This window comes from Flavobacterium sp. DSP2-3-1 (genome assembly GCF_049896865.1).
GTDB lineage: Bacteria > Bacteroidota > Bacteroidia > Flavobacteriales > Flavobacteriaceae > Flavobacterium.
The window spans coordinates 173,014-403,699 of record NZ_JAFCVD010000001.1 but is presented as its reverse complement, the minus strand read 5'-3'; the positions used below and the strand labels follow the sequence as shown (position 1 = coordinate 403,699).

203 protein-coding genes, 2 tRNA genes and 2 pseudogenes (2 of these 207 running past the window's edge) are annotated in these 230,686 nt (G+C 35.1%); 95 read left to right on the top strand and 112 right to left on the bottom strand.

Features of this window, described 5'->3' with window-relative positions; genetic code table 11:
* Positions 1-424: the final stretch of an efflux RND transporter periplasmic adaptor subunit gene (locus ACP7AT_RS01870; protein ID WP_426062664.1), read on the top strand. Its footprint begins 638 nt before the window's first position; 424 of the gene's 1,062 nt are visible here — the last part of the coding sequence; its start codon lies beyond the left edge, outside the window; it ends in the stop codon at positions 422-424.
* Positions 425-501: 77 nt separating this feature from the next.
* Entirely contained in the window at positions 502-3,675 is a 3,174-nt protein-coding gene (locus tag ACP7AT_RS01865; protein WP_426062663.1) for an efflux RND transporter permease subunit, read from the top strand.
* Positions 3,676-3,766: 91 nt separating this feature from the next.
* Here ACP7AT_RS01865 and ACP7AT_RS01860 read toward each other — a convergent pair whose 3' ends face one another.
* On the bottom strand, positions 3,767-3,901 hold the full coding sequence (locus ACP7AT_RS01860) for a hypothetical protein (RefSeq protein ID WP_426062662.1): 135 nt from the start codon (positions 3,899-3,901) through the stop codon (positions 3,767-3,769).
* A 472-nt stretch (positions 3,902-4,373) separates the two neighbouring features.
* On the opposite strand from ACP7AT_RS01860, the gene ACP7AT_RS01855 reads away from it, so the two are divergent.
* A complete protein-coding gene (locus tag ACP7AT_RS01855) occupies positions 4,374-5,048 on the top strand; it encodes a hypothetical protein (RefSeq protein WP_426062661.1) in 675 nt (224 codons plus the stop codon).
* Between the two features lie 81 nt (positions 5,049-5,129).
* Here ACP7AT_RS01855 and ACP7AT_RS01850 read toward each other — a convergent pair whose 3' ends face one another.
* The 19 genes from ACP7AT_RS01850 to aspS form a co-directional block, all read right to left on the bottom strand.
* Entirely contained in the window at positions 5,130-6,113 is a 984-nt protein-coding gene (locus ACP7AT_RS01850) for a Gfo/Idh/MocA family protein (protein ID WP_426062660.1), read from the bottom strand.
* A 141-nt stretch (positions 6,114-6,254) separates the two neighbouring features.
* Positions 6,255-6,971, bottom strand: coding sequence for a DsbA family oxidoreductase (locus ACP7AT_RS01845; protein ID WP_426062659.1), 717 nt, complete (start codon positions 6,969-6,971; stop codon positions 6,255-6,257).
* Positions 6,972-7,166: 195 nt separating this feature from the next.
* The gene (locus tag ACP7AT_RS01840) at positions 7,167-8,537 is read right to left on the bottom strand and encodes an NADH-quinone oxidoreductase subunit N (RefSeq protein WP_426062658.1); all 1,371 of its coding nucleotides are present in this window, start codon (positions 8,535-8,537) and stop codon (positions 7,167-7,169) included.
* Positions 8,538-8,606: 69 nt separating this feature from the next.
* Positions 8,607-8,975: a four helix bundle protein gene (locus ACP7AT_RS01835; protein WP_417995569.1), complete on the bottom strand. Its 369-nt coding sequence runs from the start codon at positions 8,973-8,975 to the stop codon at positions 8,607-8,609.
* 58 nt (positions 8,976-9,033) lie between these two features.
* On the bottom strand, positions 9,034-10,473 hold the full coding sequence (locus ACP7AT_RS01830; protein WP_426062657.1) for a complex I subunit 4 family protein: 1,440 nt from the start codon (positions 10,471-10,473) through the stop codon (positions 9,034-9,036).
* A gap of 108 nt (positions 10,474-10,581) precedes the next feature.
* Positions 10,582-12,465, bottom strand: a complete 1,884-nt coding sequence (gene nuoL / locus ACP7AT_RS01825) for an NADH-quinone oxidoreductase subunit L (RefSeq protein WP_426062656.1) — start codon at positions 12,463-12,465, stop codon at positions 10,582-10,584.
* Between the two features lie 6 nt (positions 12,466-12,471).
* Complete coding sequence (nuoK, locus tag ACP7AT_RS01820; protein ID WP_066079401.1) at positions 12,472-12,792, bottom strand: NADH-quinone oxidoreductase subunit NuoK; 321 nt, start codon at positions 12,790-12,792, stop codon at positions 12,472-12,474.
* Position 12,793: 1 nt separating this feature from the next.
* Complete coding sequence (locus ACP7AT_RS01815; protein WP_426062655.1) at positions 12,794-13,306, bottom strand: NADH-quinone oxidoreductase subunit J family protein; 513 nt, start codon at positions 13,304-13,306, stop codon at positions 12,794-12,796.
* Positions 13,306-13,851 carry a NuoI/complex I 23 kDa subunit family protein gene (locus ACP7AT_RS01810; RefSeq protein ID WP_426062654.1) on the bottom strand — a complete coding sequence of 182 codons (546 nt, stop codon included), beginning with the start codon at positions 13,849-13,851 and terminating at the stop codon, positions 13,306-13,308. The genes ACP7AT_RS01815 and ACP7AT_RS01810 overlap by 1 nt, the downstream gene beginning before the upstream one ends.
* 134 nt (positions 13,852-13,985) lie before the next feature.
* A complete protein-coding gene (nuoH, locus tag ACP7AT_RS01805; protein WP_426062653.1) occupies positions 13,986-15,038 on the bottom strand; it encodes an NADH-quinone oxidoreductase subunit NuoH in 1,053 nt (350 codons plus the stop codon).
* Positions 15,031-16,080, bottom strand: coding sequence for a 2Fe-2S iron-sulfur cluster-binding protein (locus ACP7AT_RS01800; protein ID WP_426062652.1), 1,050 nt, complete (start codon positions 16,078-16,080; stop codon positions 15,031-15,033). Before ACP7AT_RS01800 ends, nuoH begins: the two co-directional genes overlap by 8 nt.
* A gap of 18 nt (positions 16,081-16,098) precedes the next feature.
* Positions 16,099-17,466, bottom strand: coding sequence for an NADH-quinone oxidoreductase subunit NuoF (gene nuoF, locus ACP7AT_RS01795; protein WP_426062651.1), 1,368 nt, complete (start codon positions 17,464-17,466; stop codon positions 16,099-16,101).
* 1 nt (position 17,467) lies between these two features.
* Positions 17,468-17,998 (bottom strand): complex I 24 kDa subunit family protein, encoded by a 531-nt coding sequence (locus ACP7AT_RS01790; RefSeq protein WP_426062650.1) that lies wholly within the window; start codon positions 17,996-17,998, stop codon positions 17,468-17,470.
* An 82-nt stretch (positions 17,999-18,080) separates the two neighbouring features.
* Positions 18,081-19,319, bottom strand: a complete 1,239-nt coding sequence (locus ACP7AT_RS01785; protein WP_426062649.1) for an NADH-quinone oxidoreductase subunit D — start codon at positions 19,317-19,319, stop codon at positions 18,081-18,083.
* Positions 19,320-19,354: 35 nt separating this feature from the next.
* Positions 19,355-19,876, bottom strand: a complete 522-nt coding sequence (locus tag ACP7AT_RS01780) for an NADH-quinone oxidoreductase subunit C (protein WP_426062648.1) — start codon at positions 19,874-19,876, stop codon at positions 19,355-19,357.
* 3 nt (positions 19,877-19,879) lie between these two features.
* Entirely contained in the window at positions 19,880-20,428 is a 549-nt protein-coding gene (locus ACP7AT_RS01775) for an NADH-quinone oxidoreductase subunit B (RefSeq protein WP_091203184.1), read from the bottom strand.
* 75 nt (positions 20,429-20,503) lie between these two features.
* The gene (locus ACP7AT_RS01770) at positions 20,504-20,869 is read right to left on the bottom strand and encodes an NADH-quinone oxidoreductase subunit A (protein WP_426062647.1); all 366 of its coding nucleotides are present in this window, start codon (positions 20,867-20,869) and stop codon (positions 20,504-20,506) included.
* Between the two features lie 290 nt (positions 20,870-21,159).
* Complete coding sequence (locus tag ACP7AT_RS01765) at positions 21,160-21,354, bottom strand: cold-shock protein (protein ID WP_007137066.1); 195 nt, start codon at positions 21,352-21,354, stop codon at positions 21,160-21,162.
* 132 nt (positions 21,355-21,486) lie between these two features.
* A complete protein-coding gene (gene aspS / locus ACP7AT_RS01760) occupies positions 21,487-23,232 on the bottom strand; it encodes an aspartate--tRNA ligase (protein WP_426062646.1) in 1,746 nt (581 codons plus the stop codon).
* A gap of 227 nt (positions 23,233-23,459) precedes the next feature.
* Between aspS and ACP7AT_RS01755 the strand changes: the two genes are divergently transcribed.
* Positions 23,460-23,804, top strand: coding sequence for a toxin-antitoxin system YwqK family antitoxin (locus ACP7AT_RS01755; RefSeq protein WP_426062645.1), 345 nt, complete (start codon positions 23,460-23,462; stop codon positions 23,802-23,804).
* A gap of 290 nt (positions 23,805-24,094) precedes the next feature.
* Here the strand turns inward: ACP7AT_RS01755 and ACP7AT_RS01750 are convergent, their stop codons facing one another.
* From ACP7AT_RS01750 to ACP7AT_RS01720, 7 genes are all read right to left on the bottom strand, one after another.
* Positions 24,095-25,765: a sodium/sugar symporter gene (locus tag ACP7AT_RS01750; protein WP_426062644.1), complete on the bottom strand. Its 1,671-nt coding sequence runs from the start codon at positions 25,763-25,765 to the stop codon at positions 24,095-24,097.
* A gap of 13 nt (positions 25,766-25,778) precedes the next feature.
* Positions 25,779-26,837: a UDP-glucose--hexose-1-phosphate uridylyltransferase gene (locus tag ACP7AT_RS01745; protein ID WP_426062643.1), complete on the bottom strand. Its 1,059-nt coding sequence runs from the start codon at positions 26,835-26,837 to the stop codon at positions 25,779-25,781.
* Complete coding sequence (gene galK / locus ACP7AT_RS01740) at positions 26,838-28,007, bottom strand: galactokinase (RefSeq protein ID WP_426062642.1); 1,170 nt, start codon at positions 28,005-28,007, stop codon at positions 26,838-26,840.
* Positions 28,008-28,119: 112 nt separating this feature from the next.
* Positions 28,120-30,549: a DUF4982 domain-containing protein gene (locus ACP7AT_RS01735; RefSeq protein ID WP_426062641.1), complete on the bottom strand. Its 2,430-nt coding sequence runs from the start codon at positions 30,547-30,549 to the stop codon at positions 28,120-28,122.
* 86 nt (positions 30,550-30,635) lie between these two features.
* Positions 30,636-31,682, bottom strand: coding sequence for a glycoside hydrolase family 53 protein (locus ACP7AT_RS01730; protein ID WP_426062640.1), 1,047 nt, complete (start codon positions 31,680-31,682; stop codon positions 30,636-30,638).
* A gap of 6 nt (positions 31,683-31,688) precedes the next feature.
* Positions 31,689-32,789 (bottom strand): glycoside hydrolase family 53 protein, encoded by a 1,101-nt coding sequence (locus ACP7AT_RS01725; protein WP_426062639.1) that lies wholly within the window; start codon positions 32,787-32,789, stop codon positions 31,689-31,691.
* Position 32,790: 1 nt separating this feature from the next.
* Entirely contained in the window at positions 32,791-33,801 is a 1,011-nt protein-coding gene (locus ACP7AT_RS01720; RefSeq protein WP_426062638.1) for an aldose epimerase family protein, read from the bottom strand.
* A 144-nt stretch (positions 33,802-33,945) separates the two neighbouring features.
* Between ACP7AT_RS01720 and ACP7AT_RS01715 the strand changes: the two genes are divergently transcribed.
* The gene (locus ACP7AT_RS01715; protein WP_426062637.1) at positions 33,946-34,944 is read left to right on the top strand and encodes a GntR family transcriptional regulator; all 999 of its coding nucleotides are present in this window, start codon (positions 33,946-33,948) and stop codon (positions 34,942-34,944) included.
* A 40-nt stretch (positions 34,945-34,984) separates the two neighbouring features.
* On the opposite strand, the gene ACP7AT_RS01710 is transcribed toward ACP7AT_RS01715, so the two are convergent.
* Positions 34,985-35,064, bottom strand: a tRNA-Leu gene (locus ACP7AT_RS01710).
* Positions 35,065-35,354: 290 nt separating this feature from the next.
* Between ACP7AT_RS01710 and ACP7AT_RS01705 the strand changes: the two genes are divergently transcribed.
* From ACP7AT_RS01705 to pth, 3 genes are all read left to right on the top strand, one after another.
* Positions 35,355-36,296, top strand: coding sequence for a ribose-phosphate pyrophosphokinase (locus ACP7AT_RS01705; RefSeq protein WP_426062636.1), 942 nt, complete (start codon positions 35,355-35,357; stop codon positions 36,294-36,296).
* Between the two features lie 107 nt (positions 36,297-36,403).
* The gene (locus ACP7AT_RS01700; RefSeq protein WP_426062635.1) at positions 36,404-37,015 is read left to right on the top strand and encodes a 50S ribosomal protein L25/general stress protein Ctc; all 612 of its coding nucleotides are present in this window, start codon (positions 36,404-36,406) and stop codon (positions 37,013-37,015) included.
* A gap of 326 nt (positions 37,016-37,341) precedes the next feature.
* Entirely contained in the window at positions 37,342-38,016 is a 675-nt protein-coding gene (gene pth / locus ACP7AT_RS01695) for an aminoacyl-tRNA hydrolase (protein ID WP_426062634.1), read from the top strand.
* A gap of 50 nt (positions 38,017-38,066) precedes the next feature.
* Here the strand turns inward: pth and ACP7AT_RS01690 are convergent, their stop codons facing one another.
* Positions 38,067-40,748 carry a reprolysin-like metallopeptidase gene (locus ACP7AT_RS01690; protein WP_426062633.1) on the bottom strand — a complete coding sequence of 894 codons (2,682 nt, stop codon included), beginning with the start codon at positions 40,746-40,748 and terminating at the stop codon, positions 38,067-38,069.
* A gap of 215 nt (positions 40,749-40,963) precedes the next feature.
* Between ACP7AT_RS01690 and ACP7AT_RS01685 the strand changes: the two genes are divergently transcribed.
* The 3 genes from ACP7AT_RS01685 to bioB all read left to right on the top strand — a co-directional run bounded on the left by ACP7AT_RS01685 (position 40,964) and on the right by bioB (position 43,845).
* A complete protein-coding gene (locus tag ACP7AT_RS01685; protein WP_426062632.1) occupies positions 40,964-41,905 on the top strand; it encodes a bifunctional riboflavin kinase/FAD synthetase in 942 nt (313 codons plus the stop codon).
* Positions 41,906-42,020: 115 nt separating this feature from the next.
* Complete coding sequence (locus ACP7AT_RS01680) at positions 42,021-42,476, top strand: hypothetical protein (protein WP_426062631.1); 456 nt, start codon at positions 42,021-42,023, stop codon at positions 42,474-42,476.
* Between the two features lie 283 nt (positions 42,477-42,759).
* Complete coding sequence (bioB, locus tag ACP7AT_RS01675; protein WP_426062630.1) at positions 42,760-43,845, top strand: biotin synthase BioB; 1,086 nt, start codon at positions 42,760-42,762, stop codon at positions 43,843-43,845.
* A 63-nt stretch (positions 43,846-43,908) separates the two neighbouring features.
* Here bioB and ACP7AT_RS01670 read toward each other — a convergent pair whose 3' ends face one another.
* From ACP7AT_RS01670 to ACP7AT_RS01660, 3 genes are all read right to left on the bottom strand, one after another.
* Positions 43,909-47,808 (bottom strand): T9SS sorting signal type C domain-containing protein, encoded by a 3,900-nt coding sequence (locus ACP7AT_RS01670; protein WP_426062629.1) that lies wholly within the window; start codon positions 47,806-47,808, stop codon positions 43,909-43,911.
* Positions 47,809-48,074: 266 nt separating this feature from the next.
* Positions 48,075-52,997, bottom strand: a complete 4,923-nt coding sequence (locus ACP7AT_RS01665) for a T9SS sorting signal type C domain-containing protein (RefSeq protein WP_426062628.1) — start codon at positions 52,995-52,997, stop codon at positions 48,075-48,077.
* A 255-nt stretch (positions 52,998-53,252) separates the two neighbouring features.
* Positions 53,253-56,438, bottom strand: a complete 3,186-nt coding sequence (locus ACP7AT_RS01660; RefSeq protein WP_426062627.1) for a T9SS sorting signal type C domain-containing protein — start codon at positions 56,436-56,438, stop codon at positions 53,253-53,255.
* A gap of 388 nt (positions 56,439-56,826) precedes the next feature.
* Between ACP7AT_RS01660 and ACP7AT_RS01655 the strand changes: the two genes are divergently transcribed.
* On the top strand, positions 56,827-57,324 hold the full coding sequence (locus tag ACP7AT_RS01655; RefSeq protein ID WP_426062626.1) for a regulatory protein RecX: 498 nt from the start codon (positions 56,827-56,829) through the stop codon (positions 57,322-57,324).
* A gap of 171 nt (positions 57,325-57,495) precedes the next feature.
* Here ACP7AT_RS01655 and ACP7AT_RS01650 read toward each other — a convergent pair whose 3' ends face one another.
* The 8 genes from ACP7AT_RS01650 to ACP7AT_RS01615 form a co-directional block, all read right to left on the bottom strand.
* Complete coding sequence (locus ACP7AT_RS01650; protein WP_426062625.1) at positions 57,496-58,650, bottom strand: beta-ketoacyl synthase N-terminal-like domain-containing protein; 1,155 nt, start codon at positions 58,648-58,650, stop codon at positions 57,496-57,498.
* 292 nt (positions 58,651-58,942) lie between these two features.
* The gene (gene bioA, locus ACP7AT_RS01645) at positions 58,943-60,214 is read right to left on the bottom strand and encodes an adenosylmethionine--8-amino-7-oxononanoate transaminase (RefSeq protein ID WP_426062624.1); all 1,272 of its coding nucleotides are present in this window, start codon (positions 60,212-60,214) and stop codon (positions 58,943-58,945) included.
* A 57-nt stretch (positions 60,215-60,271) separates the two neighbouring features.
* The gene (gene bioD, locus ACP7AT_RS01640; RefSeq protein WP_426062623.1) at positions 60,272-60,889 is read right to left on the bottom strand and encodes a dethiobiotin synthase; all 618 of its coding nucleotides are present in this window, start codon (positions 60,887-60,889) and stop codon (positions 60,272-60,274) included.
* A 55-nt stretch (positions 60,890-60,944) separates the two neighbouring features.
* Positions 60,945-61,562 (bottom strand): hypothetical protein, encoded by a 618-nt coding sequence (locus ACP7AT_RS01635; RefSeq protein WP_426062622.1) that lies wholly within the window; start codon positions 61,560-61,562, stop codon positions 60,945-60,947.
* The gene (locus ACP7AT_RS01630; protein ID WP_426062621.1) at positions 61,552-62,055 is read right to left on the bottom strand and encodes an RNA polymerase sigma factor; all 504 of its coding nucleotides are present in this window, start codon (positions 62,053-62,055) and stop codon (positions 61,552-61,554) included. Before ACP7AT_RS01630 ends, ACP7AT_RS01635 begins: the two co-directional genes overlap by 11 nt.
* Before the next feature lie 7 nt (positions 62,056-62,062).
* Positions 62,063-62,938, bottom strand: a complete 876-nt coding sequence (locus ACP7AT_RS01625) for a TraB/GumN family protein (RefSeq protein ID WP_426062620.1) — start codon at positions 62,936-62,938, stop codon at positions 62,063-62,065.
* Positions 62,939-62,982: 44 nt separating this feature from the next.
* Entirely contained in the window at positions 62,983-63,183 is a 201-nt protein-coding gene (locus ACP7AT_RS01620) for a hypothetical protein (RefSeq protein ID WP_426062619.1), read from the bottom strand.
* A 73-nt stretch (positions 63,184-63,256) separates the two neighbouring features.
* Positions 63,257-64,393 (bottom strand): aminotransferase class I/II-fold pyridoxal phosphate-dependent enzyme, encoded by a 1,137-nt coding sequence (locus tag ACP7AT_RS01615; protein ID WP_426062618.1) that lies wholly within the window; start codon positions 64,391-64,393, stop codon positions 63,257-63,259.
* Positions 64,394-64,688: 295 nt separating this feature from the next.
* Between ACP7AT_RS01615 and ACP7AT_RS01610 the strand changes: the two genes are divergently transcribed.
* From ACP7AT_RS01610 to ACP7AT_RS01585, 6 genes are all read left to right on the top strand, one after another.
* The gene (locus ACP7AT_RS01610; protein WP_426062617.1) at positions 64,689-65,228 is read left to right on the top strand and encodes a hypothetical protein; all 540 of its coding nucleotides are present in this window, start codon (positions 64,689-64,691) and stop codon (positions 65,226-65,228) included.
* A 532-nt stretch (positions 65,229-65,760) separates the two neighbouring features.
* Positions 65,761-66,684, top strand: a complete 924-nt coding sequence (locus ACP7AT_RS01605; protein WP_426062616.1) for a hypothetical protein — start codon at positions 65,761-65,763, stop codon at positions 66,682-66,684.
* On the top strand, positions 66,674-68,230 hold the full coding sequence (locus tag ACP7AT_RS01600; protein ID WP_426062615.1) for a phosphatase PAP2 family protein: 1,557 nt from the start codon (positions 66,674-66,676) through the stop codon (positions 68,228-68,230). The genes ACP7AT_RS01605 and ACP7AT_RS01600 overlap by 11 nt, the downstream gene beginning before the upstream one ends.
* Positions 68,231-68,490: 260 nt before the next feature.
* On the top strand, positions 68,491-68,964 hold the full coding sequence (locus ACP7AT_RS01595; protein WP_426062614.1) for a hypothetical protein: 474 nt from the start codon (positions 68,491-68,493) through the stop codon (positions 68,962-68,964).
* A 6-nt stretch (positions 68,965-68,970) separates the two neighbouring features.
* Positions 68,971-69,474, top strand: coding sequence for a DUF2975 domain-containing protein (locus ACP7AT_RS01590; RefSeq protein WP_426062613.1), 504 nt, complete (start codon positions 68,971-68,973; stop codon positions 69,472-69,474).
* Positions 69,475-69,476: 2 nt separating this feature from the next.
* The gene (locus ACP7AT_RS01585; RefSeq protein ID WP_426062612.1) at positions 69,477-69,686 is read left to right on the top strand and encodes a helix-turn-helix domain-containing protein; all 210 of its coding nucleotides are present in this window, start codon (positions 69,477-69,479) and stop codon (positions 69,684-69,686) included.
* 167 nt (positions 69,687-69,853) lie between these two features.
* Here the strand turns inward: ACP7AT_RS01585 and ACP7AT_RS01580 are convergent, their stop codons facing one another.
* The 7 genes from ACP7AT_RS01580 to ACP7AT_RS01550 form a co-directional block, all read right to left on the bottom strand.
* Complete coding sequence (locus ACP7AT_RS01580; protein ID WP_426062611.1) at positions 69,854-70,135, bottom strand: FoF1 ATP synthase subunit delta/epsilon; 282 nt, start codon at positions 70,133-70,135, stop codon at positions 69,854-69,856.
* 73 nt (positions 70,136-70,208) lie between these two features.
* Positions 70,209-71,720 carry a F0F1 ATP synthase subunit beta gene (atpD, locus tag ACP7AT_RS01575; protein ID WP_426062610.1) on the bottom strand — a complete coding sequence of 504 codons (1,512 nt, stop codon included), beginning with the start codon at positions 71,718-71,720 and terminating at the stop codon, positions 70,209-70,211.
* Between the two features lie 256 nt (positions 71,721-71,976).
* Complete coding sequence (locus ACP7AT_RS01570; protein WP_426062609.1) at positions 71,977-73,470, bottom strand: G-D-S-L family lipolytic protein; 1,494 nt, start codon at positions 73,468-73,470, stop codon at positions 71,977-71,979.
* Positions 73,471-73,504: 34 nt separating this feature from the next.
* Positions 73,505-76,330 carry a carboxypeptidase-like regulatory domain-containing protein gene (locus ACP7AT_RS01565; RefSeq protein WP_426062608.1) on the bottom strand — a complete coding sequence of 942 codons (2,826 nt, stop codon included), beginning with the start codon at positions 76,328-76,330 and terminating at the stop codon, positions 73,505-73,507.
* 375 nt (positions 76,331-76,705) lie between these two features.
* On the bottom strand, positions 76,706-78,553 hold the full coding sequence (gene glmS / locus ACP7AT_RS01560; RefSeq protein ID WP_426062607.1) for a glutamine--fructose-6-phosphate transaminase (isomerizing): 1,848 nt from the start codon (positions 78,551-78,553) through the stop codon (positions 76,706-76,708).
* 9 nt (positions 78,554-78,562) lie between these two features.
* Positions 78,563-80,224, bottom strand: a complete 1,662-nt coding sequence (locus tag ACP7AT_RS01555) for a DUF4270 domain-containing protein (RefSeq protein WP_426062606.1) — start codon at positions 80,222-80,224, stop codon at positions 78,563-78,565.
* A 20-nt stretch (positions 80,225-80,244) separates the two neighbouring features.
* Positions 80,245-81,051, bottom strand: a complete 807-nt coding sequence (locus tag ACP7AT_RS01550) for a glycogen/starch synthase (RefSeq protein WP_426062605.1) — start codon at positions 81,049-81,051, stop codon at positions 80,245-80,247.
* A 108-nt stretch (positions 81,052-81,159) separates the two neighbouring features.
* Between ACP7AT_RS01550 and panC the strand changes: the two genes are divergently transcribed.
* From panC to ACP7AT_RS01510, 8 genes are all read left to right on the top strand, one after another.
* Positions 81,160-82,008 carry a pantoate--beta-alanine ligase gene (gene panC, locus ACP7AT_RS01545; RefSeq protein WP_426062604.1) on the top strand — a complete coding sequence of 283 codons (849 nt, stop codon included), beginning with the start codon at positions 81,160-81,162 and terminating at the stop codon, positions 82,006-82,008.
* Positions 82,009-82,022: 14 nt separating this feature from the next.
* Positions 82,023-82,373, top strand: coding sequence for an aspartate 1-decarboxylase (panD, locus tag ACP7AT_RS01540; protein ID WP_426062603.1), 351 nt, complete (start codon positions 82,023-82,025; stop codon positions 82,371-82,373).
* 250 nt (positions 82,374-82,623) lie between these two features.
* Entirely contained in the window at positions 82,624-83,772 is a 1,149-nt protein-coding gene (locus ACP7AT_RS01535) for an alpha/beta hydrolase (protein WP_426062602.1), read from the top strand.
* Complete coding sequence (radA, locus tag ACP7AT_RS01530) at positions 83,772-85,133, top strand: DNA repair protein RadA (RefSeq protein WP_426062601.1); 1,362 nt, start codon at positions 83,772-83,774, stop codon at positions 85,131-85,133. Before ACP7AT_RS01535 ends, radA begins: the two co-directional genes overlap by 1 nt.
* Before the next feature lie 324 nt (positions 85,134-85,457).
* Positions 85,458-86,669 carry a GAF domain-containing sensor histidine kinase gene (locus ACP7AT_RS01525; protein ID WP_426062600.1) on the top strand — a complete coding sequence of 404 codons (1,212 nt, stop codon included), beginning with the start codon at positions 85,458-85,460 and terminating at the stop codon, positions 86,667-86,669.
* Between the two features lie 125 nt (positions 86,670-86,794).
* Entirely contained in the window at positions 86,795-87,319 is a 525-nt protein-coding gene (locus ACP7AT_RS01520) for a hypothetical protein (protein WP_426062599.1), read from the top strand.
* A gap of 842 nt (positions 87,320-88,161) precedes the next feature.
* On the top strand, positions 88,162-88,605 hold the full coding sequence (locus tag ACP7AT_RS01515; RefSeq protein ID WP_426062598.1) for a hypothetical protein: 444 nt from the start codon (positions 88,162-88,164) through the stop codon (positions 88,603-88,605).
* Between the two features lie 204 nt (positions 88,606-88,809).
* Positions 88,810-90,771: a transglycosylase domain-containing protein gene (locus ACP7AT_RS01510; protein WP_426062597.1), complete on the top strand. Its 1,962-nt coding sequence runs from the start codon at positions 88,810-88,812 to the stop codon at positions 90,769-90,771.
* A 115-nt stretch (positions 90,772-90,886) separates the two neighbouring features.
* On the opposite strand, the gene ACP7AT_RS01505 is transcribed toward ACP7AT_RS01510, so the two are convergent.
* The 3 genes from ACP7AT_RS01505 to ACP7AT_RS01495 form a co-directional block, all read right to left on the bottom strand.
* Positions 90,887-91,924, bottom strand: a complete 1,038-nt coding sequence (locus ACP7AT_RS01505; protein WP_426062596.1) for an aldo/keto reductase — start codon at positions 91,922-91,924, stop codon at positions 90,887-90,889.
* Between the two features lie 267 nt (positions 91,925-92,191).
* A complete protein-coding gene (locus ACP7AT_RS01500) occupies positions 92,192-93,133 on the bottom strand; it encodes an OmpA family protein (protein WP_426062595.1) in 942 nt (313 codons plus the stop codon).
* 180 nt (positions 93,134-93,313) lie between these two features.
* Positions 93,314-94,075, bottom strand: coding sequence for an exodeoxyribonuclease III (locus tag ACP7AT_RS01495; RefSeq protein WP_426062594.1), 762 nt, complete (start codon positions 94,073-94,075; stop codon positions 93,314-93,316).
* A gap of 204 nt (positions 94,076-94,279) precedes the next feature.
* On the opposite strand from ACP7AT_RS01495, the gene ACP7AT_RS01490 reads away from it, so the two are divergent.
* Positions 94,280-96,082 carry a GNAT family N-acyltransferase gene (locus tag ACP7AT_RS01490; protein ID WP_426062593.1) on the top strand — a complete coding sequence of 601 codons (1,803 nt, stop codon included), beginning with the start codon at positions 94,280-94,282 and terminating at the stop codon, positions 96,080-96,082.
* A 56-nt stretch (positions 96,083-96,138) separates the two neighbouring features.
* On the opposite strand, the gene ACP7AT_RS01485 is transcribed toward ACP7AT_RS01490, so the two are convergent.
* A complete protein-coding gene (locus ACP7AT_RS01485; RefSeq protein WP_426062592.1) occupies positions 96,139-96,420 on the bottom strand; it encodes a TM2 domain-containing protein in 282 nt (93 codons plus the stop codon).
* 458 nt (positions 96,421-96,878) lie between these two features.
* Positions 96,879-97,817 (bottom strand): annotated as a pseudogene (locus tag ACP7AT_RS01480) (2-hydroxyacid dehydrogenase); the annotation flags it as partial.
* A gap of 144 nt (positions 97,818-97,961) precedes the next feature.
* Between ACP7AT_RS01480 and nhaA the strand changes: the two are divergent.
* Positions 97,962-99,125: a Na+/H+ antiporter NhaA gene (nhaA, locus tag ACP7AT_RS01475; RefSeq protein ID WP_426062591.1), complete on the top strand. Its 1,164-nt coding sequence runs from the start codon at positions 97,962-97,964 to the stop codon at positions 99,123-99,125.
* A gap of 112 nt (positions 99,126-99,237) precedes the next feature.
* Here the strand turns inward: nhaA and ACP7AT_RS01470 are convergent, their stop codons facing one another.
* Positions 99,238-99,618 carry a Dabb family protein gene (locus tag ACP7AT_RS01470; RefSeq protein ID WP_426062590.1) on the bottom strand — a complete coding sequence of 127 codons (381 nt, stop codon included), beginning with the start codon at positions 99,616-99,618 and terminating at the stop codon, positions 99,238-99,240.
* A gap of 152 nt (positions 99,619-99,770) precedes the next feature.
* A complete protein-coding gene (locus ACP7AT_RS01465) occupies positions 99,771-100,178 on the bottom strand; it encodes an MFS transporter (protein ID WP_426062589.1) in 408 nt (135 codons plus the stop codon).
* A 418-nt stretch (positions 100,179-100,596) separates the two neighbouring features.
* On the opposite strand from ACP7AT_RS01465, the gene ACP7AT_RS01460 reads away from it, so the two are divergent.
* Positions 100,597-101,046, top strand: coding sequence for a PA2169 family four-helix-bundle protein (locus ACP7AT_RS01460; protein WP_426062588.1), 450 nt, complete (start codon positions 100,597-100,599; stop codon positions 101,044-101,046).
* 258 nt (positions 101,047-101,304) lie between these two features.
* Here ACP7AT_RS01460 and proC read toward each other — a convergent pair whose 3' ends face one another.
* The 12 genes from proC to ACP7AT_RS01400 all read right to left on the bottom strand — a co-directional run bounded on the left by proC (position 101,305) and on the right by ACP7AT_RS01400 (position 111,522).
* Positions 101,305-102,081, bottom strand: coding sequence for a pyrroline-5-carboxylate reductase (gene proC, locus ACP7AT_RS01455; RefSeq protein WP_426062587.1), 777 nt, complete (start codon positions 102,079-102,081; stop codon positions 101,305-101,307).
* 240 nt (positions 102,082-102,321) lie between these two features.
* Positions 102,322-103,674, bottom strand: a complete 1,353-nt coding sequence (mgtE, locus tag ACP7AT_RS01450) for a magnesium transporter (RefSeq protein ID WP_426062586.1) — start codon at positions 103,672-103,674, stop codon at positions 102,322-102,324.
* Positions 103,664-104,443 carry a 16S rRNA (adenine(1518)-N(6)/adenine(1519)-N(6))-dimethyltransferase RsmA gene (gene rsmA / locus ACP7AT_RS01445; RefSeq protein WP_426062585.1) on the bottom strand — a complete coding sequence of 260 codons (780 nt, stop codon included), beginning with the start codon at positions 104,441-104,443 and terminating at the stop codon, positions 103,664-103,666. Before rsmA ends, mgtE begins: the two co-directional genes overlap by 11 nt.
* 41 nt (positions 104,444-104,484) lie before the next feature.
* Positions 104,485-104,964 (bottom strand): nucleotidyl transferase AbiEii/AbiGii toxin family protein, encoded by a 480-nt coding sequence (locus ACP7AT_RS01440; protein WP_426062584.1) that lies wholly within the window; start codon positions 104,962-104,964, stop codon positions 104,485-104,487.
* A 1-nt stretch (position 104,965) separates the two neighbouring features.
* The gene (locus tag ACP7AT_RS01435; protein ID WP_426062583.1) at positions 104,966-105,148 is read right to left on the bottom strand and encodes a hypothetical protein; all 183 of its coding nucleotides are present in this window, start codon (positions 105,146-105,148) and stop codon (positions 104,966-104,968) included.
* A gap of 2 nt (positions 105,149-105,150) precedes the next feature.
* A complete protein-coding gene (locus tag ACP7AT_RS01430) occupies positions 105,151-105,465 on the bottom strand; it encodes a DUF4286 family protein (RefSeq protein WP_426062582.1) in 315 nt (104 codons plus the stop codon).
* 69 nt (positions 105,466-105,534) lie between these two features.
* Entirely contained in the window at positions 105,535-107,310 is a 1,776-nt protein-coding gene (locus ACP7AT_RS01425; protein WP_426062581.1) for a tetratricopeptide repeat protein, read from the bottom strand.
* A 55-nt stretch (positions 107,311-107,365) separates the two neighbouring features.
* Positions 107,366-107,947, bottom strand: coding sequence for a TIGR00730 family Rossman fold protein (locus tag ACP7AT_RS01420; RefSeq protein ID WP_426062580.1), 582 nt, complete (start codon positions 107,945-107,947; stop codon positions 107,366-107,368).
* A gap of 29 nt (positions 107,948-107,976) precedes the next feature.
* Positions 107,977-109,248 (bottom strand): serine--tRNA ligase, encoded by a 1,272-nt coding sequence (serS, locus tag ACP7AT_RS01415; protein ID WP_426062579.1) that lies wholly within the window; start codon positions 109,246-109,248, stop codon positions 107,977-107,979.
* Between the two features lie 222 nt (positions 109,249-109,470).
* On the bottom strand, positions 109,471-110,010 hold the full coding sequence (locus tag ACP7AT_RS01410) for a DMP19 family protein (RefSeq protein ID WP_426062578.1): 540 nt from the start codon (positions 110,008-110,010) through the stop codon (positions 109,471-109,473).
* Between the two features lie 123 nt (positions 110,011-110,133).
* A complete protein-coding gene (locus tag ACP7AT_RS01405) occupies positions 110,134-110,292 on the bottom strand; it encodes a hypothetical protein (RefSeq protein ID WP_426062577.1) in 159 nt (52 codons plus the stop codon).
* 99 nt (positions 110,293-110,391) lie between these two features.
* Positions 110,392-111,522, bottom strand: coding sequence for a DinB family protein (locus tag ACP7AT_RS01400; RefSeq protein WP_426062576.1), 1,131 nt, complete (start codon positions 111,520-111,522; stop codon positions 110,392-110,394).
* 330 nt (positions 111,523-111,852) lie between these two features.
* Here ACP7AT_RS01400 and metG point away from each other — a divergent pair, with 330 nt between their 5' ends.
* The 5 genes from metG to ACP7AT_RS01375 all read left to right on the top strand — a co-directional run bounded on the left by metG (position 111,853) and on the right by ACP7AT_RS01375 (position 117,768).
* A complete protein-coding gene (gene metG / locus ACP7AT_RS01395) occupies positions 111,853-113,913 on the top strand; it encodes a methionine--tRNA ligase (RefSeq protein ID WP_426062575.1) in 2,061 nt (686 codons plus the stop codon).
* A 175-nt stretch (positions 113,914-114,088) separates the two neighbouring features.
* The gene (locus ACP7AT_RS01390; RefSeq protein ID WP_426062574.1) at positions 114,089-114,679 is read left to right on the top strand and encodes a transposase; all 591 of its coding nucleotides are present in this window, start codon (positions 114,089-114,091) and stop codon (positions 114,677-114,679) included.
* Positions 114,680-114,741: 62 nt separating this feature from the next.
* Complete coding sequence (locus ACP7AT_RS01385; protein WP_426062573.1) at positions 114,742-115,425, top strand: HAD family hydrolase; 684 nt, start codon at positions 114,742-114,744, stop codon at positions 115,423-115,425.
* Between the two features lie 278 nt (positions 115,426-115,703).
* Entirely contained in the window at positions 115,704-116,960 is a 1,257-nt protein-coding gene (locus ACP7AT_RS01380; RefSeq protein ID WP_426062572.1) for an OmpA family protein, read from the top strand.
* A gap of 178 nt (positions 116,961-117,138) precedes the next feature.
* Entirely contained in the window at positions 117,139-117,768 is a 630-nt protein-coding gene (locus ACP7AT_RS01375) for a CatA-like O-acetyltransferase (RefSeq protein ID WP_426062571.1), read from the top strand.
* Positions 117,769-117,851: 83 nt separating this feature from the next.
* On the opposite strand, the gene ACP7AT_RS01370 is transcribed toward ACP7AT_RS01375, so the two are convergent.
* Positions 117,852-118,184, bottom strand: a complete 333-nt coding sequence (locus tag ACP7AT_RS01370) for a single-stranded DNA-binding protein (protein WP_426062570.1) — start codon at positions 118,182-118,184, stop codon at positions 117,852-117,854.
* Positions 118,185-118,369: 185 nt separating this feature from the next.
* On the opposite strand from ACP7AT_RS01370, the gene ACP7AT_RS01365 reads away from it, so the two are divergent.
* From ACP7AT_RS01365 to ACP7AT_RS01340, 6 genes are all read left to right on the top strand, one after another.
* Positions 118,370-119,899 carry a GNAT family N-acetyltransferase gene (locus tag ACP7AT_RS01365; RefSeq protein ID WP_426062569.1) on the top strand — a complete coding sequence of 510 codons (1,530 nt, stop codon included), beginning with the start codon at positions 118,370-118,372 and terminating at the stop codon, positions 119,897-119,899.
* Positions 119,896-120,246, top strand: a complete 351-nt coding sequence (locus ACP7AT_RS01360; RefSeq protein ID WP_426062568.1) for a hypothetical protein — start codon at positions 119,896-119,898, stop codon at positions 120,244-120,246. The genes ACP7AT_RS01365 and ACP7AT_RS01360 overlap by 4 nt, the downstream gene beginning before the upstream one ends.
* Positions 120,247-120,353: 107 nt before the next feature.
* Positions 120,354-122,675 carry a M28 family peptidase gene (locus tag ACP7AT_RS01355; RefSeq protein WP_426062745.1) on the top strand — a complete coding sequence of 774 codons (2,322 nt, stop codon included), beginning with the start codon at positions 120,354-120,356 and terminating at the stop codon, positions 122,673-122,675.
* A 23-nt stretch (positions 122,676-122,698) separates the two neighbouring features.
* Positions 122,699-123,214 (top strand): ORF6N domain-containing protein, encoded by a 516-nt coding sequence (locus tag ACP7AT_RS01350; protein WP_426062567.1) that lies wholly within the window; start codon positions 122,699-122,701, stop codon positions 123,212-123,214.
* A 2-nt stretch (positions 123,215-123,216) separates the two neighbouring features.
* Positions 123,217-124,020, top strand: coding sequence for an NAD(P)H-binding protein (locus ACP7AT_RS01345; RefSeq protein WP_426062566.1), 804 nt, complete (start codon positions 123,217-123,219; stop codon positions 124,018-124,020).
* 1 nt (position 124,021) lies between these two features.
* Positions 124,022-124,963 carry a DMT family transporter gene (locus ACP7AT_RS01340; RefSeq protein ID WP_426062565.1) on the top strand — a complete coding sequence of 314 codons (942 nt, stop codon included), beginning with the start codon at positions 124,022-124,024 and terminating at the stop codon, positions 124,961-124,963.
* Between the two features lie 55 nt (positions 124,964-125,018).
* Here the strand turns inward: ACP7AT_RS01340 and ACP7AT_RS01335 are convergent.
* Positions 125,019-125,240: pseudogene (locus ACP7AT_RS01335) on the bottom strand (M13-type metalloendopeptidase); the annotation flags it as partial.
* On the opposite strand from ACP7AT_RS01335, the gene ACP7AT_RS01330 reads away from it, so the two are divergent.
* From ACP7AT_RS01330 to ACP7AT_RS01320, 3 genes are all read left to right on the top strand, one after another.
* Complete coding sequence (locus ACP7AT_RS01330; protein WP_426062751.1) at positions 125,215-125,565, top strand: hypothetical protein; 351 nt, start codon at positions 125,215-125,217, stop codon at positions 125,563-125,565. The pseudogene ACP7AT_RS01335 and the gene ACP7AT_RS01330 sit on opposite strands and share 26 nt — an antisense overlap.
* A gap of 10 nt (positions 125,566-125,575) precedes the next feature.
* A complete protein-coding gene (locus ACP7AT_RS01325) occupies positions 125,576-126,046 on the top strand; it encodes a hypothetical protein (protein ID WP_426062564.1) in 471 nt (156 codons plus the stop codon).
* A gap of 138 nt (positions 126,047-126,184) precedes the next feature.
* Positions 126,185-126,640 carry a hypothetical protein gene (locus tag ACP7AT_RS01320; protein WP_426062563.1) on the top strand — a complete coding sequence of 152 codons (456 nt, stop codon included), beginning with the start codon at positions 126,185-126,187 and terminating at the stop codon, positions 126,638-126,640.
* 159 nt (positions 126,641-126,799) lie between these two features.
* On the opposite strand, the gene ACP7AT_RS01315 is transcribed toward ACP7AT_RS01320, so the two are convergent.
* The 3 genes from ACP7AT_RS01315 to ACP7AT_RS01305 form a co-directional block, all read right to left on the bottom strand.
* Positions 126,800-127,621, bottom strand: coding sequence for a hypothetical protein (locus ACP7AT_RS01315; RefSeq protein ID WP_426062562.1), 822 nt, complete (start codon positions 127,619-127,621; stop codon positions 126,800-126,802).
* 99 nt (positions 127,622-127,720) lie between these two features.
* Positions 127,721-128,647, bottom strand: coding sequence for a hypothetical protein (locus tag ACP7AT_RS01310; protein ID WP_426062561.1), 927 nt, complete (start codon positions 128,645-128,647; stop codon positions 127,721-127,723).
* Between the two features lie 287 nt (positions 128,648-128,934).
* The gene (locus ACP7AT_RS01305; protein ID WP_426062560.1) at positions 128,935-130,998 is read right to left on the bottom strand and encodes a M13 family metallopeptidase; all 2,064 of its coding nucleotides are present in this window, start codon (positions 130,996-130,998) and stop codon (positions 128,935-128,937) included.
* A gap of 223 nt (positions 130,999-131,221) precedes the next feature.
* On the opposite strand from ACP7AT_RS01305, the gene ACP7AT_RS01300 reads away from it, so the two are divergent.
* The 5 genes from ACP7AT_RS01300 to ACP7AT_RS01280 all read left to right on the top strand — a co-directional run bounded on the left by ACP7AT_RS01300 (position 131,222) and on the right by ACP7AT_RS01280 (position 137,200).
* Positions 131,222-131,887 (top strand): SCO family protein, encoded by a 666-nt coding sequence (locus ACP7AT_RS01300; RefSeq protein WP_426062559.1) that lies wholly within the window; start codon positions 131,222-131,224, stop codon positions 131,885-131,887.
* 157 nt (positions 131,888-132,044) lie between these two features.
* On the top strand, positions 132,045-132,287 hold the full coding sequence (locus ACP7AT_RS01295; RefSeq protein WP_426062558.1) for a FeoA family protein: 243 nt from the start codon (positions 132,045-132,047) through the stop codon (positions 132,285-132,287).
* Entirely contained in the window at positions 132,281-134,383 is a 2,103-nt protein-coding gene (feoB, locus tag ACP7AT_RS01290) for a ferrous iron transport protein B (RefSeq protein WP_426062557.1), read from the top strand. The genes ACP7AT_RS01295 and feoB overlap by 7 nt, the downstream gene beginning before the upstream one ends.
* A 313-nt stretch (positions 134,384-134,696) precedes the next feature.
* Complete coding sequence (locus ACP7AT_RS01285) at positions 134,697-136,928, top strand: TonB-dependent receptor family protein (protein ID WP_426062556.1); 2,232 nt, start codon at positions 134,697-134,699, stop codon at positions 136,926-136,928.
* A 143-nt stretch (positions 136,929-137,071) separates the two neighbouring features.
* Complete coding sequence (locus ACP7AT_RS01280; RefSeq protein WP_121363983.1) at positions 137,072-137,200, top strand: FeoB-associated Cys-rich membrane protein; 129 nt, start codon at positions 137,072-137,074, stop codon at positions 137,198-137,200.
* 2 nt (positions 137,201-137,202) lie between these two features.
* Here ACP7AT_RS01280 and ACP7AT_RS01275 read toward each other — a convergent pair whose 3' ends face one another.
* From ACP7AT_RS01275 to ACP7AT_RS01260, 4 genes are all read right to left on the bottom strand, one after another.
* A complete protein-coding gene (locus ACP7AT_RS01275) occupies positions 137,203-137,619 on the bottom strand; it encodes a hypothetical protein (RefSeq protein WP_426062555.1) in 417 nt (138 codons plus the stop codon).
* A gap of 48 nt (positions 137,620-137,667) precedes the next feature.
* Positions 137,668-138,486, bottom strand: a complete 819-nt coding sequence (locus ACP7AT_RS01270; RefSeq protein WP_426062554.1) for a ZIP family metal transporter — start codon at positions 138,484-138,486, stop codon at positions 137,668-137,670.
* A 2-nt stretch (positions 138,487-138,488) separates the two neighbouring features.
* Positions 138,489-139,136: a metal-dependent transcriptional regulator gene (locus ACP7AT_RS01265; RefSeq protein ID WP_426062553.1), complete on the bottom strand. Its 648-nt coding sequence runs from the start codon at positions 139,134-139,136 to the stop codon at positions 138,489-138,491.
* Between the two features lie 179 nt (positions 139,137-139,315).
* Positions 139,316-141,187: an Nramp family divalent metal transporter gene (locus tag ACP7AT_RS01260; RefSeq protein WP_426062552.1), complete on the bottom strand. Its 1,872-nt coding sequence runs from the start codon at positions 141,185-141,187 to the stop codon at positions 139,316-139,318.
* 120 nt (positions 141,188-141,307) lie between these two features.
* Here ACP7AT_RS01260 and ACP7AT_RS01255 point away from each other — a divergent pair, with 120 nt between their 5' ends.
* The 11 genes from ACP7AT_RS01255 to ACP7AT_RS01205 all read left to right on the top strand — a co-directional run bounded on the left by ACP7AT_RS01255 (position 141,308) and on the right by ACP7AT_RS01205 (position 154,201).
* Positions 141,308-143,551, top strand: a complete 2,244-nt coding sequence (locus tag ACP7AT_RS01255) for a TonB-dependent receptor (RefSeq protein WP_426062744.1) — start codon at positions 141,308-141,310, stop codon at positions 143,549-143,551.
* Complete coding sequence (locus ACP7AT_RS01250) at positions 143,551-144,018, top strand: thioredoxin family protein (RefSeq protein WP_426062551.1); 468 nt, start codon at positions 143,551-143,553, stop codon at positions 144,016-144,018. Before ACP7AT_RS01255 ends, ACP7AT_RS01250 begins: the two co-directional genes overlap by 1 nt.
* A gap of 35 nt (positions 144,019-144,053) precedes the next feature.
* Positions 144,054-145,205 carry a lycopene cyclase family protein gene (locus ACP7AT_RS01245; protein ID WP_426062550.1) on the top strand — a complete coding sequence of 384 codons (1,152 nt, stop codon included), beginning with the start codon at positions 144,054-144,056 and terminating at the stop codon, positions 145,203-145,205.
* Positions 145,206-145,307: 102 nt separating this feature from the next.
* A complete protein-coding gene (locus ACP7AT_RS01240; protein WP_126452203.1) occupies positions 145,308-145,718 on the top strand; it encodes a BrxA/BrxB family bacilliredoxin in 411 nt (136 codons plus the stop codon).
* Positions 145,719-145,927: 209 nt separating this feature from the next.
* Positions 145,928-146,407 (top strand): hypothetical protein, encoded by a 480-nt coding sequence (locus ACP7AT_RS01235; protein ID WP_426062549.1) that lies wholly within the window; start codon positions 145,928-145,930, stop codon positions 146,405-146,407.
* A 610-nt stretch (positions 146,408-147,017) separates the two neighbouring features.
* Positions 147,018-148,373 (top strand): rhodanese-related sulfurtransferase, encoded by a 1,356-nt coding sequence (locus ACP7AT_RS01230; protein ID WP_426062548.1) that lies wholly within the window; start codon positions 147,018-147,020, stop codon positions 148,371-148,373.
* A 186-nt stretch (positions 148,374-148,559) separates the two neighbouring features.
* Positions 148,560-149,834, top strand: coding sequence for a PSP1 domain-containing protein (locus ACP7AT_RS01225; protein WP_426062547.1), 1,275 nt, complete (start codon positions 148,560-148,562; stop codon positions 149,832-149,834).
* A complete protein-coding gene (locus tag ACP7AT_RS01220; protein ID WP_426062546.1) occupies positions 149,818-150,297 on the top strand; it encodes a gliding motility lipoprotein GldH in 480 nt (159 codons plus the stop codon). Before ACP7AT_RS01225 ends, ACP7AT_RS01220 begins: the two co-directional genes overlap by 17 nt.
* Positions 150,298-150,306: 9 nt before the next feature.
* Entirely contained in the window at positions 150,307-152,616 is a 2,310-nt protein-coding gene (locus tag ACP7AT_RS01215; RefSeq protein WP_426062545.1) for a penicillin-binding protein 1A, read from the top strand.
* 221 nt (positions 152,617-152,837) lie between these two features.
* Complete coding sequence (locus tag ACP7AT_RS01210) at positions 152,838-153,539, top strand: CoA transferase subunit A (protein ID WP_426062544.1); 702 nt, start codon at positions 152,838-152,840, stop codon at positions 153,537-153,539.
* A gap of 2 nt (positions 153,540-153,541) precedes the next feature.
* Complete coding sequence (locus tag ACP7AT_RS01205; RefSeq protein WP_426062543.1) at positions 153,542-154,201, top strand: CoA transferase subunit B; 660 nt, start codon at positions 153,542-153,544, stop codon at positions 154,199-154,201.
* A gap of 117 nt (positions 154,202-154,318) precedes the next feature.
* Here the strand turns inward: ACP7AT_RS01205 and ACP7AT_RS01200 are convergent, their stop codons facing one another.
* The 11 genes from ACP7AT_RS01200 to hemA all read right to left on the bottom strand — a co-directional run bounded on the left by ACP7AT_RS01200 (position 154,319) and on the right by hemA (position 164,570).
* Positions 154,319-155,758 (bottom strand): nucleoside recognition domain-containing protein, encoded by a 1,440-nt coding sequence (locus tag ACP7AT_RS01200; protein ID WP_426062542.1) that lies wholly within the window; start codon positions 155,756-155,758, stop codon positions 154,319-154,321.
* Between the two features lie 131 nt (positions 155,759-155,889).
* Positions 155,890-156,603, bottom strand: a complete 714-nt coding sequence (locus ACP7AT_RS01195) for a 3'-5' exonuclease (RefSeq protein WP_426062541.1) — start codon at positions 156,601-156,603, stop codon at positions 155,890-155,892.
* Between the two features lie 81 nt (positions 156,604-156,684).
* Positions 156,685-157,155, bottom strand: a complete 471-nt coding sequence (locus ACP7AT_RS01190; RefSeq protein WP_426062540.1) for a methylated-DNA--[protein]-cysteine S-methyltransferase — start codon at positions 157,153-157,155, stop codon at positions 156,685-156,687.
* A gap of 215 nt (positions 157,156-157,370) precedes the next feature.
* Positions 157,371-157,805, bottom strand: coding sequence for a c-type cytochrome (locus ACP7AT_RS01185; protein WP_426062539.1), 435 nt, complete (start codon positions 157,803-157,805; stop codon positions 157,371-157,373).
* 2 nt (positions 157,806-157,807) lie between these two features.
* Positions 157,808-158,800 (bottom strand): porphobilinogen synthase, encoded by a 993-nt coding sequence (gene hemB, locus ACP7AT_RS01180; RefSeq protein WP_426062538.1) that lies wholly within the window; start codon positions 158,798-158,800, stop codon positions 157,808-157,810.
* 110 nt (positions 158,801-158,910) lie between these two features.
* The gene (hemF, locus tag ACP7AT_RS01175) at positions 158,911-159,813 is read right to left on the bottom strand and encodes an oxygen-dependent coproporphyrinogen oxidase (RefSeq protein WP_426062537.1); all 903 of its coding nucleotides are present in this window, start codon (positions 159,811-159,813) and stop codon (positions 158,911-158,913) included.
* A 159-nt stretch (positions 159,814-159,972) separates the two neighbouring features.
* On the bottom strand, positions 159,973-160,524 hold the full coding sequence (locus ACP7AT_RS01170) for a transposase (RefSeq protein ID WP_426062536.1): 552 nt from the start codon (positions 160,522-160,524) through the stop codon (positions 159,973-159,975).
* 135 nt (positions 160,525-160,659) lie between these two features.
* A complete protein-coding gene (gene hemE / locus ACP7AT_RS01165) occupies positions 160,660-161,685 on the bottom strand; it encodes a uroporphyrinogen decarboxylase (RefSeq protein WP_426062535.1) in 1,026 nt (341 codons plus the stop codon).
* A gap of 22 nt (positions 161,686-161,707) precedes the next feature.
* A complete protein-coding gene (locus ACP7AT_RS01160; protein ID WP_426062534.1) occupies positions 161,708-162,391 on the bottom strand; it encodes a uroporphyrinogen-III synthase in 684 nt (227 codons plus the stop codon).
* Positions 162,391-163,314 (bottom strand): hydroxymethylbilane synthase, encoded by a 924-nt coding sequence (gene hemC, locus ACP7AT_RS01155; protein ID WP_426062533.1) that lies wholly within the window; start codon positions 163,312-163,314, stop codon positions 162,391-162,393. Before hemC ends, ACP7AT_RS01160 begins: the two co-directional genes overlap by 1 nt.
* A complete protein-coding gene (gene hemA / locus ACP7AT_RS01150) occupies positions 163,314-164,570 on the bottom strand; it encodes a glutamyl-tRNA reductase (protein WP_426062532.1) in 1,257 nt (418 codons plus the stop codon). Before hemA ends, hemC begins: the two co-directional genes overlap by 1 nt.
* 228 nt (positions 164,571-164,798) lie before the next feature.
* Between hemA and ACP7AT_RS01145 the strand changes: the two genes are divergently transcribed.
* From ACP7AT_RS01145 to ACP7AT_RS01110, 8 genes are all read left to right on the top strand, one after another.
* A complete protein-coding gene (locus ACP7AT_RS01145; protein WP_426062531.1) occupies positions 164,799-165,671 on the top strand; it encodes a helix-turn-helix domain-containing protein in 873 nt (290 codons plus the stop codon).
* Positions 165,672-165,773: 102 nt separating this feature from the next.
* Positions 165,774-166,829: a ferrochelatase gene (hemH, locus tag ACP7AT_RS01140; RefSeq protein ID WP_426062530.1), complete on the top strand. Its 1,056-nt coding sequence runs from the start codon at positions 165,774-165,776 to the stop codon at positions 166,827-166,829.
* Positions 166,830-168,185: an MATE family efflux transporter gene (locus tag ACP7AT_RS01135; protein WP_426062529.1), complete on the top strand. Its 1,356-nt coding sequence runs from the start codon at positions 166,830-166,832 to the stop codon at positions 168,183-168,185.
* Positions 168,172-168,726, top strand: coding sequence for a CopD family protein (locus ACP7AT_RS01130; protein WP_426062528.1), 555 nt, complete (start codon positions 168,172-168,174; stop codon positions 168,724-168,726). Before ACP7AT_RS01135 ends, ACP7AT_RS01130 begins: the two co-directional genes overlap by 14 nt.
* A gap of 59 nt (positions 168,727-168,785) precedes the next feature.
* Positions 168,786-170,201: a sensor histidine kinase gene (locus tag ACP7AT_RS01125; protein WP_426062743.1), complete on the top strand. Its 1,416-nt coding sequence runs from the start codon at positions 168,786-168,788 to the stop codon at positions 170,199-170,201.
* A 10-nt stretch (positions 170,202-170,211) separates the two neighbouring features.
* A complete protein-coding gene (locus ACP7AT_RS01120; RefSeq protein ID WP_426062527.1) occupies positions 170,212-170,994 on the top strand; it encodes an enoyl-CoA hydratase/isomerase family protein in 783 nt (260 codons plus the stop codon).
* 9 nt (positions 170,995-171,003) lie between these two features.
* Positions 171,004-172,662, top strand: a complete 1,659-nt coding sequence (locus ACP7AT_RS01115) for a hypothetical protein (protein WP_426062526.1) — start codon at positions 171,004-171,006, stop codon at positions 172,660-172,662.
* An 83-nt stretch (positions 172,663-172,745) separates the two neighbouring features.
* Positions 172,746-173,150 carry a hypothetical protein gene (locus ACP7AT_RS01110; RefSeq protein WP_426062525.1) on the top strand — a complete coding sequence of 135 codons (405 nt, stop codon included), beginning with the start codon at positions 172,746-172,748 and terminating at the stop codon, positions 173,148-173,150.
* A 204-nt stretch (positions 173,151-173,354) separates the two neighbouring features.
* On the opposite strand, the gene ACP7AT_RS01105 is transcribed toward ACP7AT_RS01110, so the two are convergent.
* From ACP7AT_RS01105 to ACP7AT_RS01095, 3 genes are all read right to left on the bottom strand, one after another.
* Entirely contained in the window at positions 173,355-174,008 is a 654-nt protein-coding gene (locus ACP7AT_RS01105; protein WP_426062524.1) for an HD domain-containing protein, read from the bottom strand.
* An 89-nt stretch (positions 174,009-174,097) separates the two neighbouring features.
* Positions 174,098-175,087: an acyl-ACP desaturase gene (locus ACP7AT_RS01100; protein WP_426062523.1), complete on the bottom strand. Its 990-nt coding sequence runs from the start codon at positions 175,085-175,087 to the stop codon at positions 174,098-174,100.
* Between the two features lie 10 nt (positions 175,088-175,097).
* On the bottom strand, positions 175,098-175,832 hold the full coding sequence (locus ACP7AT_RS01095) for a lysophospholipid acyltransferase family protein (RefSeq protein WP_426062522.1): 735 nt from the start codon (positions 175,830-175,832) through the stop codon (positions 175,098-175,100).
* 125 nt (positions 175,833-175,957) lie between these two features.
* Between ACP7AT_RS01095 and rnpA the strand changes: the two genes are divergently transcribed.
* From rnpA to ACP7AT_RS01080, 3 genes are all read left to right on the top strand, one after another.
* A complete protein-coding gene (gene rnpA / locus ACP7AT_RS01090; RefSeq protein ID WP_426062521.1) occupies positions 175,958-176,368 on the top strand; it encodes a ribonuclease P protein component in 411 nt (136 codons plus the stop codon).
* 99 nt (positions 176,369-176,467) lie between these two features.
* Entirely contained in the window at positions 176,468-178,111 is a 1,644-nt protein-coding gene (locus ACP7AT_RS01085) for a S41 family peptidase (protein WP_426062520.1), read from the top strand.
* Positions 178,111-178,917: an OmpA family protein gene (locus tag ACP7AT_RS01080; protein ID WP_426062519.1), complete on the top strand. Its 807-nt coding sequence runs from the start codon at positions 178,111-178,113 to the stop codon at positions 178,915-178,917. The genes ACP7AT_RS01085 and ACP7AT_RS01080 overlap by 1 nt, the downstream gene beginning before the upstream one ends.
* Here the strand turns inward: ACP7AT_RS01080 and ACP7AT_RS01075 are convergent.
* The 4 genes from ACP7AT_RS01075 to ACP7AT_RS01060 all read right to left on the bottom strand — a co-directional run bounded on the left by ACP7AT_RS01075 (position 178,879) and on the right by ACP7AT_RS01060 (position 183,957).
* A complete protein-coding gene (locus ACP7AT_RS01075) occupies positions 178,879-179,364 on the bottom strand; it encodes a GNAT family N-acetyltransferase (RefSeq protein ID WP_426062518.1) in 486 nt (161 codons plus the stop codon). The two genes, ACP7AT_RS01080 and ACP7AT_RS01075, sit on opposite strands and share 39 nt — an antisense overlap.
* 37 nt (positions 179,365-179,401) lie before the next feature.
* Positions 179,402-180,385 carry a DUF4837 family protein gene (locus tag ACP7AT_RS01070; RefSeq protein ID WP_426062517.1) on the bottom strand — a complete coding sequence of 328 codons (984 nt, stop codon included), beginning with the start codon at positions 180,383-180,385 and terminating at the stop codon, positions 179,402-179,404.
* A gap of 48 nt (positions 180,386-180,433) precedes the next feature.
* On the bottom strand, positions 180,434-182,473 hold the full coding sequence (locus tag ACP7AT_RS01065; protein WP_426062516.1) for a LysM peptidoglycan-binding domain-containing protein: 2,040 nt from the start codon (positions 182,471-182,473) through the stop codon (positions 180,434-180,436).
* A 296-nt stretch (positions 182,474-182,769) separates the two neighbouring features.
* The gene (locus tag ACP7AT_RS01060; RefSeq protein ID WP_426062515.1) at positions 182,770-183,957 is read right to left on the bottom strand and encodes a phosphoglycerate kinase; all 1,188 of its coding nucleotides are present in this window, start codon (positions 183,955-183,957) and stop codon (positions 182,770-182,772) included.
* A gap of 283 nt (positions 183,958-184,240) precedes the next feature.
* On the opposite strand from ACP7AT_RS01060, the gene ACP7AT_RS01055 reads away from it, so the two are divergent.
* From ACP7AT_RS01055 to ACP7AT_RS01025, 7 genes are all read left to right on the top strand, one after another.
* Positions 184,241-185,389, top strand: a complete 1,149-nt coding sequence (locus ACP7AT_RS01055) for an ATP-binding protein (RefSeq protein ID WP_426062514.1) — start codon at positions 184,241-184,243, stop codon at positions 185,387-185,389.
* A gap of 4 nt (positions 185,390-185,393) precedes the next feature.
* Entirely contained in the window at positions 185,394-185,777 is a 384-nt protein-coding gene (locus tag ACP7AT_RS01050) for a DoxX family membrane protein (protein ID WP_091203302.1), read from the top strand.
* A 48-nt stretch (positions 185,778-185,825) separates the two neighbouring features.
* Positions 185,826-186,335 (top strand): acyl-CoA thioesterase, encoded by a 510-nt coding sequence (locus tag ACP7AT_RS01045; RefSeq protein WP_091203303.1) that lies wholly within the window; start codon positions 185,826-185,828, stop codon positions 186,333-186,335.
* A 203-nt stretch (positions 186,336-186,538) separates the two neighbouring features.
* The gene (recA, locus tag ACP7AT_RS01040; RefSeq protein ID WP_091203513.1) at positions 186,539-187,546 is read left to right on the top strand and encodes a recombinase RecA; all 1,008 of its coding nucleotides are present in this window, start codon (positions 186,539-186,541) and stop codon (positions 187,544-187,546) included.
* Positions 187,547-187,675: 129 nt separating this feature from the next.
* A complete protein-coding gene (locus ACP7AT_RS01035) occupies positions 187,676-188,089 on the top strand; it encodes a lipoprotein (protein ID WP_426062513.1) in 414 nt (137 codons plus the stop codon).
* 17 nt (positions 188,090-188,106) lie between these two features.
* Positions 188,107-188,649 carry an RNA polymerase sigma factor gene (locus tag ACP7AT_RS01030; RefSeq protein ID WP_426062512.1) on the top strand — a complete coding sequence of 181 codons (543 nt, stop codon included), beginning with the start codon at positions 188,107-188,109 and terminating at the stop codon, positions 188,647-188,649.
* Positions 188,646-190,067, top strand: coding sequence for a hypothetical protein (locus tag ACP7AT_RS01025; RefSeq protein WP_426062511.1), 1,422 nt, complete (start codon positions 188,646-188,648; stop codon positions 190,065-190,067). The genes ACP7AT_RS01030 and ACP7AT_RS01025 overlap by 4 nt, the downstream gene beginning before the upstream one ends.
* Here ACP7AT_RS01025 and ACP7AT_RS01020 read toward each other — a convergent pair.
* Positions 190,051-190,812, bottom strand: a complete 762-nt coding sequence (locus ACP7AT_RS01020; RefSeq protein ID WP_426062510.1) for a lysophospholipid acyltransferase family protein — start codon at positions 190,810-190,812, stop codon at positions 190,051-190,053. The genes ACP7AT_RS01025 and ACP7AT_RS01020 overlap by 17 nt on opposite strands.
* A 136-nt stretch (positions 190,813-190,948) precedes the next feature.
* On the opposite strand from ACP7AT_RS01020, the gene trpS reads away from it, so the two are divergent.
* Positions 190,949-191,923 carry a tryptophan--tRNA ligase gene (gene trpS / locus ACP7AT_RS01015; protein WP_426062509.1) on the top strand — a complete coding sequence of 325 codons (975 nt, stop codon included), beginning with the start codon at positions 190,949-190,951 and terminating at the stop codon, positions 191,921-191,923.
* A 795-nt stretch (positions 191,924-192,718) separates the two neighbouring features.
* Here trpS and ACP7AT_RS01010 read toward each other — a convergent pair.
* Both ACP7AT_RS01010 and dprA read right to left on the bottom strand, forming a co-directional pair.
* Positions 192,719-193,390: a hypothetical protein gene (locus ACP7AT_RS01010; protein WP_426062508.1), complete on the bottom strand. Its 672-nt coding sequence runs from the start codon at positions 193,388-193,390 to the stop codon at positions 192,719-192,721.
* Positions 193,391-194,971: 1,581 nt separating this feature from the next.
* Positions 194,972-196,072 carry a DNA-processing protein DprA gene (gene dprA / locus ACP7AT_RS01005; RefSeq protein ID WP_426062507.1) on the bottom strand — a complete coding sequence of 367 codons (1,101 nt, stop codon included), beginning with the start codon at positions 196,070-196,072 and terminating at the stop codon, positions 194,972-194,974.
* A 199-nt stretch (positions 196,073-196,271) separates the two neighbouring features.
* Here dprA and ACP7AT_RS01000 point away from each other — a divergent pair, with 199 nt between their 5' ends.
* Positions 196,272-197,219 carry an SPOR domain-containing protein gene (locus ACP7AT_RS01000; protein ID WP_426062506.1) on the top strand — a complete coding sequence of 316 codons (948 nt, stop codon included), beginning with the start codon at positions 196,272-196,274 and terminating at the stop codon, positions 197,217-197,219.
* A gap of 57 nt (positions 197,220-197,276) precedes the next feature.
* On the opposite strand, the gene ACP7AT_RS00995 is transcribed toward ACP7AT_RS01000, so the two are convergent.
* From ACP7AT_RS00995 to ACP7AT_RS00970, 6 genes are all read right to left on the bottom strand, one after another.
* Positions 197,277-199,544, bottom strand: a complete 2,268-nt coding sequence (locus tag ACP7AT_RS00995; protein WP_426062505.1) for a helix-turn-helix domain-containing protein — start codon at positions 199,542-199,544, stop codon at positions 197,277-197,279.
* 296 nt (positions 199,545-199,840) lie between these two features.
* Positions 199,841-200,455, bottom strand: a complete 615-nt coding sequence (locus tag ACP7AT_RS00990; RefSeq protein WP_426062504.1) for an OmpH family outer membrane protein — start codon at positions 200,453-200,455, stop codon at positions 199,841-199,843.
* Positions 200,456-200,698: 243 nt separating this feature from the next.
* Complete coding sequence (locus tag ACP7AT_RS00985) at positions 200,699-201,547, bottom strand: class I SAM-dependent methyltransferase (protein ID WP_426062503.1); 849 nt, start codon at positions 201,545-201,547, stop codon at positions 200,699-200,701.
* 168 nt (positions 201,548-201,715) lie between these two features.
* Positions 201,716-203,587: a tRNA uridine-5-carboxymethylaminomethyl(34) synthesis enzyme MnmG gene (mnmG, locus tag ACP7AT_RS00980; protein ID WP_426062502.1), complete on the bottom strand. Its 1,872-nt coding sequence runs from the start codon at positions 203,585-203,587 to the stop codon at positions 201,716-201,718.
* A gap of 144 nt (positions 203,588-203,731) precedes the next feature.
* Entirely contained in the window at positions 203,732-204,151 is a 420-nt protein-coding gene (gene ybeY, locus ACP7AT_RS00975) for an rRNA maturation RNase YbeY (RefSeq protein WP_426062501.1), read from the bottom strand.
* A complete protein-coding gene (locus tag ACP7AT_RS00970) occupies positions 204,148-207,450 on the bottom strand; it encodes a hypothetical protein (RefSeq protein WP_426062500.1) in 3,303 nt (1,100 codons plus the stop codon). Before ACP7AT_RS00970 ends, ybeY begins: the two co-directional genes overlap by 4 nt.
* A 130-nt stretch (positions 207,451-207,580) precedes the next feature.
* On the opposite strand from ACP7AT_RS00970, the gene ACP7AT_RS00965 reads away from it, so the two are divergent.
* On the top strand, positions 207,581-208,609 hold the full coding sequence (locus tag ACP7AT_RS00965; protein WP_426062499.1) for an alkane 1-monooxygenase: 1,029 nt from the start codon (positions 207,581-207,583) through the stop codon (positions 208,607-208,609).
* A gap of 90 nt (positions 208,610-208,699) precedes the next feature.
* On the top strand, positions 208,700-210,205 hold the full coding sequence (gene gltX, locus ACP7AT_RS00960; protein WP_426062498.1) for a glutamate--tRNA ligase: 1,506 nt from the start codon (positions 208,700-208,702) through the stop codon (positions 210,203-210,205).
* 33 nt (positions 210,206-210,238) lie between these two features.
* On the opposite strand, the gene ACP7AT_RS00955 is transcribed toward gltX, so the two are convergent.
* Positions 210,239-210,880, bottom strand: coding sequence for an outer membrane beta-barrel protein (locus ACP7AT_RS00955; RefSeq protein ID WP_426062497.1), 642 nt, complete (start codon positions 210,878-210,880; stop codon positions 210,239-210,241).
* Between the two features lie 78 nt (positions 210,881-210,958).
* Between ACP7AT_RS00955 and ACP7AT_RS00950 the strand changes: the two genes are divergently transcribed.
* Complete coding sequence (locus ACP7AT_RS00950) at positions 210,959-211,939, top strand: SPFH domain-containing protein (protein WP_426062496.1); 981 nt, start codon at positions 210,959-210,961, stop codon at positions 211,937-211,939.
* A 26-nt stretch (positions 211,940-211,965) separates the two neighbouring features.
* On the opposite strand, the gene ACP7AT_RS00945 is transcribed toward ACP7AT_RS00950, so the two are convergent.
* The 4 genes from ACP7AT_RS00945 to ACP7AT_RS00930 all read right to left on the bottom strand — a co-directional run bounded on the left by ACP7AT_RS00945 (position 211,966) and on the right by ACP7AT_RS00930 (position 215,367).
* Positions 211,966-212,238, bottom strand: coding sequence for a DUF6327 family protein (locus ACP7AT_RS00945; RefSeq protein WP_426062495.1), 273 nt, complete (start codon positions 212,236-212,238; stop codon positions 211,966-211,968).
* Positions 212,239-212,241: 3 nt separating this feature from the next.
* The gene (locus ACP7AT_RS00940; protein WP_426062494.1) at positions 212,242-212,592 is read right to left on the bottom strand and encodes a competence protein; all 351 of its coding nucleotides are present in this window, start codon (positions 212,590-212,592) and stop codon (positions 212,242-212,244) included.
* Positions 212,593-212,631: 39 nt separating this feature from the next.
* A complete protein-coding gene (locus tag ACP7AT_RS00935; RefSeq protein WP_426062493.1) occupies positions 212,632-212,961 on the bottom strand; it encodes a YtxH domain-containing protein in 330 nt (109 codons plus the stop codon).
* Between the two features lie 303 nt (positions 212,962-213,264).
* On the bottom strand, positions 213,265-215,367 hold the full coding sequence (locus ACP7AT_RS00930) for a glutamine--tRNA ligase/YqeY domain fusion protein (protein WP_426062492.1): 2,103 nt from the start codon (positions 215,365-215,367) through the stop codon (positions 213,265-213,267).
* A 126-nt stretch (positions 215,368-215,493) separates the two neighbouring features.
* Here ACP7AT_RS00930 and folB point away from each other — a divergent pair, with 126 nt between their 5' ends.
* Complete coding sequence (gene folB / locus ACP7AT_RS00925; protein ID WP_426062491.1) at positions 215,494-215,853, top strand: dihydroneopterin aldolase; 360 nt, start codon at positions 215,494-215,496, stop codon at positions 215,851-215,853.
* A gap of 104 nt (positions 215,854-215,957) precedes the next feature.
* A tRNA-Cys gene (locus ACP7AT_RS00920) sits at positions 215,958-216,028 on the top strand.
* A gap of 695 nt (positions 216,029-216,723) precedes the next feature.
* On the opposite strand, the gene ACP7AT_RS00915 is transcribed toward ACP7AT_RS00920, so the two are convergent.
* Genes ACP7AT_RS00915 through rnr form a run of 3 tightly spaced genes read right to left on the bottom strand, consistent with a single transcriptional unit; the run spans position 216,724 to position 220,309 of the window.
* Complete coding sequence (locus ACP7AT_RS00915) at positions 216,724-217,401, bottom strand: LysE family translocator (RefSeq protein ID WP_426062490.1); 678 nt, start codon at positions 217,399-217,401, stop codon at positions 216,724-216,726.
* A gap of 41 nt (positions 217,402-217,442) precedes the next feature.
* Positions 217,443-218,111: a head GIN domain-containing protein gene (locus tag ACP7AT_RS00910; RefSeq protein ID WP_426062489.1), complete on the bottom strand. Its 669-nt coding sequence runs from the start codon at positions 218,109-218,111 to the stop codon at positions 217,443-217,445.
* Positions 218,112-218,116: 5 nt separating this feature from the next.
* The gene (gene rnr, locus ACP7AT_RS00905; RefSeq protein WP_426062488.1) at positions 218,117-220,309 is read right to left on the bottom strand and encodes a ribonuclease R; all 2,193 of its coding nucleotides are present in this window, start codon (positions 220,307-220,309) and stop codon (positions 218,117-218,119) included.
* Between the two features lie 119 nt (positions 220,310-220,428).
* Between rnr and ACP7AT_RS00900 the strand changes: the two genes are divergently transcribed.
* Together ACP7AT_RS00900 and rpiB are read left to right on the top strand one after the other, a co-directional pair.
* Positions 220,429-220,662, top strand: a complete 234-nt coding sequence (locus tag ACP7AT_RS00900) for a DUF2007 domain-containing protein (RefSeq protein WP_426062487.1) — start codon at positions 220,429-220,431, stop codon at positions 220,660-220,662.
* A 730-nt stretch (positions 220,663-221,392) separates the two neighbouring features.
* A complete protein-coding gene (gene rpiB / locus ACP7AT_RS00895; RefSeq protein WP_426062486.1) occupies positions 221,393-221,821 on the top strand; it encodes a ribose 5-phosphate isomerase B in 429 nt (142 codons plus the stop codon).
* On the opposite strand, the gene ACP7AT_RS00890 is transcribed toward rpiB, so the two are convergent.
* Positions 221,818-222,096, bottom strand: coding sequence for a DUF1294 domain-containing protein (locus ACP7AT_RS00890; protein WP_426062485.1), 279 nt, complete (start codon positions 222,094-222,096; stop codon positions 221,818-221,820). The two genes, rpiB and ACP7AT_RS00890, sit on opposite strands and share 4 nt — an antisense overlap.
* Before the next feature lie 63 nt (positions 222,097-222,159).
* On the opposite strand from ACP7AT_RS00890, the gene ACP7AT_RS00885 reads away from it, so the two are divergent.
* The 3 genes from ACP7AT_RS00885 (at position 222,160) to ACP7AT_RS00875 (ending at position 224,900) form a co-directional block, all read left to right on the top strand.
* On the top strand, positions 222,160-224,283 hold the full coding sequence (locus tag ACP7AT_RS00885) for a Tex family protein (RefSeq protein ID WP_426062484.1): 2,124 nt from the start codon (positions 222,160-222,162) through the stop codon (positions 224,281-224,283).
* Between the two features lie 48 nt (positions 224,284-224,331).
* A complete protein-coding gene (locus tag ACP7AT_RS00880; protein WP_426062483.1) occupies positions 224,332-224,562 on the top strand; it encodes a DUF433 domain-containing protein in 231 nt (76 codons plus the stop codon).
* Positions 224,563-224,651: 89 nt separating this feature from the next.
* Positions 224,652-224,900, top strand: a complete 249-nt coding sequence (locus ACP7AT_RS00875) for a DUF5615 family PIN-like protein (protein ID WP_426062742.1) — start codon at positions 224,652-224,654, stop codon at positions 224,898-224,900.
* 77 nt (positions 224,901-224,977) lie between these two features.
* Here ACP7AT_RS00875 and tatA read toward each other — a convergent pair whose 3' ends face one another.
* The gene (tatA, locus tag ACP7AT_RS00870; RefSeq protein ID WP_113636086.1) at positions 224,978-225,151 is read right to left on the bottom strand and encodes a twin-arginine translocase TatA/TatE family subunit; all 174 of its coding nucleotides are present in this window, start codon (positions 225,149-225,151) and stop codon (positions 224,978-224,980) included.
* 212 nt (positions 225,152-225,363) lie between these two features.
* On the opposite strand from tatA, the gene ACP7AT_RS00865 reads away from it, so the two are divergent.
* The 6 genes from ACP7AT_RS00865 to rfbD form a co-directional block, all read left to right on the top strand.
* Positions 225,364-225,876 (top strand): peptidase, encoded by a 513-nt coding sequence (locus ACP7AT_RS00865; RefSeq protein ID WP_426062482.1) that lies wholly within the window; start codon positions 225,364-225,366, stop codon positions 225,874-225,876.
* Positions 225,877-225,911: 35 nt separating this feature from the next.
* Entirely contained in the window at positions 225,912-227,399 is a 1,488-nt protein-coding gene (locus ACP7AT_RS00860) for a GH3 auxin-responsive promoter family protein (RefSeq protein ID WP_426062481.1), read from the top strand.
* A gap of 36 nt (positions 227,400-227,435) precedes the next feature.
* Positions 227,436-229,115: a DUF6909 family protein gene (locus tag ACP7AT_RS00855; RefSeq protein ID WP_426062480.1), complete on the top strand. Its 1,680-nt coding sequence runs from the start codon at positions 227,436-227,438 to the stop codon at positions 229,113-229,115.
* Positions 229,116-229,124: 9 nt separating this feature from the next.
* Positions 229,125-230,117, top strand: coding sequence for a hypothetical protein (locus tag ACP7AT_RS00850; protein WP_426062479.1), 993 nt, complete (start codon positions 229,125-229,127; stop codon positions 230,115-230,117).
* 162 nt (positions 230,118-230,279) lie between these two features.
* Positions 230,280-230,558, top strand: coding sequence for a dTDP-4-dehydrorhamnose 3,5-epimerase family protein (locus ACP7AT_RS00845; RefSeq protein WP_426062478.1), 279 nt, complete (start codon positions 230,280-230,282; stop codon positions 230,556-230,558).
* On the top strand, positions 230,552-230,686 hold the 5' end (the start) of the coding sequence (gene rfbD, locus ACP7AT_RS00840; protein ID WP_426062477.1) for a dTDP-4-dehydrorhamnose reductase. The gene runs 708 nt beyond the window's last position; the window shows 135 of its 843 coding nt (coding positions 1-135); it begins with the start codon at positions 230,552-230,554; its stop codon lies off the right edge, out of view. Before ACP7AT_RS00845 ends, rfbD begins: the two co-directional genes overlap by 7 nt.

Genomic DNA, 230,686 nt, shown 5'->3' with positions numbered 1-230,686 from the left:
AGGTTTAAAAGTAGGAACTACAATTTCTGTGAAAGCGAGCGTCTATCCAGACGCAACATTCTCCGGAAAAATCTCATTCATCGCTCCAAAAGCGGACGCAAGTTTGAACTTTCCTGTAGAAATCGAAATTGCTAATAATGCTTCAAATGATTTGAAAGCCGGAATGTACGGAAGCGCTGAATTTACTGCTAATCAAGGAAAACAATCGTTGATGATTGTTCCTAGAAATGCCTTTCTAGGAAGTGTGAGCAGCAATGAAATATTTGTAATTGAAAACGGAACAGCCAAACTGAAAACGGTTACGGCCGGAAGAATTCTTGGTGAAAAGGTAGAAATTTTAAACGGTCTTTCAGAAGGCGAAACTGTAATTGTCACAGGTCAAATCAACCTTCAAGACGGATCTAAAGTGGATATTATAAAATAAGTCTCAAAGTCGAAAGCCTTAAAGTCATAAAGAAACCGCTTCAAGCATAAAGCTACAAGATATAAAAATTTAAATATATGAAATTAGCAGAAATATCCATAAAACGTCCTTCATTAGTCATCGTACTATTTACGATACTAACTTTAGGAGGACTGTTCAGTTACAGCCAATTGGGCTACGAATTGATTCCAAAATTCGAAACCAACGTGATTTCGATTGCAACGGTTTATCCCGGAGCATCACCTAGTGAGGTCGAAAATACCGTTACCAAAAAAATTGAAGACGCAATTTCATCATTGGAAAACATCAAAAAAATTGATTCTAAGTCTTTTGAAAGTTTATCCTCGGTTTCGATAACATTGACATCTAATGCTGATGTAAATATTTCTATGAATGATGCGCAGCGTAAAATAAATGCCATTATCAATGACTTACCAGATGACGCTCAGGCGCCTTCATTAAACAAGTTTTCGTTGAGCGATTTACCAATTATGACCATTGGTGCCAACGGAAAAATGGACGAAGTTGCTTTTTACGACTTAGTAGACAAGAAACTTGCGCCGGTACTTTCTCGTGTGCAAGGAGTAGCTCAAGTTAATATCACAGGCGGACAAGAGCGAGAAATTCAAGTCAATCTTGATGCAGTAAAAATGCAAGCCTACGGACTTTCGGTGCCTCAAGTGCAACAGAACATTTTATCCTCTAACTTGGATTTCCCAACAGGGAACATTCAAACTCGGGAACAAAAAATATTAATCCGCTTAGCTGGAAAATATAAAACCGTTGAGGAGTTAAGAAACTTAATTGTGTCCTCAAGAGGTGGAATTCAAGTTCGTTTAGGCGATGTTGCAGATGTACAAGACACGCAAAAAATTACGGAGAAAGTGGCTCGTGTGAACCAGAAAAGTGCAATTATTTTACAAATTATAAAGCAATCTGATGCCAACGCAGTTGCTGTAAGTGAAGAATTGGTGAAAACCATTGCGAAACTGGAAAGAGAATATAAAACTTCCGAATTAAAACTAGAAATTGCCAAAGACAGTACCATTTTTACCCTTGAAGCAGCAGATGCCGTTGTGCACGATTTGCTTATCGCGGTACTTTTAGTGGCTTTTGTCATGCTGTTTTTCTTACATAGTATTCGAAACTCCTTGATTGTAATGGTATCTATCCCTGCTTCATTAATTGCCACTTTTATTGGGATTTACATAATGGGTTATACTTTGAACTTAATGAGTTTGTTAGGATTGTCACTCGTTGTAGGTATTCTTGTGGATGATGCTATTGTGGTTCTTGAAAATATTTACAGGCACATGGAAATGGGCAAAAACAAAGTTCGAGCTGCTTATGATGGTACAGCCGAAATTGGTGGAACTGTAGTATCGATTACGCTTGTAATTGTTGTTGTATTTTTACCAATTGCATTGAGTTCTGGTCTGGTTTCTAATATTATTACGCAATTTTGTGTCACGGTAATTATATCCACTTTATTGTCATTAGTTGCTTCGTTTACTATTATTCCTTGGTTATCATCTAGATACGGAAAATTAGAACATATTGAAGGTAAAAACTTTTTTGGAAGAATCATTCTTGGTTTTGAAAGTTATTTAACCCGTTTCATCAATTGGATCTCTGGATTACTGACATGGTCTTTGGATCACTACAAAACAACACTTGCCATTGTTTTAGTTTTATTCTTCAGCTCAATTGCATTGGTACCAGCAGGATTTATTGGTGGGGAGTTCTTTGCAGCATCAGATAGTGGTGAGTTTTTAGTTCAAATCGAAATGCCAAAAGATGCTTCTTTAGAACAAACCAACTTCATGACGCAAAAAGCAGAGGCCTTTTTAGACAAAGAAGATTTTGTTCACAGTCAATTTACTATTGTGGGTCAAACTAGTGGTGGTATGGGGGCTTCACAATCAACTGCTTATAAATCAGAAATTAACGTGAAAATGGTTGAATTAGACCAGCGTGATGAACCTGCAAATGTTTACGCTGCAAAAACCAAACGTAAATTAGAAAAATTACTAGTTGGCGCAAAAGTAAAAACGGTTCCCGTAGGTATTTTAGGAACAGCTGAAGATGCTACTTTAGGACTTATTGTAACAGGTCCAGATGTAGAAAGTGCTATGAAATTTGCTATTGCTGTCGAAAAAGAATTGCGCACCATTCCTGGAGCCACAGAAATTGAATTGTCGGTAGAAGACGGAAATCCTGAAGTTAGCGTAAAAGTAGACAGAGATAAAATGGCCGCACTTGGTTTAAGTTTACAAACGGTGGGTATAACCATGCAAACGGCTTTTAGCGGAAATACCGACGGACGTTTTAGAGCGGGCGAATACGAATACGACATCAATATTAAGTATAATGCTTTCGATAGAAAAAGTATTGCTGATGTAAGCAACTTGATCTTCATAAACGACTCTGGTCAACAAATCGAGTTAAATCAATTTGCAACGGTAACTGAAGGTTCTGGTCCAAGCCAATTAGAGCGTAGAGACAAAACAGCATCTGTAACTGTTAAAGGCCAAAATGTTGGTATCTCTTCTGGAACGATAGTATCACAATGGGAAGAAAAAATTGATAAATTAAAGAAACCAATTGGTGTAGACTATATTTGGGGGGGACAAAAAGAGAATGAAACAGAAGGTTTTGGAACATTAGGAATTGCTTTATTGGCTGCTATTATCTTGGTTTACCTTGTAATGGTTTCCTTATACGACAGTTTTGTTCACCCGTTTGTGGTATTATTTGCTATTCCGCTTTCGTTTATAGGAGCCTTATTAGCCTTGGCTTTGACCAATAATACGTTGAATATATTTACGATTCTTGGGGTTATTATGTTGATTGGTCTGGTTTGTAAAAATGCAATTATGCTGGTAGATTACACGAATCAGCGAAGAGCTGCGGGTGAAACTATAAGAACCGCATTAATTCAGGCGAATCACGCGCGTCTTCGCCCAATTTTGATGACCACTATCGCGATGGTATTTGGTATGGTGCCAATTGCACTTGCAAGTGGAGCCGGTGCCGAATGGAAAAATGGATTGGCATGGGTAATTATCGGAGGATTGATTTCTTCCCTATTTTTAACCTTGATTATTGTTCCTGTAATTTATGAAATTATGGAGAAATTAATTGCTAAATTCGGTAAAGGAGAAAAAGTTGATTACGAAGCTGAAATGGTTGCTGATTATGACCACGTCGAGTTAAGCGAAGATGGTTTTAATCCAAAACATACCGTATAAACAGTAATTTTTTAAGATAAAAGAAAGGCTCCCAATAGCATTGGAAGCCTTTCTTTTTTTAAAGGTATTTATTTCGAAACAAAAGATTTAACTATAACTTCTTAATCACATCCGTCCCACTTCCCCAAATGATCAATTGGTTTTCTTTAGTGACTTTTATCGGAGCAAAAATTGGATTTTCAGGCATGAAATACAAACTATCTTTCTCGACTTGCAAGCGTTTCACTGCAAATTCACTATCATTAAAGCAAATGACAATTTTATTATTTGCGGTTTTAAACTTCTATCCCACATTCGAACATCTTTTTAATTGATTCCCACATCAATTATGGAATTGCCTTTAACTTTGATTTAAAAAGTGGACAGTGGATTTTCAATAAGGTCCTTATTCCCATAAATGATTGCGTGTTTATTAGCATTATAAAAATGCTAAAAGCACAAGAAAAAGTATTTAGCAAATCTGGAATTATTGTAAAAACTCCTAATAAAAGCTTTTTTATAAAAATATTTTTTATTTTTTTTAAATAGCAAATAATTGATAATAAGTTAATTATGCATTTACAATCCATTCTTTACTTAAAATCACCAAACTACTCTGCTACTCTTTGGCATGCTACTTGAATATCTCTTACCAAATAAGTTCAAAAAAGCGAAAGCCGAAAAGCTAAAGAGTAGGCAAAATTCAAAATAGATGTATCATGAAAAAAATTACCTTTTTAGTTGCTAGTATCTTCGTATTTGGAGGTAATGTAGCGACAGCCACAGAAAAAATCGATTTTTCTGTAGAAAGAAGATCACTTGTAGATTTTAGAGATGCCCACCCGATCGTGTTCACAGAAAGAGGAATTGAGTTCTTCGTGTTTCCTGACGGACAATTTGATTTTAATACACGTCCTTCAAATAGCTCAAATGACGGTATGTATTATAAAATGGGTAAAAAAAATGGTTTCAATACAACGTACGGTGCAACCTCAAATAGCAGGAACGGAAATTATGGCGTACAAGTAGAACACGACAATTTGGGCAGGGTAAGACGTATTGGAAATGTGTTTATTAACTATGACTCAAATGATAGAATAAAACGAGTAGGTTCTGTCTACATGACTTACAACCGTTATGCGTTGGAACGAGTAGGTGGCTTACAAATTATTTACAACCGTCGTGGTCAAATTGTTGATATGGTTGGAACTGTAAAAGGTGACAGAGGATATCAATATGCCCAAAACAACAGTTACGACAACGATTATGATTATGATCATAACCAAAACTCCAATGATCAAGAGCACTACTATTATAAAAACAATGATACGAAAGTCAAAGTTGAAGACACTAAAGTATCCACTAATACTGCAATTGTAATAAACAGAAGATGATTGCTTGGTTTTGATGATTGGTTTGACAAATCCCGTTGGTATTCGTATCAGCGGGTTTTTTGTTTGAACAATTGAGAACTACTAAATATTCCCAATAATCTTGTCCATAACCCAACTTGTATGTGATCCAGTTAAACCTGTGGAAGGATGCTTACTATTCCCCAAAAGGTCTTCTCGCATTTGCTTTACATGATACAACTGAATGTTTTCAGGATGTTCAATAAATAATTCCGTTTGCTGCAGTTCGTTAGAAAGGATTATCGGTTCATTTTCAAATACAGAAAACGTTATTTTTCCTTTGCTTCCATAAATCTCCACTTTATCTTCCCGTTCATAGCAACCAAAATTCCAACTTCCAGAACCCGTAATTCCAGAATCATGAACCCAGCACGCAGTCACGGCATCTTTAGCAGAATACAATCCCTGCTGATTGAGACTAATCCCTGAAACCTCTTTTATATTTCCTAAAAAATGAATAAACAAATCCAGCCCATGACTCGCTAAATCATCAAAATAACCGCCTGTAGCAATAGCGGCATCGGTTCGCCAATTATAATCTCCGGATACATCTGTAGAATTTGCGGGTTTACTCAAGTGCCATCTTATATGTTTGATTGCACCAATGCTTTTGGCATTAAGCCACATTTTAATTTGCTGAAAACGAGGTAGCGTACGCCTATAATACGCTACAAACAAAGGAATGTTTTTGTCTGCAAAAGCATTATAAATTGCAAGACTTTCTTGGTAATTTGGAGCTAAAGGTTTTTCGATACAGCATATTTTTCCGGCTGCTGCCACCTTGAGTCCGTAAAATTTATGGACATCAGGAGGTGTGGCAATGTAAATTGCATCAATCTCAGGATCATTAATTAGATCATCGGCATTGCTATAAAACTTACTTATTCCGTGTCTTTTAGCATAATCAGCAGCTTTATCGGCATCTCTTCGCATTACTGCCACTACTTCAAAACCTTCCGTTTTTTGATACGCGGGGCCACTTTTCACTTCAGTAACATCGCCACATCCCAATATTCCCCAACGGATTACTTTAGTACTTACACTCATAATTACCGATCTTTCATTACTTTCCCCGATTAAATGCTATTGCAAATGTTTAGCAATATATTAAAACCACTAATAAATTAAGTTTTATAAAGCCGTAAATCTATACGACACCTAATTTATTAATGGTTTGTAGTGTTATTTTTAATCACATCCATCGATTCCACAGCTGTCTCCATCAGTAGCATTCAACAAAGTAACCTTAGAATCAAATTTACCTTCTTCCCATACTTTTTCAAGTGTTTTCACAAATGTTTCCACATGTTGCGCACCTGAAACTGCATATTTATTATCGAAAACAAAAAAGGGAACTCCTTGAACACCTATAGTTTGCGCTTCTTCAATATCCTGTTGCACTTCATTTGCGTAAGCATCAGAATTTAGCACTTCCTCAATAGCTTCTGCATTCAGCCCTGCTTCCAGTCCTAACGTTTTCAAAGTATTTAAATCATTAACGTTCTTTCCATCGGTCAAATACGCTTTGAACAGTATTTCTTCTAAATTATCCGCCAGATTGTGTTTTTTAGCTAAATGCAAAAGTCGGTGTGCATTCAAAGAATTTGCTAAAATAGATTTTTCAAAATGAAAATCCAATCCTGAATTTTTAGCATTTTCGGTCATACTATCCAGCATATTTTGAGCCCAATCACTATCCTTTCTATATTTTTCTGCTAAATGCTCTACCATATTGTCCTCAGGAGACGCTATAAAACCAGCGTCTAACTGAAAACTTTTCCATTCAATTTCAACAGCATCTTTATGTTCAAAAAGCGCTAATGCTCCTTCTATTCTCCTTTTTCCTATATAACAATACGGACACATAATATCCGACCAAATTTGTATTTTTAATGTATTTCCCATGATCTTAAATTTAGTAAATGATTAAATATTTGTATATACAAATTTACTCAATTCAATTTTGAAATTTTTGGGTTTTAGCATAAAATTATAGATACTTGAATAGTAAATATTTATTTGAATCACGAACGCGCTTTTAAACCAAAAAAACCATCAAAATTACTTCTGATGGTTTTCTTAATATTTTTAAGCTTCGGTTTATGCTAATAAATCCAACACTAAAGAAGGGAATAAACCTAATGCGATATTCAACACAATCGCAATAACAGCAACGGCATAAATAATAACTGGCGTTCCTTTTCGTTCTTCGTTTGGTTCTTTGGTGTACATCGCCATAATCAATTTGAAGTAGTATCCAACGCTGATAATGGAATTCACCACTGCCACTATTACTAAAGCTAAATAACCCGCTTGAATCGTTTGATTGAATAAAACCAACTTAGCAAAGAATCCGGCAAAAATCGGAATACCAGCCATAGAAAGTAAAGCCGCTGTAAGAATTGCTGCTAACAATGGATTGGTTTTTCCTAAACCGTGGAAATTCACAATATCTTCGTTATCTCTATTTTTACAAACGTACAAAATCACACTAAAAGCAGCGATTCCAGATAAAGAATACGCGGAAGCATAATACAACAAACTTCCTGCGGACGTAGATAAACTTAATAAAGTCATCAACATAAAACCGGCGTGGGAAACCCCTGAAAAAGCTAACATACGTTTTACATTTGTTTGTCTCAAGGCCATTATATTACCAACAGTCATGGAAGCCATAGAAATCACGACTACGATAATTTTGAATGACTCAGAAATATCCGCATTCATTACTGATAATAATTTGTACAAAGTCGCCATCGCAACTACTTTAGCCAAAGTACTCATCAAAGCCGTTGTCAACGCTGGCGAACCTTCGTAGACGTCCGGTGCCCAGAAATGAAATGGAACTGCCGCCACTTTAAACAACATCCCTATTGTTACCAATACAATCCCTATTGGGAACCAAATTGGCAATTCAGCTGATTGTGATAATTCGCTGATTTCAGTAACGTCAAAACTTCCCATGGCCCCGTAAATTAAACAAATACCAAAAAGAATAATTCCTGATGCAAAAGATCCCATTAAGAAATACTTCATTCCCGCTTCGTTACTTTTTAAATTCATACGATCACTTGCCGCTAGGATATAAAGCGCAATCGATAATACTTCTATTCCTAAAAAGAACATCGCTAAGTTTCCAAAAGAAACCATTGCCACCGCTCCTGCCAATAAAAATATTTTTATGGCAATAAAATCTGAGATTTTAGATTGGTGGTTTTCGTAAAAATTATGACCTAAAGCCACCAAGAAAATGGTAAGCACAATAAACAATGATGAAAAAGTACTTGAAAATTTACTCACAACAATCATGTTGTTGTAGTAGCTTTCAGTTGAATTAAATTCAGATATGGTTAAACCCAACACTCCTACTAATCCAATGATCGTTAAAGGCACAATGGCTTTCCTTAAATTAAATATTTCAAATAAAAGGCATAAAACACCTAATCCTATTATAGCTATTAATGTATTCATTTTTTGATTGTTTGATTTAGGATTTACGAATTAGGATTTAAAACCCGACTAATTCTTTATATCTGAAATCTAATTTTTTATATTATTTTTCTCTTTTATTGTTCTTATTCCTGCTGAGAAGATTGCTACCAATTCATCAGCTTCTTTTATTAATTTTTCAAGCTCAACTTTATCACATTCTATTTCTAATCCTTTTATAAATTCTAACCAAAATAAACTTTCATCAGCTTCTTCATCTACTACTTTTAATTTATTTAAAAAATCAGCAGTCGATTTACCTCTACAAACTGCTCTATAATTAGCAGCAACTGATGAAGATGATTTAAAAAGCTGGTATGAAACTACATCGACAGCTTTAGTTTTATTTAACCTCATTAAGAATTTAAAAACATCCAATGCAAATTGCTTCGTCCTATTTTTTAATTGTTCTTTAGTCATGGTTAAAATCTTCCTAGTTACTCATCCAACAAAAATCTCAAATCTCAAATCCTAAATGCTAATTTCTATTGATAACTTTAAGGATTTCTTCCAGACTTGGGGTAATCAAATCGGTTATTGGCTTTGGATACATCCCGAAAAAGAATAGAACACCAATTATTAGTACCAAAGTTATTCCTTCGCTGATAGTTACATCAGCAAAAACTTTCGAATTGGTCTCTCCCAACATCGCATGTTGAAACATTTTCAACATATAATACGCTCCTAAAATTATGGTTGTTCCTCCTAAAACAGCAAACCAAATATTAATTTGCGAAAGACTGTATAAAATGGTGAATTCACCAATAAAGTTAAAGGTAGTTGGTAAGGCAACCGATGCCAAAACCAAAATTAAAAACATCGAAGTAAATTTTGGTGCTTGAGAACGAATACCACCCATTTCAGCAATGGCTCTGGTTTCGTATCTTCTAAAAATAATCTCAGCAACGTAAAACAATCCAACGACTACCAATCCGTGTGCAATCATTTGTAAAACCGCGCCACGCAAACCGTCTAATGTCAATGTGTACGTTCCGGCTGCGATTAAGCCTACGTGTGCCAAAGAAGAGTACGCTAATAGTTTCTTTAAGTCTTTTTGTTTCAATGCTACGATAGAACCATAGATCACACCTGCAATTCCAAGTCCGATGAAAATATACATGTACTCCTTCGCTGCTAACGGCGCTAATGGCAATTGCCAACGAATAACGCTGTACAATCCCATTTTTAGCATGATACCAGACAACATCATCGTACCGGCGGTTGGGGCTTTTTGGTACACATTTGCTTGCCAAGTATGGAACGGAATTAATGGAATCTTAATCGCATATGCCAAGAAGAAAGCCAGGAATATCCATAATTGCTCGGTTGCTGATAAGTTCAATTTGTATAAATCTTCTAATAAAAGACTACCCGCTTTTTGGTACATGTAAACAAAAGCCACCAACATAAATAATGAACCTGCCAATGTGAAGATAAAGAATTTAACTACTGCTTTTTTGCGTTCTTCTGTATCTCCATTACCCCAAATTAAAGCTATGAAGTAAATTGGAATAAGAGATAATTCCCAAAAAACGTAATACAGCAAACCATCTGAAGCAAGGAATGTTCCTGCCATCGCAAACGACATAAACAAGATTAACGCATAAAATGATTTTGAATTTTTATATTGATTGCCAAAAGAAGAAAATATAATTAATGGAGTCAAAACTGTGGTCAATAAAAGCATCGCCATTGATAATCCGTCTGCTTTAAGAGCAAAAGAAATATTTGGTTGCGTGATCCACTGATTGATGAAACTTATATTTTCACCTAAATTATAGTGATTTAATAATACAAAAGAAGCGCCTGCAGCAGCTAACCCAAAGAACAAGGCAACTTTTGAAGCCAATTTATCGCCTGCAAGAAACGTTGCAAACGCACCAACCAAAAGTATAATTAATATTAGAGATACATTCATTTGTAATTTTTTATTGTTTTTTAAAGGTCAAATGTAAGAGACTTTTAAAAGATAATTTATTTTAAAATTGAAATTTTGGTGTTAAAAAATCTATTTTATGTTATATGATTATTGAGCTAAAAATAAATAAGAAACGATGGCACAAAGCCCTAATACGAAAACAAAAAGATAAAGACCAATGCTTCCATTTTGTATTTTCTTCCCTTGGTAACCTATTTCGTTCGTAACTTTTCCTAATCCAAAAACCAAAGCTGACAAGCCTGTTTCTACAGTGTCTCTGAAAAAACGAGACAAGAAATTAATTGGTTTAACAAAAATAGCATTATAAAATTCATCAACATAATATTTATTGTAAAGCACTTTAGAAAACCCTGTAATGGCCGCGTCTTCTGTGGGAACTGTATTTTGTTTGATGTATTTGGCGTAAGCAATACCAATGCCTATTAATCCGCCAACAACAGCAATAGCCATCAAAACATATTCAGTAGTTCCTAAATGGTGTTCTGCGATTGCTAATTTTGGTAAAACAGGAGTCAAATAGCCATTCAACCAACTGTTTCCAGGCAAACTAATCAAACCACCAATAGTAGCTAAAATTGCTAAAACAATCAAAGGAATGGTAATCAAAGAAGGACTTTCGTGCAAATGGTGTTTTTGTTCTGCGGTTCCTCTAAATTCTTGGAAGAACGTTAAGAACATTAAACGGAACATATAAAAAGCGGTCATGATAGAGGCAACCGAAGCAACGACCCATAACGGAATATTATTATGGAAAGCCACTAATAAAATTTCGTCTTTCGAGAAAAAACCAGAGAATAATGGAACTCCTGAAATTGCTAAAGAAGCAATCAGCATCGTTGCAAACGTAATTGGCATCGCTTTTTTCAAGCCACCCATTTTACGCATATCTTGTTCTCCATGCAAAGCGTGAATCACAGAACCCGAACCTAAGAACAAACAAGCTTTGAAGAAAGCATGCGTAATTACATGGAAAACGGCCACTTCGTAAGCACCTAAGCCTAAAGCTAAGAACATTAATCCCAATTGAGAAACAGTGGAATACGCCAAAACTTTTTTGATATCATTTTGAACCAAACCAATGGTGGCAGCAACTAAAGCGGTAACGGCTCCAACTATAGCAATTATTGATTGGACATCTGGAGTCAAATCAAACAAGAAATTTAATCTGGTAATCATAAAAATCCCTGCAGTTACCATCGTAGCCGCGTGAATCAATGCTGAAACCGGTGTTGGACCTGCCATTGCATCCGGCAACCAAGTATACAAAGGAATTTGTGCCGATTTACCACAAGCACCTATGAATAAAGCGAAAGCAGCAATAGAAAGCCAATACATATCAAGATCAGTTGCAGTGGCAATAGCCGTTTTTAAAGTAGCATAATCTAAAGTTGAGAATAAATTGCCAAGAATAAAAATTCCAACTAATAACCCTAAATCACCAATACGGTTCATGATGAAAGCTTTCTTAGCAGCATCATTGTACTCTTGGTTTTTATGCCAAAATCCAATTAATAGATACGAACAAAGACCTACGCCTTCCCATCCAATGAACATCACTAATAAGTTACTTCCTATTACCAAAGTAATCATGAAAAATATAAACAGATTCAAATACGCGAAAAATTTGTGCATATTTTCATCATCATGCATGTAGCTGATGGAATACAAATGAATCAAAGAACCAATTCCGGTTACGAAAAGCAACCATAAAATTGATAATTGGTCCAGTTGAAATCCAAAATCAACTTTGAAATTACTGATTTGAATCCAGTCACACAGAGCAATTCGAATTCCTTCCGGTTGCGCTGAAATTCCACTGAAGAAATAAACAGTTGCGACAAAAGAAACCAAAACTGAAAGTGTTCCGATTATTCCTGAAAGTAATTTTCCAAGGCTTTTGCCAAAGAAAACATTGATTAGAAATCCTAAAAAAGGAGCAAGAACTAAAACTAAAGCTATATTGGTATTCATTTCCATTTATCCTTTTAAGTTTTTTAAATTATCGATAGTGATTGACCCTAAATTTCTAAAAATAGAAACTAGAATTGCCAATCCTACCGCAACTTCTGCCGCAGCAACAGCCATCGAAAAGAACACAAAAACTTGTCCCTGCGCATCTTGATGATAGGTCGAAAATGCTACAAACAATAAGTTTACTGCATTAAGCATAATTTCAATTGACATAAATACGATAATGGCATTTCGTCTGTACAACACTCCGAAAACGCCAATACAAAAAAGTATTACGCTGAGGAATATATAATTTTCAATACCAATGTGGTTTAAAATATTGTTCATCTTATTTTTGCAATTTTTCTTTTTTAGACAATAACACAGTTCCGATCATAGCAACCAAAAGTAATATAGAAGCAAATTCAAACGGAACCATATATTCATTCAGCAGTATTTTACCCAATACTTTTATCGATTGATAATCCTCACCGGTAGTAACATATTCTCCTACAATAGGTTTTGAGTTGATGAAAATGGCAATTAAAACCAGACAAATCAAGCAAAAAGAAACAATAGCTCCTAATCGCGTAATTCTAGGTCGGTGCACTTCTCTTTCCTCATTTAAATTCATTAACATGATGGTGAATAAAAACAAGATCATAATCGCTCCTGAATATACAATAACGTGAACTATCGCCAAGAATTGAGCGTTCAACAATAAATAATGACCCGCAATCGAAAAGAAACAAATCACTAAATAAATAGCACTGTGAATCGGATTTTTGCTAAAAATTGTCAAAAATGCCGTTGCTAAAGTGATAGCAGCCAACACACAAAATATAATAAGTACTGTAGACATTAGTTAGCGTTTTTAAGTTGAGCATTTTTCATTGCGATATCTAATGGCATGACCAATTTGTCTTTTCCAAAAATAAAATCTTCTCTTTCATAACTGGATGGAACCAATACTTTAGAAGTCGTCAGGTAAATAGCGTCTTTCGGACAAGCCTCTTCACACAAACCACAGAAAATACAACGCAACATATTAATCTCATATATCGACGCATATTTTTCTTCTCGATACAAATGTTTTTCGTCGGCTCTACGCTCTTCCGCTTTCATCGTGATAGCTTCAGCAGGGCAGGACAACGCACACAAGCCACAAGCTGTACAGTTTTCACGACCTTGTTCATCCCTTTTCAATTGGTGTTGACCTCGATAAACAGGACTCATTTCACGTACTTGCTCCGGATATTGAATCGTTACCTTTCTGGTGAACAAATGCTGAATCGTAATTATCAAACCTTTGACAATCGCAATAAGATACATTCTTTCCCAAAAAGTCATCTCCTTATTAGAGACTAGCTTTTTTCTTCCCGATAAGGATATACTTTCTATTGACATTTTTTATTTTTATTTGAAGCTTAATCCTGCTATTCGTTTCAATCTTTTATCCTGAACTTATTTCAGGATCCTGAAACAAGTTCAGGATAAAAGGATTTCCACTGCTATCAGGGCTAGGGCTTTTTCGGTACTAATTAAAATCCTAAATAAGTAGCAATTTCTGCTCTCAAAATCACAATTCCGGTGATGATAATATTAATGATCGCCAATGGAATTAGTATCCTCCAACCCAAATGCATCAATTGATCGTATCTGAATCTTGGAATAGTCCAACGAACCCACATATAGAAAAATATGAATCCACACAATTTGATAAACAAAGCAACAAATCCTAAAATATTGGCAATATTTACACCCCAATTTTCAACAACCCAGCTCATTCCAGGATAATTATAACCTCCAAAGAATAAAACCGCTAAAATTGTAGAGGAAATAAACATATTTGCATATTCAGCAAATAAATAAAATCCCATTTTCATTGATGAATATTCGGTGTGGTATCCTCCAATAAGTTCCGTTTCGCATTCCGCTAAGTCAAAAGGAGTTCTGTTTGATTCTGCAAAAGCACAAATTAAAAATATAATAAAAGACAACGGTTGGTAAAACACATTCCAATTCATTCCTGCTTGCTGTTCAGAGATCTCTCTTAAACTCAACGTTCCGGTCATCATCAATAATGCAATTATGGACAATCCCATGGCAATTTCATACGATACCATTTGCGAAGCAGCACGAACGGCACCAATCAATGAAAATTTATTGTTCGACGCCCAACCACCAATCATAATACCGTAAACACCCACTGAAACAACACCAAAAAAGTATAACAATCCAATATTTAAATCCGTGGCCTGCAATAAAATATCTCTTCCAAACAAATGCAGTCTGTCTCCCCAAGGAATTACGGCACTCGTCATCAAAGCGGTACTCATAGCAATCGCCGGACCTACAAAAAATAAAAATCTATTGGGAGTATTCGGTTCAAATTCTTCTTTCGAAAATAACTTTAAACCATCGGCAAGCGGTTGAAACAATCCAAAAGGACCAGCTCTGTTTGGTCCAACACGATCTTGAAGCCAAGCGGCCACTTTTCGTTCAGCCCAAGTGGAGTACATTGCCATCAACATTGTCAAAGCAAAAACTGCAACAATAATGACACTTTTTTCTATAATAATCGTACTATCCATTATTACCCAAGCTTTTTTGATTAATAATGTCTTCTTCAGTCAATGGAATTTCCGCCATGCTTATTTTCTTGCGGTCTTCTTCTCTACCTAAAAGGATATGATCTTCGGTAGCAATTTCTACTTTTTGTAATTTTCTATTGTACTTATTTTGATTGATCACCGAATCTTTTTCGAATGCTCTTGGTCCTTCAATCGTCCAATCTGCAATTTCTTTGTGATCAAAACGACATCCATTACAAATAAATTCATCTACTTCATGGTACTCATCTTTTCTTCCGGTAACTCGTTGAATTTCGTCACCAAACATCCAAACGGTAGTTTTTCCAGAACAAGTCGGGCAATTTCTGTGTGCATTATAAGGCTTACTGAACCAAACTCTAGATTTAAATCTAAACGTTTTATCCGTCAATGCGCCTACCGGACAAACATCAATCATATTTCCGGAGAACTCATTATCGACCGCTTTAGAAATACAAGTTGATATATTCGAATGATCGCCTCTATCCATTACTCCGTGCACCCGATCGTCGGTTAATTGATCTGCCACCATTACACAACGGTAACAAAGAATACAACGGTTCATGTGCAATTGAATATTTGGACCAATGTTTTCAGGTTCAAATGTTCTTTTTTCTTCGATAAAACGAGTTTCTGATTTCCCGTGCTCAAAGCTCAAATTTTGCAGATCACATTCTCCTGCCTGGTCACAAACCGGACAATCTAATGGGTGATTGATCAATAAAAATTCCGTTACTGATTTTCTGGCTTCGGTTACTCTTGGTGAAGATTTACTATTCACTTCCATTCCGTCCATACAACCTGTTACACAAGATGCCATTAATTTAGGCATTGGTCTTGGATCAGCTTCACTTCCTTTTGCAACTTCCACTAAACAACAACGGCATTTTCCACCGCTCCCTTTTAGTTTAGAATAATAGCACATTGCCGGGGGAACTACTTCTCCACCTATCATACGTGCTGCCTGCAGGATTGTTGTTCCTGGTTCTACTTCTATGCTTTGACCGTCTATGGTTACTTTCATTTTCTGAAATTCTTGACTTTATACGATTACTTTAGAAACTAAATGCTTTACTTTTTCAAAAGGTTCAGCAACAAAATGATCTCTATTTTTTATTTTTTCCGGGAAACGAATATGATATTCAAATTCTTCTCTAAAGTGACGAATTGCTGCTGCCACTGGCCAAGCTGCCGCATCACCTAATGGACAAATTGTATTTCCTTCTATTTTGCTTTGAATGCTCAGCAGCAAATCAATATCTTCTTCACGACCGTGACCATTTTCTATTCGGTGCAATACTTTTTCCATCCAGCCTGTTCCTTCACGACAAGGAGAACATTGACCGCAGCTTTCATGGTGATAAAAACGGGAGAAATTCCAAGTATTACGAACGATGCACGACGTATCATTATAAACGATAAATCCACCTGATCCTAACATAGAACCCGTTGCAAATCCACCATCACTCAATGATTCGTATGACATCAAACGATCTTCGCCAGCGGCAGTTTTATAAATTAAATGGGCAGGTAAAACAGGAACAGAACTTCCTCCCGGTACAAATGCTTTTAACGGTCTGTCAGAGCTCATTCCGCCTAAATATTCATCAGAATTCATGAATTCGTAAACACTTAAACCCAATTCAATTTCATAAACACCCGGGTTTTTAACATGCCCTGATGCCGAAATTAATTTGGTTCCCGTAGAACGTCCAATACCAATTTTAGCATATTCTGCACCTGAATTATTAACAATCCATGGCACAGCGGCAATCGTTTCTACGTTATTTACAACCGTTGGATTTGACCAAAGTCCTGAAATGGCAGGAAATGGTGGCTTGATACGAGGATTTCCTCTTTTTCCTTCCAGGGATTCAATCAACGCAGTTTCTTCACCACAAATATAAGCACCAGCACCACAATGAACATAAAGTTCTAAATCGTAGCCTGAACCTAATATATTTTTACCCAAAAATCCAGCAGCTTTTGCTTCATTAATGGCTCTTTCTAATATTTTATAAACCCACATATATTCTCCACGAATGTAGATATATGAAAGGTTTGCACCCAATGCATAACTGGAGGTAATCATTCCCTCAATCAATAAATGAGGAATAAATTCCATCAAATAACGGTCTTTGAAAGTTCCCGGTTCTGATTCATCAGCATTACAAACTAAATGCCTAGGTTTTCCAGATTTTTTATCAATAAAACTCCATTTCATTCCGGCAGGAAAACCCGCTCCACCACGACCACGCAATCCTGAAGTTTTCACTTCTTCGACTACCTCGTCCGGTGTTAATGTTTTTAGGGCTTTTTCTACTGAAGCGTAACCCCCGTTTTGACGGTATACTTCATAGGTTTTAATTCCTGGGATATTTATTTTGTCTAATAATATTTTTTGTGACATGTTATTTATCGTGTAATATTATTGTATCGTTTTTGCAATCTTCAATTAACTGGTCGATTTTTGCTGCCGTCAAATGTTCTTTGTAAAAATCGCCTAACTGCATCATTGGAGCATAACCACAAGCACCTAAACACTCAACTCCTCTCACTTCAAACAGACCGTCTGGAGTACGTTCCCCCACTTTGACTCCCAGTTTTTCACAGGTATAATCCATTAAATCCTCTACTCCATTTAAACAACACGGAGAAGTTTGACAAAATTCAAACATGTATTTACCAATTGGTTTTTGATTGTACATCGTGTAAAACGAAACTACTTCGTAAACTTCAATCGGTTTTATCAAAAGAATTGCTGCTACTTTATTCATTAACTCGATACTCAACCAATTCTCGTGAGCATCTTGAACTTCATGTAAAACTGGCAATAATGCCGATTTTCTTTTGTCTTCAGGATAATGACTAATTAATTCATTGATGCGATTCATCAATGTTTCTGTCATATTTATTTCTTGTTTGTGATACGTTCTTTCCATTTTTATTTTTTTTGCCACGAAGGCACAAAGTCACAAAATTTTATTTTAAAATCTGAAATTGATAATCAATAATCTGAAATCTTTATGCGTCTAACTCTCCGGCAATAACATTTAAACTTGACAAAATAACAATTGCATCCGACAGTAAAGCACCTTTTATCATTTCTGGATATGCCTGATAGTAAATAAAACAAGGTCTACGGAAATGTAATCTGTAGGGAGTACGACTACCATCAGTGACTAAGTAAAAACCTAATTCTCCGTTTCCACCTTCCACAGGATGGTAAATTTCAGCAACTGGAACTGGAACTTCTCCCATAACAATTTTAAAATGGTATATCAACGATTCCATACTCGTGTAAACATCTTCTTTTGGAGGAAGATAATAATCAGGAACATCTGCATGGAAGTCATTTCCTTCCGGCATTTTTGCCAATGCTTGACGAATGATACTCAAACTTTCCCAAACTTCAGCGTTACGAACACAAAAACGGTCATACGTATCGCCCGATTTTCCAACAGGAATAATAAAATCAAAATCTTCGTACGAAGAATATGGTTGAGATACCCTTACATCATAATCCACGCCCGCAGCACGTAAATTTGGACCCGTAAATCCGTAAGCCATAGCTTGCTCAGCAGTTATAGCTCCTACATTTACCGTTCTGTCAATAAAAATTCTATTTCTTTCGAATAAGTTTTCAAATTCTTTCCAAGCTGCTGGAAATTCTTCTAAAAACACATCTAATTTTCTAAAAGCTTCCGGTGACCAATCTCTTTCGAAGCCACCAATTCTTCCCATGTTAGTAGTCAAACGCGCTCCACAAATTTCTTCGTAGATTTCATATACTTTTTCTCTAAATTGGAACACATATAAAAATCCGGTATATGCTCCAGTATCGACACCAAGAATCGAATTACAAATAATATGATCCGTAATTCTTGCCAATTCCATTACAATAACTCTTAAATATTGCGCTCTTTTTGGAACTTCAATATCCAGCAATTTTTCTAATGTCATCCACCAACCCATATTGTTTATAGGTGACGAACAATAGTTCATTCTATCAGTAAGAGGTGTGATTTGGTAAAAAGGACGGTTTTCAGCAATTTTTTCGAAAGCTCTGTGAATATACCCAATGGTTGGTTCCGCTTCCAGAATTCTTTCTCCATCCATTAAAAGGATATTTTGAAAAATACCGTGTGTAGCTGGATGAGTAGGTCCTAAATTCAGGATCGAAAGCTCGCTTCCATCCTCATTTAGTTGTTCTTTTATTCTCTTAGCATAACGATGCTCCGGTGGTAATAATAGTTCTGACATTTATTTAATGTGAAAAATTATAATAGTGTGTGTTTTTAATAATTGTCGGTTGTTCTTCCAAAGAAACGGTCATCTTTATCAGTTCTTCCACTGTCTTCCATTGGAAATTCTTTTCGCATTGGAAAAGAAATCATTTCATCCATATTTAAAATACGTTTCAATTGTGGATGACCAATGAAGTTTATCCCATAAAAATCAAACGTTTCTCTTTCCATCCAATTTGAACTCAAGAAAATGTTTGATATTGTTTTAATTTCTGGATTTTCACCGTTAATAAAGGCCTTAATTTTAATCCTTTTGTTTTCATACCAATTGTGCAAATGATACACTACTGCAAATTGATGATCTACATCATTGTCAGGATAATGAATCCCACATAAATCCGTTAAAAAATGAAAACGCAATGTTGAGTCGTTTTTCAAAAAAAGAATTACAGCCGTAATTTTATCGGCAGCGACTTCAAATGAAAATATATCTTTTTCCTGTTTGAATTCAAAAACTTCCGAATCGAATGTTTCGACTAATTTTTCTTGGATTTGTATTGTTTCTAGCGCCATTATTTATTTGATATTATATGAAGCCAATAATTCTTGATACTCCGGAGAACTTCTTCTTCGCACCGATTCATTTCTCACTAATTCCTGCAATTTCATAACTCCATCAACAATTTGCTCTGGTCTTGGCGGACAACCTGGAACATATACATCAACCGGAATTACTTTATCGATTCCTTGCAAAACAGAATAGGTGTCAAAAATTCCACCTGAACAAGCACAAGCTCCTACCGCTATAACCCAACGAGGTTCTGACATTTGTTCGTAAACCTGCCGTAAAATTGGCGCCATTTTTTTAGAAATCGTCCCCATAACCATTAGCATGTCAGCTTGACGAGGAGAAAAACTTACTCTTTCTGAACCAAAACGTGCCAAATCATAATGCGAAGCCATCGTTGCCATAAACTCAATACCACAACAAGAAGTCGCAAAAGGTAATGGCCACAATGAATTTGCACGAGCCAATCCTACAACATCATTCAGTTTTGTGGCGAAGAAACCTTCCCCAACAACACCTTCGGGAGGGGCAACCATATTTATATTTGAATCACTCATTTTTTATTATTTACCATTATAAAATTTGAATCATAAATTACTTGCTATTTACAACTCAACATTTAAAATAAATTTTTACTCCCACTCTAACGCTTTCTTTTTGATAATGTAGAAAAAACCCACCAAAAGCAAAAGCATAAAAATGACCATTTTGACCATTCCTTCGATACCCAATTCCTTGAAATTAACAGCCCATGGATATAAGAAAATCACCTCAACATCGAACAAAACAAATAAGATGGCAACGAGAAAATATTTTACTGAAAAAGGAATTCTTGCATTTCCAACAGATTCGATACCACATTCAAAGTTTCTATCTTTAACTTCAGAGGATCTTTTGGGTCCTAATTTTGATGAAATCAATATAGTTCCTACAACAAATCCTACAGCTAGAATAAACTGCATTAAAATTGGAATATAATTTAATTGATCGGATTGCATACTGTGTTTTTTTTGAATGAAAATGAGCTACAAAGATAACTTTCAAATTATTAAATAACAATTAAATCTTAAAAATACATGCCAACTATAACGATGTAAATTTACAATTTTTATTAATTATAAATAAGGCAGTCCCATTATATTAAGATGTGTTTAACGTTTTAGAAATTCCGCAATTTGGAATTTGGAGTATAATTTATTGGCACTTGGAGGGAAATAACAAAAAAGCGTTCCGATAAAAATCGGAACGCTTTAAACATTCGTAGGCAAAAAAAATATTTTTTTTATGCTTAGATCACTGCTACTTTCGCAGCAACTTTTCCTTTTCTTCCTTCTTCTTCTTCATAGCTAACTCTGTCACCTTCGCGCAATTCTTCCGCGTTGATTCCTGATGCATGAACAAAAATGTCTTTTCCTGTTTCTTCGTCTGTAATGAATCCGTAACCTTTAGATTCATTGAAAAATTTAACTGTACCTGTACGCATTGTAATAGTAATAATAATTTATAATGAAGCAAATGTAATATTTAATATAATACGAAAGACGTTCTTCTCTTTTTATTTTGCAAAAATATTGATATTCAACGTTTTCTAACATATTATGACGACAAACTACAATTAAGCTAGTTTTATATGCAGTTCTTTTAACTGTGATTCGTCAATTATTGATGGCGCATCTATCATAACATCTCTTCCCGAATTGTTTTTTGGGAACGCAATAAAGTCCCTGATTGTTTCTCTTCCTCCCAAAATGGCAACCAATCTATCCAATCCAAAGGCTAAACCTCCGTGTGGTGGCGCACCAAACTGGAATGCATCCATTAAGAATCCAAACTGCGCCTTAGCTTCTTCTTCAGTAAAACCTAAATATTTGAACATCAATTGTTGTGTCGCTTTGTCGTGAATACGAATTGATCCACCGCCAATTTCATTTCCATTCAAGACCATATCATATGCATTCGCACGAACTTTGCCCGGATCAGTTTCCAATAAGTGCATGTCTTCCGGTTTTGGAGATGTAAACGGATGATGCATGGCATGATATCGGCCGCTTTCTTCGTCAAACTCCAATAAAGGAAAATCAACTACCCAAAGCGGTGCAAATTCGGCTGGATTCCGCAATCCTAAACGAGTCGCTAATTCCATACGTAATGCACTCAACTGTGTCCGTGTTTTATCGGCTGGACCAGAAAGCACAAAAATCATTTCTCCAGGTTTTGCACCTGTGATTTTTGCCCATTGAGTTAAATCGTCTTGATTGTAGAATTTATCCACCGATGATTTATAGCTTCCATCATCATTGCATTTGACATAAACCATTCCGCTTGCGCCAACTTGTGGACGTTTTACCCACTCAATAAGTCCGTCAATTTCTTTTCGGGTGTAGTTTCCAACTCCTGGAACTGCAATTCCCACCACTAATTCGGCAGCATTGAAAACCGAAAATTCTTTATGTTGCGCTGCTTCATTTAACTCGCCAAATTCCATTCCGAAACGAATGTCCGGTTTATCATTCCCGTAAGTTTTTATAGCATAATCGTAGGTAATTCTTGGAAATTTATCTACTTCAATACCGTTTATTTCTTTTAATAAATGTCTGGTCAGTCCTTCGAAAACATTTAAAATATCTTCTTGTTCGACAAAAGCCATTTCACAATCGATTTGTGTAAACTCCGGCTGTCTGTCTGCACGTAAATCTTCGTCACGGAAACATTTTACGATTTGGAAATATTTATCCATTCCGCCCACCATCAATAATTGTTTAAAAGTCTGAGGCGATTGTGGCAATGCATAAAACTGTCCTTCATTCATTCGGGAAGGCACTACGAAATCTCTGGCTCCCTCTGGAGTTGATTTAATTAGGTAAGGTGTTTCTACTTCACAAAAATCCAAATCAGAAAGATATTTTCTAACTTCCATTGCTACTTTATGGCGAAAAAGTAAACTGTTTTTCACAGGATTCCTTCTAATGTCAAGGTAACGGTATTTCATTCGGATGTCTTCTCCACCATCGGTTTCATCTTCAATCGTAAATGGAGGCGTCAAAGCAGCATTTAAAACACTTAGCTCTGTCACTAAAATTTCGATAGCACCGGTTGCCATATTTTTATTTTTGGCTTCACGCTCAATAACGGTTCCTTTTACTTGAATTACAAATTCACGACCGAGTGTTTTGGCCAGTTCAAAAACGGATTTTTCAGAACGACTTTCGTCAAAAATTAATTGTGTAATTCCATAACGATCGCGCAAATCGACCCAATTCATAAAACCTTTATCGCGTGATTTTTGAACCCATCCCGCAAGGGTAACTTCTGTATTAATATGAGTGGCATTTAATTCGCCACAATTATGACTTCTATACATGATTCAAATTTTAGATTATTTTCTCCTTTGGAGATGGGTGCAAATTTAGGACTAATTATGAATAATGAATTGAGAAATAAGAAATTTTAGTAATTGGTTTTTTGGCAAACATTATAACCAATGTTAAATTTTATTCCAATGTTATTAAATTGTTAAGTAAAAGTTTTTTTATTGTAAAATGTTTTATACATTTGTTAAGCTAATATGAATTTAAAAAAATAAACAACATGAAAAAATATATAATATTAACCGCATTACTTTTTTCAGGAATAGCATTCGCTCAAGAAAATAACCCAAAATTAGAAGCTGTAGGTGAATTAGTTAAAACGACTTACTATTTTGAAAATGGAAAAATACAACAAGAAGGTTTCTTTAAAAATGGAAAACTGGACGGGGTTTGGACTTCATACGATACGAATGGAAACAAACAATCTGTTGCTACCTATAAAAATGGACAAAAAACTGGAAAATGGTTGTTCTGGAATGGTAACAACTTAAGTGAAGTAGATTATTCCAATAGTAGAATTGCTTCTGTAAAAACTTGGAAACAAGATGCATTAGTGAATAACTAAATAAAAGTCAAATATCATACAAAGCTTTCGTTAATTCGAAAGCTTTTTTTGTGCCTTATTTTTTTTCATTTTGCTTACTCATTAAAGTTTTGTCGCATACAATAAAATGATTTTCGTAAAAGACTATTTGCAAACACATATTTTCTTCAAAAAAGATGAATCAGGTATTAAAAAAACTTTACACACATCTAAATTACTGCGAACAATTTTCTTCGTACCTTATTATTAAATAAAAAAGCGATGAATTCAATATAATTGAACCCATCACTTTTTTTATTTTAGGCTGTTTTCTACCAAAAGATCGTATAGAAAGCAGCAATAATTGAAAGTACAATCAACATCCCGACAGTAAAACCTGGTGACATTTTAAACATAGTACGGTCAATTTCAAGACCATTTGTTTTAACGCCTTTAGCTGTTTCGTACATACTTATGCTGTACATTCCGATTACGCAAATCAAGAATACAAATCCCATTCGGTCAATAAAAGGAATTTCATAAACACCATCAGCATTTGGCACTGAAAAACCAGTCGAATGAAGGAACGATAAGTCAACAAATGCTGGCATAAATTTGAAAAGGATAGATAACATAAATCCACCAATTGTAGCAAACAAAGCCGCATTAGAAGTTGTTTTTTTCCAAAAGAAGCCTAAAATAAACATAGCGAAAACTCCCGGACTTACAAATCCCGTATATTCCTGAATGTATTGAAATCCCCCTTTTTTATCAATTCCTAGAAAAGGCGCCACTACAACTGCAATTAACATCGCCACCACAATTACTTTTTTGCCCACATTAACTAATTTTTTTTCATCGGCATCTACATTTAGTTTTGTTTTATAAATATCCAACGTAAAAATAGTAGCGATACTATTCGCTTTTCCAGCCAATGACGCTACAATCGCCGCAGTCAATGCAGCAAACGAAAGCCCTTTTAAACCCACCGGAAGCAAGTTTAGCAAAACGGGATACGCCCGATCAGGATTTACAGTACCGTCTTGTAACATTTCGGTTCCAAAATGTCCGTTCTGATACAATACAAAAGCCGCAATTCCCGGCAAAACAACAATTACAGGCATTAACAATTTTAAGAAAGCAGCAAACAAAATTCCATTTCTGGCCGTTTTTAAATCAGCTCCCAATGCACGTTGCGTAATGTATTGGTTGCAGCCCCAATAATTTAAATTGATGATTAGCATTCCTCCTATCAAAACTGACAATCCCGGCAAATCCATATAATTAGGATTTGTTTTTTCAAAAATCATGTGGAAATGATCGTTTGCTTGTGTCGTCATCAAATTAAAACCGTTTATAACACCCGTAGATCCAAATTCTTCGGCAACTAAATTCAACGCTAAATAAGTAGTTACTAATCCACCCAAAATCAAAAAGAAAACTTGAATCACATCCGTATACCCAATCACTTTCATTCCGCCCAGCGTAATCATTACCGCAAAAAACGCCAAGAAAATCATACACAAAGTAATGTCCAAACCTGAGATGCTGCTTATCGCCAAAGCGCCCAAATACAATATCGAAGTTAAATTTACCAAAACATACAACAGCAACCAAAATACAGCCATAATCATGGCAACATTACTGTTATACCTTTGATTCAGGTATTGCGGCATGGTAAAAATTTTATTTTTCAAGTACACAGGAATAAAAAAAATAGCAACAATAATCAAGGTAAAAGCAGACATCCATTCGTAAGTGGCGATCGCTAATCCCATCTTAAAACCGCTGCCGCTCATTCCTATAAATTGCTCCGCACTAATATTACTGGCAATTAATGATGCGCCTATTGCCCACCAAGTAAGTGATCCTTCGGCTAAGAAATAATCTTTACTATTCGTTTCTTCTTTCTTTTTCCTTTTATAAATCCATATTCCATAACCGACAATCAGTATGAAATAACATAAAAAGACAATATAATCTTGGACTGCTAAAGTTTGCATTGGTTAAATGTTTTTAGTTTTGGGTTACTATTTTATAATGAACGTTCGATTGGTTTTTTAAAATTTCAGCACTTTTTTCTGGTGTAATATCTCTTTGTGATTCGCCCATCATTTCATATCCTACCATGAATTTCTTCACAGTTGCTGAACGCAACAATGGCGGATAAAAATGCATATGAAAATGCCATTCCGGATGCAACGTTCCATCAGTAGGAGATTGATGAATTCCTGAAGAATACGGAAAAGAGGTTTCAAAAAGATTATCATATTTTGTTGTCAATTGTTTTAAAATAATCGCAAAATCAGTCACTTCCGTATCAGTGAAATCAGTTATTTTATTCACATTTCGTTTGCTGACAATCATCGTTTCATAGGGCCAAATAGCCCAAAAAGGAACTAATGCCACAAAATGATCATTCTCAATAACAATGCGTTCGTCTAACTTCAACTCTTCTTTTACATAATTCTCTAAAAGTGTTTTATTGTGCGTATCAAAATAGGCGTTTAGATTATTTTGTGTTTTCTCGACTTCGGTTGGCAATGAAGATTGCGCCCAAATTTGTCCGTGTGGATGCGGATTACTGCAACCCATCACACTTCCTTTGTTTTCAAAAATCTGAACATGATTAATGTAATCCACATTGCCTAAATCCGTGTATTCTTTTTGCCAAGTGTGGATGATCTTTTCAATAGCCTCAGATGGCATTTCAGGCAATGTCAAATTGTGTTTTGGCGAAAAGCAAACCACCCGAGAAATTCCTCTTTCCGGTTTCACTTTAAAAAAAGTCTCGTTTTTATTTTCTTTAAAAGCAATTTCTTCTTGCTTCAAAGCGGCAAAATCATTTTCAAAAACAAATGAATCTTCATAATCCGGATTAACCATTCCATTCGCTCGAACATTTCCCGGACACAAATAACAAGTCGGGTCATATTCGGGCAATGTATCCGAAGTTACGGTTTCATTTTGACCTTGCCAAGGACGTTTCGAACGGTGTGGGGAAACCAAAACCCATTCGTTGATTAACGGATTATAACGTCTGTGCGGATCTTCGTTTATGTCAAAATTTTTCATTTATTTCGCAATATAAAGTGATGTTCCGTTTCCAATTTTGACATCATAAATTTTTAATTCTATTCCAAATGCGTCCTGATACAATCCTGTAAGTTTGTTTTTCACAGCATCTTCTTGTCCTTTTTTAATTAAATTGATAGTACAGCCACCAAAACCACCGCCCATTAATCGGGAACCTATCACTGATTTTTCCTTTTTAACCGTGTTGACCAAAAAATCTAATTCCGCGCAACTCACTTCATAATCCACTGATAATCCTTCATGCGTTTCGAACATCAATTGCCCTAAAACTAAAATGTCTCCCACATCCAAAGCTTCACAAGCCTGCGTTACTCTTCGAATTTCCTTTACCACGAAAAGACTTCTTTTGAACACATTCGCATTCATTTTATCTTTCAGACTTAAAACTTGCTCTTCTTTACAATCTCTAAAACTAGTAATTTCCGGGAAATTAGCACTAATTATCGAAAGTCCTTCATCGCATTCTTCTCTTCTGGTGTTGTAAGCAGAGCTGAATAAGGAATGTTTGACATTACTATCGAATAAAACTAAGGAATAATCACTGAAAGTAGCGTCATGATGTTCGAATTCCAATGTTCTGCAATCAATTTTTATAACTTTATTTTCTAAACCCATCACACTGGAAAACTGGTCCATTATCCCGCAATTTATGCCCACCCAATGTTCTGCTTTTTGTCCCATTAAGGCAATATCAATTGGTTTGATTTTCAAATTAAAAAGTTCATTTAAACCAAATAAAAAGCCACATTCCAATGCCGCCGAGGAGGACAAACCGGAACCCACAGGAATATTACTGCTAAAAACACAGTTAAAACCCTCCAAGGTATAACCGTTCTTTTTTAACTGATTCAGAACACCGCGCAGGTAATTTGTCCATACATTATCCGTCTGATTTTGGTCTTCGTTTGTATAAACTTCAAACCGTTCATTCAAATCTATTGCTACAATTTTAGCTCTATCCGAATTGTTTTTTTCAAAAGCAAAACAGATGATTTTATCGATGGCTGCCGGTAAAACAAAACCGTCATTATAATCAATATGCTCCCCAATAATATTAATTCTGCCGGGGGAAAGGACAATTTTTTCAGGCTCTGATTTAAAAGTCTGCTGAAAAAAATCAATTGTTTTGTGTACTAAAATGTCATTCATTGTTTAGAAATTGTATGTTTCCCAATTCAATTTTTGGAAACTTACTGTTATTGTTATCGTTTTTTAAATTTTTAGTTTTCAAAAGTATTGTTGCAATACCCGCTTCTGCTTTTTATTTATTTTGAGACACTAAGGTCAATTTTCCGCTCTTTAGTCCAGCACCATTTACTTCAAGTTTTATAGCACCAGCAGTCGTTGTCGATTTTACAAGCACTACCAATTTTCCGCTAAAAAGCTTCATGGTATCTTTATGAAACATTTCGAGTGAAGTGGCATCACCATTACAGGCAGCCCGGTAAGTACCCGCGCCTGAAACCTTAAATTTTAGCTGGTTAGTCGCAGTAGGACAAAGAATTCCATTTTTGTCCACTACAGATACTGTTACAAACGATATATCCTCGCCATTGGCATTGATTATTTTCCTGTCAGCGTCTAAAACAATTTGGTATGGCTTGCCGGCAGTGCGTACTTCTTGTTCTGCAACTGCTTTCCCATTGTCATCAAAAGCCACAACTTTTACCATACCTGGCTCATATTTCACATCCATCCACATCAGACGATAGCGATTCTGTGGTGTACTGTTGTTTTTTTTCTGCACTCCCATACTTTTGCCATTTACAAAAAGCTCGGCGCTGTTGTAGCTCGTATATACAAAAACGGGGGTTATCGCTCCTTCACGGCCTTCCCAGTTCCAATGCGGTAAGATATGAAGGGTTGATTCCTTCGTATTCCAACGGCTTCGGTATAAATAATAGCGGTCTTTGGGTAAACCCGCTAAATCGTTAATTCCAAAATAAGAACTTCGGGACGGCCAGCTTTCATCATACGGCGTAGGCTCTCCTAAATAATCAAAACCAGTCCAAACAAACTCGCCGATCACCCAAGGTTTATCATCTTGAAGCACAAAATCTTCATCAGGCACATTAGACCAGCTACAGGCTTCCAAATCATAAGAGGAAGACTGAAAATCAGGATATTGTTTCATTTTCTCCTGAACCACAGGAAATTTATAAATCCCTCTGGAGCTAACCGTTGACGCAGTTTCGGAACCTAAAATAAACCCTTGTGGAAATTTTGCAAATGCCTCATCATACAAATGCACCCGATAATTCAATCCCGGAACATCCAGCACAGCTCCAAATCCAGATTCCATAGTCGCTTTTACCTGATCCATACCAACAGTTACAGGACGTGTTGGATCTTCTCGATGAAATATTTCCTGCAGCCATTTGGCTCGTTTTACACCAGCCTCTCCCCATTGATCCGGCACTTCATTTCCAGAACTCCACATCACAATAGAAGGATGATTTCTTGTAGCCTGCACGAGATTTACGATGTCTTTTTCGGCATAATCCTCAAAAAAACGATGATACCCATTTTCTACTTTTGGCTTTGCCCATTCATCAAAACTCTCTGCCAAAAACATAAAACCCATTTCATCCGCCAACTCCAGTTGCTCAAAAGAGGGCATATTGTGCGAACTGCGAATTGCATTACAACCCATATCTTTTAATATCTTCATTTGCCTGCGCAACGCGGCTTTATTTACTGCAACTCCGAGTGGACCAAGATCGTGGTGCAGACAAACTCCTTTAAATTTGGTTATCTTTCCATTCAGACTAAAACCTTTATTGGGCTCGTATTTTATTTCTCGGATTCCAAAACGGGTTGAAATTTCATCTTTTAGTTCTTTTCCAACATACAATTGGGAAACCGCTTTATACAAGTAAGGCGTTTCGGGACTCCACAATTTTGGTTTTTCTACTTTTATGTTTTGATCGAACTCATTTCCGAATTGAAGCGTAGATTCCTCTGAATTTAGTTTCTGTCCTTCGGCATCAAAAACAGTGGTGATTAAACGAGTATTTTCGCCAGAAACTTTGGTCTTAATATTTACTTTGGCCATTGCCGAACTTATAAAAGGCGTCGTTACAAACTGCCCCCATTGGTCAATACTTTCGTTGTTTTTTACAATAACGCTTACATTTCGATACAAACCAGCACCCGGATACCAACGGGAAGCAAATTCCTTATTGGTTAATTGTACTGACAATGTGTTGGCTCCTTCTTGTATAAATTGGGAAACATCAAAATAAAAATAACTGTAGCCGTACGCCCACTCTCCCACTTTTTTCCCGTTTAAATACACTTGAGGTTCGCTCATTGCTCCTTCAAAAAGTAAAATTATTTTTTTCCCTTTTGAATCTTTAGGCAATGTAAATGTATTGCGGTACCACGCTGTTCCTACATGGGGCAAAGCTCCCGTTCTTCCCGTTTTTTCGGTAGCTATATTTTCTCCGTTTTGAACAATGGCAACTCTTTGTTTGTCTACATTTTTATCAAAAGGCCCGTAAATTGCCCAATCATGCGGAATGGTTACGGATTCCCATTTCGAATCATTAAAATTTACTTTATGCGCCTCTTCAAAATCGCCTTTTTGAAATTTCCAATTGCTACTTAACACTTTAATGGCTCGTGTTTGAGACAAAGCCATTTGTGTAAATACTAAAAATACAACAAGAATACATATCAATTTCTTCATTTTTAAACCTATAAAATTATTTAATGTCACGCAATTAAAATCTATTCCTTAATATACTCATACTTCCGCAAAAGGCAAAGCCAAAACTATCCTTTAAAAGCATCTAAAGCCGCTGAAGGTGACCCGTCAGGCTGCCAAGCGCTCAGGGAATAACCGCTCCAACTTTTTTCTCCTTGTGGTTCCCAATAAATTACGCCAAGTCCTTTATTATTTGGTACCGCTTTGACTGCTTTGATTGTTGCTGCTAACATTTCATACGTATTTTGCACTTTGTCATATTCGCCACCAACTTCTACAACCATCACTTCTTTGTCATATCTAGTAGCCATATCATTCAAATTATAAGCTAAATCCGCTATAGTTTCCGTGTAGTTTTTCTTGATCCAAAAAGGATAATAAGACAGTCCAATCACGTCGTACTTTACATTATTTGCTTTGGCATTATCAAAAAACAATCTGAATTTTTCATTATTATTTCCTTCGTCAAGATGAACGATAACTTTAATTTTAGGATCAATAGCTTTTGTAGCTTCATACCCTTTGTTAAGTAATTGTGCCAATTGATTCCAATTTTTGGTACTCCCTTCGGGCCACATCATGCCTCCAGGAATTTCATTCCCTACCTGTACCCATTCCGGCGTAACTCCTGCATTTTTCAATGCCGTTAACACCTCAAAAGTATGGTTGTAAACATCATTTAATAATTCCGGAAAAGTGTGATTTGCCCAAGCTGCGGGTTTCGCTTGTTTTGCCGGATCGGCCCAAGTATCACTATAATGAAAATCAATCATAATGCGCATGCCCAATTTTTGAGCGAGTAAAGCCGCTACAACAGTTTCGGCTGGACTACAATGTCCGCTTGCTTTATCATTAGAAGGGTTTACCCAAACACGCAAACGAATGGTATTCATTCCTCTGTCTTTGAGTAATTGCAAACAATCTTTTTCAGCACCGTCGGTATCATAAAACTTATATCCTGTGGCTTCCATTTGTGGCAACCAACCTATATCAGCTCCTTTTGCAAAAGAACTTTTTGAAGTTGATTGAACATTTTTGGATGTACTGCAGGAAAAAAGCAGTGTAAGCAGTAAAGACATTAGAACGAATCGAGAATTCATTGGTAAATTTTTCATATCGAATTATTTATTAAATACCTGCAAAACAGGTAGCGCTTTATTATTAAAATCATAAAATGCCTGATTTTCAAAAGTAGAGCCATTTGCAGCTTGATTTCCTTTGAAAGAAATCCACTCTCCTCCCCAATACGCAAATCCTAAACCGTATTCAGACTCTTTTACCAATGTTTTTATTGCCAATAAAAAACTTTTTTGTCCATCAGGAGTGGCAGGAAATCCGGAAACCAGCTGAGAATCTAAACCCACAATATTGTTAGTCCAGTCATTGTAATCTAGCGTAAAAGGATACGCCGTTTCAGCAATAATTACTTTTTTATTGTATGTTTTTCCTAACGTATTGATGGCGGTTTTTACAACCTCTACATCTTTTCCGTGCCAAATTGGATAGTACGATAATCCAATATAATCGTAATCTACACTTTTTATTTTGTTAAAAAACCAGTTGCAGTCCGAGGCTTTAACACCTGCATAATGAATCATGATTTTGCAATCTGGCGCTTTGGCACGAATGGTAGCACTTGCAGTTGCCAATAAAGACAGACTTTGTACTTCCTGATTGATTAAATGTCCTTGCGGCCAAAGCAATCCGCTATTGATTTCATTCCCGATTTGGATTACATCAGGATTAATTTCCGTGATAATTGTTGAAGTATAATTGGCGACAGCCGTTTTTAAATCGGTAAACGACAAATTTTTCCATTCTTCTGGCGTATTTTGTACCGCTGGATCAGCCCAAGTATCCGAATAATGGACCGTCAACCAAACTTTCATACCAGCTTGTTTCACGCGTTTTGCCAACGCTTTAACTTCGGCTAATCCCGAATGTCCATTCGCAGGATTTTTCCAAAGACGAATTCGAATCGTGTTACAACCTGCATTTTTTAGAGTTGTAATCATATTTTCAGGTTGGTTGTTACTATTGTATAAAACAGCACCCGATGTTTCTATTTCCGGTAAAAAAGAAATATCGGCGGCTCTTATAAAGGAATCGTCGGTAATTGGCACCTTTACTGCTTGAGTTTCCCCTATTTCATTACTGTTGGAACAGGAAAAAAGAAGCATAACAAGGATCAACAACCCTGAAATTCGAAGGTTTTTTCTCATCTTAAAAAGATTGAAATTTATAAATAGTTTTATGATAATATAATTCTCCTTTTCTCAAAATAGAAGTTGCAAAATGTTCATGATTCGGCGCATCGGGGAAATTCTGTGTTTCGAAACAAATTCCGCTCGTGGGGTGATACGCTGCGTTTTCTTTTCCTTTTATTGTATTAAAGCAATTTCCGCCAACATAAATATGAACCGCGGGCTGATTCGTGTAAACAGACATTTTTAAAGTTTTGTCACTATTGAAAAGAGACGCTGCGTATTCGTTTTCTTTATTTAAAACAAAAGTGGTATCAATTTTTGACGGACAGGTTCTCGCAGAGGTAAAATCAAAAGGACAGTTAGCAACATTCAGAAAGCGGCCGGTGGGAATTCCAGCAGTTGTAGTTTCTAATAATCGCTGAGAACTTACACGCATTTCCTGATTAACAACGCTGGATTGATGACCATCAAGATTGAAATAACTGTGGTGGGTCAAATTCACAATTGTATCTTCTATTGTGCTGGCGATATATTCGATAATCAATTCATTTTCTTCTGAGAGCATATAGGTCAAATCTATCGATAATTCACCCGGAAAATGCTCTTCATTATCAGCACTGACACACGTAAAAGTTACGGAAGGATTCTTGCCTTCGTTACGTTTTTTTATTTTCCAGTTTTTTTGGCTATAGCCAATGGTACCTCCGTGTAACGAGTTGCCGTTATTGTTTTTGTTTAGGCAAATTGTTTCTCCGTTCAGTTTAAACTCGCCGGCATTAATTCGCCCGGCAAACCTTCCCACTGTTGCTCCGAGATAAGGCGCACTTTGTAAATTAAATGATTGCATGTAGGAATCTAAAGTGTCAAAACCTAAAACCACATCTACCAAAGTTCCATTTTTTAATGGAACTTTTAAAGAAGTAAGCGTAGCACCATAACCCATAACTTTCATTTTCATTCCATTCTTGTTTGTTGCTTCACAAACAAAAACTTCTTCGCCATCTGGCATCAAACCAAATGATTCCATTACAAAATTGGTTTTAAAATGTGATATGTGTTTTATTTTCATGGTTTAATTATGAAATGTCAAAAACCAAAAGTAAAATAATTGTTATCATTAACATACCAGTACCTACCAGTTTTTGTATATTGCTAAAAAATTCACTTCTTTATGAAAATAATTTCCATACAGAACAACCTCGGAGTTCCTAAATACCGACAAATAATAAGTTCCATAGAGAAGGCAATAGAAGAAGTAAACCTAAAAAAAGGCGACAAACTTCCGTCGGTAAACAAAGTCTGTCTGGAATTCTCCTTGTCCCGTGACACAGTTTTACAAGCCTATGAAGAATTGAAAAAAAGAGGGATTATTTATGCCATTCCTGGCAAAGGTTATTATATAAAAAGCATAGAAGTCACCATAAAACAAAGGATATTTTTACTTTTTGACGAATTGAACATTTTTAAGGAAGACTTGTATAATTCATTTTTGGAAAACGTTGGCATTAACGCTCAGGTAGATATTTTCTTTCATCATTTTAATGCTCCCGTTTTCCAAAAACTGATTAATGACAGTAACGGCAATTACACCAAATACATCATTATGCCGACCAATTTAGCGGAGGCCGCCGCAGTGATAAAAACCCTACCAGTTAATGAAGTATACATATTAGACCAGACCAATCCAGAACTAAAGTCGTTTCCCGCCGTATACCAAAATTTCGTAAAAGACATTTATGACGGCTTATTGAAAGGAAAATCCAAGTTGAATAAATACGAAAAACTAATTATGATTTTTCCGGGATTCCGCGAGCCGCTAGGTATGAAAATAGGTTTTGAGAATTTCTGCAACGACTTCGCATTCGATTATGAAATCATTACTGAATTTCAGAATCGAGAAATAAAAAAAGGCGAAGTGTATATTATTCCGAGCGACAGGGATTTAGTGCGCGTCATTGAAAAAGCAAAGATTCAGAAACTGCTATTAGGTAGTGATTATGGTATTATTTCATATAACGAAACCCCGCTGAAAAAAGTAGTTGAAAACGGGATTACAACAATTTCAACCAATTTTGAAGTCATGGGAAAGTTACTGGCACAAATGATTTTGAAAGGCAAAAAAGAGCAAATTGAGAACAAAAGTGCTTTGATTATTAGGAATTCATTGTGATATAAAACCAAAAAAACCGCTTCTTTCGAAGCGGTTTTTGTACCCGGAGCCGGAGTCGAACCGGCACGGTTTCCCACAGGTGTTTGAGACCAGCGCGTCTACCAATTCCGCCATCCGGGCTTAGCTAGACATGAAATAACAACAGTTATTCCAACGCAATAAAAGAGGTGATTGTGTTTAAATCAACCATCAATTCCTTTAACACGCTGCAAATGTAAAAAATAATATTAAATGTTCAACTAAAAATACTTAATTTTTTCCTTTCAGAGTTGAATAAATTTTATAAATTTGCACCTCGTTAAAAACGGAACACACAACTAACTACACCCGAGGTATATACAAACTTACGGCTTTATTCAAATGACAAAGCCAACAGTATGAAGCGCAGCGGAATAAAAACAATAAATTAAATGTCACACCTAGAACCAGAAGCTAAAATTTTTGCTTGTTCACAAAGTGTCTATCTGGCTGAGAAAATCGCAGAGCAATACGGAATTCCATTAGGGAAAATTACAATGTCAAAATACAGCGACGGTGAATTTCAACCTTCTTACGAAGAGTCCATCAGAGGATTACGCGTTTTTATCGTTTGCTCAACTTTTCCAACGGCAGATAATTTGATGGAAATGTTACTGATGATTGATGCTGCAAAACGTGCTTCGGCTAGACACATAACAGCAGTAATTCCTTACTTTGGTTGGGCGAGACAAGATAGAAAAGACAAACCAAGAGTTCCGATAGGAGCTAAACTAGTAGCTAATTTATTAGATGCTGCAGGCGCAACAAGAGTAATGACCATGGATTTGCACGCAGATCAAATTCAAGGATTTTTTGAGAAACCGGTAGATCATCTTTTTGCATCGACAATATTTATGCCTTACGTTAAAAGTTTAGGTTTAGACAATCTGACTATTGCTTCTCCAGACATGGGAGGTTCAAAAAGAGCCTATGCGTATTCTAAATTTTTAGAATCGGACGTGGTGATTTGTTACAAGCAAAGAAAAGAAGCGAACATTATCGATACCATGGAGTTAATTGGTGAGGTAAAAGGTAAAAATGTAATCTTAGTAGATGACATGATTGATACCGGAGGCACTTTGGCGAAAGCCGCAGATTTAATGATCGAAAAAGGAGCTTTAAGCGTAAGAGCCATTTGCACGCATGCTATTTTATCAGGTGATGCGTACGAAAAAATAGAAAATTCTAAACTATTAGAATTAATAGTTACCGATTCTATTCCATTAAAGAAAGAATCAAATAAAATAAAAGTGTTGAGTTGTGCACCACTTTTTGCTGAAGTCATGCACATGGTGCACCATAACAATTCCATTAGTGGAAAATTTATAATGTAATACATTAAGTCGTAATGTCAAATGTCTTAAAATTGTAAAGTCATGCTGATAGCCAAAAGCTAAAGGCCAAACAAGTAATATTATTTAATAACTATATTTTTTTTACAATGAAATCGATTACAATTAAAGGATCAGAAAGAGAAAGCGTGGGTAAAGTTGCGACTAAAGCCCTACGTAATGCTGGATTGGTTCCTTGCGTATTATACGGAGGAAATCAGGCAGTTCATTTCTCAGCAGAAGTTATGGCTTTCAAAAACTTGGTTTACACTCCAAACGCTCACACAGTTGAGATCGATCTTGGTGAAGGAAAATCATTTAACGCAATTTTACAAGACATTCAGGTTCATCCTGTGTCTGACAAGATTTTACACATTGACTTCTTTCAATTATTTGATGATAAAGAAATCACTATGGAAGTTCCTGTGAAAATTGTTGGAACTTCTCAAGGAGTTCTTGCAGGTGGTGTTTTACGTTTAAATACTCGTAAACTTAAAGTAAAAGCTTTACCAAAAAATCTTCCAGATTTTATTGAAGCTGACATTACTCCACTTGAAATGGGGAACAAATTGTACGTTACTAAATTAGTTAACGACAACTACAAATTGGTTCACCCAGACAACACTGTTGTTGCTCAAGTAAGAATTTCTCGTGCGGCTATGAAAGCAGCGCAAGAAGCAGCAAAAGCAGCAAAAGCTCCTGTAAAAGGAAAGAAAAAATAATATTTTTTCAATCATTCAAGAAAGCATCAGTTGTAAAACTGGTGCTTTTTTTATGCGCATTACTTTTTGTCATTTCCTGGAAAGAATTAATCTAATTATTCCATTTTTTATTAGTAGGAGCACAAATACCTCCATTTTAATCACGAATCTTCCTGCTGTCCTTTGTATCTTTTTCCTATTTACCGGGTCAGGGTTAAAAACCCTGACCCGGTAAATAGGAAAAAGGATGCCACTTCCATCAGGGCTATTCAGAACTATTTTGTTCTCAATAGTGATTTTCTAAAAATCTAATAGTCCGATACTCTAATTAAGTCTATTTTTGCAGCATGATAAAATGGATTTCAAATTTATTCTCATCACCAAAAACACAAGACAGTACAACTTGTATGAAACCAGAGGTTCACGAACACAAAAAAAACAATATAGAAAGCGTGAGTAATAAATTTTTAATAGTTGGACTCGGCAACATTGGCGCCGAATATGTAAACACAAGACACAACATAGGATTTAAAATAGTGGATTTTCTCGCCCGAAAAGAAGGAGTAAATTTCGAAACCGTAAAACTGGGCGCACTGGCCGAATTTAGATTCAAAGGAAGAACCTTTTTACTGCTCAAACCAAACACTTACATGAATTTGAGTGGCAAAGCAGTTCAATATTGGATGGACAAAGAAAATATTCCGCTAGAAAATATTCTGGTTATTACCGATGATTTGAATCTTTCCTTTGGAACTATTCGCATCCGACAAAAAGGAAGCGACGGCGGGCACAACGGACTTAAAAACATCAACCTTGTGCTGAATACACAAAATTACGCACGATTCCGTTTTGGCATCAGCGATGAATTCAAAAAAGGAAAACAAGTTGATTATGTCCTTGGAGACTGGGACGATACTGAAAAAACAGCGCTTCCGGAGCGATTAGAACTAGCGTCAGAAATCATAAAATCTTTTGGAACAGCAGGATTAGAAATCACCATGACCACATTTAACGGGAAATAAAAAAAGGGAAACGTTTTACAACGCTTCCCTTTTTTCTAATTCTATTTTAACTATTTGATTAAAATTTTTCTGATATCTTTTCTATTTCCGTTAATAACAGTCAATAAATAAAGTCCGGGTTGGACATTTTTCAATTGGATGTTTTCGTTAAAATTTGACTTGTTTTCATATTCATTTTCGAAAAGCTTTCTTCCTAATACATCATGCACCATTACCTTCACTTCAGCAGAGGATTTGTTTGTAAATTGAATATTAAAATTCCCTTTATTTGGATTAGGATAGACCACAAAATCATTGATTTCTATATCTGATATTCCTAAAGTATATGTTTTCGTACAAATTGTTATTGATGCCTGATCTACAGTCCCTATTTTTGTAGCATCCACATCTCGAACCCTAAAAGTCCAGACTCCTTGTGGATTTTGCCCATTAAATGCTGCCAATGGCTCAAATGGAGAAACGGTTTGAACAGTAGTGCTTCCACAAACAAGTGAGCCTCCCAAATCATCATAATCAAGGATTAAAGCATTGTTGGTATTGCCACAACTTCTATCAAATAATTTCACCGTAGTGCCTAGCGGACTTACGATCTCCATTTGTACATCAGACAAATACGAATGCGTAAGACTAACAGCAAAATTCACATCGGCTATAGTTCCTGTTGAAGTTGGAACTGTTATCGTTCTTGTAGTATAAGTAGTTATTGCATCCGGAATTACAACAGGAGTTGCAAACGTATATGTAGCACAGGATGAAACAACTGAATAACCAATTGCAAAGGATTTGCTATTCACAGCATAATAAATATTTGCCGTAGGCTCAATTAAAATCCTACAATTGGTTGCTGTAACATTGGGTACGGTAATAGTTTCTGATCCGTCATTTGGGGTATTGGCGATTAAAACTGTTGAAAACGTCAAACCTCCATCAGTAGAAAGCTTAATATTTACAGAGGTAGAACCTTCTAAACCATTTGATCCATTCACATCCCAAGTGATCGATTGATTTGTACCTTGCAGCCAACTTAAATTTTCTGTATTTTGTGATGTAACTGCAAATGGCCCAACTGTTCCATTTACAGTAACGATCATTTCATCGGTATTGGTTTGGGCAGTTCCAAGGGCAGCATTGTCTCTACCTGTTAAAACAAAGTGAAGCGTTCTAGCAACGGTAGAAACGGATTCCCAAGTTGTTGTTAATTTATTGGACAATACCGTGCTGTAAGCGGGCATGTAGCGAATTGGAGAACTACTTGGATATAGAGACCTGAAAAGAGGACCATCAATTTTAGTAGGAAAAGCAACGCTTTTAACCCCACTCGTTGTTATTGCGCTATCATTTTGCTCCCAACAATACGTTATAATATCACCATTGCTGTCAGATCCCGAGCCTTTTAATATAAATGCCGTACCATTAGGTATTGTATAATCTAAACCGGCACTGATTGCTGGAGGATTATTAGCAAGAACAGTACTCACGGGGCAAGTTTTAGACAAAAGATTATCTTGTATTTGCTTTATGCTTACATAAGCAAAGTAATCGTCGGAACTAGCCTGAACATCATAATCCGAAGTAATTCCTGCATACCCCATAATGGTAGAACCACTTCCTGGCTCTACACTTACACCTGTCCCTTCTATTTCATAAGAAAAGGTATGATTTGCCCCTAACTGATGTCCCATTTCATGAGCTACAAAATCAATATCAAACGTGTCTCCTTCGGGTTTCGCATCGCTTGGTGATGTAAAGGCGCTCCCTTTAGCTAATGGATTAGCCGTCGAAGGATTTACACATACGCAGCCTATACACCCTGCATTACCTCCACCTCCCGAGGCACCAAATAGATGGCCTATATCATAGCCGCCATTTGTAATAACATTTGTTAAATTATCCTGCAGCTCCTGATTCCAAGCACCCCCTGCTCCGGCAGTGGCATTAGAATACGGATCCGTAGCGGAATTGGTATAAATTATGAGATTGTTATTTGCGATGATTTGCAATTTTGTGGCTAAGTCTTTATTAAAAACACCATTAACTCGAGTCATAGTGGCATTCATAGCTGCTAAAGCTAGAGAAACAGTACCTCCATGATACGCCGCATATTCTCCAGTACACGATAAAGCCAATCTCAAAGTTTTAAAAACTTTATTATTCGCTGAAATTTTGCCTGTAGTATTTAGCAACTGTTTGTTTAAACCTATTTCCTCCGTTTTGCAGGTGAAAGGCAAACTACCTTTATTTCTGTTTTTGGAATTAAAAAGTACATAAACAGTACTATCTTTAGAATATGGTTCAATAAATTCCGATCCACTATCCCCTCTTAATATCATGCTCTGAATTCCCTTTGGTGATAAACTAAAATAAAGAGAAGCATTTCGATCTGTAATTCCAATACCGCTGTAAGCTCTTATATTAGGAAATTGCGTTTGCAGTTCCGGTTCAAAATTAGAAGATTCCCAAACTAAAAATCGCTCTAAATCCCCATTCATATTTGGAATAGTAATTTCAATTTTGGCCCCCGCAACCGTTTTATTTTGAAGTAATTCTAAAGATTTTTTTATAGCAACTTCATTCAAATTAAACAATAACTCATTAGTAGCAATTGATTTTATATCGCTTCGATCAGAAAGGCTAACGTTATCTTGAGCAATTTTTGTCCAATAAGCGCTTTCTTGAGCACGAATTGTCGTGATTGAAAAAACAATTATAAAAAACAGTAAAATTCTTTTCATAATTTTATATTATTTGAACTTCAAAATTAAAGAATTTATCGTGATGGTTGATTCATTTGTTTGCTATTTTAAATCAAATTTTGGAAAATTCAACGATTTTTAATTTTTAACGCTTTTTTTTATCTTCTTTCTTAAAATTATACGGAAATTCAACTAGTCATACCATTACTTTTGAATTAGATACCTTAAATTTGCGCTTTTATAAAACACTTGCTTTGAAGATTTTTCATTCTATAAACGATTTCGCTTCCACAAAAAAAACAATCTTGACGTTGGGTACCTTTGATGGAGTTCATATTGGTCACAAAAAAATTCTTAATAAACTAACACAATTTCAAAGCGTTGGGAAGGAGAACGAGAAATATGAAAGCTTAGTGCTTACTTTTTTCCCACATCCTCGCATGGTTTTACAGGAACATTCCGATATAAAATTGCTCAACACCATAGATGAAAAAATAAATTTGCTTGAAAAAATCGGCATCGAGAATTTAGTGATTCATCCTTTCGATGAAACGTTTTCGAGATTGACTGCCGAAGAATTCGTAAGTACTATTCTTGTTGATCGATTTCACATTCACAAGATAATTATTGGGCATGACCATCGTTTTGGAAGAAATCGAACGGCCAATATTGATGATCTTATCAATTTTGGGAAAAAATATAATTTTAAAGTAGAACAAATATCCGTTCAGGAAATCAATGATATTTCCGTAAGTTCCACCAAAATCAGAAATGCTTTAATGGAAGGAGATATGGCTTTGTCCAACGAATATTTAGGGTATGAATATTTTCTAACGGGAAATATCGTTCAAGGAAAACAATTGGGAAGAACCATTGGTTTTCCAACGGCTAATTTAAAAATCGACGAAAATTACAAACTAATCCCCAAAAACGGAGTTTATATTGTAAAAAGCTTAATTGATGGCCAGACCATTTTTGGAATGATGAATATTGGTTTTAATCCAACTGTTAACGGAAAAAAACAGTCTATTGAAATTCATTATTTCGATTTTAATTCTGATTTGTATAATCAAAAAATCAAGGTTTCAATACTGCAGAGAATTCGTTCAGAACAAAAATTTGAATCGGTAGATCTCTTAAAAAATCAACTTAAAAAAGACAAAAAAACAGCCCTCAGCCTCTTGCAAAAATTTTAAATCGGAATAAAATCTTTTGTGTTTTCCATAAAAATTTATAATTTTTTCTGTAAATTTGATAGAATATACCTAATTCCACAGAAAGGTATAATTCTTTAATTTTAAAACTGGATGTATGAAACTACCTAAAGAATTAGTAAACGGATTTATTATTTTCATTGGAATTGGACTTTATTTCTTGCTAATGGAGCTTTTAGGTTTAGCCGATATTTATTTATTACGTCTGTTTAATGTTTTATTTGTGTTTTATGGAACGTACAAAACATTAAAATCTAATTTCGCTGAAGGCAAAAATATACTAGTTTCTAATGCTGTTTCCGCACTACTAACAGCGCTAACAGGAATATTCTTGAGCATTATTGGTTTAATTATTTATAGTTACGTAAGAGGAGGAGACGCATACGTTGGGTCATTATCAAAAACTTTTTTATTTGGTGGTGAGCCATCTGTAATGACATATTCTATTTCCTTATTGTTTGAAGGAATTGTATCCGCAGTAATTGTTACATTCATGCTCATGTTATACTGGGATACGCGTTATTCCTCAGACAAACACGGTGCTGAATCTTAAGCCAAACTGCTATTTACAGCCAGTAATTTTCCAGTAAAACAAGCACCCACTCAGAATATTAAAATCTGTTTTTAGGACGTTTGCTTATTAATAATTCCCAATTCTTCGTGCCCTTAAAGCGTGGTATTAAAATCACCGCAACCCGAATTTAAAAATTTCAGAAAAAGCCTAATGAGATTGCTTAGCTTTAGTCATAAAAAATTTCACCTCAGCCTTTTCAATACTATTGCATTGGTTCTTTAGAACAATTTAACTACTTTTGAAGCATCAAAAACCAATATCGATGAGCATTACAAAACACAATTGGACCAAAGACGAAATTATCGCAATATATAACAAACCCATGATGGACTTGCTTTATGAAGCAGCTTCTATTCACAGGGAACATCATGATCCTAACGTGGTTCAGGTTTCAACTTTACTCTCTATAAAAACAGGCGGGTGTCCAGAAGATTGTGGCTATTGCCCACAAGCTGCACGGTATCATACTGAAATTGAAGGCAATGATTTAATGTCAGTTAGCCAAGTAAAAGCACAAGCATTACGTGCAAAATCCAGCGGATCGTCTCGTGTATGTATGGGAGCGGCTTGGCGAAATGTAAAAGATGGCCCTGAATTTGATCAAGTTCTTGAAATGGTGCGTACCATAAACAAACTAGACATGGAAGTGTGCTGTACCCTTGGAATGATTACTGAAAATCAAGCACATCGATTGGCGGAAGCTGGTTTATATGCCTACAATCACAATTTAGATACCTCTGAAGAATATTATAAAGAAGTAATCTCGACCCGCGGATTTGAAGACCGTTTGCAAACAATAGAAAATGTTCGTAAAACAAATGTCACCGTTTGCAGCGGCGGAATAATCGGTATGGGAGAAAGTATTGAAGACCGAGCCGGAATGCTTGTAGCTCTTTCTACTTTGAATCCGCAACCGGAATCAGTGCCTATAAATGCGTTGGTTGCCGTGGAAGGAACTCCGATGGAAGAAGAAAAACCAGTTGAAATATGGGAGATGATCCGAATGGTAGCAACAACAAGAATCATCATGCCCGAAACCCAAGTTCGTCTTTCTGCAGGAAGAATGAACATGAGCCGCGAAGGTCAAGCCATGTGCTTTTTCGCTGGTGCCAATTCCATTTTTGCGGGAGATAAGTTATTGACGACTCCAAATCCTGATGTAAATGAAGACATGAAAATGTTTGAAATGTTAGGATTGATTCCACAAAAACCATTCACAAAAGTTTCTCAACCGCAAACTGTTGAGGCGCAAGATTCTCAATTTGCTCCATTAGGTGAAAAACCAAAATGGTCAAGACCTGGACATACTATCGAGCGAAATCTTGAAGCATCAGGTAAAGAAAAATAAACTTTATTTTGAATGAATATTTAAACCATCTTGTCTCGCAGGATGGTTTTTTTATAGTTTATTTCAATGCATTACTTTCTTAGTAACTGAATAACCATCCTGCAAAAGAAGTTTTACTAACACGACTTGGTGCCCAACCAGCAAATTCAACACCGATAAATTAGCAGCATTTATCTCTTTTTTTTGATATATTTTTCTTCCTGCCAAATTGTATATTGTAACCTCATCTATCAATTCTTTGGTTGAGTTTATTAGCAACTGTTTGTTTTTACTCGATACAAAAACGGATTCATTATCTTTTACAAATTCATCTGAAGTCAATGTTTTTTCTATGTAACGCAATACAAAGCGATTATCAAATGTTCCCACCACTGAAGTAAAAGCATAGCTTTCGTTTGTTATATTAACAGTGCTATTGTTTAATTTATCCTCAATAAAAACATTTTTATTGGATAAGAATCCATCTGCCTGATCAATTTTAATCCTAAAAGTTCCCTCAATTGTACTTCTGAATCCCAATCTAATTTCATCTGTTTCTTCAAATGGCAACGCTCTTCCTTGAATGACTAAATTCTTATCCTGATTGATGCTGTAAAAATCTAGAAACTGATTACCGTCTAAACTTTTGCCATCGAACGAACTATCAAAATCATTAGTGGCTCCAGTTGCATATCCTATCAAAATTTGTTTAAAAGCACCTTCCGCATTACTCAAATTTAACCAAATACGATGTTTCTCAATCTCATTTGATTTCAACTTTTTAGGTGAACTTGATTTAAAAAAATTAGCATTTTGCCCAACCACACGCATGCTGTTATCAAAAATGGTTGGTCCTCCACCATTAATACTGGTCACAAAAAAGGATTGCCCGGAAGCTATTTTACCATCAGGAATTGTATTATTAACCCCCGAATTGGCTGCAGCACTTGTACCTATGCCTCCCAATAAGTTATAAACCGCATAGTCATCTGCAGTATAAACATTTTTAGTGATTGCAGTATTATGTGTCCAAAAATAGATAGTCCCGTCCATAATTCCTTTGTTCCTATTAATGAACAAATCTGCATTTATCGCTGAAGGATAGGGATTGCCAATAAGATTTGACGTGTCAGATATACTAATGGGAACTGATATCTCCCCATTATTTGGCACTCCAATAAAAACAGCTTCATGGCGTGCTGCAACAGTTTCAGAAAAAGTTTGTGGCCCGCGAATAATGTAGCCTTTGCCAACGGACATTACATTTGTAGCAAGCTCATTTACCCAAGAATTACTGAAGGCATCAAAGGAATAAAACTTATCCGAAGCCGTATCAGGGGAAAAATCAATCAATTTTTGACTTGAAACTGGCGATGACCAATAGGTATAATCTGTTATCAGAATAGGTGTTGTTTTTCTTTTCAATCGAATAATTCCGGAGTTATTTACTTGGTCTTCGGATTGATACAATGCTGCATTGTTTTCTAAAATCAATGTGCCTGAACCAGAATAATCGAAAACCAAACCTAAAGTATTTCCGTCTGGAATTGTAACTGTTTTTCCAGAACTGATCGTACATGAACAGGAATTTACAGTTGCTGATAAGGTATGATTTTCATTAAAAAAAAGTGTTTTTTCAGCTGATGGCATTCCATGACTCCAAGAAATCCCATTCCAATTAGAGCTATTTGTACAAAGCTTTATCCTAGCCACACGATGTTTTGTTACACCCGAAACGGAATTAAAATTCCCACCGATAAGCGCTTTATTATTTGGAGTAAAACAAATACTGTACAGCGTATTGTTTAAATTCACTGAAAATGTATTGTCATAAACTCCGCTTGCAAGCAGGCGAACCATGCGCTTTACAGCTGTTCCGTTGTATGTTCCAGAAAACGTTCCACCAATTAATAATCGATCATCGGGTTGGATTACTATAGCTCTAATTTCACCATTGCTAAAGCCTAAACCTGTTGCAAAAGAGGTGTCTAAACTCCCGTCACTATTCAATCTCAAAAGTCTTTTTGTGGGAACGCTTTTGTAACTTGTAAATGTCCCGCCAACGATTATTTTATTGTCTGACTGTAATGCGACTGAAAACACATTTTTGTCAAAACCGACTCCAATTGAAAATCCCGAATCTACACTCCCGTCTGTATTCAACCGAACCATCCGATTATACGAAATCCCATTAAAAAAAGAAAACTGGCCACCCAAAACAATTTTTCCGTCTGGCTGTACCAAAATACTGTCTACGATAGCATCGGCTCCAGAACCAATCGTAAAACTAGAATCCAAAGTTCCATCGGGAAATAACCTTACTATTCGGTTCACTAAAACTCCATTGTAGCTTGTGAAATTCCCGGCGACAATTATTTTTCCATCTTGCTGCAACGCCAAGGCATATACTTGATTATTGAAACCGGCTGCAATGGAGAAAGTCACATCAATTTCTCCATTTACCAAAATTCTCGCTATTCTGTTTCTGACAATACCATTGTAATTTGTAAAAACACCTGCAAAAACAACTTTCCCATCTGTTTGTATAACAGCGGTTTTAATAGTGTTATTTGCACCGGTTCCAGAACTATTAAAAGAAGAATCAATCGTACCGTCTTCAGACAACCGCGTAATTCTGTTGCATATCATTCCGTTGAATTTGGTGAAATTTCCGAAAGCCATCGTTTTATTACCTGCTAAGGCAATTACTTTTAAAACAGAATTATCAAAACCCACTCCGGCGGTGAGATAACCAAAATCTAAAGTTCCAGAACCATCTATTCTAGCTAATCGACCTTGAATCTGGGAATCGAAAACAGTAAATGAGCCGCCAAAGTAATAAGAGTTCGTTAAATCCTCTGTAATCGCATTCACTGTACCATTATGCGGTCCGGAACCAATATCAAATCCTAAATTTATCCCTCCAGAACTATCCAAAAAAATTACTCTATTAATATCTGTTCCATTATAAGTTCCCGTAAAGGAACCCCCGATCATAATAGAACCGGAAGCATTTACTTTTATAACTTCAACCACACCATTACTAAATCCTGATCCGGAAATAAAGGAGCCGTCGATACTCCCATCAGGATTCAACCGAATTATTCTACCGGCAGTAACATCATTGAATTCTAAAAAAGCTCCACCCAATAAAATCTTCCCATCAGGCTGAGTTGTAAGAGCAGATACATCTCCATTAAAACCTGTTCCTTGCACAAAAGTAGTATCAACAGTTCCATCGGTATTCAATCGAATTATTTTGCCGCACGGAATTTTATTAAATGAAAGAAATGATCCTCCCAGAATGATCCTCCCGTCTTGTTGAATTAGAACTTCCTCAACAAGTGAATTGGCACCATCTCCGATTGCAAATGTTGGATCTAAATTTCCGTTTGGCAAAATCCGAGCAACCCGATTAGAATTAACACCATTATACTTAGTAAAACTGCCTACAACAATCAGGTTTCCATCCGTTTGTAGCGAGATTGAGTAAATTGCCCCTGAACTCGCTGCAATTGTAGTATTAAAAGTAGTATCTAGCGAACCATCACTATTTATCCGAACCAGACGTAATGCATTTGCGCTGTTAAAGCTTGTAAAAGAACCTCCTAAAATAATCTTCCCATCCGGTTGTATTATGGCACAATATACTTTGCCATTGATTCCGGAACCTAAATTGAATGAAAGATCTTTGGAGCCGTCTGATAACAGTCGGCATAAGAATGAAGTTGCGGTACCATTAAAATTTAAAAACTCACCTCCCACAATCAATTTCCCATCCGTTTGCAAAACGACTGTTTTGACAGTTCCATCAAAACCGTCGCCCAGCAAACCATCATCATAGGCGTTAAATGTTACATCTGACTTACCCTGTTGTGGAAATGCTACGTTGCTAAAAAGAAAGATGAAAAAAATAGCGAAGTATCGCGCAACTATATTTAAAATTAAACTGATTCCGTTTACCTGAACACTGCGGAAATTCATAACTGTAATAAATAATTATTTTCCATATCGAATAATTTAAATGTGATCTATTTTTTTGTTAAAACTCATTTCGTAAGAAACAATCGCGATAACTTTTATAAATGTAGGCACAAACTTTATTTATCGCAATACCCACATTTAGTGATATTTACATCTGAAAATTCAAACATCAATAGGAGTGCTTTTTTATTTAAAGTCAAAAAAAATCCCATTCTGAACAAGCAGAATGGGACTTTCAATATGACTGGAATATAAAATGTCAATCTTTAATAAACAACTTTTTTAGAAATTACCTTTCCATTAGCTAACGTCAATTTCACCACGACCACTTGATTGCTAAGTTTAATAGTAGACGTTTGGAACTCATTAGAATTCACTGCAACTTTGTCAAATACTTTTCTTCCCAGTAAATCAAAAATAGTAATTCTATTTATAGTTTCAATTTCTGATTTTATCTTTAATTCATTTTTATCTTTAGCAATAAGAATACTGCTGTCGTTTAATTCAAAATCAGCTGACGCCAGAGTTTTATCCGTAAAACGCAGTTCAAAACGCTCATTAAAAGTACCTTTTTCAGAACTGAAACTGTATGGGTCTTCTTTTAAATTGTGAAATACATTTAATACTTTATCTTTTAAATAAATGTTTTGATTGTCTGAAAATAATCCATCCACTTTATCGATGCTGATTATTGCATTTCCGGCAACATTTATACTGTAACCAATAGGAATTACGTCGGTATCTACAAACGGCAAAGCTTTACTTTGAATCGCCATCTTTGCTGTTCCAATAAAACTATATAGCGAAAAAGTTTGGTTCTCATCATACACATAACTATCATATCCAGGGTCAAAATCATTGGTCGAATTCGAACCATAACCCACTAATGTTCCGGTCAAATCACCTGTCCCTTTTTGTAATTTCAGCCAAATTCTATGCCTGTCTTCTTGTGCATTTTTGGTTTTCTTCTGTCTGTAGAAGTTAGTATTGTTTGAAATAACTCGCATGCTGTTGTCAAAGGTAACGTTGCCTACAAAATCATTCTCAACAAAAAATCCTTGACCAGATGCAATATACTGATTTGGATTAGTTAAATTTCCTGTTCCCGAACTTACACCAACAGCTCCAAATAAATTATAAGTGGCGTAGTCCGAAGCTAAATAATCATTGCCTGACAAAGTGTGATTGTGTGTCCAAAAATATAAAGTTCCTGTAATGGTTTGGTTGATTGTCCCCGTTCCCAAAAGATTGGCATTGATAAAAGCATCCGCATCTATAGCAGAAGGATATGGATTTCCTATCAATCGCTCCCCTACACCATCTGATGTTCTGACCGTCAACGGAATTTCAATTGTACCATTGTTAGGTACTCCAATAAACTTTAAAGAGTCATCAACAGCAGGCATGCCAGGCGGAATCAATGTTCCTTCTGCTCGGATGGCATATCCTATTCCGGGAGCAAAAACGGTTATGAATGCATTTACATTAGCCCAATCATTATTGTAAATAAAATACTTGTCGCTCTGAGTGTTTGGCGAAAAATCAAGTAATGTTTGTGTTCCATTTGTTGGTGAAGACCAATAGGTGAAATCATCTAAAACAATTGGAGTTGTATTTCTTCTTACTATAATGTTCCCAACATTATTTCCTGTAAAAGTAGTTTGGACTAAACTTGAATTATTTTGTAAAGTCAGTGTTCCAGGAGAAAACACTGTTACTGCACTATTAAGGTTTAAAGAAACAGAATCATTAACAGATACATCTCCCTTAGTAACATTAAATGTGTTAGCAACATCAATATTATTAGCGATAGTATAACTCCCTCCAATACCGGAAAAAAGAATATTGTAATAATTTCCTCCAGCTACCGTTTGTCCTACACCGTAATAATCAACAGTACCTGAAGGGAATGATAACCCATTAGAAGCACCTGAAAAACGGATTGTACCGTCCATGGAATCTAAAATATTATACGATAAATTACCGTTTTTCATATCCAGTATGGCACCAACTGTTGAAATATTTAATGTGTTGGATGTTAAATTAAAACCATTCATATCAAATGAAGGTGTGCCACCAACCGCAATATTCAATTTATCACCCGTACTAATATTGCCAGATGCGGTTTGATTTCCTGAAATGTTTTTCAATTCAAGAGAAGGTGTTCCGTTATAAGTCCCACCAACGATAGTTTGACCACCCGCTGAATTATTATAAATCACTTTGCAGGTCCAAGTTTTACCTGTAGGAATTGGAGTAGCTGCACTATTAGATGTTATAATTTGTCCATTACCCGCATTTGAAAAAGTATCTCCTCCAATTAATACAAAAGTAGCCATATCAAGCACTGATGACGGATTGGTAATATTCAATATATTGTTTACTGTAATTCCTTTTGCTGCTGTAACGATTGAAAGTATATTCAAGTTCGTGAAATTATAAAAAGTAGAAGCTGTTGTCCCTTCGACTATTTGAGGCAAAGATCCATTAAAATTTACCGTACTAATATCAGGTATAAAAGTTCCATTATTAGTCCAGTTCCCACTTACATTTAAGGTACTTAATCCTGAAATAATTAAAACCGCACCATTAGAAATAGTTATATTTCGCACACTCGTATTTGTACCCAAAGTGGGTTGATTTGTTGCTGCAACTGGTATTACAACATCAGTAGTGGCAGATGGTACTATTCCACCACACCAATTTTCTGCTGTATTCCAATTAGAACTCAAACTACCTAACCATGTTCCTTCTGCACATGAAAGCTTTACATTCAAAATACCTGTTGTGGTAGAACCAAACCGAATCACATCCCTGTTTGTTGCTGCTGAACCAGTACCTCCCCATGAGCCGATACTTTGTGTTGTAATTCCAAATGTTAAGGTTTGCGAAGAAGAGAAACCAGTTAAAAATAATGCGACCGCTGATCCGGTAATTTTTAAATCCCCTGCTATAATTGTTGCAGCAGGAAAGGTTTTATTCCCTGCACCACTAAGAATCAAGTTCCCGTAGACCTGTGTTGCAACCGTCTGAACATCTCCACTGTACTCCACTTTACTTATCGCATTCAGAGCTGTATTTGTAAATGAAGGAAAGGCACTTGTAGCAGTAAGTTTTAATAACCCGTCAGTAAGAACCGATAATGTTGATCCTCCCGAAATTACAAAACCTCCGTTATCTAAAGTTGCTCCGTTAGCAATCGTAAGAGGCGAAGAAGCTCCAAAAGTTTTAATCCCGCTTACCGTTATTATTCCTGTATTCATTACCGTAACTCCGCCAGTTGCTGCAAATGGAGTTCTCCACTCTAAACCAGAAACCTGAGACACACTTCTATTATATTGAAGCTTAGCCGCAGAACCATAATTTGGAACTGCTGAAACCGTTGCTGTTCCTTCCATTGAAAGAAAACCATTTATTGTAGGAATACCATTTAGCGTTTTTAACCCGGAATTTGAAAATATCAAGTTATTGAATGTCGATGCTGCTGCCAATGTCTGTGCAATTCCGCTAAAGTTTACGGTTCCATTTCCTGCTATAAAATTAGTTCCTGTACCATTCCAAGCTGTAACACTATTTGCATTAACGTTAAGACTGCTTGAACCACCATTTAATATTCCGTTTGTAAAAGTTACAATACCTGTCAAATTATGTATCAATCCTGAACCTAGATTTAAAGTTCCCCCAGTTCCATTAATTGTCAATGCACCTCCGCTGACAGCACCTGTATAAGTTGCTGTACCTGCAGTTTTTAACATAGATATTGTTCCTGTCGTTGAAAAAGCTCCAATGCTTTGATTTGCTGTCCCAGCTATCGCAACACCGCCTGTAGTTCCCGTTACACTCCCGCTATTATTGATAAGATCACCATTTAAAGTCAACAAAACAGTAGACAGGCCTAATTTTCCACCACTATTCACCGTTAAAGGAACTGAATTGTTGAATGTTTTAGCTAAATTTAAGGTAATTAATAAACTGCCATTTATGATCACTCCTCCAGAAGCGGTAAATGGGGTTATCCATTCTTCAGATGTCACCGTTCTTGCGTTTGATGTATTGTATTCTAATGTTGCATTTGGACCGTAAGTAACAACTCCTGTCGACACTACAACAGTTGCAGTTCCTGCTATTGTAAGTTTTCCGCTTACTGTTGGGGTCGTTGCAAAAGTTTTTATACCTGTACCTGATAGTATTAAATTATTATAAAGAACTACTGCAGTTGTTTGATTACCTAATCTATAATAATCGACCGTTCCTGTTCCTGCTATAAATGCACCTCCTGTTCCTGAAACACTTCCCCCAATTTTTACAAGACTCGACCCGCAATTCAATATACCGGTTCCCGCAGATCTTGTCCATATTCCTGAAAAAGTATGTGTCAATCCAACACCAAGATGTAATGTTCCTCCCGAACCATTGACCGTTAATCCAGCTCCACTTACATTGCCTATTAATGTCACTACTCCACCCGTTTTGAGCGTAGTAACTGTTCCTGTTGTGGTAAATCCTTGTATGGTTTGGTTTGCGGTTCCCGTGAATTGAACTTCTGAACTCGAAAGTGTAATAGTCCCAGAAGTGTTATAATTTCCTCCTAACATTAGTCTTCCCGTTCCTGACAATGTAAAATTTCCAGAGTTATTGAAATTTCCAGTTGCAATGGTTAAGCGACCAGTAGTCAGCGTAAAATTACCTGAATTTGTAAAATTACCAGTCAGCGCGATGATTCCAGTTGTTCCCGTCAGCGTTCCGTTGTTCACAAAGAATCCAGTGGTAGTGAGTGTTCTATTGGCTACATTTAAAGTTGCCCCTGCATTAATAGTGACATTTATAATACTGGTACTTGTTCCTACTGTAACTGAATTTGCTCCGGTTGTTGCAATAATAACATCATCCCCCGCTGTTGGTGCAACACCTCCAACCCAAGTAGAGCCAGTTGCCCATGTTCCTCCGACAGCAGTACTAGTTCTTGTAGCAGCATTGATGAATGAAAAAGTAAAAAACAACATACAAACAAACGCGTGCTTCCAGATATTATCGTTGATGATTTTAGCTGGAAATAAAAGACTTAATGGTTGTGAAGTATCGGTTGAATTATGCCTCTGAAAAATATTATTTGAGAGATTTTTAATTTGGAAAGAAATTAGATTTTTTATCAAAAAAAAAGAAAAATGAGGCAATAATCTCTTGATCATAAGTTGTTTTCGAATTTAAGTTAAAATCTGCTGCGTAAAATGGCGTTCAAAAAAGGTTTGTTTGACAAAAACACATAAAATTATTATAAAATCAAAATTTAACCGTTAAAAAGCAATTTTATTCGTTAAAAAGCACCTTTCTTTATTAAATAATTAAACGAGGAGAACACGGGATAAATTTCATAAAATAATTAACATAAAAAAGCCCATTTTATTAAAACAAAATGGGCTTAAAACCTATTACTTTAAGTTTTTCTAATAAATCGTTTTTGCAGTTACCACAATCCCATTTTGCAACACTGTTTTTACAATTAAAAATTGTTCACTTGAACCTAAATTAGGGATTACAAGTTCCTTATTCTCAACATTAATTTTTTCGTATAATTTTTTGCCCAGCATATCATAAATAAAAACTTTATCGATTGATTGTACTGATGAATTGATTTTTATCCGCTTGTTTTTCACCGATACCAAAACTTCCGTACCAGTAGTAACAAAATCTCCAACACCCAATTTTTTATCTGTATAACGCAGTACAAAACGATCATCAAAAGTTCCTGTTGCTGTTTCAAAACTATATGCCGCTTTTTTCAAATCGTGAATGCTATTGTTGAACTTATCCTCAAGATAAATGTTTTGAGACGCAAATATGCCATCGACCTCATCAATACTAATTGAAAAAACACCTTCTATAACAGAACTGTATCCTAATGGAACACTGTCATTTTCGTCAAATGGCAAAATCCTGCCTTGAATGGTCATTGCTACATCATCACTAATACTATAGAAATCAATGAAATCATTCCCATTATAACTTGGCCCATCAAAGGAAGAGTCAAAACCGTCAGTAGCATTGGTGACATACCCTACTAACATTTGTTTAAACGCACCTTGCGTATTGGTAAGGTTTAACCAAACACGGTTTCGCTCAAGAGTATTTGTCTTTTTTGTTGCATTTTTTACTTTAAAAAACTGATCATTATTTAATATCGCGCCGTTTACATCCAGCCTCATACTATTATTAAAGTCAATAATTGTACCGGTTGGACTTAGTTTGCTGCTAGTGAAAAAAGCTTGACCCGCTGCTATTCTTCCACTTGGTTTATTTATCGTTTGCTCTACATTATTTACGGAATTACCAGTCCCGGTTCCAACCCCACCCGTAAGATTATAGGTAGCATAATCATCGGATGAATACGCATAAACACCCGATCCTGGATTACTAACACCAATTCCTATAGCGGTATTGTGCGTCCAGAAATACAGTGTTCCATCTAGTACGGAACTATTAGCATTTAAAAATCTATCTGCAGATAATGCCGAAGGATATGGATTCCCTAAAAGATAAGATCTGTCCTGGCTAATTCCAGTAATTGTCAACGGTCCATTAAATGGAACTCCCACAAAATTAGCTTGATACACCCCTAATGGTGCTGGTGGCGCAGAGATATTTTCTGGTGCTCTAATAATATACCCTATTCCTCTTTGCATGAAATCTTGTGGGTTTTCCTGTTTCCAATTATCAATTGTAGCATTAAAAGAATAAAATTTATCATAATCCGTATTAGGAGAAACATCAATCAATTTCTGGTTTGAAACTGGGGATGACCAGTAGGTGTAATCGTATCGTTTAATAGGAGCTGTTTCTCGTTCGTAAATTATATTACCCGAATTACCAGTATTATTTATTTGTATGAGACTCGCATTATTTTGAAAAGTTAAAGTGCCACTTCCATTAATCGTAAGTTTATCTTGAAGCTTAAGTGTGACATTTTGATTTACAATTATTTTTGAATTCGTATTTACTGTGCAAGAACACAATTCCGTATTGCTTGAGATCGTAATAGGTGAAGCTGATGGAGCTGCTATAATTCCTATTTTTGATATCGTAGGTGGAGAAGTCCAAGTTGAACCATTAAAGGTTGTAGTTACTACGTTATCAACTACAACATTAGAGGTAACTGGCGAAGTACATGTTGTATTGGAAACCGCAAAAGTATACGTTGTTCCTGCTACCAAGCCTCCAACAGTCTTAGTTCCTCCCGTACCCGTTAATCCTGTCAAGCCCGTAGTATTAGGACTGGCAATAATTGTCCAAGTGCCCGAAGCTGGCAAACCGCTTAAAGGAACATCTCCTGTTGTAACGACACAATTGGGCTGATTAACTGTTCCTACAGTAGGCGTTACAAGTGATGAAAATACGGATGAAAATCGTAATCTTGACTGTCCTAAGTTTTCAAAATATTCTAATACAAAATTAGTATTACCGCTTAGATAAACCGTGTAGGTTGTTTCGACATACGAATGAGCACCCCAATTATTTACAACGTAAGTAAGACCTCCGTCTAAACTTAAACGATATCCATCATCACCACCAACTGTAAAAGTGTAACAACCTGCTGGCAAATTTCTATTCATTTTAAATCGTACCGCAAAATTATCAGCATAACTACCACAGAGATTAGGTCCCGAAAGCGATCCGTCAACTAAATTTAAATCAAAATTCTCCGTTTGTGTAACATAACCTCTATAGTTTGTACTAAAGGCATTAGTTGGCGGATTACCTCCGTTTGTATTAGCATACACAAAACCTATCCAAGAACCTGTACCATAAATAACTTGATCTCCTTGTGGTGGCACTAGAGAAATATTAGTTGAACTTGTTGCTGTACCACCAGGGGTAGTTATAGTTATAGCTCCAGTAGTGGCTGTGACAGGTAATTGGGCCGTTATTTGTGTATTGCTATTTACTGTAAAAACCGCATCCACACCATTAAATTTTACTGCGGTTGCACCAGTAAAATTTGAACCAGTAATGACAACAGAAGTTCCGGATGCAGCACATGAAGTATTTGGAGTAAAGCTGGATATTGTCGGGATTCTATGGCCATTTAAAGTAACATTATCTACTAGCAATGAAGTATTAGCAGAACCAGCATCATTTGATTTATAAATATAAATCAAAACATTTGGTCGGTTATTAGCCGCAACAGGCAATACACAACTATTAGTTCCTCCTGTGGTTGTTGGGACATAAGCAGGCGCAATCGAAGTTATAGTTGCACCATTATCAATACTATAACGAATATCAAAACTATTTATATTAGTATTAGTTGTTCTATTACAGTAAGAAAAAGTCATGTTGGCAAACCCAGTAGTATTAACAGCTATTCGATAATAAGCATTAACATTCCAAGAATTACCCGTTACTGATGATGAAATTCCACTTCCACAAGTATTATCGTTAACAAAAGAATTATTTCCAACACCTGAAGAAAAACTTGTAGGAGTACCTACAGTATTATTCACATTTGGATTAGCAGAGTTTCCTTCAAAATTAAATTGAAAAAGAGTTGTTTGTCCATTAGACACAAGAGACAACAACATGAAAAAAACAAAAAAAAGAAATCTTGTATTTAGTAAAAGTATTTTTTTATTCATATCGTATTATTTATTTGCAGTACCGTTAGTTGATAGAAATTTTTACTTGAAAAAAAGCAAAAATATAGCTACAGATGCAAGTTAGCTTCTGATTATATACAACCCGCAATTTAATCGACCAAGTACTTAATAATCGGTTGAAATACATATTTAAGCAGTTCTAATTTCTACTTTTCAACCTTTTAAAAATCATTTTTTTTAATCTAACTCGTTTTATAACAGCGTTTATTGCTAATAACATGACAATAGGTTTTTTTATAAAAACAAAAAAATTAAATACCGGTTTACCATTTGGAGCAATATCGATTTAAAGGCTTATTTTTGAAATCAAATTACTTGTAGAAACAATCAACTTTAAGCGCAATAATACTGCTGTAAAACCAAAAAAATGAATCCAGTTTTTTCTGTAAAAGAAGCCATCCATAAAATAGAGTATTACTGCGCCTATCAAGAACGCTGTCACGAAGAAGTTGTGCAAAAATTACGAAGTATGAAAATGGATTCTGATGAAATCGATACTATTTTAGTGCATCTAATCAAAGATAATTTCCTGAATGAAAGCCGCTTTGCCTGCAGTTTTGCCAGAGGAAAACACCGGATTAAGTTTTGGGGGAAAATTAGAATTGTAAACGAATTAAAATTTCGAAAAATCACACAGTACAATATCAATTTGGCACTCAAAGAAATCGATACTGCCGAATATCTATCCACTTTTCACACCGTTGCAGAAAAAAACTGGGAATCCATTCCCGAAAAAAATGTGCTAAAAAAACGCAAAAAATTCTGTGATTATTTGTTGCGCAAAGGATTCGAGAGTAATTTGGTTTACGAAAAAGCAAAAGAGCTTGAGAATTCAAACACAGATGAAATGGATGTAACGGTTTAGCACCAATTTTAAAATTCATGACGACCCTTAACTAATAACTACCTAAATTATTTCAGTCACGAATTACAACAATTTCCACGAATTCCTTTGCCCATTTTTTAAAAATCAGAGCAAATTAGAGTGGTTCGTGGTTAACTATTTTTAAAAGTACGCATCCTATAAATTGAATAATTACAAACTCAAAAGTATACTCACCGCGTTTCCACCAAAACCAACCGCATTTATCAGTACTTTTTTTATGGGCTTTGTTTGTATTTGTACTTCTGCAAAAGGAACTCCTATAAATTTATTATGTTGCATCATCAAAATAGCAAGTTCCATACTTAAAATACCTGAGGCTCCAAAAGTGTGCCCTATTTTCCATTTATTAGTAGTTAATAAAGGTAGACTTTCGCCAAAAACTTTCTGTATCGCTTTATATTCCGTCAAATCTCCTCTGATGGTTCCCGGAGCGTGCATCACAATAGCATTAACTTCTGACAAATCAATATTTTGCAACGCCATTTGCATCGATTTCTGTAAACAAATCGCTTCCGCAGAAATAGAAATATTGTGTTCTAAAATCTCCGTAGCATAACCAATTCCTTCAATGTAAGCCAATGCGTTTTCTTTTTTTCCAATTTCCAGACAACAAATGCCGGCACCTTCGCCAAGAACCATGGTGTTTTGTTTCTTTTCTAAATCAAGTGCTCGATTCGGATATTCTTCTGTGCTATTTGAATAAATTTTCAAAGCGCGCATTTGAGCAATCGTAAAATCAGTCAAAGGCGCTTCACTGCCGCCGACCAGAAATTTATCTGCCATTCCTGCTCGAAGCCAAGCCACTCCGTTTAATACAGCGTGCAAAGCAGTAGAACACGTAATAGAATGTGAAATTTCAGGTCCCGAACTTTGCAAATCATGAGCGACCCAAGAGGAAATATTTCCCAAAGTCGTCGTTGGAGAAGCTAAAGTTTGTGCTTTTCCAGTTCTTAAATATTCCTGGTAGTGTTTTTCAAATAAATCAGTGGCACCACGCGACGAACCTATATTGATTCCGAAAACGTCATTTGAAGCCCAGCCCGCATTTTTCATCGCTTGTCGTGAAGATGCCATAGCATACAAAACCGATTTGTCCAAGGATTTATATTTACTGTCTGAAGCTCGCAAAGCCAAAATAACTTGTTCTAAATCATCAGGCAACATAGCAACGAAAGTTTTTTTATGGTCTAAAATGTGTTCCGTAAAACAATGATTTTCATTGAGATAATTTTCCCAAATTGTTTTTGAGTCAGTACCCAAAGGTGAAATGGAAGCTATGGCGGTTATAGAGATTGTTTTAGACAAAATAGTACTATTATTTAGCGGCAAAGGTCGTAAAGTTTTTCATTAAATTGGTACACTGAGAGCACAGATACTCATGATAAAAGCGGAATTTTATTCTTTTAACCTATGAAAATCCGTTCAATCTGTTCAATCTGCGGCCTAAAAAACAGAAATCAATCTTAATGAATTTTCAGTGTGCGTCGTCGTGAAAAAATAACACGCAGACAACACGTATCTTAGCAGATAAAATCGGATTTTTTAATCTGTGAACATCCGTTTAATCCGTTTGATCCGCAGAAATTGTGGCTAAAAATTAGACAATTTCTAATGCATTTTCGACTACTTGATACACTTTTTTTAATTGCTCGTCTGTAATAATGTAAGGAGGCAAAATGTATACAATATTACCAACAGGACGCAGAATTACTCCGTTTTCGATAAAAAAATCATAGAGTTTGTTGCGCAAAGTTCCATAGTAACTGGCGGAACTTTGCGTTTTTATTTCTAATGCAAAAATGACTCCGAGCACACGAGTTGTAGTTACTTTCGGATGGTTTTTTATATGTTCTTGAAAGTTCAGATGGCTTTTATTTACTCTAATAATATTCGCTTGCATTTCATTGCTTTGCAACAATTCTAAACTGGCCAAAGCCGCCGCACAACCAGTAGGATTTGCTGTAAATGTATGTCCGTGAAACAACGCTTTATTGATATCATCATCATAAAAAGCATCGAATAATTCCTGAGTAAAAGTAGTAATCGCCATAGGAATTGTTCCTCCGGTCAACGCTTTAGACAAACACATCATATCTGGATTTTCGACCAAAAAATCCGTCGCAAAAGTTTTTCCGGTTTTTCCAAAACCTGTCATCACTTCGTCTGCAATGGTCAGCACATTATTTTTCTGACAGATTCGCATCAATTCATCTAATGACTCCGGATCATACATTACCATTCCTGCGGCTCCCTGAACCAATGGCTCAAAAATAAAACCAGCGCAATTCTGGTTTTTTATAATTAATTGTAACGCATCATAACTTTCTTGTTCTTTTCCTTTTACAGGAACCGGAATCCGAACCACATCAATAAACATTCCCTGAAAAGCTTGTGTGTAAAAAGAAATTCCACTCGCCGCCATGGCCGCAAAAGTGTCACCATGAAAAGCATTTTCGAAAGCAATTATAGTAGTTCTCTTTTCTCCTTTGTTAAAGAAATACTGCAAAGCTACCTTAATTGCAACCTCAACAGCAGTTGATCCGTTATCTGAAAAGAATATTTTTTGTTGGTTTTTTGGTAATATTCCCATCAACTTCTCAGCTACCAAAATAGCGGGTTCGTGTGTAAATCCGCCGAACAACACATGTTCTAATGTCGTGAGCTGTTGGTAAATCGCATCGGCAATAAATGTATTAGAATGTCCATAAGGATTCACCCACCAAGAAGCGATAGCGTCAATATATTCTGTGTTATTTTCGTCCCATAGCAAAGCGCCTTTGCCTTTTTTAATAGCAATTGGCAACGCCGCAGTTTTGTGCTGGGTGTACGGATGCCAAAGGTATTGGCAGTCTCTTTCAGTTAAAGTCATTTTAAATAATATATTTCACAAAGATACACAGAGAAAGAACAGAGTTTCATAAAGATTTTATAAACTCAGTAGCAGTTCCCGAAACACATCAGCGTATTCTTTGACTACATTTTTATCAAAATAGGGTTCTTGTTCTATTCTTCCAATGCATTTTACACCAGTTTTACTCCCGATTATTTCTTCAGTCGCTTTGTTTTCATCGCCAGAAAAAATAATTCCAGCAATTGCTATTTTTCTGTTTTGTAAAGCTTCAATGGTCAATAAAGTATGATTGATACTTCCCAAATAATGACGGGAAACCAATAGCACTTTATAATCGGGTTGAATCAAATCTATAACGCAATCATTTGAATTTAAAGGAACAAAAACACCTCCTGCGCCCTCTACAACCAAATGATTTTCTGTTTTGGGTTCAATGATTTTATTTAAATCAATCGTAATTCGGTCCAATTCAGCAGCAAAATGCGGACTTGCCGGAGTATTCAAAGCATAACTATTAGGATGAATCACTGTCTTTTTATTAGACAAAAATGATTTGACCTTGTGGCTATCGGAGTTTTCTAGATCTCCCGCTTGAATGGGTTTCCAATAATCGGCTTCTAAAGCTTCTGTTATAATGGCTGACGCGATGGTTTTACCTACATCGGTACCTATTCCGGTTACAAATAATTTCATAATAATTAGATTTGGACACAAAAGTAAAAAACCCATCGGTAAGATGGGTCATTTATTATTCTTCTTTTAACTCATCAATTACTTTCCTGATCTCTTTTGCATATTTTCCGTAGAAAAGTTCTGCATGTGCCTTTATGAGAAACCAACAGCCCGTTGACCACATAACAAAACCAATTATCAAACCAATAAACAGTATTTCTGGATTTTGAATACCTTCAATTATTTTCATAACTTTTTCAGTTTTTGAACCCAAAGGAATTATAATCATATAAATAAAACCAAAAGGAATAGAAACAATAGAGATAATTTTATAGACTTCTGTAAATAATTTTATTTCATAATAGGTTTCATACAAATTGTCTTTTGTGCTAATGTTTTTATTATTTACTATTTTATAAAAATCTTTAATTTTTATTAAAAAATACCCACTGACCATAACTGATATGAAATATACAACGTAAAAAAGCATTAGATAATTCATATTAAATTTAATAAAGACAGGTACAAGTCCACACACAAGGAAAAAGATTTGCAGGTAGCTCTCACTTTTTAAACTTTTTTTTATATGTGTTAGGGGCATACTGGCTGATTGTATTTTTTCTACATGATTTGGTATCATAATTTCCCCAGTTTTTTCACTGTTCCACGCGTTCTGTATATCGTCAAAATCCATATCCTTGATTTATAATTATTTCTTTTAATTTTTCTTTTGCTCTATTTAATTTCACTCTGGCATTCCCTTCTGAAATACCTAAATTGTCTCCAATTTCTTTATGGGAGAAACCCTCCAGTTGATAAAAAATGATAGCCTTATCTATTTTTTCTAATTTCTGAATTGCTTTGTAAAAATGTTCAATTTGGCTTTCCTTAATTTCTGAATCGTCAGTTTCTTCTTTTATGTTTTCAGATGCTATTTGATATTTATCGACTTTCCTCTTTTCTTTCTTTAGAAAAACGATAGCTGTATTAATGGCCACCCGATACATCCAAGTAGAAAACTGGCTTTCATTCCTAAAAGTGTCATACGATTTCCATAACTGACAGACAATCTCCTGAAACAAATCTTGTTGATCATCTCGATTATCCATGTACATTTTAGAAACCTTATGCAAAATTCCTTTATGGACTTCTATCTTGGTTAAAAATTCCTGTTCTCTTTTCTCCAAAATCTTTCTAATTCAATAGCGGTTTAACAGAATAGCTTGCTTTTCTCAATAAATTAATCAACCCTTCTTTGCCCAATAAATGTGCCGCCCCAACTGCAAAAAAAGTGCTTTTCTCTTTCATCACATCTGGCATTTTTACAGCCCAGTTTTCATTTCGAACCTCTAACATCCATTTTTTTGAATTCTCATTCATTAATTTTGGAGTAGTAATCTCTTTATATAATTCCGGAAGATTTTCATTTATGTAATTCTGAACCATTTTTTCAGTTTCTTCACCGTTTGTCTCTTGCAGCATCGCTATCATTTCATCATCAGAATACGCTTTATTTAAAAAATGTATTTGCGCTTCCATGGTCTCAAGTCCTCCAATACTCTTTTTTGACTCTTTGGCTAAGCCAATAAATTCCATTTCATAAAATTTTAAATTCTCACAGCCAAAAGACTTCATAGAGATTAAACTCAGCACGGTCAACATGCTATAATTATCAACTTGCTGAATTGTCATTCCAGTAATTTGTCGCAATATTATATCCAAATCAGATAATTGTTTTGCCGTCAATTTTTTACTTAAAGGCTCGGCACTCATTGCTGCTTTTTGCATAAAAACCAACTCATTAGGATCTGATAAATCAATTTCGAGAAATAAACTTTCAGTGGCATTGAACGCTTTCTTTGTTTTTTCCGAAAGAAAATAATCATTCCCACAAATCATATGAATTGTACCATATAAAAAAGAAGATTTCGACAAACCGTTTCCTGAAATTTCCCATAAAAGAGATTTATCATTTGAATTTACTGATGTAGTTTTTTTTGCTTGCGCAAAAACGCCACTACAAATTAATAATACTGCTACTATTGCAATTGATTTATATAATTTTTTCATAATAATTTGATTTTTGATTGACTTAGATGATTAAACTCGTCAAATTATTTACTATTATTTGTTCTTAAAACAGAAAACACACCCGCCAAAAATAAGCATGACATCATCAATAACATTTCAGATTTTGGTTTGTCATAAACATATTGGCTCATTAAAGCGTCGCTTACTCCTATTGAACTGATAAAAATCATAATAGGTCCAAAATAATTTCTCTCGCTATATTTTCTTGTGGTTTCTGTTTTCATAATGGTTTTGTTTATTTAATTACCATTCGTAAGTAATAAAATAAGCAAAACGTTACAAAAAAAATTAATTTATTTAAAGAAGTGAGTAAACACAATGCATCACATCTGAAATTTCTACTTGCGAATTATAACTGTGCAAACAAAAACGCAGTCGTTCTTGACCTTTTGGTACAGTAGGCGAAAGTATGGCTTTGACATCAAATCCTTTTTCCTGCAGTTGTTTGGCGATTGTTTTTACTTTTTCATTTCCAGGAATAATAGCAGATTGTATGGCTGATTTGCTTCGGACAAAAAGTGGTTTTAAACTTAGTAGATTTTTCTGCTGATTGAAAAAAATAATGTTTTCTCTTAATTTTGAAATTGAAGCCGAATCCATTTCTAAATGCTGATACGCAACCAGAATCGTGGCAACGGAATGTGGTGAAAGTCCTGTGGTGTAAATAAAACTTCTGGCAAAGTTTATCAAATATTCTCGCAATTCATTCGACCCTAACACTGCTGCTCCATGGCAACCTAATCCTTTCCCAAAAGTAACTATTAGAGCAAAAACGTGCTCTTGCAAACCCAACATTTGAACTAATCCTTCTCCTTTTGAACCAAAAACACCCAAAGCATGCGCTTCATCAACAACAAGATAACAATTGTGTTTAGTTGAAACCGAAACCAATTCTTCTAGATTTGGACAATCACCATCCATTGAAAATACTGATTCAGTGACGATATAAATAATAGTATTAGGATTCCGTAAAATCAACTTTTCTAAATCTTCAAAATCATTATGATTAAACTTATACGCTTTTGCATTTGAAAGCTGAATTCCATCCCGAATAGAAGCATGACACAATTCATCGTATAAAATCAAATCTCCCTTTTGTGGAACCGAACCGAAGAATCCAACATTGACATCATATCCCGAATTAAAAATCAGCGCTGATTCTGATTGATGGAAGTTAGCAATAAAGTCCTCTGTTTCTTGATACAATTTATGGTTACCAGATAACAATCGGGAGCCAGTTGCCCCGTTTTGATAAATTTTTCTGCTAATTAAAAACTCATGCGTTTGATTAAAAATAATTTCCGATCCAGAAAAACCAAGGTAATCATTGGAAGCAAAATCAATTATTTTACTTGACAAAGGCAATTTTCGTAAAGCACTATTTTGCTTTCGAATCTCAAGTTTAGCGGATAGATTTTCTGGAAAATGTTTCATAGTCAGCAAAAATAAGCATCTTTTTTGGTTTATTGATTTTGTAAATTACTTGTTTGTTTTTTCATCAAACCTAAAAAAAATCAAGCTTTTTTCTTAAAATCAAAATTCGGCTTCTTCATCAAAAAAAATCAAATGCATTATAAATTAACAATTAAACTAAACCTATGAAAAAAAAATACATAAATTTTTTCGAAAACGGTTTCGATTTATAACCTTCGTAAAATTATGTTAAAAAAAACTTAAAATGAATATTGAAAATGTTAACCAATGAAATAGTTTTTTACTTTCGACGAATATGAAACGAATTGCATCACTTTTTTTAGTAGTAACGTTGTTTTACAACGTGATGGGATACTATCTGATGTTTGCTTATCAAGAAGAGCAAGCGTGGGTATCTTCTATGGAAAAGAGACATGATTCTGAGTTTCAAGTAATCAAATTGAATGCAACTTTATACTCTTTTATCGAAGACACCGATTTTGAGTATGTCAATGAAGATGTGGTAATCAACAACAAAAGCTATCACATTTTCAAAAAAAGAATTCAAAACAACATATTAAGTCTGTATTACCTGCGCAATTCACATCAAGATGCAATAAGTCAGGATTTAAAAGACATTGTTGACAATCAATTATTCACCGGATCTTCCTCAAAAGAGTCTCCGGTTAAAAAACTATTAAAATCTTTCCTTAAAGATTACGTACCAAACACTGCTGTTTGTTTCGCTTTTTCGCCTGAAAAAGAAGCAGAAGTTGTAGCGATTAATGAAAATCCAATAGCGTCTTTACGCTCGGGACACCTTGCTTTATCGTACACACCACCTGATTTCATTTAATTTACATTTTATACCAAAAACATTACAATACTGAATATACAGTGTTTAGTATTAATTTTTAAAATCAATATAACTCCACTGGGTTTTGATATTAAAATTGATTAGTGTCCGCTACATTAATATAAATTTACGGCGAGAAGTACCTTATTACTGCAGGAACATCATTGATTCGCCAATCTAATTCACATTATTATTTGATTTTTTTGTCAATTTTTTTTAAACAACTAGGACTATATCCTTTCATTTAAACCGTGAAAACATAGTAAACTCCGAGTAAAAAAAATCGTTCTTTTTGTATCAGTATCATTCGCAGTGGTTTGTAACCGTTCGCAAAGTGTTACCGACAAGAAGAATTCAACGACGAGAGGTACTCCTGTTCAAGGTGATTCAGCTTTTGCTGATTACACAACAAACATAGGATTATTAACCAGATTTTAGTTATTAAGCATCTGAAAATTTGTTGTTTTCTTAATAATTAAAACAAAATGTTTTTAAATACCAAACACCCGCTATTAACAAAAACCATTTTTTAATGAAAAAATTTTACTTAAGTTGTCTGCTGTTGGCATCTTTATTTATGAATGCTCAAACAGAGATTGATGGAATTATGATGAGTAAAGGCAATTTTTGTTTTGGAACAATATACCAACATAGTAGCTGGGACAAGTATTGGGAAGGAATCTTTAAAAGAAAAAACCTCAATTTTGGTACCGTATCCACAAAGTCATTGGCTTTGATGGGAAACTATGGTGTTTCTGATAAATTAAATATTATTTTCAGCCTTCCTTACGTAGCAACTAAAGCTTCTGCTGGCACAATGGGAGGAGTAAAAGGTTTACAGGACATCTCTTTTACCGTAAAATACATGCCTTTTGAAAAAACAATTGGCAAAGCCACTTACTCTTTATATGCTTTAGGAGGTCTATCAGCGCCTATTTCAGATTATCCAGCAGATTATTTACCATTAAGTATTGGCCTCAAAAGCAAGACTGCTTCCTTACGATTAATGGGTGATTATCAAAGAGGTCGCTTTTTCACCACGCTATCCGGAGCGTATTTAAAAAGAGCTAACGTAACCATTGACAGAAATTCCTATTACACAACCGAAATACATTACACCAATGAAGTCGACATGCCGAATGCTATATCTATAAACTACAGAATAGGCTATCGTTCTAGCAGATTAATAGCCGAAGCTGTTCTTGATAATTGGGTTACACAATCTGGCGGATTTGACATTACAACAAACAACATGCCTTTTCTAAGCAATACTATGAATGCAGTAAAAATTGGTGTGAATACTAAATACACGCTTAAGAAAGTACCGGCATTATCTATTATTGGAGGGTGCAATTTTGTTACAGAAGGCCGAAATGTAGGGCAATCAAATACCTTTTACGGCGGTCTATTTTATATCATTAATTTAAAAAAAACGATACAAGAAAATGAAAAATAAAGTACAAAAAATAGCCTGCAATAGTCTTCTGGTTTTGTTTCTTACGTTGAACTATTCTTGTAGTGACGAGTTAACAGAACGCAATGAGCAATTCCCTCAATTAAATCCCGCCAATACAGATGTATTAGCCGGAAGCTGGAAAACATTCCTATTGACTGCCCCAAATGAATTTTATTTGGATCCGCCAATAACATCAAACACACCTGCTTTTGCAAGAGAAATTAACGAAATAAAAAGTTACCAAGCAAGCATAACTCAGGAACAGAAAAAAATAATACAATATTGGAGCGCCGGAGGCGTTTTACGTTGGAATGAGATTATGCGGACCTTAGTGGCAAGACACAATCGTCCACCATATCAAAATGAAGACGGGACATATCCTGCACCATCTGGAGCAAATCCATTCGCAAATCCTCAATTTCCTTTTTCAAATCCTCCTTACGCAGCCAGAGCTTATGCGTATGTTAGCGCTGCGCAATACGATGCAATGGTTGCAACTTGGCATTATAAAAAACTTTATAATAGAGATGCACCATTTATAGTTGACGCAACTTTACCCGTTCTAATCCCCAAGAGCAGCTTACCTTCCTATCCATCTGAAGATGCTGTTTTAGCAGGAGTTACTGTTGAATTATTAAAATTATTATTCCCAACAGAAATCGCTTACATCCAAGAAAAAGCAGAGGAACAAAAATTATATCGCATCATTAGTGGCGCCAATGTTCGAAGTGATGTTGATGCCGGAATTATTTTAGGCAGAAAAATTGCCGCCAAATTTATCGCCAGAGCTGCCGCTGACGGAACAGGAGCAGCTATTGGCAATCAAGCACTTTGGACACAACTTGAAACTCAAACTGCAGCCTCTGGAGAAACTCCATGGAAATCATTAGATATTCCCGCGAGACCTCCAATGTTACCATTGTTTGGAAAAGTAAAATCATTCCTTATGACCCCTGAAATGGTTCTTGCAAGTCGTCCGGTTCCACCGCCTTCCACGAAATCAGAACAATTTGCAAAAGAATTAGCTGAAGTAAAAACCAACAGCAAAAATGCAACTAGAAAAAATATGGAAATTGTTACCTTTTGGGCTGATGGTGTGGGTACATACACACCGCCAGGCCACTGGAATGCAATTGCAGCTGAAGAATTTGTAGCCCAAAATTACAGCGAAGTACGATGGGCCAGAAATATGGCGTTATTGAATATTGCCATGATGGATGCGGCTATCAGTTGCTGGGATGCAAAATACTTTTATTTTAATCCAAGACCTTGTCAGATGGATCCATCCATCAAAACATTAACAGGGATTCCGAATTTTCCTGCTTATGTATCAGGTCACTCGACCTTTAGTGGTGCTGCCACTGCCGTATTATCGCATATTATTCCTGCAAAAGCGCAAAATTTTTCAATTATGGCTAAACAGGCTTCTGATTCGCGCTTGCTTGGCGCCATTCATTATAGGAGTGATTGTGAAAAAGGATTTGAATTAGGGAAAAAAGTAGGTGGCTTTGCTGTTGCAAGAGCTACAATAGATGGAGCTGAATAATTAAAATATAAGTTGATAATTTGTAAATGGTTTGTTTTAATATTTGTTATTAACCAAAGCCTAACAGACGTTGGAAACCTGTTAGGCTTTTTTATAAAAAAACTATTCAAAAATGAGTTTTGCCTAAAACAGTTTTTAATTCAGATTTAAAATAAAAAGGAAAAAAAAAATACCTGTAATTAATCTTTTTCTATATTTTATTGTTTTTAAACATTTAATTATTGTTTATCGATAATTTTTATATATTTACAAGAAAAAATATGAGAAAAATTACTATTTTAAATTGGGTTTTAAAAATTTTCATAGGATTATTAATCTTAGCTATCCCAATAAACGAGTGCTTACGGTATAACATGTCTAGCGAAGAAATAACTATAATATATAAGGAATCTATTTTCGGAAATTTAAGTCCTTATATAATGTTATTACGAATAGTGGTCTTAATATTCACGATATTTAATATTCAAAAAGGACTCCAAGCGTTTATTAAAGAAGGCGTTTTTAATTTTAAAAGCTCAGAGAGATTTAAAAGAAGTGGCTACCTTTCGTTGCTGTTAAGCGTTTCTGGGATCATAATTAGACTGTTGGGCATGAGTCAGACGCCAAAGGACCAGATACTATCTGATATTATTATGTATTTGTTATTACTTGCAATTGGAATTGGGTTATTAGCTTTTTCTGATGTTATTAAAAAAGGAAATATCATAGAAACTGAAAATAATTTAACAATATAAAATAGTATGAAAAAATTAAATTTATTAAAAACGATTATCGATTTTGTCTGGATTATGGCATTAATTTTTATTCCATTCTTATTGTTTTTCATCGGATATTTATCGATTTCAAATGAACCGTTTGATGTTCCAATAAACATGAATGGTATCAAAATTACTGTTTTGGACCTCAATGCTAAAATTGTTTTATTTTTTGCAACCTTGTCTTATCTCTTACTATTGTATGGTTTATATCTAATAAAAAAACTACTCCGATTGTTTCAGTTGAAGATTATTTTTGATAACAAAATAATCTTTTACTTCAATCGAATTGGAAACCTATTTATACTTTCCGGATTTGTATCGGGAATTCCTGCTTTCTTTTGTAAAGTAGCACAAGGTGAAATAAAAATAGAAATTGGAGCAAATCCTTTCCTGTATCTTATTTCTCTTGGATTGTTTTTTACGGTTTTAGCCGAAGTTTTTAAAATGGGGAAACAATTGAAAGAAGAAAACGAACTAACCATATAATTATGCCAATCATAGTAAACCTTGACGTAATGCTTGCCAAAAAAAAAATGCGCTCCAATGAACTAGCGGAACGAATGGGAATCACAACAGCTAATCTTTCTATTTTAAAAACCGGAAAAGCAAAGGCGATTCGGTTTTCGACTTTAGAATTGATTTGTGAAATTCTGGAATGCCAACCCGGAGATATTATGGAGTTTGTAAAGGATGAATAATCTTTTGTTCTCGATTTTTTAGCCCAGATGGAAACGGCATCCTTTTACAAAGGTTCCAGCCTTTTGAAGGCTGGAAGCTTTGTAAAAGATATAGTGGACAGCTGGAAATAGCTCCAAAAAAAAAGCCTCACAAATTGTGAAGCTTTAATTTATATATTGAAATCATTTTAGTCGACTAAAACAATAACTTTGTTGTCTTTCATTTCGATTGTCCCAGAATTGATAGCAAGTGTGTAATTTTGGGCATCGAGTTTGGTGAATTTACCTGCGACTTCTTTGGCAAAAGCAAAGTTAGAAGCGGTAATTTTCACTACTCCTTTTTCTAAAATAGAAACAATTGGCGCGTGGTTATTCAAAATCTGAAAGCTTCCATCCGTTCCTGGCAATGTAACCGAAGTTACTTCTGCTGAAAATAATTTTGCCTCTGGTGATACTATTTCTAATAACATAATTATGAGTTTTGAATTATGAGTTATGAGTTTTCAAAATTTGAAACAACTCATAACTCATAACTTATAATTTTTAAGCTTCCGCTAACATTTTTTCTCCAGCTTCAATTGCTTCTTCAATAGTACCTTTAAGGTTAAAAGCGGATTCTGGCAAGTGATCTAATTCACCGTCAATAATCATATTAAATCCTTTGATAGTATCTTTAATATCAACTAAAACTCCTTTTAATCCTGTAAATTGCTCCGCAACGTGGAAAGGTTGAGATAAGAAGCGTTGTACACGACGTGCTCTTGAAACGGCTAATTTATCATCTTCTGATAATTCTTCCATACCAAGAATCGCAATGATATCTTGTAATTGTTTATATTTTTGTAAAATTTCTTTTACTCTTTGTGCACAGTCATAATGCTCATTCCCTAAAATTTGAGGCGTAAGTATTCTTGAAGTTGAATCCAATGGATCCACCGCAGGATAAATACCTAACTCAGCAATTTTACGAGACAATACTGTGGTTGCATCTAAGTGGGCAAAAGTTGTAGCCGGAGCTGGATCCGTTAAATCATCCGCAGGAACGTAAACCGCTTGAACAGATGTAATAGAACCTTTGTTTGTAGATGTGATACGCTCTTGCATTGCACCCATTTCAGTTGCTAATGTTGGTTGGTATCCTACCGCAGATGGCATACGACCTAAAAGTGCCGAAACCTCAGAACCTGCTTGTGTAAAACGGAAGATATTATCCACGAAGAACAATACATCCTTACCTTGATCAGTTCCTGCCCCATCACGGAAATACTCAGCGATTGATAATCCAGAAAGTGCTACACGAGCACGAGCTCCCGGAGGCTCATTCATTTGTCCGAAAACGAAAGTGGCTTTAGACTCTCTCATTCCTACTAAATCTACTTTAGACAAATCCCATCCTCCATTTTCCATAGAGTGCATGAATTCATCCCCGTATTTTATAATTCCTGACTCTAACATCTCACGAAGTAAGTCATTCCCTTCACGTGTTCTTTCTCCTACTCCTGCGAATACGGAAAGTCCACCGTGACCTTTTGCAATATTGTTAATTAACTCCTGAATCAATACTGTTTTACCAACTCCAGCACCACCAAACAATCCAATTTTTCCCCCTTTTGAGTAAGGCTCAATTAAATCGATTACTTTAATACCTGTGAATAAAACTTCAGAAGAAGTAGATAAATCTTCGAATTTTGGAGCTGCTCTGTGAATCGACATTCCGTTTTCACCTGTTTTTGGCAATTCCGGCAAACCATCAATTGCATCTCCAATTACGTTAAATAAACGTCCGTAAACATCGGCGCCAATTGGCATTTGAATAGGATTCCCTGTTCCAACTACTTCATAACCTCTACTCAAACCATCTGTTGAGTCCATCGAAATGGTACGAACTGTGTTTTCACCTATGTGAGATTGTACTTCAAGTACTAATAAAGTACCATCTTTTTTTGTGATTTCTAATGAATCATAAATTTTTGGAAGTTCAACATCCTTACCGTTGAAAACTACGTCAACTACTGGTCCAATGATCTGGGCAACTTTTCCTATTACTTTCGACATTACTTATGTATTTATTAAATAGCTATTTAGGTTTATGAAATAGTACTAACCGAATTGTATCGATTAAATGCTTTTTTCAGTGTGCAAAGATAATTTTTTAAAATATAAAATCAATAATTTTTTATAAAAAAAGGATATTTTTAATAGATACTGGAGAAATGACTTCGAAACAGACAAAAGATCGCAATATCCTCAAAAACAAATAACCACCACGTCATGAAACGGGTGGTTATTTTTTTAAAAAAAGAAGTTCAAATTATTGAATGGTAGCTGGATATTGAATTCCATACAAACCTAAATCAACACCTTTCAAATTAGAACCATATTTAGCATTTATAGCCTCCAAGAATTTATTAGCAATTAATGCATATCCTCTTGGACTTGGGTGAACTCCATCTAAAGAAAAAGTACCACCTGTAACGTAAGCAGCAGTCATGTGAAAAGTACCAAAACGAATTCCGCCATTATTCAACTGATTTAAAATTGAAGCTGTATCAACGAAAGCCAAATTGTTTGATTCAGCCGCAGCTTTAATCGTTACATTATAGGCATCTGTCGCTAATTTTATCTCCAAAATCTCTGAAGCTGTCAAAACCCTATTGTCTTGCAATGGAAAAGTTACCCCAACGGTATTAAAAGGAGGCGGAACTCCAGCTTGTGGTGTTCCAATAACTGTTCTGGTTGTAAGCAATACAAAATCTTTGTCAGTAACATTTGCACCACCATTAGCATGACGCGCTTGTCCATAAAGATTGCCCATTAAAGCTGCTTGCTGCGCTGGAACACCCGCTGCAGTTAACGCACCCGTAATTTGAGCACTGTAATTAACCAACGTTTCATCTCTTATCAATAAAGGATTTGTAGCAGAAGCCGTTAATATTTTAATTCTGCTTCCAGCGCCTAGAGCTGTAAGAATTTGTTTTACTGGCCCTAACAACTGTGTATTCAATTGTGTTGCAGTTGCAGCATCTAACGGAACTGGGTTAAAAGGAACCGTCGTAAAAAACGGTAGATTATTGATATACGGTAAATTGGCAACAACTCCTTTTTTACCTCCTGCCGCGAGAGCTGTAGCTAATGCATTATAAGCCGCATTAAAAGTACCAGTGGGAGTAATATCATTCCCCGCAACAGGATCTTGCGAAGTAGGTATACCACCATTGGTAGCATATCCTAAAACATCATTACCTCCAATAAACAAAGAGAAAAAGGTTGGATTTTGATCTGTAGCATCTTTTATTACGCTTGACATCGCCGTTTTCGCAAATCGACCAAAATATGGATTAGCTCGTCCGTAACCTGCAACTCCTAAATGTATTGCTTTTGCACCTGGAACGCCCATATTGCTGTATGAACCAGAAATACTAGCACCAAAAACTGTTCCCGAAACCCCTGAAACATTTACAGGTCCAGCACCATTGAAATACAAACGTGTTGGGAATTGAGGAACTTGATTTCCTCCAATTGAAAACCCACCTCTGTTGTCATCGGCCATGAATGGATTTGTAAAAGCACCTCCGCCAACTAAAGCAAATTGCCCTGCCAAGATATTAGGGTATGAATTTTTTTGACCGGCTTTAAAAAGAGCTCCATCACTATATCCCGCTGCAAACGAATCTCCTAAAGCAACATATTTAGAAAAATCGGCCGTACCCGCTGTTAGCGGCTCTTCGGTAATTACCTCATCATCGTTATTACATGCTGCGAATGTTAGCGAAATCAACAACAGCCATTTGAAATTTTTTATCATAATATATTTTTTAAAATTATTGACCTTTTTATAATTATGGGTTGATTGTCCAAGAAGCAAACCATTGTTGCCCTATGGCTCCTGCTCCAATAACCTGAAGATAATCTTTTCCACCAATATTGGTAGCACCAATTTTAAGTACAGATTTTAATTTTGGAAAACCATAATTAATTTGAGCATCTAATACAGTGTTTTCCGGAACCATACCGTCAGCAAAAGAAGACTGCCATAAATACTCCGTATTGTATCTTGCATTAACATTGAAACCAAAGTTTTTAAACAATTTAGTGTTACCAATAGATGCTTTAACTCTGTGTTTAGGAGTATTAAAACCAGCTATAAAACTGGGGTCTTCTTCTTGATTAAAATTGAACTCAGCATAGTTATAATTTACACCAACTTCAAAATCCTGATACACTTTTTTAGACAAACCTACACCAAAACCTAAAGATGTAATTTTTGCAGTAGTATTGGTATATACCTGATACACTCTTCTGTCTCCATTACTCAAAGCAGAAAGCGTACCCAAAGTTGCAGGATTACCAAAATCAAAAGCGGTATTAACATTTCCGTAATACGGACTAATCACTCTTGAAGTATTCATGAAATCATTATAAATGTTATAATATCCATTAATATCAATTGACAAATCATTGTTAACTACAGAACGATACCCTAATTCTATAGCCTGAACCTCCTCAGGCTTAACCAATCTAGGATTAGCCACTTTTAATAAAGCTGCTGCTGCAGGAATATTCGATGGACTTGCAGCAACTGCAGCACTAAAAGCCTGAACTGATGTCAAAGTATAAGAATTAGTATAGGCATTTTGACCTGTTAAAGTTAAAGTTGCAGGAATTCCTAATGCTTGACCAGCAGCACTAACTCCTCTAACTTCAGTAAAACGATCTAAATTCTCAGGAGCAGAACCAATTAAAGCAAACGGCCCTAAGTCTAAACCAATGTATTGATCTTGTGTAGTTGGGTTTCTGAAACCTGTTTGATAGGAAACTCTAAAATTATGTCTTTTTGTTGCTCCGGCAGAATAGACAAAAGACACGCGAGGCGAAATATTTCCGTCAAAATTTTGACTTTTATCGTAACGCGCAGATCCTGTGAATTTCAACCTGTCATTCATGAATTTTTTGGTCAATTGTCCGTAAGCACCGTACTCATTATATCTTAATGGACCGTCAAAATCAGTGAAGATTGTTCCTTGTGAGTTCATTTCATATTGTCTGAATGAACCTCCTAATTGAATCTCTGCAAATTTTACCAAATCTTTAAAATTGTAATTTACATCTGAATGGTAAATTTTAGACTGATCGATAAATTTAGCACCTTTAGTTAAATCCGGCTCTGCAATTGCAGCTGCTAAAGCGCTTTTAAATTGTACAGAACCTGGTTCAAATCTTGCACTTCCTGTTGGAGTAACTAAGAAAGGCAAACCTGCTGGTTTGATATTGTAATCTGCATAATTTCTTGCATTTGTAGCAGATTGCTGTGCGTTAGTACCTAATACAGCTCCCGATAACTGATACGCAGTAGCATAATTAGTAAACCATTCTGTATCTGATTTTGCAGCCCTGTTAACATTCCACGCAGCAAAACGCATATCATAAGAATTACCAGCATCTTCGTCAGTAATATATCCTCTTACAAAGAAATTTTTCCCTTTTATCTCGATTTTAGATTGTTGCATAAAGAAATCATTCAATGCATATCTGTTCGCTCCTTGATAGATAGTACTTCCTAAACCTAATTTATGTTGTAATATAATTTCGGTTTCACCCTCCCAAGGTTTAAAATGCAAAGAGAAATCTGCTTTTACACTTCTAACTTTATTGTCATTCAAATCCTGCTCGCGGTATCCTGTTCTGCTTACCTGCCCTACGTTAGTGATGAAAGTAGTAACCTCATCACCATACAAGTTCAACCCGTCATAGTTTTGATTGTTAGCGTGTCCAATTAAACCACCTGTTAAACTTCTGTCATCTGCGGCAATCCATTCTGTAGCTCTCAAAAAATTGAAATTTGCTTTGGCTGCAAAATGCTTAGTAAAAGCCTTTGCTGCTCTCAATCCAAAATCAAAATAATCATTCGTACCAGCAGCTTGCTGAGTAGTTTGTCCGTATTTTACGTAAGTACTAATTCCTTGATTCGCAAAAGGATTTTTACTGTTCATGAACAAAATACCATTAAAAGCATTTGCGCCATAAAGAGCGGAAGATGCTCCCGGAAGCAACTCAACGTTGGCAACATCAATATCAGATAGCCCGATCAGATTTCCTAAAACAAAGTTCAATGCTGGTGAAGAGTTGTCCATCCCGTCCACCAACTGCATAAAACGAGTATTGGCAACTGTAGAGAAACCTCTTGTATTTATAGATTTGAACGAAATACTGCTTGTGTTAAAATGCACCTCTTTAAGATTTTCTAAACCATCATAAAATGTCGGTGCAGTTGTACTTTTTATTTGTTGTATACCCATTCTTTCAATAGTAACCGGTGATTCAATCACTCTTTCAGGAGTTCTTGATGCAGAAACTACAATTTCATCCAGTTTATTTTCTTCATCTATAAGCTTTACAGAAATTCTTTGATCAGCAGAGGAAACATTGATCTTTTGAGTTCCAAACCCAACACTTGTAATCTCAATTACGAAAGGAGGCTTTTTAGCAGTTTGTAATGTAAATGAACCGTCTAAATCGGAAATAGTACCCGAAGATTCTCCAACAATTTTTATGTTGGCTCCAGGAATAGGTTGGTTGTTACTGTCTGTAACAATACCTGAAATTGAGTTTTGAGCAAAAGTTAGGCTACAAAAAAACAATGACAAAAAAAGTAAATACACTCTCATTGGGATATAATTTGTTGGTTTATGCCGCCAAAGTACAAATATTTTTAATATTAATAAAAAAGGACTGAAAAAATTTCATATTCTTCAGTTCTTTTGCCCCATTTACGCTTATTCCACATTTATAATTAATTATTTAATGTTAAAATTTATGCTAAAAACCCAGAATATCATTATGCACGCATATAAAAAATACATTTATCACAAAATAATTATTAATTTTTAGATATTTGATAAAAGTTCAAAAAGCCGCAAAATTTATCGTTTATTTCACTTTTCCAGCGTCTCAGTATTCTTATTTAATAAATTATAAAACACAAAAAAAACCTCGAAAAAAACTTCCGAGGCTTGTTATATATAATGCAATTATCTACAAATTTATTCTACAGTAACTGATTTCGCAAGATTACGAGGTTGATCTACATTGCATTCACGCATAACAGCAATGTGATACGATAACAGCTGCAATGGAATAGTAGTAATCAAAGGTGATAATGCATCCGAAGTTTCCGGAATTTCGATAACATAATCCGCTAATTCACGTACTTGCGTGTCTCCTTTAGTAACTACCGCTATAATTTTTCCACTTCTGGATTTAATTTCTTGAATATTACTCACGATTTTATCGTAATGTCCTTGTTTTGGCGCAATTACAACCACTGGCATGTGCTCGTCAATTAAGGCAATTGGTCCATGTTTCATTTCCGCTGCCGGATATCCTTCAGCATGAATATAGGAGATTTCTTTTAATTTTAAAGCGCCTTCAAGAGCCACTGGAAAATTATACCCTCTTCCCAAATACAAACAATTAGGAGCGTCTTTAAAAACTGCAGCAATTTCTTTTGCTCTGTCATTTGTTTCTAAAGCCTCTCTTACTTTTTCAGGAATAATTTCTAATTCTTGTAAATAGGTGTGAAAAGCTGAATTTGACAATGTCCCTTTGGCTTTAGCCAAACGCAACGCAATCATTGTCAGCACCGTAATTTGAGTTGTAAACGCTTTTGTAGACGCAACACCAATTTCAGGTCCCGCATGAGTGTAAGCACCGGCGTGAGTTTCTCTTGAAATAGAAGATCCCACTACATTACATACTCCAAAAACAAACGCACCATTTTCTTTAGCCAATTTTATAGCGGCCATGGTATCAGCGGTTTCTCCAGATTGAGAAATAGCAATAACGATATCTTTACTGTTTATGATTGGATTTCTGTATCTAAATTCGGAAGCATATTCCACTTCAACTGGGATTCTTGCAAATTCTTCAAAAATATACTCTGCAACTAAACCAGCGTGCCACGAAGTTCCGCAAGCCACAATTATGATTCTTTCCGCGTTTAAGAACTTTTCTAAATTATCCTCAACACCTGCCATTTGAATCAAACCTTCATTAGCATGAAGTCTTCCACGATATGTGTCTTTGATAACGCTTGGTTGCTCATAAATTTCTTTCAACATAAAATGATCGTAACCACCTTTTTCAATTTGCTCCAAATTCATTTGCAGCTCTTGAATAGTAGGATTAACTAAAGTATCATCTTTAATTTTACGCACTTTCATTTGTTTATGCAATCTAATATTTGCCATTTCACCATCTTCCAGATAAATCGCATTAGACGTATATTCTATAAAAGGAGAAGCATCTGAGGCAATAAAAAATTCCCCTTCACCAACACCAATTGCTAGTGGGCTTCCCAAACGGGCAGCAACAATTTCATTTGGAGTTTTTTTGTCAAAAACAGCAATCGCATACGCTCCTACTACCTGATTCAAAGCCACCTGAACTGCTTTCCCTAATTTTAAATTATCTTTTTTCTGTACTTCTTCAATAAGATTAATTAATACTTCGGTGTCCGTATCAGAATGAAAAACGTATCCTCTCTTAATCAACTCTGCTTTTAAGGGCGCATAATTTTCAATAATTCCGTTATGAACTATTGCCAAGTCCCCTGAATTTGAAATATGTGGATGCGAGTTTACATCATTTGGAACACCATGAGTTGCCCAGCGTGTGTGACCTATACCAATGCTTCCGTTGATGGTAATCTCTTTTGAAGCTCGCTCCTCAAGATCTGAAACTTTTCCTTTTGTTTTAGAAACCTTTAAGTTCTCACCGTCATACAACATGACGCCAGCACTATCATAGCCTCTATATTCGAGTCTTTTCAATCCTTTAATTACAATAGGATAAGCTTCTCTGTATCCAATATATCCAACAATTCCACACATAGTCTTGGTTTAATTAGGTTTTGTATAATAAATTTCAAGTTTTAATCTTTTGGCCTCAGCTACGGTTGATTTTCCGCTGTACAAAATGGTCCCTAATGGGTTCATAACAGAAGCCTTTGGCGCTTGAGAAATAAATGTATTTGGAGTTTTTAACTTATAAGATGTTATTATTCCAATGTCTTCCGTAACTACGAGACCTAATTTAACATTAATGGAATCCTTGTTATTGATCAGATTTCTTATTTGATTGGTTACTCTAATTTTGTAAGTCACCCCTTTTTTACTAGTGGCATCCTTCTTTATAATGCCATCCAAAACAATTTTCGATTTTTTTGGATTCGCACTATTAGTAGTGGGGTCCAGGTAATAATCTGTCAAAGGTCGGTTGTTATTAAAGTCATACAAATAAATTCTTTGTGGCTCATAAGTGTTGGCCATAGCGGCTGCATCAATATGAAAAACAAGATTTGCTTCATTAATCAATATCTTTTTACCATCTGCCGGGTTTCTTAAGTCATCTAATTGATCTGAAATTTTATTAGGACCTGTTAACACTCCATTAGCATCATATCCTTTTACATCTGTTTTATCAAAGAGCTCTAAAACCGCTACAGAACCATCACCACCTTTTAAAAATAATTTCTCATCTCCTTCAGTTGTGTTTCCAGTAATTGGCAAGGCATCATATGCACTTCCATTAGCGCTAAAATCGTTATTCAACAAACTAACAGTATTTCCTGTCATGTTTAAAACAATCGTTTTCTTTACTCGTGTTGTAGCCCCACCTGTTGTAGAAACTAAATCCTCATTGTAAATAATGGTTATTTTGCCTCCTTTAAAATTCAGCATCGCTAAATTACCTTGACCGCCTCCGGATTTCTCCATTTTAAAATAAAGACCTCTAAAATAATTTTTAAAAACTTCATTTGAGGCTAACTTACCTGAATTAACCGCATCAATAATCTTGGCTTTAAAATAATCCTTATTCAAATTCAGCTTCATTCCCGGAGCAATGTATGCTGTTGATTTCACCTTCGTTACCGTATCTGTTGTTACAACGACATGCTCTGCAGGATTAAAAAAGAACTCATCATTCTGAGCCTTATCAGCGTTGTCATTTAAACGAGTCGGAATTTTTAAATTATCGAATTCAGTATTCTGATCTGTAAAGTATTTTTGAGATTGTTGAAATCCTCCAATAGGATCCGCATCTCTCATAAAATAACCTGATTCATAAATACTTAATTTCATTTTAGCCTTATCCGGACCATAAATAGAGTCTAATGCATAGACATGACTTCCGTCAGCATTCGTTTTTGTTTGGGCTGCGTCTGTGTAATACGGAATGGAAAGCACTACACTTTCCACAAAAGGTTTTGTACTTACTGAAGTAATAAGAGCAGGTAAAGTTAACTGAGTATTGAAGTTTGCGGTTGTTTCGCCAAAATTTGTACTACTGTAAATTCCCAAAGGATTTACTTCAAGATTATTGGATTGTATTGGTCCTGTTTTTTGATTGTAACCAGAAACACTGTATGTTTCTTTTTTAAAATCAAAATTATTTTCACCGATTAAATCTCCACCAATTTCGTTATAATCTTTATCGCAAGAATATAAAAAAACAACACTTGCTACTAAAAGAATTTTCTTAAAAAAAGAATTATTGTACATACTTATTAAAAAAGTTTAATTTAAAGAACCTCGTTTCTGTAGAAATTTGTATACGCTTCCGCGAATGCATCTTTCGGTGCGAAAGGTAAAAAAGGTTTTCCTGAAGATTCTATAAATTTTGTTAAACTTGGAGAGAGGTTTTCTGAAGCAATAATCACTGCATCAGAATGTTTGATAGTTGCTTTGATGATATTTTCGTAGTTTGGAATCTCAAGATCTGTTATTGCATCGTCTGGAACACCATCAAATTTTACTTTATTAATCATTTCTTCATTTAAAGTCCCTTCAAAAGATTGGCTGTACACAGAAGTAACAATCTTTGTTTCCGAAAACAATGCTTCGTTTTTATAAAAATGCTTCATATAAATAGGTAGCATTGCGGCCATCCATCCATGAACATGAATAATATCCGGAACCCAATTGAGTTTTTTAACTGTCTCAACAACTCCTTTTGCAAAGAAAATCGCACGTTCATCATTATCTGGATACATCACCCCTTCTTCATCAGCAAACGTAGCTTTTCTTTTGAAATACTCGTCATTATCAATAAAGTAAACTTGAATCCTTTCTTTTGGAATAGAAGCCACTTTAATAATTAACGGCATATCCAAGTCATTAACTACCAAATTCATCCCCGAAAGTCTAATTACCTCGTGCAATTGGTGTCTTCTCTCGTTAATATTTCCATACCTTGGCATAAAAATTCTTATCTGTCCACCTTGATCATTAATCATTTTTGGAACGTCATAAGACATTAAAGAGACCTCGGTTTCAGCGAGATACGGCACCACTTCAGATGATACATATAATATCCTCTTATCTTTCATATCGTAATTTACTTAATTTATTGGCAATAAAAACCATGCAAAATTACAAAAATTTATGCAGTTATTAACTAAAATAGTAAGTTTGCATTTAATTTTAATAATACTGCCATGCATATTTTCTACGGAAAAGCATCTTTAATGGACTATTTGAAATCTATAAAAACTATCCATTCCACCATTGGATTTGTTCCAACGATGGGTGCTTTACATCAAGGTCATTTGGCTTTAATGCAGAAATCATTGCTGGAAAACGACACTACCGTTGTCAGTATTTTTGTAAATCCTACCCAATTCAATAATTCGGAAGACTTAAAAAAATACCCCAGAACGCTGGATGAAGATGTAAAAAAACTTGCCAATCTGAATCCAAATATCATTTTGTACGCTCCAACTGTAGAGGATATTTATGACGGAAAACCGGTCTCGGAATCGTTCGACTTCGACGGATTGGAAAACCAAATGGAAGGCAAATTTAGACCCGGACATTTCAATGGTGTAGGTACTATTGTAAAGCGACTTTTTGAAATTATTGAACCTACTAACGCATATTTTGGCGAAAAAGATTTTCAACAATTGCAAATCGTAAAAAAGATGGTTGCTAAAAATTACTTAAAAGTAAACGTAATTGGTTGTCCTATTTACAGAGAATCTAATCATCTAGCCATGAGCTCCAGAAACGAGCGTTTATCAGCGCAGGAAAGAGATGAAGCTGCCATTATTTACAAAGTGCTAACTAATGTACGTGAGCAGTTTGCAACAAAAAGCACCGCTGAAATTTCCGGATGGGTTCAAAAATCATTCGGCAACAATCCTCACTTTACATTGGAATACTTCACCATTGCAGACGAAGCAACTCTTTTATCGTGTACACGAAAAAATAAAAATAAAAAATACCGTGCTTTTATTGCCGTATTAGTCAACAATATTCGTTTGATTGACACCATTTCATTAAATTAATTTACTTTTGTAGCATGCAAATTCAAGTATTAAAATCAAAAATTCACCGCGTTAAAGTAACCGGCGCCGATTTAAATTACATCGGATCCATCACTATTGACGAGTCATTACTAGAAGCTTCCAATATTATTGAGGGCGAAAAAGTCTCTATTGTAAACATCAATAACGGAGAACGTTTTGATACTTACGCAATCAAAGGCGAGAAAAATTCAGGAACCATAACACTCAACGGACCTGCTGCCAGAAAAGTGCAAAAAGACGATATCATCATCATCATTTCTTACGCAAGCATGGATTTTGAAGAAGCTAAAACTTTCAAACCATGGGTTATTTTTCCAAATGAAAATGACAATTCGTTGACTTAATTTATAGTCGAATAAAAAACCAAAAACTATTTTTTTAGCTACTTATTCTTTGATTTTGTATTTTAAAATCCGAGAATCAGTAGCTGTTTTTTTTAACGCTGTTTTTCTAAACAAATAAACGCTGATTTCGCCCTTGAAATCAAAGCGCATTCTTAACATTTACTGGCATTGATTTTTAATTAAAAGTAATAATGTTTATATTGCTTGCTCTTATTTAGAGTAAACCATAATTTCTAAAACAAACTAAATCATGAAAAAACTAATACTCTTATTACTCTTTTCTGTTTCCGCATTTTCACAAAAAACTACGATTGCGTTCGATTCTCAAGTGCTTGGTGAAAGTCGGGAAATCACCATTGGACTTCCGCCTTCTTTTGAAAAAAACCCTAATAAAAAATACCCGATTCTCGTTTTATTGGATGGCGATTACTTGTTTGAACCTTTCTATGGCGCTTTAAATTATGGAGCCTATTGGGATGATTTACCGGAAACCATTATCGTTGGCATCAGCCAAAACAAAAATAAGGAACGATTTGACGACTGCAATTATGACGAAGCAGATGGCGTTCCTTCTGGAAAAGGAGCAAAATTTTTTGAGTTTATTGGCACGGAATTACTACCATACATTGAAAAAAAATACCCTGTTGCGCCTTTCCGCATCATCGCCGGTCATGACACGACTGCTGGATTTTTGAACTTTTTTCTGTACAAAGACAATCCCCTTTTCAATGCTTATATTTCATTAAGTCCCGAATTAGCGCCTGATATGGAAAATCGCATTCCGGAGCAACTTTCAAAACTCAAACAACCTATTTTTTATTACCAGTCAAATGGTGATGGCGATGTAAAAAAACTACAGACTTCCATCAAGAAATTAGACACCAATATAAAACAGGTTACCAATCCGTTACTGAATTATAAGTTTGATAATTTTGCAGGAGCTTCCCATTATTCACTGGTTCTGTATTCGATTCCAAATGCTTTGTACCAATTTTTCGACACTTATAAACCCATTTCTTCTACCGAATATTCGGATAAAATTGCCATCCTTCAATCCGGATATGTAAATTACCTGACCAATAAATACGAGGTTTTGTCTAAAAATTTAGGTCTAAAAATGCCCATTCGCGTCAACGACTTCAAAGCTATTGAAGCTGCAATTCTCAAAAACAAAGCCTATTCAGAACTGGATAAATTAGCTGAAATTGCCAACAAAAATTATCCAAAATCAATGCTAGCCGATTATGAATTGGGTTTAATGTATGAAAAAATGGGCGACCTTAAAAAAGCGGCAAAACGTTATCAAAACGCGTCCCAATTAGAGGAAATTGGCAACCTGACAAAAAATATGATGATGGAAAAATACGATGATATGACCAGTCAAACACCAAAAAAATAATGTCAAAAGTAAAAACAACTTTTTTTTGCCAAAACTGTGGCGCACAATATGCAAAATGGCAAGGACAATGCAATTCTTGTAAAGAATGGAATACCATTGCAGAGGAGATTATCCAAAAACAAGAAAAAACAACTTGGAAAAGCGAAACCTCTACCAGCAGTAAGGCACCAAAACCATTACGAATAAACGAAATTGATTCAGCGCAGGAAATCCGAATGGACACCACTGATGGCGAATTGAATCGCGTTCTGGGTGGCGGAATAGTTCCCGGCTCCTTAATTCTTTTGGGCGGTGAACCCGGAATTGGAAAAAGTACGCTTTTGCTTCAAATTTCTTTAAAACTACCATATAAAACCTTATATGTTTCGGGTGAAGAAAGTCAGAAACAAATAAAAATGCGTGCCGAAAGAATCACACCCAGCGGCGACAATTGCTATATTCTTACCGAGACCAAAACACAAAATATCTTCAAGCAAATTGAAGCCATACAACCGGAAATCGTGATTATCGATTCCATTCAAACGCTTCACACGGATTATATTGAATCCACTCCCGGAAGTATTTCTCAGATTCGGGAAACCACCGCCGAACTAATTAAATTTGCCAAAGAAACCAATATTCCCGTGATTCTTATTGGTCATATTACCAAAGACGGAAATATTGCAGGGCCAAAAATCCTGGAACACATGGTCGACACCGTTTTACAATTTGAAGGCGACAGAAATCACGTGTATCGCATTTTACGTTCGTTAAAAAACCGTTTCGGTTCCACTGCCGAAATAGGAATTTATGAAATGCTGGGCAATGGTTTGCGCGAAGTTTCTAATCCTTCAGAAATATTAATTTCTCACAAAGACGAACAATTATCAGGAACAGCAATTGCGTCCACTTTAGAAGGCATGCGCCCGTTGATGATTGAAATCCAAGCCTTGGTAAGCACCGCAGTTTACGGAACACCGCAACGCAGCACCACGGGTTATAATGCCAAAAGACTCAATATGATTCTGGCCGTATTAGAGAAAAGAGCTGGTTTTAGACTTGGCGCCAAAGACGTTTTCCTAAATATAACAGGAGGAATTTCAGTAGATGATCCTGCGATCGATTTGGCTGTTGTTGCCGCCATTTTATCATCGAATGAAGACATTGCAGTCAATAAAGATTTTTGCTTTGCCGGCGAAGTAGGACTTTCTGGTGAAATACGTCCGGTAAACCGCGTAGACCAACGCATTCAGGAAGCAGAAAAATTAGGTTTTTCGACCATTTTTGTATCAAAATACAATAAAATTGCATTAAAAAATACCGGAATTAAAATCAGATTAGTAGCCAAAATTGAAGATGTGGCGAGTGAATTGTTTGGCTGATATTTAAAATAACATTCCTTTTTATAGGCTCATTGCTGCAAAAAATTACGAATGCTTGGTGTATGAAGTAGAAGCTTTAGTTATAGATTTGTATAGTGAAGAGATTACGAGTATGCGCTACAGGGTTTAACAAATGTCATCTTTTATTTTACTTTTGTAAAATTTTATTACTAACTAATTGCTGGTATTGATGATAAATAATTTAGAAAAAAATTAAAGGCAAATTACACTGTTAAAGAAAAATCTAAGGAATAAATATTGTTCCTCAATAAGGGAACATTAAACTAAAGAAAAATAATCATACTGAAAGCAAGACATAAAAATATGAAGACTCTAGAAAACGATAATGAAATAGAACGCGTAAAAGCATTGATGGAGTTTGATATAATGGACACTCTTCCGGAAAAAATGTTTGATGATTTAACAAAAATTGCTTCTTCAATTTGTAATACGCCAATATCACTAATCAATTTCATTGATAGTGAGCGTCAGTATTTCAAGTCAAATTTAGGACTTGGGGAAGGTGAACCGGCACCATTGGAGCATTCTTTTTGCGCACATGCGATTGCAGATCCTCAGTCGCATTTCGAAGTTACAGATGCTCGTATAAATCCTCAATTTGCCGCGAACCCCTTGGTGACGGGTCACCCTAATATCGTTTTTTATTATGGTATTCCACTCGTTACTTCCGAAGGTTTTGCTTTAGGTTCATTGTGCGTCATAGACCAAAAGCCCGGTAAATTATCCGCAGCACAAACTGAAGCACTGCAAAGTTTATCAAATCAGGTAATGTTTTTATTAGATCTTAGAAAGAAAAATAAACTGTTGGTCTCTTATCAGCAAAAATTACAGGAATACTCTTCAAACATGGAAGCTTTTTCGGCAATGGCATCACATGATTTGAAGCAACCGTTAGGTTCTGTTCAAGCAGCGCTAAAAATTATCAAGGTGAAACACGAGGATTTATGGGACGATACCGACCAAACATTCTTTAAATTAATTAACAACACCACTACTAGAATGAACCTTTTGATACATGATTTACTGGATTATGCAAAAGGAGGTTTTATTACCAAAGAGTTTGAGTCCATCGATGTGAACTTATTGATTACATCTATTTTTGAAGAACTAACTGAAAATATCGATGGTCACAAGCCAGAAATCAATATTGACACAATGCCGGTAATAAAAAGTTCACGTACGGCACTGATCGTATTATTCAAAAATATATTGAGTAATGCCTTAAAATATCAAATAAAAGGAACACGCACACAATTGAATATAAAGCTCGAAGAATCGAACTCTATTTTTACTTTTTCAATAGAAGATAACGGAATAGGCATAAAACCAGAATATCTTAAAACTATTTTTGAACCATTCAAACGTTTACATAATCAAGAAGAGTTTGACGGTAGCGGCTTAGGTTTAGCCTCTTGCAAAAAGATAGTTGAAAAACTAAATGGGGAAATCTGGGCAACATCAGAATTAAATAAAGGGACCACAATCCACTTTACAATACAACAAAACAAATTATAAGAAAAAATATTATATAACCACAACACAAAACCCCACGGCTCGGGCATACTAACACAACCATAGCGAAAATCTGCAATCCGTTCCCATTACAGTCAGCACATAACACAAAATAGTAATAACCTAAAATGAAATCGTATCCAGAACATTTACAAATCGTCAATACCATTCATGAACTTGGAGAAACCACTGCTTCTGCCAGGTTTTTAATACAAGAATATGGTTTAGAAAACACCAATTTTAAAGGTTTCGAATTAAGAGAAAAAGCTAAACCAGAATTTATCTTGATGACTACTGAAGGCGCTCTTGGCGAACCCCAAATCATCCGCATTCCCGAAAACACTTTTGAATATCCGCTGCACTTGATGCTCAATCTGCTGATGCATGAAATGATTCACGTGAGTCAAAAAACAGCAGAAAACTTGATCGAAGATAAAAATGAAAGAGAATGGCAAGCCTATTACGAAATGCTTTTTCACAAAAAATTTCCTCAAATTCCTGAACTTCCAGATTTTCCCAAACGCTTCTTTGCAAAAAAAGCGTTGGAATACTACAATAGAATGGGCGAAGGTTCTGAACTTCAATTAAAATACGCCAGTCAAAAACTGGAAACTGACAATCTCCTGTCGTTTCTGGAGGCAAAAACGAAATAGTACTTTTTAACTTCTTCAACTTTCCCTGATTCACTTTAAAAATTCCTTATTTTAAAGAAAAACAACAATTCAGAAGAAGAATTAATTATTTTTTGTAACTTTATGTTTAACAATGCATTACGAAAATAAAATGAAACCTTCACGTCAAACTATGACTCATTTATACGAACATTTAGGCAAGGTGTTTTATTATATTGCGGCCATTGACAAAACAATTGGTAGAGAGGAAATAGAGAAACTGAAATAAAACCTTGAGAAGGAATCGCTTTCGCTGGAAAACAGTTTCAATGAATTTGACGATGACACCGCTTATGAAATCGAAATTGTTTTTGACCGGCTGGTCGCAAATGAATGGGAATTGGAACAAGTGATTTCCGACTTTAAAATTTTCGGAACAGAATATCAGCACTTGTTCACGCCGGAAATTAATGCCTTAATTCTAAAAACTGCCAACGCCATCGCCTCTTCGTTTCCAGAAAAGAATAAATCAGAACAAGTTTTAATACTCGAGCTTACGTTCATTTTAAATGGTTGAAAATTAAATGAATAATGGTTGGCCGTAAATAATAATGTTTCAAATAATCAAAAATAAGAAATTGAACCAAATAGAAACACAGAGAAAAAAAGTCAGATAGCCCAATTATTGGGTTTACATGACTATAATTTTCATTAAAAAAGTGAAACGCCTTCCAAAATTTTATAATCTATGTGTCTAGCCTGCACAGCGCGAAGTCGAAGTGGATTCAAAAAAATTAAACACATCGAATTACACCCAACGGATTGAATGAAAATTAAAATAAAGCTGTTTTAAAACAATCTACTTTAACTTAAAAATCAAAGACATGAAAAGACAAACTGGCATTTGGATAGATTCCTCAAAAGCAATAATTGTTGCTCTTGATGGTGATACAGAAAAAATTACTGAAATAGATTCTGAGGTTGAAAACAACGTATATCACAACAGGGAAGGCAACAAAGGCACTTTCTCCAGCGACAGCCATCATAGCACTAACGAATCACAATTTGAGGCTCGAAAAGAAGAACAACTCAATTACTTTATAAAATCCGTTTTGTCTTATGTCAAAAAATCAGATGAACTTATTGTTTTTGGTCCGGCACAAACCAAAACAAGGTTAGAAAAAAAATTAATGGACGGAAATTTAATCGAACCCGGAAAACTAAAAGCAGTAGAAACCGCAGACAAAATGACCTTAAACCAAATTGTGGAAAAAGTAAGACGTTATTACAACCCTTCCGAATATAAAAAACCGGAACCCAACAGCTAATATCCCTACTTCTCAGAAATTCTGAAACTACAACTCAGTTATGTTGTAGTTTTTTTATGTCTTAAAATGGAATACAAATCATTTTCCCAATCAACCTTCTAAAGAAAATTATAAAAAACTTTCCTTTAGTATTATTTTCCTTTTCTTTATGTCCAATATTCCAAACGCCTGTTGTTTTAGATTCTATTACTTATTAAACCATTTATGAAAAAACAAAAAATATTTTTAGTTGCAAAAATACTTTTTGTATTATTTGCAGTTTTTATTATTGGTTTTTATATGTTTCGTGATGCCGTTTTACAGCAGACGATTGCAAAAGTTTCCCATGAAATGGCAGTGGATTATAACAGTACTTTTACAATAAAAAAAGCTTCTTTTGACGGATTATCGGGCTTGAATCTTACTGAAATAATACTGGTTCCAAAAAATGCCGACACGCTTTTAAGAATACAAAAATTAAAAACCAGCGTCAATTTATTGCGTTTGGTTATGGGCGATGTACAACTTGGAACTTTAGAAATACAAAATGGTTTTGTAAAGCTGGTAAAAAAAGGGAAAACAGGAAATTACGATGCTTTTCTAAAAAAAGACACTCAAACTGAGATTCGCGACGAGAAAAGAGATTACGCTCAGTTTGCTTACATCATCATCTCAAAAGCACTGAACTTAGTCCCGACAAATATGATTTTGGACAATCTTTCTTTCCGACTCAATGATAACGGGAAAAAAGCAACTATTAATTTCCAAAAATTGCTATTGGTCAATAAGCAATTGGAAGCTTCGATAAAAGTTCAAACCAACACCATTTCACAACGTTGGAAAATCAAAGGTTTTGCCGATCCAAGAAACAAAAAAGCCGATATCCGTTTTGTAAATATAGATACTGGCGCCATCCAAATGCCTTATTTAGATGAACGTTATAACCTGAAATCGAGTTTTGATTCTATCAGATTGAATATTCAAAACATAGATAAAGACGGCGACGAATTACATATTGATGGTTTTATGGCTATTGCTAATTTAAAAATTAACCACCCAAAAATTGCCAGTAAAGATGTATTGCTAAAAAACGCCAGATTTGATTACCGATTTTTATTGGGTTCTAATTTTATTTCAATTGACAGCAACTCAACGGTTCAATTGAACAAGATAAAATTTCATCCTTACGCGGCTTATGAAACGGAAAAAGATACGATTTATAAACTCAAAGTAAACATCCCAAAAATGAAAGCGCAAGACTTTATTACTTCGCTTCCTGACGGTTTATTTGCCAATTTTCAAGGAATGAAAGCCAGCGGTACTTTTGATTATAAATTGGATTTTGCATATAATCAAAACAAACCCAATCAGTTGGTTTTTGATAGTAAATTGAAGAAAGAAAATTTAAAAATTACCAAATATGGTAAAGCCAATCTCAACAAACTAAATGGTGAATTTGTGTATCGGGCACTTATAAAAAACGTGTTGCAACGCCCGGTTTTAGTGGGTTCGGCTAATGCAAATTACACGCCGCTGGACCAAATTTCGCCGTATTTAAGAAAATCGGTTTTGACAACGGAAGATCCTTCTTTCTTTTCGCATCGTGGGTTTATCAAAGAAGCTTTCAAACAATCGATCATCAAAAATATTAAAACCAAAAAATTCTCGCGCGGTGCCAGTACCATCAGCATGCAGTTAGTGAAAAATGTTTTTCTCAGTCGAGAGAAAACAGTGTCGCGTAAACTGGAAGAGATTTTATTGGTTTACATTCTGGAAAACAACCGGATTGTGAGCAAGGAGCGCATGCTCGAAGTGTATTTTAATATTATCGAATGGGGTCCAAATGTCTACGGAATTGGTGAAGCGAGTCAGTTTTACTTTCAAAAAACACCCTCGGAATTATCGCTGAACGAATGCTTGTATCTCGCCAGAATTATTCCAAGTCCAAAAAAATTCATGTATCAGTTTAACGATCAAGGGATGTTGAAAGATTTTGCGATACAACAAGAATCGTTCTTGACGAATATCATGTTTCGAAGAGGGCTTTTAACTCCTGAAGACACTATTTACAAGTCCTTACCCATATTGATTTCAGGACCTGCAAAATCTTTTATCAAATTTAAAGTACAAGATTCCACGCAAATTAAAGTGGATTCCGTGGCCGTTGATGACGAATTTGACCTTTAATTCTTAAAATTCAACTACAAAGTTCACAAAGAAAGCGCGAATTTCACAAAGATTTGCACTGATTTTTTGTGATCCTAGTCTACGAAACTTCGTGAACTTTGTAGTTAAAATTAATTTACGGTGCCGGGTCAGGAATTACCGCTTGAACCTCATCAATCGCCTTTAAAATCTCTTCCGAAAGTGATACTTGAATCGTATTAATATTTTCTTTTAACTGTTCCAATGTGGTTGCGCCAATAATTGTGCTCGTTACAAATGGCTGTTGCGATACAAATGCCAAAGACAATTCTGTTAAAGACAATCCGTTTTTCTTGGCGATTTCCTGATATAAGCGTGTAGCTTCGGTACTTTGTGTGCTGTTGTATCTGGAAAATTGTGGGAATAATTTTATTCTGGCATTTGGAAGACTTTCACCTGTAAGGAATTTACCGGATAAAACTCCAAAAGCCATTGGCGAATAAGCCAATAAACCGACATTTTCTCTGATGCAAATCTCAGCGGAACCGTTTTCAAAAAGTCGATTTAATAGCGAATATGGATTTTGAATCGTTTTTATTCTTGGCAAATCGTTGTATTTGCTTTCTTCCAGAAAACGCATAATTCCCCACGGCGTTTCATTAGAAAGTCCGATGTGATTAATTTTTCCTTCTTTAATAAAACCGTCTAATGTCTCCAAAACGTTATGAATGTTATCTTCCCAACCATCTTCTTGTACTTTGAAACCGCGTTGTCCGAAAAAGTTCGTTTTACGTTCCGGCCAATGCAATTGATACACATCAATGTAATCCGTCTGTAAGCGTTGTAAACTTTGGTCTAAAGCAAATTTGATGCTGGCGGGCGAAAAATCATTTTTCTCACGCATGTATGTGAAATTTGGATTGGGTCCAGCAATTTTAGAAGCCAAAACTATTTCTTCTCTTTTACCTGTTTTTTTGAACCAGGTTCCTAGGATTTTCTCTGTACTTCCGTACGTTTCTTCACGCGCCGGAACCGAATACATTTCGGCAGTATCAAAGAAATTGATTCCGTTTTCTAAGGCATAATCCATTTGGGCATGGCCATCAGCTTCTGTATTTTGTTGTCCAAAAGTCATGGTTCCAAGGCAAATTTTGCTGACTTTTACATCAGTATTGGGTAAAGTGGTGTATTTCATATTGAAGGGAATTGTATTATATTTTTTCGAAAACAAAGATAAAATTAGTTTGTCGTTACCATTTGCTGTTAACAGAAAATTGAGAAAAGTTTACAAAATATAACCGCAAATTCGCAAATTAAAAGCCTTCAATCGAAAGATAAAATTAGCAAATTGGCGGTAGTTATAGGAAAGTTCTTTTTTTAAACCATTGTAACATTAAGTTTCATTTTGAATAAGCAATTAAATACCGATATGGTAAAAATTATAACATTAGATCTTTTAATCTTAATTTATCTCATTCAACATTTCGGCAATTTCATCTAATCTTGGAGTCAGAATGATTTCAATTCTACGGTTCTTCGCTTTTCCTTCCGCGGTCGAATTGCTTCCCAATGGTGAAAATTCTCCTCTTCCGGCAGCCGTTAGATTTTCCTTGTTGATTTTCTTGTTTTCACTCAAAATAGCGACAATTGCCGTCGCTCTTTTGGTCGATAAATCCCAGTTGTCCGCAATAGGACCTGAAGCCGTGAAGGCGTCATCATCTGTATGACCTTCAATAAGCACGGAAATATCCTCGTTATCACCCAAAACTTTACCTAATTCTACAACTGCTTTTTTACCTTCGGAACCTACAGCCCAACTTCCCGAATTGAAAAGTAATTTGTTCTCCATGGAAACATACACTTTCCCGTTTTTTTGTTGAACGGTCAGCCCTTTTCCTTCAAAACTATTCAAGGCTTTCGACAAGGTTTCTTTTAGTTTTTTCATGCTGGCTTCTTTGGCAGCGATCAAATCTTCCAGTTCTTGCAAACGTTGTGCGCTTTTGCTCAATCGCTCTTGTTCGAATGCCAATGCTTTTCCTTTTTCGTCTAATTGTTCCAGCAAATCACGATTTTTCTTCATGTTGCTTTGCAAAGCGTCTCCGCTATTTTTTTCTAAAGCGACGTACGAATCCTGCAAGACTTTGAACTTATTTTGAGCCGCCGCGTAATCTGCTTTCAATTTATCCAATTCCGCTTTGGATTTGCTTAAATCCGTTTTTAACCCGTCGCGGTCTAATTCTAATTGGTTTTTAGCTTTTAGCAAATCGGCATTATCATCTGCTAAACTTCTATTTTCTTTTTTGGAATCGGCGTATTTACTTTCTAAATCATTGTATATTTTCTTGGTTACGCAGGAAGTGGAAAGCGCCAGTACTAATAATCCGATGGAAACTCTTTTAATCATTTTGTTGGTATTTATGTTGTTTCTTATGTTGCGATGAAAGCAAAAATTAAATTATAATCGGATGCCCTAGCCCCGATAAAAGTAAAAATCCTTTCTAGTCCTGAACTTGTTTCAGGATCCTGAAACAAGTTTAGGACTAGAAAGATTGTAACGGATAGCGGGAAACAGCTCCTAAAATTGTTACTCTAATTCCACTAAAACCGGACAATGATCCGAATGAACGGCATCGGATAAAATAACGGCTCTTTTTAATTTATGTTTTAAAGTATCGCTGACTAAATTGTAATCGATACGCCAACCCTTGTTGTTCCCTCTGGCTCCGGCGCGGTAACTCCACCACGAATATTGGTGCGGTTCAGAGTTGAAATGGCGAAAACTATCAACAAATCCCGACTTCATGAATCCATCGAGCCAAGATCTCTCCTGTGGTAAAAATCCTGAAACATTTTTGTTGCGGACAGGATCGTGAATGTCAATTGCCTCATGACAAATGTTGTAGTCGCCACAAATAATAAGGTTTGGCATTTCTTTTTTTAGTTCGTTGATGTAAGTTTGAAAATCATCCATGAACGTGAATTTATGATCCAATCGATCAATATTTGTTCCCGATGGCAGGTACAAACTCATCACTGAAAAATCATCAAAATCAGCACGAAGGTTTCTTCCTTCGAAATCCATGTGGTGAATTCCGGTGCCGTGAAAGACATTGTTGGGTTTGATTTTAGAGAGAATCGCTACGCCACTGTATCCTTTTTTAGTTGCTGAATAATAGTATTGGTACGGATAACCTGCTTTTGTAATATCTTCGACAGGGATTTGATCTTCGGTCGCTTTAATTTCCTGAAGACAAATAATATCCGGATTTGCGTGTTGCAACCAATCGATAAATCCTTTAGAAATGGCGGCTCTGATTCCGTTTACGTTGTATGAAATAATTCTCATTGAAAAAAAAATTTGAATTTCTTCCGGAAAATTATCTTCCCCTGCGGTTGTCAGGAACCCACTTTTTTATTTTCTCGGAAAAAATTATATTGTTTGAATGTGGGTTTCAAATGTAACAAAAAAGTACAAGTTTGATTGAGAAAAATAGAGAAAATGGAGTTTTTTGCTATCTTTGTTTCTTGCTCCAAAAAAAACAAAAAATACATGGGTTTAGTAACCGCGAAAGAAGTTGCAAAAGCAATAAATGCAGATAAGTACGGAGTTTTAGGTACTTTTTCCGGCTGGATGCTGATGAAGGCGCTAAAAATCTCTACCTTAAATAAAGTATATGACAGAAATAAACATCTTCAGGATGTTGCCTTTTTAAATGGAATTCTAGATGATTTACAAATAAAATTTGAAATACCTGAAGAGGATTTAAAACGATTGCCAAAAGAAGGTGCGTATATCACCATTTCAAATCATCCGTTAGGAGGAATTGACGGAGTTCTGTTATTAAAATTGATGCTGGAAAGAGAACCAAATTTCAAAATTATCGCTAATTTCCTTTTGCATCGCATTGAACCGCTCAAAAAATACATCATGCCGGTGAATCCTTTTGAAAATCATAAGGATACTAAATCGAGTGTGGTAGGAATAAAAGAAACTTTTCGCCATTTGAGTGACGGAAAACCGTTAGGTATTTTCCCTGCAGGAGAAGTTTCAACCTATAAAGACGGAAAATTAATGGTAGATAAACCTTGGGAAGAAGGCGCTATTAAAGTAATCCGAAAAGCCCAAGTTCCTGTCGTTCCCATTTATTTTCATGCTAAAAACAGTCGGTTATTTTATTTGCTTTCTAAAATCAGCGGGACATTTAGAACCGCAAAACTACCGTCAGAAGTGTTTAGCCAGAAACATCGTGTGATAAAAGTGCGCATTGGGAAACCGATTTCAGTAAGCGAACAAAACGAACATACTACGCTAGAGGAATATTCAGAGTTTTTACGAAAGAAAACGTACATGCTGGCAAATCCTTTTGAAAAAGAAAGCACTTTTTTGCCAACACCTACTTTAAAAATTCTTAAAAGTCCGAAGAAAATTGTCACTCCCGCCAATCAGGACAAAATGACGAAGGAAGTGGATGCATTGCGAAGTACGGATTGTCGTCTTTTACAAAGTAAAAATTACGAAGTGTTTCTCGCCGAAGCAAAAAAAATACCCAATATTCTGCATGAAATTGGCCGCCTTCGAGAAATAACTTTTAGAGAAGTTGGCGAAGGAACTAATGAGTCTATTGATTTAGACAAGCACGATCAATATTACCACCACCTGTTTTTATGGGATAATGAAGCCAATAAAATTGCCGGTGCCTACCGAATGGGATTGGGTTCAGAAATTTATCCGAAATACGGAATAAATGGTTTTTACCTCAATGATCTCTTCCGATTTGAACCAGAATTACATGATATGATGCACAAATCCATAGAAATGGGGCGCGCCTTTATCATCAAAGAATACCAACAAAAACCAATGCCGCTTTTCTTGCTTTGGAAAGGAATTATGCATACCACTTTACGCTATCCGGAACATAAATTTTTATTGGGAGGCGTGAGTATCAGCAACCAATTTTCTGATTTTTCGAAATCACTGATGATTGAATTCATGAAGTCTAATTATTACGATCCGTATATTGCGCAATACATTCATCCGAAGAAAGCGTACAAGGTCAAACTGAAGGATGCCGATAAAGATTTCATTTTTGATGAAGCTGAATCCGATTTAAATAAGTTTGATAAAATTATTGATGAGCTCGAACCAGGAAGTTTGCGTTTGCCGGTTTTGATCAAAAAATACATCAAACAAAACGCGAAGGTGGTCGCTTTTAATGTGGATCCGTTATTTAATAATGCCGTTGATGGATTGATGTACATCCGAATTGCAGATATTCCGGAAAGCACTATGAAACCGGTAATGGAAGAGTTTCAGGCTGAATTGGAACGCAAACTGAGCGAGAAAGAAGATTGACTGCAGAATGCCTGTTTATAAAAAAAATCCCGAACTTATTCGGGATTTTTTATGTATTAAAACCATGCTTTTTTACCAACTTGATACGTTTGGTAAAACTCTTCGTCAGATTTTGTTAAATAAATTATTCCTTCAATAAGTCCCAATAAACCGGTTACGGTTCCACAAGTGCATAAACTAATTACTAACCAAATAATCCCTACTGTAGTGTAACCTAAAAAAAATTTGTGAATCGCTAAAGGTCCTAAAAGAATAGCAAGCAGCCCTGCCGCAAGTCTCTTGTTGTTTTGTCGTACTGGAAGCGGATTATTCCATTCTTCATTTTTCAAGTTTTCCATAAATTATTGGTATTAGCTTGTTTTTCAGCGGTTAAAAATATAAAATTTTATTGAAATGCTTTATCTGTTGGTTCCCAAAGTTCGATCTTATTTCCCTCGCTATCCAGAATCCAACCAAATTTTCCATACTCATAAGACTCCATATCACCCACAATTGTTACACCCTCATCCGATAATTTTTTTAATAAATTCTCTAAATCATGCACTCGGAAATTTTGCATGAATTGTTTCTCACTTGGTGCAAAATAAGTGGTGTCCTCCACAAATGGCGACCACTGTGTAGAACAATCATTACCCTCTTTGTCTTTCCACCAGAAAGTAGCACCATATTGATCGGTTTTTAAACCCAAGTGTTTTGCATACCAAGCAACCAGTTCTTTTGAATTTTTTGATTTAAAAAAGAAACCGCCAATTCCTGTCACGCGTTGCTCCGGCTCTACATCTTTGGCTTTACCGAAATATTTAGTTTTTATCTTATCTACAATTACTTGAGCCAATCGCTGGTGACTTTCAAATGTCCAACCGGCAACATGCGGCGTCAAAATTACATTCTTGGCTTTCAACAAATATTGAAAAGCTTCTGGGGTGTGGTTATCATTAAAAAGAGTCTCGAAAGACAATTTCTCGTATTCCAAAACATCCAAACCAGCACCGAGAATTTTATCAGATTGCATGGCCGCAACCAAATCGGCAGTAACAATATTCTTACCGCGAGATGTATTTATAATCCAAAAGGGTTTAGTAAATCCATTGATAAAATCACTGTCAACCATTTTATCCGTTTCGGGAGTCCACGGAATATGCAAACTTACGACATCCACTTTTTGCTGAAATTCTGCTAGTGAAAGTTGCTTCGCATTAGCATCACCTACATTTTCCTTAATATCGTAACACAACACTTTGACATCAAAACCACGAAGTTTTTTTGCAAAAGATTTTCCCATGTTTCCGTAACCAATAATTCCCACCGTTTTACCGTCGAGTTCATGACCGCGATTGCTTTCCCGGTTCCAGTGTCCTGTACGTATCTCGCTGTCGGCTTGGTTTAATTTATTAAAAAGTGACAAAATCATTCCCAATGTATGTTCGGCAACCGCATTTCTGTTTCCTTCCGGAGCCGCGATCAGCGTGATGTTTTTGGATGTCGCATATTCACAATCGATACTCTCTAATCCTGCTCCCACGCGCGCAATAAATTGCAAATTAGTGGCTTTGTCCAAAAATGTTTTGTCAATCTTGAATCGGCTCCGAATTACAATCCCTTGATAGTCTTGAATTTTAGCTTCGATTTGTTCTTTTGAAGAATTGAAATCACTGTGATTTATAAATCCGGAATGCTGTAATTGATCCCAAAGTACGGGATGATTGCTGTCTATGTGAAGGATTTTGATGTCCATAATTGTTCGGTTTTTGATACTTCAAATTAACAAAAAAATTACGGTTTATTGTTTTAACAGCGGAGATTAAAGTTGTAATTTGTAAATTAGCCTTCCGAATTTTTTATTATAGACCTCATGCTCATAATAAATAAAAACCAAAAAATGAAATTAACAAAAACATTCAAAGCTTTTTTTGAAAGTGAAAAAGCAGGTGGCCTATTATTACTTTTTGTTACGATACTCTCTCTTTTATTAGCCAATTCTCCAATTCAAACCGGCTACATTGCGTTTTGGGAAACCAATATTGGCAGCCATTCGATAACGCACTGGATTAATGATGGTTTAATGGCTATATTCTTTCTTCTCATCGGTTTAGAATTAGAACGCGAAATGTATCAAGGAGAATTATCCAGTATTCAAAATGCGGCTTTACCCATTTTTGGAGCCTTGGGCGGCATGGTTTTCCCAGCAGGAATCTTTTTACTGCTGAATTTTGGAACTAGTACACAAAATGGAGCCGGAATCCCTATGGCGACCGACATTGCATTTGCTATTGGTATTCTGTCCCTTTTAGGAAATCGCGTGCCTACATCACTGAAAGTGTTTCTGACTGCGCTTGCCGTAATCGATGATTTAGGTGCCATTGTGGTAATTGCCATATTTTACACAGACACGATTGCTTATATGAATTTGCTTATTGCTTTTGCCATTATGGGCGGTTTGTTTATCCTGAACCGAAGAAAAGTACACAGCCTGATTCCTTATTTGATTGGCGGAGCGGCGATGTGGTATTTCATGTTAAATTCTGGGGTTCACGCGACGATAACCGGAGTATTATTGGCCTTTGTGATTCCGTTTGGAAATGGTGACAAAAAAACATCTTCGTACCGATTACAGCATTTTTTACACAAACCAGTTGCCTTTTTTATTCTTCCTTTGTTTGCTATAGCAAATACTTGTATTGCCATAAAATCAGATTGGTATGAAGGCTTGAATCATCCCAACACGATTGGAATTATGCTAGGCCTCGTGGTTGGAAAACCATTAGGGATATGGTTGTTTTCGTTTCTTGCTGTGAGTTTAGGGATTTGTACGCTTCCAAGAGATCTAAGATGGAGCAGTATTCTGGGCGCAGGAATGCTGGGCGGAATAGGTTTCACGATGTCTATTTTCATAACCTTGCTTGCTTTTAAAAACGACGGAGAAGAAGTAATTATCTATTCTAAAATTGCAATTTTGATTGCTTCCTTTATTGCAGGAACTGTTGGTTTCTTATGGTTGAAATTTAGTTTGAAATCCAGGAAAGCAAAAAAAATAACCAAATAGTATATAATCTAACTCCATTTTTACAAGAAAAAAGCCTCGTTTAAGAAGCAGCAAACGAGGCTTTTTTAGTTTATTTAAAAGCTATCTCCATGATACTGATTGTATCTTCCTTTTACTTATTAACCCAATAATCAACTACGGTGACTTTCTCTGGTGACGGACTTAAAACAGCTATAAAAGCTTTATGAGCCGGATGAATCAAATACGCATCTCTATCCGATTCACTCTTAAAAGTCAAAACAAAACAATGAGTCAAACCACTATTTAGGTTTTCAGGACTGTTATTGATTCCCCATTCATAGGCTTTGATTAATTTTATTTTATGTTCCAAATTCCCAAAAGCAGTTACCACTTTGTCAATTGCTGCGGCATCTGTTCCCGGTTTCCAACCAAACATAACCACATGCCTGAGCAGTTGTTTTTGTTTGTTTTGCTGGGCATTTACGGTATAACTTGAAATTAAAATAAGCGCTAATAAGAGTAGTTTTTTCACGGTAGTTTTTTTTCAAATATAGGATTTATTTGAATGTTTTACACGAAAACGATATGTTCATATTTATGAAGCTTTAGTAAAAAAATTGCGCAACGTCAAAGATATTTGCGCAGCTTGTATGATAAACACTTTGTAAAAAAGCCTAATTGCAGTTATATTGCTTTAGATAACGCACTAATAATTCTATTTTCTGTTGGTCTTAAAAATAAAAGATATACTATTATCAAAATTCCAAGTATCAATAAATCTTGTTTTAAAAACAAAATAAATAAGGCTGAACCTTCAAGAATGGCCCACCGAATAATTGAAGCGGTCTGGTAAATAGGCAGATTCTCTTCAGGTTTTAGTTTAAAGTCAAATTGCTTAAGTTGCAATTGAAATAAAAAATTGCTCAGAAAAAAAGCTAAAATTGGGATAGAAAAATATATCAAATTTGAGGAATCAATAAACTCTATTTTTAAACTTTCAATTGAAAGATGTCCAATAAATAAATAGGCAATTACTGTTCCCGCGCAAATAGCAAGATGAATAATTTGAAGTACTTTAATTTTCTCGTTCATTTTTTTTGATTTTAAAATTTAGTTCCCGCAGACGTAAATTCAGAGACATTTGAGCAGCTTGTATGATGAGCATTTTGCGGAGCAGGTAATTTTTTCAAATATAAGATTTATTTTATAAAATTAATTTACAATTAAAAGTAGTAAAAAAGAAAAACAAAACTTTACAACTTCCACATTTAAATAAAAAAACAAAATGATTACTGATTTTTGATTGTTGATGTAAAGTATTATACGAGTTAAAATGTATTGAATTCACAATTAAAACTTTTTACTACAGCATGTCTTACATTCTGTTTGTCAAATACTTAACAATGTGTGAATGTTGCAAATTTAAAAAAAAATTGTGTAAAAGTTTTATTGTAGAGTATACTGATATTTGTGTAAGTGAAAATTAATTCTCTTAATAAATACCAAAAAGATGAACACTGATAAAGCAATTGACACGTTAAATTCGTTAATCCAAATCAACAACGATAGAATTATAGGTTACGAAACTGCTTCAAAAGAGGCTGATGAAACAGATTTGAAAACATTGTTTTCTCATTTTACTGAAACAAGTCTAAAATGCAAATCAGAACTTGTTGCGGAAGTAAAAAGATTAGGTGGAACACCTACAGAAGGAACAACTACATCCGGTAAATTATTTAGAGTATGGATGGATATCAAATCTGCTATGACAGGTAGCGACAGAAAAGCGATAATTAATTCATGTGAATATGGAGAAGAAGCTGCCCTTGAAACCTACGATGACGCGTTAAGTCACGATGAAGATTTATCCGCGGAACAACTGGTGATGATTAAACAACAACATGCTGCTGTAAAAGCAAACTACCAAAAAATAAAAGATTTAAGCAATCTTATGGCTTAAATTTTTGTTTAAGGAAACGGGCAATAGTCAAAATGCAATTTACTAACCCGTTGGTCGAACTTATTTCAAATAAAAAATATTGCTTAGCTGTTAATCAAGATACTAATTTTCAGAATCTTGATTAACAGCGAAGTAATTTCTATTTGGAGTTTTATAGATAATTCTTTTTAGACTTTTAAAGATTGCATGGTCAGCACGGCAGACCGGCACGCATTATTTAACTAATAATTTGAGGAGCAGGACCAGCCCAAACGACACTTAACCTTTAATTTGTTTCAAGGACGTTTTAATTCCTCGTATCAATGACGAACTGAATCCGTGCATTTCCATTTCATTCAATCCCGCAATCGTACAACCTTGTGGTGTGGTGACACGGTCAATTAACTGTTCCGGGTGTACTTTTTCTTCCAAAAGCATTTCGGCAGCGCCTTTTACGGTTTGTGCAGAAATGGCTAAAGCAGTTTGCCAGTCAAATCCTATTTCGATTCCGGCTTGCATCGAAGCGCGAATGTATCGCAATGCAAAAGCAGTTCCGCTGGCCGCGAGGACCGTTGCAGCATCCATTAATTTTTCGTCTATAATAGGAGCAGTTCCCAAACTCTGAAAAAGAGAAACTACTTCTTGAGCCTTTTCTTTGTCTTTTTCATGAAACGCAATACAAGTAGCTGATGCGCCAAACTGTGCCGCAATATTGGGCATGATTCGGATCGCACTATTAGCGGTACCAATTTTGTTTTGTAAATTTTCGATTGATAATCCACTCACGGCCGAAGCGATAATTTTATTGGAAATTACAGGGAGAATTTCGGCTAAAACGGCATCTACTTGGTACGGTTTTATCGTCAAAATAATAACATCAGCTTCTTGAATCTGATGGGTATTGTTAGTGGAAACCGTAGCACCTGATTTTTCGAGATACAGAATGCTGGAGGTGTTTCTTCGGGTTATCGTAACTTGATTTTCTGGTGAAAATTTTGATAGTCCTAATGCGATAGAAACGCCTAAATTTCCTCCGCCAATGATGTGTACTTTCATGCTGGTTGTAGTTTTCCTCTCCCCAACCCTCTCCAAAGGAGAGGGAGCCAATATGGGAAAGTGTTAGTTTTTATTGAATTTTTTAGATTCTTTTATAAAAATTAGAATCTAATTTACTTTTGATTCCTATCGTCTATAGTCTTATTTTTTATTCCGTTTTACTTCACAAAAAATTAAAATAACGATTTAAAATTGTCCTTACAATTTCTTTCCTTTTTGTTCTCTATTCTTGTTTCTTTCTTAAAACCCCAAAATCATTTTTGCTATCGAAAAATAAATCAGAATTCCGCAAATATCATTGCTCGTTGTAATGAACGGTCCGGTTGCCAGCGCGGGGTCAATTCCAAATTTATCCAGCAATAACGGAATAAAAGTTCCTATTAACGAGGCAATTATAATTACAGACATTAATGCTATAGTCACAATAATCCCAATGATGAATTCGACATTCAACAGAAAATGACTTCCTAAAAATAATATCGTAGCCAGAATTACTCCGTTTAATAAACTTAGTGAAACTTCTTTGATCAATCTATTAAACAAGGATCCGCTCAATGAATTGTTTGCCAAGCCCTGCACAATAATTGCCGAAGATTGCACCCCTACGTTTCCTGCCATAGCGGCAATAAGTGGCGTGAAAAAGAATAAATTTCCGTGCAGAAGCATCGCTCCTTCAAACAACCCCAACACTCTTACGGTGATGAATCCGCCCAAAAGCGCCAAAACCAGCCAAGGCAATCGTGCTTTTGTATGTTCAAAGATGCTGTCATCCGCTTCAACGTCTTGGGAAATACCCGCCGCTAATTGATAATCCTGATCGGCTTCGTCTTTTATTACGTCTACAATGTCATCAATAGTAATTCTTCCTACTAATCGTCCCATTTCGTCTACGACAGGAATAGCTTCTAAATCGTACTTTTGCATGATCCGGGCCACCTCAACATCTTCAGTATCTACTTTTACGGAGTTTAGTTTTCGGATGTAAACATCATTAATTGGTGTTCTGGAAGAGGTTGTCAATAAGTCCTTTAGCGACAAACGTCCTTTCAGTCGGTCTTCATCGTCCACCACATAAATCGAATGGACTCTGGAAATATTTTCGGCCTGAATGCGCATTTCTTTTACACAAGTAAGCACATTCCAATTTTCATTGACTTTAACCAATTCCTTGTGCATAATTCCACCTGCGGTATCTTCGTCATAACGCAATAAGTCAACAATATCTTTGGCATGCTCAACATCTTGAAGTTCTGATATTACTTCGGCTTTCAAATCTTTAGAAAGCTCCGCAATAATATCGGCCGCATCATTCGTTTCCAGCTCATCTAATTCTTCCGCAATCTCTTTTGCTGAAAGCCTGCTTAATATATTCTCCCGCAAATCATCTTCCAGTTCAAGAAGAATTTCGGCGGTTTTTTCACTGTCTAAAACTTTAAAAATATAGGTCGCTTCATTAAAATCAAGCTCATCGAGAATTTCAGCAATATCAGCATGGTGCATGTCATTCAATAATACTTCCAGTTGTTGGTCGTTTTTATTTTGAATGAGTTGCTCTAATTCCTGAATTAATTCTTTGCTGATTTTAAACTCCATCGGCTTCTATTTTTTGGGTAAGTTCTATGAACTGTTCTACATTTAATTGTTCTGGTCGAAGGTTGAAAATTTCGTCTTCTCTCAAACTATCCGACAAATTTAAGGTTTTTAAACTATTTCGTAACGTTTTGCGTCGTTGTTGAAAAGCCGTTTTCACTACGGTAAAAAACAATTTTTCGCCGCAAGGCAAACTGTAATCTTTCTTCCTGCGCAAACGTAAAACTCCTGATTTTACCTTTGGCGGCGGAATAAAAACATTCTCATCTACTGTAAATAAATATTCGGCATCATAAAAAGCCTGAACTAAAACCGATAGAATTCCATACGCTTTTGTTCCCTTTTTTTCACAAATACGTTGCGCAACTTCTTTCTGGAACATTCCTGCAAATTCCGGGATCTGGTCGCGGTATTCCAAAGTTCTGAACACAATTTGTGTCGAAATATTATAAGGAAAATTACCAATTATAGCAAATTGTTTTTCTTCAAAAGTTTCATTAATATCATACCTTAAAAAATCTTTAGATATGATTCTGTCTTTTAATTTTGGATAATTTTGGTCCAAATACGTCACTGATTCCGAATCGATTTCAATAACGTAGGTGTTCACTGGCTTCTCCAACAAATATTTTGTCAAAACTCCCATTCCCGGACCTATCTCTAATATATCCTCATATCCTTCTAAGTTCAAGGTGTCAGCAATGTCTTTTGCAATGCTTTCGTCTTTCAAGAAATGTTGTCCGAGGTGTTTTTTGGCTGTTACTTTTTCCATGTTTATGCTGAATATTTTCAGTATTTTTTATTTAGCTAATTTTATTGGTCTTTATTTATTTCTCGCAATTGCTGAATATCCAATAAATCCTTAGGTCTGTTTGCTTTAATTTTGCTTGTTATTAAATCTTCCAATGACAGTACATTCCATTTTAAAAAAAGATTGTCATTCACTTCTACTTCCTCGCTATTTTTAAATGCTTCTGCAAAAGTTTTGTTTACGGAAAATTTTGTGATTAATTCTAAATCCAAGTCTACAGGAGAGAATTTAACGGATATATTTTGTTCTTGTTTTTTTACATTTTCTGGAAAATCATCAATTTCATATCCCATATCATTAAAAACGGCTACTAATTTTTTAAAGTTTTCATCCGTTGTCTCTATCCAAAAATCGACGTCTGCGGAGTGGCGCTGGTATCCATGAAAATTTACCGCACCTCCGCCCACCATTAACATTCTTACTTCATGTTTATTGGCAATAGAAATAAATTGATTGATGTTTTCTTCCCATTTTTGAAACATATCAGTTTGCTTTTAGTTGAATAATAAAATTCGAATTACTGTCTTTTTTATACTTCATTGGAAATTGATTAACCTTTTCCATCAAACGCAAAAATTGATAAAAACGTTCTGCTTTGGACAATTTCAAAAAATCCTCCAATTGTTTTCTGTTGCTTTCTTCTTTGGTTTGAAAATAGAGTTCCATGACTATTTATAATCAGCAATCAATTCCAATTCCGTTCTAAACGCCAGCATTTTATCTCCAAATAATTTCAATCCTTCTTCACGAAAAGCCGGTGCATCTTCCTGGTAATATTTCTCCAAAGTTTCTTTACTCTCTGTGGCATATTGAACCGAATAGGTCACTCCGCCCATTTCTTCTTCAATTAAAACCCGCACCATTCTTGCGGAAGAGAATTTCCCTGTAGCCAGAATTTCAGGAATATGCTTGTGCTGCATCCAAATCATCCATTGATCGTGAACGCTTTCGTGTATGTTTGTGGTAACGTTGTATAGTATCATTTTTAAATGTTTAGTCGTTGATTTGTTTAATTGGTTATTCGTATAAACAAATAACCAATTAACCCTTTTTTATAAATTAGTATCGCCTCGCAATTGTCTGAATTTCTTCCTCGCTTCCACAAAATAAATACTGTCCTGATGATGGAACAATACTTTTTCATACAACGGCTTCGCTTCTTCAGGAATCAATTGCTTGTTATAAATTTCTGCAGAAAAATACAACGCTTCATCTATATAAATTCCGTCGCTATGTTGGTCGATAATAGTCTGGTATTGGCTTAAAGCCAAAGCAAAATCGCCTTTCTTTTCATATATTTTTCCTAATCGCAACAAGGTCACAGCTTCTATTTCTTGTCCTTTGTGGTTTTTCAAAATCGATTGAAACTGTGTTATAGCTTCCTGATTTCTGTTTTGATACAACAGATAATCTCCTTTTGCAAATTGCTTCAAAGCTGTTTGTGTCGAATCTGCTACGGTATTGTCGTTAATTAACAAAAAATATTCTAAAGCATCATTGGCGATCAACTGCGTATTGGCTGATTTCAATTCCTTGAATTGTTTCAACGCCCACGCAAAATCGGTTTTGAAATAACTGGTTTTTGCGGCTTTCAAACTGGCTTCATGCGCCATTACATCATTTTTTAAATCCAATTCAATTTGCGAATAATAGATTAAAGCCTGATTGAATTTTTCTTCGTAAAGCAAAATATCGGCCAGTTCCATTTTGGCATTAGCCACTTCATAATCATTCAATTGCAATTCCAGCGCTCGCTTGACTATTGCCTTTCCTTCCTCAGGTTTTTTTAAATTAAATGCCGTGAAATGTGCCTGAATCAGCTGCAAAGATAAGGTAAAAGGACTTAGCCCAAACTGTTTCAACAAACCGTCTAATGACGTACTGATGGCTGCAAAATCTTTTTCAGATGCTTTTTCAATTCTCATTGTTACCAAATAAGAATTCGCTTGGATAAGCAATTCCAAATCTTGTGTATTTTCCAATACAAAACTTAAAATTTCTTTAGCTGCTTCTTGATTCTCGTCTTCAATTGCCAATTGCCCTAAATTTACAATGTTAGCAAGCGATTCTGAATTACGTTTATAAATGGCTTTTTCCTGAATAAATGCTTTTTCGAATTCTTTTTGTTGGACATAAAACCAACTCAAATAATGATTCCAAAACAGATCTTGATTTTTTTGGGTTCTTACAATCAGCGCCTTTCTTAATATTTCATTGAAGTTTGCGTCACCTTCATCCATCATAAAACGAACCAGCTGATTTTGGATTCTAATGGAATTTTGAGGATTGGCATATGCCTCATCCAGAAACGTAGAAATCATCATTTCCATATTGGATAATTGACCGTAAAGCAATCCAATTTGATAATTAAAATTAAAATTTTTATCAAGTTCTGAAGCGGTTTGATACGATTTTAGCGCATATTCGAGCAACACTTTTCTCTCAAAAGCGTTGGAAATTCCGTAAACATCATTTGGATTTTTTTTGATTCGGTCTAACGCCTGTTCGTAGTAAATTTTGGCTTTAGCTTCATTTTTTTGCAACTGAAAATTGTATCCTAATTCTACCAGAAGATTTCCTTGATTGTATTTTTCAAGTCGTTGTTGAATGGCTTTTTCGGCGCTTTCAAACTGCTGTAATTGCTGAGAACAATCTATTATTCTTAAAAAATACTGTGAATTTTGTGGAATCTCGTGCAGCAACTCTTCATAACTGATTATCGCTTTCTCAAAATCGCCTTTATCATAATAATACTGCGCCAATTGTTCGTTTTGAGCAAACGCAAATAGCGATAAAAACAGGTGTATTAAGAGAACGATTTTTTTCATTTTTTTATCTGTTTTTCTCATTCAGATTTAGGTTTTTGAATACACATTCGTGTCTTTATTCATTTCCTTTTTTAATCCATTTTCCAACCTCCGGCGCTGTGTAATTTTCCATTTTGCTCAATAAGTCTTCCGCATTATCACTAACCAAAATCATCTTTTGATTGATTTCTTTTAAAAAACCGCTGTCGACCATTTTTTGGATGAATTGCAATAATAAATCATAAAATCCATCAACGTTTAAAATCCCAATTGGTTTCTTATGAAGTCCGAGTTGCCCCCACGTCAGCATTTCGAAAAACTCCTCTAAAGTTCCAAATCCACCAGGCAATGCAATTACGCCATCGCTTAATTCATTCATTCTGGTTTTTCTTTCGTGCATACTTTCTACAATAATTAATTCTGTCAAATTATCGTGAGCAACCTCTTTAGACATCAAAAAACGGGGTAAAACACCAAATACTTTTCCGTTTTCGCTCAAAACACCATCTGCAACTGCACCCATTAGACCAACTTTTGCGCCACCATAAACCAAATCGATGTTCTTCTTAGCCATTACCTGTCCCAGCAAAATAGCTTGAACCTCGTGATTTTTTTCATTCCCAAAACTGGAGCCACAGAACACCGTAATTCTTTTCATCAACAAAATGTTTTTCAGTAATGTTATGTTTAATTTATAATATCAAACCCGCAATACTGACGCAATACTTCCGGGATTACGATTCCTTCCGGACTTTGATAGTTTTCTAAAATTCCTGCCAAAACTCTTGGCAAAGCTAGTGCACTTCCGTTTAAGGTGTGTGCCAATTGGTTTTTTCCATCTTTATCTTTGAAACGCAATTTCAAACGATTTGCTTGAAAAGTCTCAAAGTTAGAAACTGAACTGATTTCCAACCAGCGATCTTGCGCGGTAGAAAACACTTCGAAATCATAGGTCAAGGCTGCCGTGAAACCCATATCACCACCACAAAGACGCAATATTCGATATGGTAATTTCAATTCTCGAAGAATATTTTTAACGTGTTCCACCATTCCGTCCAAAGCTTCATACGATTTATCTGGATGTTCTACACGAACAATCTCGACTTTGTCAAATTGATGCAAACGGTTTAATCCGCGTACATGCGCGCCATAAGAACCTGCTTCTCTGCGGAAACATGGCGTGTACGCCGTCGTTAAAACTGGCAATTCATTTTCGTTTAAGATAACATCACGAAACAAGTTAGTTACCGGAACTTCAGCCGTTGGAATTAAATATAAATCATCGGTTTTATCATGGTACATTTGCCCTTCTTTGTCTGGCAATTGTCCCGTTCCATAAGCCGATGCTTCATTTACCATGTGTGGAACCTGAACTTCATTGTATCCTGCAGCGGTATTTTTATCCAAAAAATAATTGATCAAAGCACGTTGCAACTTGGCTCCTTTTCCTTTATACACCGGAAATCCTGCTCCAGTAATTTTTACTCCAAGTTCAAAATCGATAATATCGTATTTTTTTACTAATTCCCAATGAGGTTGCGCTCCTTCGTGCAAAACTGGAATCTCCCCTTCTTCAAAAACGTTTAGGTTTTCCTCTGGTGTTTTCCCAGCAGGAACAATATCTGCCGGAAGATTGGGTAATGTGTATAATTTTTCCAAAAGTTCAGCAGCAAGTACATCAGCACTTTCAGATAATTTCTTGCTTTTCTCTTTCAATAAAACTGTTTTTTCCTTTAGAATTGAGGCTTTCGATTTCTCTCCAGCTTTCATCAATTCACCAATATCTTTGGATAATTTATTAGATTCGGATAAAATTCCGTCTAACTCCACTTGCGTAGCGCGACGTTTTTCATCTAGTTGTACCACTTCTTCAACAACACTTGTAGCATCGATGTTTCTCTTTGCCAAAGCGGTGATTACTTTTTCTTGATTCTCTCTAATAAATGCAATTTGTAACATATCCTGATTTTTTAAACGCTAACTTGTATAATAATGGTAGCAAATTTAAGGAAATGTTTGCTAGAAATGGGACAAAAAATTAGTCCAAAGTAGAAAGTCATAAAGTCACAAAGTCAAGCTTAAGGAAATAACCTTATTTAGTCACCCTTAATTTAAATATAATATCATGTTGAAAAGACAATGGAGTACAATAGAAAATACCTTTAAGACTTTTGACTTAGTTTAGTCTCTTTTTATCTCATGACCCACAAATTCTTCCAAGACGGCAAACATGTCATCTACAGAAAGCACTTCAAAATCGGGGTGGGTTTTCAAGAAATTAGCATTCAAAGTAACCAAATTCTCTTCTATTTCGAAAAAAGCGTCGTTGTTGAGTAAATCTCGGATAGGATTTACGCCTTCCAGTTTCCCTTTCAGGAATTTATTAAGCTTAACACTGCTCATCAATTTTACTTTTTTGGATTGCTGTTGAAATAAGTCCAAATGCTTTTCGGCGCCAATCAAAGCCAAACCCTCTTCTATTAATTCGTTTAGCTCCTTATCCCAACCCGAATTGTATACAAATTGAGGAAAATTTCCTTCGGTATATTGTGATGTGTAATAATCTAAATAATAACTCATTATGGCATCTTCGTGAATCAAATCATCGTTTACGCCTTCCTCACGCATTAAGTTGATTACTGAAATATTAGAGTGAATTACATCTTGGAGATTTTCACTGTTCATTGCTGTTTCTGAAATAATTATTCTACCGAATTCCATTTATTTTGTATTTGAATATGTGCTGCAAATTTCGGGTAAAATAGTGAGGAATCGAAATGTTTTTTTAGCCACGGATTGCACAGATTAGCACAGATTGATTAGCGTTACTATTCAATTGACATTCTATTCGTCACTAGTCTTTTTCTGATTCATTTTTGTCACTAAAGCTTTCAAACGCATCGCTTTTTCTTTTTTTTCTTCTTGAAGTTTAGTCTTTTTCCGATTCAGCAATTTGGTATGTAAAGCCTTATTTTTGGTATTTTTTTCGGGTCCTTTTGTCATAATTTACAGTCTTTATTAATTCCGTTTGTAAAGATGAAAAAAGCCACATTAATAACGTGGCTTTCCTAATTGACGTACTATTGATAAAATTTTATTACTTTAGTTTTTAATCTTTTGTTGTAAATCCACTGCCATTTGCGGCGGAATCCTTTTCTTTAAAAATAAAATTTGCCCTAAATGACTGGATTGGTGTTCCATAACATGAAACCAACAATACTGGTTTGTTACACCATATCTTTTTTGCTCTGTAGCAAACCAAGCATCATCTTTCTTTTTTAGCTCAGTTATCGTTTTTGTTCTAACTTCATTATATAGATCTAAATAATACTGTATGTCATGCCCTTTTATCTCATTGCGACCACCCTTATCTAAATCTAAAGCCAAACCCCATTTTTTCTTTTCTTCTGGGTTAAATTCTCTGTTTTCAAAGGTTACAACTTGATAATAAGCCTCGGCTGCCGCTAAATGCATTACCAAAGCCCCAATCCTATTAGCTTCTTCATCATGTAAATAATCAATTTCGTATTTATCCATATTTTTGACTGTGTTTTCAACACGGTCTTTTAAATCTTCAAGCATCGAAATCATTGCGCCAATTTGAGGTGAAGCTCCTTCAACATTACCAATCTTTCCAGTCTCTTTTATTTTTATACCACTTCCCTCGATCAATAACCCCAACTTTCCATCAACGTTACTTTTATCAGATATAATTTTATATTCTTTTACTTTGACTATTTTGTTTTTGGATATTCCTAAGTCCCATTTTGGAATATCACCATTCTTTACAGGAGTTTCAAAACTGGCATTTAAAACCGTAATTGGTTCAAAAATGCCTTTTTCATTTTCAATAAGCAATTCAAATTTATCGAAATAGAATTTTCCATTATATAAACACAAGCCACCAAAACTTAATGATTTAGTATTAGCATCGATAATTCCTTCAACAGTATAGGATTGCCAAGCTTTTGCTTTAATTGGTCTATCATTCATGTTATCAAAAAAGCCATCTTCTTCATTTTTGGTATCTACTCTAGCCCAAACCCCAGCCCAAGCCATAGGTTCTTCGGACTCCACTTTTACAGAGGCAATTACTTTAAACTTTTTTGACACGGCAGTTTGAATGGCTATAGTTTGGTTAAAAGAAGTCCAATCGCTGGAAACTTCTTTTTGAATCTGAGAATAAACAGAAAAAACACATAAAAACAGTGACAGTATCGTTATTTTTTTCATTTTAATAAATAGTTGAATTTAATTGTAAGCGTTTAGATTTAAAATACTTTGGTAAAAAAAAATGTAAATATAATACTATTTTTTAGAGTTTTATATTGCTGATCCTAAGTTTTTGAATCTTTCAGTATTGTTAGATAACTAAATATGCTTAGCGTAAAAAGTTGTCACCATACGAAATCTTTTAGCCCCGATGGCAGTGAAAATCCTTTCTATTTTTTCTTTAAAAATAGAAAGATTGCAACGGATAGCGGGAAATAGCTCCAAATAAAAATTCTATTGCTTATTTTTGCAGCTCGTTCTGAATTAATTTCAGAATCTAAAAATAATTTTATGATACAGAATCCAAAAAGATATACGATTACAGCTGCATTGCCTTATACGAACGGACCGATTCACATTGGCCATTTGGCGGGTGTTTACGTGCCTTCGGACATCTATTCCAGATATTTAAGATTGCAGGGAAGAGACGTTTTGTTTGTTTGCGGAAGTGACGAACACGGCGTGGCAATTTCGATGAAAGCTAAAAAAGAAGGCATTACGCCACAGGAAGTAATCGATAAATATGATGGAATTATCCGTAAATCGTTCTCTGATTTTGGAATTTCGTTTGATAATTATTCAAGAACTTCGGCCAAAATCCATCATGATACGGCTTCGGAATTTTTTAGAAAATTGTATGAACAAGGTGATTTTATTGAAGAAGTAACCGAGCAATTGTATGATGCGAAAGCAGACCAATTCTTAGCAGATCGTTTTGTGGTGGGAACTTGCCCAAAATGTGGTAACGAAGAAGCCTACGGCGATCAATGCGAAAAATGTGGTTCGACTTTGAACGCTACGGATTTGATAAATCCAAAATCGACCATTACGGGAGAAACTCCGATTATGAAATCAACGAAACACTGGTTTTTGCCTTTGGACCGTTATGAAGATTTCCTGAAAGAATGGATTCTCGTTGGACATAAAAACGATTGGAAACCGAATGTTTACGGGCAAGTAAAATCATGGATTGACGGCGGATTAGAACCTCGCGCGGTTACTCGTGACCTCGATTGGGGAATTGACGTTCCTGTTGAAGGTGCTGAAGGTAAAAAATTATACGTATGGTTCGATGCGCCAATTGGCTATATTTCTTCTACCAAAGAATGGGCTTTTCGCGAAGGAAAAGATTGGGAACCGTACTGGAAAGATCGGGATACAAAACTGGTTCACTTTATTGGGAAAGATAATATTGTTTTCCATTGCATAATTTTCCCGGCGATGTTGAAAGCTGAGGGAAGTTATATTTTACCGGACAATGTGCCTGCTAATGAGTTCTTGAATTTAGAAGGAAATAAATTGTCGACGTCTAAAAATTGGGCGGTTTGGCTTCACGAATATTTGGAAGAATTCCCAAATCAGCAAGATGTTTTGCGTTATGCGTTGACCTCAAATGCACCGGAAACGAAAGATAATGATTTTACCTGGAAAGATTTTCAGGCGAGAAATAATAATGAGTTAGTAGCGATTTACGGGAATTTCATTAATCGTGTCGTGGTTTTAACCAATAAGTATTACAACGGAATTGTTCCGCAACCAAATGTGCTATCAGAAGTTGATGAACAAACTCTCGCTGAATTAAAAGCGTATCCCGCTGTGATTTCAAGCTCTCTGGAACGTTACAGATTCCGTGAAGCGTTGAGCGAATTGATGAATGTGGCCCGTTTGGGAAATAAATATTTGGCCGACGAAGAGCCTTGGAAAGTCATTAAAGACAATCCGGAGCGCGTGCAAACGCAAATGTATGTGGCGTTGCAAATTGCGGCTGCGTTAAGTTCACTTTGCGAGCCATTCTTGCCATTTACAGCCAAAAAATTATCAAGAATTCTGAAAATAGAAAGTCCATTGAACTGGAACACTATTGCTCAAACTTCTGATTTGATTCAAGCGGGACACCAAATTGGCGAGGCGGAATTATTATTTGCCAAAATTGAAGACGAGGAAATTCAAAAACAAATAGACAAACTAGAAGCGACTAAAACAGCCAACAAGGCAGAGAATAAAGTAGCAGAACCACAGAAAGAAGCGATTCAATTTGAGGATTTCGCCAAAATGGACATCCGTACAGGAACGATTCTGGAAGCCGAAAAAATGCCGAAAGCGAACAAACTTTTGATTTTGAAAATAGATACCGGAATTGACGTGCGTACCATCGTTTCTGGAATTGCGGAGAGTTTCAAACCAGAAGATATTGTAGGGAAAAAAGTCACTGTTTTAGTGAATTTGGCTCCAAGAAACCTTCGTGGCGTAGAAAGTCAGGGAATGATTTTGATGACAACTAATACCGAAGGAAAATTAGTGTTTGTAAATCCAGATACCGATGGAGTTGCGAATGGGGAGATGATAAATTAAACATTTATATATCCACGATTACGTAGAGACGTTGCATTGCAACGTCTCTACTGTTTTAACCAAGAACCATTCAGAAATTATATAAAAAATTATTATATTCGTTATCATCAACATACAGGAGACGGCAGTCGTTGCAATGCAACGTCTCTATCTGATAAATACGAACGAAAATAATATGAATACCAAATTCCAAAATAAATACCGCATCCCCTCTGCCCGATTGAAAAATTGGGATTATGGAAATAACGGTGCCTATTTTATAACGATTTGTACTTCAAACCGGGAACATTTTTTTGGCGAAATCGTTTTGGGCAATGATGAAAATGAAATGCAGTTGAATGAAATCGGAAAATTGACGGATCAATTTTGGGCAGAAATCCCCAAACATTTCCCATTTGTTGAATTGGGAAATTATGTCATTATGCCGAATCACATTCATGGAATATTGATAATTGACAAAAAAAATGTTGTTGAATCAAATACCGTTGTGGAAACGTTACATTGCAACGTCTCTACAGATAATACAGATATTGTAATAATAAATGAATCAATGTCAAAAATTTCTCCTAAACGAGGAACGATTTCCACCATAATTCGTTCCTACAAATCGGTGATAACCAAAAATGCACATTTTATCCATGCTGATTTTGAATGGCAAGCACGTTTTCATGACCATATTATTCGTGATTCCGAATCATTTGAGAGAATACAAAATTATATAGAAACCAATCCTGAAAAGTGGAAAGAAGACAAATTTTACAACTAAACTAATTGAAATTATAATTCAGAAGTAACTTTTGTAATTATACCCAAAAAACATAACACACCATGAATCTAAAAATAATAGCTTTCGACGCTGATGACACCTTATGGATCAACGAAACGTATTTTGATGAAACCGAGCAGAAATTCTGTGGTTTAATGGAAGATTATCTGTCCCATCAAGGGATTTCCAAAGAATTATTTAAAGTAGAAATTGATAATTTAAAATTGTACGGATACGGAATAAAAGGCTACATTCTCTCGATGATTGAAGCAGCCATGAATATTTCAAATAATACCATTCCTATTGAAATCATCGAAAAAATCATTCAATACGGAAAAGAATTACTCGAAAAACCGATTGTTTTATTAGAAGGCGTCGAGGAAACTTTAGCAGCTTTACACGGAAATTATAAATTAGTGGTTGCCACCAAAGGCGATTTATTAGACCAGCGAAGAAAATTACACAATTCGGGTTTGGGTCATTACTTTCACCACATCGAAGTGATGTCAGACAAGCAACAAATTGATTATTCCGATTTAATAAAACGATTGGAAATACAACCGGAAGAATTTTTAATGATTGGAAATTCCTTGAAATCTGATGTTTTACCAGTTTTGGCCATTGGCGGACACGCCGTTCATATTCCGTTTCATACAACTTGGGCACACGAAAAAATTGACCATAAAGTGGAGCATGAAAACTTCAGTGCTTTCGAAAAAATCACGGAGGTTTTAAGACAATTATAAAACACTAAATCTGCTATCAAAAACAAAAAAATAAGTGCCTGTTAATCAGACATTTGAAATTCTGACGAACGATTAAAAAGCAGGATTGTATTCTAATTCGCCATAAAAATTTTTAGATTTTAAAAAAAAAATTCTTCTGATCTTGCAAATAATTCAATAAAAACTCTTTTTGAACCCTATTTGTATAAAATTACAACAAATTCTTATATAATTTACTCTTTTTCGTAAATCTAACGATTTTGTGTAGTAAATTTGCCGAAAATTAAAATTTTCCCAAAATGAAAAAAATTATACTTACGTTAGTTTTTGCTTCAGCGATTACTACAATGAGTGCTCAGACAGAAACTGTAAAAAGTACTGAAAACGACTATAATAAATGGTCTATTGAAATTGCAGGTGGTGTTAACAAAACACAACGACCAATGACTGCTGGTTATTTTACTTCTACGCCAAGTCCTTTCGTGGCTGATCTTGGAGTTAGATATATGTTTAATAACAAATTTGGTTTGAAAGCTGATCTTGGAATGAACAGTTTTGAAGGAAAAAACAATTCAATTGATTTCGACACTAAATATTACAGAGCAGACTTACAAGCCGTTGCTAACTTAGGAAGAATCATGAACTTTGAAACTTGGACCAATACACTTGGTTTAATCGGTCATGCTGGTTTTGGTTTAGCGCAATTAGAAGATCAAAATTCTGCATTGAAAGACAGAATGGGTAACTTCATTGCTGGTATAACAGGTCAAATCAAACTATCAAATAGAATTGCTTTGACAGGAGATTTCACAACTATCCTTAATGCTGCTCAAGATGCTGCTTTTGATGCTGCAAGTACTCGTAGCGCAAGAGGATTTTCAGGAATTCTTTTTAACGGTACTGTGGGTTTAACAGTTTACTTAGGTAAAAACGAAAAACATGCTGACTGGGTGATTGACAATGAAGGTAGATTCGACGCAATTGACCAAAGATTTATGGCTATTGAAAATAAAATGTTAGACACAGATAAAGATGGTGTAGCTGATTATTTAGATGAAGAAGCTAATACTCCTGCAGGTGCAATGGTGGATACAAAAGGTAGATCAATTGATAAGAACAGCAACAATGTTGCTGACGATACTGAAGCATACATCTTGAAAAATTATGCTGGAAATACTGGTGACGGTTCTGTTATCTACAATAACGATTTGATCAAAAGTTTAATCAACGGTGGTTATGTTGCTGTTTATTTTGATTACAATAAGTCTACTCCAACAAATGTTTCTACAGAAGGTACAGATTTTATCTTGACATATTTAAGAAACAATCCTACTGCTACAGTTGACATTATTGGTCACGCTGACGAATTAGGTAGATCAGAATACAATGATAAATTATCTGCTGCAAGAGCAAATAATGTAAAAAATACTTTGATAAAAGCTAATGTTGACGCGTCAAGATTGAATGTTGTTGCTGCTGGTGAAGACACTTCAGTTGATAAAGATTCAGACGCTGCAAGAAAATTAGTTAGAAGAGTTACTTTCAGAGTAAAATAATTATTTCTCCATATTCTATAAAAACCCTAAAAGAAATTTCTTTTAGGGTTTTTTTATGTCTTTTTGTTTCGATTTGAAAAACATTTGCTCAGTTCCTTAAAACAAAAATTCCAAAAAAACGGATTTATGATTCAAAACATTAGCAGTACTTTTGAAAAATAAATAAAATTATCCCATTTTGAGAACCCTTTTAGATATAGAAAATTGGTCAAGAAAAGAACACTTCCATTTTTTCAGACAATTTGAAGAACCCTTTTTTGGCGCCACTGTCGAAATTGATTGTACCAAAGCCTACACAACTGCAAAAGCATTGAAAGCTTCCTTTTTCAGTTACTATTTACATAATACATTGATCGCAGTGAATACGATTGAATCGTTTCGCTATCGAATTTCAGACAACAATATATATGTTTGTGACCAAGTAAATGCTTCAGCGACTATTGGTCGGGAAGACGGGACGTTTGGTTTTTCATTGATTGAATACAATTCTGATTTTTCGGTTTTTGCAACAAACACTTCTAACGAAATCGAACGTATTCAAACTACAACCGGACTCTTTACCCGATCATTTGACGATGATAATGTCATTCACTTTTCGGCGATTCCGTGGTTAGATTTTACCTCTTTATCCCACGCAAGAAGTTATACTTTTCCGGATAGTTGTCCTAAAATTTCGTTTGGAAAAATGAAAATTGCTGACAACGGCAAAAAAACCATGGCAATGTCAGTTCATGTTCATCACGGATTGATGGATGGTTTTCATCTCGGACAATTTGTGGATTGTTTTCAGGAATTAATGAACCAATAAAAGCGTTCAATTTTTGTTAAAAAAAAGTCCCGGTTTGCAGTAAAATTTAGCTGCAAACCGGGACTTACTATCGGGAACTGATTTTATTTTCCTAAAAGCATTACCTCATTAACCACTACTTCGGTGACATATCTTTTTTCGCCATTTTTATCGTCGTAACTTCTGTGGGTTAGTTTTCCTTCGATAGCAATTTCTTTTCCTTTGGTAACATACTTTTCTATAATTTCTGCCGTTTTCCCCCAAGCCACTAATTTGTGCCATTGGGTTTCCTCTACTTTTTCTCCTTTTTCGTTTTTGTAGCTTTCATTAGTTGCTAATGTAAAATTGGCCAACTTTTTTCCTCCGTCAAATGATTTGATTTCCGGATCATTCCCAACGTGTCCAATTAACTGTACTTTGTTTCTTAATGTACTCATGGCGTGTAAAATTTAAATATTAGTGTATATAAGTTATTTGTTGAATTGTTCTTTCAAATCAACACTGCAAAGATGCGCTTACTGTCAAAAAGTATTCGGTTGCTAACTACTTACTTTCGGTTGTAACTATTTGTAAACGTTTGTAAATGGGAAAATTTATATATATTTGATAAAATAAAATTTTTATGCAAACCAAAATAAACAAAGTAGAGTTACGAAATCTGAAATTTGATGACTATAAAGAGTTAAAAAACTCTATGGTAGAATCGTACAAGGAAATGGTAGGTTCTTACTGGAGAGAACATCATATTGAAAAATTATTAAGCCTTTTTCCCGAAGGTCAACTGGTAATTTTGGTAGATGGAAAAGTAGTTGGTTCTGCTTTGTCTCTAATTGTTGACGAAAGTTTAGTAGATAAAAACCATAATTATTCGGACATAACCGGAAAATACACCTTCTCTACTCATAACCCAAAAGGAGATGTTTTATACGGAATAGATGTTTTTATTCATCCAAATTACAGAGGACTACGCCTTGGAAGACGATTATACGACGCCCGAAAAGAATTGTGTGAACAATTGAATTTGAAAGCAATTGTTTTTGCCGGCAGGATTCCAAACTACGGACAACATGCAGGAACACTCACTCCTAAAAATTATATCGAAAAAGTAAAAAGGAAAGAATTGCATGACCCTGTTCTTTCTTTTCAGTTGAGTAACGATTTTCACGTGATCCGAGTACTTAAGAATTACTTGGAAGGCGACTCAGATTCTAAAGAATTTGCCGTTTTGCTGGAATGGAATAACATTTATTACGACGAAAGTCCAAAACTGATAAACCTCGCAAAAAGCGTAATCCGATTGGGACTCGTTCAATGGCAAATGCGTCAATTGAATAATCTAGAAGCTTTATTCGAACAATGTGAATTTTTTGTAGATGTTGTTTCTGGTTACGGAAGCGATTTCGCCTTATTTCCGGAATTGTTCACGGCTCCATTGATGGCGGATTACAACCATTTATCGGAAGCGGAAGCCATACGCGAATTAGCCAAACATGCAGAACCTGTTCGCAAACGCTTTCAGGAATTAGCCATTTCTTATAATATCAACATCATCACGGGAAGCATGCCTTACCTGGAAAATGGTACGTTATACAATGTTGGTTTTCTTTGTAAAAGAGACGGGACTTCTGAAATGTATGCTAAAATTCACGTCACTCCAAACGAAGTACAGCATTGGGGAATGACAGGCGGATCACAAATTAAGACTTTTGATACTGATTGCGGAAAAATAGGCATCATGATTTGTTATGATGTTGAATTCCCTGAATTATCCCGATTAATGGCGGATGAAGGAATGAACATTTTATTCGTTCCGTTCTTGACTGATACTCAAAATGCCTACACCAGAGTCAAACATTGCGCGCAGGCCAGAGCGATTGAAAATGAATGTTATGTTGCCATAGCTGGCTGTGTGGGTAATCTCCCAAAGGTGAACAACATGGACATTCAATATGCGCAATCCGCAGTATTTACGCCTTCTGATTTTGCCTTTCCAAGTAACGGAATCAAAGCTGAAGCAACTCCAAATACGGAGATGACACTGATTGTCGATGTAGATTTAGATTTACTGAAAGAACTTCACGAGCACGGAAGTGTTCGAATTCTAAAAGATCGTAGAACTGACTTATACGACATCAAAAAAATCAATCCATGAATAAAACCTGCTTAGAATGCGAAGAAAAAATTGTAGGCCGTGAAGACAAAAAGTTTTGTAGCGACGGCTGTCGTAACGCTTTCAATAATAAAATAAACAAAGACAGTACTAATTTTATGCGCAACATCAACAACAAGTTGCGCAAAAATTATCGCATTTTATCTGAAATTAATACTGACGGAAAATCAAAAACCACACGGACAAAACTCCTAAGCAAAGGTTTCGATTTTGAATTTTTTACCAATATTTTACAAACCAAAACTGGAAATACCTACTATTTCCTATATGACCAAGGGTATATGCTTTTGGACAATGATTTTTATATGATAGTCAAAAAAGATATTTAACACCAGATCTCCCCCCCAAATCTACCTAACTAAAAATGAAAAAAGATTATTCCTCCATTTTTGCCGGTTTATTTATCCTAGGAACTCTAGGATTGATTTACTTAACCATGATGCCACATTGGACTTCTAATGAAGAAAGTTCCCTTGCTGAGTTTTCGACCAAAAGAGCTTTGACCCAAGTAGAAGCTATTGCAAAAAAACCGCATTATGTAGGTTCCAAAGAACATGAAGTAGTCGCTGATTATCTCGTGAAAGAGCTTAATAACTTAGGACTGGAAACTTCCGTCCAGCAAGGATATACCTTGAGTGATTGGGGAAATCTGGTGCAGTCAAAAAATATATTAGCCCGAATAAAAGGTTCCAATAGTTCGAAGGCCTTACTATTGCTTTCTCATTATGACAGCGCGCCACATTCCTACTCGAAAGGGGCGAGCGATGCGGGTTCTGGTGTAGCGACAATTCTGGAGAGTATTCGTGCTTTTTTATACAATAAAACTTCGCATAAAAATGACATTATTATTCTGTTTTCAGATGCGGAAGAATTAGGATTAAACGGCGCTGCACTTTTTGTAACGAAACATCAATGGGCAAAAGAAATAGGTTTGGTCCTCAATTTTGAAGCACGTGGTTCTTCCGGACCCAGCTACATGCTGATGGAAACCAACAAAGGAAATGCTGGATTAGTGAAAGAGTTCGCTGCCGCAAAAGCGACTTTTCCAGTTTCAAATTCCTTGATGTACAGCATTTATAAAATGTTGCCCAATGATACCGATTTGACTGTTTTTAGGGAACAAGGCAATATTCAAGGCTATAATTTTGCTTTTATCGATGACCATTTTAATTATCATACTGCTCAGGACGATATCCATCACTTGAACAAAAATACACTGGCACATCAAGGTTCTTATTTGATGCCGTTGTTAAATTATTTTTCAAATACCAACTTAAACACGACACAAGCAAGCGAAGATTATGTCTACTTTACCATTCCGTATACTTTTATAAGCTATCCTTTTAGCTGGGTTTTACCAATGGTCATAATCGCGCTGGCGCTATTTATTTTCCTGATATTTTTAGGAAAAGCCAAGCGTATTTTATCGTTGCGCGTAATTATAAAAGGATTTATTCCGTTTTTCGGTTCGATAATTAGTACTGGATTAATTACGTTCTTTGGCTGGAAAGCATTGCTAAAAGTGTATCCGCAATACAATGATTTACTCAACGGATTTACGTATAACGGACACGCTTACATTGCCGCATTTGTACTTTTGGCTTTGGCGATAAGCATGCTGTTTTATCATTTATTTTCAGAACGAAAAGTAACCATCAATCATTACGTAGCGCCATTATTTATTTGGATTTTGATAAATGGAGCCCTTGCTTTTAGTTTACAAGGCGCCGGATTTTTGATTATCCCAGTGTACTTTGGTCTGATTATTTTTGGTATTTTCATTGTTACTCAAAAATCAAATAAAACATTAAATCTTTTTTTAAGCATTCCTGCTTTGATCATCATAGCGCCTTTCATCCAAATGTTTCCTGTTGGTTTGGGATTAAAAGTGCTTTTTGGAAGTGCTGTTCTTACTGTTTTGATCTTTGCTCTATTGTTACCCGTTTTTGGGGCTTTCGCCAAAAAAGGAATTTGGTCTTTAGTGTTTTTAGTTTTTGCCATTGGCTTTTTTGCAAAAGCACACTCCGAATCAGGTTACGAATATGGAAAAGCCAAATCAAACAGTTTGCTATATGTGTACAATGCCGATACGGATCAAGCCAATTGGGCAACGTATGACACCAATCTTGACTCCTGGACCAAAGGCTATTTGGGTGAAAACCCGAAAAACGCAACCGCTCTGAACGAAATACCATTGTTCAGCAAATACAATTCTGGTTTTACCTATGCTTCCGAAGCGCCCAAAAAAGACATTCTGAAACCAAGTATAGAATTTCTGGAAGACAGAATCGTGGGCAATCAAAGATTTTTTAAAATTAAAATTTCTCCGAATCGAAACGTAAATCGCTATGATATTTTTGCAAATGAAAAAATGGCTATTCATAATTTCAAAGCCAATGGCGTGACCACATTAGGCCAGAAAAATTCGCTTTACCAACGAAAAGGAAAGAAAATATTGAGTTATTATGTTGTTGGAAACGCACCTTTAGAAATGCAGTTCAGCATAAATGCCTCAACAGTTTTAGACATGGAACTGATGGAAAGCTCTTTTGATTTAATGACAAACCCTTTATTTCAAATAACAAAAAGAGAAAACTGGATGATGCCAACGCCTTTTGTTTTAAATGATGCTGTGGTCATTAGACAAAAAATAAAGCCAAGACCTGTATCTGTTGTGAATGCTTTGGAAGCTGCTGTTTCAAATTCTATTATAAAAGATAGTTTAAGCGTTGTGAAAGACAGTTTAAAAAAACCATAAAAAACGAACTCACTACAAATTATATGCAGATACATACATTACAATCTAAAATACATGATGTTCGGGAACAAAAAGTGATACTTGATTTTGACCTTGCTGCACTTTATGAAGTAGAAACCAAAGTCCTAAATCAAGCCGTAAAAAGAAATATACGACGATTTCCTACTGATTTTATGTTCCAGTTATCTGACGAAGAATATCTTTCTCTAAGGTCACAAATTGTGACCTTAGAGAATAGCGGCAGAGGTAAATATAGAAAATACAATCCTTTTGCTTTCACCGAACAAGGAATAGCAATGCTTAGTGGCATTTTAAATTCGGATGTAGCAATACATGTAAATATTGCTATCATGCGTACTTTTGTCATTATTCGTAAATATGCATTGGAACACAAGGAATTCAACGAAAAATTGCTTGAAATAGAAACAAAATACGATAAGAAATTCAGTAATGTATATGAAGCTTTGAATTACCTCATCAAAAAAGACGAGAAAGACAACATACAAAAAGACCGCAAACAAATTGGCTACAAAAAATAAAAATGAAAAAAATTAGTATTCTGGGTTGTGGTTGGTTGGGTCTGCCTTTGGCGAAAGCCTTATTGAAAAACGATTATTTAGTAAATGGCTCGACGACATCTGCAGAAAAATTAGACGTATTGAAAAATACAGGAATTGCCCCTTTTTTAATTGTGCTTTCAGAAAATAAAACAACTGAGAACCTAACGAATTTTCTGGAAAATTCTGAAATTTTAATCATCGATGTTCCACCGAAACTTCGCGGTTCAGGTCCAGAAAATTTTGTTTCCAAGATTAGAAATGTGATTCCATTCATAGAAAAATCATCTGTTAGAAAAGTGCTTTTCATCAGTTCGACATCAGTTTATAATGATGATGATGCATCGGTAACTGAAGAAACAATTCCGAAACCGGATACTGAAAGCGGTAAACAATTGTTGGCAACAGAACTGCTTTTGCTGAGCAATAGCAATTTCAAAACGACGGCATTGCGTTTTGGAGGCTTAATTGGCGACGACCGTCATCCAATACATTTTCTGGCTGGGCGTGAAAATTTGGATAATCCGGACGCTCCGATTAATTTAATTCATCAGGAAGATTGCATTGGTATAATTCTAAAAATTATAGAAAATGATGCTTGGAATGAAACTTTCAATGCGGTCGCTCCATCTCATCCTTCACGAGAAATGTATTACAGTCAAAAAGCGCTGGATTTAGATGTGGCTTTGCCAAAATTTAATCATAACAATCCATCAATTGGAAAAACAATCTTGAGTACTAAAATAGAAACCGTTTTAAAGTATACTTTTACGAAACCAAATTTATAACGTGAAAACTAAAATTAAAAATGCTTTTTCGTCGAAAGTAAATGCTATTGGATTGCCTATTTTGGCTTTATGCTGGGTCAGTTTTTTTTGGGGAACTACTTGGATTGCTTCAAAAGAAGGTGTAAAACACATGCCGGCGTTACAACTTGCTGCCATTAGACAATTCATTGGCGGACTGTTGTATATCTCCTTTTTCTTGTTCAAAAAAACACCTTGGCCGAAAGGTAAACAATGGAAAACCATTATTATTTTAAGCATCCTCAATTTTGTTTTGAGCAACGGATTAAGCACTTGGGGCATAAAATACATCAGCAGCGGACTGGGAGCAATCATTGGCGCTATTGTTCCTTTATGGATTGTAATCATTACTTTTTTTAGAGGAGAACGATTGGCTAGACTCACGGTTATTGGTTTAATTATCAGTTTTGGCGGCGTCTGTGTTATTTTTTACGATCATTTAAGTGATTTTATGATTTCTGATTTTAGATTTGGGATTGTACTGTCTTTAATAGCGACATTAACTTGGGCATTTGGCACCTTATATACAAAGAAAAAGGCGGCGAGCTTTAATCCGTATTTTAGTTTAGGGCTGCAAATGTTTATATCCAGTATTTTACTTTTTGCGTACAATGGAGCCACAGGAACTTCTGTAAGTCTAAATGCTATTCCTGCAATTTCGTGGTGGTCGATTGCTTATTTAGTTGTTTTTGGTTCTGTACTGACTTTCATTGCCTTTATCTATGCGCTCCAAAACCTTCCTGCTGAAATAAGCAGTGTTTATGCGTATATCAATCCAATTATAGCCGTGATTTTAGGCGCTGTGATTTTTGGTGAAGTCCTTAATGCAGCCATTGCCATTGGTGGCGGAGTTACGCTGTTTGGATTGTATATGGTAAATTATTCGTTGAGGAAAGGAAGGAGAAATAGTAGCGAAATTATATAAAACAAAAATCCCATTCGACTGAACGAATGGGATTTTTATAAATTTTAAAAATAAATTACCAGATTCTTACACGCTTTTCAGGTGCAATGTACATGCCATCATTTGCTTTGATATCAAACGCTTTGTAGAACGTATCTATATTTTGCAAAGGAACATAAGCGCGGTACATTCCTGGAGAATGCGGGTCTGTTTTTACTTGATTTTTCAAGGCTTCATCACGCATTTTTGAACGCCAGATAGTCGACCAGGAAATGAAGAAACGTTGTTCAGGAGTATATTCTGTAAGTGGAAATACAGAGTTTGGCTTAATAGAAAATTCAAACGGCACCTTTACTTTCTACACTCGTGGAGTGGATAGAATGACTGATGGGTTTGACTCAACTATTGCTGAAAACGGCAACATAATTTTAGGAAGTCCTTTTGCTAAACCTGATATATTGTGGAATAGTTTAAAGACAAAAATATTTAACTTTGTACAAAATAACGGAGGTAATTTCGTAGTGCCTACAACCTCTCAAAATAAAATTTATAGACCAGATTGGACAAAAGTTCGCCAAGTTTTAAGAGGAGAGGTATCGATAAATAATTTAGGCTGTAATTAGAAATTTGATCATGGAAAAATATATAAATCGTTTAAAAAATACATTTTTAATATTTGGTTGTTTGACTTTGATTTTATTTTTACTGCACGAAAACAGACTACTTGGTCATGATATTAAGGGCTATCTAATGGCATTTGAAACTATATTGTTTTTTATTTTCATAGTTTCACTATATTCATTCTTTATTTTATCAGATATTCAAAAAGACAAATTTATTTATCTGAGTTGGTTCAATTATATTCTACTAATTGCTTCTCTTTTATCTTTTAGCTACTGGGGTATAATCTATCAAGATGCATTAGCGCTTCTTTTTCCGGCTTATTTTGCAATTATGACGATGATTAACTTAATAGTAATGTCAATCGTCTATCTAATCAAAAAAACAGGAAGACAATATTTTTTTAAAGATTGGATTTTTTTTGTGGGCTTGATCGTTTTTTATATTCTCTATGGTATTATAAACAGGGGAATTAATTCTTAATTGTTTGTGATTTAGTTTTCATCCAGAATGTACTTCATCGGGTGACGTCTAAACGAGACATGCTGATTTAATTGAGAACGGATATGTAACTGGAGGTGCAAATACATCTCCCAAAGACGGAGTGAAATCAATAAGAATTTGGATTTTAAATTAAATATAACGATTAGGACATTAACAAAAAGAACAATTCTATTCATCGCTATTTTATGTACTACCTTCCTTTATTGTCAGGAGACTGAAAAGGTAGAAAAAATTAAAATTGGAAAGTTTAAATATGAAACCTACTATAAAAATTTTAATCATTACGAAGTAAATGAAAAAGGATATTCACTTTTTTACAAAAAAGGAAACACAGAACAATCTATCTGCGCCTGCATTTATTATAAGGATGATAGCATATTGAGTTTAGGCCATATGATAGTAGATAAAGAAAAAGGTCTTATCACCTGTGTAGTAAAAACAATAGTTAAGAGAGTCGATTTCACATCAGACTCCATAAAATATGTCAAAAAGCAAAATAAGCAAGGATTTTTCGAGCCCATTTTGACTGTCGAATATACAAACGGAAAAGAAAAAATTCTTTTTAAAAAATAAATAACAGGTAGTTATTCTTTTTAAGAAAAATGATAATTAAAAATACTTAATTAATAAAACAAAAAAAATCCCAGGCTTTCACTTGGGATTTTCTACATTATACTATTTAGTTTATTACCAGAGTTAACTTTTATATTTATGAGCTAAGGTAAAAGCTTGTTACCAATAAACAATGTCGATCAACACTGTATTAACCAAAACACTATTTTCAAATTTTTCTTGTTTAATTATGTTTCCAATCTTATCGAAGGAATATTTGTATTCTACAAGAGTATTCTTCGGTGTTTTAGGCAAAGAATAAGTTTTTAATAAGTTATTTCGCTTGTCATATTCATTAATTGTAACTGAATGGTATTTAGTCTTCTTAAATTCTAATTCTGATTTGATTCTATTTCCGTTTTTATCAAAAATACATTTTAAATAACCGTCTTTAAGTTCTCCTTGTTTATTGTATGAATAGGTAATTAAAGATTTGTTTTTGTAGTCGATAGTTGTTTTTTCTGTAAATTTTAGTTCTCCATTTCCATCAAAATGTTCGACTACTATTCTATTTCCTCTTTTGTCATATTGTGTTACTCTCTTGCTACCTAGCTTTTTGTCAAAGAAGGCTAAATATTCTATTTCGTTACTCTTTTTATCATACTTGTGCTCCATCATTAATTCTGGGCTATTGGTATTTGATTTTGTAATTGATTTGATTACTAATCCATTTTGATAAAAAAATAAAGTTTCGTCAAAATAATCTTTTGCATAAAGGTCTTTTTGTGCAATTTTATGACCTTCTCTGTTCCAGTTTGAAATTAGTCCGAAGGGTATTGTCTCTGGGTCTATAACAGAAGATCCTTTTATGTTTTTGACTTTTATTTCCTTTACGTGACCTTTGATATCTTGAATGTCACCATCGGGCATGGGGATTTCTTTTATTTTAATAGGAGCACAAGAGGCTAATAATGACAAAACTATAAACAAGGATATTCGCATAATTAGTAAATTTTGTAAATTATAAAAATGATAAAAAGTTGTTTTCTCAACTAGGATTGCATTGTTTAACTCTTTTAAATACGACAACATCGATTGCATTTATCTCTTTGAAAAAGCTTTAATTTCTTTTTTGGACATCTCGGTTGAAATGAATTCTTCTTTGACTAATGCGGTATATTCCCCACCGTTAACCAATTGTACGTCACCTTCTGTGGTGTGAAAATAAGGAGTTAAATAATTGTGTGACAGCATTGATTTATGATCATTGTTGTTTTTTTCTTTGACAGGATAGTAGATGTCAAAATTTAGAAGGTAGTACTCTTTGTTAAATTCATCAATGACTCCTAAAAAGCTTGATGGATAAACAGCATCACCCTCTTTAACACTAATTGAGCTAGATTTAAAACCATTGTAGTTTGCATAGGTACCATCTTCATGTTCCACACGTATGCTGCTTCTTTGAGTGGTAAAAACTAAGTCATCTTGGTAAGTTTTATTAGACTGTTTATTGGCAACCTCAATAACAATTCCTTTTCGCATGGCATAAATGCTATCAGGATTTTTGGCTCGAATAGCGTACGACTTGAACACGATGTCTTTTTTTTTGTTAAAATACACTTCATAAACATTCTTGCTCTCATAAACTATATAATTCTTAGCATTTTTAAATGGCAGCAGATAACAATAAGTACTGTCAACTTTAGCTTTGAAGTTACCGGGAACATAAGTGACTGAATAACTGTATCCAATCCCTTTATTTGGATCCCTTGGACGTAAAGTATACAATGTTCCAGATTTGTCTTTTACAATTTTCTCAATATCACTTGATGATGTGTTTTCTAAATTTTTAAATTTTAGATAGACTGTATAAGTACCCGGTTTGAATTTTTCATAAGAAATCTCAACCGAATTGTTTTGATTTTTTACCGCATTAACAATAATTACTCTTTCTTGTGCTTGTGCAACACTAAAGAAAATCAAAATCCAAAACAATGATATCGAGGGGACGATTTTTCTATTATACATATGTTATTAATTATTTATTTTAATAGGTTTTGTCTTTCACACCAAAGCTATATATAAATATATTAAATATGGATTGAAGTAGATGATTATTTAATTTTTTTTATTTTAAAGTGAATTTTAAGAAAATCGTTTAAAGCCAAATGGAATTCATCCGTAATAGTATCTTTAACTAGTTTACCATCTAACTCAAAAGATAAGAAGTATTCTAAACATATATATTTCACACCAACTAAAAAGCCCATTCACAACAGTGAATGGGCTTTTTGAAATTCTATTTATTTTGAAAATTACCAGATTCTAACTCGCTTTTCAGGTGCAATATACATTCCGTCATTTGCTTTAATATCAAACGCTTTGTAGAACGTATCTATATTTTGCAAAGGAACATAAGCACGGTACATTCCTGGAGAATGCGGGTCTGTTTTTACTTGGTTTTTCAAGGCTTCATCACGCATTTTTGAACGCCAGATCGTTGACCAGGAAATAAAGAAACGTTGTTCAGGAGTATATCCGTCAATTAATCCCGGATTTCCGTTTTCTTTCAAATACAATTGTAAACCATCATAAGCTGCATTAACGCCACCTAAATCTCCAATGTTTTCACCCAGAGTAAATTTACCATCTACAAAAGTTCCCGGAATAGGTTGCAAAGCGCTGTATTGCGCTGCAAGTGCTCCTGTTAAAGCTGAGAATTGTTTCAAATCTTCAGCCGTCCACCAGTCTACTAAGTTTCCGTCAGCGTTGTAACGAGATCCTGAATCATCAAAACCATGTGAAATTTCGTGACCAATAACACCACCAATTCCACCATAATTTACCGCTTCATCTGCTTGGTAATTGTAAAAAGGCGGTTGCAAAATAGCTGCCGGGAATACAATTTCATTATTTGAAGGATTGTAATACGCATTTACCGTTTGCGGTGACATTCCCCATTTTTCTTTATCAACTGGCTTACTTAACTCAGCAATATTCTCATTGAAACGCCATTGAGACATATTTTTAGCGTTTTCAAAATAGGTTCCGCCTTCTGCCGGACTTTTAATCGTCAAGGCCGAATAATCTTTCCACTTGTCTGGATAACCAATTTTTATTCTTGATTTATGCAATTTAGCAAGCGCGCTTACCTTTGTTTCTGCTGACATCCAAGACAAATTATTGATTCTGTTTTCGAAAGCTAAAAATATATTTTTGATCATCTTCTCCGCTTTAGCTTTGGCTGCAGCCGGAAATTTTTTCTCTACATATAATTTTCCTAAAGCTTCTCCTACCGCTCCGTTGATCGTTTGAAGTGCTCTTTCGTCACGTGGTCTTTGGCTTACTGCACCCGTCAATGTTCTTCCGTAAAACTCCCAGTTTGCGTTTTCAATTTCAGTTGACAATTGGCTAGAAGCACTGTTCAATAAACTCCAACGCATGTATGCTTTCCAGTCTTCTACTTTATTTTCTTTAAAAATAGTTTCTAGCGCCGTCATGTATTTTGGTTGCGATACAATAACGGTATCTACTTTTGCCAATCCAATTTTTGTAAAATAATTATTCCAGTTAATCGATGGAGTTAATTTACTCAATTCACTCAATGTCATTGGATTGTAAGACTTGCGGCGATCTCTGCGTTCTACTCTGTCCAATCTTGGTTTGGACATTGCAATTTCAAGAGCCAGGATTTTTTCAGCATTCATTTTAGCCACTGCTGGTTTATCCCCAAGGTATTGCAACATTTTGGCAACGTGTAAAACATATTTCGCACGTTTCTCTTTAGAATCGGCATCCTCAGAAACATAATAATCTCTGTCCGGCAAACCTACGCCTCCAGGACCTAGATTAATCACGTTTCTACTGCTGTTCTTCGCATCAGTTCCCACGCCAGCACCCATAAATCCAATGCCACCGATAGGTTCCATCTCAATCATTAATGCTTCTAAATCTTTGGCGTTTTTAACCGCGTCAATTTTTTTCAAATACGGTTTCAACGGAGCAATACCTAACTTGTTTCTTCCCACGGTATCAAGAATAGACTTGTATAAATTTACCGCTTTGCCTTGATCTGTATTAGATTTGTAACTTGGATTTGTTGTAGCTTCTTTTAAAATCGCTAACGCATCAGCATCCGTTTTTTGACGCAATTCATCAAAACTACCCCAACGGGTTCTATCAGCTGGAATCGCCGTATCGTCCAACCAAGTTCCATTCACATAGCGAAAGAAATCATTACTTGGTTTTACGTTTTTGTCCATGTAATTCACATTGATTCCCGGTTCTTTAGCTGCCGGAACATTCTGTGCTTGACTCACCGCAAAACCCATAATTGCAGGAATCACAAAAAGCAATTGCTTATTGCTGGTTTTTTTCATTTTTTTTGTTTTTTAGTTATGTAAACAAAGCTATTAATAATTTTTTGATTTTCTACTAAAATCAAATATATGCGAAAGTTTTGACACCAAAATTTCTAAAAGGTTTAATCATGAAAGAATTAATTTACACGCTTTATTTGGAAAGAATCTGCTTAAAATAAGATTGTGTTAATTTGAATTAAAAACAAATCCCGTTTTTGTATTTTTGCATCAAAATAGCATCATGTCAGATTTTTTTAAAAAATACCGTCTCTTTTTTGGAGTTTTCATTGTTCTTTCGGCAATTATTTTATCCTTATTTTATTCGGCTTTAAAGCCAAAAAAAACACTTCCCATTTTCAATCCCGCGGATGTAAATCCAGAATTAGTAGACAGCACCGTTCAGTACAAAAGCAAATATCATACGATTGCCGATTTTTCATTCATTAATCAAAATGGGAAAACCATCACCCAAAAAGATTACGAAGGCAAAATTTACGTCGCTGATTTCTTCTTTACCACTTGCGGCTCCATTTGTCCGAAGATGACGACCAATTTGTCCGATATTCAAAAAGCTTTCGCCAACAATCCAAAGGTAAAATTGCTTTCCTTCACCGTTTTTCCAGAGATTGACAGTGTTCCCGTTTTGAAGGCTTACGCTAAAAAACACCATGTTGATGACAACAAATGGAACTTAGTAACCGGAGATAAAAAAGAAATTTACACGATGGCCAGAAAATCCTATTTGGCTGTAAAATTGGGTAAACCAAGTGAACTCTACGATATGGTTCACACCGAAAATTTTGTTTTGGTGGATACCAAAAAAAGAGTGCGTGGTTTTTATGACGGAACCAATAAAGAGGACATGAAACGATTAATTGAGGACATCACTTTTTTGAGCAGCAAATAACAAGCATAAAGACGGATTTCTGCTTTACAAATAAAGGTTTTCACAAAAGACAACCGCTGTCTCGATTTGTTTTAATTACCGTATAAATGTGATAATTATCATTTGTGTTTGTATTAAAATGTGTATTTTTGCAATCTTAATTCAATCTAAATAAGTTTTGCAAACAACGATACATTCTCTCAAAAAAGGCGAAAAAGCCATTATAAAAGACTTTGACATCGATACCGTTCCATTAAAATTATTGGAGATGGGTTGCTTACCTGGCAATCTTGTAGAATTACTTCAAATTGCACCTTTTGGAGATCCTTTGTATTTGAATATAAATGGTTCGCACGTAGCAATTAGGGTGGAAACCGCAAAAGAAATTGAGGTTGAGATTATAAAAACCAACTTATGGTAAGCAAGCAAAACATCAATGTCGCGTTGATCGGAAATCCGAATGTAGGCAAAACTTCCGTTTTTAATCAGTTGACGGGTTTGAATCAACAAGTGGGGAATTATCCCGGGATTACCGTTGAAAAAAAGATAGGTTTTTGCAAATTACCCAATAATATAAAGGCGAATATTCTGGATCTGCCAGGAACATATAGCCTGAATGCCAGTTCAATTGATGAAAATGTTGTCATTGAATTATTACTCAACAAAAACGACAAATTATACCCTGACGTGGCTTTAGTTGTCACTGACGTGGAAAATTTAAAACGAAACTTACTTCTTTTTACCCAAATAAAAGACTTAGAAATTCCTACTATTTTAGTCATCAATATGGCTGATAGAATGAAATTTAAAGGGATTACATTGGATATTCCATATCTGGAAGCACACTTAAAAACAAAGATTGCGTTAATCAGTTCCAGAAAAGGGTATGGAATTGATGAATTGAAAAAGTTGATTGTAAGCTACCGAACCATTTCGAGCGAACCTTGCCTGAATTCCTCCGTAATTGATCCCGATTATTTCAACAGTTTGCGTAAAGCCTTCCCGAATCAATTGCTTTATAAATTGTGGCTGGTTATTACACAAGACGTAAATTTCCTGAATTTAGAACGAAATGAAATCCGAAGCTCGTTTACCAAATCGCACTCTGATTTAAAACGTTTGCAACAAAAAGAAACCATAAAACGCTATCAATTCATTAATGATGTTTTGAAAGTGGGACTAAAAATCGATTCCAGCGTTGCAAGAGATTACCGCAGCAGATTGGATCGCGTGCTGACACACAAAGTTTGGGGATACGTCATTTTCTTCCTTATTTTGTTTGTTATTTTCCAATCGATTTTTGAATGGTCTAAAATTCCAATGGATTTCATCGATACTTCTTTTGCTTCCTTGAGCACGCTTGCTGCGGAAGAATTGCCCGCCGGAGTTTTAACCAACTTAATTTCGCAGGGAATCATCCCGGGAATTGGAGGAATTTTAATCTTTATTCCACAAATCGCCTTTCTATTTATGTTTATTTCGATACTTGAAGAAAGCGGTTACATGAGTCGTGTAGTTTTCTTGATGGACAAAATCATGCGAAAATTTGGTTTATCGGGCAAAAGTGTGGTACCGCTTATTTCTGGAACAGCCTGTGCCATTCCAGCGATTATGGCAACTCGAAACATAGAAAACTGGAAAGAGAGATTAATTACTATACTCGTAACTCCATTCACCACTTGTTCTGCTAGATTGCCGGTTTATGCCATTATCATCGCTTTGGTAATTCCGGATAATCGCGTTTTTGGTTTTCTGAACATGCAAGGAATGACCTTGATGCTGTTGTATCTTTTGGGTTTTGGAATGGCAATTTTTTCAGCTTATATTTTAAATAAAATCTTGAAAATTAAAGGAAAAACATACTTTGTCGTAGAAATGCCCAATTATAAATTACCGCTTTTCAAGAACGTGGGAATCAATGTGATCGAAAAAACAAAAGCGTTTATTTTTGGAGCCGGAAAAATCATTTTGGCCATTTCTATTGTGTTGTGGTTTTTAGCCTCTTATGGCCCTGGAGAAAAATTTAATAACGCGGAAAAAATTGTTACTGAAAACACCCTGCAAAATCCGTTGACTGAATCCGAATTTGAAAACGCTGTCGCTTCGCAAAAACTGGAAAACTCCTATATTGGAATTATGGGAAAAGCCATTGAACCCGCCATTTCGCCTCTGGGCTACGACTGGAAAATAGGCATTGCCATTATCAGTTCCTTTGCGGCCAGAGAAGTTTTTGTGGGAACATTAGCCACGATATACAGCGTTGGCGGAAGCGACAATGAAGTTACCATCAAAAACAAAATGGCTGCCGAAGTCAATCCGGTTACTGGTGAAAAGATTTTCAACTTTGCATCCGGGATATCGCTGTTGTTGTTTTATGCTTTTGCCATGCAATGTGCCAGTACACTTGCGGTTACTAAAAAAGAAACCAATTCATGGAAATGGCCGGCCGGACAATTAATCTTTATGACTGGGTTTGCTTATGTCGTAGCATTACTTGCATACCAAATCCTGAAATAAAAGACTATCATTTTCCGTTACCAAAATTTATGTCGTTTGACTAAAATTATTTTAGTCATCAAATTACGATACCGCACTACATATAAATAACAAAAATTTTTTAATAGTATTTGCGTATTTCCCAGCGAAGTTCCAATATGCTTATAATCTTCAAGTTTACAATATTAACAATTTACTGAACCTGAAAATTCTTCCACAACGCACTTGATTTATTGAACAAGTGTTAAAAATTACAAATTTATTATTTTTAATTTGTCTAAATAAGATTTAGGATTTAACTTCGCAGCACAGAATCAATCTAAATAAAAATAATATGAAATACACGATTTCGCTATGTATGTGTTTACTAATCACAACGTTTTATGCGCAAGAAATTGAGCGTCAACAAAGCGATACAATTAAAAATTTGTTGCCAGTTTTGGTTACTCCAAAAATTCAAAGTCCTGAACGTATGCCTGAAATAAAGGAAAACATACTTTTTTCAGGTAAAAAAAATGAAGTAATAAAACTTTCAAATATAAATGGAAACTTTACCACAAATAATGCGAGAGAAACTTTTTCTAGAGTTCCTGGCGTAAATATATGGGAAAATGAAGGTTCCGGAATTCAAATCAACATAGGTGTTAGAGGATTGAGTCCAAATAGAAGTTGGGAATTAAATACCAGACAGAACGGATACGACATCTCCTCTGATGTTTTTGGCTATCCAGAAGCCTATTACAATCCGCCTTTGGAAGCGGTTGAAACAATAGAATTGATTCGCGGTGGAGCTTCACTTCAATTTGGCCCCCAATTTGGTGGAATGTTGAATTATGTTCTGAAAAGAGAATACAAAAAAACGTTTTCATTCGAAACTCAAAATACAATTGGTAGTTATGGTTTAATGAGCAGTTATAATGCCATAGGCGGAAATTTAAAAAAATTCTCATACTATTTGTATAATCACTCGCGCAGTGCTGATGGCTGGAGAGAAAACAGTGAGTATACTGTAAGAAATTCACATGCATTCATGGAATATCGTTTTACCGCCGATACAAAAATTTCTGCAGAATATACAAACATGGATTATGAAATGAAACAAGCCGGCGGATTAACTGATGCGCAATTTCAGCAAAATTCTCAAAAATCTTTACGCGAACGAAACTGGTTTGGAACCCCCTGGAACGTATTTTCATTGCAGTTCGACACTAGAATAAATACTAATTTAACTTCTAACACGAAATTTTTTGGATTAATTGGCGAAAGAAACAGTGTTGGTTTTACAGCAACTCCAAATGTGGCAGATGCCATAAATCCTGCTACAGACAATTATGCAAACCGACGTGTAGATCGTGACTTTTATGAAAACTTTGGTGTTGAAAACAGAAATATCTTCAAGTATACTTTAGGAAAAACAAAACATAACCTGGCATTTGGTGCTAGATTATACAAAGCTAAAACTACAAGACAACAGGAAGGTAAAGGCACCACCGGCAGTGATTTCGATTTATCTATCAGTGGAACCTATCCACGTGATTTAAATTTCATAACTGAAAATATAGCACTTTTTGCAGAGAATCAATTTAAAGTTACGGAAAATTTTAGCGTCACACCCGGCATTAGATACGAACACATAAGTTCAGAAGGAAAAGGATTATTTGGCATAAAAGGAGGGAATAATGTTCCTTTTTCAGAAAAAAAATTAGTGAGAAACAAGGCGTTATTAGGTTTAGGATTGGAATATAAATTTGCGTCTACAAATGTATATGCCAATATTACACAAGCATACAGACCCGTTCTGTTTTCTGATTTAACACCCCCAGCAGTAACTGACGTAATTGATCCTAATCTAAAAGATGCAAGTGGTTATAATGCAGATTTAGGCTATAGAGGCAACTACAATAACTATGTGAATTTTGATTTTAGCTTGTTCTATTTAAGCTATAATAATCGTATTGGTGGAGTAAGACAGTTTACTAACAATGATCCTAGTCAAGGTACTTTTCTTTTCAGAACAAACTTAGGAGAAACAGTGAACAAAGGAATTGAAGGTTTTGTTAATATAAATGTAACGCGTTTTCTTGGTAAAGAAAAAGAATTGGGTAATATAGATTTATTTGCCACAATAAGTTTTATTGACAGCCGCTACACTGATTTTAAAATCTCAACCGCATCCGGAACGGCGCCTAATACAACTATAACGGAGCGTAATCTTAAAGGTAACAGAGTTGAAAATGCACCAAGATACATTCATAATTTTGGATTATCTTGGGGCAAGAATAGCATTTCAAGTACTTTGCAATACAAAATGGCAGGTAAAATTTTTACTGATGCCAATAATACTACCGAACCATCAGCAAATGGTGTAACAGGATTATTAGGGAGTTACAATGTGTTTGATTTCTCTAGCGAGTATAAGTTTTTAAAAAACTATAATATACGAACAGGAATCAACAATCTATTCGACAAATCTTATGCTACTAGAAGAGCTGGAGGTTATCCAGGTCCGGGAATTTTACCGGGAGAAGGAAGAACATTTTACATTTCCATTGGTGCAAAATTGTAATTAAATATGAAATTGCTGTTTCCTAATCTGAAATAAAAACCTTTGGTATTAACTTTGGAACAAGGGCACGGTTGTAAAAACTTTGTCATTAGTTTAACTCAAAAAAGCAACCATTTTCGGTTGCTTTTTCTTATTTTTACGATATGGATATTCAAGAAATTTTAGCTTTTTTAGCGCTCGGAATAGCACTGGCTTTTTTGATTAAAAAATTCTTCTTCAAAAAGAAAAAATCCGATAAAGATTGCGGTAGTGGTGATTGTGGCTGTAGCTAATGCTACTTTAAATAATCAATTTTCAGGTAATACTCTTCTGGATTAATCTTGCTTCCTTCTTTTGGATACGGCAATACACTAATGCTTTTTATCTTCTTTTGTTTGTCTGACAAATAGCTTGCAAGCCACTTTTTATTGTCTTCTTCATTCTTCATTGAAAAAACCAAAGTCGAATCTTCAATTAATTTTGAATCTTTATATACCGAAACAACGGCTGTAACTTCTCCTGCCCAAATGCAGGTTACGCCCTCCGGACATCGGGAATCATTGGATATCGCTTTTAAAACCAACTGAAATCCTTTTTGATTGGGACATACTTTTTGCTTTATGGTTACGTATTTAACCTTTTGTGATTTTTGGCTTTGCGCCAAAACTATACTGCTGATAATCATAAAAAGCAATAGCACTAACTTTTTCATATATTGTATTTAAAGATTTAAAAATTTTATTGAAAGACCACGAAATTTCTAACTCAAAGCTACGTCCAAAACCATCATTACAATAAATCCTCCAACGAATCCCAGCGTGGCAATATCAGTATTTTTATCTTGTTGCGTTTCCGGTATCACTTCTTCCACAACTACAAAAATCATCGCGCCTGCGGCAAAAGCCAAAGCATACGGTAAAATCGGAGTGAAAAATGTGACTGCAAAAGCACCTAAAACAGCGGCAACCGGCTCCACTAAAGCTGAAGATTGTCCGTACATAAAACTTTTCCATCTACTCATTCCCATACGTCTAAGCGGCATTGCAACGGCAATTCCTTCCGGAAAATTCTGAATTCCAATACCAATGGCTAACGTAACAGCACCCGCGATGGAAGCTTCCGGAATCCCGGCGGCCACTCCTCCAAAAAGAACTCCAACAGCCAATCCTTCCGGAATATTGTGCAGTGTAATTGCCGAAACCAGTAAAGTGGTGCGTTGCCAAGGCGACTTGATTCCTTCAGTAACTTTAAAATTGATGTGAAGATGCGGTAATACTTTATCGATTCCGAAAATAAAAAGCGCGCCTAGGAAAAAACCAAAAGCTGCGGGAATGACTTTTGCAAAGCCTTCACCACCGGTCATTTCTATAGCTGGAGCCAATAAACTCCAAAAACTGGCCGCAACCATTACGCCACCGGTAAATCCAAGCATTCCGTCAAGAACCGTCCGATTCATAGTTTTAAACATAAAAACGAAAGAAGCTCCCAAAGCCGTTAAAAACCAAGTGAACAAACTAGCATACAAAGCGGCTAAAATTGGGTCGATGCTCGTGAAATAATCTACTACAGATTGAAACATAATTATTTAATGTATATATTACTGGCTATTTTATTTGAAACCGTTATTTCTTTGGTTCCAACCCGAATTCTAAAGGAGGAATCAAAACTTTCCTTTTCGATAATTTCAATTTGGGAACCCAAAGCGATTTCTTGTTTGTCTAAATATTTTAAAAAATCAGAGGAGGTGTCTTTGACACCCACGCAAATACCGATTTGGTTTTTTTCGAATTCAGAAAGCAATTGTTTTTCTACTTTGATAATTCTTCCGTTAGCATCCGGAATAGGATCTCCATGTGGATCTTCAGTGGGATTTCCCAGAAAATCATCTAACATATTGATGAGTTTTTCAGATTTAATGTGTTCCAATTGTTCGGCAATCTCGTGTACCTCATCCCAAGAAAAATCCAACTTTTCCACTAAAAAACATTCCCAAAGACGGTGTTTTCTAACGATCATCTTCGCCGCTAATTTCCCTTTTCCAGTAAGCGAAACGCCCTGGTATTTTACGTAGTTCACCAAGTCTTTCTCGGAGAGTTTCTTTAGCATATCAGTAACGGATGATGCTTTAGTTTCCATTTTTTCAGCAATGGCATTGGTACTGATATCAGCATCCGAAACTGCCGTAAGGTGGTAAATGGTCTTGAGATAATTTTCTTCTGAAAATGTCATTTGATTTTAGATTGAGGATTAGTATTTTGGTTTCAGATGGCCAAGTCCACATAGCAGTATAAATCCGTTGTTTTTTTCCCTTTACAAAATAATAAATATTTAACTGACAGCAGGACACGAGTGAGGACAGCTTACAACGCTAATAGCTTCTGATACCGAAACAAATTTAACATAAGAATTTAATTTTTTACGATTAGTAGCGGGATATCAATTTTGTGCCGCAATTTATCCACCGTGGTTCCAAAGATTAAATCCTTGAATCCAGTGTGTCCGTGTGTTCCCATAATCAAAATGTCAAATTCTCCTTTATTGATAATTTCCGGAATGACTTTATTAGGTTTTCCAAAACCTAGTTGTGTTGCTACTTTATATCCTTTTTCAGTAAGCATAACTTTATATTGCTCTAATAATTTTTCGTCAATTAAAGTTTCGTGATCATCAATATTTTCGCCATAAATCATAGCGCCAACGGTTTCTACCACGTGAATCAAAGTGTATTTTGCTCCTATTCCGCCTAATTCAAAAGCGTTATTTAATGCCACTTCATCTGCATCAGAAAAATCTACGGAGACCGCAATGTTCTTTTTAGTGTAATTTCCTGATTTAGAAAGTTTCAATTTTAAATTATGCGGCGAATGATTTTCAATATCTATTTTAGCTTTGGTGATAAAAGGCTTAAACACAATATAAAGTAACAAAATCAAGAAACTTATCGCTAAAGGAACCACGGTTAACCACAACAAAATTGGGTTTTTAGATGTTGCCAGCCAACCCGTAATTTCATCAAAAACCAATTTAGCGTTTAAAGAAACTATAATTGTAGCAATAATCCACGAAGCGATTTGAGTGATTTTACCAATATGAAACCCTTTCATTTTTGATTTATCACTTACAAAATGAATTAACGGAATAATGGCAAAACCCAATTGTAAGCTCAGAATAACCTGACTCAAAATCAATAGTTTTCCAGTGACACTTTCGCCATATATAGAAATTACAATAACTGCAGGAATAATGGCGATTAATCGTGTAATGATTCTTCGAACCCATGGCTGAATACGTAAATTAAGATAGCCCTCCATTACGATTTGACCCGCCAGCGTCCCTGTAATTGTGGAACTTTGCCCCGCAGCAATCAAGGCTACTGCAAATAATACAGGCGCCAATTTACTTCCTAAAAGTGGTTCTAAAAAACGGTGGGCATCCTGAATTTCGGCCACTTCAAACATTCCGTTTTTATAAAAAGTGGCTGCCGCCAATATTAAAATGGCGGCATTTACTAAAAAAGCTAAGTTTAATGCAATCGTAGAATCGATGAAGTTGTATTTTATAGCCTGTTTAATTCCCGCAGTAGTTCGCTCGAATTTTCTGGTTTGCACCAAAGAGGAATGCAAGTATAAGTTGTGCGGCATAACTGTAGCGCCAATAATTCCAATAGCGATATAAAGAGCCGCTTCACTGGGCATCGAAGGAATTAATCCAAACAACACTTTATCCAGTTCCGGCTGGGCAAAAATCATTTCAAAAATAAAGGAAAATCCAATAATAGCAACCAACACAATGATAAAAGCTTCCATTTTACGGATGCCTTTATTAATCAAGAACAATAACAAAAAGGTGTCTAAAACTGTGATCAACACACCTTCAATCAACGGAATATCAAAGAGTAAATTAATACCAATCGCCATTCCTAACACCTCGGCAAGATCACAGGCTGCAATGGCAATCTCGGCAAGGAAATACAATATATAATTGATAAACGGCGAATAGGTTTCTCGCGAGGCTTGCGCCAAATCACGTTGGGTAACAATCCCCAATCGGGCACTTAAACTTTGCAACAATAACGCCATAATGTTACTCATCAATAAAACCCAAAGCAAGGCATACCCAAACTGACTGCCGCCCGCAATGTCCGTCGCCCAATTTCCCGGATCCATATATCCAACACTGATTAAATAAGCGGGACCAAAAAAAGCAAGGATTTTTCTAAATACTGATTTCTTGTTTAGTGTGGAAACGGATTGGTTTACTTCTTCTAAAGATTCAGTCATGACATTAAGTTATTGATACAAATGTAATTAAAAAATTTGTTTTGCAAAATATAATTTTTAGCTTTGTCTAAATTTAATTTAAGCATTGTGAAAAAAATATACCCATTGTTTGTGTTTCTGATGTTTCACTTTGGCTATACCCAAGAAAAAACAAGTCTTTCGGGATTTGTTTCATCAGAAAAAAAAGGGATTTCGGAGGCCCGCGTTTTTTTAACTGGAACAAAATACGCCACCCAAACGGATAGTTTAGGCAAGTATAGCATTGAGAATATTGATGAAGGAAGTTATAAAATTCAAATTGTCGCCACAGGTTTTCAAACTTTAAAAAAGAGCATTACGCTCAAAAAAAATGAGAATAATAATTTGGATTTTGAACTTTCAAATACTGAAAACCAGCTCAACGAAGTGGTGGTTTCGGGAACATTAAAAGCAGTAAAAAGATTAGAAAGCGCCGTTCCCGTCGAGGTTTATTCCCCAATATTTTTCAAAAAAAATCCAACAGCCAGTATATATGAAGCCTTACAAAATGTAAATGGCGTTCGACCACAACTCAATTGCGGCGTTTGCAACACAGGCGACATCCATATTAATGGGCTTGAAGGTCCGTATACTTTGGTTCTAATTGACGGAATGCCAATCGTGAGCAGTTTATCTACGGTTTACGGATTATCAGGAATTCCAAATTCACTGGTGGAACGAATCGAAATCGTAAAAGGTCCCGCATCGTCTTTATACGGTAGTGAGGCCGTTGGAGGTTTGATTAATATTATTACCAAAAATCCAACAAACGCTCCCCTATTCTCCGCAGATGCGTTCTCTACTTCTTGGTTGGAAACCAACCTTGACTTAGGAGTAAAAATCAATGTAGGCAAGAAAGCGACAGCTCTTTTGGGTTTAAATTATTTCAGATACAATCAAAAAATAGACAACGATAACGACAATTTTACCGATGTAACACTTTCAGACCGAATTTCTCTTTTTCAAAAATGGATTTTCAACAGAAAAGAAAATCGATTGTTTACCATCGCGGCACGTGGCGTTTATGAAGACCGTTTTGGTGGCGATGTGCGTTGGGAGAAAAAATACCGAGGTGGAGACGAAATCTATGGCGAAAGCATTTATACCAAACGAGCCGAATTGATAGGAAGTTACCAATTGCCTTTTCCGGAAAAACTAATGCTTTCCTTTTCAGGAAACATACATTTTCAAGACAGTCGCTACGGTACAACGAGCTATATTGCCAACCAAAAAATTGGCTTTTTACAGCTGACTTGGGATAAAAAAATAGGGAGAAATGATTTGCTTACCGGAATTGCAACCCGTTACAATTATTACGATGACAATACAGCTGCAACTTCAAAACTTGGAAATAACAATCCAGAAAAAACCTGGTTACCGGGGATTTTTATTCAAAACGAAATTACATTTACAGAAAAACACAAGTTGTTGTTAGGACTGCGTTACGATTACAACTCGTATCACGGAAGTATCTTGACGCCAAGAATTGCCTTTAAATGGAAATTGGACGATAATAATATTATTCGACTGAACGCCGGAACAGGTTTTAGAGTGGTGAATTTATTTACCGAAGATCACGCTGCTTTGACCGGTGCTCGTGAAATTGTAATCACAAATAATTTGAAACCGGAACAATCGATAAATGCCAATTTGAATTATATCAAGAAAATAAATTTCGACAGCGGAACCTTTATTGGAATTGAAACTTCCTTTTTCCATACCCGATTCAGCAATAAAATTGTTTCGGATTATGTTACTGATCCCAACCAAATCATCTACGACAACATCAATGGTTACGCGATAAGCCAAGGAATCAGCATGAATATCGATATTACTTTCCCAAATGAATTAAAAATTATTACCGGTGCTTCTTTGCTAGACAATAAAAACGTTCAAAATGGCCGAAAAGAAACACCTTTTTTAACCGAAAAATTTACTGCAACCTGGAGCGCTTCCTATAAAATTCAAGCTATTGATTTGAATGTAGATTACACTGGAAATGTCTACAGCCCCATGCAACTGCCTCTTTTAAGCACTTTAGATCCTCGTGCTCCAGAATCGCCTTGGTACAGTTTACAAAACATTCAGTTTACCTATTCTGGTTTGAAAAACTTTGAATTTTATGCCGGAATTAAAAACCTGTTGAACTTTTTGCCTAAACAAAATAACCCGTTTTTAATTGCAAGGACAAATGATCCATTTGATAAAAATGTAAGGTACGACTCGAACGGACAAGTATTGGCAACGCCTGAAAACCCGTATGGGTTGACATTTGACACGACGTATGTATACGGACCCAATCAAGGAATCAGAAGTTTTTTCGGACTTCGATATACCTTAAGATAATGAAAAATATTCTTTATTTACTGTTGGTATTATGCTGTGGGATTCCCGCTGGATTTGCGCAGTTGCACTCCGTTTCATTCGAACAAATAGACAGTTTGCAAAAGATTGAAAAAAGAAAAACGATTGTCTTCATTCAAACCGCTTGGTGCTCGTTTTGCCATGCGATGAAAAACACCACTTTTAAAAACGAGGAAATCATCAAGGAGCTTAACGCTGCTTTTTATTTTATTGATTTTAACGCAGAAGAAAAACGAACGGTAGTTTTCAACAAAACCACTTTTCAATTCAAACCCACGGGAAATACTTCCGGAACACATGAACTGGCCATCGCATTAGGAACAATAAATAAACAATTGACCTTTCCTGTTTTAAGTGTTTTGAATAGTAAAAACGAGATTATTTTTCAGCACAGCGGCTACTTAAAACCAAAAGAATTAAAGCTGATTTTAGAGAAACTAAAAGAATAAAATTGTCTATTTTTGGGGAAATGTCAAATTTCCAAATGAAACACTACGATTATATTTTTACCGGCGCAGGATTATCGGCTATGATGACCGTGTATAAAATGGTCCAATCTGTTAAATTCCGAGATAAAAGTATTTTGTTATTGGATGAAAATACCAAAAAAACTAACGATAGAACATGGTGTTTTTGGAAAACCAACGATTCACTTTGGGAACAATCTATTTCAAAGAAATGGGATTCGGCTTTGTTCGCCAATGCAGACTTCCGCAGGGATTTAGACTTGAAACCGTACCGCTACAATATGGTGAAAGGATTGGATTTTTACACTCAAGTATTTGATTTGCTTTCGAAACAAGAAAATATCACTTTCATCCATGAAAAAGTATTGGAAATTGAAGAATCCGAAACTATAATTCTGGTACAAACCGAAAGTGAATCCTTTTCATGTTCGAAATTGTTTAATAGTATTTACAACAACAAGAAAGCAGCGAGTCAGACCAAATATCCTTTGCTGCAGCAGCATTTTATTGGTTGGTTTATCAAAAGCGAACAGCCTGTTTTCAATCCGGAGCAAGCTACTTTCATGGATTTTTCGGTGGAACAAAAAGGAAATACCCGTTTTATGTATGTGTTACCAACTTCCAAAACTGAAGCATTACTGGAATACACCTTGTTTTCGCACCAACATTTGAAGACCGAGGAATACGAAAACGAAATCCGGCAATACATCGAAAAACTTGGGATTACGAACTATGAAATTGTCGAAAAAGAACAAGGCAGCATTCCCATGACGTGTTATCCTTTTTGGAAAGCGAATACTAAAAACGTAATCAACATAGGTAGTTCCGGTGGCTGGACGAAAGCAAGCACCGGCTATACTTTCAAAAATTCGGATAAAAAATCAACAGAATTAGTTGTCTTTCTGCAGAGGGAAACCGATTTTACAAAATTTCATAAAAACACTAAATTCTGGTTTTACGATTTGCTTTTGTTAGACATCTTGGACCGAAAAAACGAATTGGGTTCTCATATCTTTTCTTCAATGTTCAAAAAAGGAAATCCAACTTTGATTTTTAAGTTTCTGGACGAGGAAACTTCATTAAAGGAAGACATTGAAGTAATTTTAAAATGCCCAAAAATACTATTCATTAAAGCTATTTTTCATGTGGCTTTCAAAGCAATGAAATAGAAATCAAACTATAACAAAACTTTATAATTGAACTCCTATACTTGATTGTAAACTTTGTAACTTTGCAATTCAAAATTAGTATTGATTTAAAATAAAAAAAATATGTATCCAGAAGAAATGGTAAAACCAATGCAAGCGGAATTGACTGCGGCAGGTTTTCAAGATTTACATAGTGCTGAAGCAGTAGAAAACGCAATAAAATTAGAAGGAACAACGCTTGTAGTTGTAAATTCGGTTTGTGGTTGTGCTGCCAGAAACGCACGTCCGGGGGCAAAAATGAGTTTAGATGGCGCTAAGAAACCAGACCATTTAATCACCGTTTTTGCAGGAGTTGACAAAGATGCAGTTGATGCCGCAAGACAACACATGTTCCCTTTTCCTCCATCATCGCCAAGTATGGCTTTGTTCAAAAACGGAGAATTAGTGCACATGTTAGAGCGTCATCACATTGAAGGTCGCCCAGCAGAACTAATTGCTGAAAACTTGAAAGACGCTTTCAACGAGTATTGTTAATCAAGTAAAAAAGTCAAACTAAAACCACGTTCATTCGTGGTTTTTTTATTTGGAGCTTTTTCCAGCTATTCGTTTCAATCTTTTCCCCCGCTAAAAAGCGGATAAAAAAGGATTTCCACTGCTATCTGGGCTAGAAGATATTTTGTGCTAGAAAGATGTGTATATTTGATGTTGTTGCTAATAAAAAGAAATTTATACCTTTAAATCCTATGAAACAATATTTTACATTAATTTTTTTGCTCTCCCTAGCATCTTGTAATTCTATAGCAAAAGATACATCCCAAAAAATAAGTCTTAAGAATTATGCAGAAGAAGCCATGAAGGATTCGTTAATTGGAGCTAGCCCAATAGTAGTCATCTCAAAAGTATCGATCAAATTCTATTCAAAATTAGATGCAAATCATTATGTATTCTCAAAACTAAACAGAAAAGGTTTAGTCATTATTCCAAAAAATTCAGATGTGATTGAAGAAATTTTAGGAGCCGAAAGCAAATTAAATGGAGTAATCGTTTTTATGGAAGCACACGAACTAAAACCAGATTTTAATAAATTACGATATGTGCTAAATGGAAAAGAAATTAGAAAATCTGTATCAGATACGATTAACATGAAAAACATAAAAAGTTTTGTAGTAATTAAAAAACGGAATACCAATCAATTTGTTGCTTTTTTAAATACTAAATACTAAAATAATACTTTGATATTTAGCTAAAAAAACTACCCTACCATTCTTAATGAGAATGAATAATTTAAAGAAAACAATAAACTACTAATCATAAGTACAATCAAAATGTTAGTTTGAGCTTGAAATCAAAAAGAGAACATTAGGGTAAAATCAAAATATTTCAACGTCTGAACAATCAGAGATTCTTCGTTCCTCAGAATGACAAACTAAACGCAGTAAAATCAATCCGTTGTATCTCCAAATCACTACCAAAATTGTCACTCTGACGAAGGAAGAGTCCATACAAGTTGCTCACAACACAGCGATTGCTCCGCCAGTTCGCTAGCGCTCGGGTCTTCGTTCCTCAGAATGACAAAAAACGCAACATATAACTGTAACCACAACTATCCTAGCCCAGATTGCAGCGGCATCCTCTTGTTGTAGCGATAGCGAAAACAAGAGATACAGCGAAAAGCTGGAAATAGCTCCTAAAAAAATAAACCATTAAGAGATTAAGGAAAATTAAGCGTCTATTGTCAATGATTGCGAACCTTAGTTCCTTTAAAACTTTGCACCTCTGAACCTTTTTTATACTTTTGCAAAAATATATTTCTCAACTTAAACTGTTTATAGCATGCAACTGTACAACACATTAAGCGCAGAAGAAAGAGCCATCATGATTGATGATGCCGGAAAACAACGTCTTACGCTGTCTTTCTATGCTTATGCGCAAATCTCAAATCCAACACAATTTCGTAACGAATTATTTTTGGCGTGGAACTCACTTGAAGTTCTGGGTAGAATTTATGTAGCCCGTGAGGGAATCAACGCCCAATTATCATTGCCTGCTGATAATTTCTACGCGTTCAAAGATTCCATCGAGGTCTATGATTTCATGAAAGGAATCCGATTGAATATTGCCGTAGAACAAGACGATCATTCGTTTTTAAAACTGACTGTAAAAGTCCGTGACAAAATTGTAGCTGACGGTTTAGTCGATGAAACTTTTGATGTGACGAATATTGGAATCCACTTAAAAGCGGCGGAATTTAATGAACTTCTGGAAGATCCAAATACGATTGTGGTCGATATGCGAAATCATTACGAAAGTGAAATTGGACATTTTACCAAAGCTATCAAACCAGATGTGGATACTTTTCGGGAATCATTGCCCATTATCGAAGAGCAACTTACGGAACACAAACAAGACAAAAAAATATTGATGTATTGCACCGGAGGTATTCGCTGTGAAAAAGCCAGTGCTTATTTCAAACACAAAGGTTTTGAAAACGTATACCAACTTGAAGGCGGAATTATTGAATACACACGTCAGGTAAAAGCCGAGGGTTTAGAAAGTAAATTCATAGGTAAAAACTTCGTATTTGATCACCGCTTGGGCGAAAGAATCACGGACGATGTAGTTTCGCAATGCCATCAATGTGGCGAACCTTGTGACGTACATACCAATTGCGTGAACGAAGGTTGTCATTTACTTTTCATCCAATGTGAGTCTTGCAAGGAAAAAATGGAAGGTTGCTGTTCTGCAGAATGTGTGAGTGTCATTCACTTACCGGAAGAAGAACAAAAAGCCATTCGCAGAGGAATTAAAAACGGAAATAAGATTTTCAAAAAAGGAAAATCAGACGTTTTGACTTTCAAAAATAACGAAGAAACTCATGGAGTTTTTGTTGCAGACAAACCGAAAACTGCGCTTAAAAAAGAACAAAAAGTCAAAAAACAATACATTGGAAAAGGGACACATTTTTTTCCAAAAGCAAGTATTGGCCAGTTTTTAATTGAAGAAAACGAAATCAAAATTGGTGATACGATTCTGATAAAAGGCGCCACAACCGGTGAACAAAAAATAGTAATCAAAGAAATGCTGGTGAACGATTCAGTACAAGAAAAAGCAGTTTCCGGAGACACTTGCACGTTTAAATTACCATTCAGAATTCGATTATCTGATAAATTATATAAAATTTTAGATTAAACATTTAAGATAAAACTCTATGAAATTAACCCATTACAATCGGATTTGTAATGGGTTTTTTTATTAAAAATTTATGATTTATTGACGCTTTTATGCGTTGTGACGTAAAATTAAAAAATACTATCTTTACGCTTTAAACGTTTTAAGAACTTAAGTTGTGCTCGTCGCAACACTATATATAAAATTATGGCATGTACAAGTTGTTCAACTTCTGATGGTGGCGCACCTAAGGGTTGTAAAAATAATGGGACTTGCGGCACCGATAGCTGCAATAAATTAACGGTTTTCGATTGGCTTTCTAATATGAGTTTACCTAATGGTGACGCCCCTTTTGACTGTGTTGAAGTTCGTTTCAAAAACGGAAGAAAAGAATTTTACCGCAATACCGAAAAATTAACGTTAAGCATGGGCGACATCGTTGCTACTGTTGCTTCGCCAGGTCATGATATAGGAATTGTTACTTTGACAGGAGAATTAGTTAAAATTCAAATGAAGAAAAAAGGAGCCAATTACTTGGGTACTGAAATTCCAAAAATTTACAGAAAAGCATCCCAAAAAGATATTGACATTTGGTCAACAGCAAGGGATAAAGAAGAGCCCATGAAGGTTCGTGCCCGAGAACTGGCGATTGCTCAAAAACTGGAAATGAAAATTTCGGATATTGAATTTCAAGGGGATGGATCAAAAGCTACGTTTTATTACACTGCAAATGACCGTATTGACTTTCGTGCTTTGATTAAAGATTTTGCTAAAGAATTCAGTACCCGAATAGAAATGAAACAAGTAGGTTTCCGTCAGGAGGCAGCTCGTTTAGGCGGGATTGGTTCTTGCGGAAGAGAATTGTGCTGCTCTACTTGGTTGACGGATTTTAGAAGTGTAAATACCTCAGCGGCTCGGTACCAACAACTGTCTTTAAATCCACAAAAACTGGCCGGACAATGCGGAAAATTAAAATGCTGCTTGAATTATGAGTTGGACACTTACATGGATGCGTTAAAAGATTTTCCAGATTTCGAAACAAAACTGGTAACTGAAAAAGGAGATGCCATTTGTCAGAAACAAGATATATTTAAAGGTTTAATGTGGTTTGCTTACACGAATAATTTCGCCAACTGGCATGTTCTAAAAATTGATCAGGTCAAAGAAATTGTTGCTGAAAACAAACTAAAAAACAAAGTTACATCGTTAGAAGATTATGCTATCGAGCTGATTGTTGAGCCAGAGAAAAACTTTAATAACGCAATGGGCCAAGAAAGTCTAACTCGTTTTGACCAACCAAAAGCAAAGAAGAAACCGAATAAAAAACGCAAACCGGCTGGTGAAAACGCGATTATTGCCAATACTAACAAACCAGAAAACAATAATAAAACTGCAAATAATACCCGTCAAACTCCAGCAGAAAAAAAACCGGCAGAGCCAAGAAAACCAATAATTATTACTAAAAATGTGGATAAAAAATAGCGCTTTACTTCTTTTGGTTGTGATTCTCTTTTCTTCATGTGATAAAAAAAGGGTTTTTGATGAATATAAATCTGTTGGCAGTGCTTGGCACAAAGACAGCATTGTAACATTCAATTTACCAGAATTAGACTCAACAAAACGATATAATTTATTTGTGAATTTAAGAGCCAACAACGATTATTTATACAATAATTTGTTTTTGATTGTAGCGATGGAATTGCCAAATGGTTTTACAAAAGTGGATACACTTGAATATCAAATGGCAGACCCGGATGGAACATTGTTAGGCAATGGTTTCTCAGATTTAAAAGAAAGCAAACTCTTTTATAAAGAAAATGTAAGGTTCAAATCAAAATACAAAGTGTATATCAAACAAGCAGTTAGAGAAACCGGCAAAGTTCCCGGTGTAACGGCTTTAGATGGAATTACAGAGGTAGGTTTTAGAATAGAAAAAAAAGAATAAAATAGTATTATGGCTATCAAAAAAAATAACAATCCAACAAGAGGTAATGTAAATGACATTGCACATTATCAAAGGAAATTTTGGAAAATATTCTTCATAGGTTTAGGAAGTGTCGGTTTGTTTTTCTTGTTTGCTTCATGGGGAATCTTCGGTTCAATGCCTTCTTTTGAAGATTTAGAAAATCCTGATTCTAATTTAGCTACAGAAATAATATCAGCTGACGGAGTGGTTTTGGGTAAATATTTTGAAAAAAACAGGTCCCAGTTAAAATACGCTGACTTACCAAAAAACTTAATAGATGCATTGATTGCTACGGAAGATGCTCGTTTTTACGAACATTCCGGTATCGACGGGAGAGGAACTTTGAGAGCGATTTCTAGTTTTGGAACTAGCGGTGGAGCGAGTACACTGACACAGCAGTTAGCCAAACAATTGTTCCACGGCGAAGGGTCCAAATTTCTGCCTTTTAGAATTGTACAAAAAATAAAAGAATGGATTATTGCTATTCGATTGGAAAGACAATACACTAAAAATGAAATCATTGCGATGTATTGTAACGTTTATGATTTTGGAAACAATTCTGTTGGAGTAAGTTCCGCGGCAAAAACCTATTTTTCGAAAGAACCAAAGGATTTAACCATCAGTGAATCGGCCATATTAGTCGGAATGTTTAAAAACTCCGGTTTATACAATCCTATCAGAAACCCACAAGGAGTGAAAAACCGCAGAAATGTGGTGCTTTCGCAAATGGAAAAAGGAAAAATGATTACAGAAGCTGAAAAGGAAAAATTACAAAGTTTACCTATCAAGCTGAATTTCAAATTAGAAACCCATAAAGAAGGAACGGCAACGTATTTCAGAGAATACCTTCGTGATTACATGAAAAAATGGGCTGAAGAAAATAAAAAACCGGACGGTTCTGATTACGATATTTACAAAGACGGTCTAAAAATTTACACTACAATTGATTCCAGAATGCAATTGCATGCCGAAGAAGCAGTTACGGCGCACATGGCAAACCTTCAGGAAGAGTTTTTCAAACAATCTAAAGGGAATAAAAATGCACCTTTTGTAAATATTTCGAGTGCAGAAACACAAAAAATATTAAATCAGGCAATGAAATCATCCAACCGATGGGCGGTGATGAAATCATTGGATAAAAGCGATGAAGAAATTATAAAATCATTCAGCGAAAAAACAGAAATGACCGTCTTTTCCTGGAAGGGAGAAAAAGACACGATTATGACACCATTGGATTCTATTCGATATTACAAACATTTTCTACAATCCGGATTGATGGCTATGGAACCTCAAACCGGTAATGTAAAAGCTTGGGTTGGTGGTATCAATTACAAATATTTCCAATACGATCACGTAGGACAAGGTGCCAGACAAGTAGGCTCGACTTTCAAACCGTTTGTTTATGCCACTGCCATAGAACAATTGAATATGTCTCCTTGTGACTCGATTATTGACGGACCTTTTATGATTCGAAAAGGGCGTCATAATGTCACTGAAGACTGGGAGCCAAAAAACTCAGACAACCGATACCGCGGAATGGTTACCTTAAAAAGAGGTCTGGCCAATTCGATAAACACCGTTTCAGCAAAATTAATGGACAAAGTTGGTCCGGAAGCAGTAGTTGATTTAGCCCATAAATTAGGAATAAAATCTGAGATTCCTTTGCAGCCTTCCATAGCTTTAGGAGCAGTAGAAATAACCGTTGAAGACATGGTCGCAGCTTACAGTACCTTTGCCAATCAAGGTGTTTACATGAAACCCCAATTTATTTCTAAAATTGAAGATAAAAGTGGCGTGATCATCTACGAGCCAATTCCTGAGTCTCATGATGTTTTAAATAAAGATATCGCCTACGCGGTTGTCAAATTACTGGAAGGTGTAACCGAAGGTGGATCTGGAGATCGTTTGCGTACCACTGGCGGGGGAAGCGGAGACAACCGTTGGACCGGTTATCCGTATCAATTTAAAAACCCTATTGCGGGAAAAACAGGAACTACACAAAACCAATCCGATGGTTGGTTTATGGGAATGGTTCCGAATCTTGTAACTGGTGTTTGGGTAGGTTGCGAGGACCGTTCGGCTCGTTTCAAAAGTATCACTTATGGTCAGGGAGCTACAGCGGCACTGCCGGTTTGGGGTTATTTTATGAAGCTGTGTTATGCTGATCCGGCACTTAAAGTTTCTAAGGAAAGCTTTGAAAGGCCTGCAAATCTCTCTATAAAAGTAGACTGTTATGTACCCAGAAAAGTAGTAGACACGACAGCAGTAGAACAAGATACTGAAGAATTTGAATTGTAAAATTTTAATTAGGAGCTAATCCAGCCATACGTTGCAAACAAAGTTCACTGAACTCCAATAAAAATAAAAATATAGTGAAGTAATCTTTTTTTCGGTAAAAACCTCAAAAAAGGATTTCCACTGCTATCTGGGCTAAGGCACTAGTCCTCCGAACTATATCCTAGATTATTACAACTTAATTCATCGATAGACTAAAATTAAAAAAATAGCAACTCATTTATATGATTAACAAAAAAGTAAATAACGTTCAGGATGCCCTTCAAGGAATTGAAAATGGGATGACTATCATGCTTGGCGGTTTTGGATTATGTGGTATTCCAGAAAATTCGATTGCCGAAATAGTAAAAAAAGCAACTACGGATTTAACCTGTATTTCAAACAATGCGGGTGTCGATGATTTTGGTCTGGGATTGCTTTTGAAAAAGCGCCAAATCAAAAAAATGATTTCATCTTACGTAGGTGAAAATGCCGAATTTGAACGCCAAATGCTTTCTGGAGAACTAGAAGTAGACCTTATTCCTCAAGGAACTTTAGCAGAACGTTGTCGTTCGGCACAAGCTGGAATTCCTGCTTTTTTCACACCAGCAGGTTATGGAACTGAAGTAGCCGAAGGGAAAGAAGTCCGTGAATTCAATGGAAAAATGCATGTTATGGAGCACGCTTTCAACGCTGATTTTGCGATCGTAAAAGCATGGAAAGGTGACGAAGCCGGAAACCTGATTTTTAAAGGAACCGCAAGAAATTTCAATCCTTGCATGGCCGGAGCAGCAAAAATCACCATCGCCGAAGTAGAAGAATTATTACCTGCAGGAAGTTTAGATCCAAACGAAATTCATATACCGGGAATACTTGTAAATAGAATTTTTCAAGGCGAGAAATATGAAAAAAGAATTGAACAAAGAACCGTGAGAAAAATTTTCTAATTATGGCTTTAGATAAAAATCAAATTGCAAAACGCATTGCAAAAGAATTAAAACACAACTATTACGTGAATCTCGGAATCGGAATTCCAACATTAGTGGCAAATTATGTTCCAGAAGGAATTGACGTTGAATTTCAAAGCGAAAACGGAATTCTCGGTATGGGTCCATTCCCTTTTGAAGGAGATGAAGACGCTGATTTAATCAACGCCGGAAAACAAACCATCACCACTTTGCCCGGAGCTAGTTTCTTCGACTCCGCATTTAGTTTTGGAATGATTCGTGGACAACATGTTGACCTAACCATCCTTGGCGCAATGGAAGTTGCCGAAAACGGCGATATTGCCAACTGGAAAATCCCTGGTAAAATGGTCAAAGGAATGGGAGGCGCTATGGATTTAGTGGCTTCTGCCGAAAATATTATTGTAGCCATGATGCACGTTAATAAAGCAGGAGAATCTAAAATACTTAAAAAATGTACGTTACCATTAACGGGTGTCGGTTGCGTTAAAAAAGTAGTTACTGAATTAGCCGTTTTAGAGGTTACCCCGCAAGGTTTCAAACTCTTGGAACGCGCGCCGGGTGTAACCGTAGAGCATATCATCGCTTCTACTGAAGCTGATTTAATAATCGAGGGAGAAGTTCCAGAAATGGAAATAGATTAACATTTACTTTAAAAACACAAAAAAACCACAATCTCAAATAGTACAGAGATTGTGGTTTTTTTTATACACCGATTTGCGATTCCATCCAAAAATCAAATCATTTTAAAATTCTTGTTTTTAAAAGAACCAGGTCGCCACAAAAATTGCTGTAATCACACAAATCAAATCGACTACAAGCATCGTTCCTAACGCATATCGCGTGTTTTTAATATTTACGGAACCAAAATAAACGGCTATCACATAAAAAGTACTTTCGGCACTACATTGAAAAATACTACTCAATCTAGCCGTAAAGGAATCGGCACCAAAAGTGTTCATCGAGTCAATCAAAAATCCTCTTGATCCGGCAGAACTAAAGGGACGAAGTAAAGCGACTGGTAAAGCATCCGTAATTTGCTTACTAACTCCCATATTAGAAAAAATGAAAGCAATCCAATTGCTGATAATTTCAAATAAACCACTGTTTCTGAATAAAGAAATGGCAACCAGCATTCCCAAAACATAAGGAAAAATAGTCACTCCGGTCTTTACACCATTGTTGGCTCCTACTACAAAAGTCTCAAAAACGGTAGTCGATGCTTCTGTAAATTTCTTTTCATTTATAAATGAAAAAATCAACGTAAAAGCAATAATTCCAATTAATATTAAAGCAGAAAGATTTGAAGTGAAATAGTTTTTTCCAATTAAATCCAAATGGTTCACATACATCAACAAACCAACAATTGCGGCTATTAATGTCATCAATACAATCACTAAAGAAGCACTTTTGAAATTGATTCTTTGTTTGATTCCTACAATTAAAAAGGCTGCAATAGTACCGATAAACGAAGTGATAATACAAGGCAACATCACATCCGCAGGATTGCTTGCGTTAGCCGCAGCACGATATCCTATAATAGACGTAGCAATTAAAGTTAGACCCGAAGCATGCAAACACATAAACATGATTTGAGCGTCACTCGCTTTGTCTTTGTCAGGATTAATTTCCTGCAAACTTTCCATAGCTTTTAGACCAAATGGAGTTGCAGCAGAATCTAACCCCAGAAAATTAGCGGCAAAATTTAAAGTCATGTAGGAAATCGAGGGATGGTTTTTGGGAATACTCGGAAACACTTTTACAAAAACAGGACTTAATGCTTTCGCCAATTTTCCAGAAGCACCAGAAATTATTAAAAGTTCCATCAATCCGCAGAAAAAGGCCAAATAAGCCATCAGCGGAAGGACTAAATCTATTAAAGTACTTTTACAAGTTGGCAATAAACCATCTGATTTTTGAACACCGCTGTAAATTTTTACGGTTTTATTCTTAAAAACATAAGTCGTATCCGCATTTAGCGTGTCCCGGTTGATAATCATGGTTTGCTCTGGCGCTGTCTTTATGCTGTCTTTTATAAAAGTAGGAAGTTCTTCGGCAAATTTCTCCGACACCAAAATTGGATCATCTTTCTTTCCGTTCAAAACGTGGTCAATTGTATAACTGTCTCCAGAAAATAAACTAAACACTACAAATACAATTGCTGAAATAAAAATGACCAACCAAAATCTACTCAATACCATAATCTATATTTTTTGTAAATGTAATCAATCAATTGCAATGACGATAGCAAAAAGACAAGGTCAATATAAAACAGAAAGGTAGATGTTATGCACTACTATTGATTTTTAAGATTGAAATTATCATTGATTTTTTACACATGAATGATCTCGTCGTCAATTAACAATTCTTCTCTACGCAATCGGAGGAAAATTTGTGCTACTGCAATAGTGTCTTTTTCACAATAGGTTACAATGCGGTCAATGTCTTTATCCACATAAAAAACATGACCAACCTGACTGCCATCGATATCGCCTTTTGGAGAAGGAATTCCGAGAACTTTACACAACAATTTTAAAGAAGTAAAATGTTTATAATCACCAAATTTCCATAATTCTAACGTGTCTAAATGTGGAATTTCCCATGGTTTTTTTCCAAATAAATTCAGCTTGTTCGGAATAGCAATTTGGTTAATAATCATCCGTCTGGCAAGGAAAGGAATATCGAATTCCTTGGCATTGTGACCACACAAAACGTGTTGTGGCTGATTGAAATGAGTGTTCAACAAATTATTGAAATCCAATAATATTTTCTTTTCTTCTCCAAAAAAAGAAGTTACCCTGAAATTTCGAATATCGCCTTTGATGGTAAAATAACCCACGGAAATACAAATGATTTTCCCAAACTCGGCCCAAATTCCCGCTCGATCATAAAAATCCTCCGGCGTGTATTCGTCTTTGCGCTGGTATTGGGTTTTGTGTTCCCAAAGATCTTTCATTTCAGAATCTAATGCATTGAAATCCTCCGCCTGCGGAACGGTTTCTATGTCAAGAAATAGGATATTATTGAGATTTATTTTTTCTATCATTTTAGGGCACGCAGATGAAGCGGATTTTACAGATTGGAACGGATTTTCTTAAACGAATATAAGAAATTTATTCACAAACAACTAAAAAAGACTTTGTTGTGTTGTAGGATTTTCGTGTTCCAATAACCATTTTTTGCGCCACAAACCTCCTGCATATCCTGTTAATGAACCATCCGTTCCAATTACTCGATGACAGGGAACCACAATCCATAATGGATTTTTTCCATTCGCGGAAGCCACTGCTCGAATGGCTTTTACATCACCCAAAATTTTGGATTGTTGAAGATATGTTCTCGTTTTTCCATAAGGAATTTCCAATAACGATTTCCATACTTTTTGTTGAAAATCAGTACCTTTTGGATTTAATTTAAAATCGAAATCATTTCTTTTTCTTTCGAAATAATCATTAAGTTGAGAAATGGCGTCCTGCAAAATTGTTGGAATTACATTTGAAATTTCGCCTTCATCAGCAACTGAAATTACGGCTATTCCATTTTCATCGCCTATGATTGTGGCAATTCCTAAGGGGGTTTTGATGTATGCTGTTTCCATATTTTAAAGATAAAAAAATTACCCACATTGTTCCTAAAGAAGTAACAAAGTTCAGAAATAAATGCATTTAAAACGCTTTGAACATACAAAAACCATTCGCAGAGACGAATGGTTCTTATGTTTTAGCCCTGATAATAGCGGCATCCTTTATGTTTTTTCTTTAAAAATATAAAGATAAAGCGGATAGCAGGATTAGCTCCTAAAAAACGCCAGTATTATTTCAAACTTGAATACACATACGCTTCTAAAGCTTTCAATTCATCATCAGACATGGCTTTGGTAATCACGAAGTTTGCTTTCATGACTTCATATTGGCTTGGATCAACAATAGGTTCGCCTTCGCCTTTCAAAAACGTTACGATACTTGCGTTTTTATCTTTATAAATTTTAGCAATATCCTGCAGACTTGGCCCTATCACTTTCTTGTCAACCTGATGACAGGCCACACAATTTCCTTTTCCTTTGAAAATTTCCTCTCCTAATTCCTCTGGTGTTTGCGCAACTACCTCAGTTGATGTTGGGTATAAAGGTTCTTTTTTCACTTCTTCTTTTTTACAAGAAACAAAACTCAGAACGGCTAATAAGAATACAATTTTTTTACTCCTATTTTTAATGTTTATTTTCTGGTATTCGTGAATCTTCGATTTCATGATTATTTATTTAAAAGTATAGCAGCTTCTTTGGCAAAGTAAGTCGAAATCAAACTGGCTCCAGCACGTTTGATGCACATTAATTGTTCCATCATAATTTTATCGTGATCTAGCCAACCTCTTTCGGCAGCAGCTTTAATCATCGCGTATTCCCCTGAAACATGATAAACTGTCACAGGAACATTCACCGCATTTTTGACCTCGCGAACGATATCTAAGTAGGCAATTCCCGGTTTTACCATAACCATATCGGCGCCTTCTTCCACGTCCCACAACGCTTCTTTAATGGCTTCGATTCGATTGGCATAATCCATTTGATATGTTTTCTTGTCTTTTGGGATTTCAGTGGCGTCAACAGGGGCGCTGTCTAACGCATCACGAAACGGCCCGTAAAATGCCGACGCGTACTTAGCCGAATAACTCATGATGCCTACGTTATGAAAACCGGCAGAGTCCAGACCTTCGCGCAAACGCAATACACGTCCGTCCATCATATCCGATGGCGCTACAAAATCGGCTCCGGCTTGCGCATGAGAAACGGCCATTTGAACTAAAGCATCATTTGTTGCATCATTTTCGACATCACCGTTTGTAATAATTCCGTCATGTCCATAAATAGAATACGGGTCCAAAGCCACGTCTGGCATTACAATCATTTCCGGACAAGCGGCTTTGATGGCACGAATGGCATTCTGCATCAACCCGTTTGGATTCCAAGCTTCCAGTCCTGTATTGTCTTTTAAATTTTCACTGACTTTTACATAAATATTGACCGCACGAATGCCTAAGGAGAATAATTCATGAATTTCTTTTACCGTCAAATCGATGGAACGACGAAATATACCCGGCATGGACGCAATTTCTACTTTGTAATTTTCTCCTTCAGCGATAAACATAGGAAACATGAAATCACTTGGACTTAATGTCGTTTCACGAACTAAACTTCTGATTGATTCGTTCGTTCTTAACCTTCTGCCTCTGTGTAATGGGAACATATTATTTCCGTTTAAAGTTAAACTTTTATTTATTTTTTTAATCATTAAGAAATTAAGATTCATTAAGGTTTTAAACTTAATTTTCCTTAATGTCTTAATGGTTCAACTATTTAAATCCAATTTTTTGGATTTTCTAATACTTTTACTAATTTTTCTTCTGCACTTCCAATTTCCGGATGATGGTCATAGATCCATTGCACATTGGGTGGCAAACTCATCAGAATACTTTCGATTCTTCCATTGGTCTTTAGTCCAAATAAAGTGCCTTTGTCATGAACCAAATTAAACTCTACGTAACGGCCGCGACGAATTTCCTGCCAAGTTCTTTGTTGTGGAGTATAAGGTAAATTTTTTCTTTTTTCTACAATTGGAACGTATGCGTCAAGGAAACTATTCCCCACTTCTGAAACGTAATTGAACCAATCTTGCATACTCATTTCTGGAGTTTCTTTGCAATAATCGAAAAACAACCCGCCGATTCCTCGTGATTCATTTCTATGCGCATTCCAGAAATAGGCATCACATTGTTTTTTGTATTTTGGATAAAACTCCGGATTATGTTTATCACAGGCCATTTTACACGTTTGATGAAAATGAATTGCATCTTCTTCAAACAGATAATACGGAGTTAAATCCTGTCCACCACCAAACCATTGCTGAATCACGTTTCCGTTATCATCGTACATTTCGAAATAGCGCCAATTGGCATGAACCGTAGGAACCATTGGATTTTTTGGATGCAATACCAAACTCAATCCACAGGCAAAAAAATCAGCTTCGCCCACATTAAACATTTTTTGCATGGCTTCCGGTAACTTCCCGTGAACTGCCGAAATATTCACGCCGCCTTTTTCGAAAACTTTGCCGTTTTCGATTACACGGGTTCTTCCTCCTCCGCCTTCCGGACGTTCCCAAAGGTCTTCCCGGAATTTGGCTTGACCTTCAACCGCTTCCAATCCTTTACAGATTTGGTCTTGAAGGTTTTGTATGTAAGTGTAAAATTGTTGTTTCATTATAAATTTGCTTTACAGCAACTAACTTATTAAATATTTCAAACTAAAACCTCTTGCTTTCCTGCAAGGTTTCCAAAACATTGTACGTATAACTAGTAATGATATTCCTAATTTAACTTAGCTGTAAGGTTAAAAAAACCTTACATGATTGTAATAATATTACTCAAACGTGTGTTTTTCAGTTAAAAAATCATTTTTTTGATTGTGACAAAAAATGAAATTTTCTAAAACTCCAAACAGCTTCAACACTTCTTCTTTCTCTATTTTTGTTTCTTTGTTTGAAATAAAAGCTTGATACGAAGAATACTCATAATCCTGAAATTTTAAATCTAAATGATGCTTCGGATTCAAATGCACATATAATATCAATTGCTTCAAGTAATCATCCCCATTCAATCTTATTCTTTTGAAATGTTTTTCAAAAAGACTTCCTGTTCTCTCTGTTTGCTTATTAAAGGCTTTAGCATAAGAGTTAAAAAAATTAGAAAATGCTTGTGTTACTATTTTTTCCTCTTCCTCTAAACGAATGACTAAATGAAAATGATTTCCCATTAAACAGTATGCAAATATTGAAATCTTACCATCTAAATATCTCGATAACTGCTTTAAAAAGTAAATCTTATTTTCATCATTTTCAAAAATTAAACACCCGTTAATTCCTCTATTATAAATATGATAATAACCCTCTTTTTCTAAAACTTCTAATTTCATATATTAGCTTTTATATTTACAATCCTACAAAGTTAAAAAAACCTTCTAGGTATCGCTTTTAGGCTGATGTACTCAAAAAACACCTACAAGGTTTTGGAAACCTTGCAGGATATACCGCAAACTGAACACTGTTTACTACTGATTATACTCCTTCACCGCATCAATAAACGCTTTGGCATGATCCACAGGAATATTTGGTAAAATTCCGTGACCTAAATTCACGATGTATTTATCTTTTCCGAATTCGTCAATCATTTCGTGTACCATTTTCTTGATAACAGGAATGGGTGACAACAATCTGGATGGATCAAAATTTCCTTGTAAAGTGATATTTCCTCCAGACAAGTATCGTGCATTTCGTGGAGAACATGTCCAGTCAACACCAAGTGCCGCAGCTCTACTTTTTCCCATTTCGCCTAATGCAAACCAACATCCTTTTCCGAAAACAATTACAGGAGCATCATCGGCCAAGGCTTCAATAATTTGGTTGATGTATTTCCAAGAGAATTCCTGATAATCCACTGGAGATAACATTCCACCCCAAGAGTCAAAAATTTGTACAGCGTTTACTCCTGCTTTTACTTTTTCTTTTAAATATAAAATCGTGGTATCGGTAATTTTTTGCAATAAAACATGCGCTGCTTCTGGATGTTGGAAACAAAATCCTTTGGCCATATCAAAACTTTTAGAACCTTTTCCTTCCACGGCGTAACACATAATTGTCCAAGGAGAACCTGCAAAACCAATTAACGGCACCTCATCATTCAACATTTCTTTGGTCAATTTGATAGCATCAAAAACATAACCTAATGTTTCATTAACATCCGGTACGATTACTTTCTCCACATCCTGTATCGTACGAATTGGGTTTGGTAAAAACGGACCGAAGTTTTCTTTCATCAACACTTCAATTCCCATTGCTTGTGGAATTACCAAAATATCCGAAAACAAAATGGCCGCATCCGGAGCAATTCTACGTATTGGCTGAACCGTAATTTCGGCAGCTAATTCTGGCGTTTGACAGCGGGTGAAGAAATCATATTTATCACGTAAAGCAATGAATTCCGGCAAATATCTTCCGGCTTGACGCATCATCCAAACTGGCGGACGTTGTACTGTTTCTCCTTTTAATGCTCTTAAAAATAGGTCGTTCTTAATCATGTATTTAAATTTTAGCAGATCGCTAAATGCTTTCCGTTGTATAATATTCAATAACTTCCAAAATCACCTCTTCAATAGTCGGTGTTTCGGCAATTACTATGTTTGTAATTTTCGTTGTTTGTAATGCTGATGCTGTGGTAGTGCCTACGCAAAAACAAACTTCATTCTTAATTTTATTATTTGTCAAATAACTTTCAACGGCAGAAGGGCTAAAAAATAGAATTCCGTCAAAATTTTCTTGATCTGATATTTTAAAAGGCGCAAGTGTTGTTTGATACACTTCGATTTCGTTAAAAGTTATTCCGGCACTTTTTAATGCTCCAGGCAACGTTTCTTTACGCAAATTTCCGCTCAAAAAAGTATAGCTTTCCTTATTGTAAATTAAAGTAATTATTTCGGCTAATTCAGAGGCGTAATCCAAATAAACATCAACTGTAAAGCCATGCAATTCAAGTAATTCCTTGGTTTTAATTCCTACACAAAAAACAGGTTTGGTCTTTAAAACTTCCCAACCGTTTTGTTCCATCAAACTTAAAACAGCATTTTGGCTACTAAAAATTAAATTGTTGTTGATTGTATTTAATTCAAAAAGGTTGTTTTTTATTTCGATGAAATCTTGTTCTAAAAGATCAAAATTAGCATCAAGAAATACTTGCCTTTGTTCTGCCGACAATGTTTTAGTGGATAAAATGCTTGTTTGGCTCATTATTTCTTCAAATTATTTTTAATTTCTGACATCAATTTTATTCCGCCATTGTTCAGAATTTCCTGAGCATAATAAAATCCTAATTTCTTCCATTCTTCGATAGGAACAATTTTATCAATTTCAATCTTTTCTTTTCCGTCAAGCGAAAACAAAACACCTTGAAAATGAATGGTATCCTCCTCTTCATTATATTTAGCTAAAGCCCCAATAGGAGCTGTACAGCCTCCTTCTAAGGTTTTTAAAAACTGTCGTTCAATGTAAGTTACAATTTCGGTTTCAATATGATTTAAATGTGATAAAGCATCACGGGTAAATGCATCTTTTTGCATCGCAACAACCAGCATTGCGCCTTGAGCCGGCGCCGGAATCATCCAATCCAAATCAATGTAATTCGACGGCTTCAAATTGATTCTTTCCAATCCTGCTGCTGCAAAAATGGCTCCGTTCCAATCACTTTGCTGCAATTTCTGCATTCTAGTATTGACATTTCCGCGTAAATCAACTACTTTATGAGTCGGGTATTTACTTAGCCATTGTGCCTGACGACGCAAACTTCCGGTGGCAATTGTTCCTTGTTCATTGAGAAAATCAAGGCTTCCTTTATATACCAAAATATCCAACGTACTAGCTCTTTCCAAAACTGCTGCCTGAACAATTCCTATTGGTAAAGCTGTAGGAACATCTTTCATCGAATGCACTGCAATATCAACCTGACCGTTGATCATGGCGATATCTAGAGTTTTGGTAAAAATACCAGTGATTCCTAATTCGTAAAGTGGTTTGTCAAGAATGATATCTCCTTGTGATTTTACCGCTATAATTTCGGTTTTATAGCCTAAATCATTCAGTCTTTTTTCGACGTTATGGGCTTGCCAAAGCGCGAGTTCACTATCGCGGGTTCCTATGCGTATTGTTTTATTCATTATCTTGCGGTAGCTCCAATTTTGAAAACTTTTTCAATCCATTCTATACTTTCGTCCACCATGGTATCGTCGTCTTTCAAATGATTGGCAAAGTGAGTTGTTATTTTTTGGATAATTCTGGCACTGATGATTTCAGCCTGTTCTTCATTAAAATTGGAAATTTTCCTACTTTGAAAATCCAATTCAGATGTTTTGATCGCATTCAGTTTTGCCTTTAAAGCATTAATCGTAGGAGCAAATTTCCTGCCTTTGGTCCAGGTAATAAATTCTTCCTTTATTTCTTCAATAATTGCCTCCGCTGCGGGAATATGTTTTTTCCTGTTTTCTAAAGTTTCATCCGTCAGTTGTGACAAATAATCCATGTGAATTAGCTTAACGCCCTCTATCTCTTCTACATCTTCTTTTACATTTTTCGGAATGGATAAATCCAAAATCAACAATGGTTTTTTTAAATTCAGAATGGCTTTGTCAATCGTTGGATTTTGTGCTCCGGTTGCTACCACAACGACGTCTGCTTTTTGTAGTTCCAAGTGCAGTTCCGAATAATCTTTTACAATTAAATTCAATTTTCCGGCTAGTTTCTCCGCTTTTTCTTTGGTTCTGTTGATAAGCGTGATGTGTTCGTTTTTAGTATGTTTAACTAAATTTTCACAGGTGTTTCTGCCAATTTTGCCAGTACCAAACAAGAGTATATTTTTGTTTCCAATATCTTCAACATTCTTGAAAATATAGTGAACCGCAGCAAAAGAAACCGAAGTAGCTCCTGAGCTAATCTGTGTATCAGTTTTTATCTTTTTACTTGCCTGAATAACGGCATTCACCAATCGTTCCATAAAAGCATTGGCTAAACCCAACGATTTTGACTGTGAAAAAGAATTCCTTATTTGGGCAATAATTTCAAAATCACCAAGTATCTGACTATCTAAACCCGTTCCCACACGAAACATGTGGCTTATGGCTTCTTGATTTTTATAGACAAAACCTACTTTTTGAAATTCTTCAACAGAGCCCTGACTGTTTTCACAAATCAGTTTTATTAATTGAAAAGGATGCTCTGCAAAACCATAAATTTCCGTTCGGTTGCAGGTAGAAGTTACGATTAAACTTTCTATTCCTTCAGTCTTAGCTTGTTCGAGTAAACGGTTTTTTGCAGTAGCATCTAAACTGAATTTACCTCTGATCTCAGCATCTGCCTTTTTATAACTCAATCCAACGGAGTAAAAATAATGATGCTTTAATTTGTTATTATTTTCCATATGTGCACTTTTCCAGAAAGTGGAACAAAATTATAACTATAGTATTTATAAAAGTAACGCTAGAAGTACTTTTTGTATCGCTGCATGATTTTTTAAATTTAAATCGTTATTTAATTATAAAAACCCTTATTTTTGTACAACAAACAGGTCTTTTTTAGCGCATTATTTAGAGTGTTTCTAAATAAACCAACCTGATAATTATCATTTTTGTATTAAAAAAACATCGCTATGAGTTCTCAAGAAATAATAAAAATTGAAGATGATTTTACATTAATTCGATTTCAGAATGACGGCACCGATGTCTTTCAAGCCCAACGTGAAGTAAGCAGCGGATTGATTCAATTTCATTTTGGATTAAAAGGAAATGCAAAATTCATTTTTAATCAAGGAAACTATGCGTTAGAATTAAAAGAAGAAAAATCATTACTTTTATATAATCCACAAAAAGAATTGCCTTTAAACCTGGAACTAGCACCAAATTCGTGGGTGATATCAGTAATTATTTCGATCAAAAAATTTCATGCTTTATTTTCAACCGAAGCGGATTATATTACCTTTCTAAGTGCTGATAACAAAGACAAAAAATATTACGATGAAGGAAATGTAAGTCCTTCGATGGCAATTGTACTTTCGCAATTGTTTCATTATAATTTGCACCCGTCCATTAAAAACTTGTATTACAAAGGAAAAGGATATGAATTATTGAGTTTGTATTTCAATAGAACCGAAGATCCAAACGCAGAACAATGTCCGTTTTTGATTGATGAAGACAATGTAATAAAAATCAAAAAAGCCAAAGAGATCATAATTGCCAATATGGCCGAACCGCCTGGATTACAAGAATTAGCCGATGAAATAGGTTTGAATTTAAAGAAACTAAAAATGGGTTTCAAACAAATTTATGGCGATACCGTTTATGGTTTTCTATTTGACTACAAAATGGATTTTGCTCGAAAACTACTCGACAGTGGCTCCTATAATGTGAATGAAGTAGGATTAAAAATTGGCTACAGCACCGGAAGTCATTTTATAGCAGCCTTCAAAAAGAAATTTGCCACTACGCCTAAAAAATATTTGATGTCAATCAACCCAAATATGTAGTAAAAAATTGATTTCTTCTATTAAACAATAAATAAAAAATAGTTAATCGCAATTTATAAAAAAGTAAGTTTAATTACTTTTGTACCAACAAAAAAAGACAACATGAAAGGTGTATTATTAGTTAATTTAGGTTCTCCGGAAAGTCCAACTCCTAAAGATGTAAAACCATATTTAGATGAATTTTTAATGGACAAATACGTAATTGACGTTCCGTTTTTGTTACGAGCATTATTAGTTCGTGGAATAATTTTACAAACAAGACCTAAAAAATCGGCTGCCGCTTACGCAAAAATATGGTGGGACGAAGGTTCTCCGCTTGTAGTGATTTCAAAGAGAATGCACTCGAAAGTTCAAAAATTAGTTGATGTTCCGGTTTCCTTAGCGATGCGTTATGGAAATCCATCTTTATTATCTGGTTTACAAGAACTACACGACAAAGGCGTAAATGAAGTACTGCTTTTTCCTTTGTATCCACAACATGCAATGGCGTCTACTACAACCATTTTAGAATTGGCTGAAGAACACCGTAAAAAGTATTTCCCAGAAATGAAATTCACTATTGTTCCTGCGTTTTACAACAAACCCGATTATTTACAAAACCTGGCTGATTCGATTAAAGGACATTTAGCCGGTTACGATTACGATCATTTATTATTCTCCTATCACGGAATCCCAGAGCGTCACATTCGTAAAACGGATATAACCAAATCACATTGTAAAATTGATGGCTCTTGTTGCAACACGCCTTCACCGGCACATGAATTTTGTTACCGTCATCAATGTTACGAAACGACTAAACAAGTGGTAAAATTATTGGGAATTCCAGAAGGAAAATACAGCCAGACTTTTCAATCGCGCTTAGCGGGAGATAAGTGGTTGACACCTTACACGGATGTTGAAGTCAACAAAATGCCTGAAAAAGGAATTAAAAAACTTGCTGTTGTAACGCCTGCTTTTGTATCTGATTGTTTAGAGACTTTGGAAGAAATTGCAATGGAAGCCAAGCATGAATTTAAAGTTCATGGGGGTGAAGAATTTTTAGCAATTCCGTGTTTGAACGACAGTGACGCTTGGTGTAAAACAGTAAGTAATTGGATTACGAATTGGTCGCACGCCTCTTCATCCATTAAAGTTGACTCCGAAAAAATAAACGCTTAAATGGCTGTTACCGCCGATGAGTTAGGAACTCAGGACATCAAAAAACTCTTAATAAAACAAGCAGTTCCGTCTTCTATTGGGATTTTATTCATGTCGGTTAATATTTTAATTGACACCATATTTGTCGGACAATGGATTGGTTCTTTGGCCATTGCGGCGGTAACCGTAGTTTTGCCTATCACCTTTTTGATTTCTTCTTTAGGAATGGCGATTGGTGTGGGCGGAGGTTCTGTACTCTCGAGAGCATTGGGAGCAAATCACAAAGAAAAAGCATTGCATACCTTTGGCAATCAAATCATGATGACTTTTTTATTGGCGTCTGTATTTGTGCTATTCGGTCTTTTTTTCAGCGCCGAAATGCTGATGCTTTTTGGCGCAAAAGGCGCCATAATGGAACCCGCAAAAGAATTTTTTATTCCCATAATAATAAGCGTTCCGTTTTTGGCACTTTGCATGATGGGGAACAACGTGATTCGGGCCGAAGGTAAGGCTAAATTTGCGATGGTGGCGATGATTATTCCCGCTTTCATAAATATTATATTAGATATTATTTTTATAAAATACCTTCATTTAGGAATGTTTGGCGCTGCTTTGGCGACAGCCATATCCTATTTCACGTGCTTCTTATTTGTATTTTGGTTTTTTTATTTTAAAAGTGAACTAAACCTAAAAGCCAGACATTTCAAATTCAATATTCCTATTGTAAAGGAAATAACAGAATTGAGTTTTGTGACATTTTCAAGACAAGGAGTGGTTAGTATTTTGGCGATAATCCTAAATCACACTTTATACACGTATGGCGGCGAACATTCCGTTGCCATTTATGGAATTATAAGCCGAATGTTGATGTTTGCTTTATTTCCAATTCTGGGAATTACGCAAGGATTTCTGCCAATTGCAGGTTTTAATTACGGTGCCGGAAATTATGAAAGAGTGAAAGAAATTGTGCAGCTTTCGATTAAATACGCCGCTTTTTTAGCCACATTGATTTTTGTGGTTATTCTAATTTTTGCCAAACCTATCGTTGCTGTTTTTACTACAGATCCACTCGTGATTGACCAAACTCCGGAAGCGTTGCGCTGGGTTTTTGCGGCTTCGCCAATTATTGCCGTTCAACTCATTGGCGCGGCTTATTTTCAAGCGGCGGGAAAGGCAAAAAAAGCATTGCTTTTGACCTTAAGTAAGCAAGGATTTTTCCTAATTCCGTTAGTGCTGATTCTACCAAATTTTTTAGGTATTTTTGGCGTGTGGATTGCATTCCCAATTGCGGATATCTTATCAACAATACTGACTGGATATTTTTTAAATAAAGAAATAAATACAAAACTGATTCAAACTAACGATGGAATACTATAATTACCTTAAATCCTTACACCTTATCTTTGTAATTACATGGTTTGCAGGATTATTTTATATCGTCCGCTTGTTCGTTTACCAAATTGAAGCCGCACAAAAACCTTCACCAGAGAAAGAAATTTTACAAAAACAGTACAAAATAATGACCTACCGTTTGTGGTATATTATCACTTGGCCGTCAGCAGTTTTGGCTAGTATTTTTGCTTTTTGGATGTTGTTTTTTACGGATTTAGGTCAAGCGTGGTTAAAAATGCCTTGGATGCACGTAAAACTTGGTTTCGTATTTGCGCTGTATTTGTACCATGCAAAATGCCAACAAATATTCAATCAATTGCAAAATGACGAGGTTAAATATACCACAACTTTTATGCGATTGTGGAATGAAGGAGCCACGATAATCCTTTTTGCGGTGGTTTTTTTAGTGGTTTTAAAAAATGCCGTCAACTGGCTTTATGGTGTGATTGGGATTTTCTTATTTTCCATTTTAATAATGCTGGGCTTTAAATTTTACAAAAAAATTAGAGAAAGAAATCAATCTTAATTATGTTCAAAAGTTTTAAAATAGCAATGCTTTCATTACGAATCAGGATTTTCCTTTCGATGATTGTATTGATATTAATGGCTTCTGTGATATTGGCTTCCATATCTATTATCCAATTTAAAAACGAAGCCAAAGAATACCACCAAGAGCGACTGGAACGCAATGAAAACGCAGTAAAGCAGCACATCAATTTCATACTTTCCACAACCACTTATCCAATGACTTCCGGGAATTTAGACTTAATTTTCAAAGATAAAATTCACGAATTAGCCCACATTCACAATATTGAAATCAACATTTACAGTCTGGAAGGAAAATTACTGAAATCCTCAAAAGAATCATTTTCGGTTGATAAGGTGGCTCCGCCAATTCCCAAATACATTTTAAAACTGGTTCGTTCTTCGATTGAAAAAAGATACGTGGACATTAAAACTATTGATGGCAAAAAAAATCGTTCTGCTTTCAGCCAAATTAAAGACGACAAATTCAAACCACTGGGGATCTTAAATTTACCTTATGTAGAAGATGACGGCTACTATGAAAATGAATTGAAAAGTTTTCTAATTCGTCTGGGGCAGGTTTACGCTTTCATGCTTATTATCGCTTTCGCCTTCGCTTATTTTCTATCGTCCTATATCACAAAATCATTAAAAACAATTTCGGATAAGTTAAGCGAAACGAGTTTAAATCAAAAAAACGAAAAAATTGTTCTGGAGGCCAACAGCAAGGAAATTAACTTACTGATAAAAGCGTACAACGGGATGGTGGATGAACTAGAGAAAAGCGCCATAAAACTCGCGCAAAGCGAGCGTGAAGAAGCGTGGCGCGAAATGGCCAAACAAGTGGCGCATGAAATTAAGAATCCGCTTACGCCAATGCGATTAACGGTGCAGAGTTTTCAGCGGAAATTTGACCCGACTGACCCCAATGTAAAGCAGAGAATGAACGACTACTCAGAAACTTTAATTCAACAAATTGATACCATGAGTGCGGTAGCTTCGGCTTTTTCGAATTTTGCATCGATGCCGGCACAGCAAAACGAAACTCTAAACGTGGTGGAAGTAGTAGAGCTAGCGATGGATATTTTCAATGAAGAATATATTGAATTCCAAAGTGATTCGCCCGAAATTATTTCGAAAATTGACCGAACGCAACTCATCCGAATTATCACGAATTTAGCGAAAAATGCCATTCAATCGATACCGGAACAACAGGAAATTAAATCGGTTGTGGTACGCATCAGAAAAGAAGCAAACAACGTGTTAATTACGGTTTCTGACAACGGAATCGGCATTCAACCTAAAGACATCAGCCGTATATTTGAACCAAAATTCACCACCAAAAGCAGCGGTATGGGTCTTGGTCTTGGAATTATAAAAAACATTATAGAAAATTATAAAGGAACGATTACCTTTGAAACTGAATTTGGAAAAGGAACTACTTTTATTGTCTCACTCCCAATAATTAACCCCTAAAAATACACTTATGAATTACGAAAATATTTTAATTGCAACCGAAAATAACATTGCAACGATTACCATTAATCGTCCGACCAAACTCAACGCTTTAAATGTTGAAACTATTTCTGATTTGAATAAAGCGTTCAAAACATTGGGGAAAAACGATGAAATTCGTGTTATTATTTTAACGGGAAGTGGTGAAAAAGCATTTGTAGCCGGCGCTGATATCTCTGAATTTGCTCATTTTTCGATTGAAGAAGGAACGCTACTCGCGGCAGAAGGACAAGAAAAATTATTTGATTTTATAGAAAATTTAAAAACCCCGGTAATTGCAGCAGTCAATGGTTTCGCACTGGGTGGCGGATTAGAATTAGCGATGGCGTGTCATTTCAGAGTTGCTTCTGAAAATGCAAAGATGGGATTACCTGAAGTTTCACTGGGCGTAATTCCGGGTTATGGCGGAACGCAACGTTTGCCACAATTGATAGGAAAAGGACGCGCAATGGAGATGATTATGACCGCAGGAATGGTAACGGCGCAAGATGCCTACAGAACTGGACTGGTAAATCACGTAGTGCCTGAAGCTGAACTTTTAGACTACTGTGTGAGTGTGGCCAATAAAATAATAAAGAACTCTCCTTACGCTATTGGTAAAGCTATAAAAGCGGTCAATGCTAATTTCAAAGAAGGAAAAAATGGGTATGAAGCCGAAATAAAAGCTTTTGGAAAATGTTTTGGAACCGAAGATTTTAAAGAAGGAACGACGGCTTTCTTGGAGAAAAGAAAAGCGGTATTTACTGGTAAATAATAAAATTAAATGAGAAAATTATATGTTTATTTAATTTTTGCTTTATTATCAAGTCAATTATTTTGTCAAAACATTCCTTTCAAACTTGAAAAGAGTGAAGAGTTTAAGGATGATGTCAAAAAATCAAACATTGTTTTGACTGAAACTAATGAGAGTGGAAATACCTTAATCGTTCGATCCTATAATGATAATGGATTATCAAATTACAGTGGCTTTTATATAGAGCATATAGATTCTAATTTAAAAATCCAAAAGACGTTAGATTTCGAAATGAAACATCCAAATTATCAAAAAAACAATATCGTTTTGGGTATTTATTCTGTTAAAAATGAAGTCAAGATTATTGAGTTTTATTATGATTTGAATGATAAATCATATGTTTGTCAAGCAAATATCATAACAGATGATTTTTTAATCTCTAAAAAAGAATTGTTTAGAATCTCGAAGGAAAAAATGAAAGAAACAGGGACAATTTCTTTAGAAAAGGAGTTTTTTAATCGTACAAAAGGAAACTGGACAAATGATAATTCAGGAGAAATAAAATCAGAAAATGATATTTCAAAAAATTCCAGTTTTTTTGAATTTTCATGGGAGGGTAAATCAGAAATATCAAAAAATCAAAAAGGCTCTGATATTGTAATGACTGTGAATGGTAACAAAAGTGCCTTTGCCATCGCAATAGATTACAATAGTGAGAATAAAGAATTTGTGAAATTATATTTATTTGACAATCAGTTGAACAAAAAAATCGACACCGATTTTAATAGAGAAATTAAAGATAAAAATCATAATCTAGAGAACATTCAAGTTTCACCTGATGGGAGAGCCATAAGCTTATTGGCAAAAAGTTATTTAGAAATCCAAAAAGAAAAGAAAGAAGGCGGAAAATACCTATTTGAAATCACAAAAATAACAGCTGAATCACAAAAATCGCAATTCATAGATACTCATGAAAATTTTGTTGGCTCTTTAAAATCTATTTTTCACAATAATGAAATTATTTGTTTGGGTTTTTATTCTGACATTAAAGATTATAAATTTAAAGGAATTTGTTATTATAAGTTAGATTCCAATTCTTTAACCATTTTGCAATCAAAATATAATTTGTTTACAGAACAATTTATGGTTGACAAATATGGGGAAGACAAAGACAAAGCACTTAAGTTTTTAACGTTCAAAAAAATATTTTTCTCTGTAAACAATGATTTATTTTTTAATGCACAAGAGGAATATTTAACCAGTGATACGAATAATAGAACTTATTTTAATTATGATGACATTGTAGCTGCAAAATTAGATTCTGAAGGAAATCTTTTGTGGGCAAGAAATATTAATAAAAGACAAGCAATTCCATCTTACGAGGACGAATCATTTATTTCTTACACTTCATTGGTAAATGAAAATTTCAGTTATTTCTTTATTAACACTGGTGAAAAAATTAAAAAAATTAAAAACGATAGAATTGAATTCGGTCAAATTAGAAAAAACAAATCGAATTTGAATGTAATAAGAATCAGTATGGACGGAGATTTTGATTATAAAGAAATTCTTGATGATGAAAATAGCTCAGTTACTTACATGGTTTCAAAAGGGGGGATTATTAATAATTCTGCTATTTTTTTAGGTAGAAAAGGAACAAAAAAGCAATTACTAAAAATTAATTTGTAAAATTTATTTGTAAAAAACAAACATCAAATTACTTTACTTTTGAAAATTCATTTCTGAAAATAATATATAAAAATTTTAAACTTATGTCCTTCCAACCTGTATTTGTACTTTTCTGGGAAAAGGTAAAACAAAGTATTGAAAACCATACCTACGCTAAATTAACGCTGGCCAAAACCATTGGCGATACAGAATTGAAAAATATTTATGTGCGTCCTGTTTTACTGGAAAATGACGTGTTCAGTCTTTCGGTTACGGCGCGTTACAAAACCGAGGAAATAGAAAGTTTTCATACTATTGATGAAGCTTTTATTATATTGGCTCCGTATATGAATAATCCGTTTTTAACCGCTTTACTGTTTACAACAGAAAATGACATTACTTTTAAACTCAATAAAAAAAGAGTGGGAACCATTATTGAGCAAGCACCAACTTTTAAAAACGCTTCAGATGTGATTTTGGAAATGAAAGTTAAAGGAATTACGATTTAAGATTTTTGATTAATCCCGATAGCTATCGGGACTGATTTTTGATTTAAAATCAGCAATCGAAAAAACATCTGAAATTTAAAATTAGTAGTCATTAATCAGTTGATGGTTTGCGTGTAAAACAAAACTATATTCAATTTTTTTTCTACTAAAGCAGTAGTTTTTTAACGTCAATAAACTGAATACTAAAAACTGAATACTATTTTCTTACTTCTCTCCTTCCCATTCCGCATAAAACTGCGCCAGAAATCCTTCCATATAACGGTGCCTTTCTTGTGCGATTTGTTTTCCGGTCTCGGTATTCATCTTATCTTTCAAAAGCAATAACTTTTCGTAAAAATGATTTAACGTTGGAGAATCATTCTTCTTGTATTCTTCTTTGGTCATACTGGAATTTGGAGCAATTTTAGGATCGTAGATTGCTCTGTTTTTAAATCCGCCATAATTGAACGTTCTGGCGATTCCAATGGCTCCAATCGCGTCTAAACGATCCGCGTCCTGAACCACATCCAATTCTATTGAAGAAAATTTCTTTTCGAAATTGCCGCCTTTGTACGAAATGTTTTCAATAATATCAACCACATGCTTGATGGTTTCTTCGTCAACTTTTTCCGATTCTAAAAATTCGCGGGCAATTCTTGGTCCGACGGTTTCATCACCATCATGAAACTTACTGTCGGCAATATCATGAAGCAAAGCGCCAAGTTTGACAACGGTGGTATCACAAACTTCACTTTTCGAAATCAGAACGGAATTCTTAAACACTCTTTCAATATGAAACCAGTCGTGTCCGCCTTCGGCATTTTCTAGTTTTTCTTTTACAAAAAGAATCGTTTTACTTATTAAATCAGGATTTATCATTATTTTTATACTTTTAAAAAAAATGTTGAACTTCGAAGTTTACCAACTTCAAAATCCAACATTTTAACCTTTATTTCGAACTAAAAAATCTATCTTACTAATGCTGGCTCTACCCATTTAAAAATATGCGATTCTTGTGGAATTACCATTCTCTCGGAAATTTTTGCCATTCTACCCGGTAATTTCATCAAGTAATCACGTGCTTTCTCTGCTTCATCTGTCAAACCGGAAATTTTATCAATTTCCCATTTCTCAATTAATTTTTGCATAATGTCTACATAATCCGCTGCTGTGTAAACCCCTATTCTTTGCGCAGAATCAGAAAACTGCTCAAAAGCGGTACTAATTTTTTGACCTGATTCTCTCAAGAAATGTGCAGGCATAACGATTTTTGCTTTCATCATGTATTGAAAGGCAAGCATCATTTCACTTGGATCTATTTGAAAAATACGGGTAACAAATTCACTGTATGCATGATGATGACGCATCTCGTCACCAGCAATCATTTTGCACATTTTAGACAATTTGTTATCGCCATATTTCTTGGCCATTTGCGCTACTCTGTTATGGGAGACGTAAGTTGCTAATTCCTGAAAACTAGTATACACAAAGTTTTTGTATGGATCTCTTCCGGTACCAATATCAAAACCGTCGTTGATCAGGTGTTGCGTTGTCATTTCTACTTCACGCATGTTTACACGACCTGATAAATACAAATATTTGTTGAGCAAATCGCCATGACGATTTTCCTCACCAGTCCACTGCCTGATCCATTTAGACCAACCGTTTCGCTCTACATTATCAATTCCTTCTACGTCCATTAACCAGGATTCGTAGGTTGGTAAAGCTTCTTCAGTAATGGTATCCCCTACTAAAGTTACCCAGAAATCATAAGGTAATTCTTTTGCAATTTCACGTAATTCTTTGACCTCATCAAAAAAAGTATCACTTTGGGAATTGGGCAAAAAATCAGTTGGTTGCCATATTTTCTCCACTGGAATTAAATACTGATCGACAAAGCTGTCTACGTTTTTTTCCAAAAACTGCATTACTTCTAATCGAATGTTTTTTATTGACATTATATATAAATTAAATTTTTATTCCTTTAACAACTGCTGTTTCTGTTTTTTCCATTAATTCAGAAAAATCATAGTCTTTAACCGCTAACGGTTTATGTACTACAAAGGTAAGGCGATTTCCTAAACCTAAAGGAAAAAACCCGTATTTAACTATTTCCCAAGAATTGTTTATGCTCACTGGAACCACGTATGACGACGGCGCGTGCTTACATAAAATTTTTAAACCGCTTTGCGCAAACTCTTTTGGTTTTCCCGTTTTACTTCGCGTTCCTTCCGGAAAAATAACTGCTGAACGGTTGTGTTTTTCAATATATTCTGCTAATCCTTTGATGGCCGGAATCGCTTGTTTTGGATCTTTACGATCGATAAGAACAGAACCTCCATGACGTAAATTGAATGACACGCTTGGGATACCGCTTCCTAATTCTTTTTTACTTACAAATTTACAATGAAAACGACGAAAAAACCAAATCATCGCAATAATATCGTACATACTTTGATGATTGGACACAAAAATTAAAGGCACGTTTTTAGGGATGCTTTCTATATTTTCAAATTTGTACGTTGTTCCCAAGAGATTTGTGCATCTCAATAAGAAAAAATTCAAGTAATCGACACTTACTTTATGAGCTTGATAGCCAAAAACATGGAAGCAAACCCACTGAATTGGATGAAAAATAACCAAAGTAAGAAAGAAAAATAAATAATAAATTACGGAAATGGGATACGAAATCAGTTTTTGCATGCTTTAAAAATTTGTCGCAAAAGTAAGAAATATATTTTTAGCGGTATTTAAATCAGAAACAATATACCGGCTCGACGTTTAATCGTAACTTTGCAAGTCAAAATCTATGTCTTTTTTCAATTAAAATGAACTTCACTTACCCAAAAAACGAAAAGCTAAAAAGTAAAATCACCATTGGATTATTATTTACCGAAGGGAAATCAGTATCTAAATATCCGTTGCGATTGGTCTATAAAGCCGGTTCTTTTACCGAAGGCGAAAAAATAAAAATGGGCGTTTCGGTTTCAAAAAAAAATTTTAAGAAAGCCGTAGACCGCAATTATTTCAAAAGGGTATTACGCGAAACTTACCGTCTGAACAAACACCTTTTGATTGACAATTTGGACCAACCGTATTCCTTTATGTTTTTTTACCAAACGAAGGAACGACTGACATACGAGGAAATTAATACCAAAACCATTCAGTTGTTTGAGAAGTTTATTGCTCAAAACATTAAAAAACCAGAATCAGCAATCGATTCTATTTCTGAAATTTAAATACTTAACCCATTCTAATTTGAACTAAGTAATCTTTGATTCCTTTATGCATAATTATTTGGCGAATTATAGTTATTTTAGTGACCTCAAATTTAGTTAATGAAATCCATGAACTTCTTCAAAAAAAAATTCATAATTCCAGTTGTCGCTTCGGCATTTCTGTTTATTGGAACCAGTTTCAAAGACGATTTTTTCGAAATCGCCAAGCAAATCGAGATATTCACCACTCTTTTCAAAGAATTGAACCGGAATTATGTCGATGAAACAAATCCTGGAGAACTAATGGACAAGGCCATCAAAGGAATGCTGGCTAATTTAGATCCGTACACCGTTTATTTCAATGAGCAGGATGTCGTGCGATTCAAGATAAACAACACCGGAGAATATACCGGAATAGGCGCTTTATTGACTCGGAAAGAAGACAAATTAATTGTGAAAGAACCCTATAAAGATTTCCCTGCCGACAAAGCGGGTTTAAAAGCCGGAGACGAAATTATTCAGGTGGGGGATGTACTTTTATCTGCATTTAAAGACGAGGCTTTTCAACTTTTTAAAGGTACCAAAAACACTAAGATTGACATCAAATACATCCGTCAGGGAAAAGTGAACACTACCCAGATTATTCTGGATGAAGTCGAAATCAAATCGGTTCCTTTTTTCGCAAAAATAGATGACAAAACCGGTTATATTGTGTTGTCACATTTTAACAAAAAAGCATCATTGGAAACCAAAGAAGCTTTGGAAAAACTCAAAAAAGAAGGTGCTGAACGCATTATTTTGGATGTAAGAGACAATCCGGGAGGACTTTTGAATGAAGCCGTGAATATCTGTAATTTATTTGTTCCAAAAAACGAAATTATTGTTACTACAAAATCAAAAATAGAGAAACACAACAGCACGTACAAAACGACCAAAGATCCTGTAGATACTGAAATCCCTTTGATTATTCTTGTTAACGGCCGAAGTGCTTCGGCATCTGAAATCGTGGCTGGGGCGCTTCAGGATTTAGATCGGGCTGTGGTGGTGGGAAGCCGCAGTTTTGGAAAAGGACTGGTGCAAAGACCAGTAGATTTGACTTATGGAACGCAACTAAAAGTAACTATTTCCCGCTATTACACGCCATCCGGAAGATGCATTCAAGCTTTGGATTATTCTCGAAAAGACAAAAATGGAATGGCCATAAAAACAGAAGAAGCAAACTTCAATGCTTTTAAAACCCGAAAAGGCAGAACCGTTTATGACGGCGGAGGAATCCAGCCTGACGTGGAATTAGAAGAAACTAAATCAAGTCCAATAACGGCTGCTTTGTTAAAAAATGATGGGATTTTCAACTACGCCACGACCTATTATTATAAAAACCCGAATTTAGGAAATCAGATTCCAGTCATTTCTGATGCGGATTATTTAGATTTCAAACAGTTTCTGAAAGTACAGAAATTCTCCTTTGATACGGAAACAGAATTGGCTTTAAAAAATACTTTGGCTGTTGCTAAAAAAGAAAAATTAGACCAATCTATTCTCACCGAATATCAACAATTGCTGGCCGCACTTCAGAAAAGTGAAAATGTTTTATTGGATAAAAACCAAAAAGAAATCAAAAATCTAATGGTCGATGAAATCATTAAACGCTACCAATATCAAGAAGGATTGTATCAATATTACACCAAAAACAATTCGGAAATTAAAAAAGCGGTAAGCATTTTAAACAATAACTCGGAATACAAGTCTATTCTCAAAATATAATGAAAAAATCGTTTGCAATATTTCTGCTTCTTTTTTCGAGCTATCTAACTGCTCAGGGAAAACCTATAGAAACGGTGTATTTTGAATTTGATAAATTCACACTTTATGAAGATCAAATACAAATTATAATTGATTTCATGAAAAATGCGGATACCACAAAAATTGAATCAATACAAATTTATGGATATTGTGACGACAGAGGAGCCAATGATTATAATTTTGCATTGTCAAAAAAAAGAGTTATTACGGTACAAAACATTCTTACGGCAAATGGTTTTAACAATAACAAAATTGTAATTATTGAAGGCAAAGGCCGTGTAATTCTGCAAAAAGAAATGGTGGAAAACCTGTCCGAAACCCGTTCAAAAAACAGACGCGTCGACTTGTTTATTGTCAAGAAAAACAGTTTTGCAAATGGGTTATACAATTCGTTTCAAGATAATCATAAAGTGGGAGATCGTATTTATCTGGAAAACATCCTTTTCCCTCTTGGAAGCAGCGCATTAACGGAACAATCCAAGAAAGAATTAGATAGAATTGCGGTTCTTTTTCAAAAACAAAAAACATTGGAATTCCAAATCAGAGGACACGTTTGTTGTACTCCAAGTAATTACTCGGATGCCATCGATAATGAAACTCGGGAGCGTAAACTTTCTTTGAATCGAGCCAAAAATGTTTACAAATACCTTATAAATAAAGGCGTAAACAGTCTTAGGATGCACTATGTTGGCAGTGGAAATAAATTCCCTTTAGATCAGGGAGAAGCACTAGACCGTAGAGTTGAATTTATAATTTTGAAAATCTAATTCCCCTCTTTTCATCTCAATATGCGGAATATCGTCTTCAAGATACATTTCACTGGTTTGCACAAATCCATGACTTTCATAAAATTTTTTCAAATATAATTGAGCTCCGATAGTGATTTTACTTTCACCAAAATGATGCGAAATTCCTGTAATTGATTCTCGCATTAGGTCATGTCCCCACTTTCTGTCGCGGTAATTTGCATCAACAGTAACGCGGCCAATCGATGCATTATCAAAACTGATTCCGGGTTTAAAAAGTCTGGAATGAGATACAATTTTCCCTTCAAATACGCCAATAAGATGCAAAGCCACTTTGTCCTTTCCATCAAGATCTAAATAAACACAGTTTTGTTCCACCACGAAAATCTCGCTTCTTAGACGCAGTAAATCGTAAAGTTCGTAAACTGTCAGGGCATCAAATGCCTTAATTTCCCATTGTATTGTCATGCTTAGTTTCTTTTTATAAAATGCAAATAAAAGAAATTTAAAGCTCTCTTTTAACAATAACCACGGATTTCATGATAGCTTCCAGTTCATGCATTAAATCCCGTTTGTCTTTTGATGGTGCGTAACAAAATCCTTCTAATACCAAAACGCGATTATAATCCTTATCAATAATAGCATAATTGATAAAAGGTCCCGACATAAAATCATTGTTTAGCTGCCATGTTCCTTTTGTCTCGTAAGTGTCCTTTCCATCAAGGTTGATTTTAGAAAGATAAGGCGCATACCCCTCTTCAGTAATCATGTTCGTATCTGGTTCCTTTCCGCTAATATATAAATTGCCTATAGAATCGCGCATTTTAATGATACTTGCGATTAAATCCTTGTCTTTATTTAAGGTATTCAAAGGAACTTGATATAATAAAAGACTCGTATTCCCGCCAATAATTTCTTTTTTTAGCCACATAAAATTACTCTTTTGAAGCACATAAGCATATCCGGAAGGAATCTGTAAAGTAATGTGAAACTTGTTCTCTATTATTTTGGGATCTATCAATGACTGACTGTTTATTCGCTGATTCTCTGCAATTTCAGCCTGTTTGATTATTTGAATCATTTGCGGAGCATTTTTTTCAATGCAAGCAATAATATCAGTGGCTGTTTTGCCAGAAATATGAAATACATTTTGAGGAGATGCGTATTGGTCTTTTCGGATTTCAAACTTGTTTTCTTCCGCTTTTTTGACCACAATAATTGCTCGGGTATCCGTCATAAATCCTTCTAAAAGCTTGACTGGATATTGATTGATGTTGAATAATGGCTCTTCTTGAGGCAAACCTATTACCGGGGATGCAAACTTGTTTCGTATGCTGTCTCCAATATCACCGTTCCATAACTGATCATCAATAATAACCGAAATCGTGTTGATTTTACCAGTTGTTTTACGAGTCAAATGATTATTTTCCTTTTTACAGGAAAACAACAGCAGAGAAACAAAAAGAAATAAAATATGGGCTTTATTCATTACTATTCTATTATAAAGTAAAACCCAAATTTATAGAAGTTTATGCTATTATCCGTTTATTTTTAACTTCATTCCTGGTTTAATATCTTCATTGCGAATACCGTTCCATTTTTTTAGGTCGGAAATGGTTACGCCAGGGTATTTTTTGGCAATACTAAATAAAGAATCTCCTTTTATAACGTAATAATCGGTACTTACTTTTTTGGATGCTGAGGTAACGCTTGATTGGTTTTTGAAAGAATTAATTGTCGCTTGATCCGTAACAATTGCAATTTCATCTTTGGCAACAATTAATGTTTTTCCAATAGCAATAGTGTTGTCCGGTAAATCATTCCATTGTTTTAAATTAACCACGGAAGTGCCGAATTTATTGGCGATATTTCCTAAATTATCTCCTTTTAAAACTGTATATTCACTATTTTTACGTTCAGGATTTATGACTAATTCTTGTTTTGAAATCAACTCTTTCTTGGCAACCTGAAGTGATGTTCCAAACCGAACACTGTCATCTAAAAGTCCGTTCCACGTTTGAATATCCGCAACGGAAACATCATGTTTTTGGGCAATGCTTCCCAAATTATCTCCTTTTTGAACCACATAAACTTTTGAAGAACCATTTGACAATGGTGCTGAATTAGTGTTTATTTTGGATGCAGAGACAACTGTATTTTGATTTTTCGAAACAACTTGAGAAGCAACATTATCAGAATCCGATTCTTTCTTTAAGGATTTAACCACACTGTGGCTCGAAATAATTTTCAGGCTTTTGCCATACGTAAGCGTATTGCTTTTCAGGTTATTCCATTTTTTTATTTCGGAAATCGAAACGTCGTATCTACTCGCTACAGCAGTTAGATTGTCTCCTCGTTTAACTTTATAGTAAGACGTTTTAGGCAAAGTAACGCGTTGCACAGTGTAATTAGCCGTATCTCTTACCACCATTGCTTTTGTTATCTGAAATGGTCTTTCACGTTTGTCTACTTCATACTGAACGTACGCGTAAATTTGAGGTTCATTGGAGGCAAAAAGAGCAACTTTCTCCTGTGGTAATCTCAAAAAATGATTTTCATCATGATAAAAAGGAACTATATTCAGTTTATAGGATGGATTGAGAAGCTGTAATTGAACTACGGGAACATCAAGCAAATCAGATATGTGTTTGAATGACATTTGCTTTTTAATCATGATGGTATCCGTGGCAAAATGCTTTATTGCTGCTCTGTTGGGAACGATTCCGTGCTCCTTATGGTATTCATAAATATACATTGTCGCTAAGAACGCCGGAACATATCCTTGTGTTTCTTTGGGAAGATTTTTTCTGATATTCCAATAATTTTGTTGACCGCCGGAACGTCTGATCGCTTTTGAAACATTTCCTGGACCAGAGTTATAAGAAGCCAAAACCAAATCCCAGTCACCAAAAATTCTGTACATATTAGTCATGTATTGGGCTGCCGCTTCGCTGGATTTGATTGGATCGCTGCGTTCATCTATGTAAGAATCAATTTTCAATCCATATTGTTTTCCGGTTTGATACATAAATTGCCACAATCCGGTAGCGCCCATTTTAGAAACTGCTTTTGGATTTAAAGCCGATTCCACCACAGCTAAATATTTAATTTCTAGAGGGACATTTTGTTTGGCCAAAGCCTCTTCAAACATGGGAAAATAATACTCTGAAACAGCCATCAATCGTTCAAAAGATTTTTTTCTGTTCTTCAAAAATGATTTGATGATGTTTTCTAATCCTTGATTGTATTCAATATTGAAAGGAGATTTAGCATCCATTGCCTCCAATCTTTCTTTAAGAAGTTCAGTTGACAATTCATACTCAATTTTTTCGTCGATATTAACATTCTTAATATCATCCGAAATGGTGTTGTATAAATCTAAATTGGTTAATTCCTTCATCCACAAACTATCGACGCAAGCTGCTAAATCGTCTTTTACGAAGGTTTTCTTTATGGAATCTAAATAGGATAATTTTGTTTCTACTTTTTTAAAGTCTCTATTTACAACTGCTTCTTGCGAAAATAAATGTACGGATGCTAATAGAAAAAACGACAGGGTGGTATTTTTTATATTCATATTTTTACGATCAAAGACCTATATTACAAATGATTACAAAGCTTTTTTTTTACAAACATAGTGGGTTAAAACTAAAATTTTATTTAAATATTGTTAAAAAAGCATTATTTGCATCATTCATAAAGAATTTTCTCCTGATTCGATAATTAAAATAACGATAAAAAATGAATACTTTAAAATAAAAAACCTCAGCAATAAATCGTTTATCGCCAAGGTTTTCATTTTACTATAACAGTATTTTTTTAATTTAAAATAATTAAAATCTAACCGTTACTATTTGTTTTGCAACAGCTGCATTAATCCAAAATCGCTGCAATTCCTGGCAATACTTTTCCTTCCAGCATTTCCAGCATTGCTCCTCCACCGGTTGAAACATAGCTTACTTTGTCTTCAAGACCAAATTGTTTTACAGCAGCAACGGAATCACCTCCACCTACTAGAGAAAATGCTCCGTTTGCCGTAGATTCAGCGATAAAGTTACCCAAAGCAATAGTTCCGGTAGCAAAATTTTCCATTTCAAAAACGCCCAATGGTCCGTTCCAGAGAATCGTTTTTGATTCCATGATTACTTTTTTAAAGTTTTCTAATGATTTTGGACCTGCGTCCAAACCTTGCCAGCCGTCCGGAATTTCTTTTACATCCACAATTTGCGTTTCGGCATCATTTGCGAAAGCGTTTGCCGCCACAACATCAACCGGAATATGAATTTGTACTCCTTTTTCTTTAGCTAATCGCAATATTTCTAATGCCAATTCTTGTTTATCATCTTCACAAATAGAATCGCCAATTTTACCGCCTAATGCTTTTACAAAAGTAAAAGTCATTCCTCCACCAATAATCATGTGATCCACCTTGTCCAAAATATTCTCGATAACCGTAATTTTAGAAGACACTTTAGATCCACCAAGAACTGCTGTTACCGGTTTTTTACTATTTTTCAAAACTTTGTTCAAGCTTTCAATTTCTTTTGCCAATAATAATCCGAAACATTTCTCTGTTGGAAAAAACTGAGCGATAATTGTAGTCGACGCGTGCGCTCTGTGTGCTGTTCCAAAAGCGTCGTTTACATAAATATCACCAAGTGACGCCAATTCTTTTGCGAAAGCAATATCACCTGCTTCTTCTTCACTATGAAAACGTAAATTTTCCAACAATAAAACTTCTCCAGCCTTCAATTTCTCAGCTGCATCTTTCGCTACTGAACCAATGCAGTCAGCGGCGAACTGAACCGGAACTCCAAGAATATCTGTTGCTGTTTTCAAAATGTGTTTCAAAGAATGTTTTTCCTCCACACCTTTTGGTCTGCCTAAATGTGACATCAAAATCACACTTCCGCCTTGAGCAAGAATCGCATCAATGGTAGGTTTCGCAGCTTCGATACGAGTGGCATCCGTTACATTTAAATTTTCGTCCAAAGGCACATTGAAATCAACACGAATTATGGCTTTTTTATTTGCAAAATTGAAATCACTTAACGTTTTCATCAGAATATTTTTTAGTTTGTTTTTTTTGAAAGAGTAACAAATATAGAACTTTTAAAGCAGTACTAAATTAGAGAAAATTATATAAAATCAATTTTTAGCAACGAAATCGATGTAAATTAATAAATACTGCTATTTTTTAATAATTTATGCGGCAATTGCTCTTAGTATAGCCAAATTAAATTTTAAAATTAATCACCACAATCAACGCCTCTCTAAACGTGCTTCTGCTGAAACTTTGCCTGCTAAAATTTTAGACTAAACCATTTTCTGCTATCTTTGCTTCATGAAATTTTCAGAAATTTTAGGACAAGAACACATCAAAAGTCATTTGACAAAAAGTGCTGATTTGGGTAGAATTCCCCATGCGCAACTGTTTGTAGGTCCTGAAGGCAGTGGAACTTTACCCATGGCGATTGCGTATGCACAATACATCATTTGCAGCAATCAAAAAGGGGAGAATTCCGGTTCAAATGAAGCATGCAACCTGAAATTTCAGAAAACCTCACATCCGGACTTGCATTTTATTTACCCGACGGTTAGCACTGAAGACGTAAAAACCAAACCAAAAAGCATCGGTTTTATAACCGAATGGCGCCAGTTTTTAGAACATAATCCGTACGGAAGTTTGTTTGATTGGTACCAAATGCTGGGCGTTAAAAACAAACAAGGTGAAATCAGGGTTGATGATGCACAGGAAATCCTAAAATCGCTGGCTTTGAAATCTTATGAAGGCGGATACAAAATAATGATTATTTGGATGGCTGATAAATTGAATATCGCCGCTTCCAATAAATTACTGAAATTACTGGAAGAACCTACAGACCGGACGGTTTTTATCCTGATTTCAGAAAATGAAGAAGATATTATTCAAACGATTCGTTCCCGTTGCCAAGTATTGCATTTTAATGGTTTAAACGAAAAAGTCATCTCAGAAGCTTTAATCTCAAGGGAAAATATTGAATTTAAAACGGCCGTAAAAATAGCGCATCAGGCACAAGGAAATTATAATAAAGCATTGCAATTATTACAACCGGAAAGCGAATCTGTTTTTTTTGAAAAATGGTTTGTTGATTGGGTTCGTGCTGCTTTTAGAGCCAAAGGAAACGCTGCCGCCATCCAGGATTTGATCCAGTGGAGCGATCAAATTGCCGGTTTGGGAAGAGAAACCCAGAAGAAGTTTTTACATTTCTGTATCGATATGTTTCGTCAGGCATTGTTGTTGAATTATCAAACGCCAAGTTTAGTTTACATGGAGCCGCAAGTAGAAAAATTCAAACTGGAGAATTTTGCGCCTTTTGTAAATGGCAACAATATAAATGATATTTTTAAAGAACTTTCGGAGGCTATGTATCACATTGAGCGCAACGGAAACGCTAAAATTATCCTCACCGATTTATCCATAAAATTAACCCGTTTAATTCACAAAAAATAAAAACATGAACAACATTACTTCTATTTTGATTTTAATTTTCCTGGCCATCACTTTCCTGCAGTCCGGATACGACAAACTGTTTTATTGGAAAGATAATGTCGAATGGTTAAAAGGTCATTTCGCTAAAACACCATTAAAAAACAGTGTCCCTTTAGCACTACTGAATATTTTAATTTTAGAATTAATTTCCGGTATTTTATGTGTGGTGGGTTGCATCGAATTATTCGTAAACAACGGAAGAATATTTGGTTTCTATGGAGCCGTTTTCTCTTGTATCACCTTGTTGATGTTGCTTTTCGGACAACGATTAGCCAAAGATTATGATGGAGCCAGAACGATTGTCATCTATTTTATCCCTGCAATATTGGCCGTTTATTGGTTAAACTAGACTTTACAACTTATTATTTTGAACAACAATTCCTTTTTAAATAAAAAAATGACACCAAAACACCCTTCAGAATCCCTGACGATATTAACCGATTTGGTTTTACCAAGTGAGACCAATCCTTTGAACAATCTTTTTGGTGGCGAATTACTAGCCCGTATGGATCGCGCAGCAAGTATAGCGGCACGCAGACATTCTCGAAGAATTGTAGTTACGGCATCCGTAAATCACGTTGCATTCAACAGAGCCATTCCGCTGGGGAGTGTAGTTACTGTTGAAGCCAAAGTTTCCAGAGCTTTCAAAAGTTCAATGGAAATATTCATTGACATTTGGGTTGAAGACAGAGAATCCGGTAATAAAACCAAAGCAAATGAAGCGATTTATACCTTTGTAGCAGTAGACGATACGGGAAGACCCGTTGAAGTACCTCAAATTGTTCCGGAAACCGAAATAGAAAAACAACGTTTTGAAGCTGCATTGCGACGCAAACAGTTAAGTTTAGTTTTAGCCGGTAAAATGAACCCACATGATGCAACCGAATTAAAAGCGCTGTTCACGTAATGAGCATAATTCAACCGGATTTTTTTTATTAAAAAATAGATTTAAAATATTCTTGAAAGAGAAAATTTTAATTAAAAAAAGAAGTATTTTTACGAAAATAAATGTTCAGTATACAAATGAAATTTCAGGATAATAAGTCATTCTGTCAGTTTCTTACAGTTATAAAACAATACAAATAGATGAAAGAAAAGGTAAAAGAGAAGATGAGTACAGAGAAAGAATCTAAATTAAAAGCGCTACAACTTACGCTTGACAAATTAGATAAAACCTATGGAAAAGGGACGGTAATGAAAATGGGCGACAAAGCCATTGAGGAAGTAGAAACTATTTCTTCCGGGTCTTTAGGAATCGATTTAGCATTAGGAGTTGGCGGTTATCCAAGAGGAAGAATTATTGAAATATACGGTCCGGAATCTTCTGGAAAAACCACGTTGACACTTCATGCCATTGCTGAAGCTCAAAAAGCAGGTGGAATTGCAGCTTTTATTGATGCAGAACACGCTTTCGATAGAAATTATGCGGAGAAATTAGGCGTTGACATCGAAAACTTAATCATATCACAACCGGACAACGGGGAACAAGCGTTAGAAATTGCAGAGAACTTGATTCGTTCCGGAGCAATTGACATTGTTGTAATTGACTCGGTTGCTGCTTTGACTCCAAAAAGTGAAATTGAAGGCGAAATGGGAGATTCTAAAATGGGATTACATGCTCGTTTAATGTCTCAAGCATTGCGTAAATTAACCGGAACCATCAGTAAAACAAACTGTACAGTTTTCTTTATTAATCAATTGAGAGAAAAAATTGGAGTTATGTTTGGTAATCCAGAAACGACAACGGGAGGAAATGCATTGAAGTTTTATGCTTCGATTCGTTTAGATATCCGTCGTTCTACACAAATTAAAGATGGCGATAACGTTCTTGGGAACAGAACCAAAGTAAAAGTGGTGAAAAACAAAGTCGCTCCGCCATTTAAAATCGCTGAATTTGATATCATGTACGGTGAAGGAATTTCAAAAACAGGAGAGATTCTTGATCTTGCTGTTGAGTTTGAAATCATCAAAAAAGCAGGATCTTGGTTCAGTTACGGTGAAACCAAACTTGGACAAGGTCGTGACGCTGTTAAGTCTTTAATAAAAGACAATCCAGAATTAGCTGATGAATTAGAAGAAAAAATTAAAGCTAGAATAAAAGAACTAGCAGAAGCATAAAAAGTAAAACCCGAAAATTTCGGGTTTTTTCATTTTTAAACGCAACCTTTTGTTACAATTTTTATCTTTTAAAAAACTGCTTACAATCCAATAGAGAAGCTGACTGGTATAAATTTAAAAAAATAAGAAATGAAAAAATTCGTCCTTTTTATTTTGTTCATTACAACCTTGACCGGATGCTCCATTGATAATGACAATCAAGATTCTTACAGCTTTGAAGTGCTGCCTTTAGACAGCTATACCTTACCCGAAAAATTTATATTAGGAAATACCTACGAGATAAAATTAAAATATCGCAGACCTTCAGAATGTCATTTATTTCAAGGGATTTATTATGACAAAAATTTGAATGTAAGAACCATCGGCATTCAAACGGCAGTGAACACAAACCAAGTTTGTACGCAACAAATCCCGGCACTATCAGAGATTTCTTTTAATTTTTATGTAACTCACAACGGTTCCTATATTTTTAAATTTTACAAAGGAAAAGATGCGTCAGGCAAAAACCTTTTTGAGGAAGTAGAAGTTCTTGTAGTCAACTAACAAATAGAATAATTTCTGTGGGATTAGACCAAATAATTGCGGACTGTAAAAAAAATTACCCCAAAGCTCAGGAACAATTGTATCAATTGTTTTCTAAAAAGTTTTTTGGCGTGTGCTTAAAATATTCCAGTAATTATGCGGACGCCCAAGACAACTTACAGGATGGGTTCCTGATCATCTTCAGAAAAATTGAACAGTTTAGCGGAAAAGGATCTTTTGAAGGCTGGGCCAAAAGAATAATGATCAATAATGCGCTCCAGAAGTACAAAGGAGTTAGGTACATGGAGGTAATTAGTGAAAATATTCCAGAAGAAGATGTTGAAATCGATGATGACCACATTCCAATTGAACATTTAATGCAAATCATTCAAGAATTACCCAATCAATACAGATTGGTTTTTAATCTCTATGTTTTAGATGGTTATTCTCATAAAGAAATCGCAGAAATGCTTACAATAACTACAGGGACAACAAAGTCAAATCTAGCCAGAGCTCGGTTGATTTTAAAAGAGAAAATAGAAGCGTATACCAGAATTGAAATAAAGTCATTGGCAAAATGAACGATAAAAAAAACATAGACCGCTTTTTTCAAGAGCAATTCAAAGATTTTGAAATGCCTCCAAAAGAACAAGTCTGGAAAAATATCCAAACTGAATTAAAAAAAGAGAAGAAAGAACGAAAAATAATTCCGTTCTGGATAAAATTTCCGGGAATTGCAGCCGCAATTCTTTTGGGAATACTGGCATTAAATACACTTTTCAGTGATCATTCAGGAAGTAAAAACAGTGGTGTTACAAAATCTGAAAATAAGGACACTGTCCCGCCTCAAAAAGAGAAGAATTTTAATCCATTGCAAATTGAAAAAACTGCTCCAATTGTTGTGAACAAAATTAAAACGGGCCAAAAAAATGAAAAAGAATTTACATCTTCTAATCAACCTGAGGTCAATTCGAGCAAAAATAAAGAGACAACTCAAAGTAGTGCTATTGTTTATTTACAAAAAAATCATCCTTCGGTAAAACCAGCAATAATAAATACCATCGACCTGTCAACTAACGAGAATGTCACAGAAAAAATTGCTGCGACAACTTTTAAACCATTTGATATCACAGCAAATCAAACATTGGAAAAAGACCATTTAAAAGAGCATGAAAACGCTACAATTGCTGCGATCGATTCTAAAAATAAGTCTTCAAATACAGCTGGAACACTTAACGAATTGGACGAAATCCTTAAAACTAAAAAACATAAAGAAGTTGAGGTCGTTAACGCAAAAAACAAGTGGCAAATTACTCCAAACATCGCCGCTGTTTATCTGAATCCAAATTCGGCCGGTTCCTCCATTGACCCACAATTTTCAGAAAATCAAAAAACAACGGATAACAGCTTAAGTTTTGGTGTAGGGGTAAGTTATGCTGTTTCGAATAAAGTGACCCTACGGAGCGGGATTAACAAGTTAGGACTGGGATACAACACAAATGACGTAGTGTACTCAACAGGTTTGTCAAACAATAATCTGGCGAATATTAATTATACTTCAAATGCACTAATCGAAATTAAAAATGAATCCAATTCAAGTATGTTATCCTTATTTGAAATCAACTTACAGAAAACAAATTCAGGAGCTATCAATCAAAAAATGGGTTATTATGAAGTCCCATTAGAAATTTCGTATGCAATTTTGGATAAAAAATTTGGAATTAAACTTATCGGTGGTGTAAGTACTTTATTTCTCAACCAAAATAAAATTTCGTTGGTTTCCTCTGAAACGAATGTAACATTGGGAGAGGCCAAGAATTTGAATCAAATAAATTTCAGCACCAATGTTGGTATTGGTGTTCAATATGAGATTGTGAAATCATTTCAAATAAATTTTGAGCCAATGCTAAAATACCAGATGAATACGTTTTCAGGCACTTCAGGTAAAGTCAAACCGATATTTGTAGGACTGTATTCAGGTATTAGCTATAGCTTTTAACCATATCAGCATTAAAAGTCACTAATTGTGTATAAATTATTTCGCGTACTTCCTCTCTAATTTCCTTACGATCAACGCCAGTTTTTCCCAATGTTTCTATATGTATATGCAACTTTACACGCATAATTCCCGGGCCACCGCTTAAAAAAGTATATGGAAATCTCTTTTTATTATCGGCAAAAGTAATGGGAACAATAGGAATTCCATGTTCTATCGCCAATCGAAACGCGCCATCTTTAAAAGTGTCCAATACTACAGATTCATCGTCTGGAACACCGCCTTCTGGAAAAATACAGATACTCAATCCCTGATTAATTCTTTTTTGAGCACGATTAAAGACTTCCATTTTACTTTTTGAACAATTCCGATCCACCAAAATACAGGTTCTTTTGTAGAAAAAGCCAAACAATGGAATTTTTGAAAGTTCTTTTTTACCCACAAAAACAAAAGGATTTCTTGTCAGAGCAAGCATCAGCATAATATCGGCCATTGAGGTATGATTGGCAACAATCATGTAACTTTTTTGGTATTCCATTTCTTGGCTTTTATCAATTTTGTAATAAAATCCCATTCCAAAAAGAATAAATTTTGCCCAAATACGCGCCATCTTAAAAAAATAAGGATAGCCGCTTTCCGTCAAAATAGACAAAACCAAAAAAGGAAACATTACCAGTATGGGAATGGCCATCAAAACATAAAACCAGACGCGCCAAAGCACCCAAAAAATAATTTTAAATCCTCTCATAAGTTCAAAAGTAACAAATCAGATGTAAATATTGGTAAAATAATTTGCTTTGGAAAACTACCTATTAGAAAAAATTTGCAATCCTTGTTAACTTTGCGTAAATCTTTGCGAACTTTGCGGTTAAGAAAAAATAATAATGGCAAAAATACTTACAGGCGTTCAAAGTACCGGAACACCACATTTAGGCAACTTACTTGGCGCAATCATTCCCGCGATAGCGTTATCAAATAAACATGAAAACGAATCCTTTCTTTTCATTGCTGATTTACATTCGATAACGCAAATTAAAAACGGTGAAACTTTAAGAACCAATACTTACAGTACTGCTGCAGCTTGGCTTGCCTGTGGTTTGAATGTAGATAAAGTAGTTTTCTACAGGCAATCTGATGTGCCTCAAACATCGGAATTATCGTGGTATTTAAGTTGTTTTTTCCCTTTTCAACGATTGACATTAGCGCATTCTTTCAAAGATAAAGCCGATCGACTGGAAGATGTCAATGCAGGTTTGTTTTCGTATCCAATGCTTATGGCTGCCGACATTTTATTATACGACGCAGAACTTGTTCCGGTAGGAAAAGACCAATTACAGCATGTTGAAATCACTCGAGATGTAGCCTCCCGATTCAACCACCAGATGGGAGAAACTTTTGTACTTCCCGAAGCCAAAGTTCAGGAAGACAGCATGTTGATTCCAGGAACAAACGGCGGAAAAATGAGTAAATCAGCGAATAACATTATCAATATCTTTCTAGATGATAAAGCGTTGCGCAAACAGGTGATGAGTATTGAAACTGACAGCACGCCACTGGAAGATCCAAAAAATCCAGAAACCTGTAATGCATTTGCCATTTATAAATTATTGGCAAACGAAACACAAATCGCTGCGATGAAAGCCAATTATCTTGGCGGAAATTACGGTTACGGTCATGCCAAACAAGCGTTGTTTGAGTTGATTTGTGAAACTTTCAAAACCGAAAGAGAAAAATACAATTACTATATCAATAATCTTAATGAAGTTGATGCGCTTTTAAAAATTGGTGCTGGAAAAGCTTCGGCTATTGCCAATGGTGTTCTGGGTAGAGTGAGAGAGAAGTTGGGGTTTGAGGTGTAATTACCTATCTAAGATAACTACAGATTCGCAGATTAAAAATTACCATAATCTACGAATCTGCGGTTGTTTTTCGTTCATATCGCCTCAAACAATTTCCACGATAATGGCCTTATAGCTCACGCCCAAATTCTTTCGTGTAAAGACATGAAATGAAAACCAATTTTTCTAGATTTGTTTTGTTTAAAAAAGGGAAAATATAATTTGAGAACGTGCCCACGAAAGGGTTCGTGCGGTAACGGGGTACGTCTCTACGTATGATAACGAAGAGTATTTAAAAGAGCCGCGTTGCAAACGCTACGATTTACCTTTTAAGTTAAGTAGGCACTCGTTGCAAACGAGCGCCAGAGGGATTATGTTCATCTGAATCCTGTTAGGGCTGAAATTGTCGAGAAAGCTTCTCATTATGTTTATTCCAGTGCCAGTAATTATGTTTCAGATTCAGGATTATTGAAAATAGAAAAAGCAGACACTCCTATTGTTGATGTTATGAATTTGAATAATTTTACCAAATACAATGAATATTGAGTTTGATAAAGTTGGAACGACATATAGGAATGGGTGCGAAGTCGGAGACATTCGCACAGCAGCTAGTTCTAATAACATTTTGTTCTAAAAAGAAAGACTTCGGGGAGCGGGAATCATCCTGAAGAAGTGTTCAGCAACAAGTTTATGTGGTCAAAGCTAGATTATATTCATCTGAAGCTCATTTGCAACGAGTACCTACTCTAACTTTTTTTGACATGTACAGCTTGTTCTATTTGTGGATAAAGAAGCTAGAGTTTCTTGCATCGATTTTTATAATCTCTGTTTGAATTTCAATATTGATTTATCTATTGCTGTTTGAATTGCAGTTTGTAAATTAGTATATTCACCATCACTTTTCCAATTACCTTTAATTTTTATATTTGTTTCAAATAATTTTTGCTGTAAAAGTGAGTTGTCCTTGAGATCTATAACTTGGGTGTGCATCATTACAGATCCTTTTTTTGTTGCCAACAGAACGCCTGAATACACTAACAGTAAGCCATAATGATTAACCTTAACAAACAAAATTTCATCTACATTATGTTTTTCCTTCATAAATCTAAAATCAGATTTAGAATATTCTTTCTCTATATCTGGGGTCTTAAATTTTTTTAAATCTGTATCGTTAAAATTATCTGATATCATTTCAAAAGACTTATTTTTAACTGTAAGTGTGTTGAATATTTCTTTTTTCAATATCTCCTTAAAAACAATATTTGATTTTACTTTTTCTAATCCAATGTGAAACCTATTATCGGGTGCTGTTATTTTTTCCACTTTACCGTCTGTTGATGCTTTGATCACTGATGCGTTTTCATCCATTTGAATAATAACACCAACTTTTGTCGTTCCATAAAATTCTTTAGTAATTGGCACTGTGGTTACGCAACTTGTAACCAAAAAAAGTGTTGTAAACGCTACAACTAATTTTAAATATTTCATTTATTATTTATTTAGGTTTTAAACAAATGTAAACTTTTTTAAAACAATTTTGACATTTTTCAATCTTGTAGCGCGTATTTGCAGCCGTGCAAATCTCGATCTTCCCACTGGCGCTCGTTTGCAACGAGTGCCTACTTACCTTATAAAAAAAGTCGTAGCGTTTGCAAAGCGGCTAACTAAAACAGAAGTAAATTCAAGCAAGTAAATTCATGTTTTTCTTGTTGCTTTTCTTTTAAAATTGATACATTTGACTAAAGAGAATGTCTGAGAAATACAAAGTTATAGATAGTACAGTGCCTACTTTCATTACCGTTATTGATTGGGTTAATTTATTTATACGTCCCGTTTATTGCAATATCTTAGATGAATCTCCCACTGGCGCTCGTTTGCAACGAGTGCCTACTTACCTTATAAAAAAAGTCGTAGCGTTTGCAACGCGGCTAACTAAAACAGAAGTAAATTCAAGCAAGTAAATTCCTGTTTTGCTTATTGCTTTTCTTTTAAAATCAATACTTTTGACTAAAAAGAATGTCTGAGAAATACAAAGTTATAGATAGTACAGTGCCCACTTTTATTACCATTACCGTTGTTGATTGGTTTGATTTATTTGTCCGTCCCGTTTATTACAATATCTTAGATGAATCTTTGAATTATTGTATCAAAAAAAAGGATTGAGTGTACATGCCTATGTCTATATGACAAGTCATATTCATTTAATAGTTACTGCATTTGATGGGAAGATGCAAAATGTGATACGTGATTTTAAGAAGTATACCTCTAAAAAATTAATTGAAGCAATTACGATAGCGCGGAATTGCATTCCGTGCCCACAAAGTTGAGCAAACAAAACAAGTCAACGACCCGATCGACCCCGATCGCGCAGATAAAGTCTTTATACACGATAGCGCGGAATTGCATTCCTTGTCCACAAAGTTGAGCAAACAAAATAATTCAACGAGCTACATTCTTTTAAAAGTTATAGCTTTTCTTGAATCAAAGTAGATTCATTTTTTGAAACTTTCAAGTTGTTTTAAATGAAGTATTGTAGATTTGTTTGAGTTGCCTATTGGAGCGGGCACGGATTGTAATTCCGCGATATCAGCATTTTAGGTGGTTTATTAATTCCTGCAAGGTTTTCAAAACCTTGTAGGTGTGTTTCTTGACTTCAAATACCTACAAGGTCAAAAAAAAGACCTTGCAGGAAAACAATCCCGGTAGCATATCTGCACACGAACGAAGTGAACTGACGAAATAATCCGTGCCCACACTGTGAATCAACAATCTAAAACAAATCAGTTATACACTAGTAAAACAAAAGTGTTGTAAAAAGGAAGTTTTTTTGTGATGAAAACAAAACGTCCTCTCCTAGCCCCGATGGTAGTGAAAATCCTCTTGTGCCGGGGTTCGGCATAAGAGATTGTAACGGACAGCGGGACAACTCGTTTGGTGGGCAAAAAATATGCTGCTCTTAGAAAAAAATACACACAGGTGCTACCGATAAAGGTGCTACAAAAATAAACTTTAAAACAGCTGACCCTTTTTTAAGGCGCCGCTCCAACAAAGAATTGTCGATTGACGCATTTATATCGCCTCAAATAATTTCCCTGGCAAAGGCCGAATCACGCCTTTCAATTCCATATTCAACAGCATTCCTGAGATTTTATAAATAGGAAAATCACAGCGTAAAGCAATAATATCCATAAGTTCTTTTCCAGTTTTTTGGAGGTAATCGTATACTTTTTGCTCGTCTTCCTCTAAGCTTACAAACAATTGTTTTTGTACGGGTTTGAATTCTTTTTGAATATCCCAATTCAAAATATAAACCAAATCCGCGGCACTCGTCAAGACATTTGCTTTTTGAGTTTTTATCAGGTTGTTGCAACCTTGGCTGTACTTATCGGAAACACGACCCGGTACCGCAAAAACATCACGGTTGTAATCATTCGCCATATTTGCCGTGATTAACGAACCTCCTCTGTCCGCTGACTCAATTACAATGGTAGCTTCGGAGATTCCCGCAACGATTCTGTTTCTTCGAACAAAATTTTCTTTATCCGGATTCGACGAACTCCAAAACTCGGTCATAAAACCACCGTTCTGTTCTACTTTGGCCACATATTTTTTATGGGTTTTCGGGTAAATTTGGTTTAAACCATGCGCCACTACTCCTATCGTCTGTAAATTATTTTCCATTGCCAGTTGGTGCGCCACAATATCAACACCATAAGCAAATCCGCTTACGATTACAGGATCAAGCGGAGCCAGATCTTCTATTAGTTTTCTGCAAAATTCCGTTCCGTACGAGGTGATTTGTCGCGTTCCTACAATACTGATTATTCTTCTGTTTTTTAAATTGATATTTCCAGATGTGAATAATAAAAGTGGTCCGTCAATACAATGTTTCAACCGTTCCGGATACTCTTCGTCCAGAAAATAAACTGCGTTGATTTCATTTGCTTTTATAAACTTTAGTTCCTGAGTTGCTTTTTCGAAAACAGATTTATCCTTTAAATTTTTCAGCAAAACAGATCCTACTCCATCAATAGCAGCGAGTTGCGATGCCTTTGTACTGAAAACCGCTTCTGCAGTTCCAAAATGAGCCAGCAGTTTTTTTGCCATTATGTCGCCCACGCCTTCAATTCTTTGTAATGCCAATAAATAAAATAAATCCTGCTCTTTCATATGTAGATAATACTTGTTTTTTATTGGAATATGGAATACGCCAGTTTAAAAAAATCTTTATTTATGTTTGTATAACGATTAAACATGGCTATTTCATGCTAATTATTTGAAAGTGAAATGTATAAATTTTTAAGCGGATTGTTAATAAAAATTGTGAATAAAATTTTGATAACTATTTTCGTTGTATAACTTTGTAAGTATGAAAATCGAACTATACATCGCACAACTTTTATACCGTTATCAATGTGTTACCGTTCCGGGTTTCGGAGCTTTTTTGACCGAAATTCAATCGGCTAAACTAAACGAAAGCTTGAATTCGTTTTCTCCTCCAAAAAAAATGATTGCTTTCAATGCCAATTTGAAGAACAATGATGGTTTATTAGCCAGTCATATCGCTTTAGCTGAGAAAACTTCTTATGATTATGCCGTAAGCGCAATTCAATATGAAGTTTTTAATTGGAAAAAAGCATTGGAAGAAAACCAACTTTTTTCTATAAAAAATGTAGGTGATCTTCGCTTAAACGCTGATAAAAACATCTTTTTCACTCCCTACGATCAAACGAATTATTTAACCAGTTCTTTTGGGTTGGCTCCTTTTGTTTCACCACTCGTAAAAAGAGAAATCTTTGAAAAAGAAGTAGAAGCAATTGAAGAAAAAGCGACCATCACAATGGTTTCTGAAGAAACAAAAACACCAAACCCGTATCTAAAATACGCCGCTATTTTTGTATTAGGATTAGGAATTGCTGGAAGTGTTGGTTATCCAATGTATCAAAACCAAATCGCCTCAGAAACGATTCTTGTTGAAACTGCCGTTCAAAAACAAGTTCAAAATAAAATTCAGCAAGCCACTTTCTTCATCGAAAGCCCAGTTCCTGCCGTGACACTTTCTTTAAAATCCGACAAGGAAATGAAAATGCCGTATCACATTATGGCCGGAGTGTACCGAGAAGAGAAAAACGCCAATAAAACGTTGCGAATTCTAACTCGTTTAGGATATGATGCCAAACGAATCGCTCCTAACAAAAACGGTTTTTTCCCGGTTTTATATGGCAGTTACGCTACATTTACTGAAGCCGAAAAAGCGAAAAAAAAAATCAATGTAAAGCACAATCCAGAGGCTTGGATATTGATTCAATCACTATAAAAACCAAAACCCTATTCTCACCGAATAGGGTTTTCTAGCTTTAGCACTTTGTTGTATTTAGTTCAAACTCGCTTTGTACATCCTAGCTTCTTCCCACGAAAATTTATGACCGTGTTTTTCCATCAAGGTATTCAGTGATTCTTCTTTGTAACCGGCAAAAGCAGTTGCTAAATCTTGCATTTTGTCCTCCGGTAAAACTTCCGAAATAGAAACCGCTTTAGTTTGTATCAGTTTTACAAAGTGGGAGTAAATTGTTTGTTTGGTAAGTACTCTGATTGTCGCAATATCTTCAATTGATTTCTTTTCGACCCACAATTCATAGGTTTCCTGAACAGTAGATTTCTTGGGTGTTGCTGTTTTTGATTTTTTCGAAGTATAACGTTCCACGTCCCTATCGTCTTCAATTAGCGTGATATTTAATTTTTTGAACTGATTTTGTATAGCTTCCGTTTTTCGGATGATGTATTTTTTTATTTCTGAGGACGTCAATTTTTCTTTCGAAATGGTTTCTCCTGCAACAACGGTTTCAATCAATAACTTGGCCTTCATTAATCTTAGAACGGCTTTAGTTTGCAATTCTTCCAGAATAATTAACTCATCGTAAAACGCTTTTACTTTCTTGATTCGTTTTACTTCTTCAATTTTCCAAAGGATTTCAAAAACCAGATCATCCATTGGTTTTAAGAAATAATCGAAAGCAGCTTGAATACGTTCAGAAACATGATTCAAATCGACGGTTTCCTGACCAAAAAGTTTATTCAATTGCGAAATGAATTTTTTGGATGGATCCAAAAGCTGTTCGATGACTTCCGTTTGCTTTTTGGCCCAAACGGCATGTTTGGATTTCTCTGAAATCTCTGATTTTTCGTTGTAACTGTATTTATGATTGCGCCATTCCTGAGCTAAATCATTCCAATCGAAAGTGTTTATCAGATAGTTATGGATGAAATTTTTGGTTTCAAAATGCAAGGCATTCTCTAAAAACGAATCCGAAGCTTTGTTAAGTGAATAATCCATCACATCCTGATCGTTTGAAATGCCATTCATGCGCAACGGCGAAAGCAAAATAAGCCCTTCTAACGAGCGCAAACGCGATAATGCAACATAAGCCTGACCCGGAAGAAAAACTTGCGAAACATCGAGCGCCGCTTTATCAAACGTTAATCCTTGGCTTTTATGAACCGTAATCGCCCACGCTAATTTGATGGGATAATGCACAAAAGTTCCCAAAACCTCTTCTTCAATTTCTTTAGTGGTTTGATCAACTTTGTACCGAATGTTTTGCCATTCGTATTTTTCGACTTCTATGGTTTTGTTTTCTTCCGGAAAATGAACCAGGATTTCCTGACTCGAAAGCGATTTGATAATTCCCATTTTTCCATTGAAATAATTTTTATCAAAAGACAAATCATTTTTTACAAACATGATTTGCGCGCCCATTTTCAACTGAAGTTGTTGTTCTACGGGAAATATCTTCTCCGGAAAATCTCCGGTTATCTCCGGTTTGTAAACCACTAACTTTCCTTCTAAATCTGCCAAAGCCTGCGCATTCATAGAATCGGCTTTGTTGTTGTGGGTGGTTAATGTGATGTATCCTTTATTTGCTTTTAGATCAAAATCCGGTTTTACATATTGGTTCAAGGTTTGAATGTCTTGCTGCGAAATCTCATTGTTGCGCAAATTATTTAAAACGGAAATAAACGTGTCGTCGGTCTGGCGAAAAATCTTGGATAATTCAATGTATAATGGCGGATTTTGCTGAACCACATGCGAATGGAAAAAGAATTTTCCTTTGTAATACGTTTTTAGCGTACGCCATTCTTCGTCCCGAATTACAGGTGGCAACTGCAATAAATCGCCAATATATAAGACTTGAACGCCACCAAAAGCAGTGCTCTTTTTGCGCACGGTTTGCATCATATAATCCATCGCATCCAGTAAATCCGCACGAAGCATACTCACTTCATCTATGATCAACAATTCCATATTACGGATTACTGATTTCTTCAAACCGCTCATTTTGAAATGCCTGCGCAAGGTCGCTTTGGTTTCAAATTTAGTGTTTTCAGAAAATTGAGGTGATGAATTATCCGGAATAAATCCTCCAAAGGGTAATTGAAACATGGAATGTATCGTTACACCGCCCGCATTTAATGCGGCAATTCCTGTTGGAGCCACAACAACAGTGTTCTTGTGTGTGGTTTGGATAATTTCCCGTAAAAGAGTGGTTTTTCCCGTTCCTGCTTTCCCGGTAAGAAATACAGATCGATGGGTTTGATTGATGAATCGTAACGTGTAAGCGGCGGCTTCTGAAATGGTTTGCATGTGGCGTATATATATAATGCTAAAGTATTGAAAATTAGAAACACTATTTCGATTCTTATCAAAGATTTTAGAATTGTAAAACAACTACTTTTTAGCCCTGATAGCAGCAGAAATCCTCGAAATTTAGAAAGTGATTTTTTCTAGCTGGAAAAGAGCGACCAGCGGAAGCTCCTTTTACGGGTAAGAAAAAACACTTTCTAAACGAGAGATTATAGCAAATAGCGGGAAATAGCTCAAAAAAAAATGCCTTCAATCTAATTGTAGACGAAGGCAATTTTTGAATTAATATAAAAAAATTATTTTTTAGCTGCTGCTGTTTCTTCCGTTTTACCAGGAGCTTTGTATTTATCGTTCAAGGCTTTGATGATTTCTTTTGTGATATCAAATTTGTCTTCAGCATATAAAATCGAAGCCGCGTCACCTGTACCGTAGATGTACGCATATCCTTTTTCTTTACCGTACGTTTTGATGAATTTTTTCACTCCGCTTACTAAAGAGTCCATTTCTTTTCCGCTTTCTTGTTGCAATTCTTGAGACAATGCTTGTTGTGAATAGCTCAATTGTTGCTCCTTTTTTTGCAATTCAGCACCTTTTTGTTGTGCCCATGCCTGGCCGTTTGCTTGCGCTTGAGCTTGAAAACCAGCTGCCTCTTGTTTGAATCTTGCAATTTCAGCATCTAACTGTCTACCTTTTTCTTCTGCTTTTGTTTTATATTTTGCTTCAAGGTCTTTTGCCTCTGTATATTCTTTCATTAACTCCGAAGTGTCTACGTAAGCTGTTTTTACTTCCTTAACTGCTTCTGCTGGTTTGTTACAAGCAACAATTGAAATTGATAATGCGATAATTACTAATGCTTTTTTACTCATATCTTTAATATTTCTTTTTTGGTATTCGTGAATCTTTGATTTCATTTTGATGAATTTCTAGTTTTGTGTATTGGTGACAAAAATATAAAAAAATAGATAGTATTGACAAAAAGTTTACAAAATGCTACTTTTTTATGATATAAGATTTTGTTATTATGTTTTATAAATTTATAATTTATAACTATTAAAAATGACTTGTATATCTTTTAAATAAACGAATTATTTTAAGAATTTGATTGTACTCTCGACTACACTAAATAAACAAGCTTAAATGCACTTAAAATGATTTTAGTTGTTTTTTAGAATGTAAATGTGTGAAGAATACTCGAAATTTTTTTTCGCTTTCCAATTTGATTGCAATCCGACAAAAAAGGCTTTTATATAATTCATTTTGCCTGTTTTGTATTTTTCCGAAAGTAAGCTCACGTAAAAAGAATCAAATTTCATAGGAAGCACTTTTATCAATTTCATTTCTTCTTTTTCAAAAAGCATTTTTATAGCTGTTTTAGAAAAATGCCAAAAATGAATCGGTACATCATAAGCAGCCCAAAACTTTCCGTAATGTTTTGCATCGAAAGATTTGAAATTTGGAACAGCGATAATTAGAGTTCCATTTTGTTTTAATAATCTTTTCAATTCTTTGATTTGGTTTTCCAAATTTGGAACGTGTTCCAAAACGTGCCACATCGAAATCACATCGAAAGAATGATTTTCCAATTCGCTGGTTTCTCCAACAAATGATACTCCTTTCTTTTTAGCAATCGTTTTAGCTTTTTCGCTTGGCTCTACTCCTATCGTGTGCCAACCGTTTTCTCTGGCAACTGATAAAAAATCTCCTGTTCCGGCACCAATATCTAAAATGCTTCCTTTATCCGTTTGCAGCGAATTAATTAAATTCAATTTGTTTTTCAGCGCAATCGTTTTTACAAAATGATATGCTTTTTCAAACAGCGATCTTTTGCTATCCGTGTGCGAAATATAATCCACGCTTTCGTAATACTTTCCTAAGTTTTCGAAACTGGGTTGCGGAGATGTAGTCAGCATATCAAATTTCTCGTCATGATATAAGTCGAAAATCTCCTGAGAAACAGAATAATCTTTAACAGTTAAAAAAGGCTGTTGGTTTGTAATGTTCATATTGTTGTTTTTCAGTTTCCTGTTGCCATTTGCACCAGAATCCCTTTGTATATAATGCAAATTTAATTTTGTTTCACGTGGAACAGTTGATTTAAGATTAACGATTTTTGATTTACGACTACAGATCTGAATCAAAAATCTTTAATGTTAAATCTGCAAGCAAAAAACCTATCGCCCCATATAGATCAACAGCACGGAAACATCACTTGGCGAAACACCACTAATTCTTGATGCTTGAGAAATGGTAACCGGACGAATCTTGCTCAATTTTTGTTTTGCCTCAATTGACATTGATTTGATTTTCTCATAGTCAAAATTTTCAGGGATCTTTACATCTTCCAATCGAAGCAGTTTATCTGCATTATTTCTTTCCTTTTCGATGTAACCAGAATACTTCACTTGGATTTCGGCTTGTTCTAAAATCTCTTGGTCCAAATCATTTTTCGCAATATAAGCTGCGACTTTTTCAAATTTCATGATGTCTTCCAAATCAATTTGCGGACGCGAAAATACTTTGAACATTTTATCTCCTTGTGTAATCAGTGCCGTATCTTTTGATTCTAAAATAGGATTTGCTTCAGCAACCGAAACGCTTGTTTCTTTGAAGAAAGCAACCATTTTTTCAGATTCATTTAACTTGTGTTCCATTCTACGCAAACGCGCTTCCGAAGCCAAACCTATTTCATGCGACATAGGAGTTAATCTGAAATCGGCATTATCCTGACGCAAAAGCGTTCTGTATTCTGCACGAGACGTAAACATCCTGTATGGTTCTTCTGTTCCTTTTGTAATTAAATCATCAATTAAAACTCCGATGTATGCTTCATCTCTTTTTAAAATTAACGGCGCTTTTTCGTGTACCTTTAAATGCGCATTTATTCCGGCCATCAATCCTTGAGAAGCAGCCTCTTCATATCCGGTAGTTCCATTTATTTGACCAGCGAAATACAATCCTTCAACTAACTTGGTTTCCAAAGTATGTTTTAATTGCGTGGGAGGGAAATAATCATATTCGATTGCATAGCCCGGACGAAAGAATTTCACTTTCTCAAATCCAGCCACAGAACTCAATGCCTTGAATTGAATATCCTCAGGAAGCGATGTAGAAAAACCATTTACATACACCTCACAGGTATTCCATCCTTCCGGCTCCACAAACAGCTGATGCCTTTCTTTATCAGCAAAACGATTTATTTTATCTTCGATTGACGGACAATATCTTGGTCCAAGACTTTTAATTCTTCCGTTAAACATTGGCGAACGATCAAAACCTTCTCTTAAAATATCGTGAACCTCAAGAGACGTATACGTCATATGACACGATTTTTGATGAGTCAACGGTGAAGTCACATCCGAATATGAAAACTTATCCGGTTTAGCATCTCCTTTTTCTTCATTCATTTTCGAATAATCTAAAGATCGTCCATCTACTCTTGGAGGCGTTCCTGTCTTCATTCGTCCGGATTGAAAACCTGCAGCAACTAAATCTTCAGTAATTCCATACGCGGCACTCTCGCCCGCTCTTCCACCACCAAATTGCTTTTCGCCAATATGAATCAAACCGTTCAGGAAAGTTCCATTGGTCAACACAACCGATTTAGAGCGAATCTCTACTCCAAGCGAAGTTCGAATTCCTTTTATTTTTCCGTTTTCAATAATTAAACCTTTTACCATTTCTTGATAAAAATCAAGATTTGGAGTTCCTTCCAACATCATTCTCCATTCCTCAGCAAAACGCATACGGTCACTTTGAACGCGTGGAGACCACATTGCTGGACCTTTGGACTTGTTCAACATCTTGAACTGAATTGCGGTTCTGTCTGACACAATTCCAGAGTATCCTCCAAGCGCATCAATCTCACGCACAATTTGTCCTTTGGCAATTCCACCCATCGCTGGGTTGCAAGACATCTGGGCAATATTCTGCAAGCTCATTGTTACCAATAAGGTTTTAGATCCCAAATTTGCGGCGGCGGCAGCAGCCTCAGAACCGGCATGGCCCGCACCCACAACTATCACATCATATTCATCTAGAAACATCTTCTTTTATAATTTAATCCTAAAATTAAGGATTGTAATTTTGAATTCTATTTTTGTTCCACGTGAAACATTGCAACCGTATCTTTTTAAACCAAAACAAAATGTTCCACGTGAAACATATTTGACTTGAAGTTTAAAACACCACTATTGTTCCACGTGAAACATAACGATTTTTTGATCTTCTTTACTTCTCATTAAAAGCTCCTCCGCTTCTCCTTTATCTTTGTAGCCACAGTAGTGTAAAATTCCGTGAACTAAAACGCGCTTTAATTCTTCCTCAAAAGAGACATTGAAATCAGCGGCATTGTCTTTCACTCTTTCGACAGAAACAAAAATGTCACCGTGCAACTCATTACCCATAGAGTAATCAAAGCTGATGATATCCGTCAGCGTATCGTGATCCAGATACTCCACATTGATTTTGTGCAAATACTCATCGTCACAAAAGATATAATTTATCTCTCCTTCTTTCTTGTTCTCCGATGTAATAACATTTCCCAACCAGGTTGCAACCGCTTCTTCGTTATCTAAATTAAAGTCGGTTTCGTAATTAAAATTGATCATTTTTTATTAAAATATTCTTGAACCTTTTGATTAAAATTCGAGCGCAAAGGTAAGGATTGTCTATTTAATATTTCTATGCTATTCAAATAATCTAATAAAGCAGCTGGCAGCGCATTAGATTGATTATTAAACTCTTTTTTATTGGTTTCAGATTGGCGTTTGTTTTCTTCGCCTTGCTGTTGAATCGCGGAATTCAATTTCAACAATTCCTGTTTCACATTCAATATCTTTTGAAGCGTTTCGTTCTTAAAACCTTTATTTAATAATTGCTTTTCAATTTGCTTCATTTGTTCCAAAGCGCTTTGTCCGTTACCACCCAATCCTTGTTTATTCAATTCGTTTTGCAATGCTTCCCGCAATTGCTTTTGCTCTTTATAAATTTCCATTACAGCTTGCGCATCACCTTCGCTACTTTGACCTTCTTGACCTGATTGGCCTGGTTTCCCCTGTTTGCCGTTTTGTCCTTTTTGACCTGCACCGGGTTGCTCTCCTTTCTTGATTCCGTCTTTCACTTTTTCACCAAGACCTTCTTGTTTTTTAATAATGTCCGGCAGTTGCATTCCTTGTCCTTGACCAAGTTTCGGTTTACCAGAACCCATTCCGGACATTTGCATTTGCATATTGTTAAGCATATCACTTAGAAAATCTGCTAATTTGTTAGCTGCAGAAATGGTGTACTGTTGATGCGACAAACCTTTCGGCACTTGAGCATCGGTTAAACTGGACAACGATTTATCAACGTTGTAAATTACATTGCCAATTTCTTTAGTGATATCCTCAGCAATTTTAGGATTGCGCAATGACATCGCAAATAAACTATCGTCAACATGTTTGAACTGTTGCTTTAAATCCTGTTGAATTTTTATGTTTCTATTAAAAGCCGGAGAACCTGATTTGTGCTTTCTGAACTGATTCATTAATTCTTCCTGTGACAAAGAGAATGCCAATAAATTATCTAGAATTTGACGCAACATGGCTACATCTTCTTGTAACTGTTCCATCTCGCCTTCCTCCAAAGTTTGTGCCATTTTTTGCGCCATCTCTTTCATCTTTTTGGAAGCACTTTTTTGATTTGGCTTAGCCTTATCTTTCTTGTCTTTACTCAATTCTTCAGAAGCTTTCTTTAAATCTTCATCAATACCTTTTTCTTTAGCATCGTCTTTTGGTAAATCCAAAGGTGATTTTAACTCCCTATTTTCTTTTTCTAAATCATTTAAATCTTCCTGAATTTTGTCAAAATCAGCATTAATATCTTCCTGTTTATCCAGTTTATTTTCCTTTTCATCATTGGATAATTTATCTTGTTTTTCAGAAAGCTTTTCCAGTTTGTCTCCTAATTGTTCTGCTTTCTTTTCTACATAAAACCTTTTCGTCAATTCGACCAACTGTTCTAAATTCTTAGTTTGGTTTTTACTGTTTTGTTTAAATTTATCCAACTTAGACAACAGTTCTTCATTTTGAATTTTATCGTTGAGTTCTTTCAACTCATCTAAAAGCTTTTGGTTTTTATCCAATTCTTTTTCTGCTTTGTCCATTCGTTTTTGAAGCTCTTCTTTTAATTCATCCTTTTCATCGGTTTTGAATTGCTCCAAATTATCGTTCATTTTTTTAGTGAATTCTTTTATCATCTCATCCTGTTTCATTTGCCGCTTGACAAAATCATTTACTTTTTGCTGATCTTTGAAATCCAGATTTTCTTTCTCTTTTCCGGTTTTTTGCAATTTCTCCATTTCAGAAATTTGCTTATCCTGATTTTTCAAAGACTTCTCTAAACTATTGATATTGTCATTTTGCTGCTGCAAAATTTGATCTTCCTTTTCTACATTTGTCGCTACCCGATTAGAAAAAACTACAGACTTCGTGCTTTTGAAATTATGGATGGCATCGTTATCAAAAACTTCAAAATAATAATCATAAGACACACCTTGCTCCACCGCAAGATTGCTGGGAAACGAAAAAACGAATTGATCAAATGCACTTTTCTTAATAGCAATTGTTCCACGTTTAGCAGTTTGAGGCTTCTCTCTTTCGTAATAAACAATCTGAAGTTTGGACAAACCGTAATCATCGGAAATTTGACCTACAACATAATTCTTGGCAACCTTCAAACTGTCTGGTGCGTTGTTCACATTAATAGTTGGGAATTGATCTTTGATAATGGTAATCTGATAATTAAGTTTTTCGTAGTTTTTTACCTTCTCATTTGAAGTAAAGATTTGATAATCTGTGTTTTGAAGTATATTTTTGGATAAAATAAAGGTGTTTTCTGTTTTCGAAAAAAAAGCTTTTGAAATTCCGTCTATCCACACTACATTTTGTGTCGCTTGTGTATTCATTTTCCACGTCACAACCGTTCCTTCCGGAATAACCGCATTTCCTGTTCCTTTGACTGTTTCAGCTTTTTTATTCACATAGGAAGGAAAGTTCAACTGCATTTCAAAATTAGCAATCGAAGGAACAATTACCACTTTCAATTCATATTCCGGTGAAGAAATAGCATTTCCCTCCACGTGGAACAAAATATTTCCTAAAGGCTTTGCTATTTTAAATTGAAATTCTCCTGCTTTGACTGATTCCATAAAATAACTTTCATCTTCAATGAATATCATCGCATTCTCAGGAACTATTTTTCCTTCGGTTTTAATTCGAAGTATAAAATCCTTTCCTTGCTCCGTTTGTAAATTAGAATTTAAAACCACGAATTTAAAAGGAGCCGGAGGCAAAAAAGCTGAATTGAAATGCACGACTCTATTCAAACTTTGAGAAATCATATTGCTGTTTCCGGAGAAATAAAAAAAAGCAAATAACAGTAGTGGAATTAAAGCCAAAGGAAAATACTTTCTGTTTCCGTTATAATTTATGGCGTTCCCAAAAGGGATTGGTTGCAACGCGTTCGCTTTTTGTTCAATTGAAGCGGCTAATAATTCCGACTTAATTAGATGTTCATTCGGATTTGATAATTGTAAAAAGTTAGTCAGTTTGTCGCTCACTTCCGTGAAATGATTTCCTATAATAGTCGAAGCCTGGTTGTAATCGATTCCTTTTTGAAGTTTGAATAATTTAAAAATTGGAAACAAAATAAAACGGAACAACAAATACACTTCTACTCCGATGAAAGTCCAAAATAAAATTGTTCTTCCCAACGGCTTGAACCAAAAAAAATATTCTACAAAAAGCGTAAATAAAAAATACAACAATCCCAAACCGATAAAGAATAACAATCCCCGAATAAGTTCATTAGTGTAATACTTTTTGATAAAAGCCTCCAGTTTTTGAAAAATAACATTTCCTGTTTCCAAAATTTCTAACTTCTAATTAATAACTGATAAAAGTACAAATTTATCTCAATCAGAAAACGTTAAAAAATAAGCAAACAGATATAGTTGGAAAAATAGATACGATTGAGTAAATTTATAGAAATCTTTTGATATGAAATATTTATGGGCATACAGTATTCCTGTTGTTGGTACGATAGGAATATATTTAAGTGATTTTTGGTCGTTCTCTGCATTATTCTTTGCTTTTGTTATAATTCCTATTTTAGAGTTACTTTTGCCAGTAGACCAAAAGAATTATGATCAAGAAACCGTTTCGGGTAGATTAAAAAATAAGTTTTTTGACGTTTTACTTTACTTGAATGTTCCCATTGTTTATGGCGCATTATTTTTTTGTTTGTATAAAATTACCCAAACTGGAATTTCCAAAACCGAAATCATTGGGATGACATTAAGTCTTGGAGTTATTCTTGGATCTAATGGCATTAACGTCGCCCATGAACTGGGTCATAGAAAGAATTTTTTTGAAAAAATTTTAGGAAAATTTCTTTTAATTCCAAGCCATTATACCCATTTTTACATAGAACACAATCACGGGCATCATTTACATGTTAGCACTCCTGAAGATCCATCAACTGCCAAATACAATCAAAACCTGTATGCTTTTTGGTTTCAAACAGTCATAGGAACATATAAAAAAGCTTGGGAGATTCAAAAAAAACTAAACACCGTTAATAATCGTTCGTTCTTTTCTGTAAAGAATGATATGTTTTGGTTTACGATAATTCAAATTAGTTATTTACTATTAATTTATTTGTTTTTTGGTTTTAAAGGTTTTTTGCTTGTTTTGTTTGCTGGAATTGTTGGCTTTCTTTTACTGGAAACTATTAATTATATAGAGCATTATGGATTAAAAAGAAACCGCCTTGCTTCCGGAAGGTTTGAACGAGTTTCAGAGAAACATTCTTGGAATTCAAATCACGTTCTTGGAAGAATTATTCTTTATGAACTTACGCGACACAGCGATCATCACTTTAAATCTCAAAAAAAGTACCAAATATTAGAATACCATGATGTTTCCCCGCAAATGCCTTATGGTTATCCCACATGTATGGTATTATCTTTTTTCCCGCAAATATGGTTTGCCGTAATGAATAAACGAGTTCCAATAGAAATGAGGTAGCTTTTAGTGCTTCTTAATTTATTTAAAAAAAGAGGAAGTCTACCAATCTACAAATCCATTTAATTTATCTTTGCACCAAAATTTACAAAAATGTCGAAGCAAGTTCGTGTGCGTTTTGCACCAAGTCCAACTGGACCTTTACATATTGGCGGAGTTCGTACCGCACTATTCAATTATTTGTTTGCCAAAAAAAACAATGGTGTATTCTTCTTAAGAATTGAAGATACGGACCAAAACCGTTTTGTTCCCGGTGCAGAAGAATATATAATGGAAGCACTGGAATGGTTAGGAATTGCGCCCGATGAGACTATTGGTAAAAACGAGAAATTTGGTCCGTACCGTCAAAGCGAAAGAAAGTATTTGTACCAACAATATGCGGATCAGTTAATCAATTCGGGAAATGCGTATTACGCTTTTGATACAGCCGATGCTTTGGATGCGGCAAGAAAATTAGAAGAAGAACAAGGAAACACCTTTATATACAATCACCATAACCGAGAAAAACTGGACACTTCATTAGTGATTTCTGCAGACGAAACTGCTAAAAGGATTGCTGATGGCGAACATTATGTCATCCGTTTTAAAACTCCGGTGAATGAAACGCTGCATTTGCACGACATCATACGTGGAGAAGTGAAATTTGAAACGAATCTTTTAGACGATAAAGTATTGTTTAAAAGTGACGGAATGCCAACGTATCATTTGGCTAATATTGTGGATGATCATTTAATGGAAACGTCGCATGTAATTCGTGGCGAAGAATGGTTGCCATCGATGCCTTTACACATTTTATTGTACAGATCATTTGGTTGGGAAGCACCGGAATTTGCACATTTACCCTTAATAATGAAACCTGTTGGAAACGGAAAATTATCCAAGCGTGACGGTGACAAGATGGGATTTCCTGTTTTTCCATTAGATTGGAAAACTGAAGAAGGTGTTTCGTCCGGTTACAGAGAAAAAGGGTTTTTCCCGGAAGCTGTAATCAACTTTTTAGCCTTATTGGGATGGAATGACGGATCAGAAAAAGAATTATATACACTTGATGAATTAGTTGCTGCATTTGATTTAAACAGAGTGCATAAAGCTGGGGCTAAATTTGATCCGGAAAAAAATAAATGGTTCAATCATCAATATTTAGTGAAACAGAAAGATGAAGATTTGGCGAAAACCTTCGCTCCTTCTTTGATTGAAAAAGGTTTCAACGTTTCTGAAAACGTAGTTACAAAAGTGGTTTCTTTAATCAAAGAACGCGCGCATTTTGTTTCTGAATTTTGGGAAATGAGTGATTTCTTCTTTGTCGCTCCAACAGCGTATGATGAAAAAGCACGCAAAAACTGGAAAGCTGAAACACCGGCATTAATGCAAGAATTAATCTCCGTTATAGATGAAATCACAGATTTCACTTCAATGAATATCGAGACGATTGTAAAAGACTGGATGACGAAAAACGAAATTGGAATGGGAAAAGTAATGCAGCCGTTTCGTTTGAGTTTGGTTGGCGCATTAAAAGGTCCTCACCTATTTGATATCGTTGAAGTAATTGGAAAGAAGGAAACGATTAATAGAATTGAGAAAGCAATTTCTTCTCTTTAAAACTAAAAAAGCTCCCAGATTTGGGAGCTTTTTTTATAAATAAAGAATCAAATCTGCATTAATAATTCCTGAATTCCCTTTGAAATTTACACCTAAATTCTTGTTGTTCAAATTTGCAAGCATATTGTTCAATCCATATTGATAGGAAACATTAGCCCGGAAATGGCGAACTCCAGCAGTAATTCCTACAGTTGGACACAAATTAAAATTTGAAATCTCCCTAATATCTTTGGCCAACAAGGTTGTCCCAGAAATAACATTGTTTGCATCATTATTATCCATATTTAATTTTCTGTTTACTTGAACAATGGGTCCAAATTCAATACTCAAGTGATTTTCGATAATTTTGAAACTTGCTTGTAATGCTATTTGGGCAGAAGCCAATTTATAATTGACATCTTCTTTAGCTGAAGTCAAACTATTCGTTGCAACAGAAAAATTGTTTTCGCTAAACTGAATTGCATAAACCATATCCCAGTTATTATAGAAATTTCCCCGCATACAAAGTCCAGCATTCCAACCCAATTTAGGTTTTGTTTCGAAATTATCAGTGTTCAAGGTAAATTGATTGACTCCAAAACTGATTCCTAACCTGTTTGAATCTCGATATTTAAATTGAGAAAAGGCTGATATTGTGCAGAAAACAAAAACTAAACTAAGTGATATTTTTCTCATATAATTGGAATTTACAAAGACAAACCTAAAGTTTTTTTGTAAATTGTGGGATATTTTTTAACTAAAAATAAAAACATTATGAACATTGCTTTAATTATTCTCCTCGTATTTGGATTTTTCATTTTATTTTCCTCATTTTTTACAGTCAAACAGCAAACGGCTGTTGTTGTAGAGCGATTTGGAAAATTTTTAAGTATCAGACAATCCGGTTTGCATTTGAAAATTCCATTAATTGACAGAATCGCAGGACGTGTGAATCTAAAAATCCAACAATTAGATGTTATCATTGAAACAAAAACGAAAGACAACGTTTTTGTGAAACTTAAAGTTTCAGTTCAATTTATGGTTATCAAAGAAACCGTTTACGACGCTTTTTATAAACTGGAATATCCGCACGATCAAATTACTTCTTATGTATTTGATGTCGTTCGTGCCGAAGTTCCAAAGCTAAAACTTGATGATGTTTTTGAAAGAAAAGACGACATTGCCATTGCTGTAAAAAGAGAATTAAATGAAGCCATGACGACTTATGGATATACCATAATCAACACTTTGGTAACGGATATTGATCCGGATATTCAAGTAAAAAATGCGATGAACAGAATAAATGCGGCTGATAGAGAAAAAACAGTAGCTGAATTTGAAGCAGAAGCTTCCAGAATTAGAATTGTAGCCAAAGCGGAAGCAGAAGCAGAAAGCAAACGATTACAAGGACAAGGAATCGCAAACCAACGAAGAGAAATTGCTAAAGGTTTAGTAGAAAGTGTTGATGTTTTGAACAGAGTTGGTATCAATTCCCAAGAAGCTTCGGCATTGATTGTGGTAACACAACATTATGATACGTTACAAGCTATTGGTGCTGACACAAATTCGAATCTGATCTTATTACCAAACTCTCCACAAGCGGGAAGTGACATGCTTAATAATATGATTGCTTCATTTAGTGCTTCTAATCAGGTAGGTGAATTAATGAAAAAGAGAAGCGAAAGAGGGAATTCTAGAAAGGAAAATACGGTCGAATTACCAGAAGCTCCGGAAACTCCCGATACAGAAGAATAGACACTTATAATCATAAAAAAAGAGGCTTACACGCCTCTTTTTCTTTTTATAAACCAATTTTTGATAAATGGAATTGCTTTATTTAGTATAAAAGGTGCCGCAGTAGAAACGATTGCTCCATAAGGAATAACAGAACTGTACGTTCCTATCAGGTCACTGACAATGTTTTGAGGTGAAAAACTATCCTTGGTTTTCTTTACTCCAAAAATCAATTTTTGATAACTGATTTCTTTTTCTATTTTTAAAATTTCAAGTTCTCTATCAATTTGAGCGTAAGAAGAATATTTTTTTGTTTCCATGATTTAATCGTTAAAAAATATTTCTGAAAATTTCTCCAATATTGGTCCTTCCACAATTTTATCTTTTATTAAAAATAAAAGGCTCGTTGTTAAAAGATATACTCCTCCTACTATTAAAAATCCCAACGGATAATTATTTAAATATTTACCTATTGCCAATGCTCCTGCTATGGAACAAAAGAATAAAACCATGCTGAAACATAGAAAAATCAATGTGAACTTAAGAATCATTGTCGTCGATTTCATTGCTACTTTGAAACCCCACAACTTGTAATAAGATACATTGCTCTGAATATATCCTTGTATTTGTTCTTGAATATCCTCCGTATTTTCTTTTAATTCTTCAAAAGCCATGTACTTCGTTTTAAAATTTGATAGATGGAAAATGCAAGATTATTTTTGAAGTTTTGCATTTTTCCGTTTTAAATCGGCTAATTTATCTTCTAAAAAAGAAATTACCTCTTCGGTTTTATGACTCATATTTGAAACTAAATCTTCGTAGGTTTCTTCTAAATCAAATTTAGCTGTTGTTAATTGGTCGCTCAATTGTACTGATACAGAATCAAGTTTATTTTGTAAATCATTTTTGGCACCATCAAAACCATCTTTTAATTTTCTTCTTGTTTTTGATCCTTTATCAGGTGCGTACAAAATTCCTATTCCGGCTCCAATTGCTACTCCTGCTAAAATAGCGAATAATGTATTTCCTGTAGTATTTGACATAATTCTTAGTTTTAAAAAGTTTGATTTATAAAGATACGGATTTATTAACAACAACCCGCTAACAACTCGTTAAAGTGCAATTTCACAGGACAGAAAGCAAATAAAAGCGAGCTGTTAAATGATTTTTTTGAATTTATACTTCGTACTGTTTATTTAAATAAACAGCTTGAAAAACGCTTTATGAAAGTCATTTTTAATTGCATTAAACTATTGAAAATTAAATTATCATAATAAATTACTATAATGCCAAAAGTCCTCTGCTAAGAGGACTTTGAATCGATAAAACCTATTTAAAAATAAAGCTTAAATTTTAAGCTCATTTAATAATTGCAACACTTTTTCGTTTTTTTCATTATTTTTCATATCTGAAAGTTGTGTTTGAAAAAGACTAAAATTATTCAAATCATTTTGTAAATTCTCAATTACCAAAATTCTAACAGTTGCCATCTGACTTTTTAAGGACATCGTATATAATTTTGTTAAAGAATCTGCCTCAATATCTTGTACTTGTACTTTATCAGAATGATGCAAAATCAGATTTGAAAACAACAACGAGTTATTATCATTCTTAATGTTTTTGACAATAGTCTGAATAATTAAACTGTAATTATCAATACTTTTTATGTTTTCAACAATGGCGTTAAGAATCAAATTGGCATTGTTTTCGTCTTTTTCCTTAACATATTTATTGATTTCTTTTTGAGTATTCATCAATAAATTTTCTTCTTTTTTACCTTTTTCTTCCCAAGCATCTTTCAATCCAACGGTTTTATTAAAGACAATTTTGCCTTCCGTTGAATCTTTGTCCACATTGAAATAACCCAATCGTTGAAACTGAAATTTTTCTCCGGCATGAACTGTTGCTAAACTTGGTTCAACAAATCCTTTAACAATTTGTAATGAATCCGTATTCGTGAATTCCAAGAAATTTTTCTCTTTATGGCTGTCTGGTGCTTCATCGATAAACAAGCGATCATAAAGACGTACTTCCGCTTCCAAAGCATGTTGAATCGAAACCCAATGCAAGGTTCCCGCTACTTTTCGTTGACTGGCTTCGCTCCCACTTCCACTTCGACTATCTTCATCATAAGTTACATGAATCTCAGTTATCGTTCCGGCAGCGTCTTTTATAACACTTTCGCCTTTGATGATATAAGCGTTTTTAAGACGTACTTCTCTGCCTAAACTCAATCGGAAAAACTTTGCCGGAGCCTCTTCAAGAAAGTCTTCTCTTTCAATAAATAATTCTTTAGAAAAAGGAACTTTTCTAAATCCTGCGCTTTCATCTTCCTGATTGTTTTCGGCTTCCAACCATTCTTCTTTATCTTCCGGATAATTCGTAATCACCAATTTTATTGGATCTAAAACTGCCATAACTCTTGGAGCAGTTTTATTCAAATCTTCACGTAAGCAAAATTCCAAAAGAGAAAAATCAATTATATTTTCCCGTTTAGCAACACCAATTATATCACAAAACTTACGAATAGAATTTGCTGTGTAACCTCTTCTTCTTAATCCTGAAATGGTTGGCATTCTAGGATCATCCCAGCCATTCACTATATTTTCCTGAACTAATTGCAATAGTTTTCGCTTGCTCATTACTGTGTAATTCAAGTTCAAACGTGCAAATTCATATTGATGTGGTCTTACTTTTGAATCATCATAAATTTGGTCCAAAAACCAATTGTATAATTCTCGATGCATGACAAATTCTAACGTACAAATAGAGTGTGAAATTTGCTCTATATAATCACTTTCACCATGTGCATAATCATACATTGGATAAATTTTCCAATCGTTTCCAGTTCTGTGATGATGACGGTGCAAAACACGATACATTAATGGATCACGCATCAACATATTCGTAGACGTCATATCAATTTTAGCACGTAAAACATGACTTCCTTCCAGAAAATCACCATTTTTCATTCCTTCGAATAAAGTAAGATTTTCTTCAACTGAACGGTTTCTGTGAGGACCATCAACTCCCGGTTGTGTTGGCGTTCCTTTTTGAAGCGCCATATCTTCTGACGATTGACTATCTACATACGCTTTTCCATTTTTAATCATCGAAATTGCCCATTCATATAATTGCTGAAAATAATCAGAAGAATACAATTCCTCCGTCCAATTATATCCCAACCATTTCAAATCTTCTTTGATGGCATCTACATATTCCTGCTCTTCTTTTGCAGGATTAGTATCATCAAAACGCAAGTTTACCGGCGCATTATACTTTAGCCCTAAACCAAAATTTAAGCAAATCGATTTAGCATGACCAATGTGCAAATACCCATTGGGCTCAGGAGGAAAACGAAAACGTAATTTATCTTTGGGAAAACCGTTTGATAAACTGTCTTCGATGATTTGTTCTATAAAATGGAGTGATTTTTCTTCAGTTGACATTTTTTTGTTTTATTTTAGCAAAGATAAAAAAAGTTTGAGGTTTAAAGTTTAATGTTTCCATAGAAACCTATGAAAAGTTAGCAATTTCGCTTTACACTTTACAATTTTAAACAAAAAAATAAAATAATGGGAATTATAAAACTTAAAAATATCAGAACTTATTCCTACCACGGTTGCTTGATCGAGGAAGGGAAAATTGGATCAGACTATACCGTCAATTTAGAAGTTAAGACCGATTTGAGAAAATCCAGCTTAACTGATGATTTGAAAGATACAGTTGATTACGTGCTCTTAAACCGCATTGTTGTCGAGGAAATGGCGATTCGTTCGGACTTATTAGAACATGTGGCACACCGGATCATAACGCGCATATTTGAAGAAATTCCTGAGATTTCCAGAATCATTGTAGCGGTTTCTAAACTCAATCCTCCTATTGGCGGTGATGTTGAAGCAGTTACTATCGAAATGGAAGAATACAGAAGTTAAATCAAAAATGCTTAAAAAGAATAAAAAAATATTTTTTAAAACTTTTAAACTTTAATCTTTTAAACATTAAACTTTTTAAGTACTTTTGCCATCCGTTTAACAATGGCGTCGTGGCCGAGCGGCTAGGCTGGGCTCTGCAAAAGCTCCTACTCCGGTTCGAATCCGGACGATGCCTCTAAAACCTTCAAAGTAATTTGGAGGTTTTTTTTATGTCCAATTTTTAAGAAAAATTAAGTAAAGTATGGTTCGAATTCAGACGATATTCTAAAACCTTCAAAGTAATTTGGAGGTTTTTTTTATGTCCAATTTTTAAGAAAAATTAAGTAAAGTATGGTTCGAATCCAGACGATAGTTAAAAACCTTCAAAGCAATTTGGAGGTTTTTTTGTGTCCAATTTTTAAGAAAAATTAAGTAAAGTTTGGTTCGAATCCGGACAATGCCTCTAAAACCTTCAAAGCAATTTGGAGGTTTTTTTGTGTCCAATTTTTAAAAAAAATTAAGTAAAGTTTGGTTCGAATCCAGACGATATTCTAAAACCTTCAAAGTAATTTGAAGGTTTTTTTTATGTCTAATTTTTAAGAAAAAATTCGAGAATATTATATTATAAACCATTAAAAAATTAAGAAAAATTAAGTGTTAGGTCTCAATGAAACTTAATTTCTTACTGGTTCAAAAATAATTTTAAATTGATAAGGTGGTAACTAAAAACGTACATGACTTATATGTTAAAAATCTTAAACCAGTAAGTCATTTAAGTGGTAAATTTTTCGATTACATTGCCTTAGAGTTATAATAGTTTACAGTAAAAAGCCTTGATTCTAAATTATTTAGAGTCAAGGCTTTTTACTGTTTTATGAAAATTAAAATCTATTAATTATCTATTTTATCGAATGCATCTTTTACCATTGCTTTTTCTTCCGGGAACCACCCTTGGGTGATTAAAACCAATCCGAAAACCATCATTACAATACTAATTCCTTTTTTAATTTTGAGAATATTTACAGGAGTAAGTTTTGTTTTTAATTGTTTCGCCAAAAGTATTTTGATACAATCTACAAACAAATAAGTCCCAATAACTGCAATAAAGAAAGTTATCATTCTAGAAGTTTGCATTTCTAGTTTTGGCCCAACAGAAATAATGATTGCCAACCAAAAACCAAGAACACCAATGTTGATGATGTTTAACAAAAAACCTTTTATAAAAAGGTTTATATAGTTTTTTTTGACAATTTCCTTATCGATAATATCCGTATTAATTTTTTGTTCTTTCTTTAGCTGTATGAACGAAATTATGCCATAAGCTAACATTAATACACCTCCAAAAATGAAAAGAGCCGGCTGATCTTTTAAACTTTGAATCAACCGATAACTGCCTAAATAAGCAATTCCAATAAAAACAATATCTCCTAAAACGACTCCTAAATCAAACACTAAAGCCGCTCTAAATCCTTTTATAATACTTGTTTCCAGTAAAATAAAAAAAACAGGACCAATCATAAAACTCAAGAAAATTCCCCAAGGAATACCAGCTAATATGTCGTTTATCATTAAAAATTTAAATTTATTGCTCCAAAATCTAAACCAAAGTACTAATTTTTTTCTAAAATCGTACCGCCAATGAAAACTTCCTTGTTAATCTGTTTTGGTTTTCCGTAAATAAAAATAGAGCCTCCAGCTCTTACTTTTGCATCAACTAATGTTGACGCATGGATTTCTGATTTTCCTCCTGCAGCAACGCTTATTGTGGTTTGTGAAGTCTCTAAATCCTTTGCGTTTAAAATTCCTCCAGAAGTTATTACAACATCTTGATTTTTCGTTTTCCCGGATAAAGTAACTATTCCACCAGCATTCGCTTTCACAACTACTTTATCAACATTTATGTCCAAGTTTATTTCTCCTCCTGATTTTGCATTTAAATCCAAGCTTGTTTGTTTAAAATCTTTTTCACTTGAAACATAACTCCCCTCACTTACCGCGATACTTTCCAGATTTTTAAAATATAATTTAACCATAATATCTTCACCTGATAATAATTGTGGAAAAGGCATTCTGATTTTTAATTCTCCGTTTTTATTTACCGTTTCCACTTCGTCAGCTCGTGCTCCTGTTACGACAATTTTGTTCTCTGATGATTCAATTAATTTGACATTGATTTTATCAAAAACTTTAACTTCATCAAAATCTCCTAAGTTTCTGGTTGCTTGAGCATTTGTTAGTTGACTCAAAAATACAACAGCAAGTATCATTAATTTTTTCATTTTTTTTATTTTAACGGTTCTCCAATTCTTCTTAAAAAATTAAAATCCAGTTGTTTTTTAACTAAATCGGCATTTTTTACTTTAACGTAAATTTCGTCACCTAATTGTAATAATTTACCAGAAGTTGCTCCGGTTAGTGCATATTGTTTTTCATCAAAGGTGTAATAATCGTCTTTTATATCTCTAATTCTACACATTCCTTCACATTTATTTTCTATGATTTCAACATAAATTCCCCATTCTGTCACACCTGAAATTACTCCTAAAAATTCCTGATCCTGATGATCTTGCATGTATTTTACCTGCATATATTTAATAGAATCACGTTCAGCATTGGTTGCCAAACCTTCCATTGTGGACGAATGAACACATTTTGTTTCATACGTTTCTTCATCTACAGATTTTCCTCCGTCTAGATAATGTTGCAACAATCGATGCACCATTACATCCGGATAACGACGAATTGGTGAAGTAAAATGCGAATAATAATCAAAAGCCAAACCGTAATGTCCTATGTTATCCGTAGAATATTTGGCTTTACTCATACTTCTAATCGCAAGCGTATCAATTAAATTTTGTTCTTTTTTACCATTCACTTCTTCCATCAACGCATTCAATGATTTTGAAATATCGCCTTTGTTACGGAAATCAATTTTGTAACCAAACTTAGCAATCACCGTTTGCATGGCAATTAATTTATCTTCATTTGGTTCATCGTGAATTCTGTAAATAAAAGTTTTCTTTTGTTTTCCAATGTATTCCGCTACTTTTCTGTTAGCCAAAAGCATGAATTCTTCAATCAGATGATTGGCATCTTTTGAAACTTTAAAATAAACCCCTTGAGGTTCACCGGCTTCATCTAAATTGAATTTGACTTCAACTTTATCAAAAGATATCGCTCCTTCAGCCATTCTTCTTTTTCTAAAAATTTTAGCTAATTCATCCATTTTTAGAGTCGCAGCAACAATTTCTGAAGAAACTTGATACGAACTTCCCGTAATCGAAATTTCTTCAGGAATTACATCGTCTTTGGTTTCTATGATGTATTGCGCTTCCTCGTAAGCAAAACGTTGATCGGAATAAATTACCGTTCGACCAAACCATTGGTTGACAACTTGTGAGGTTTCCGTTATTTCAAAAATAGCGGAAAATGTGTATTTTTCTTCATTTGGACGTAAAGAACAAGCAAAATTTGATAATACTTCCGGTAACATTGGCACTACCCGATCCACTAAATAAACGGATGTTGCTCTTTGATACGCTTCATCGTCCAGGATTGTTCCTTCCTGAAGATAATATGAAACATCGGCAATGTGAATACCAATTTCATAATTACCATTTTCTAATTTTTTGAATGAAAGTGCATCATCAAAATCCTTCGCATCTTTTGGATCAATCGTAAAAGTCAACGTATCTCGCATGTCACGACGTTTGGCAATTTCATCTTCTTCAATCGAAGTATCAATTTTTTGTGCAAACGTTTCTACTTCAATAGGAAACTCAGATGGTAATCCGTATTCAGCAAGAATAGCGTGGATTTCCGTATCGTGTTCTCCTGGTTTACCTAAAACTTTTATTACAGAACCAAAAGGACTATCAGCTCTGGCTGGCCAATCTTCGATGTGAACCAAAACTACATCGCCTTGCTCCGCATCACCTATTTTATCTTTTGGAATAAAAATATCGGTATACATTTTTGGATTTGCAGTAGAAACAAAAGCAAAATTTGCTTGAATGTCAATAACACCAACAAAGTCGGTTTTGTTTCTTTCAAGTACTTCAATTACTTCACCTTCAGGTCTTTTTCCTTTTCTGCGATTGTAAACATACACTTTGACGATATCTTTGTCCAAAGCGTGGTTTAAGTTATTGGTTGGGATAAAGACATCTTCTTCCATTTCAGGACAAACAAAATAAGCTGTTTTACGTCCGGTCATGTCAATTTTACCTTCATAATACTCTTTACTCTCAGCTTTTACTAAGTATTTACCCGGTTCTGATTCTATAATTTTATTTTGCGAAGCCAGAATCTTCAAATCTTTTATAATTTGATTTCTGCTTTCAGTATCGTCAAGCTCCAGCTTTGCACCTATTTGTTTATAATTGAATGCTTTATTAGCACTTTGCGATAATATTTTTATAATTTTTTCAGAGAAATCTTTCTCTTTTTTTATCGGCTTTCTTAATCTTTTACTCATAAATCTGTTCTTAAAAGTCTAAAATTACAAAATACTAAACTGTTATCGGTAAAGAGTTCACAGTTTTAAAGAAAATATAACTTTACAGAATAGTTGTACCTTTATAAAAAGTATCAAAAATGGAAGAATTTCAAACCATTGCAATTTTTAATTATTCACATGAAATTATAGTTATAAAGCATTTGCTGGAGCAGGAAGATATTCACTATTTTTTTGAAAATGAAACATTGGTTTCCATTGATCCGTTTGGAAGTTTCGCATACGGTGGAATCAAACTCAAAATTCATTTTAATGACTTTGAAAAAGTTCAGGAATTATTAGACAATCTCAACAACAATTTAAAAATCGTTTAGATCTAAAATCAATTTTTAGGTTTTAATTTTTTGAAAGTTGTCAACACATATTAATATAATAAAAAATAAAAATTAAATTTAAATTATTTTTTGGTTGTTATTATAGCGTGTTAATAGTAGCAATAAATATATTTTAAAAAGCTTTGAAACCAAGTTTAAAGATTTTATTTAGAGTTATTAACATACTTATTTTGTGATAAAGCATTAGTTTTAAAGTCTTTTTATATTTTAATTAACAATCGTTGATAACACAAAAACTATTGCTTTTGTAAATAACTCACATTACAGTTTTTTGTTGATAACCTACTTTTTATTATTGATAACTATTCTAAAAATTCCCTGAACTAAATTAGGATTTGAAAACTAGGTTTTGGATTACATATTTTTTTGATACAATTAAAAAATAGTTCTTATTTTCTATCCAAAGTTATGAACAGTTTGTGTTAATTTAAAGTTAACTGAATATCAAGCAATTGCGTTTTGCTATTAACAATGCAAATTTTTAACATTTTAAATATATAACTTTCATTGATTTACAGCTATTTATACATTTAAAATAATTGTTGATAACCTTTAATTTAATAGTAATCTGATAGTTACAGAACGTTTTGTTGAATTCATATTTAAAGGTACATTTCAATTAAAATAATCTGGTAAAGAAGCAAGATTTAAATTCATCAGAATAGATTACTTTTTTTAAATTTGCAATACACAACTTAATACATAAATCATGAAAATCTCTATAGGAAATGATCACGCAGGCCCGGATTACAAAAAAGCAATTGTCCAAATGCTTGAAGCAAAAGGACATCAAGTAATTAATTATGGAACAGATTCCGCAGAAAGTGTGGATTATCCAGATTTTGGTCGCCCGGTTGCAACGGATGTTTCTGAAGGAAAAGCTGATTTTGGAATTGTTATTTGCGGAAGTGGAAACGGAATTTCTATGACAGTCAATAAACAGTCTAAAGTTCGCGCTGCTTTATGTTGGATAAAAGAAATTGCAGTTTTGGCGCGTCAACATAATGATGCGAATATTATTAGTATTCCAGCTCGTTTTACTTCAATTCCACAAGCAGTAGAAATGGTAGAAGCGTTCTTAAATACAGAATTTGAAGGTGGAAGACATCAAAAAAGAGTGGATAAAATTTCTTGTTAGAATTTAATTATTCCAAAATTATACAGTCCAAAAAGGATTAAAATTTGAATTAATATAATTCCGTAAAACCTCAAAAGGAAGCTTTCTTTTGAGGTTTTATGTCTAAATAGAAGCATAGCTAACCCGGAACCAATTGTACCGCCAATAACGCTTGGCAGCAATAAATTAAGTTCTGAAATGCGTCTTTTTTGATTTACAGCTAGTTGTTTGTCAATTCCTATTGTTGAAAAAGCAACCAAATTAATTAGTGGAAAATACCAGAATAAAAAAAACATAAATGAGGATTTTGATCCAAAGATACTATTTTAGCAACATGATTTTATAATCTTAAATTTAAAATGACCAATATACAATTCATATCAAAAGTCGTTGCCACTGCAGCAATAAACATTCAAAAAACAGTACAATTATTACAAGAAGATTGTACTATTCCTTTTATTTCTCGCTATCGAAAAGATACAACAGGAAATCTGGATGAGGTACAAATAGAACAAATTGCAAAGCTTCAAAAAGAATACGAAGTGATTGTAAAACGTAAAGAAGCGATTTTAAAATCGATTGAGGAACAAAATGCGCTCAGTCCAGAATTAGAAAAAAAAATCCAACAAAGTTTTGATTTACAGGAATTAGAAGATTTTTATCTGCCATTCAAAAAGAAGAAAAAAACTAAAGCGGATGTTGCCCGTGAAAATGGATTGGAACCGCTGGCCAAAATCATCATGGCGCAAAATAATGACGATGTCAATTTTATATCCACAAAGTATTTGAATGAAAAGGTCATCAATGAAGTAGCGGCATTACAAGGAGCAAGAGATATTATTGCCGAATGGATTAATGAAAATGTTTTTGTTCGCAAACAACTCCGACGATTGTATGAACGCAAAGCTATCATCACCACCAAAGTTGTAAAAACAAAGAAAGACGACGAAGCAGCACAAAAATTCAATCAGTATTTCGACTGGTCAGAACCGCTGACAAAAGCCCCTTCACACCGACTATTGGCGATGCTTCGTGCCGAAAATGAAGGATTTATCAAATTTAAAGTTGAAGTGGATATTGATGAAGCGTATGATATTATTGACACGTTAGTTTTAAAAGGTCAAAATAAAACTACGCCGCACGTTCAATTAGCTATTGAAGACAGTTATAAACGATTGCTGAATCCAGCGATTTCAAATGAAGCTTTGCAAGAAGCCAAAGCGAAGGCTGACGCCAATTCTATTCAGGTTTTTGCGAACAATTTGGGGCAATTATTACTAGCACCGCCTTTGGGAGAAAAACGAATTCTGGCAATTGATCCTGGTTTTAGAAGCGGTTGTAAAATTGTTTGTTTGGACGAAAAAGGAGATTTGTTATACAATGAAACCATTTATCCGCATGCGCCTCAAAAAGAGGAAGCAATGGCGATGAAGAAAATTCGTTCGATGGTGAATTCGTATAAAATTGATGCCATTTCTATAGGAAACGGAACCGCTTCACGTGAAACCGAATTCTTCATCAAGAAAATAGCTTTCGATAAGCCGGTCCAAGTTTTTATCGTTTCAGAAGCGGGAGCATCGGTTTATTCTGCCTCAAAAATTGCCAGAGATGAATTTCCGAATTATGATGTTACAGTTCGAGGTTCAGTTTCTATCGGGCGAAGATTAAGTGATCCATTGGCTGAGTTGGTAAAAATTGACCCGAAAGCCATTGGCGTAGGCCAATACCAACATGATGTTGACCAAAATAAGTTGAAAGAAGAACTGGATAATACGGTGATTCGTTGCGTGAATTCGGTTGGGATAAACATCAACACTGCGAGCAAGCATTTATTGAGTTACGTGAGTGGAATAGGAGAGAAGCTGGCCGAAAATATTGTTCAATATCGTTCTGAAAATGGTCCTTTTACAGATCGAAAACAACTTAAAAAAGTGCCGCGTTTGGGTGAAAAAGCGTACCAGCAAGGCGTTGCTTTTATCCGAATTTCGAATGCAAAAAATCCGTTGGATAATTCGGCTGTTCATCCCGAAGCGTACGGAATTGTGGAGAAAATGGCAAAAGATTTAAAATTGACGGTGCATGATTTAATTGCAAATAAAGAGAAAACGGTTTTAATAAAACCAGAAAATTACATTACACCAGAAATAGGTTTGTTGGGATTGAAAGACATTATCAAAGAACTTGAAAAACCGGGATTAGATCCCAGAAAATCAGCCAAAGTTTTTGAATTTGACCCCAATGTAAAAACGATAAAAGATGTAAAAACAGGAATGGTTTTACCGGGAATTGTGAATAACATTACTAATTTTGGTTGTTTTGTAGATATTGGAGTCAAAGAAAGTGGCCTGGTTCACATTTCCCAACTCAAAGCGGGTTTTGTCAGCGATGTGAATGAAGTGGTTAAATTGCACCAACATGTGCAGGTCAAAGTCACCGAAGTAGATGAAGACAGAAAGAGAATTCAGTTGACAATGGTTATTTAACAATGAATCAAAAAAATTGATTAAATTTGAATATTAAACAAATCAATTATGGAAAATTGGCAAAAATACATCAGCATTAACCCAGAAATTAGAAGTGGAAAACCTTGTATTTCTGGCACCAGAATCACAGTTTCGGATGTGTTATCTTATTTAGCAGCAGGAATGTCGATGGATGAAATTATTGCAGATTTTCCAGCCTTAGATAAACAAAAAATAATTGCAACACTTTCATTTGCAGCTTATCGTGACAATATGACTAAAATAGCATTTGCATCGTGAAGCTGTTATTAGATGAAAATTTATCTTGGCGAATGATAAAACAGCTCACGCCAATTTTCGCAGAAGTTATTCACGCATCAGAATTATAAATTAAACAACATGCAGATGATATTTCTATTTGGGATTATGCTAAGAAATATGGATTTACAATCATCAGTAAAGACGATGATTTTGAAAAAATTGTACTTCTAAGAAAAGCACCACCAAAGTTAATTTATTTGAAAACCTATAATTTAGACACCAAAAAATTAGTTGATTTAATCCAAAAAAATAAAGATAAAATAATCGAATTTATTGATTCAGAAGAAAATGATATTTTCGAAATTTACTCCAATTAGTTTAAAAATTAAATGCATCGAACAATGATCATTTAAACCATAAAAAAAAGCTTTTCATATTATGAAAAGCTTTTTTTTTATTTTATTTCTTCTTCTTTCTTATCAGCTGGCTGACCATCTTTGGCTGCGTTTTTAAACTCTTTGATTCCGCTTCCTAAACCTTTCATAAGTTCCGGTATTTTTTTACCACCAAAAAGTAATAAAACAATCGCTAATATAACGAGGATTTCTGTAACACCTAATCTTCCCATGATTGAATAATTTATTGCCGAAGCAAATTTGTAATAAATCTATAAGCAAAGGTATATAGAAATAGTTTACGGAGATTAATTTTACCGCATTTATTTGGTTTCAAAAGCGTTAAAAATTTGCTAAAAATTAATTTAGGTTTTCAATACGGGATAAATACAAGTAAACACAAGCAAGGACAATAATTGTTATATTTGTTCATTAATCAAATTATATGTCCAAAAAAAGACAAAAGCGACGCAAAATCAAGGAAAATTTATTTAACAAAAGACGTTTAATCATATTAAATGAAGATACTTTTGAAGAGACATTTTCATTGAAACTTACCTTAATGAATGTTTTTGTGGTAGCGACTTTGGGAGCAATAATTATCACATTTGTCACTACTTTAATTATTGCTTTTACTCCTTTACGGGAATTAATACCAGGGTATTCCTCGTCAAAATTAAAGCGAGATGCAACGGAATTAGCCTTAAAATCAGATTCGTTGTCTAATGCTTTAAAAAGAAATGAAGCCTACATTAAATCCATCCAGAAAGTGTTGAATGGAGAGCTGGAATATGCTAAATTCAATAAAGATTCCATACTGGAAGCAGCAGCTGAAATTATTATACCAGTTGATTTATCGCCATCAAAACAAGAACGGGAGCTGCGAGAACAAGTAGCGAAAGAAGATAAAAATTCTCTTCCAAGCTCCTCAAAAACCAGGAACGGAAATCCGAAATAAAAAGTATCTTTCAATTTTTAAAGAACAAAATAAAAATGTCAATAAAATCATTTGCAGCAAAATTATTTGCAAAAAAAATATACAAGGAAACACAGCTTTGGTCCAACGATCCAATTGCAACTCAAAGAAAAGTGCTGTTGCAATTAATCCAAGATGCCAAACAAACACAATTTGGGATTGACCATCATTTTGACCAAATAGCAAACGAGAACGATTTTGCTAAACAAGTTCCGGTTCGGGATTATGAGGCGCTAAAACCGTATGTAGATAAGGTTGTAAAAGGCGAGAAAAATATCCTTTGGAAAGGAAAACCACTTTATTTTGCCAAGACTTCCGGAACGACTTCCGGGGCCAAATATATTCCGTTAACTAAGGAATCCATGCCGTATCATATTGAGGCGGCCCGAAATGCAATTTTGCATTACATTCACGAAACTGGAAATGCTGATTTTGTTGACGGTAAAATGATTTTCTTGCAAGGGAGTCCAATATTAGAAGAAAAAAACGGAATTAAATTAGGAAGATTGTCTGGAATTGTGGCACATTTTGTTCCAAAATACCTTCAAAAAAACAGAATGCCATCTTGGGAAACCAATTGTATCGAAGATTGGGAAACCAAAGTAAATGCGATTGTCGAGGAAACAATCAACGAGAACATGGCTGTGATTTCCGGGATTCCTTCCTGGGTTCAAATGTATTTTGAGAAATTACATCAAAAAGGGGGGAAGCCAGTGGGGGAAATCTTCAAAAATTTCAATTTGTTTATTTACGGTGGCGTCAATTATGAACCGTATCGCGCTAAATTTGAAAATCTTATTGGAAGAAAAGTAGACAGTATAGAATTGTTTCCGGCTTCGGAAGGTTTTTTCGCGTATCAGGATTCGCAAAAGGATAAAGGAATGTTACTGCTTCTGAACTCCGGAATTTTTTATGAATTTATTAAATCGGATGAATTTTACACTGAAAATCCAAAACGATATACGATTGGTGAAGTAGAATTGGGAGTGAATTATGTTTTGATAATTTCAACCAATGCGGGACTTTGGGGATATAATATCGGCGATACCGTACAGTTTATCAGCTTAAAACCGTACCGAATAATTGTCTCGGGAAGAATCAAACATTATATTTCTGCTTTTGGCGAACACGTGATTGGGAAAGAAGTGGAGAGTGCGCTGCAGGAAGCAATTATTGGAACTAATATTCGAATCAATGAATTTACGGTCGCACCACAAATCACTCCAGCAGTAGGGTTACCGTACCACGAATGGTTTATTGAATTTGAAAACGAACCGGAAGACAGCGTATCTTTTGCGGAAGTGCTGGACAATGCGATGCGAAAACAGAACATGTATTATGATGATTTGATTGTTGGCAAAGTGTTGCGAAAAGTGGTGATTACCAAAGTGGCTAAAAATGGCTTTCAGGACTATATGAAATCCATTGGCAAACTGGGCGGACAAAATAAAATCCCGAGGCTTTCCAATGACAGAAATATTGTGGATTTGTTAAAAAGAGAATAAATGTCTTACCTTTGAAGGTTAGAAAATAAGCAGAAAATGAAAGAAACAAAAAATATATCACGCTCCAGAGCACAAGAATCATCGGCAGCTATTGAAAAAATGTACATCACGATGCGTCATCTTTTCAATAGGGGATTTTACAAACCGATGGGAATTTCAGGTGATACGTTGCGCGAAGCATTATTAGCATTACGACCAGAAATTTATGGAAATATTGCCGAAGAAAAAGTAGAATTGAACGGACTTTTATATGTCATTGAACGTCTTCCGGTAGGAATAGAAGAATGCAGATTTATCAATTTAACTTCGGATGAAGGGTATTCTAAATCGCATTTTCAAGCGATTGTACCGCCAAAAAGACGTCGTAATTGTTACCGAATAGACGAGGAACAAATGAACGTTGAGATCACGCGCGGACGCTCGGATATTTATGATATTCTGACGCATTTGACTTTTATTTTTATCGAATCACACAAAATTAGAAACAGGGTTTTATTAGATGATGCCGGTGAGGTTTCCAGAGACTGGTTCAAATTAGAACAAGCGGTTTCCCAAAAGAAGAAACTGACTCTTGTTGAAAAAGAAAAAGCTATTTCACATGCCGCTAATATTCTTGGAAGAACATTTGAGGAAGTACTGGATATTTATGACTCTTTTGGTTCAGCTGCTGCGCCAGATCGCTTTTTACATGTCATATTTTGGTTGGGGAAACTCGCCATTGAAGAAATTGTAGATGATAATAAAAGAACGATTACTTTCAGTCCTATTTTAAGAGAGCGATTGGGACATCACATTCACGGGGAAATTTGGGCCACTAACATCAAGGAGGTTTTGAAAGAAAACCAACTTTTAGACCGTCCGATTCACGTAATTAGTGCGAACATGCACAGTGTGATGAACTCTATTTTTGCAACGAAAGTTTTAAAAACCAAGTTTAAGGACAAATCTGATTTCTTTATTTATGAGGAATTGAGTAAGTCCGGCGCGAATGCTGTTCGGAACCAAGTGGAAGAAGTAGCCTTGAAATTTGGAATGATTTCGTTGCCGGACACATCGGGAACCAATATAGATGTTCAGATTTTTGATACCGCCAAAATTGACTGGGCAAAAACATCTTTTCCTAAGGCAAATACAGGAGATAAAAAACCAGTGTTGATTGTTATGGATTATGCATTTGGAGAACAGGCTTATGAAACCATTGACGAGTTATTGAAACCATTCAAAAAAGACACCTTATTGAATGTGGAATCAGTTTCTATCATGGGGAAAGCTGGAATTCTGGAAGGTGGAAAAGGGGATATTATGATTCCTAATGCGCACATCAATGAAGGAACGGCGGATAATTATTTTTTCAAAAATGAATTGACTGCTGACATGTTTGAAGGAAATGATATTGCTGTTTTTGCAGGTCCAATGGTTACTGTTTTAGGAACTTCTTTGCAGAACAGGGATTTATTGAAGTTTTTCCATGAATCGACTTGGGGAATTATCGGACTTGAAATGGAAGGTTCATATTACCAAAAAGCGATACAATCTGCTTCAAAAATTAGAAAAAGTGTCCCTCATAATGTTAAAGTTAGGTATGCTTATTACGCCTCTGATAATCCACTGGAAACAGGAAGCACATTAGCTTCAGGCGGATTGGGAACTACGGGTGTAAAACCAACTTATTTGATTACGATTAAGATATTGGAACAAATTTTCAACGTAAAATAAAAAATATAAATGAGTGCAAACGTGCCCAATAATCAAGACGATCAGGAAATTGATTTGATGAAAATTTCTAAAAAAATTGGCAATATATTTCAGGATTTCAATACATTCTTGTTCAGATGCATTCGGTTTTTTGTAAAAAATGCAGTAGTGATTTTGATTTTATTCGTACTTGGTTTTGGAGTGGGAATGTTTTTAGATTCAACTAAGAAGACTTACAATCATGAAATTATTGTAACTCCAAATTTTGGAAGCACGGATTATTTGTATTCAAAAATTGATTTGTTAACAGCTAAAATTAACGAAAGAGACACCGTTTTTTTAAAATCAATAGGTATTCAGGAACCAACTAAAATAACAAAAATTACAATTGAACCAATCGTTGATGTTTATGGTTTCATCAACAACAGCGAACAGAATTTTGAGTTACTAAAATTGATGTCAGAAGATGGGGATTTAAAATCGATTGTAAAAGAAACGACTACGAGTAAGAATTATGCTTTTCATACCATAACTTTATTAACAAAGGGTATAACCGAAAGTAAAAAAGGAATACAACCCCTGTTAAACTATCTCAATACCAGCGATTATTACAATAGAGTTCAGAAAGTTTCAGTGGAAAACATTCAACAAAAAATAAAAACAAATGAAGGAATTGTTTCTCAAATAGATGGAATTTTGAATGAGTTTTCGAATTCCGCTTCTGGAAACCATCAAAAGAGTGATAAATTGGTATATTATAATGAAAACACACAATTAAATGACGTTATCAAAACTAAAGAATCGTTAATTAAAGAGATAGGAAATCTAAAAGTGGCTCTATTATCTTCAGATAAAATCATCAAAGACAATACCACAACTATGAATAAAGAAAATACAAGCTCAATCAATGGTAAATTGAAAGTAATTTTGCCACTTGTATTTATTCTTATTTTTATTTTATTACGTTTTTTTATTGCTTTTTACAAAAAACAATCATTAAAAGTACAACAAATAAATGCTTAACTTTTAGAGAAAAATTTAATTCTTTAATCAGGATTTTCAATTTTTTACTATTTACAAGAATGCTACAAAATGCATTTTATTGTAATAAAAATTGAAAGGATTTGCGTCATGATTACTAGAAAGTTTTCGAAATGCATGTTTTATTATTATTTAAATTAAATCATGAATCTCAGTCCGACTCAAATCAATAGCTGTTACAGTTTAGAAACGGAAATTATTAAAGATAAAAGAGGCTATTTTATGGAAAGTTTCAAAGCGAATACGTTAAAAAAAGGAGTGCATCAGGATGTTCATTTTGTGCAGAACAATCAAGCTTCTTCAACAATAGGAATGCTTCGCGGATTGCATTGTCAAAAGGAAATTCATGCACAGGCGAACGAATTAAATTGCGATACACATTTTGTATTACCGACTTTAGAAAACGAAAAAAAAATATGGTAGTTCTTGTAACAGGTGCGAATGGACAATTGGGGCAATCATTGCAATTTATCGCTGCGGGTTATCCTCAAATAGACTTTGTTTTTTGTGATTCTAAAACCTTAGATATTACTCAAAAGGAATCGATTGAG

What these genes read in the sequence shown, in the direction of transcription:
- ACP7AT_RS01105 (WP_426062524.1), bottom strand. Translation starts at nt 174,008, where the DNA reads ATGATAAATCCTGATTTAATAAGTAAAACGATTCTTTTTGTAAAAGAA.
- ACP7AT_RS01360 (WP_426062568.1), top strand. Translation starts at nt 119,896, where the DNA reads ATGAATAAAACCTGCTTAGAATGCGAAGAAAAAATTGTAGGCCGTGAA.
- ACP7AT_RS01555 (WP_426062606.1), bottom strand. Translation starts at nt 80,224, where the DNA reads ATGTACAATAATTCTTTTTTTAAGAAAATTCTTTTAGTAGCAAGTGTT.
- panC (WP_426062604.1), top strand. Translation starts at nt 81,160, where the DNA reads ATGCATATTTTCTACGGAAAAGCATCTTTAATGGACTATTTGAAATCT.
- dprA (WP_426062507.1), bottom strand. Translation starts at nt 196,072, where the DNA reads ATGAAAGAGCAGGATTTATTTTATTTATTGGCATTACAAAGAATTGAA.
- rpiB (WP_426062486.1), top strand. Translation starts at nt 221,393, where the DNA reads ATGAAAATCTCTATAGGAAATGATCACGCAGGCCCGGATTACAAAAAA.
- ACP7AT_RS00990 (WP_426062504.1), bottom strand. Translation starts at nt 200,455, where the DNA reads ATGAAATCAAAGATTCACGAATACCAAAAAAGAAATATTAAAGATATG.
- ACP7AT_RS00995 (WP_426062505.1), bottom strand. Translation starts at nt 199,544, where the DNA reads ATGCAAACCATTTCAGAAGCCGCCGCTTACACGTTACGATTCATCAAT.
- ACP7AT_RS01680 (WP_426062631.1), top strand. Translation starts at nt 42,021, where the DNA reads ATGAAACTACCTAAAGAATTAGTAAACGGATTTATTATTTTCATTGGA.
- ACP7AT_RS01490 (WP_426062593.1), top strand. Translation starts at nt 94,280, where the DNA reads ATGGGTTTAGTAACCGCGAAAGAAGTTGCAAAAGCAATAAATGCAGAT.
- ACP7AT_RS01255 (WP_426062744.1), top strand. Translation starts at nt 141,308, where the DNA reads ATGTTTCACTTTGGCTATACCCAAGAAAAAACAAGTCTTTCGGGATTT.
- ACP7AT_RS01780 (WP_426062648.1), bottom strand. Translation starts at nt 19,876, where the DNA reads ATGGCGCTAGAAACAATACAAATCCAAGAAAAATTAGTCGAAACATTC.
- ACP7AT_RS01750 (WP_426062644.1), bottom strand. Translation starts at nt 25,765, where the DNA reads ATGCAAACTTTAGCAGTCCAAGATTATATTGTCTTTTTATGTTATTTC.
- ACP7AT_RS01775 (WP_091203184.1), bottom strand. Translation starts at nt 20,428, where the DNA reads ATGAGTGATTCAAATATAAATATGGTTGCCCCTCCCGAAGGTGTTGTT.
- ACP7AT_RS01850 (WP_426062660.1), bottom strand. Translation starts at nt 6,113, where the DNA reads ATGAGTGTAAGTACTAAAGTAATCCGTTGGGGAATATTGGGATGTGGC.
- ACP7AT_RS01610 (WP_426062617.1), top strand. Translation starts at nt 64,689, where the DNA reads ATGAAACGAATTGCATCACTTTTTTTAGTAGTAACGTTGTTTTACAAC.
- ACP7AT_RS01315 (WP_426062562.1), bottom strand. Translation starts at nt 127,621, where the DNA reads ATGCGAATATCCTTGTTTATAGTTTTGTCATTATTAGCCTCTTGTGCT.
- aspS (WP_426062646.1), bottom strand. Translation starts at nt 23,232, where the DNA reads ATGTATAGAAGTCATAATTGTGGCGAATTAAATGCCACTCATATTAAT.
- hemF (WP_426062537.1), bottom strand. Translation starts at nt 159,813, where the DNA reads ATGAAACAACAATTTTACACTTACATACAAAACCTTCAAGACCAAATC.
- ACP7AT_RS01190 (WP_426062540.1), bottom strand. Translation starts at nt 157,155, where the DNA reads ATGGAAACAGCATACATCAAAACCCCCTTAGGAATTGCCACAATCATA.
- ACP7AT_RS01460 (WP_426062588.1), top strand. Translation starts at nt 100,597, where the DNA reads ATGAACACTGATAAAGCAATTGACACGTTAAATTCGTTAATCCAAATC.
- ACP7AT_RS01670 (WP_426062629.1), bottom strand. Translation starts at nt 47,808, where the DNA reads ATGAATTTCCGCAGTGTTCAGGTAAACGGAATCAGTTTAATTTTAAAT.
- ACP7AT_RS00935 (WP_426062493.1), bottom strand. Translation starts at nt 212,961, where the DNA reads ATGTCAAATACTACAGGAAATACATTATTCGCTATTTTAGCAGGAGTA.
- panD (WP_426062603.1), top strand. Translation starts at nt 82,023, where the DNA reads ATGCAAATTCAAGTATTAAAATCAAAAATTCACCGCGTTAAAGTAACC.
- ACP7AT_RS01000 (WP_426062506.1), top strand. Translation starts at nt 196,272, where the DNA reads ATGAAAATCGAACTATACATCGCACAACTTTTATACCGTTATCAATGT.
- ACP7AT_RS00885 (WP_426062484.1), top strand. Translation starts at nt 222,160, where the DNA reads ATGACCAATATACAATTCATATCAAAAGTCGTTGCCACTGCAGCAATA.
- ACP7AT_RS01665 (WP_426062628.1), bottom strand. Translation starts at nt 52,997, where the DNA reads ATGATCAAGAGATTATTGCCTCATTTTTCTTTTTTTTTGATAAAAAAT.
- ACP7AT_RS01835 (WP_417995569.1), bottom strand. Translation starts at nt 8,975, where the DNA reads ATGACTAAAGAACAATTAAAAAATAGGACGAAGCAATTTGCATTGGAT.
- nuoK (WP_066079401.1), bottom strand. Translation starts at nt 12,792, where the DNA reads ATGAACAATATTTTAAACCACATTGGTATTGAAAATTATATATTCCTC.
- ACP7AT_RS01260 (WP_426062552.1), bottom strand. Translation starts at nt 141,187, where the DNA reads ATGACTGAATCTTTAGAAGAAGTAAACCAATCCGTTTCCACACTAAAC.
- ACP7AT_RS01690 (WP_426062633.1), bottom strand. Translation starts at nt 40,748, where the DNA reads ATGAAAAGAATTTTACTGTTTTTTATAATTGTTTTTTCAATCACGACA.
- ACP7AT_RS01250 (WP_426062551.1), top strand. Translation starts at nt 143,551, where the DNA reads ATGAAAAATATTCTTTATTTACTGTTGGTATTATGCTGTGGGATTCCC.
- glmS (WP_426062607.1), bottom strand. Translation starts at nt 78,553, where the DNA reads ATGTGTGGAATTGTTGGATATATTGGATACAGAGAAGCTTATCCTATT.
- hemC (WP_426062533.1), bottom strand. Translation starts at nt 163,314, where the DNA reads ATGAATAAAACAATACGCATAGGAACCCGCGATAGTGAACTCGCGCTT.
- ACP7AT_RS01410 (WP_426062578.1), bottom strand. Translation starts at nt 110,010, where the DNA reads ATGGAATTCGGTAGAATAATTATTTCAGAAACAGCAATGAACAGTGAA.
- ACP7AT_RS01790 (WP_426062650.1), bottom strand. Translation starts at nt 17,998, where the DNA reads ATGGAAAGAACGTATCACAAACAAGAAATAAATATGACAGAAACATTG.
- ACP7AT_RS01580 (WP_426062611.1), bottom strand. Translation starts at nt 70,135, where the DNA reads ATGTTATTAGAAATAGTATCACCAGAGGCAAAATTATTTTCAGCAGAA.
- ACP7AT_RS00880 (WP_426062483.1), top strand. Translation starts at nt 224,332, where the DNA reads ATGGAAAATTGGCAAAAATACATCAGCATTAACCCAGAAATTAGAAGT.
- metG (WP_426062575.1), top strand. Translation starts at nt 111,853, where the DNA reads ATGATACAGAATCCAAAAAGATATACGATTACAGCTGCATTGCCTTAT.
- ACP7AT_RS01810 (WP_426062654.1), bottom strand. Translation starts at nt 13,851, where the DNA reads ATGTCAATAGAAAGTATATCCTTATCGGGAAGAAAAAAGCTAGTCTCT.
- ACP7AT_RS01070 (WP_426062517.1), bottom strand. Translation starts at nt 180,385, where the DNA reads ATGAATAAAGCCCATATTTTATTTCTTTTTGTTTCTCTGCTGTTGTTT.
- ACP7AT_RS01025 (WP_426062511.1), top strand. Translation starts at nt 188,646, where the DNA reads ATGAACGATAAAAAAAACATAGACCGCTTTTTTCAAGAGCAATTCAAA.
- galK (WP_426062642.1), bottom strand. Translation starts at nt 28,007, where the DNA reads ATGAATGACATTTTAGTACACAAAACAATTGATTTTTTTCAGCAGACT.
- ACP7AT_RS01655 (WP_426062626.1), top strand. Translation starts at nt 56,827, where the DNA reads ATGAATCCAGTTTTTTCTGTAAAAGAAGCCATCCATAAAATAGAGTAT.
- ACP7AT_RS01330 (WP_426062751.1), top strand. Translation starts at nt 125,215, where the DNA reads ATGAAGAAACGTTGTTCAGGAGTATATTCTGTAAGTGGAAATACAGAG.
- ACP7AT_RS01725 (WP_426062639.1), bottom strand. Translation starts at nt 32,789, where the DNA reads ATGAGAAAAAACCTTCGAATTTCAGGGTTGTTGATCCTTGTTATGCTT.
- ACP7AT_RS01145 (WP_426062531.1), top strand. Translation starts at nt 164,799, where the DNA reads ATGAGTTCTCAAGAAATAATAAAAATTGAAGATGATTTTACATTAATT.
- atpD (WP_426062610.1), bottom strand. Translation starts at nt 71,720, where the DNA reads ATGTCGAAAGTAATAGGAAAAGTTGCCCAGATCATTGGACCAGTAGTT.
- ACP7AT_RS01100 (WP_426062523.1), bottom strand. Translation starts at nt 175,087, where the DNA reads ATGTCAATAAAAAACATTCGATTAGAAGTAATGCAGTTTTTGGAAAAA.
- ACP7AT_RS01215 (WP_426062545.1), top strand. Translation starts at nt 150,307, where the DNA reads ATGGCTATCAAAAAAAATAACAATCCAACAAGAGGTAATGTAAATGAC.
- ACP7AT_RS01550 (WP_426062605.1), bottom strand. Translation starts at nt 81,051, where the DNA reads ATGAAAGATAAGAGGATATTATATGTATCATCTGAAGTGGTGCCGTAT.
- ACP7AT_RS01600 (WP_426062615.1), top strand. Translation starts at nt 66,674, where the DNA reads ATGAAAAATAAAGTACAAAAAATAGCCTGCAATAGTCTTCTGGTTTTG.
- ACP7AT_RS01205 (WP_426062543.1), top strand. Translation starts at nt 153,542, where the DNA reads ATGGCTTTAGATAAAAATCAAATTGCAAAACGCATTGCAAAAGAATTA.
- ACP7AT_RS01745 (WP_426062643.1), bottom strand. Translation starts at nt 26,837, where the DNA reads ATGAAAAATTTTGACATAAACGAAGATCCGCACAGACGTTATAATCCG.
- hemA (WP_426062532.1), bottom strand. Translation starts at nt 164,570, where the DNA reads ATGGAAAATAATAACAAATTAAAGCATCATTATTTTTACTCCGTTGGA.
- ACP7AT_RS01440 (WP_426062584.1), bottom strand. Translation starts at nt 104,964, where the DNA reads ATGTTTCAAAAATGGGAAGAAAACATCAATCAATTTATTTCTATTGCC.
- hemH (WP_426062530.1), top strand. Translation starts at nt 165,774, where the DNA reads ATGAAAGGTGTATTATTAGTTAATTTAGGTTCTCCGGAAAGTCCAACT.
- ACP7AT_RS01405 (WP_426062577.1), bottom strand. Translation starts at nt 110,292, where the DNA reads ATGACAAAAGGACCCGAAAAAAATACCAAAAATAAGGCTTTACATACC.
- ACP7AT_RS00900 (WP_426062487.1), top strand. Translation starts at nt 220,429, where the DNA reads ATGGAAGAATTTCAAACCATTGCAATTTTTAATTATTCACATGAAATT.
- ACP7AT_RS01235 (WP_426062549.1), top strand. Translation starts at nt 145,928, where the DNA reads ATGAAACAATATTTTACATTAATTTTTTTGCTCTCCCTAGCATCTTGT.
- ACP7AT_RS01130 (WP_426062528.1), top strand. Translation starts at nt 168,172, where the DNA reads ATGGAATACTATAATTACCTTAAATCCTTACACCTTATCTTTGTAATT.
- ACP7AT_RS01230 (WP_426062548.1), top strand. Translation starts at nt 147,018, where the DNA reads ATGCAACTGTACAACACATTAAGCGCAGAAGAAAGAGCCATCATGATT.
- rnpA (WP_426062521.1), top strand. Translation starts at nt 175,958, where the DNA reads ATGAACTTCACTTACCCAAAAAACGAAAAGCTAAAAAGTAAAATCACC.
- ACP7AT_RS01280 (WP_121363983.1), top strand. Translation starts at nt 137,072, where the DNA reads ATGGATATTCAAGAAATTTTAGCTTTTTTAGCGCTCGGAATAGCACTG.
- ACP7AT_RS01310 (WP_426062561.1), bottom strand. Translation starts at nt 128,647, where the DNA reads ATGTATAATAGAAAAATCGTCCCCTCGATATCATTGTTTTGGATTTTG.
- proC (WP_426062587.1), bottom strand. Translation starts at nt 102,081, where the DNA reads ATGAAAGTACACATCATTGGCGGAGGAAATTTAGGCGTTTCTATCGCA.
- ACP7AT_RS01390 (WP_426062574.1), top strand. Translation starts at nt 114,089, where the DNA reads ATGAATACCAAATTCCAAAATAAATACCGCATCCCCTCTGCCCGATTG.
- ACP7AT_RS01220 (WP_426062546.1), top strand. Translation starts at nt 149,818, where the DNA reads ATGTGGATAAAAAATAGCGCTTTACTTCTTTTGGTTGTGATTCTCTTT.
- ACP7AT_RS01465 (WP_426062589.1), bottom strand. Translation starts at nt 100,178, where the DNA reads ATGAACGAGAAAATTAAAGTACTTCAAATTATTCATCTTGCTATTTGC.
- ACP7AT_RS00940 (WP_426062494.1), bottom strand. Translation starts at nt 212,592, where the DNA reads ATGGCTTTTGAAGAATTAAAAGAAAATACGGAGGATATTCAAGAACAA.
- ACP7AT_RS01845 (WP_426062659.1), bottom strand. Translation starts at nt 6,971, where the DNA reads ATGGGAAATACATTAAAAATACAAATTTGGTCGGATATTATGTGTCCG.
- ACP7AT_RS01080 (WP_426062519.1), top strand. Translation starts at nt 178,111, where the DNA reads ATGAAAAAATCGTTTGCAATATTTCTGCTTCTTTTTTCGAGCTATCTA.
- ACP7AT_RS01385 (WP_426062573.1), top strand. Translation starts at nt 114,742, where the DNA reads ATGAATCTAAAAATAATAGCTTTCGACGCTGATGACACCTTATGGATC.
- ACP7AT_RS01065 (WP_426062516.1), bottom strand. Translation starts at nt 182,473, where the DNA reads ATGAATATAAAAAATACCACCCTGTCGTTTTTTCTATTAGCATCCGTA.
- ACP7AT_RS01495 (WP_426062594.1), bottom strand. Translation starts at nt 94,075, where the DNA reads ATGAGAATTATTTCATACAACGTAAACGGAATCAGAGCCGCCATTTCT.
- ACP7AT_RS01225 (WP_426062547.1), top strand. Translation starts at nt 148,560, where the DNA reads ATGGCATGTACAAGTTGTTCAACTTCTGATGGTGGCGCACCTAAGGGT.
- nuoF (WP_426062651.1), bottom strand. Translation starts at nt 17,466, where the DNA reads ATGTCACAAAAAATATTATTAGACAAAATAAATATCCCAGGAATTAAA.
- ACP7AT_RS01755 (WP_426062645.1), top strand. Translation starts at nt 23,460, where the DNA reads ATGAAAAAATATATAATATTAACCGCATTACTTTTTTCAGGAATAGCA.
- ACP7AT_RS01035 (WP_426062513.1), top strand. Translation starts at nt 187,676, where the DNA reads ATGAAAAAATTCGTCCTTTTTATTTTGTTCATTACAACCTTGACCGGA.
- ACP7AT_RS01285 (WP_426062556.1), top strand. Translation starts at nt 134,697, where the DNA reads ATGAAATACACGATTTCGCTATGTATGTGTTTACTAATCACAACGTTT.
- ACP7AT_RS01535 (WP_426062602.1), top strand. Translation starts at nt 82,624, where the DNA reads ATGAAAAAACTAATACTCTTATTACTCTTTTCTGTTTCCGCATTTTCA.
- nuoL (WP_426062656.1), bottom strand. Translation starts at nt 12,465, where the DNA reads ATGAATACCAATATAGCTTTAGTTTTAGTTCTTGCTCCTTTTTTAGGA.
- ACP7AT_RS01595 (WP_426062614.1), top strand. Translation starts at nt 68,491, where the DNA reads ATGAGAAAAATTACTATTTTAAATTGGGTTTTAAAAATTTTCATAGGA.
- ACP7AT_RS00930 (WP_426062492.1), bottom strand. Translation starts at nt 215,367, where the DNA reads ATGTCAACTGAAGAAAAATCACTCCATTTTATAGAACAAATCATCGAA.
- ACP7AT_RS01020 (WP_426062510.1), bottom strand. Translation starts at nt 190,812, where the DNA reads ATGAGAGGATTTAAAATTATTTTTTGGGTGCTTTGGCGCGTCTGGTTT.
- mgtE (WP_426062586.1), bottom strand. Translation starts at nt 103,674, where the DNA reads ATGGAGTTTAAAATCAGCAAAGAATTAATTCAGGAATTAGAGCAACTC.
- ACP7AT_RS01420 (WP_426062580.1), bottom strand. Translation starts at nt 107,947, where the DNA reads ATGAAAAGAATTACGGTGTTCTGTGGCTCCAGTTTTGGGAATGAAAAA.
- radA (WP_426062601.1), top strand. Translation starts at nt 83,772, where the DNA reads ATGTCAAAAGTAAAAACAACTTTTTTTTGCCAAAACTGTGGCGCACAA.
- ACP7AT_RS01830 (WP_426062657.1), bottom strand. Translation starts at nt 10,473, where the DNA reads ATGAATGTATCTCTAATATTAATTATACTTTTGGTTGGTGCGTTTGCA.
- ACP7AT_RS00915 (WP_426062490.1), bottom strand. Translation starts at nt 217,401, where the DNA reads ATGATAAACGACATATTAGCTGGTATTCCTTGGGGAATTTTCTTGAGT.
- ACP7AT_RS00910 (WP_426062489.1), bottom strand. Translation starts at nt 218,111, where the DNA reads ATGAAAAAATTAATGATACTTGCTGTTGTATTTTTGAGTCAACTAACA.
- ACP7AT_RS01570 (WP_426062609.1), bottom strand. Translation starts at nt 73,470, where the DNA reads ATGATAAAAAATTTCAAATGGCTGTTGTTGATTTCGCTAACATTCGCA.
- bioD (WP_426062623.1), bottom strand. Translation starts at nt 60,889, where the DNA reads ATGAAATTATTTGTAACCGGAATAGGTACCGATGTAGGTAAAACCATC.
- ACP7AT_RS01345 (WP_426062566.1), top strand. Translation starts at nt 123,217, where the DNA reads ATGAAAAAAATTAGTATTCTGGGTTGTGGTTGGTTGGGTCTGCCTTTG.
- ACP7AT_RS01275 (WP_426062555.1), bottom strand. Translation starts at nt 137,619, where the DNA reads ATGAAAAAGTTAGTGCTATTGCTTTTTATGATTATCAGCAGTATAGTT.
- ACP7AT_RS01380 (WP_426062572.1), top strand. Translation starts at nt 115,704, where the DNA reads ATGAAAAAAATTATACTTACGTTAGTTTTTGCTTCAGCGATTACTACA.
- ACP7AT_RS01525 (WP_426062600.1), top strand. Translation starts at nt 85,458, where the DNA reads ATGAAGACTCTAGAAAACGATAATGAAATAGAACGCGTAAAAGCATTG.
- ACP7AT_RS01095 (WP_426062522.1), bottom strand. Translation starts at nt 175,832, where the DNA reads ATGCAAAAACTGATTTCGTATCCCATTTCCGTAATTTATTATTTATTT.
- ACP7AT_RS01055 (WP_426062514.1), top strand. Translation starts at nt 184,241, where the DNA reads ATGAAATTTTCAGAAATTTTAGGACAAGAACACATCAAAAGTCATTTG.
- ACP7AT_RS00855 (WP_426062480.1), top strand. Translation starts at nt 227,436, where the DNA reads ATGAAAGAAACAAAAAATATATCACGCTCCAGAGCACAAGAATCATCG.
- ACP7AT_RS01185 (WP_426062539.1), bottom strand. Translation starts at nt 157,805, where the DNA reads ATGAAATCGAAGATTCACGAATACCAGAAAATAAACATTAAAAATAGG.
- ACP7AT_RS01720 (WP_426062638.1), bottom strand. Translation starts at nt 33,801, where the DNA reads ATGGAATCATTTGGTTTGATGCCAGATGGCGAAGAAGTTTTTGTTTGT.
- ACP7AT_RS00985 (WP_426062503.1), bottom strand. Translation starts at nt 201,547, where the DNA reads ATGAACATTACAAACCAACAGCCTTTTTTAACTGTTAAAGATTATTCT.
- rnr (WP_426062488.1), bottom strand. Translation starts at nt 220,309, where the DNA reads ATGAGTAAAAGATTAAGAAAGCCGATAAAAAAAGAGAAAGATTTCTCT.
- ACP7AT_RS01500 (WP_426062595.1), bottom strand. Translation starts at nt 93,133, where the DNA reads ATGATTAAAAGAGTTTCCATCGGATTATTAGTACTGGCGCTTTCCACT.
- ACP7AT_RS01485 (WP_426062592.1), bottom strand. Translation starts at nt 96,420, where the DNA reads ATGGAAAACTTGAAAAATGAAGAATGGAATAATCCGCTTCCAGTACGA.
- ACP7AT_RS01300 (WP_426062559.1), top strand. Translation starts at nt 131,222, where the DNA reads ATGTCAGATTTTTTTAAAAAATACCGTCTCTTTTTTGGAGTTTTCATT.
- ACP7AT_RS01125 (WP_426062743.1), top strand. Translation starts at nt 168,786, where the DNA reads ATGATTGTATTGATATTAATGGCTTCTGTGATATTGGCTTCCATATCT.
- ACP7AT_RS01855 (WP_426062661.1), top strand. Translation starts at nt 4,374, where the DNA reads ATGAAAAAAATTACCTTTTTAGTTGCTAGTATCTTCGTATTTGGAGGT.
- ACP7AT_RS01350 (WP_426062567.1), top strand. Translation starts at nt 122,699, where the DNA reads ATGCAGATACATACATTACAATCTAAAATACATGATGTTCGGGAACAA.
- ACP7AT_RS01660 (WP_426062627.1), bottom strand. Translation starts at nt 56,438, where the DNA reads ATGAATAAAAAAATACTTTTACTAAATACAAGATTTCTTTTTTTTGTT.
- bioA (WP_426062624.1), bottom strand. Translation starts at nt 60,214, where the DNA reads ATGACTTTAACTGAAAGAGACTGCCAATACCTTTGGCATCCGTACACC.
- ACP7AT_RS01520 (WP_426062599.1), top strand. Translation starts at nt 86,795, where the DNA reads ATGAAATCGTATCCAGAACATTTACAAATCGTCAATACCATTCATGAA.
- folB (WP_426062491.1), top strand. Translation starts at nt 215,494, where the DNA reads ATGGGAATTATAAAACTTAAAAATATCAGAACTTATTCCTACCACGGT.
- ACP7AT_RS01110 (WP_426062525.1), top strand. Translation starts at nt 172,746, where the DNA reads ATGTCCTTCCAACCTGTATTTGTACTTTTCTGGGAAAAGGTAAAACAA.
- ACP7AT_RS01210 (WP_426062544.1), top strand. Translation starts at nt 152,838, where the DNA reads ATGATTAACAAAAAAGTAAATAACGTTCAGGATGCCCTTCAAGGAATT.
- ACP7AT_RS01770 (WP_426062647.1), bottom strand. Translation starts at nt 20,869, where the DNA reads ATGCAATCCGATCAATTAAATTATATTCCAATTTTAATGCAGTTTATT.
- recA (WP_091203513.1), top strand. Translation starts at nt 186,539, where the DNA reads ATGAGTACAGAGAAAGAATCTAAATTAAAAGCGCTACAACTTACGCTT.
- ACP7AT_RS01400 (WP_426062576.1), bottom strand. Translation starts at nt 111,522, where the DNA reads ATGAAAAAAATAACGATACTGTCACTGTTTTTATGTGTTTTTTCTGTT.
- ACP7AT_RS00890 (WP_426062485.1), bottom strand. Translation starts at nt 222,096, where the DNA reads ATGTTTTTTTTATTCTGGTATTTTCCACTAATTAATTTGGTTGCTTTT.
- ACP7AT_RS01200 (WP_426062542.1), bottom strand. Translation starts at nt 155,758, where the DNA reads ATGGTATTGAGTAGATTTTGGTTGGTCATTTTTATTTCAGCAATTGTA.
- rsmA (WP_426062585.1), bottom strand. Translation starts at nt 104,443, where the DNA reads ATGGAAAAAGTAACAGCCAAAAAACACCTCGGACAACATTTCTTGAAA.
- ACP7AT_RS01865 (WP_426062663.1), top strand. Translation starts at nt 502, where the DNA reads ATGAAATTAGCAGAAATATCCATAAAACGTCCTTCATTAGTCATCGTA.
- ACP7AT_RS01515 (WP_426062598.1), top strand. Translation starts at nt 88,162, where the DNA reads ATGAAAAGACAAACTGGCATTTGGATAGATTCCTCAAAAGCAATAATT.
- ACP7AT_RS01735 (WP_426062641.1), bottom strand. Translation starts at nt 30,549, where the DNA reads ATGAAGAAATTGATATGTATTCTTGTTGTATTTTTAGTATTTACACAA.
- ACP7AT_RS01505 (WP_426062596.1), bottom strand. Translation starts at nt 91,924, where the DNA reads ATGAAATACACCACTTTACCCAATACTGATGTAAAAGTCAGCAAAATT.
- ACP7AT_RS01160 (WP_426062534.1), bottom strand. Translation starts at nt 162,391, where the DNA reads ATGAGCCAAACAAGCATTTTATCCACTAAAACATTGTCGGCAGAACAA.
- hemE (WP_426062535.1), bottom strand. Translation starts at nt 161,685, where the DNA reads ATGATTAAGAACGACCTATTTTTAAGAGCATTAAAAGGAGAAACAGTA.
- ACP7AT_RS01050 (WP_091203302.1), top strand. Translation starts at nt 185,394, where the DNA reads ATGAACAACATTACTTCTATTTTGATTTTAATTTTCCTGGCCATCACT.
- ybeY (WP_426062501.1), bottom strand. Translation starts at nt 204,151, where the DNA reads ATGATCAATTTTAATTACGAAACCGACTTTAATTTAGATAACGAAGAA.
- ACP7AT_RS01430 (WP_426062582.1), bottom strand. Translation starts at nt 105,465, where the DNA reads ATGATACTATACAACGTTACCACAAACATACACGAAAGCGTTCACGAT.
- hemB (WP_426062538.1), bottom strand. Translation starts at nt 158,800, where the DNA reads ATGTTCCCATTACACAGAGGCAGAAGGTTAAGAACGAACGAATCAATC.
- ACP7AT_RS01700 (WP_426062635.1), top strand. Translation starts at nt 36,404, where the DNA reads ATGAAATCGATTACAATTAAAGGATCAGAAAGAGAAAGCGTGGGTAAA.
- ACP7AT_RS00945 (WP_426062495.1), bottom strand. Translation starts at nt 212,238, where the DNA reads ATGGAAACAAAAAAATATTCTTCTTACGCTCAAATTGATAGAGAACTT.
- ACP7AT_RS01325 (WP_426062564.1), top strand. Translation starts at nt 125,576, where the DNA reads ATGGAAAAATATATAAATCGTTTAAAAAATACATTTTTAATATTTGGT.
- ACP7AT_RS01135 (WP_426062529.1), top strand. Translation starts at nt 166,830, where the DNA reads ATGGCTGTTACCGCCGATGAGTTAGGAACTCAGGACATCAAAAAACTC.
- ACP7AT_RS01815 (WP_426062655.1), bottom strand. Translation starts at nt 13,306, where the DNA reads ATGTCTACAGTACTTATTATATTTTGTGTGTTGGCTGCTATCACTTTA.
- ACP7AT_RS01425 (WP_426062581.1), bottom strand. Translation starts at nt 107,310, where the DNA reads ATGAAAAAAATCGTTCTCTTAATACACCTGTTTTTATCGCTATTTGCG.
- ACP7AT_RS01800 (WP_426062652.1), bottom strand. Translation starts at nt 16,080, where the DNA reads ATGAAAGTAACCATAGACGGTCAAAGCATAGAAGTAGAACCAGGAACA.
- ACP7AT_RS01060 (WP_426062515.1), bottom strand. Translation starts at nt 183,957, where the DNA reads ATGAAAACGTTAAGTGATTTCAATTTTGCAAATAAAAAAGCCATAATT.
- ACP7AT_RS01245 (WP_426062550.1), top strand. Translation starts at nt 144,054, where the DNA reads ATGAAACACTACGATTATATTTTTACCGGCGCAGGATTATCGGCTATG.
- ACP7AT_RS00865 (WP_426062482.1), top strand. Translation starts at nt 225,364, where the DNA reads ATGTCCAAAAAAAGACAAAAGCGACGCAAAATCAAGGAAAATTTATTT.
- ACP7AT_RS01370 (WP_426062570.1), bottom strand. Translation starts at nt 118,184, where the DNA reads ATGAGTACATTAAGAAACAAAGTACAGTTAATTGGACACGTTGGGAAT.
- ACP7AT_RS01705 (WP_426062636.1), top strand. Translation starts at nt 35,355, where the DNA reads ATGTCACACCTAGAACCAGAAGCTAAAATTTTTGCTTGTTCACAAAGT.
- tatA (WP_113636086.1), bottom strand. Translation starts at nt 225,151, where the DNA reads ATGGGAAGATTAGGTGTTACAGAAATCCTCGTTATATTAGCGATTGTT.
- ACP7AT_RS01085 (WP_426062520.1), top strand. Translation starts at nt 176,468, where the DNA reads ATGAAATCCATGAACTTCTTCAAAAAAAAATTCATAATTCCAGTTGTC.
- nhaA (WP_426062591.1), top strand. Translation starts at nt 97,962, where the DNA reads ATGAAATTAACAAAAACATTCAAAGCTTTTTTTGAAAGTGAAAAAGCA.
- ACP7AT_RS01435 (WP_426062583.1), bottom strand. Translation starts at nt 105,148, where the DNA reads ATGGAACTCTATTTTCAAACCAAAGAAGAAAGCAACAGAAAACAATTG.
- serS (WP_426062579.1), bottom strand. Translation starts at nt 109,248, where the DNA reads ATGTTACAAATTGCATTTATTAGAGAGAATCAAGAAAAAGTAATCACC.
- ACP7AT_RS01115 (WP_426062526.1), top strand. Translation starts at nt 171,004, where the DNA reads ATGAGAAAATTATATGTTTATTTAATTTTTGCTTTATTATCAAGTCAA.
- ACP7AT_RS01365 (WP_426062569.1), top strand. Translation starts at nt 118,370, where the DNA reads ATGCAAACCAAAATAAACAAAGTAGAGTTACGAAATCTGAAATTTGAT.
- ACP7AT_RS01170 (WP_426062536.1), bottom strand. Translation starts at nt 160,524, where the DNA reads ATGAAATTAGAAGTTTTAGAAAAAGAGGGTTATTATCATATTTATAAT.
- ACP7AT_RS01240 (WP_126452203.1), top strand. Translation starts at nt 145,308, where the DNA reads ATGTATCCAGAAGAAATGGTAAAACCAATGCAAGCGGAATTGACTGCG.
- nuoH (WP_426062653.1), bottom strand. Translation starts at nt 15,038, where the DNA reads ATGGATAGTACGATTATTATAGAAAAAAGTGTCATTATTGTTGCAGTT.
- ACP7AT_RS01590 (WP_426062613.1), top strand. Translation starts at nt 68,971, where the DNA reads ATGAAAAAATTAAATTTATTAAAAACGATTATCGATTTTGTCTGGATT.
- bioB (WP_426062630.1), top strand. Translation starts at nt 42,760, where the DNA reads ATGAGCATTACAAAACACAATTGGACCAAAGACGAAATTATCGCAATA.
- ACP7AT_RS01305 (WP_426062560.1), bottom strand. Translation starts at nt 130,998, where the DNA reads ATGAAAAAAACCAGCAATAAGCAATTGCTTTTTGTGATTCCTGCAATT.
- ACP7AT_RS01010 (WP_426062508.1), bottom strand. Translation starts at nt 193,390, where the DNA reads ATGAAATATTTAAAATTAGTTGTAGCGTTTACAACACTTTTTTTGGTT.
- ACP7AT_RS01615 (WP_426062618.1), bottom strand. Translation starts at nt 64,393, where the DNA reads ATGAAACATTTTCCAGAAAATCTATCCGCTAAACTTGAGATTCGAAAG.
- ACP7AT_RS01625 (WP_426062620.1), bottom strand. Translation starts at nt 62,938, where the DNA reads ATGAAAAAATTATATAAATCAATTGCAATAGTAGCAGTATTATTAATT.
- ACP7AT_RS01605 (WP_426062616.1), top strand. Translation starts at nt 65,761, where the DNA reads ATGAAAAAATTTTACTTAAGTTGTCTGCTGTTGGCATCTTTATTTATG.
- ACP7AT_RS01510 (WP_426062597.1), top strand. Translation starts at nt 88,810, where the DNA reads ATGAAAAAACAAAAAATATTTTTAGTTGCAAAAATACTTTTTGTATTA.
- feoB (WP_426062557.1), top strand. Translation starts at nt 132,281, where the DNA reads ATGGTAAGCAAGCAAAACATCAATGTCGCGTTGATCGGAAATCCGAAT.
- ACP7AT_RS01785 (WP_426062649.1), bottom strand. Translation starts at nt 19,319, where the DNA reads ATGTCAGAACTATTATTACCACCGGAGCATCGTTATGCTAAGAGAATA.
- ACP7AT_RS01715 (WP_426062637.1), top strand. Translation starts at nt 33,946, where the DNA reads ATGAAAATAATTTCCATACAGAACAACCTCGGAGTTCCTAAATACCGA.
- ACP7AT_RS01265 (WP_426062553.1), bottom strand. Translation starts at nt 139,136, where the DNA reads ATGACATTTTCAGAAGAAAATTATCTCAAGACCATTTACCACCTTACG.
- ACP7AT_RS01840 (WP_426062658.1), bottom strand. Translation starts at nt 8,537, where the DNA reads ATGAATACATTAATAGCTATAATAGGATTAGGTGTTTTATGCCTTTTA.
- ACP7AT_RS01620 (WP_426062619.1), bottom strand. Translation starts at nt 63,183, where the DNA reads ATGAAAACAGAAACCACAAGAAAATATAGCGAGAGAAATTATTTTGGA.
- pth (WP_426062634.1), top strand. Translation starts at nt 37,342, where the DNA reads ATGATAAAATGGATTTCAAATTTATTCTCATCACCAAAAACACAAGAC.
- ACP7AT_RS00955 (WP_426062497.1), bottom strand. Translation starts at nt 210,880, where the DNA reads ATGAGAAAAATATCACTTAGTTTAGTTTTTGTTTTCTGCACAATATCA.
- ACP7AT_RS00860 (WP_426062481.1), top strand. Translation starts at nt 225,912, where the DNA reads ATGTCAATAAAATCATTTGCAGCAAAATTATTTGCAAAAAAAATATAC.
- ACP7AT_RS00850 (WP_426062479.1), top strand. Translation starts at nt 229,125, where the DNA reads ATGAGTGCAAACGTGCCCAATAATCAAGACGATCAGGAAATTGATTTG.
- ACP7AT_RS01355 (WP_426062745.1), top strand. Translation starts at nt 120,354, where the DNA reads ATGATGCCACATTGGACTTCTAATGAAGAAAGTTCCCTTGCTGAGTTT.
- ACP7AT_RS00950 (WP_426062496.1), top strand. Translation starts at nt 210,959, where the DNA reads ATGAACATTGCTTTAATTATTCTCCTCGTATTTGGATTTTTCATTTTA.
- mnmG (WP_426062502.1), bottom strand. Translation starts at nt 203,587, where the DNA reads ATGTTTCTAGATGAATATGATGTGATAGTTGTGGGTGCGGGCCATGCC.
- ACP7AT_RS01120 (WP_426062527.1), top strand. Translation starts at nt 170,212, where the DNA reads ATGAATTACGAAAATATTTTAATTGCAACCGAAAATAACATTGCAACG.
- trpS (WP_426062509.1), top strand. Translation starts at nt 190,949, where the DNA reads ATGGCAAAAATACTTACAGGCGTTCAAAGTACCGGAACACCACATTTA.
- ACP7AT_RS01565 (WP_426062608.1), bottom strand. Translation starts at nt 76,330, where the DNA reads ATGAGAGTGTATTTACTTTTTTTGTCATTGTTTTTTTGTAGCCTAACT.
- ACP7AT_RS01635 (WP_426062622.1), bottom strand. Translation starts at nt 61,562, where the DNA reads ATGGATTTTGACGATATACAGAACGCGTGGAACAGTGAAAAAACTGGG.
- ACP7AT_RS01075 (WP_426062518.1), bottom strand. Translation starts at nt 179,364, where the DNA reads ATGACAATACAATGGGAAATTAAGGCATTTGATGCCCTGACAGTTTAC.
- ACP7AT_RS01765 (WP_007137066.1), bottom strand. Translation starts at nt 21,354, where the DNA reads ATGCGTACAGGTACAGTTAAATTTTTCAATGAATCTAAAGGTTACGGA.
- gltX (WP_426062498.1), top strand. Translation starts at nt 208,700, where the DNA reads ATGTCGAAGCAAGTTCGTGTGCGTTTTGCACCAAGTCCAACTGGACCT.
- ACP7AT_RS00965 (WP_426062499.1), top strand. Translation starts at nt 207,581, where the DNA reads ATGAAATATTTATGGGCATACAGTATTCCTGTTGTTGGTACGATAGGA.
- ACP7AT_RS01585 (WP_426062612.1), top strand. Translation starts at nt 69,477, where the DNA reads ATGCCAATCATAGTAAACCTTGACGTAATGCTTGCCAAAAAAAAAATG.
- ACP7AT_RS01045 (WP_091203303.1), top strand. Translation starts at nt 185,826, where the DNA reads ATGACACCAAAACACCCTTCAGAATCCCTGACGATATTAACCGATTTG.
- ACP7AT_RS01195 (WP_426062541.1), bottom strand. Translation starts at nt 156,603, where the DNA reads ATGATAGAAAAAATAAATCTCAATAATATCCTATTTCTTGACATAGAA.
- ACP7AT_RS00845 (WP_426062478.1), top strand. Translation starts at nt 230,280, where the DNA reads ATGAATCTCAGTCCGACTCAAATCAATAGCTGTTACAGTTTAGAAACG.
- ACP7AT_RS01270 (WP_426062554.1), bottom strand. Translation starts at nt 138,486, where the DNA reads ATGTTTCAATCTGTAGTAGATTATTTCACGAGCATCGACCCAATTTTA.
- ACP7AT_RS01730 (WP_426062640.1), bottom strand. Translation starts at nt 31,682, where the DNA reads ATGAAAAATTTACCAATGAATTCTCGATTCGTTCTAATGTCTTTACTG.